General features: G+C 32.5%; 212 protein-coding genes and 35 pseudogenes (1 of these 247 cut by a window edge). 121 read left to right on the top strand and 126 right to left on the bottom strand.

Features of this window, described 5'->3' with window-relative positions; all coding sequences use genetic code 11:
• From ACUN0F_RS01235 to ACUN0F_RS01215, 5 genes are all read left to right on the top strand, one after another.
• Positions 1-194 carry the 3' end of a lysozyme family protein gene (locus ACUN0F_RS01235; RefSeq protein WP_445539032.1) on the top strand. The gene continues 2,017 nt to the left of window position 1, outside the view, so the window shows 194 of its 2,211 coding nt (coding positions 2,018-2,211); the start codon falls outside the window, past its left edge; it ends in the stop codon at positions 192-194.
• A gap of 16 nt (positions 195-210) precedes the next feature.
• Positions 211-786, top strand: coding sequence for a hypothetical protein (locus tag ACUN0F_RS01230; RefSeq protein ID WP_046955790.1), 576 nt, complete (start codon positions 211-213; stop codon positions 784-786).
• 165 nt (positions 787-951) lie between these two features.
• The gene (locus ACUN0F_RS01225) at positions 952-1,335 is read left to right on the top strand and encodes a hypothetical protein (protein WP_445539031.1); all 384 of its coding nucleotides are present in this window, start codon (positions 952-954) and stop codon (positions 1,333-1,335) included.
• On the top strand, positions 1,326-1,631 hold the full coding sequence (locus ACUN0F_RS01220) for a DUF2325 domain-containing protein (protein WP_033703472.1): 306 nt from the start codon (positions 1,326-1,328) through the stop codon (positions 1,629-1,631). The genes ACUN0F_RS01225 and ACUN0F_RS01220 overlap by 10 nt, the downstream gene beginning before the upstream one ends.
• A gap of 129 nt (positions 1,632-1,760) precedes the next feature.
• Complete coding sequence (locus tag ACUN0F_RS01215; protein ID WP_098902009.1) at positions 1,761-1,940, top strand: hypothetical protein; 180 nt, start codon at positions 1,761-1,763, stop codon at positions 1,938-1,940.
• A 145-nt stretch (positions 1,941-2,085) separates the two neighbouring features.
• On the opposite strand, the gene ACUN0F_RS01210 is transcribed toward ACUN0F_RS01215, so the two are convergent.
• A complete protein-coding gene (locus tag ACUN0F_RS01210; protein WP_000095757.1) occupies positions 2,086-2,280 on the bottom strand; it encodes a hypothetical protein in 195 nt (64 codons plus the stop codon).
• 141 nt (positions 2,281-2,421) lie between these two features.
• Between ACUN0F_RS01210 and ACUN0F_RS01205 the strand changes: the two genes are divergently transcribed.
• Both ACUN0F_RS01205 and ACUN0F_RS01200 read left to right on the top strand, forming a co-directional pair.
• On the top strand, positions 2,422-2,652 hold the full coding sequence (locus ACUN0F_RS01205) for a hypothetical protein (protein WP_445539030.1): 231 nt from the start codon (positions 2,422-2,424) through the stop codon (positions 2,650-2,652).
• Positions 2,653-3,280: 628 nt separating this feature from the next.
• Complete coding sequence (locus ACUN0F_RS01200; RefSeq protein ID WP_445539029.1) at positions 3,281-3,964, top strand: lysostaphin resistance A-like protein; 684 nt, start codon at positions 3,281-3,283, stop codon at positions 3,962-3,964.
• Between the two features lie 454 nt (positions 3,965-4,418).
• Here the strand turns inward: ACUN0F_RS01200 and ACUN0F_RS01195 are convergent, their stop codons facing one another.
• Together ACUN0F_RS01195 and ACUN0F_RS01190 are read right to left on the bottom strand one after the other, a co-directional pair.
• Positions 4,419-5,564 (bottom strand): DUF418 domain-containing protein, encoded by a 1,146-nt coding sequence (locus tag ACUN0F_RS01195; RefSeq protein ID WP_445539028.1) that lies wholly within the window; start codon positions 5,562-5,564, stop codon positions 4,419-4,421.
• A 39-nt stretch (positions 5,565-5,603) separates the two neighbouring features.
• Entirely contained in the window at positions 5,604-6,086 is a 483-nt protein-coding gene (locus ACUN0F_RS01190; protein ID WP_445539027.1) for a thioredoxin family protein, read from the bottom strand.
• 591 nt (positions 6,087-6,677) lie between these two features.
• On the opposite strand from ACUN0F_RS01190, the gene ACUN0F_RS01185 reads away from it, so the two are divergent.
• A complete protein-coding gene (locus ACUN0F_RS01185; RefSeq protein ID WP_046955777.1) occupies positions 6,678-7,478 on the top strand; it encodes an ADP-ribosyltransferase in 801 nt (266 codons plus the stop codon).
• A gap of 316 nt (positions 7,479-7,794) precedes the next feature.
• On the opposite strand, the gene ACUN0F_RS01180 is transcribed toward ACUN0F_RS01185, so the two are convergent.
• Positions 7,795-8,304: a DUF4367 domain-containing protein gene (locus ACUN0F_RS01180; RefSeq protein WP_327975198.1), complete on the bottom strand. Its 510-nt coding sequence runs from the start codon at positions 8,302-8,304 to the stop codon at positions 7,795-7,797.
• A 285-nt stretch (positions 8,305-8,589) separates the two neighbouring features.
• Complete coding sequence (locus ACUN0F_RS01175; protein WP_046955775.1) at positions 8,590-9,462, bottom strand: Rpn family recombination-promoting nuclease/putative transposase; 873 nt, start codon at positions 9,460-9,462, stop codon at positions 8,590-8,592.
• Positions 9,463-10,089: 627 nt separating this feature from the next.
• Between ACUN0F_RS01175 and ACUN0F_RS01170 the strand changes: the two genes are divergently transcribed.
• From ACUN0F_RS01170 to ACUN0F_RS01160, 3 genes are all read left to right on the top strand, one after another.
• Positions 10,090-10,785, top strand: a complete 696-nt coding sequence (locus ACUN0F_RS01170) for a CsxC family protein (RefSeq protein ID WP_078994872.1) — start codon at positions 10,090-10,092, stop codon at positions 10,783-10,785.
• A gap of 451 nt (positions 10,786-11,236) precedes the next feature.
• A complete protein-coding gene (gene tnpA, locus ACUN0F_RS01165; RefSeq protein ID WP_131934955.1) occupies positions 11,237-11,635 on the top strand; it encodes an IS200/IS605 family transposase in 399 nt (132 codons plus the stop codon).
• Between the two features lie 11 nt (positions 11,636-11,646).
• Positions 11,647-12,765, top strand: a complete 1,119-nt coding sequence (locus ACUN0F_RS01160) for an RNA-guided endonuclease TnpB family protein (RefSeq protein WP_445539026.1) — start codon at positions 11,647-11,649, stop codon at positions 12,763-12,765.
• 146 nt (positions 12,766-12,911) lie between these two features.
• On the opposite strand, the gene ACUN0F_RS01155 is transcribed toward ACUN0F_RS01160, so the two are convergent.
• The 3 genes from ACUN0F_RS01155 to ACUN0F_RS01145 all read right to left on the bottom strand — a co-directional run bounded on the left by ACUN0F_RS01155 (position 12,912) and on the right by ACUN0F_RS01145 (position 15,211).
• Positions 12,912-13,166 carry a hypothetical protein gene (locus ACUN0F_RS01155; protein WP_046955773.1) on the bottom strand — a complete coding sequence of 85 codons (255 nt, stop codon included), beginning with the start codon at positions 13,164-13,166 and terminating at the stop codon, positions 12,912-12,914.
• A gap of 640 nt (positions 13,167-13,806) precedes the next feature.
• A complete protein-coding gene (locus ACUN0F_RS01150; protein ID WP_131934954.1) occupies positions 13,807-14,373 on the bottom strand; it encodes a hypothetical protein in 567 nt (188 codons plus the stop codon).
• A gap of 250 nt (positions 14,374-14,623) precedes the next feature.
• Positions 14,624-15,211 (bottom strand): exosporium leader peptide-containing protein, encoded by a 588-nt coding sequence (locus ACUN0F_RS01145; protein ID WP_207911745.1) that lies wholly within the window; start codon positions 15,209-15,211, stop codon positions 14,624-14,626.
• A 328-nt stretch (positions 15,212-15,539) separates the two neighbouring features.
• On the opposite strand from ACUN0F_RS01145, the gene ACUN0F_RS01140 reads away from it, so the two are divergent.
• From ACUN0F_RS01140 to ACUN0F_RS01130, 3 genes are all read left to right on the top strand, one after another.
• Positions 15,540-15,662 (top strand): hypothetical protein, encoded by a 123-nt coding sequence (locus tag ACUN0F_RS01140; protein ID WP_279433264.1) that lies wholly within the window; start codon positions 15,540-15,542, stop codon positions 15,660-15,662.
• Positions 15,663-16,272: 610 nt separating this feature from the next.
• Positions 16,273-16,551, top strand: a complete 279-nt coding sequence (locus ACUN0F_RS01135) for a hypothetical protein (RefSeq protein ID WP_131934953.1) — start codon at positions 16,273-16,275, stop codon at positions 16,549-16,551.
• A gap of 67 nt (positions 16,552-16,618) precedes the next feature.
• Complete coding sequence (locus ACUN0F_RS01130; RefSeq protein WP_131934952.1) at positions 16,619-16,825, top strand: hypothetical protein; 207 nt, start codon at positions 16,619-16,621, stop codon at positions 16,823-16,825.
• Positions 16,826-17,254: 429 nt separating this feature from the next.
• Here the strand turns inward: ACUN0F_RS01130 and ACUN0F_RS01125 are convergent.
• Together ACUN0F_RS01125 and ACUN0F_RS01120 are read right to left on the bottom strand one after the other, a co-directional pair.
• Positions 17,255-18,411, bottom strand: a protein-coding gene (locus tag ACUN0F_RS01125; protein ID WP_445539025.1) for an IS3 family transposase whose coding sequence is annotated in 2 segments (ribosomal slippage) — positions 17,255-18,159 and positions 18,159-18,411 — 1,158 coding nt in all. Because the reading frame shifts where the segments join, the coding sequence is not laid out codon by codon here.
• Positions 18,412-18,568: 157 nt separating this feature from the next.
• Positions 18,569-18,979: a hypothetical protein gene (locus ACUN0F_RS01120; protein ID WP_327975207.1), complete on the bottom strand. Its 411-nt coding sequence runs from the start codon at positions 18,977-18,979 to the stop codon at positions 18,569-18,571.
• A 306-nt stretch (positions 18,980-19,285) separates the two neighbouring features.
• Between ACUN0F_RS01120 and ACUN0F_RS01115 the strand changes: the two genes are divergently transcribed.
• Both ACUN0F_RS01115 and ACUN0F_RS01110 read left to right on the top strand, forming a co-directional pair.
• Positions 19,286-19,555: a hypothetical protein gene (locus ACUN0F_RS01115; RefSeq protein ID WP_088363076.1), complete on the top strand. Its 270-nt coding sequence runs from the start codon at positions 19,286-19,288 to the stop codon at positions 19,553-19,555.
• A gap of 95 nt (positions 19,556-19,650) precedes the next feature.
• Positions 19,651-20,124 carry a hypothetical protein gene (locus tag ACUN0F_RS01110; protein WP_131935442.1) on the top strand — a complete coding sequence of 158 codons (474 nt, stop codon included), beginning with the start codon at positions 19,651-19,653 and terminating at the stop codon, positions 20,122-20,124.
• Positions 20,125-20,863: 739 nt separating this feature from the next.
• On the opposite strand, the pseudogene ACUN0F_RS01105 reads toward ACUN0F_RS01110, so the two are convergent.
• Together ACUN0F_RS01105 and ACUN0F_RS01100 are read right to left on the bottom strand one after the other, a co-directional pair.
• A pseudogene (locus ACUN0F_RS01105) lies at positions 20,864-21,082 on the bottom strand (zinc ribbon domain-containing protein); the annotation flags it as partial.
• 269 nt (positions 21,083-21,351) lie between these two features.
• Positions 21,352-22,455 carry a CotS family spore coat protein gene (locus ACUN0F_RS01100; RefSeq protein ID WP_046956793.1) on the bottom strand — a complete coding sequence of 368 codons (1,104 nt, stop codon included), beginning with the start codon at positions 22,453-22,455 and terminating at the stop codon, positions 21,352-21,354.
• A gap of 152 nt (positions 22,456-22,607) precedes the next feature.
• Between ACUN0F_RS01100 and ACUN0F_RS01095 the strand changes: the two genes are divergently transcribed.
• From ACUN0F_RS01095 to ACUN0F_RS01080, 4 genes are all read left to right on the top strand, one after another.
• Positions 22,608-23,744, top strand: a complete 1,137-nt coding sequence (locus ACUN0F_RS01095) for a glycosyltransferase family 4 protein (RefSeq protein WP_131935441.1) — start codon at positions 22,608-22,610, stop codon at positions 23,742-23,744.
• 24 nt (positions 23,745-23,768) lie between these two features.
• A complete protein-coding gene (gene cotS / locus ACUN0F_RS01090) occupies positions 23,769-24,827 on the top strand; it encodes a spore coat putative kinase CotS (protein WP_046956792.1) in 1,059 nt (352 codons plus the stop codon).
• Between the two features lies 1 nt (position 24,828).
• Positions 24,829-25,377: a hypothetical protein gene (locus tag ACUN0F_RS01085; protein ID WP_445539024.1), complete on the top strand. Its 549-nt coding sequence runs from the start codon at positions 24,829-24,831 to the stop codon at positions 25,375-25,377.
• An 80-nt stretch (positions 25,378-25,457) separates the two neighbouring features.
• Complete coding sequence (locus ACUN0F_RS01080) at positions 25,458-26,309, top strand: AAA family ATPase (protein WP_445539023.1); 852 nt, start codon at positions 25,458-25,460, stop codon at positions 26,307-26,309.
• A gap of 740 nt (positions 26,310-27,049) precedes the next feature.
• On the opposite strand, the gene ACUN0F_RS01075 is transcribed toward ACUN0F_RS01080, so the two are convergent.
• The 3 genes from ACUN0F_RS01075 to ACUN0F_RS01065 are packed head-to-tail and all read right to left on the bottom strand — an operon-like array spanning position 27,050 to position 30,483.
• Positions 27,050-28,240: a glycosyltransferase family 4 protein gene (locus ACUN0F_RS01075; RefSeq protein ID WP_131935439.1), complete on the bottom strand. Its 1,191-nt coding sequence runs from the start codon at positions 28,238-28,240 to the stop codon at positions 27,050-27,052.
• A 3-nt stretch (positions 28,241-28,243) separates the two neighbouring features.
• Entirely contained in the window at positions 28,244-29,197 is a 954-nt protein-coding gene (locus ACUN0F_RS01070) for an NAD-dependent epimerase/dehydratase family protein (protein ID WP_131935438.1), read from the bottom strand.
• Positions 29,194-30,483, bottom strand: a complete 1,290-nt coding sequence (locus ACUN0F_RS01065; RefSeq protein WP_046956787.1) for a UDP-glucose dehydrogenase family protein — start codon at positions 30,481-30,483, stop codon at positions 29,194-29,196. The genes ACUN0F_RS01070 and ACUN0F_RS01065 overlap by 4 nt, the downstream gene beginning before the upstream one ends.
• Before the next feature lie 206 nt (positions 30,484-30,689).
• On the opposite strand from ACUN0F_RS01065, the gene ACUN0F_RS01060 reads away from it, so the two are divergent.
• The 5 genes and pseudogenes from ACUN0F_RS01060 to ACUN0F_RS01040 all read left to right on the top strand — a co-directional run bounded on the left by ACUN0F_RS01060 (position 30,690) and on the right by ACUN0F_RS01040 (position 36,442).
• Complete coding sequence (locus ACUN0F_RS01060) at positions 30,690-31,517, top strand: UTP--glucose-1-phosphate uridylyltransferase (RefSeq protein WP_445539022.1); 828 nt, start codon at positions 30,690-30,692, stop codon at positions 31,515-31,517.
• Positions 31,518-31,537: 20 nt separating this feature from the next.
• Positions 31,538-31,869, top strand: a pseudogene (locus ACUN0F_RS01055) (DDE-type integrase/transposase/recombinase); the annotation flags it as partial.
• A gap of 1,749 nt (positions 31,870-33,618) precedes the next feature.
• The gene (locus ACUN0F_RS01050; RefSeq protein WP_046956785.1) at positions 33,619-34,833 is read left to right on the top strand and encodes a replication initiation protein; all 1,215 of its coding nucleotides are present in this window, start codon (positions 33,619-33,621) and stop codon (positions 34,831-34,833) included.
• 1,137 nt (positions 34,834-35,970) lie between these two features.
• A complete protein-coding gene (locus tag ACUN0F_RS01045) occupies positions 35,971-36,129 on the top strand; it encodes a hypothetical protein (protein WP_327988136.1) in 159 nt (52 codons plus the stop codon).
• A 37-nt stretch (positions 36,130-36,166) separates the two neighbouring features.
• A complete protein-coding gene (locus tag ACUN0F_RS01040) occupies positions 36,167-36,442 on the top strand; it encodes a hypothetical protein (RefSeq protein WP_046956784.1) in 276 nt (91 codons plus the stop codon).
• A gap of 462 nt (positions 36,443-36,904) precedes the next feature.
• Here ACUN0F_RS01040 and ACUN0F_RS01035 read toward each other — a convergent pair whose 3' ends face one another.
• From ACUN0F_RS01035 to ACUN0F_RS01020, 4 genes and pseudogenes are all read right to left on the bottom strand, one after another.
• Positions 36,905-37,294 (bottom strand): hypothetical protein, encoded by a 390-nt coding sequence (locus tag ACUN0F_RS01035; protein WP_089608096.1) that lies wholly within the window; start codon positions 37,292-37,294, stop codon positions 36,905-36,907.
• A gap of 1,839 nt (positions 37,295-39,133) precedes the next feature.
• Positions 39,134-39,235 (bottom strand): annotated as a pseudogene (locus ACUN0F_RS01030) (site-specific integrase); the annotation flags it as partial.
• Positions 39,236-39,310: 75 nt separating this feature from the next.
• Entirely contained in the window at positions 39,311-40,432 is a 1,122-nt protein-coding gene (gene tnpB, locus ACUN0F_RS01025; protein ID WP_202283919.1) for an IS200/IS605 family element RNA-guided endonuclease TnpB, read from the bottom strand.
• A gap of 198 nt (positions 40,433-40,630) precedes the next feature.
• Positions 40,631-41,086, bottom strand: a pseudogene (locus tag ACUN0F_RS01020) (tyrosine-type recombinase/integrase); the annotation flags it as partial.
• Positions 41,087-41,752: 666 nt separating this feature from the next.
• On the opposite strand from ACUN0F_RS01020, the gene ACUN0F_RS01015 reads away from it, so the two are divergent.
• Complete coding sequence (locus ACUN0F_RS01015) at positions 41,753-41,977, top strand: hypothetical protein (protein ID WP_445539021.1); 225 nt, start codon at positions 41,753-41,755, stop codon at positions 41,975-41,977.
• Positions 41,978-42,376: 399 nt separating this feature from the next.
• Positions 42,377-42,805: a cell wall hydrolase gene (locus tag ACUN0F_RS01010; protein ID WP_046956782.1), complete on the top strand. Its 429-nt coding sequence runs from the start codon at positions 42,377-42,379 to the stop codon at positions 42,803-42,805.
• Between the two features lie 731 nt (positions 42,806-43,536).
• Here the strand turns inward: ACUN0F_RS01010 and ACUN0F_RS01005 are convergent.
• Positions 43,537-43,926 carry a hypothetical protein gene (locus tag ACUN0F_RS01005; protein ID WP_078994888.1) on the bottom strand — a complete coding sequence of 130 codons (390 nt, stop codon included), beginning with the start codon at positions 43,924-43,926 and terminating at the stop codon, positions 43,537-43,539.
• A 558-nt stretch (positions 43,927-44,484) separates the two neighbouring features.
• Between ACUN0F_RS01005 and ACUN0F_RS01000 the strand changes: the two are divergent.
• Positions 44,485-44,823, top strand: a pseudogene (locus tag ACUN0F_RS01000) (tyrosine-type recombinase/integrase); the annotation flags it as partial.
• Between the two features lie 280 nt (positions 44,824-45,103).
• A complete protein-coding gene (locus ACUN0F_RS00995; RefSeq protein ID WP_046956779.1) occupies positions 45,104-46,177 on the top strand; it encodes a BC_2427 family protein in 1,074 nt (357 codons plus the stop codon).
• Between the two features lie 225 nt (positions 46,178-46,402).
• Here the strand turns inward: ACUN0F_RS00995 and ACUN0F_RS00990 are convergent.
• The 3 genes and pseudogenes from ACUN0F_RS00990 to ACUN0F_RS00980 all read right to left on the bottom strand — a co-directional run.
• Positions 46,403-46,580, bottom strand: a pseudogene (locus ACUN0F_RS00990) (GNAT family N-acetyltransferase); the annotation flags it as partial.
• Between the two features lie 88 nt (positions 46,581-46,668).
• A complete protein-coding gene (locus ACUN0F_RS00985; RefSeq protein WP_202283917.1) occupies positions 46,669-47,130 on the bottom strand; it encodes a protease pro-enzyme activation domain-containing protein in 462 nt (153 codons plus the stop codon).
• A 658-nt stretch (positions 47,131-47,788) separates the two neighbouring features.
• A pseudogene (locus ACUN0F_RS00980) lies at positions 47,789-47,950 on the bottom strand (DNA repair protein); the annotation flags it as partial.
• 175 nt (positions 47,951-48,125) lie between these two features.
• On the opposite strand from ACUN0F_RS00980, the gene ACUN0F_RS00975 reads away from it, so the two are divergent.
• On the top strand, positions 48,126-48,869 hold the full coding sequence (locus ACUN0F_RS00975) for a hypothetical protein (RefSeq protein ID WP_131935446.1): 744 nt from the start codon (positions 48,126-48,128) through the stop codon (positions 48,867-48,869).
• 143 nt (positions 48,870-49,012) lie between these two features.
• Here ACUN0F_RS00975 and ACUN0F_RS00970 read toward each other — a convergent pair whose 3' ends face one another.
• Together ACUN0F_RS00970 and ACUN0F_RS00965 are read right to left on the bottom strand one after the other, a co-directional pair.
• Complete coding sequence (locus tag ACUN0F_RS00970; RefSeq protein WP_445539020.1) at positions 49,013-49,387, bottom strand: hypothetical protein; 375 nt, start codon at positions 49,385-49,387, stop codon at positions 49,013-49,015.
• A 65-nt stretch (positions 49,388-49,452) separates the two neighbouring features.
• Positions 49,453-49,596, bottom strand: a pseudogene (locus ACUN0F_RS00965) (YolD-like family protein); the annotation flags it as partial.
• 158 nt (positions 49,597-49,754) lie between these two features.
• Here ACUN0F_RS00965 and ACUN0F_RS00960 point away from each other — a divergent pair.
• A complete protein-coding gene (locus ACUN0F_RS00960; RefSeq protein ID WP_152665158.1) occupies positions 49,755-50,162 on the top strand; it encodes a gamma-type small acid-soluble spore protein in 408 nt (135 codons plus the stop codon).
• 817 nt (positions 50,163-50,979) lie between these two features.
• Here the strand turns inward: ACUN0F_RS00960 and ACUN0F_RS00955 are convergent.
• The 3 genes and pseudogenes from ACUN0F_RS00955 to ACUN0F_RS00945 all read right to left on the bottom strand — a co-directional run.
• Entirely contained in the window at positions 50,980-52,323 is a 1,344-nt protein-coding gene (locus tag ACUN0F_RS00955; protein ID WP_131935403.1) for a patatin-like phospholipase family protein, read from the bottom strand.
• Between the two features lie 196 nt (positions 52,324-52,519).
• A pseudogene (locus tag ACUN0F_RS00950) lies at positions 52,520-52,747 on the bottom strand (IS4 family transposase); the annotation flags it as partial.
• A gap of 107 nt (positions 52,748-52,854) precedes the next feature.
• Positions 52,855-52,963, bottom strand: a pseudogene (locus ACUN0F_RS00945) (integrase); the annotation flags it as partial.
• 192 nt (positions 52,964-53,155) lie between these two features.
• On the opposite strand from ACUN0F_RS00945, the pseudogene ACUN0F_RS00940 reads away from it, so the two are divergent.
• Positions 53,156-53,410 (top strand): annotated as a pseudogene (locus ACUN0F_RS00940) (MerR family transcriptional regulator); the annotation flags it as partial.
• A gap of 462 nt (positions 53,411-53,872) precedes the next feature.
• Here the strand turns inward: ACUN0F_RS00940 and ACUN0F_RS00935 are convergent.
• Positions 53,873-54,067 carry a hypothetical protein gene (locus ACUN0F_RS00935; RefSeq protein WP_445539019.1) on the bottom strand — a complete coding sequence of 65 codons (195 nt, stop codon included), beginning with the start codon at positions 54,065-54,067 and terminating at the stop codon, positions 53,873-53,875.
• Between the two features lie 387 nt (positions 54,068-54,454).
• On the opposite strand from ACUN0F_RS00935, the pseudogene ACUN0F_RS00930 reads away from it, so the two are divergent.
• The 6 genes and pseudogenes from ACUN0F_RS00930 to ACUN0F_RS00905 form a co-directional block, all read left to right on the top strand.
• Positions 54,455-54,809 (top strand): annotated as a pseudogene (locus ACUN0F_RS00930) (peptide ABC transporter substrate-binding protein); the annotation flags it as partial.
• 602 nt (positions 54,810-55,411) lie between these two features.
• Positions 55,412-55,678 (top strand): hypothetical protein, encoded by a 267-nt coding sequence (locus tag ACUN0F_RS00925; RefSeq protein WP_046956921.1) that lies wholly within the window; start codon positions 55,412-55,414, stop codon positions 55,676-55,678.
• 244 nt (positions 55,679-55,922) lie between these two features.
• The gene (locus ACUN0F_RS00920; protein WP_445539018.1) at positions 55,923-56,324 is read left to right on the top strand and encodes a YncE family protein; all 402 of its coding nucleotides are present in this window, start codon (positions 55,923-55,925) and stop codon (positions 56,322-56,324) included.
• A 205-nt stretch (positions 56,325-56,529) separates the two neighbouring features.
• Positions 56,530-57,990 carry an IS1182-like element ISBcy1 family transposase gene (locus tag ACUN0F_RS00915; protein WP_445539017.1) on the top strand — a complete coding sequence of 487 codons (1,461 nt, stop codon included), beginning with the start codon at positions 56,530-56,532 and terminating at the stop codon, positions 57,988-57,990.
• Between the two features lie 645 nt (positions 57,991-58,635).
• On the top strand, positions 58,636-59,727 hold the full coding sequence (locus ACUN0F_RS00910) for a tetratricopeptide repeat-containing glycosyltransferase family 2 protein (RefSeq protein ID WP_202283663.1): 1,092 nt from the start codon (positions 58,636-58,638) through the stop codon (positions 59,725-59,727).
• A gap of 644 nt (positions 59,728-60,371) precedes the next feature.
• Positions 60,372-60,659, top strand: a complete 288-nt coding sequence (locus tag ACUN0F_RS00905) for a hypothetical protein (RefSeq protein ID WP_445539016.1) — start codon at positions 60,372-60,374, stop codon at positions 60,657-60,659.
• A 1,484-nt stretch (positions 60,660-62,143) separates the two neighbouring features.
• Here the strand turns inward: ACUN0F_RS00905 and ACUN0F_RS00900 are convergent.
• From ACUN0F_RS00900 to ACUN0F_RS00885, 4 genes and pseudogenes are all read right to left on the bottom strand, one after another.
• Positions 62,144-63,823 carry a DUF6044 family protein gene (locus ACUN0F_RS00900; RefSeq protein WP_445539015.1) on the bottom strand — a complete coding sequence of 560 codons (1,680 nt, stop codon included), beginning with the start codon at positions 63,821-63,823 and terminating at the stop codon, positions 62,144-62,146.
• 235 nt (positions 63,824-64,058) lie between these two features.
• Positions 64,059-64,319, bottom strand: a pseudogene (locus ACUN0F_RS00895) (glycosyltransferase); the annotation flags it as partial.
• 129 nt (positions 64,320-64,448) lie between these two features.
• Positions 64,449-64,802, bottom strand: coding sequence for a hypothetical protein (locus ACUN0F_RS00890; RefSeq protein WP_445539014.1), 354 nt, complete (start codon positions 64,800-64,802; stop codon positions 64,449-64,451).
• Positions 64,803-65,031: 229 nt separating this feature from the next.
• Positions 65,032-65,652, bottom strand: a complete 621-nt coding sequence (locus tag ACUN0F_RS00885; RefSeq protein WP_445539013.1) for a DUF2238 domain-containing protein — start codon at positions 65,650-65,652, stop codon at positions 65,032-65,034.
• 260 nt (positions 65,653-65,912) lie between these two features.
• On the opposite strand from ACUN0F_RS00885, the gene ACUN0F_RS00880 reads away from it, so the two are divergent.
• From ACUN0F_RS00880 to ACUN0F_RS00865, 4 genes and pseudogenes are all read left to right on the top strand, one after another.
• On the top strand, positions 65,913-66,056 hold the full coding sequence (locus tag ACUN0F_RS00880) for a hypothetical protein (RefSeq protein ID WP_000746489.1): 144 nt from the start codon (positions 65,913-65,915) through the stop codon (positions 66,054-66,056).
• A gap of 374 nt (positions 66,057-66,430) precedes the next feature.
• Positions 66,431-67,069 carry a DUF2953 domain-containing protein gene (locus ACUN0F_RS00875; RefSeq protein ID WP_445539012.1) on the top strand — a complete coding sequence of 213 codons (639 nt, stop codon included), beginning with the start codon at positions 66,431-66,433 and terminating at the stop codon, positions 67,067-67,069.
• A gap of 64 nt (positions 67,070-67,133) precedes the next feature.
• A pseudogene (locus tag ACUN0F_RS00870) lies at positions 67,134-67,514 on the top strand (lipid II flippase MurJ); the annotation flags it as partial.
• 465 nt (positions 67,515-67,979) lie between these two features.
• Complete coding sequence (locus ACUN0F_RS00865; RefSeq protein WP_445539011.1) at positions 67,980-68,531, top strand: hypothetical protein; 552 nt, start codon at positions 67,980-67,982, stop codon at positions 68,529-68,531.
• 558 nt (positions 68,532-69,089) lie between these two features.
• On the opposite strand, the gene ACUN0F_RS00860 is transcribed toward ACUN0F_RS00865, so the two are convergent.
• Complete coding sequence (locus ACUN0F_RS00860; protein ID WP_445539010.1) at positions 69,090-69,509, bottom strand: MarR family winged helix-turn-helix transcriptional regulator; 420 nt, start codon at positions 69,507-69,509, stop codon at positions 69,090-69,092.
• Between the two features lie 304 nt (positions 69,510-69,813).
• On the opposite strand from ACUN0F_RS00860, the gene ACUN0F_RS00855 reads away from it, so the two are divergent.
• From ACUN0F_RS00855 to ACUN0F_RS00835, 5 genes are all read left to right on the top strand, one after another.
• Complete coding sequence (locus ACUN0F_RS00855; RefSeq protein WP_445539009.1) at positions 69,814-71,073, top strand: MFS transporter; 1,260 nt, start codon at positions 69,814-69,816, stop codon at positions 71,071-71,073.
• A 94-nt stretch (positions 71,074-71,167) separates the two neighbouring features.
• Positions 71,168-72,250, top strand: a complete 1,083-nt coding sequence (locus ACUN0F_RS00850; protein ID WP_445539008.1) for a threonine aldolase family protein — start codon at positions 71,168-71,170, stop codon at positions 72,248-72,250.
• A 31-nt stretch (positions 72,251-72,281) separates the two neighbouring features.
• The gene (locus tag ACUN0F_RS00845; RefSeq protein WP_445539007.1) at positions 72,282-73,523 is read left to right on the top strand and encodes an ATP-grasp domain-containing protein; all 1,242 of its coding nucleotides are present in this window, start codon (positions 72,282-72,284) and stop codon (positions 73,521-73,523) included.
• A gap of 671 nt (positions 73,524-74,194) precedes the next feature.
• Positions 74,195-74,647, top strand: a complete 453-nt coding sequence (locus tag ACUN0F_RS00840) for a MarR family winged helix-turn-helix transcriptional regulator (RefSeq protein ID WP_445539006.1) — start codon at positions 74,195-74,197, stop codon at positions 74,645-74,647.
• 285 nt (positions 74,648-74,932) lie between these two features.
• Positions 74,933-75,811, top strand: a complete 879-nt coding sequence (locus ACUN0F_RS00835) for an alpha/beta fold hydrolase (protein WP_445539005.1) — start codon at positions 74,933-74,935, stop codon at positions 75,809-75,811.
• Positions 75,812-75,945: 134 nt separating this feature from the next.
• On the opposite strand, the pseudogene ACUN0F_RS00830 reads toward ACUN0F_RS00835, so the two are convergent.
• Positions 75,946-76,710, bottom strand: a pseudogene (locus ACUN0F_RS00830) (Tn3 family transposase); the annotation flags it as partial.
• 103 nt (positions 76,711-76,813) lie between these two features.
• Between ACUN0F_RS00830 and ACUN0F_RS00825 the strand changes: the two are divergent.
• Positions 76,814-78,243 (top strand): annotated as a pseudogene (locus ACUN0F_RS00825) (IS4 family transposase).
• 384 nt (positions 78,244-78,627) lie between these two features.
• Here the strand turns inward: ACUN0F_RS00825 and ACUN0F_RS00820 are convergent.
• The gene (locus ACUN0F_RS00820) at positions 78,628-79,074 is read right to left on the bottom strand and encodes an epimerase (RefSeq protein WP_445539004.1); all 447 of its coding nucleotides are present in this window, start codon (positions 79,072-79,074) and stop codon (positions 78,628-78,630) included.
• A 278-nt stretch (positions 79,075-79,352) separates the two neighbouring features.
• Here ACUN0F_RS00820 and ACUN0F_RS00815 point away from each other — a divergent pair.
• Positions 79,353-80,782: pseudogene (locus tag ACUN0F_RS00815) on the top strand (IS4 family transposase).
• A 149-nt stretch (positions 80,783-80,931) separates the two neighbouring features.
• On the opposite strand, the pseudogene ACUN0F_RS00810 reads toward ACUN0F_RS00815, so the two are convergent.
• Both ACUN0F_RS00810 and ACUN0F_RS00805 read right to left on the bottom strand, forming a co-directional pair.
• Positions 80,932-81,081: pseudogene (locus ACUN0F_RS00810) on the bottom strand (Tn3 family transposase); the annotation flags it as partial.
• Positions 81,082-81,321: 240 nt separating this feature from the next.
• Complete coding sequence (locus ACUN0F_RS00805) at positions 81,322-83,331, bottom strand: serine hydrolase (protein ID WP_445539003.1); 2,010 nt, start codon at positions 83,329-83,331, stop codon at positions 81,322-81,324.
• 284 nt (positions 83,332-83,615) lie between these two features.
• Here ACUN0F_RS00805 and ACUN0F_RS00800 point away from each other — a divergent pair, with 284 nt between their 5' ends.
• From ACUN0F_RS00800 to bla, 3 genes are all read left to right on the top strand, one after another.
• A complete protein-coding gene (locus ACUN0F_RS00800) occupies positions 83,616-84,206 on the top strand; it encodes a sensor domain-containing protein (protein ID WP_445539002.1) in 591 nt (196 codons plus the stop codon).
• A 4-nt stretch (positions 84,207-84,210) separates the two neighbouring features.
• Positions 84,211-86,001 (top strand): response regulator, encoded by a 1,791-nt coding sequence (locus ACUN0F_RS00795; RefSeq protein WP_445539001.1) that lies wholly within the window; start codon positions 84,211-84,213, stop codon positions 85,999-86,001.
• A 528-nt stretch (positions 86,002-86,529) separates the two neighbouring features.
• Entirely contained in the window at positions 86,530-87,303 is a 774-nt protein-coding gene (gene bla, locus ACUN0F_RS00790) for a subclass B1 metallo-beta-lactamase (RefSeq protein WP_445539000.1), read from the top strand.
• A 79-nt stretch (positions 87,304-87,382) separates the two neighbouring features.
• Here bla and ACUN0F_RS00785 read toward each other — a convergent pair whose 3' ends face one another.
• Entirely contained in the window at positions 87,383-88,264 is an 882-nt protein-coding gene (locus ACUN0F_RS00785; protein ID WP_137010939.1) for an IS3 family transposase, read from the bottom strand.
• A gap of 8 nt (positions 88,265-88,272) precedes the next feature.
• A complete protein-coding gene (locus ACUN0F_RS00780; RefSeq protein ID WP_000516528.1) occupies positions 88,273-88,569 on the bottom strand; it encodes a transposase in 297 nt (98 codons plus the stop codon).
• A gap of 107 nt (positions 88,570-88,676) precedes the next feature.
• Here ACUN0F_RS00780 and ACUN0F_RS00775 point away from each other — a divergent pair.
• Positions 88,677-88,825 (top strand): annotated as a pseudogene (locus ACUN0F_RS00775) (transposase); the annotation flags it as partial.
• A gap of 211 nt (positions 88,826-89,036) precedes the next feature.
• Positions 89,037-89,322: pseudogene (locus ACUN0F_RS00770) on the top strand (hypothetical protein).
• A 744-nt stretch (positions 89,323-90,066) separates the two neighbouring features.
• Here ACUN0F_RS00770 and ACUN0F_RS00765 read toward each other — a convergent pair.
• Together ACUN0F_RS00765 and ACUN0F_RS00760 are read right to left on the bottom strand one after the other, a co-directional pair.
• Positions 90,067-90,693 (bottom strand): cysteine hydrolase, encoded by a 627-nt coding sequence (locus tag ACUN0F_RS00765; RefSeq protein WP_445538999.1) that lies wholly within the window; start codon positions 90,691-90,693, stop codon positions 90,067-90,069.
• Positions 90,694-91,279: 586 nt separating this feature from the next.
• A pseudogene (locus ACUN0F_RS00760) lies at positions 91,280-92,090 on the bottom strand (alpha/beta fold hydrolase).
• Between the two features lie 599 nt (positions 92,091-92,689).
• On the opposite strand from ACUN0F_RS00760, the gene ACUN0F_RS00755 reads away from it, so the two are divergent.
• From ACUN0F_RS00755 to ACUN0F_RS00730, 6 genes are all read left to right on the top strand, one after another.
• Complete coding sequence (locus tag ACUN0F_RS00755; RefSeq protein ID WP_445538998.1) at positions 92,690-93,451, top strand: ABC transporter ATP-binding protein; 762 nt, start codon at positions 92,690-92,692, stop codon at positions 93,449-93,451.
• 16 nt (positions 93,452-93,467) lie between these two features.
• Entirely contained in the window at positions 93,468-95,318 is a 1,851-nt protein-coding gene (locus ACUN0F_RS00750) for an ABC transporter permease (protein WP_445538997.1), read from the top strand.
• Positions 95,254-95,400, top strand: a complete 147-nt coding sequence (locus ACUN0F_RS00745) for an SEC-C metal-binding domain-containing protein (RefSeq protein WP_137057734.1) — start codon at positions 95,254-95,256, stop codon at positions 95,398-95,400. Before ACUN0F_RS00750 ends, ACUN0F_RS00745 begins: the two co-directional genes overlap by 65 nt.
• Before the next feature lie 142 nt (positions 95,401-95,542).
• Positions 95,543-95,839 (top strand): transposase, encoded by a 297-nt coding sequence (locus tag ACUN0F_RS00740; RefSeq protein WP_000516528.1) that lies wholly within the window; start codon positions 95,543-95,545, stop codon positions 95,837-95,839.
• 8 nt (positions 95,840-95,847) lie between these two features.
• A complete protein-coding gene (locus tag ACUN0F_RS00735) occupies positions 95,848-96,729 on the top strand; it encodes an IS3 family transposase (protein ID WP_137010939.1) in 882 nt (293 codons plus the stop codon).
• Between the two features lie 567 nt (positions 96,730-97,296).
• Positions 97,297-97,812: a hypothetical protein gene (locus ACUN0F_RS00730; RefSeq protein WP_000914524.1), complete on the top strand. Its 516-nt coding sequence runs from the start codon at positions 97,297-97,299 to the stop codon at positions 97,810-97,812.
• A gap of 489 nt (positions 97,813-98,301) precedes the next feature.
• Here ACUN0F_RS00730 and ACUN0F_RS00725 read toward each other — a convergent pair whose 3' ends face one another.
• Positions 98,302-98,574 (bottom strand): HU family DNA-binding protein, encoded by a 273-nt coding sequence (locus tag ACUN0F_RS00725; protein ID WP_445538996.1) that lies wholly within the window; start codon positions 98,572-98,574, stop codon positions 98,302-98,304.
• Positions 98,575-98,820: 246 nt separating this feature from the next.
• Positions 98,821-99,015, bottom strand: coding sequence for a hypothetical protein (locus ACUN0F_RS00720; RefSeq protein ID WP_031303430.1), 195 nt, complete (start codon positions 99,013-99,015; stop codon positions 98,821-98,823).
• 447 nt (positions 99,016-99,462) lie between these two features.
• Between ACUN0F_RS00720 and ACUN0F_RS00715 the strand changes: the two genes are divergently transcribed.
• From ACUN0F_RS00715 to ACUN0F_RS00700, 4 genes are all read left to right on the top strand, one after another.
• A complete protein-coding gene (locus ACUN0F_RS00715; RefSeq protein WP_098381608.1) occupies positions 99,463-99,741 on the top strand; it encodes an AbrB/MazE/SpoVT family DNA-binding domain-containing protein in 279 nt (92 codons plus the stop codon).
• Positions 99,742-100,442: 701 nt separating this feature from the next.
• Positions 100,443-102,086, top strand: a complete 1,644-nt coding sequence (locus tag ACUN0F_RS00710; RefSeq protein ID WP_131933817.1) for a peptide ABC transporter substrate-binding protein — start codon at positions 100,443-100,445, stop codon at positions 102,084-102,086.
• Between the two features lie 211 nt (positions 102,087-102,297).
• Positions 102,298-103,521: an AimR family lysis-lysogeny pheromone receptor gene (locus ACUN0F_RS00705; protein WP_445538995.1), complete on the top strand. Its 1,224-nt coding sequence runs from the start codon at positions 102,298-102,300 to the stop codon at positions 103,519-103,521.
• The gene (locus ACUN0F_RS00700; protein ID WP_000721836.1) at positions 103,518-103,673 is read left to right on the top strand and encodes a hypothetical protein; all 156 of its coding nucleotides are present in this window, start codon (positions 103,518-103,520) and stop codon (positions 103,671-103,673) included. Before ACUN0F_RS00705 ends, ACUN0F_RS00700 begins: the two co-directional genes overlap by 4 nt.
• 331 nt (positions 103,674-104,004) lie before the next feature.
• Here ACUN0F_RS00700 and ACUN0F_RS00695 read toward each other — a convergent pair whose 3' ends face one another.
• Together ACUN0F_RS00695 and ACUN0F_RS00690 are read right to left on the bottom strand one after the other, a co-directional pair.
• Positions 104,005-104,331: a helix-turn-helix domain-containing protein gene (locus ACUN0F_RS00695; RefSeq protein ID WP_131933819.1), complete on the bottom strand. Its 327-nt coding sequence runs from the start codon at positions 104,329-104,331 to the stop codon at positions 104,005-104,007.
• 212 nt (positions 104,332-104,543) lie between these two features.
• Positions 104,544-105,587, bottom strand: coding sequence for a tyrosine-type recombinase/integrase (locus ACUN0F_RS00690; RefSeq protein WP_131933820.1), 1,044 nt, complete (start codon positions 105,585-105,587; stop codon positions 104,544-104,546).
• A gap of 238 nt (positions 105,588-105,825) precedes the next feature.
• Here ACUN0F_RS00690 and ACUN0F_RS00685 point away from each other — a divergent pair, with 238 nt between their 5' ends.
• The 7 genes from ACUN0F_RS00685 (at position 105,826) to ACUN0F_RS00655 (ending at position 110,390) form a co-directional block, all read left to right on the top strand.
• Positions 105,826-106,194, top strand: coding sequence for a transposase (locus tag ACUN0F_RS00685; protein WP_445538994.1), 369 nt, complete (start codon positions 105,826-105,828; stop codon positions 106,192-106,194).
• A 56-nt stretch (positions 106,195-106,250) separates the two neighbouring features.
• Entirely contained in the window at positions 106,251-107,144 is an 894-nt protein-coding gene (locus tag ACUN0F_RS00680) for a helix-turn-helix domain-containing protein (protein ID WP_445538993.1), read from the top strand.
• 469 nt (positions 107,145-107,613) lie between these two features.
• On the top strand, positions 107,614-107,766 hold the full coding sequence (locus tag ACUN0F_RS00675; RefSeq protein WP_445538992.1) for a hypothetical protein: 153 nt from the start codon (positions 107,614-107,616) through the stop codon (positions 107,764-107,766).
• 425 nt (positions 107,767-108,191) lie between these two features.
• The gene (locus ACUN0F_RS00670) at positions 108,192-108,545 is read left to right on the top strand and encodes a DUF6572 domain-containing protein (RefSeq protein ID WP_445538991.1); all 354 of its coding nucleotides are present in this window, start codon (positions 108,192-108,194) and stop codon (positions 108,543-108,545) included.
• A gap of 125 nt (positions 108,546-108,670) precedes the next feature.
• Positions 108,671-108,841 carry a hypothetical protein gene (locus ACUN0F_RS00665; protein WP_016084748.1) on the top strand — a complete coding sequence of 57 codons (171 nt, stop codon included), beginning with the start codon at positions 108,671-108,673 and terminating at the stop codon, positions 108,839-108,841.
• Positions 108,842-109,292: 451 nt separating this feature from the next.
• Complete coding sequence (locus ACUN0F_RS00660; RefSeq protein ID WP_445538990.1) at positions 109,293-109,943, top strand: hypothetical protein; 651 nt, start codon at positions 109,293-109,295, stop codon at positions 109,941-109,943.
• A 321-nt stretch (positions 109,944-110,264) separates the two neighbouring features.
• The gene (locus ACUN0F_RS00655; protein ID WP_445538989.1) at positions 110,265-110,390 is read left to right on the top strand and encodes a hypothetical protein; all 126 of its coding nucleotides are present in this window, start codon (positions 110,265-110,267) and stop codon (positions 110,388-110,390) included.
• A gap of 1,039 nt (positions 110,391-111,429) precedes the next feature.
• Here ACUN0F_RS00655 and ACUN0F_RS00650 read toward each other — a convergent pair.
• Positions 111,430-112,191, bottom strand: a complete 762-nt coding sequence (locus tag ACUN0F_RS00650) for an NAD-dependent epimerase/dehydratase family protein (protein WP_445538988.1) — start codon at positions 112,189-112,191, stop codon at positions 111,430-111,432.
• 118 nt (positions 112,192-112,309) lie between these two features.
• Between ACUN0F_RS00650 and ACUN0F_RS00645 the strand changes: the two genes are divergently transcribed.
• Complete coding sequence (locus tag ACUN0F_RS00645) at positions 112,310-113,179, top strand: LysR family transcriptional regulator (protein ID WP_445538987.1); 870 nt, start codon at positions 112,310-112,312, stop codon at positions 113,177-113,179.
• Between the two features lie 272 nt (positions 113,180-113,451).
• Here the strand turns inward: ACUN0F_RS00645 and ACUN0F_RS00640 are convergent, their stop codons facing one another.
• The 5 genes from ACUN0F_RS00640 to ACUN0F_RS00620 form a co-directional block, all read right to left on the bottom strand.
• A complete protein-coding gene (locus ACUN0F_RS00640) occupies positions 113,452-114,876 on the bottom strand; it encodes an IS4 family transposase (protein ID WP_445538986.1) in 1,425 nt (474 codons plus the stop codon).
• A 112-nt stretch (positions 114,877-114,988) separates the two neighbouring features.
• The gene (locus ACUN0F_RS00635; protein WP_445538985.1) at positions 114,989-115,207 is read right to left on the bottom strand and encodes a hypothetical protein; all 219 of its coding nucleotides are present in this window, start codon (positions 115,205-115,207) and stop codon (positions 114,989-114,991) included.
• Positions 115,208-115,467: 260 nt separating this feature from the next.
• Positions 115,468-115,944 (bottom strand): DMT family transporter, encoded by a 477-nt coding sequence (locus tag ACUN0F_RS00630; RefSeq protein WP_445538984.1) that lies wholly within the window; start codon positions 115,942-115,944, stop codon positions 115,468-115,470.
• 19 nt (positions 115,945-115,963) lie between these two features.
• Positions 115,964-116,656, bottom strand: a complete 693-nt coding sequence (locus tag ACUN0F_RS00625; RefSeq protein ID WP_445538983.1) for a Crp/Fnr family transcriptional regulator — start codon at positions 116,654-116,656, stop codon at positions 115,964-115,966.
• Between the two features lie 21 nt (positions 116,657-116,677).
• Positions 116,678-117,103: a DMT family transporter gene (locus tag ACUN0F_RS00620; protein WP_445538982.1), complete on the bottom strand. Its 426-nt coding sequence runs from the start codon at positions 117,101-117,103 to the stop codon at positions 116,678-116,680.
• A gap of 553 nt (positions 117,104-117,656) precedes the next feature.
• Here ACUN0F_RS00620 and ACUN0F_RS00615 point away from each other — a divergent pair.
• The 4 genes from ACUN0F_RS00615 (at position 117,657) to ACUN0F_RS00600 (ending at position 119,950) form a co-directional block, all read left to right on the top strand.
• Entirely contained in the window at positions 117,657-117,992 is a 336-nt protein-coding gene (locus ACUN0F_RS00615) for a hypothetical protein (protein ID WP_000788513.1), read from the top strand.
• Between the two features lie 28 nt (positions 117,993-118,020).
• Positions 118,021-118,209, top strand: a complete 189-nt coding sequence (hfq, locus tag ACUN0F_RS00610) for an RNA chaperone Hfq (RefSeq protein ID WP_445538981.1) — start codon at positions 118,021-118,023, stop codon at positions 118,207-118,209.
• 437 nt (positions 118,210-118,646) lie between these two features.
• Positions 118,647-118,991 carry a hypothetical protein gene (locus ACUN0F_RS00605; protein ID WP_445538980.1) on the top strand — a complete coding sequence of 115 codons (345 nt, stop codon included), beginning with the start codon at positions 118,647-118,649 and terminating at the stop codon, positions 118,989-118,991.
• A 419-nt stretch (positions 118,992-119,410) separates the two neighbouring features.
• A complete protein-coding gene (locus tag ACUN0F_RS00600) occupies positions 119,411-119,950 on the top strand; it encodes a GNAT family N-acetyltransferase (protein ID WP_445538979.1) in 540 nt (179 codons plus the stop codon).
• 151 nt (positions 119,951-120,101) lie between these two features.
• Here ACUN0F_RS00600 and ACUN0F_RS00595 read toward each other — a convergent pair whose 3' ends face one another.
• A complete protein-coding gene (locus tag ACUN0F_RS00595) occupies positions 120,102-120,281 on the bottom strand; it encodes a hypothetical protein (RefSeq protein WP_445538978.1) in 180 nt (59 codons plus the stop codon).
• A gap of 282 nt (positions 120,282-120,563) precedes the next feature.
• Here ACUN0F_RS00595 and ACUN0F_RS00590 point away from each other — a divergent pair.
• Together ACUN0F_RS00590 and ACUN0F_RS00585 are read left to right on the top strand one after the other, a co-directional pair.
• Positions 120,564-120,980 (top strand): annotated as a pseudogene (locus ACUN0F_RS00590) (hypothetical protein); the annotation flags it as partial.
• Between the two features lie 386 nt (positions 120,981-121,366).
• On the top strand, positions 121,367-121,729 hold the full coding sequence (locus ACUN0F_RS00585) for a hypothetical protein (protein WP_327988394.1): 363 nt from the start codon (positions 121,367-121,369) through the stop codon (positions 121,727-121,729).
• Positions 121,730-122,450: 721 nt separating this feature from the next.
• On the opposite strand, the gene ACUN0F_RS00580 is transcribed toward ACUN0F_RS00585, so the two are convergent.
• A complete protein-coding gene (locus ACUN0F_RS00580) occupies positions 122,451-122,852 on the bottom strand; it encodes a DUF3221 domain-containing protein (protein ID WP_327988395.1) in 402 nt (133 codons plus the stop codon).
• Positions 122,853-123,433: 581 nt separating this feature from the next.
• Between ACUN0F_RS00580 and ACUN0F_RS00575 the strand changes: the two genes are divergently transcribed.
• Positions 123,434-123,886, top strand: coding sequence for a hypothetical protein (locus ACUN0F_RS00575; RefSeq protein ID WP_445538977.1), 453 nt, complete (start codon positions 123,434-123,436; stop codon positions 123,884-123,886).
• 574 nt (positions 123,887-124,460) lie between these two features.
• On the opposite strand, the pseudogene ACUN0F_RS00570 reads toward ACUN0F_RS00575, so the two are convergent.
• Positions 124,461-124,815: pseudogene (locus ACUN0F_RS00570) on the bottom strand (cupin domain-containing protein).
• A gap of 770 nt (positions 124,816-125,585) precedes the next feature.
• On the opposite strand from ACUN0F_RS00570, the gene ACUN0F_RS00565 reads away from it, so the two are divergent.
• The 5 genes from ACUN0F_RS00565 (at position 125,586) to ACUN0F_RS00545 (ending at position 130,391) form a co-directional block, all read left to right on the top strand.
• A complete protein-coding gene (locus tag ACUN0F_RS00565) occupies positions 125,586-126,791 on the top strand; it encodes a macrolide family glycosyltransferase (protein WP_445538976.1) in 1,206 nt (401 codons plus the stop codon).
• Positions 126,792-126,862: 71 nt separating this feature from the next.
• Positions 126,863-128,068, top strand: a complete 1,206-nt coding sequence (locus ACUN0F_RS00560; protein ID WP_445538975.1) for a macrolide family glycosyltransferase — start codon at positions 126,863-126,865, stop codon at positions 128,066-128,068.
• Positions 128,069-128,786: 718 nt separating this feature from the next.
• Positions 128,787-128,996 (top strand): hypothetical protein, encoded by a 210-nt coding sequence (locus ACUN0F_RS00555; protein ID WP_001021331.1) that lies wholly within the window; start codon positions 128,787-128,789, stop codon positions 128,994-128,996.
• A gap of 523 nt (positions 128,997-129,519) precedes the next feature.
• The gene (locus tag ACUN0F_RS00550; protein ID WP_327988401.1) at positions 129,520-129,807 is read left to right on the top strand and encodes a hypothetical protein; all 288 of its coding nucleotides are present in this window, start codon (positions 129,520-129,522) and stop codon (positions 129,805-129,807) included.
• Positions 129,808-130,154: 347 nt separating this feature from the next.
• Positions 130,155-130,391 (top strand): hypothetical protein, encoded by a 237-nt coding sequence (locus ACUN0F_RS00545; protein ID WP_000379739.1) that lies wholly within the window; start codon positions 130,155-130,157, stop codon positions 130,389-130,391.
• A 177-nt stretch (positions 130,392-130,568) separates the two neighbouring features.
• Here the strand turns inward: ACUN0F_RS00545 and ACUN0F_RS00540 are convergent, their stop codons facing one another.
• A complete protein-coding gene (locus ACUN0F_RS00540) occupies positions 130,569-131,780 on the bottom strand; it encodes an IS110 family transposase (RefSeq protein WP_445538974.1) in 1,212 nt (403 codons plus the stop codon).
• Between the two features lie 856 nt (positions 131,781-132,636).
• On the opposite strand from ACUN0F_RS00540, the gene ACUN0F_RS00535 reads away from it, so the two are divergent.
• From ACUN0F_RS00535 to ACUN0F_RS00510, 6 genes are all read left to right on the top strand, one after another.
• Positions 132,637-134,979, top strand: coding sequence for a xanthine dehydrogenase family protein molybdopterin-binding subunit (locus tag ACUN0F_RS00535; RefSeq protein WP_445538973.1), 2,343 nt, complete (start codon positions 132,637-132,639; stop codon positions 134,977-134,979).
• Positions 134,976-135,815, top strand: coding sequence for an FAD binding domain-containing protein (locus ACUN0F_RS00530; RefSeq protein ID WP_327988461.1), 840 nt, complete (start codon positions 134,976-134,978; stop codon positions 135,813-135,815). Before ACUN0F_RS00535 ends, ACUN0F_RS00530 begins: the two co-directional genes overlap by 4 nt.
• Positions 135,812-136,261, top strand: coding sequence for a (2Fe-2S)-binding protein (locus ACUN0F_RS00525; protein ID WP_000592340.1), 450 nt, complete (start codon positions 135,812-135,814; stop codon positions 136,259-136,261). Before ACUN0F_RS00530 ends, ACUN0F_RS00525 begins: the two co-directional genes overlap by 4 nt.
• Positions 136,262-136,278: 17 nt before the next feature.
• On the top strand, positions 136,279-137,274 hold the full coding sequence (locus ACUN0F_RS00520; protein ID WP_327988463.1) for an XdhC family protein: 996 nt from the start codon (positions 136,279-136,281) through the stop codon (positions 137,272-137,274).
• The gene (pucB, locus tag ACUN0F_RS00515) at positions 137,234-137,833 is read left to right on the top strand and encodes a xanthine dehydrogenase accessory protein PucB (RefSeq protein ID WP_327988464.1); all 600 of its coding nucleotides are present in this window, start codon (positions 137,234-137,236) and stop codon (positions 137,831-137,833) included. The genes ACUN0F_RS00520 and pucB overlap by 41 nt, the downstream gene beginning before the upstream one ends.
• Before the next feature lie 98 nt (positions 137,834-137,931).
• A complete protein-coding gene (locus ACUN0F_RS00510; RefSeq protein ID WP_445540792.1) occupies positions 137,932-138,207 on the top strand; it encodes a hypothetical protein in 276 nt (91 codons plus the stop codon).
• Positions 138,208-138,709: 502 nt separating this feature from the next.
• On the opposite strand, the gene xerS (ACUN0F_RS00505) is transcribed toward ACUN0F_RS00510, so the two are convergent.
• Both xerS (ACUN0F_RS00505) and ACUN0F_RS00500 read right to left on the bottom strand, forming a co-directional pair.
• The gene (gene xerS, locus ACUN0F_RS00505; RefSeq protein ID WP_000071021.1) at positions 138,710-139,816 is read right to left on the bottom strand and encodes a tyrosine recombinase XerS; all 1,107 of its coding nucleotides are present in this window, start codon (positions 139,814-139,816) and stop codon (positions 138,710-138,712) included.
• Between the two features lie 154 nt (positions 139,817-139,970).
• Entirely contained in the window at positions 139,971-140,948 is a 978-nt protein-coding gene (locus ACUN0F_RS00500; RefSeq protein WP_445538972.1) for a hypothetical protein, read from the bottom strand.
• 443 nt (positions 140,949-141,391) lie between these two features.
• Here ACUN0F_RS00500 and ACUN0F_RS00495 point away from each other — a divergent pair, with 443 nt between their 5' ends.
• A complete protein-coding gene (locus tag ACUN0F_RS00495; RefSeq protein ID WP_445538971.1) occupies positions 141,392-142,240 on the top strand; it encodes a hypothetical protein in 849 nt (282 codons plus the stop codon).
• Between the two features lie 451 nt (positions 142,241-142,691).
• On the opposite strand, the gene ACUN0F_RS00490 is transcribed toward ACUN0F_RS00495, so the two are convergent.
• Positions 142,692-143,246, bottom strand: a complete 555-nt coding sequence (locus ACUN0F_RS00490; RefSeq protein ID WP_445538970.1) for a hypothetical protein — start codon at positions 143,244-143,246, stop codon at positions 142,692-142,694.
• Positions 143,247-143,533: 287 nt separating this feature from the next.
• On the opposite strand from ACUN0F_RS00490, the gene ACUN0F_RS00485 reads away from it, so the two are divergent.
• Together ACUN0F_RS00485 and xerS (ACUN0F_RS00480) are read left to right on the top strand one after the other, a co-directional pair.
• The gene (locus ACUN0F_RS00485) at positions 143,534-143,836 is read left to right on the top strand and encodes a hypothetical protein (protein WP_445538969.1); all 303 of its coding nucleotides are present in this window, start codon (positions 143,534-143,536) and stop codon (positions 143,834-143,836) included.
• A 28-nt stretch (positions 143,837-143,864) separates the two neighbouring features.
• Positions 143,865-144,459, top strand: a pseudogene (gene xerS, locus ACUN0F_RS00480) (tyrosine recombinase XerS); the annotation flags it as partial.
• Positions 144,460-144,759: 300 nt separating this feature from the next.
• Here the strand turns inward: xerS (ACUN0F_RS00480) and ACUN0F_RS00475 are convergent.
• From ACUN0F_RS00475 to ACUN0F_RS00445, 7 genes and pseudogenes are all read right to left on the bottom strand, one after another.
• Positions 144,760-145,407, bottom strand: coding sequence for an HNH endonuclease (locus tag ACUN0F_RS00475; protein WP_445538968.1), 648 nt, complete (start codon positions 145,405-145,407; stop codon positions 144,760-144,762).
• Positions 145,407-145,715, bottom strand: a complete 309-nt coding sequence (locus ACUN0F_RS00470) for a hypothetical protein (RefSeq protein WP_445538967.1) — start codon at positions 145,713-145,715, stop codon at positions 145,407-145,409. Before ACUN0F_RS00470 ends, ACUN0F_RS00475 begins: the two co-directional genes overlap by 1 nt.
• The gene (locus tag ACUN0F_RS00465; protein ID WP_445538966.1) at positions 145,715-146,470 is read right to left on the bottom strand and encodes an AAA family ATPase; all 756 of its coding nucleotides are present in this window, start codon (positions 146,468-146,470) and stop codon (positions 145,715-145,717) included. Before ACUN0F_RS00465 ends, ACUN0F_RS00470 begins: the two co-directional genes overlap by 1 nt.
• A 45-nt stretch (positions 146,471-146,515) precedes the next feature.
• Positions 146,516-146,662 (bottom strand): AAA family ATPase, encoded by a 147-nt coding sequence (locus ACUN0F_RS00460; protein WP_445538965.1) that lies wholly within the window; start codon positions 146,660-146,662, stop codon positions 146,516-146,518.
• Entirely contained in the window at positions 146,616-147,728 is a 1,113-nt protein-coding gene (locus tag ACUN0F_RS00455; protein ID WP_445538964.1) for a YecA family protein, read from the bottom strand. The genes ACUN0F_RS00460 and ACUN0F_RS00455 overlap by 47 nt, the downstream gene beginning before the upstream one ends.
• A gap of 74 nt (positions 147,729-147,802) precedes the next feature.
• A pseudogene (locus tag ACUN0F_RS00450) lies at positions 147,803-148,101 on the bottom strand (transposase).
• A gap of 30 nt (positions 148,102-148,131) precedes the next feature.
• A pseudogene (locus ACUN0F_RS00445) lies at positions 148,132-148,504 on the bottom strand (helix-turn-helix domain-containing protein); the annotation flags it as partial.
• 142 nt (positions 148,505-148,646) lie between these two features.
• On the opposite strand from ACUN0F_RS00445, the gene ACUN0F_RS00440 reads away from it, so the two are divergent.
• The 3 genes from ACUN0F_RS00440 (at position 148,647) to hfq (ACUN0F_RS00430) (ending at position 150,205) form a co-directional block, all read left to right on the top strand.
• A complete protein-coding gene (locus tag ACUN0F_RS00440; RefSeq protein ID WP_445538963.1) occupies positions 148,647-149,741 on the top strand; it encodes a response regulator aspartate phosphatase in 1,095 nt (364 codons plus the stop codon).
• Positions 149,738-149,878 (top strand): hypothetical protein, encoded by a 141-nt coding sequence (locus ACUN0F_RS00435; RefSeq protein WP_445538962.1) that lies wholly within the window; start codon positions 149,738-149,740, stop codon positions 149,876-149,878. Before ACUN0F_RS00440 ends, ACUN0F_RS00435 begins: the two co-directional genes overlap by 4 nt.
• 141 nt (positions 149,879-150,019) lie before the next feature.
• Positions 150,020-150,205, top strand: a complete 186-nt coding sequence (gene hfq, locus ACUN0F_RS00430) for an RNA chaperone Hfq (protein ID WP_445538961.1) — start codon at positions 150,020-150,022, stop codon at positions 150,203-150,205.
• A gap of 229 nt (positions 150,206-150,434) precedes the next feature.
• On the opposite strand, the gene ACUN0F_RS00425 is transcribed toward hfq (ACUN0F_RS00430), so the two are convergent.
• The 4 genes and pseudogenes from ACUN0F_RS00425 to ACUN0F_RS00410 all read right to left on the bottom strand — a co-directional run bounded on the left by ACUN0F_RS00425 (position 150,435) and on the right by ACUN0F_RS00410 (position 154,932).
• Positions 150,435-151,604, bottom strand: coding sequence for a serine hydrolase domain-containing protein (locus ACUN0F_RS00425; RefSeq protein WP_445538960.1), 1,170 nt, complete (start codon positions 151,602-151,604; stop codon positions 150,435-150,437).
• A gap of 147 nt (positions 151,605-151,751) precedes the next feature.
• Positions 151,752-151,919, bottom strand: a pseudogene (locus ACUN0F_RS00420) (putative quinol monooxygenase); the annotation flags it as partial.
• Between the two features lie 916 nt (positions 151,920-152,835).
• Positions 152,836-153,747 carry a DMT family transporter gene (locus ACUN0F_RS00415; RefSeq protein WP_445538959.1) on the bottom strand — a complete coding sequence of 304 codons (912 nt, stop codon included), beginning with the start codon at positions 153,745-153,747 and terminating at the stop codon, positions 152,836-152,838.
• A gap of 111 nt (positions 153,748-153,858) precedes the next feature.
• A complete protein-coding gene (locus tag ACUN0F_RS00410; RefSeq protein ID WP_445538958.1) occupies positions 153,859-154,932 on the bottom strand; it encodes a PrpF domain-containing protein in 1,074 nt (357 codons plus the stop codon).
• A gap of 340 nt (positions 154,933-155,272) precedes the next feature.
• Between ACUN0F_RS00410 and ACUN0F_RS00405 the strand changes: the two are divergent.
• From ACUN0F_RS00405 to ACUN0F_RS00395, 3 genes and pseudogenes are all read left to right on the top strand, one after another.
• Positions 155,273-155,635: pseudogene (locus ACUN0F_RS00405) on the top strand (tyrosine recombinase XerS); the annotation flags it as partial.
• An 11-nt stretch (positions 155,636-155,646) separates the two neighbouring features.
• Entirely contained in the window at positions 155,647-155,817 is a 171-nt protein-coding gene (locus ACUN0F_RS00400) for a hypothetical protein (RefSeq protein WP_445538957.1), read from the top strand.
• Positions 155,818-155,871: 54 nt separating this feature from the next.
• Positions 155,872-156,093: an IS3 family transposase gene (locus tag ACUN0F_RS00395; protein ID WP_445540791.1), complete on the top strand. Its 222-nt coding sequence runs from the start codon at positions 155,872-155,874 to the stop codon at positions 156,091-156,093.
• A 17-nt stretch (positions 156,094-156,110) separates the two neighbouring features.
• On the opposite strand, the gene ACUN0F_RS00390 is transcribed toward ACUN0F_RS00395, so the two are convergent.
• Both ACUN0F_RS00390 and ACUN0F_RS00385 read right to left on the bottom strand, forming a co-directional pair.
• Positions 156,111-156,401: a hypothetical protein gene (locus ACUN0F_RS00390; protein WP_445538956.1), complete on the bottom strand. Its 291-nt coding sequence runs from the start codon at positions 156,399-156,401 to the stop codon at positions 156,111-156,113.
• A gap of 130 nt (positions 156,402-156,531) precedes the next feature.
• On the bottom strand, positions 156,532-157,719 hold the full coding sequence (locus ACUN0F_RS00385) for a competence protein CoiA family protein (RefSeq protein ID WP_445538955.1): 1,188 nt from the start codon (positions 157,717-157,719) through the stop codon (positions 156,532-156,534).
• An 841-nt stretch (positions 157,720-158,560) separates the two neighbouring features.
• Between ACUN0F_RS00385 and ACUN0F_RS00380 the strand changes: the two genes are divergently transcribed.
• A complete protein-coding gene (locus tag ACUN0F_RS00380) occupies positions 158,561-159,643 on the top strand; it encodes an Abi family protein (protein ID WP_445538954.1) in 1,083 nt (360 codons plus the stop codon).
• Positions 159,644-160,068: 425 nt separating this feature from the next.
• Here ACUN0F_RS00380 and ACUN0F_RS00375 read toward each other — a convergent pair whose 3' ends face one another.
• The 16 genes and pseudogenes from ACUN0F_RS00375 to ACUN0F_RS00300 all read right to left on the bottom strand — a co-directional run bounded on the left by ACUN0F_RS00375 (position 160,069) and on the right by ACUN0F_RS00300 (position 170,050).
• Positions 160,069-160,233: a DUF2197 domain-containing protein gene (locus ACUN0F_RS00375; protein WP_098173666.1), complete on the bottom strand. Its 165-nt coding sequence runs from the start codon at positions 160,231-160,233 to the stop codon at positions 160,069-160,071.
• A 26-nt stretch (positions 160,234-160,259) separates the two neighbouring features.
• Positions 160,260-160,886: pseudogene (locus ACUN0F_RS00370) on the bottom strand (TetR/AcrR family transcriptional regulator).
• A gap of 781 nt (positions 160,887-161,667) precedes the next feature.
• Positions 161,668-162,024 (bottom strand): hypothetical protein, encoded by a 357-nt coding sequence (locus tag ACUN0F_RS00365; protein WP_445538953.1) that lies wholly within the window; start codon positions 162,022-162,024, stop codon positions 161,668-161,670.
• Positions 162,025-162,073: 49 nt separating this feature from the next.
• Positions 162,074-162,487 (bottom strand): hypothetical protein, encoded by a 414-nt coding sequence (locus ACUN0F_RS00360; RefSeq protein WP_445540790.1) that lies wholly within the window; start codon positions 162,485-162,487, stop codon positions 162,074-162,076.
• Positions 162,488-163,167: 680 nt separating this feature from the next.
• Entirely contained in the window at positions 163,168-163,404 is a 237-nt protein-coding gene (locus ACUN0F_RS00355; protein WP_016127997.1) for a hypothetical protein, read from the bottom strand.
• 269 nt (positions 163,405-163,673) lie between these two features.
• Positions 163,674-164,108 carry a NucA/NucB deoxyribonuclease domain-containing protein gene (locus ACUN0F_RS00350; RefSeq protein ID WP_445538952.1) on the bottom strand — a complete coding sequence of 145 codons (435 nt, stop codon included), beginning with the start codon at positions 164,106-164,108 and terminating at the stop codon, positions 163,674-163,676.
• A 39-nt stretch (positions 164,109-164,147) separates the two neighbouring features.
• On the bottom strand, positions 164,148-164,315 hold the full coding sequence (locus tag ACUN0F_RS00345; RefSeq protein WP_445540861.1) for a hypothetical protein: 168 nt from the start codon (positions 164,313-164,315) through the stop codon (positions 164,148-164,150).
• A 38-nt stretch (positions 164,316-164,353) separates the two neighbouring features.
• Positions 164,354-164,602, bottom strand: a complete 249-nt coding sequence (locus ACUN0F_RS00340; protein WP_445538951.1) for a hypothetical protein — start codon at positions 164,600-164,602, stop codon at positions 164,354-164,356.
• A 24-nt stretch (positions 164,603-164,626) separates the two neighbouring features.
• A complete protein-coding gene (locus ACUN0F_RS00335) occupies positions 164,627-164,785 on the bottom strand; it encodes a hypothetical protein (protein ID WP_445538950.1) in 159 nt (52 codons plus the stop codon).
• A 22-nt stretch (positions 164,786-164,807) separates the two neighbouring features.
• Positions 164,808-165,380: a tyrosine-type recombinase/integrase gene (locus ACUN0F_RS00330; protein WP_445538949.1), complete on the bottom strand. Its 573-nt coding sequence runs from the start codon at positions 165,378-165,380 to the stop codon at positions 164,808-164,810.
• A 705-nt stretch (positions 165,381-166,085) separates the two neighbouring features.
• Entirely contained in the window at positions 166,086-166,229 is a 144-nt protein-coding gene (locus ACUN0F_RS00325; protein WP_445538948.1) for a small, acid-soluble spore protein, alpha/beta type, read from the bottom strand.
• A gap of 195 nt (positions 166,230-166,424) precedes the next feature.
• Complete coding sequence (locus ACUN0F_RS00320) at positions 166,425-167,012, bottom strand: hypothetical protein (RefSeq protein WP_445538947.1); 588 nt, start codon at positions 167,010-167,012, stop codon at positions 166,425-166,427.
• Between the two features lie 228 nt (positions 167,013-167,240).
• On the bottom strand, positions 167,241-167,858 hold the full coding sequence (locus ACUN0F_RS00315; protein WP_445538946.1) for a CYTH domain-containing protein: 618 nt from the start codon (positions 167,856-167,858) through the stop codon (positions 167,241-167,243).
• Between the two features lie 14 nt (positions 167,859-167,872).
• Entirely contained in the window at positions 167,873-168,433 is a 561-nt protein-coding gene (locus ACUN0F_RS00310; RefSeq protein WP_445538945.1) for a CPBP family intramembrane glutamic endopeptidase, read from the bottom strand.
• Between the two features lie 526 nt (positions 168,434-168,959).
• The gene (locus ACUN0F_RS00305; protein ID WP_445538944.1) at positions 168,960-169,214 is read right to left on the bottom strand and encodes a PqqD family protein; all 255 of its coding nucleotides are present in this window, start codon (positions 169,212-169,214) and stop codon (positions 168,960-168,962) included.
• Positions 169,211-170,050, bottom strand: a complete 840-nt coding sequence (locus ACUN0F_RS00300) for a nucleotidyltransferase domain-containing protein (protein ID WP_445538943.1) — start codon at positions 170,048-170,050, stop codon at positions 169,211-169,213. Before ACUN0F_RS00300 ends, ACUN0F_RS00305 begins: the two co-directional genes overlap by 4 nt.
• A 121-nt stretch (positions 170,051-170,171) precedes the next feature.
• Between ACUN0F_RS00300 and ACUN0F_RS00295 the strand changes: the two genes are divergently transcribed.
• From ACUN0F_RS00295 to ACUN0F_RS00260, 8 genes are all read left to right on the top strand, one after another.
• On the top strand, positions 170,172-171,389 hold the full coding sequence (locus ACUN0F_RS00295) for an MFS transporter (RefSeq protein ID WP_445538942.1): 1,218 nt from the start codon (positions 170,172-170,174) through the stop codon (positions 171,387-171,389).
• A 164-nt stretch (positions 171,390-171,553) separates the two neighbouring features.
• Positions 171,554-172,726, top strand: coding sequence for an aminotransferase class V-fold PLP-dependent enzyme (locus tag ACUN0F_RS00290; RefSeq protein ID WP_445538941.1), 1,173 nt, complete (start codon positions 171,554-171,556; stop codon positions 172,724-172,726).
• Between the two features lie 16 nt (positions 172,727-172,742).
• A complete protein-coding gene (locus ACUN0F_RS00285; RefSeq protein WP_445538940.1) occupies positions 172,743-173,291 on the top strand; it encodes an AAA family ATPase in 549 nt (182 codons plus the stop codon).
• Positions 173,284-173,931, top strand: a complete 648-nt coding sequence (locus tag ACUN0F_RS00280; RefSeq protein WP_445538939.1) for an HIT family protein — start codon at positions 173,284-173,286, stop codon at positions 173,929-173,931. The genes ACUN0F_RS00285 and ACUN0F_RS00280 overlap by 8 nt, the downstream gene beginning before the upstream one ends.
• Positions 173,932-173,953: 22 nt before the next feature.
• Positions 173,954-174,604, top strand: coding sequence for a dTMP kinase (gene tmk, locus ACUN0F_RS00275; RefSeq protein ID WP_445538938.1), 651 nt, complete (start codon positions 173,954-173,956; stop codon positions 174,602-174,604).
• A gap of 210 nt (positions 174,605-174,814) precedes the next feature.
• Entirely contained in the window at positions 174,815-176,101 is a 1,287-nt protein-coding gene (locus tag ACUN0F_RS00270; RefSeq protein WP_445538937.1) for a methyltransferase domain-containing protein, read from the top strand.
• A gap of 236 nt (positions 176,102-176,337) precedes the next feature.
• Positions 176,338-177,009 (top strand): dTMP kinase, encoded by a 672-nt coding sequence (locus ACUN0F_RS00265; RefSeq protein WP_445538936.1) that lies wholly within the window; start codon positions 176,338-176,340, stop codon positions 177,007-177,009.
• 759 nt (positions 177,010-177,768) lie between these two features.
• Positions 177,769-177,993, top strand: coding sequence for a DUF2187 family protein (locus ACUN0F_RS00260; protein WP_046956918.1), 225 nt, complete (start codon positions 177,769-177,771; stop codon positions 177,991-177,993).
• A 220-nt stretch (positions 177,994-178,213) separates the two neighbouring features.
• Here ACUN0F_RS00260 and ACUN0F_RS00255 read toward each other — a convergent pair whose 3' ends face one another.
• Together ACUN0F_RS00255 and ACUN0F_RS00250 are read right to left on the bottom strand one after the other, a co-directional pair.
• Positions 178,214-179,377, bottom strand: a complete 1,164-nt coding sequence (locus ACUN0F_RS00255; RefSeq protein ID WP_327989033.1) for an oxalate decarboxylase family bicupin — start codon at positions 179,375-179,377, stop codon at positions 178,214-178,216.
• A 504-nt stretch (positions 179,378-179,881) separates the two neighbouring features.
• Positions 179,882-180,697: a TetR/AcrR family transcriptional regulator gene (locus ACUN0F_RS00250; protein WP_445538935.1), complete on the bottom strand. Its 816-nt coding sequence runs from the start codon at positions 180,695-180,697 to the stop codon at positions 179,882-179,884.
• A 135-nt stretch (positions 180,698-180,832) separates the two neighbouring features.
• Between ACUN0F_RS00250 and ACUN0F_RS00245 the strand changes: the two genes are divergently transcribed.
• The 3 genes and pseudogenes from ACUN0F_RS00245 to ACUN0F_RS00235 all read left to right on the top strand — a co-directional run.
• Positions 180,833-182,254, top strand: coding sequence for an MDR family MFS transporter (locus tag ACUN0F_RS00245; RefSeq protein WP_445538934.1), 1,422 nt, complete (start codon positions 180,833-180,835; stop codon positions 182,252-182,254).
• Positions 182,255-182,332: 78 nt separating this feature from the next.
• The gene (locus ACUN0F_RS00240) at positions 182,333-183,613 is read left to right on the top strand and encodes a cytochrome P450 (RefSeq protein ID WP_445538933.1); all 1,281 of its coding nucleotides are present in this window, start codon (positions 182,333-182,335) and stop codon (positions 183,611-183,613) included.
• A gap of 143 nt (positions 183,614-183,756) precedes the next feature.
• Positions 183,757-183,953: pseudogene (locus tag ACUN0F_RS00235) on the top strand (Tn3 family transposase); the annotation flags it as partial.
• A gap of 408 nt (positions 183,954-184,361) precedes the next feature.
• On the opposite strand, the gene ACUN0F_RS00230 reads toward ACUN0F_RS00235, so the two are convergent.
• The 10 genes and pseudogenes from ACUN0F_RS00230 to tnpB (ACUN0F_RS00185) form a co-directional block, all read right to left on the bottom strand.
• A complete protein-coding gene (locus ACUN0F_RS00230) occupies positions 184,362-184,727 on the bottom strand; it encodes a cupin domain-containing protein (RefSeq protein ID WP_445540789.1) in 366 nt (121 codons plus the stop codon).
• A gap of 639 nt (positions 184,728-185,366) precedes the next feature.
• Positions 185,367-185,780, bottom strand: coding sequence for a hypothetical protein (locus ACUN0F_RS00225; RefSeq protein WP_445538932.1), 414 nt, complete (start codon positions 185,778-185,780; stop codon positions 185,367-185,369).
• A gap of 418 nt (positions 185,781-186,198) precedes the next feature.
• Positions 186,199-187,541 (bottom strand): annotated as a pseudogene (locus ACUN0F_RS00220) (IS3 family transposase).
• A 258-nt stretch (positions 187,542-187,799) separates the two neighbouring features.
• The gene (locus tag ACUN0F_RS00215; RefSeq protein ID WP_046956869.1) at positions 187,800-188,093 is read right to left on the bottom strand and encodes an ArsR/SmtB family transcription factor; all 294 of its coding nucleotides are present in this window, start codon (positions 188,091-188,093) and stop codon (positions 187,800-187,802) included.
• A 68-nt stretch (positions 188,094-188,161) separates the two neighbouring features.
• Positions 188,162-188,596 (bottom strand): disulfide oxidoreductase, encoded by a 435-nt coding sequence (locus tag ACUN0F_RS00210; RefSeq protein ID WP_445538931.1) that lies wholly within the window; start codon positions 188,594-188,596, stop codon positions 188,162-188,164.
• Positions 188,597-188,638: 42 nt separating this feature from the next.
• Positions 188,639-188,926 (bottom strand): hypothetical protein, encoded by a 288-nt coding sequence (locus ACUN0F_RS00205; RefSeq protein ID WP_088113978.1) that lies wholly within the window; start codon positions 188,924-188,926, stop codon positions 188,639-188,641.
• A gap of 76 nt (positions 188,927-189,002) precedes the next feature.
• Complete coding sequence (locus ACUN0F_RS00200; RefSeq protein WP_445538930.1) at positions 189,003-189,203, bottom strand: hypothetical protein; 201 nt, start codon at positions 189,201-189,203, stop codon at positions 189,003-189,005.
• Positions 189,204-189,254: 51 nt separating this feature from the next.
• The gene (locus ACUN0F_RS00195) at positions 189,255-189,899 is read right to left on the bottom strand and encodes a thermonuclease family protein (protein WP_445538929.1); all 645 of its coding nucleotides are present in this window, start codon (positions 189,897-189,899) and stop codon (positions 189,255-189,257) included.
• A 428-nt stretch (positions 189,900-190,327) separates the two neighbouring features.
• A pseudogene (locus ACUN0F_RS00190) lies at positions 190,328-190,785 on the bottom strand (topoisomerase C-terminal repeat-containing protein); the annotation flags it as partial.
• Positions 190,786-190,855: 70 nt separating this feature from the next.
• Positions 190,856-191,977: an IS200/IS605 family element RNA-guided endonuclease TnpB gene (gene tnpB / locus ACUN0F_RS00185; RefSeq protein WP_445538928.1), complete on the bottom strand. Its 1,122-nt coding sequence runs from the start codon at positions 191,975-191,977 to the stop codon at positions 190,856-190,858.
• Between the two features lie 643 nt (positions 191,978-192,620).
• Here tnpB (ACUN0F_RS00185) and ACUN0F_RS00180 point away from each other — a divergent pair.
• The 4 genes from ACUN0F_RS00180 (at position 192,621) to ACUN0F_RS00165 (ending at position 194,915) form a co-directional block, all read left to right on the top strand.
• Positions 192,621-192,986, top strand: coding sequence for a hypothetical protein (locus ACUN0F_RS00180; protein WP_445538927.1), 366 nt, complete (start codon positions 192,621-192,623; stop codon positions 192,984-192,986).
• Between the two features lie 194 nt (positions 192,987-193,180).
• The gene (locus ACUN0F_RS00175) at positions 193,181-193,573 is read left to right on the top strand and encodes a cobalamin-5-phosphate synthase (protein WP_445538926.1); all 393 of its coding nucleotides are present in this window, start codon (positions 193,181-193,183) and stop codon (positions 193,571-193,573) included.
• 285 nt (positions 193,574-193,858) lie between these two features.
• Entirely contained in the window at positions 193,859-194,278 is a 420-nt protein-coding gene (locus ACUN0F_RS00170; protein WP_000730713.1) for a hypothetical protein, read from the top strand.
• Positions 194,279-194,690: 412 nt separating this feature from the next.
• A complete protein-coding gene (locus ACUN0F_RS00165) occupies positions 194,691-194,915 on the top strand; it encodes an exosporium leader peptide-containing protein (RefSeq protein WP_445538925.1) in 225 nt (74 codons plus the stop codon).
• Between the two features lie 237 nt (positions 194,916-195,152).
• On the opposite strand, the gene ACUN0F_RS00160 is transcribed toward ACUN0F_RS00165, so the two are convergent.
• On the bottom strand, positions 195,153-195,995 hold the full coding sequence (locus ACUN0F_RS00160; RefSeq protein ID WP_087986210.1) for a nucleotidyltransferase: 843 nt from the start codon (positions 195,993-195,995) through the stop codon (positions 195,153-195,155).
• A gap of 522 nt (positions 195,996-196,517) precedes the next feature.
• On the opposite strand from ACUN0F_RS00160, the gene ACUN0F_RS00155 reads away from it, so the two are divergent.
• Positions 196,518-196,724, top strand: a complete 207-nt coding sequence (locus tag ACUN0F_RS00155) for a hypothetical protein (RefSeq protein ID WP_445538924.1) — start codon at positions 196,518-196,520, stop codon at positions 196,722-196,724.
• 232 nt (positions 196,725-196,956) lie between these two features.
• Here ACUN0F_RS00155 and ACUN0F_RS00150 read toward each other — a convergent pair whose 3' ends face one another.
• The gene (locus ACUN0F_RS00150) at positions 196,957-197,595 is read right to left on the bottom strand and encodes a nuclease-related domain-containing protein (protein WP_445538923.1); all 639 of its coding nucleotides are present in this window, start codon (positions 197,593-197,595) and stop codon (positions 196,957-196,959) included.
• Positions 197,596-197,611: 16 nt separating this feature from the next.
• Entirely contained in the window at positions 197,612-197,995 is a 384-nt protein-coding gene (locus tag ACUN0F_RS00145) for a hypothetical protein (protein WP_445538922.1), read from the bottom strand.
• A gap of 125 nt (positions 197,996-198,120) precedes the next feature.
• On the opposite strand from ACUN0F_RS00145, the gene ACUN0F_RS00140 reads away from it, so the two are divergent.
• Both ACUN0F_RS00140 and ACUN0F_RS00135 read left to right on the top strand, forming a co-directional pair.
• Positions 198,121-198,705, top strand: coding sequence for a hypothetical protein (locus ACUN0F_RS00140; RefSeq protein ID WP_445538921.1), 585 nt, complete (start codon positions 198,121-198,123; stop codon positions 198,703-198,705).
• A gap of 19 nt (positions 198,706-198,724) precedes the next feature.
• Positions 198,725-199,303 carry a hypothetical protein gene (locus tag ACUN0F_RS00135; protein WP_445540788.1) on the top strand — a complete coding sequence of 193 codons (579 nt, stop codon included), beginning with the start codon at positions 198,725-198,727 and terminating at the stop codon, positions 199,301-199,303.
• Positions 199,304-199,353: 50 nt separating this feature from the next.
• On the opposite strand, the gene ACUN0F_RS00130 is transcribed toward ACUN0F_RS00135, so the two are convergent.
• The 14 genes and pseudogenes from ACUN0F_RS00130 to ACUN0F_RS00065 form a co-directional block, all read right to left on the bottom strand.
• The gene (locus tag ACUN0F_RS00130) at positions 199,354-199,989 is read right to left on the bottom strand and encodes a hypothetical protein (protein ID WP_445538920.1); all 636 of its coding nucleotides are present in this window, start codon (positions 199,987-199,989) and stop codon (positions 199,354-199,356) included.
• A complete protein-coding gene (locus ACUN0F_RS00125) occupies positions 199,989-200,618 on the bottom strand; it encodes a hypothetical protein (protein WP_445538919.1) in 630 nt (209 codons plus the stop codon). The genes ACUN0F_RS00130 and ACUN0F_RS00125 overlap by 1 nt, the downstream gene beginning before the upstream one ends.
• Positions 200,619-200,954: 336 nt before the next feature.
• Positions 200,955-201,668, bottom strand: a complete 714-nt coding sequence (locus tag ACUN0F_RS00120; RefSeq protein WP_445538918.1) for a transposase — start codon at positions 201,666-201,668, stop codon at positions 200,955-200,957.
• A 101-nt stretch (positions 201,669-201,769) separates the two neighbouring features.
• Positions 201,770-201,928, bottom strand: coding sequence for a hypothetical protein (locus tag ACUN0F_RS00115; protein WP_445540860.1), 159 nt, complete (start codon positions 201,926-201,928; stop codon positions 201,770-201,772).
• Complete coding sequence (locus ACUN0F_RS00110; RefSeq protein WP_445538917.1) at positions 201,912-202,325, bottom strand: DUF6018 family natural product bioysynthesis protein; 414 nt, start codon at positions 202,323-202,325, stop codon at positions 201,912-201,914. Before ACUN0F_RS00110 ends, ACUN0F_RS00115 begins: the two co-directional genes overlap by 17 nt.
• 468 nt (positions 202,326-202,793) lie before the next feature.
• The gene (locus ACUN0F_RS00105; protein WP_445538916.1) at positions 202,794-202,928 is read right to left on the bottom strand and encodes a hypothetical protein; all 135 of its coding nucleotides are present in this window, start codon (positions 202,926-202,928) and stop codon (positions 202,794-202,796) included.
• 598 nt (positions 202,929-203,526) lie between these two features.
• Entirely contained in the window at positions 203,527-204,717 is a 1,191-nt protein-coding gene (locus ACUN0F_RS00100) for a DUF4046 domain-containing protein (protein WP_445538915.1), read from the bottom strand.
• A 614-nt stretch (positions 204,718-205,331) separates the two neighbouring features.
• On the bottom strand, positions 205,332-206,291 hold the full coding sequence (locus ACUN0F_RS00095) for an ATP synthase F0F1 subunit alpha (RefSeq protein WP_445538914.1): 960 nt from the start codon (positions 206,289-206,291) through the stop codon (positions 205,332-205,334).
• A gap of 372 nt (positions 206,292-206,663) precedes the next feature.
• Positions 206,664-207,098 (bottom strand): Rrf2 family transcriptional regulator, encoded by a 435-nt coding sequence (locus ACUN0F_RS00090; protein ID WP_445538913.1) that lies wholly within the window; start codon positions 207,096-207,098, stop codon positions 206,664-206,666.
• Positions 207,099-207,189: 91 nt separating this feature from the next.
• Positions 207,190-209,082 carry an S-layer homology domain-containing protein gene (locus tag ACUN0F_RS00085; protein ID WP_445538912.1) on the bottom strand — a complete coding sequence of 631 codons (1,893 nt, stop codon included), beginning with the start codon at positions 209,080-209,082 and terminating at the stop codon, positions 207,190-207,192.
• A 382-nt stretch (positions 209,083-209,464) separates the two neighbouring features.
• Positions 209,465-210,250: a polysaccharide deacetylase family protein gene (locus ACUN0F_RS00080; protein ID WP_445538911.1), complete on the bottom strand. Its 786-nt coding sequence runs from the start codon at positions 210,248-210,250 to the stop codon at positions 209,465-209,467.
• A 745-nt stretch (positions 210,251-210,995) separates the two neighbouring features.
• A complete protein-coding gene (locus tag ACUN0F_RS00075) occupies positions 210,996-212,240 on the bottom strand; it encodes a DUF418 domain-containing protein (RefSeq protein ID WP_445538910.1) in 1,245 nt (414 codons plus the stop codon).
• Between the two features lie 287 nt (positions 212,241-212,527).
• Positions 212,528-214,390 (bottom strand): sensor histidine kinase, encoded by a 1,863-nt coding sequence (locus ACUN0F_RS00070; RefSeq protein ID WP_445538909.1) that lies wholly within the window; start codon positions 214,388-214,390, stop codon positions 212,528-212,530.
• Positions 214,387-215,073: pseudogene (locus tag ACUN0F_RS00065) on the bottom strand (response regulator transcription factor). The gene ACUN0F_RS00070 and the pseudogene ACUN0F_RS00065 overlap by 4 nt, the downstream one beginning before the upstream one ends.
• A gap of 670 nt (positions 215,074-215,743) precedes the next feature.
• On the opposite strand from ACUN0F_RS00065, the gene ACUN0F_RS00060 reads away from it, so the two are divergent.
• Complete coding sequence (locus ACUN0F_RS00060) at positions 215,744-216,193, top strand: Rrf2 family transcriptional regulator (protein ID WP_327988729.1); 450 nt, start codon at positions 215,744-215,746, stop codon at positions 216,191-216,193.
• Between the two features lie 607 nt (positions 216,194-216,800).
• Here ACUN0F_RS00060 and ACUN0F_RS00055 read toward each other — a convergent pair.
• The 5 genes and pseudogenes from ACUN0F_RS00055 to ACUN0F_RS00035 form a co-directional block, all read right to left on the bottom strand.
• Positions 216,801-217,925, bottom strand: coding sequence for an HD-GYP domain-containing protein (locus ACUN0F_RS00055; RefSeq protein WP_445538908.1), 1,125 nt, complete (start codon positions 217,923-217,925; stop codon positions 216,801-216,803).
• A 228-nt stretch (positions 217,926-218,153) separates the two neighbouring features.
• Positions 218,154-219,323: a serine hydrolase domain-containing protein gene (locus tag ACUN0F_RS00050; protein WP_327988693.1), complete on the bottom strand. Its 1,170-nt coding sequence runs from the start codon at positions 219,321-219,323 to the stop codon at positions 218,154-218,156.
• Positions 219,324-220,046: 723 nt separating this feature from the next.
• Positions 220,047-220,148: pseudogene (locus tag ACUN0F_RS00045) on the bottom strand (IS6 family transposase); the annotation flags it as partial.
• A 247-nt stretch (positions 220,149-220,395) separates the two neighbouring features.
• Positions 220,396-221,763: a glycosyl hydrolase family 8 gene (locus ACUN0F_RS00040; protein WP_327988996.1), complete on the bottom strand. Its 1,368-nt coding sequence runs from the start codon at positions 221,761-221,763 to the stop codon at positions 220,396-220,398.
• A 450-nt stretch (positions 221,764-222,213) separates the two neighbouring features.
• Positions 222,214-222,984 (bottom strand): ADP-ribosyltransferase, encoded by a 771-nt coding sequence (locus ACUN0F_RS00035; protein ID WP_327988995.1) that lies wholly within the window; start codon positions 222,982-222,984, stop codon positions 222,214-222,216.
• 761 nt (positions 222,985-223,745) lie between these two features.
• Here ACUN0F_RS00035 and ACUN0F_RS00030 point away from each other — a divergent pair.
• Positions 223,746-223,985 (top strand): annotated as a pseudogene (locus ACUN0F_RS00030) (nucleoside hydrolase); the annotation flags it as partial.
• An 81-nt stretch (positions 223,986-224,066) separates the two neighbouring features.
• Here the strand turns inward: ACUN0F_RS00030 and ACUN0F_RS00025 are convergent.
• Positions 224,067-224,261 carry a hypothetical protein gene (locus ACUN0F_RS00025; protein ID WP_327988997.1) on the bottom strand — a complete coding sequence of 65 codons (195 nt, stop codon included), beginning with the start codon at positions 224,259-224,261 and terminating at the stop codon, positions 224,067-224,069.
• 331 nt (positions 224,262-224,592) lie between these two features.
• Between ACUN0F_RS00025 and ACUN0F_RS00020 the strand changes: the two genes are divergently transcribed.
• Positions 224,593-224,865 (top strand): hypothetical protein, encoded by a 273-nt coding sequence (locus tag ACUN0F_RS00020; RefSeq protein WP_327988994.1) that lies wholly within the window; start codon positions 224,593-224,595, stop codon positions 224,863-224,865.
• A gap of 846 nt (positions 224,866-225,711) precedes the next feature.
• On the opposite strand, the gene ACUN0F_RS00015 is transcribed toward ACUN0F_RS00020, so the two are convergent.
• The 3 genes from ACUN0F_RS00015 to ltrA form a co-directional block, all read right to left on the bottom strand.
• Entirely contained in the window at positions 225,712-226,167 is a 456-nt protein-coding gene (locus tag ACUN0F_RS00015) for a hypothetical protein (RefSeq protein WP_327988993.1), read from the bottom strand.
• Positions 226,168-226,306: 139 nt separating this feature from the next.
• Positions 226,307-226,936, bottom strand: a complete 630-nt coding sequence (locus ACUN0F_RS00010; RefSeq protein WP_445538907.1) for a Holliday junction resolvase RecU — start codon at positions 226,934-226,936, stop codon at positions 226,307-226,309.
• Positions 226,937-227,702: 766 nt separating this feature from the next.
• The gene (gene ltrA, locus ACUN0F_RS00005) at positions 227,703-229,634 is read right to left on the bottom strand and encodes a group II intron reverse transcriptase/maturase (protein ID WP_131933887.1); all 1,932 of its coding nucleotides are present in this window, start codon (positions 229,632-229,634) and stop codon (positions 227,703-227,705) included.
• Positions 229,635-230,686 lie beyond the last annotated feature (1,052 nt).

Raw genomic sequence — 230,686 nt, 5'->3', positions numbered from 1 at the left:
GTAAACAAGTACCAGACATCAATCATGCACAACCAGGTGACCTTATTTTCTATGAAAACCCAGGGCACGTTGCAATTTACATGGGGAATCAAAAAATGATTCATATTGGCGATAACAAAGGTGTACAAATAACAGGTCTAAACTATACGGCAAGAGGTCAACATATGATGCAAATTCGTAATGTTATAGACTGATTTGGGATGTGAAGAAATGAAGAAAGTCATAAATGTGCTAGCGAATCTGCCTCGTAAGTACTTAGTTATATTGGGGATTATTGTGTTAGTAGTAGGCGTTGCTACCTATAATACTATTCATCGTTACATGATGAAATCACAAGTACAAGAGGAAGAGCAGGTAAATCAAGATGAAATAGAGATGCTTGGAGATAAACCAAAAGGATTTGATACAAAAGAAGAGGAATATATCGCGAAAACAAAAACAGTAGAGGATTTACTACGAAAAATTTCTAATAGTAGTTATGATGTTCCGTATTTGTTTACAAAGGCTGGATTTGGTATTGAACCAATGAAAATGACAAGCAATGAGCGTATGCTGGCTACAGAAGCTGTACAACGATATTTCCTAAATGGGGATAAGTTTTACAATGCGCGAATTACCAAAATTGACCGTGGAAAAAAAGTAGACACGTTTCATATTGAAGTTTTAATTCAACAGGTAAATTTCTTAGAACCACGACAATTTAAAGTACAGGTAAACAAATATGCACAAATTGTAACACCAATTGAACAAATTCCACATGGACAAGAAGAAGTACCTGTGGATTAAGAAGGAAATGAGGGTTGTGGAAGAAAAAAACACAACCCTTTTATAAAAAAATAAAGAGTACCTAAAAATATTTATTGAATATTCATAATTTTCTGATATAATAAAACCATGGTTAAATGAAATTTGTATATAGCGATAAAATGAAATGAATATGGAGGGATACAAATGAGAATGTTAATTGGAACAGCTGCGAATTTTGTTTCGGGATATTATATAGGACGAAATTCTGGATTATTAGGAACGTTGCTTGGATGGGCTTTTCTGTTGGGTGGTGGCTATCTGTTAATAGAAAATTGGGATAGTATCACAGTATGGATGCATAGTTTGAATATTGTACAAGGATTAGATGGTTATGAAGATATGAGCAATGGCTTTATTTTCATCTGTTTGGTAGTAAGTGGCTTTATTCTCATCTTGTTGTCCCCGCTTTTCATTATTTTATTAATAGTTTGTTTCATTTTAATGAATATTGTTGCTTGTACACTTGTGTTATTAACATCACCAAGTACATATATAAAGAAGAAAGATAAGGAGAATGAATGGGAATGAGTACAATTCTAGTTTTAGGTGGATCAAATGGAAGAACGTTAGAGAAGTTGGCCAAAAAAAGAGACTGCCAGGTTATTTTCCATGATGGGAAAAATCACGGTGGCGTAAAGAAAACGTTTCGAAGTGTGATAAAAAAATGCGATGTTATTGTCATTCAAAAAGGTGCATGTGGACATGTATCTATTGATGTAGCAAAAGAGTACGCAAAGAAGTATGATGTCCCACTATTATTTAATCAAGGGTTTGGTGGAACCGGTGCATTAGAAATGGGTTTAAAACATCTGCAAGCGGCTTGATTTTAGTAGGTAGTCTGAGATAACTGTTTGGGCATTAAATCATTTAATCATTATATAAGATTTTTATCAAATTAGTAATTGCTTAACTTACTAAAATTTGAATTTTGTAGAAAAGCGTGGTGGATTGGAATGACAACAAAAAAGAAGAAAGAAATGCGAGAGATAGCAAGAGAAAGAGGTTGTAAATGTAAGGAAGAAGAACAGTATCACTGGTTTCAAATGAGAGACGGTACTATCGGTTGCAATAGATGTGAATCACTAATTATAACTGATGTTGAATACAAGAATAATAAAAATAAAACTGAATAAAAGCGTTATTTGAATAGAAAATGGCAAGTAATTGACTTAAGTTACCTGTCGTGATCTAAAACAGTCTGGAGTGTAGCCATGGGAAGCTGACTCGTAGATAGTTTGTGTAATGCAAAAAAGATTATTCGTAAATGAGAATGAAAAATTATTTTATAAGGACTGGCATTCTTTTAGTTTCAAATCTTTCAAAGTCTATAGGACAATATGCAAACGTTGCGATAGGTTCTGAAGTTTCATTCGTTAAAAAAGTGTGGTTAATTACTTGGCCAGAAGAAGAATAAAATGTAATTTTAGTTTTTGATATAGGAGGAAGCGTTATAACTAGCGGTTTACTTGACATATTAATCAACTCCTAAATTATTTGATGCTATAAGAACTTAAAATGTATTCAATAAATATGTATGACCTCATGGTATTAAGTTAGTACTTTGTGAATTTAGAAATTCAATAAAATAGTTATTTTGGAGAAAGAGGTGAGCGTATGAAAGAAGGGCGTTATTACGAAGATATCCGGGATGGACAAGTTTTAAAATGCAGAACATTTACACGGTCTTGTTATTTATTTCAAAGATCGAACGGTGATCTGATTGAACGGGAAAAAACAATTCATTATAAACGAGTACAAGTAAAAAGAAGATTGCAACATTTGAAGGCAGTGATGACAGGAACGAGAAGATACCAAGTAACAGGAAGGAGCGCGTTGACTTCTTAATCAGAAAAATAGGGTTTGATGTTATTAGTAAATCAATAGCTTCAATGACAGATAGGGGAGTTAAGTCTTTTTTCAAAGAAGTGTATCCAACGTATAAGGATAGAGAAGACTATCAAGCTCCTGAATACAAAACTCCGGAATGCCTTGTTTGTGAAGGTGAAACAACAATGCATTGGGAGTGCGCTTGCGGACATGCGATTATCGATAGGAATGACCCAGCATTACAAGAGCTAAAAGATAGTGAGGAATATAAAAGAATTCAGGAACGATGGGTTGTTAGATGAAATATAAATTCAAAAAGTTGAACAAAATTTTTATTTAAACATAAAAAGAGCGCTAATCGATAGCGCTCCTTATACCTAATTATAATGAAAGTGACGAGCTCACATTATTTAGAAAGGTAGTAGTAATGTATGCCAAAACATGAAATCAGTGAATGGATTCAAATACAATTTTTCCTTAATGAAAAAGGCCCTAGTAAACTAGGACCACAATTGAAGCATCATCTTTAAAGTGAAAGTAAAAAGATTGATGTGAGGTTATTCTAACGCGAATCTTTAAATAGGGAAACAACGATATTAATAAAATCGTTATTTAAATAAAAAAAGTGAAGGGTAAATACATAAACATGAATAATAGTAATATACATAAATCAGGTTATATCATACTTATATATTTTATAATGACTCAATTTGTTGGGATTATAGGTGTCCAATTGCTTGCGAAGACAGGTTGGTATGATATTCAGGGAAACCAACAGCAAGCTATCCAACAACTTCTTGTGCATTGGGAACTAATTGGATTTTCACTTACGCTAATAATCATTTTTCTTATATTTAGTAAAGAATTGATGAATGATCCAAAGTTATCGATTAAATTATCAGGAAATTTATTCGTAAGAATTTTAGTTGGGATCATAGTAGTATTTGTTGGGCAGATGGTTGGCAGTCTTTTAGATAAGAGTGTATTCCAGCTAACTACGCAATCAGCAAATACGTCTAGTACAGTTGCTGCTGCTGCATTATCCCCTGTGGCACTTATTTCAATTGTTCTTCTTGCACCTTTAGTAGAAGAGTTTGTTTTTCGTTATGCGGCCATAAATATTTTAACGCGAAGGTTTAAACAAACTTGGAGTATATTAATAAGTTCATTGTTCTTTTCTATTATGCATTTTGACTTTCCATTTATATTTGGATATTTTTTCATTGGACTTGTGCTTGCTGTAGTATATGTGCGTACTAATAGGTTACTAGTATCATTTGTTGTTCATGCTAGTATGAACTTAATTGTTGTTATACTCCAGATTTCTTGATGAAAAAGCAGCGGATACGCGCAACTTACTAGTAATTTAGTTTTTTTACGTTTATGATTTTAAAAATTATGGTAATCTTAATAAGATTACATTTGAAAATGTGGGTTCAAGTTGCTGTATTGACTGAATTGCACAAAAAAACCAATTCCATTACACGGGAATTGGTTTTTTTGGTGTGTGTTTTGTTAGCATAATGATTGACGGCCTAAAGGAGAGTTGTTTCTTTGTAGTTTAGTATAACTTAAATGAAAAGAAAGTACAAAATAAAATGATGAATATTTACATAATTTTAAATTCTAACACAAAAATGTAAAGATATGGTTTATGATGAGTGGTGAAACACTCTCCTATGTTTCTAGTGATTGTATCTTTTATCTGTTTTTGGCGCGAAATCTGTTGAAAGATTTTTCGCTTTTTTTTATTGCTTAATAGGATCAGAATGATATAGTGCTCCCTATTTCTTGTAAACTCCTTTTCTCCATACCCACTCAATAGGACCATAACGGAAATATTTACTCCAAATCTTGCTGAATATAATTTGTACAAAAATAATTAAAAACCCGAAGATACATAGTTGCCAGTAATATATGTGTGAGACATCTTTAAAGCACCACGAAAGAATGACAAGCGTAAGTATGCTTTGGGTAATGTAATTCGTTAAAGCATATTTACCAATGATCATAAAAGGTTGCAGACATTCTATATATTTTTTAATCTCACAAGCTTTAAGTAGAGTGCAAATGTAGAATATAGCTAGCGTTTTTCCTCCAAATAGAATCCATAGTTGTATATCCTGAGAGTAATAGACATCTGTTTTTATAAAGTAGTAGGTAATAGGACAAGAGAGAAGACATGAAATGCATAATGAACTCCACTGTAAAAATCTAATTTTCTTTATTAATTCCGGTACTCTTTTAAAAATATCTTTCTTACCAGCCCATAAGCCGATTAAAAATAAGCCTATATATTCTGGAATTCCAATTAGTAGTTGTTGGGGTTCCTCTATCATCAGAAAAAACAAACGTGCTTTTACTTGATATAAATAATGTGTAAATAGATTTACTGTGTGGTTGGTAGTGTTGCCTGTAAACATATATTGATAGTAAGTTGGCACTTCAGGAATAGAAGAACTTGCTCGTAAAAATACAATAATATGTAATACATAACTAACCGTTAAGAAACTACAACCAGCTATAAAAATAAGCTTAGTAGATCGCTTATAAAAGAACAATAGAATAAATCCTGCTATAGCATACGCATGTAATATATCTCCATACCATAGAAAGGTGAAGTGAAGTAAACCGAAGGCTAATAAAATACACAGTCTGCGAATAAACAACTTATACATGGGGTATCCTTTTGCTTCTGTATTTTTCATAAAGATATAAAACCCTACGCCAAATAAGAATGCGAAAATAGTGTAGAACTTTGCTTGTATAAACAAATCTACTAAAAAACGAATTGCTTTATCTGTACCGGAGTAACCTGCCTGATTAAAGGGATCTAGCCCCGTCATAGTGGGTAGATTCGCAAAAAGGATACATAGTATGGCCATACCTCTTATTATGTCTAAAGATTGAATACGAGCGTTTTGTTGCATGTTAATTCTCCTTTCATACAAAGAAAAACGAGCACTATACTAGCTAGCGCTCGAATTACGTCTTGCAAAGAATCCATCATATGTAGCAGCTGACACGGCTCCTTCTAGACGTTCAACTTCTTCACCTCTGTTATAAGCTACAACAACTGGAGTACCTGGAATGTCGAACTCTTGAAAGGCACTTTGATTTTCTGGTGTAGAGATATCAATACGATAGATGGTTCTATCATGCTTTTTTGACATACTATGTATATCTGGTGCAGCTTTTTTACAAAAATGACAGGTAGGTTGATAGTAATACGCAATGAACTCTTCATGGGATTTTATTTTTTGATTTAATTCTTCTTTTGAAATATCTTTTATATTTTCAGGTGCTTCTTTTACATCTGCAGCAGATACAATTGTTTTTTCTGGTGTTACTATTTCTGTTTTGACTGATTCATTTTTAGTTAAAGTAAAGATCGTGATACCAATAACACATAAAGTTGTTATAACTGCTCCGATTTTGTAGATTTTTTTCATAGTAAATTCCTCCTTAAAGTAAAAAAAAGGACAAACCTCGCCCGAGTTAACAGGGCGTAAGGTTTGTCCTTCACGCTACGTACAATAGAGTATAAACAATGGAAACAAATTTTCTATCCCTATAATAACATAAGATTCATATAGAGTGCTATAAGAATTTTGAAAGAAAAACAATAAACAACACAATAAGGGGATTCTCTGTGCTGTATCCAACTGTTAGGGACACAATTCCCCTCTATTAATCATAAAATCATCCAACAAACATATCTCCAAAAGTGTGTATACTTATGAAGTGTGGCTTAAGTACATTTTGATACCTTTTGAAGTAGTTTATGCTGCAAAGAATATACTATATCTAAAGGTGTACCTTTTGAGGTGTTTTTTTAAGGGGAAGTTTTTTTGAAAAGATTTTTCATTTACCGCTAAATCAATATCTACAATGTTAGTACTAGTAAATATTATTTTGAATTTTAAACAAACTTAAAATTCAAAATAATATTTATAAATTTCTTAATATTTACACAAAAGATTAAGTGCTGTATTGTTTTAGCTAATTGAAAAATATTAAAGACATTGAAAGGGGAAATTCACATGTTAAGTAAAAAAGTTGCTTTTTTTAGTCTAGCTACTATAGTTCTTATGAGTGGAACAGCTAATGTAGCATCTGCAATGGAGCAAAGTTCAACTCTCGATTATCCTATTTCTTCTATTGAATCTACAAAAAAAACTGATACATTTTTAGATAAATTGATAGATTTTAAAGACAAAGAAAAAGAAGCAAAAAATTATGGAAAGAACCTTCCTAATCATAGAGATAAAATTGTAGTAACACCAAAAGCAAAAGAAGCTTTTAATAACTATGAGCAAAATGGAACAAGGATTAATCAAGCTTTAAGAGAAGGGAAAGTAGATGGATATCCTAAAGAGTATGTAAAAGTAGCAAAAGAATACGCTGCAGAGATGGATAAAGTATTTAAACAAAACACTGCTAGTGTACCAGATATAATTATGGTATATAGATATACAGATGAACAACAGTTTGGAATTGCCCCGGGGACATTTTTTCCCAAAGATCCAAAAAACCCAAAAGAAACTATAGTTAATAAAGAATCAATTGAAAAATTCAAGAAAAAGTTTGAAGGGAAAACTGTTAAAGACAAAGGTTTTACAAGTACGTCACTAGCTATTCTTGATAAATATCTAGGAGAAAAGTCAAAAACAATTCGTATGGATATTGAAGTTCCAAAAGGAACACATGCTGTATATATGGGAAATGAATATGCGGAATTAATATTACCAAGAAATGCTTCATTAAAAATAAAAAAAGTTTCAGGAATTGTTGAAAAAGGAAAACTGATTGTAAAAGTTGATGCAAGTGTGGTAAATAAATAGTTTAATAAAGCTTGCAGATGAAGAATTATGAAAAAAGATTTACTGGGATGTTTGGGCTTGTTCATTAATTGCTCCAATGCTAATTAATGGGTATACACTTCCTGTTTATATTGAAAGTAATGCTTTGTAAAAAAGTACCCCTAGACTTATTGAGGTGCATTTTTTATAGATGAACTTAATGGATTCTTGCAATGGGCGGGATCCCCGTATATAGGTAACATATATTAATAAATTTTTAATGATGTAAAAAATTATTGTGTAATTTTATTTTCTACGACTATGAATAGTTTATGTAGCAATGCAAGGTGGCTCTTTTTTATAACTTCTGCATTGAATAAGCTATTTTCATTAATTCCTGCTTAGAAATTCGTGAACTAAATAAGGTAATCAGTGTTCCATCTTGTACCCATATCAATTGGCCACCTTGAAGATCTTTCATCCGTTTTGTTGGTGTTAACGGATGAAAGACACCATTTATTTTGTTTATTTTCACTCTTTCTCCATGTTCCCCAGGTTGAATATCATTGCCTGTTGCCGCACTTTCAATAATTGCAACTTTTAATTGCGTTCCTGCTCTATTCAAAAAATGTATTTGTACTTTCTCCATCTTTTTATGTACTTGTTCTGGATATTTTAATTCTATATTCCAATCTTTAGCTATCTTCTTAGGAATAAAACAATTAAAAGAAGTCTTTCCTTTTAATTCATCCAAAGAAAATCTTTTATTAACTACTTCCATACTTTCAGCATAAGCATCGATATTAAACTGGCTCCCTGGCATGAACACAAACAATGCAATCATTAACTTGAAAACAATATTTTGCATATTTTATCTCCTACTACAACGAATTTTACTAATAGCATTAGATTCCATTAGAAACTTTATACTAATTAGGATCAGCAACAGAGGAACTCCAATTAAAGAGCAAAATTTGAAACCAAATATTATTGAACCGATATATAATTATTATTGAAGAGCAATCTGTAGGTCACAGGTACATATCAAAAGAGGAAAACACTTATTTAAAGTGCTTCCTCTCCTTCTTATTATCATAATGGAGGCTTCACAAAAATAACACCTACAGTATTTGTAGGTGTTATTTTTAATCATTTAGGCTTGTAAAATGTTTCGTATTTCTTCTATACGTAAATTTGTAAACTTTGCAATATCTTCTATTGGCATTCCGTTTTTGTGCATACCACGAATAAGTTGCATTTTCCCTTTTTCAATCCCTTTTTGTTCTGCATGAGCAAATTTTGCGGCCTCATCCATAAGAACTTTTTCCCTTGCTTCATACGCTTGTCGGAAAGAAGAATCTTGACTCATACGTTCCCATTTATTCATTGCTTTTTGTAAAATTGGGTCTTGGTTCATCGCAATATCCTCCAATGTTTGGGTTAATTTTTCATCTTCATTTGCTGGAAGTAATAATAACCAACGAACAAATGAATCCTCCCAGGGATTGACTTGTTCATTTCGCCACTGTTGCATGAGTTTTGGAATCTCCACGATGTGAACTTCGATATCACTACTCAATACCTTCTGTTGTTGCTGATTCCATAGGATTCCTGTTGTATGGAATGCCTCGTATTCAGGAAACATAACAAAATTTAACAAATTGATCGTAATTGTTTTATGAAGAGAGCTGTATGGCATTCCTTTTTGAAGTTGGGATGTGTATAGCCTTCCCCAGTAATATAAACTTCTCTTAATCATATCATGATTATTATTTAGCTGTATTTCTACATTTACCTTTGTTCCCGTATCTAATGTTGCGGAAATATCTAAAATCGATAATTTATCCTCTTCATGTTCTCGATGCAAGTGTGGGTCTTCTAATTGCAAGGAAGCAATAGGGGCTTCTAAAGAACCTTGTAACATAGCATTTAAAAAAGCAATTAGAATATCTTCATTTCCACTTGTGCCAAATAATTGTTTAAAAGCAAAATCAATGCGTAAATTCACTAATTGTTGGTTGGACATGGGTTTTCCTCTCCCCATCTCATAAGATGTTTTTCTTTCATTGTACATAAAAGAGTAATCCATATGCAAACAAGCTCTTATATCCATTGACATAAGAGCTTGTTTGACACCATACATAATTAACAGATTAGTTGCGTTTCATAGAAACTGAAAGATTGCCTACTTTAAGAAAAACTCACGTTTAGTATACAAAATACGAACAAAAATGCCAATATATAAATTCATTTAATAGGCATAGTAGGCGGATCTATATTAACTAAATCCTAACTTCTACGATTGATTTCTTTATTCTGTTAAAGGTCCAAATGGTGAAGTGACTCAAGTTCAACCTAAATGTACGATTATGTTAAATTTTATAAGGGATATTATAAAGAGCTGTACTTAAATTAACGCACAGGTTAGGTTAAGATCCATGCTGTTCAGATTGTAGTTAAAACCCACTTACTCATTTTTTAACCCGGAACCTGCTACTTTAAAATTTTCAATAAGATAGAAAATAAAATATCTACAAAAAATAAAAAAATTTAAAACTTATTATACAAGCTTATACATCAATAAAAAAAACGAATATATTGCCATTGAACAGTTTTAAAAATCTAAAGTGATTTCAAAAGGAGATTAGATAATATGAGCGAACAATGTCCAATCAATGTACCTTGTCAGGTAGAAGGGCAAACTCAAACACCATTAAGTGATGAAGCTGTAACACCAATTCTTACTCCAGGAACACCGATTATAAAAATACCAGTTGTATTAGCTGAAAGAACAATTCAAATTGTTGTAGAATCCGATATTTCATTAGCTCCTCCAGCAGTTGAAATTAAACGAATCCTAAAAAATGTATTTTTAACACAATGTAAATTAGTTCCTGTAGCATTTACTCCAGTAGATGGTACACCTTATCGACGAGTTACAAGAGCAAAATTATTTGTACAAGGATATATTCGTAAAAATATTGAATATGCATCTGCCGAGTGTAATGCACCTTTATTTGATCGTATTGCAAATGTTCCATTTTCTGGTTTTGCAGATTTGACGGAAGCTGATTTTCTATCACTAGCTTTAGTAGCTTCTTCCTCAGACACTACATCTCACTTTATTAACCCTAAAAACGGTGATTTACCACGTCTAGACAAATACTTCTTCGAAAATACAGTTTTTTATAACGAACAACCATATTGCGAATTAATCAGCGCTCAATTTTTTGAGTTAGACTTTTCTCCTTGTCCAACAGACCTAAACGAACCATTTGATACTCTTCGTGAAAAAATTGTACTAGACCTAACTTTAAAAGTTTTACAAGTACAACAAGTACAAGTATAAAACAAAGAAGCACTCATTTTGAGTGCTTCTTTGTTTTATACATTTGTAACTAATAAAATTTCTTATTTTTCAAAACCAACCTACTTAAAAAGAACACCAATGCCCGTTGGTGTTCTTAAAAGGAGACCATAAAATTGAAATAAGTGATTGAAACCTATTTCAATACTATAATATATGCTTGACTAATATTTATAGTGTTGAAAATTAAATATTATCTATTAATAATAGACGGAAAACTCACTTCTTATCTTTTTTTAAATAAAAAGCAAATTTCTCTTTACCATTAGATTTTAACGAATTCCCCGAAAGAATTCTCCTTCCTCAAGTGTGTGAAGGGCGTAGACCAACGGTAGGTGGGAGATGAATTTCGGTTTGGCGTAGCCAAAAGGTTTTGCATTTTATGTTGCCTCTGATATAATCAGTCTTATAAATTATAAAGGTTGGTATATCAATGAAATTAGATAGTAATAACCATTCAGTATTCTCGTTGTATTATCACCTTATATTGGTCGTGAAATACAGAAGAAATGTATTTGATGATGATATGTCAGACTATGCAAAAGATATGTTTGTTCGACTATCTGAAAGCTATAACATCACATTAGTTGAATGGAATCATGATATAGATCATGTTCATATTTTGTTCAAGGCACACCCTAATACAGAAATGACAAAATTCATCAATGCTTATAAAAGTGCAAGCTCTCGACTAATCAAGAGAGACTTTCCACAAGTGAGAAAGAAACTATGGAAAGATATGTTTTGGTCAAGAAGTTTTTGCTTACTAACTACTGGTGGTTCATCAATAGACGTAGTAAAAAAATATATTGAAAATCAAGGTGAAAAGTGAGGTGAAATGATATGACAAAGCATAATAAAGCATATAAATTCCGTTTGTATCCAACAGAAGACCAAGCACATCTTATGCGTAAAACTTTCGGTTGTGTACGTTTCGTGTATAACAGAATGTTAGCCGAACGGAAAGAAGCGTATGAAAAAAACAAAGGTGATAAGGAACAACTAAAGAAACAAAAGCTTCCCACTCCTGCGAAATACAAAGCAGAATTTGAGTGGTTAAAAGAAGTTGATTCATTAGCATTGGCAAATGCTCAACTAAACTTGCAAACTGCCTATAAGAATTTCTTTCGTGGTCAAAATGACTTCCCGACATTCAAAAGCAAAAAAGACAGAAAGTCTTATACAACGAATGTAGTGAACGGAAATATTATGTTGCTTAACGGTCATATCAAATTGCCGAAACTGAAAATGGTACGTATGAAACAGCATAGAGAAATACCACAAGACCATGTAATCAAGTCATGTACGATTTCTATGACACCTACTGGTAAATACTATGTGTCTATCTTGACTGAATACGAAAAAGAGATTGTACAAAAAGAAGTAGAAACAGTTGTTGGATTAGACTTTGCGATGGATCGATTATACGTCAGTTCTGAGGATAAGAGAGCCAATTATCCTAAGTTCTATCGTGAAATGTTAGACCGATTAGCAAAGGCACAACGAGTATTATCAAGAAGAACAAAAGGTTCTATTCGTTGGAATAAACAACGTATCCGTGTAGCTAAGTTACATGAAAAAGTAGCGAACCAACGTAAGAACTTCCTTCATCATAAGTCTAAAGAGTTAGCTACTCATTTTGATGTTGTAGCTATTGAAGATCTAAATATGAAAGGAATGTCGCAAGCACTTCATTTTGGAAAAAGTGTCGCTGACAATGGTTGGGGTATGTTCACTTCTTTTTTAGCTTATAAACTAAATGAACAAGGCAAAAAACTTGTGAAAATAGACAAATGGTTTCCTTCCACAAAAACATGTAGCAGTTGTGGAAATGTGAAAAATATGTCATTGTCTGAGCGAGTATATTCTTGTATATGTGGTGTAAATCTCGATAGAGATTATAACGCAGCTATCAATATCAAAAATGAAGCAATACGCCTATTAGCATTAGCATTAGCATAGATAGCAATAAAATAACCCTTGGAACGAGGGTGTTAGCTCGGTTGTCTTAGGACGAATTCGTTAGCTATCAAAAGTAACGACTAACCGAGAAGCCCCCACTTCAAACAGTCCATTAGGACGTTAAGTGGCGGGTAGTTCACTATAGGTTAGTAAACAAGCATGTTTCCTATTAAAACATAGAATAATATAACTCTTGTTTGATAGGAGGTATAAAAATGAATTGGAATAATGATTGCTGTAAGCATAAACATCATAACCATTGTTGTGAGCATAAGCATCGTAATGATTGCTGTAAGCATAAGCATCATAATCATCGCTGTGAGCATAAACATCATAATCATCGTTGTGATAAACACCATAACCGTTTTTGTAAATGTTTTATTTGTTGTCATCGCAACCATTGGTAAAAAAGTTTATGGTTTTTAGTTCTAAAAAAAGTGCAATATCTATTGCACTTTTTTAAAATAAATATACAGGTAATGTATACCTTTTCTTATTTCTTTTAAGTTGAATATCACGCAATGCTTTTGTAAAGATTTGTTGTGTAGCCCTACAAATATCATCCTTTAAATTGGTAACATATGTTTTTCATCATCTTCAGCTACAAAACTATTAAGTGGTTTTTATAGATTTTTTGAGTTGCTTTATCTACTCACTCGCTCTTTTGGAGAGCAGCACATAATATTTGGGTTTACAAACCATGTATGAGTTGTACCAATACAACCATCTTCGGTATTTGTTCTAGTTTCTGCAACTGCTAATCATCTTTTTTTATTAAATCGTTCATTAACTCTGAAACTTTTCACTTAGTTCTATTTAACTTTCTAGCAAAGTAACTAGGCGTTGCGCTATCAGAGTCAAATTTATCTTCTTTAATTATTCGTTCAAACAAAATAATTATTTAAAATTCTACATGAGGTATTGAATCCATTTGAAAATGTTTTTTCAGTAGATAATAAGTTAGGTTAGAAAGAACAGTAATTGCACGGTTAGTCTTTGTAATGCGCTAATTTCATATTCAAGATAAGAGAATATGAATTACTACGTACTCATTTTTATAGAAACTTTTACAGCATCTTTCTCTATAAAATTGAAAGCAAAGGGAGATTTGTATACTTGAAATTTCTTTGGATTTTCAAAGTTAGCTTCACGTGTAAAAACATTGCCGAGTATTTTTTCTTCGATGATGCTAAATTGGTGCTGCTCTTTAATGTCTTTTGATTCTATAAGACCTTGAAAGGGAACGTCACCTTGGATCCTATAGTTTGGAATCACCTTGTTATAAGCTAATGCTGTATAAGTAATAGTCTTACGGATAAATCCCGAAATAGTGACTACTTCTGAACACACTTTTTCAATCGTAGTAAATATTTGTCTATCAACTTTGATGGTTCCTTTTTTTGCAGGAGGAACTAACTGGATTTTATGCTCTATAAATTGCCTAAAGCACAATGTTTTTGATTTGGGGGATTTTGGCGGTTTTTTCGTTTTTGGAGTTTTAGGAAAGCATGAAGATATTCTTGTTACTTCAGGAAGGCCTGATAAATTAATATGTGGGAAATAAGGCGTGCTTGTTATAAGGAAATTTTTCTTGCAATGTAAATTCATATACGTTTCCGCACCTTTCCAATGGAATATAGTTTAAAATATGTCCTCCTCATCATATATGCTTCTTTTTGACAAGAAATTTTCCAAAATGAGCTCATGTCATATATCGATAGGGTAGCAACACATCGCTATTAAGCTAAGAAATTGATTGTTCCCCAAAACGAAAAAAGTAAGCTGAACTTTCATAGATAAATGTGATGATATAAATTTTACGTTTTTTGAGGACTTCAAAGTATGAGCTTAATGGACGTCAGCAAGGTCGTTTGGCTAAGCAAGTTTCTTTGTATATGAAAATGCTGCATGTAAACAAAGAGAGACTATTAAATGATGCCTCGCCAATAAAAACAGGTCCAGCAGAAAGTCTAATTAATACTCGAAGAACATCCCCTTGGTTTAATGAAAATAAAATTGTTTTTGATGCCATAATTCTATTGCCCTGATCCAGATTGATTCGTATTTGAGAAAGAAAATTAACAGTATCGTTTATTGTAAAATTCATAATAAGAATTCCTGAATCTTCTCCAGATACACTAACCCCTGTCGAAAACGTTACAGCATATACATCAGCACTACCAACCGTTATTGAATTATCAGCAGTATTTAATATAACCCCACTAAAAGGTCCTGTCACTGTAAAATCTATACTTGTATTAGCTACTGTTGGAATATCTGTAACTGAATCGGTATTCAACATTCCGAATACTGGTGTCACTCCAGTAGGTCCTGTTGCTCCAGTAGGTCCCGTGGGTAAAGTGAATGGCGGGATAGGTGGCAATGTAGGACCCAGTAAATTCGAATCAAATGCTGTTCCAATCAAAAACTCATGTTTTTCATTCATGTACAGACCTCCTTACGAGACTTGTACTTATCATAATTATTAAATGCTCAATACTAGATAAATGACCTTCGCATAAGCAGAATCTCTCTTTTTTTATTTTCTTTCTATAAAATATGGTAAAATAGTTGGAATATTACTTCCGACAAAAATGGGACTACATTTTCAATAACAAAAAGTTAAAAATCCAAGTCAATCGGCAGGATGTATGCTTATTAGGGTTACTATAGGGCGTCGCCACATAATCCATCAATCCATAATATTTTTATAGCCATATAACAAAAAAGCGCTATACTTTCTGTAGAATCATAGGAAAGGATGGCGTTTTAGTATGTCTATTTTTGTATCTAATGAATTACAACTATTCGTTCAAGAAGTTCAAAGTTTCTTCTCTCCAAATATCTTACGAGATTTTGCTAGAGTTGTTGGTTTCGTGCAACGAACCAGTAAATAATTAAAAAGAATTGTGGTGATACCACAGGTGGAGTTGCTGAATCCTAGCTTGCATACTGCAAAAGTTCTTTGAGGGTGAGAGGAACTCTCATGGTAAAGGAAATGCTGAATAAAGAGCATAGAATTGATTATATGGAAGGGAATTAAAATCTTATTATTAATATAAAAGGATGTAAAACAGTGAAAAAAGAACCTAAATTCTTGACAGATAGAAAATAAGTTCTTTCTTTGTTAGTGGAGTTTTATTTAGCAGTGTGTTGGAGCACTATATAATATATGTATTTATTAGTAAGGGGTGTTTAAATTCCAAAATATATATGTTTAAAAAATAGAAAAAAGGACAGCTGAAAACTGACCTTTTTTCTATTTTTTAAACATAGTTAACGAACAGGTAATTTGGGATTTGGAGTATAGTAAGATGATTATCATCTCATTGTTAATGTATGTAAGTAATACAAAATGGCTTGTACAATTGTTAAAATTAGTGATTTTTTTTTTGATAAATTAGTTAATTGGATGTTTGATAGAGGAAGAAAGTCTAATCAATTAATTTATTTCTTTCATAATATATAATGCAGATAAAAATTTTTAGGAAAAAGGGGGTATATTAAATGTCTTTTGAACGTAGATGTGAATGTGATGAATGTAATAGAAACCGAAGAAGAAGCAGAGCACGTGAGGAAGTAAGAGAACTGGGGAATTTTGAAGGACGAAGAAGATTAAACGGTTTACGAGAAGGCGATAGAATTAACGTTTTTTCAGGCGGAGATCAGATCGATGGAACAGGGGTCTTTATTCGTATAGAGGATGGATTTCTTATTTGGGTGGATGCTGCTGCGAACATTAATGTGACAAGCCTAGATGTTATTAGTGTTCGACGCGTAGGTTAATAGCATTTTAAATAATGTAAATGTGTTGAACGTAATAGAAACCGAAAAAAAAAGAGACCATGAGGAGGTGAGAGAATTGGGAAATTTTGAAGGACGAAGAAGATTAGATGGTTTACGAGAAGGCGACAGAATTAACGTTTTTTCAGGCGGAGATCAGATCGATGGAAACGGAGTCTTTATTCGTATAGAAGATGGATTTCTTATTTGGGTGGATGCTGCTGCAAACATTAATGTGACAAGCCTAGATGTTATTAGTGTTCGACGTATAGGTTAATAGCGCTTTAAATAAATATAAGGAAAAGATAAGATAAGAGGGAAAGCGCTCTTATCTTATTTTTTTAGGAATTATTATGTTATGTAGGTTAAATTAAGTATTTAAATACTTAAAAAAGGTATTTATATAAAATTAAATCCCTTTAAGGAGATAATAAGAGAGGTAGGGTACATTATATGTATAGATTTTTAATTAGGTTTGTACATTTTTAATAAATTTATTTGTTTTATGTAAAAGATGCCAAGAAATACTTTGTAGTTTTATTTCTTGGCGTGGGTATTTATTTGGGTCATTTGGATGCCGACCTTACAATAGTATATGTCCGCTATATGAAATGGTTTGTTATTTACGTTCAGTTCAGTAAATTTAGGAAAGAAAAAACACCTATTTTTGAAGTGAACCCCGAAAACGGGACACCAATCAAAACACCTAAACCACTTGTTCCCTAAATTCTTTAGGGGATAGGTGGTTTAATTTTTCTTGAATTCGCACACAATTGTAGTAATGAATGTATTCTAGCACAATCTTTCGCACAGTTGTGTTGGATACTTTTGTTATCTCTTGTGAATAGAAAGCTTCACTTTTCAAATGACCAAAGAAGCTTTCCATGACGGCATTATCATGGCAATTTCCTCTCCGGGACATGCTGGTGATAATGCCGTTTTCTTTGGCATACGCTTGAAATTCTTTTGCTGTATAAATACTTCCTTGATCCGAGTGAAGAAGGACATCTTTTACTCTTCGCCCTCTCATTGCTTGTTTCAATGTCTTCATCGCTAATGTCAGTGTTTGTGATTCGCTGATGACACAACTAATAATTTCACGATTAAAGGCATCCATGATCGTTGATAAATACAAGGTACGCTCTCCAAATAAGAGATACGTCACATCTGTAAACCACTTTTCATTTGGTCTGGATGCATCGAATTCACGCTCCAATCGATGAGGGGCTACCATTGGTTCCGCACCATTGATATATTTCTTTTTCTTTCGACGTATTTTTGAAAGAATGTGATTTTGTCTCATGATTCGTAATACTTTTTTATGATTGACACACAGTCCCATTTTTTGAAGAGTAGCGGTCACTCTTCGATATCCATACCGAAATTTATGCCTAAGACAGACGTCCTTTACTTTCTCTTCTATATCATCTTTCCGATCTTCCGTTCGTTGTAACCAGCGATAAAATGTGGAACGGGGTAATTCTAATACGTTACACAACTCTTTTATCGTTATTTTTGTTTTTACATTTTTCCATAAAGTAACTACAGTTTCTGGTTTCAGCCCCTTTCGATTTCCAGATACTTTCCCCATACAAGTAATTTTGTTTTTAGATGCTTATTTTCTAAACGTAGTTGTTCTAATTCACTGAGCTCTTTTGGTCCTTTTCCATAAGAATATTGTTTTCCTACAGGTTGTTGAAAACGATACGTTTGATCTGTACGATACCATTTCATCCATGTCTTAATTTGGGAAACATTTTTAATTCCGAGTTTCTCCATAATTGTACGATTTGAATAACCATCTTTCTTCATTTCAATTACTTTCCACTTTGTTTCTTCCGGGTAATGAACTCTTGTCGTCATACGAAAAAACACCTCCATTGAATTTGCATACTTAGTATGCGAATTCAGGAGGTGTTTTTTTCATGTACCACTATTCGGGTTCACTTCATTTTTAATAGGTGTTTTTTCTGCAAATTGGCTTATAAATTAAGGGAAAGATTTTTCTTTCACTTATTTTTTAAAAATCATCTCTATGATCGTGTTCGCGTTCATGTTTATGCTCATCACATTCTCTGCAATGCTTACGTTTGCAACAGAAACGATTACAATCAGGTGAATTTATAGAGATTACATTAATTCTGTTAATCGCAATACGTGCTAATCCTGGGAAACAATCAAAGTCAGATAAAATAATTACGTTGTTCCCTTGAAAACCCTGGAATGTTGCACTTGTAGGTGGTTGGCAATCATATTGAATAACAATACAAGTACCAGGAGTTAATGTGTGTAAGAATTGTGCTAATTCTGGATTGTTATTCATTTGTCTTCTATTGTCTTCTCTTTCTTCTTTTCTGTGATGTTCTCTGTGATGATCTCTCCGATCATCACATCTATTGAAATCACAACATCCACCAAAACCAAAACCCATAAAATTACCCCCTTTCGTTCGTTAATACATCTTATGCTCGTCTAGAAAGAATGGTGTGAGTATATGAGACTAGTTAAGTGTGGATTTGTTATTTAAATATGAAATTTGTTTAAGAGGGATATTTTTTATGAATTGAGTTTTAAAGACTATATCCCAATAACCGTATAATTAAAAAAGGTTTTTGCCAACTTGTCTATTTCAATTAGTATGTTTAAACATATATTATTTTGACAACTAATAATAAGTTAATTTAATAGAATTACATTGTTAGATGTCAAAATTAAAAGTAAAGGATGGAGATAGAGAATGGCAGAATTTCAAGAGAATAATAATGAAATTAGAACTCTGTTGGAAGCATTTCAATTGGTAGGGGCAAGAGTTGTATTATTTTTACCATCATTTCACGTAGAAGGCTTGATTACACGAATTGGAGCAAATTTTGTTACTCTTCGTCGTGGTAATGGAGAAGGCGTTGAAGTAGAAAGTAATGATAATGGAAATGCACTTGAAAATCCAAACCAAATCAGTGTTGCAATTAGTGACATTTTAGCGGTTAGTGATGATCGAGGAGCATAATTAATTAAAAATGTACTGGGTATTATAAATACCCAGTACATTTTTATATAAAGTGCTTACTATATAATACATACTTATTATAGGGGGGGGCATAAATGTGTCAGTTTTGTTTAAATTCTGATAATAACAAACGTAAATTTAGATTGTTTGATATAAATCCGATTCCTCTTATCGCTCCATTTAAATCAAGAAGGAGTTTTAATACTTTATTAGAATCAGAAAAATCTTCTGATATTTTATTAAAATCAAAAATGTCCCCTAACACCTCTTTAGAATTAAAGGGATCTTCTTATCATTCAGTAGTGAATAGTTCTAGCAATAATTTTTCAGAATTAACAAATGAGATTAGAGAACTTTTATATGCCTATCAGTTGCTTCATTTACGTACTGTATTGTTTTTGGAAGGAATTAACATTAAAGGTTTTATAATGAATGTGACTCGAAATTTAGTTACTGTTATTGGACCCAATGTAGAAGTAGCAAGTAATTCAACTGGTAATATTATAGGTTTTCCGAACAAAATTAATGTTAGATTCGAGTCTATTCAAGCAATTGGTGATGTAAAATAGTTTTCTCGTTAAAATGTAAAAAAACAATAGGGTAAAGAGTGATTTTTAATGTTGATTTATATTATATGGCAAAATTAAATCGAAAATGTATCAAGAATATTATCTTTTTCTTCTTTGTTAATTCCAATATATTTTAGATTGACACTCCTTGCCTCTTTAGGGATCGGAGTGTCAAATTCATGCATATTAAGTAATATCAAGCACATAATAGCAGCGACATCGGGAAATGTTAATCTGTACGTTAGAGTTACCCCTTATATTTTGAGAAGGCCCTGCATAAGGCTTCTTTTTGCTACACCTTTTGAGAATGACAAGCATATACTGGAGTGTGGGGGAAACCACTTTATATATAGGAGCATCTGACAATTGTGGATGCTCTTTTTATTTGCACACAAAGAATTGTTAAAAATACTATATTGAAGGGGCTATTCTATAAACTCCTTTTTTAGAGGGACATGTATTCCCCAATAGAGCTGTGTCATGTGAAAGGGAAAAGCATTGCTAGGTATTTCATTTTCGTAATCTTTCAAGAGCACTTAAGGTTTTTTTGAATATACCTTTCATAATCAGGAATAGCCACTCTACCAAAAATAAAGTCGGCTTGTACATATTTTGTTTGGAAGTGTATTATAATTTTGAATTGAACAGTCCGTGTAAGTTCTATGCCTCTATTAAATGATCCTCGTTACAGAACCTTGCTGAAACACTCTTCACTTAACCCCCTAATGGTTCTAATCAATTAAGCTATCCCTGTAGTTAAGAGAGGGATAGCTTCGTTTCTAAGATTTATTCCTGCGTTAACATATCTATCGTTATGTGTACTACAAGAAGGCCAATCACACTTACGAAGATTAAGATTTTTAACGTCTTTATTTTGGTAAATGCAATTCGAACATAGCTGACTAAAAATAAACGTTTTTGATATAACTACATCTTGCTTCCCGTACCATTTTCTTTTTTAATTGAGTAAGCTCGTCAGTGAAAAAATGATACGTTAACCTTTTTCCCGCTTTTTTATAAGTATGATTCCATATAGCAAGAAAATGATTAAATACAAAATAACTTCAAACAATGGTTCTCGTAAAAACGAAAAAACATAGACTTATGCCTACCGACATTTATCTTCCACCTAAAATTGGTGTTCACACCTTCACATTTTTGAGGAAGTGTCCTTCTGTCGGAAAAAGATAACAGTAACCTTTACATCAAAATGGTTTGTATTGCGTATTAAAATTCCTCTATTAACATATTTAAAGCTTTTGACTTTATCCTTTCATATTCCATAGCTCCAGCAAGTTCTTCAGCAAGTAATGGTGATTTTCTGACGTATTTTTCACGAATCACATCATACAATTCGTAAGGAAATAACATATCAATAAACATAATTTTCTTCTGCTCAGCTGTTAAAGGGGAAACTGACTCATATGCGTTAATCATAATTTGAAATTGATTTTCATTCCAAACACCAGTTGTATCTAGTAGAGGAATAATCATTTTACGCAAGTCTCGAATAGGAAGATCATAAGAAACTGTATCTAAATCAATTACCCAAATTTGATTACTTGGATCTAGTAAGGAATTTCCTGTTCCATAATCTTGATGACATAAATTAGGGAATTCTTGTAATTCATCAGTCCATTTTGTATATTCAGATTCCAATAGTCTTTGGTGTGTATGTTTTGCTTCTGAAATGAAAGCATCAATTTCAGCCAAATACAATTGTGAAAATGGATCATCCGGCATAGTTGCGGATAAAGTTTTCCAAATCTCCATCTGTTGAAATCTTTTAATATAATGATTGGGCCAACGTCCCAGTTTTGTAAAGATAGGTATGCCTGGTGGCGGTTTGTAGCCAATAGAAGCTACATGAAAATCCGCTAACCCTTTCATAATCATTTCAAGGTCTTCTTGCATTGTAAGTTCAAATGGTCTTCCCTCAATCCATTCATAAACAACAAATAAAAATGGACCGTGTTTTGTATATAACTGATTCACTTTGCTTGGAATTATGCTCGGAACACGCATGCCTTTTTTGGCAAGATAATCTTGAGCGTGAATAGAAAATAAAGCCTTTTTTTCAGGGCGATGAATTCTCTTTAAGCAAAATGGTCCATCTGCAGTATGAATTTTCCATACTAAGGCTAGTTGTCCACCTTGTATTAATTCAATTGTAGTCGCTTGAATGTCCCAATGTTGAATCATTGTCTCTGCCAATGCTACTAATTTTTGCTCCTCTTCGGGCGATAATGTATACACCGCTTCTTCATTATGATTCTCCACATATACCACCATCCTTTTATACTCTCTTATTACTGTATGGTACATGACCATTTTTGCTCTAGCCATTTGCCTTTAAGAAGAAAAAGTACTATTTACCAAATTTAATTATAAAAGATGAAATAATGCTTGATAACTCACAAATATAAGGGTTCCTTCGTAACATATGAAGAAAGTTGTATTTTATGAAACAGGGAGGCGATTTAATGAAAATTGCGATAATATCCACTGAAAAGCTACCTGTACCAGCTGTACGGGGTGGAGCTATTCAAATTTATATAGATTCTGTTGCTTCCATTATTGCTGCAAATGGAAAAAATGTGACAGTTATTTCTATAACAGATCCTAATTTAAAATCAGAAGAAAAAAACAAAGGTGTAAGGTATATACGTTTTCCAGAAGAAGAGTATCTGCCTTATGTTATTAAACATTTGCAACAGGAAAAATATGATGTGGTTCATTTATGTAATCGTCCCAATTGGATTACAATTTTACGTGAGGCGGCCCCACAGACCAAATTCGTGTTAAGCGTGCATAATGAAATGTTTGCATACGAAAAGATAAGTGATAAAGAGGGCGAAGCATGTATTTCCGCTGTTTCCAAAATTGTAACAGTTAGTGATTATATAGGAAAAACAATTACCTCGCGCTTTCAAACTGCAAAAGCAAAGACAAGAACAGTATATTCTGGTGTAGATGTAAATGAATATTATCCTTCGTGGACCGCGAATGGTACAAAAGTTAAAAATCATGTTCAAAAACAGTTGAATTTGCAAAATAAAAATATAGTTTTGTTTGTTGGACGCTTGAGCAAAGTAAAAGGTCCTCATATTTTGCTACAAGCTCTTCCTAAAATAATTGAGAAGAATCCAGACATCGTAATGGTTTTTATTGGTTCAAAATGGTTTGGAGATAACAATGTAAATAATTATGTAAAACATTTATATACCTTAGGTGCAATGTTTCCAGAACATGTAGTCTTTATTAAATTTGTTAAGCCAAAGGATATTTCAACACTTTATGCTATGTCAGATATTTTTGTTTGCTCTTCACAGTGGCAAGAGCCTCTTGCTAGGGTGCATTACGAAGCAATGGCAGCGGGTTTACCAATTATCACAAGTAATCGAGGCGGTAACCCTGAAGTTATTGAAGAAGGAAAAAATGGATATATTGTCAATGACTTTGAGAATCCTGATGCATATGCAGAAAAGATAATTAATCTATTAAATAACGAAAATAAAAGAAAACAGATAGGGAAATATGGACGTGCGAAGGTCGAAAAAGAATTTAATTGGAACCGAGTCGCTATGGATTTAATGAAAGTGTATGGGGAAGTTTTATAAAATTTAAGAGGAGGGTGATGAAAGTTGGAAGAAACAACTGGATTAGAGAGTGAACATTTAAAAAAGGTCCTTAGCTTTTATCCATTTGAAGTAAGTAATATCATTTTACAATCAAGCAGAAGTGGGAGAACAATGTGGGAAGTTGAAACAGAAGAAGGATTAAAAATATTAAAACAAGCACATATGCACCCCAAAAGGATGTTATTTATCGCTGGAGCACATTTACATCTCCTTCAAAATGGATTACCAATTACAAACATTCATAAAACAAAAAGAGGAGGCTTTTGTATCGGATCTGATGGGTATGCGTATGTACTATATGATAAGCATCAAGGGAAAGAAGTCATATATTATAATAAAGAACAATTAGAAAAGGTACTCATATATGCAGGTAAATTTCATCAAGCATCAGAAGGATATATTCCGATGCAAGAAAGTAAAATTCGGAGTCGATTAGGAAAATGGCATAAATTATACAGATGGAAATTACAAGAATTAGAAGGAAACAAAAGAATTGCACTCTCCTTTCCAGATGATGTATTTTCAACGATGTTTTTAGAGTACGTCGATAAGATGTTAGCACGTGGTAAGAGAGCATTACAAGAAATAGATGATCCATATTATGACCAATGGACAAAAGAAGTTATTGCATCTAATAGTTTTTGTCAGCAAGATTTTACTTTAGCAAGGTTTGCAGAAATAGATGATGCTGTGTTTATGAAAGAGCTACATTCTATTACAAGTGATTTACCCGTGAGGGATCTACGTATCATTTTAAATAAAGTGATGAAAAAAATGTCAGTTTGGGATACTAATTTAGCAATTCATATGTTGAGTGCATATGATTCGGAAAATTCCTTATCAGAAAAACAATTTCGTGTTCTTTGGACTGATTTATCGTTCCCTCACTTATTCTGTGCAATTGCACATAAATACTATTTAGGACAAAAGCGTTCGTGGTCTGATGAAAAGTATATTTGGGCATTGCAAAATATTATAGCACTTGAAGACTCTAAGGAAGAATTTTTACAAAGTTTTTCTGATATTTACCACGAAATTAAGAGCAATAGCGGAGGGAAATAAAATGAATTCAGAACAAGAAGAGATAGTAATCCCTATTTTGGATTTAGAGAAATTTGTGTTTTCTCCACCAGGGCCAATGGGATGGGAATTGTCAGAGTATGAACAGCAAAAAAATATTGTACTAAATGAATCTTCGGTGCTAGAGAATTTAGAGATTATTAAGGAAATAGAATTAGAAGAATTACCTAAAATCGGATTGCTAGATTTAGAAGAGCAATCCTCACAAAAAACTACAATAATTGATGAAGTAAAAGATGAAGTAAAAGATGAAGAGATTCAGAAGACGAGGAAGAAAAAGAAAAAGAAGAAGAAGAAGAAGACAATAGAACTAGAAGAGAAATCTCCACGAAAAACTACAATAATTGATGAAGTAAAAGATGAAGAGACTCAAAATGCAATAGAAATAGAAGAACAAAACCTGGAACAAAATGAGGTCGTTCCAACTCAAATAGAAAAGCCGAAAGTAAAATTCAAAATTATTACTCCCGATCAGCCATTAAAAAGCCCATGGGTAGCAAACTTAGTAAAGAGTGCTAAGGAAAATGAATAATGAAATTTCCGCAAATAGATTAATCTTTTCATATTCTTTCAACATAGTATATATAAAAATATATTGAAGGAGTTAGGTAAATGGCTGATGTGAAAAGAGCAAAAATAAAATTAGATGTTGAGAATGGCTTTAGTGTTAATTCAGATGGTGATTTACAGGAAGTTCTAAAAGCTCTAGCTGAAATAATTCAATCTGGTACACATAATGGTGTAGAGGTTGAAATTCAATATACTGATGAAACAGAAGTTATCTTTACAGACGAAGAAGACGAAGATGATGAAGAGGACGAAGAAGTAGAAGAAGAGGGCGAAGAAGACGAAGAAGACGAAGAAGACGAAGAAGACGAAGAAGACGAAGAAGACGAAGAAGACGAAGAAGACGAAGAAGAAGACGAAGAAGACGAAGAAGACGAAGAAAAAGACGAAGAAGAAGAAGAAGAAGACGAAGAAGACGAAGATGATGAAGACGAAGAAGAAGAAGATGAAGAAGAAGACGAAGAAGACGAAGATGAAGAAGAAGACGAAGAAGAAGACGAAGAAGAAGACGAAGAAGACGAAGATGACGAAGAAGACGAAGAAGAAGACGAAGAAGAAGACGAAGAAGACGAAGAAGATGAAGAAGAAGACGAAGAAGACGAAGATGAAGAAGAAGACGAAGAAGAAGACGAAGAAGAAGACGAAGATGACGAAGAAGACGAAGAAGAAGACGAAGAAGAAGACGAAGAAGACGAAGAAGAAGACGAAGAAGACGAAGAAGACGAAGAAGACGAAGAAGAAGACGAAGAAGAAGACGAAGAAGACGAAGAAGACGAAGAAGAAGACGAAGAAGAAGACGAAGAAGACGAAGAAGACGAAGATGAAGACGAAGATGAAGATGAAGAAGACGAAGATGATGAAGACGAGGACGACGATGGTGAAGAAGAAGACGCGTAAAATAATTAGCACTAAAATACGCTTGGTTCTCCAAGCGTTTTTTGTTCTTTAACATATACATAATAGGCAGCCTTTATATATCTTTTATATCAAATACACGTATTTATTTTTTCGTTAGAAGGCTCTCTCCTCAAAAATATAAAGATGTGAAGCACTCAATTTAGGAAGAGGTTGAATATCGGCAAGCATTAGTCTGTCTTATTTTGTACAATACAGGGACCATACATAAAGAAGAGGTGCGATCCATATTAATCAATAAAATTTGGAGTTTTCGCATTTATAAGAATCGGGAAAACAAAGTCTGAAGTGCGAGAACCATTGTTTATAGCCGTTTTGCATTAAATCGTTTCCTCGCTATGCGGAAGCATACTTATAAAGAAATGGAGAAAACATTAAGTACCATTCTTGATCTGCCGAGTTTCCTCAATAAAAAGCAAAATGGTACGGGAAGAAAATTGTAGTTGTATCAATAATGTATATTTCTAGTTAGTTATGTTCGAATTGTTTTGATTAAAATAAAAACGTTAAAAATCCAAATCTTCTTGAGTAGGATCTCTCTTCTTTTAGCACACATATTACGATTGAGAAGTTACTGTAGGACAGAATCTTAGCAACAAAGCGCTCCACCTCTTACCCCTAGGAACTACAGGAATAGCTTAATTAGTTAGAAACCGTTAAGTTTCTGTATTTAGGAATCCCTCAATTCAAATAGCCCATCAGAACGTTAAATGCTGGGCAGTTTAAACAATTAGAATTTTGAGAGGGCGTATTAGATTTCTAGCAGGTTGATTAGTAGATTCTGCTACTTGTTTATATACCTGATCTAGTTTTTTTGCTGTATGCTTAAATGTAAAGTTTTCCTCCACAATTTTTCTTCCGTTTTCAGCAATCCATTGTGCAAATTCTCTTTGAGATAACAAAGCCTGGACAAGTCTGGCAAACTCCATTGGGTTATCATATTGTTCTACTAGGCAGCCGTTATATTCATCTGTTATAACTTCTGCATTTCCCCCACGGTTTGTTGTAATAATTGGGATTCCAGCGGCCATTGCTTCATAATGAACACGTGCCAATGGTTCGTTCCATTGTGAGCTACATATAAATATATCCCCCATTAGAAATATATTATGAATTTGATCTGCAGGAATAAATTTGGTGAAAATTACGTGTTCTTTAATTGGCCTAGCCATTCTATATAGTTTTTTAACATATTTATTTACTCGGTTATCACTAAACCATTTACCACCAACAATTACAAGTACCGTATCTTTATGCGTTTGAATAATCTTCTTCATAGCTTGAATGAGCAAGTCTGGACCTTTATTTTTGCATAATCGGCCAACAAATAGAATCACTTTTTTATCTTGGATACCGTATTTTGTACGAAATGCATTTCTTATTTTTTGTCCTGTTGGTGTCCAGATGGAGGGAGATTGTTTTAAATTAACACCAGAGTAGACAATGGAAATCTTTTCTTCAGCTTGTGGAAATCTCTCAATCACAGTTTGTTTAATATAGTTACTAACAGTCACAATGGCGGTAACCATTTCAATAATAAGATTACCTTCACAAATAGATAGTTTATGTTCAGCAAACATATCGTTATGAAGACCTAATACAAATTTACTATGTGGAGAAGCTTGTTTATATAGAGGTATATTTTTAGGACGATTAAAGACATGTATAATATCAAAGGAATTGGTTTGGAGTGTTCTTATAACGTGCTGTTCATAATCTTTTTGAGGCAAATACACGTAATTGACATTATCTTGTGTTTTTTGATTTGGAAGATTTGGATCTAAAATGGAGAAAATAGTAAGTTCATAATCTTGACTTATATAAGGGGACACCCCATCGATCATCATTTGAATTGCTCCACCTTTAATCGCTGGAGATGGTAATTTCTCTGTACATATATATGCAATTTTCATAAACTAATCCCCTTTGTATATTTGTTTTATATAATGAAATTCTGCTTCCAGTCCGTCGGATAGAGAAACTGTTGGAGAATATTGCAGTAATGTACTGGCCTTAGATATATCCGCCCATGTCTGCTTTGGTTCTCCAGGAACTGATTTTAGAAAGTTTTTGGTTGCTGATTTCCCGGATATTTTTTCTAACATAGAAATGATATCTAAAATGGATGCTTGTTCTTTTCCACCGATATTGATAACTTCACCTATTATATTTTTTTTGGTCTCTAAAGCGGCCACAGTTCCTCGTATACAGTCATCAATATAGGTAAAATCACGTGTTTGTGTTCCATCACCAAATATTGTGAGAGGTTTATCTTCTAGCAGTTGTTTAATTAATCTATGAAATGCCATATCAGGACGCTGCCTTGGCCCATATACTGTGAAATATCTTAAAATAACAATTGGGATGTGAAAATTTTTGTGATAAACATGACATAAGTGCTCACCACTTAATTTGGTAACACCGTATGGAGATAGAGGGGTAGGTAATAAATCTTCAGAAACTGCGCCAGATTTTTCACCATAAACAGAAGAGGTGGATATGTGAATAAATTTATCTAATTTTATGTGTTTACAGGCCTCAAGTAACTGCTGTGTAACCATTATGTTATTTGTAACATAAGGCTGAAAATCTTTTCCCCAACTTGATCTCACACCAGGAATAGCAGCTAGATGATAAACAACATCTATATCTTGTAATAGTTTTGATAAATCTGTATTTAGAATATCTTCTCGTATGAATTGAAAACGTGAATTCAATTCGAGAGATTGTATATTATCTGTCTTTAAAGTAGCTGGAGTAGGACCGATGAAATGATCAATTCCAACTACATGATATGCACTATTTTTAAGTAACGCTTGACACAAATGTGAGCCAATGAAACCAGCGGCTCCTGTTACAAGTATTTTCATGACCGACCCACTCCAATATATTGTAATCCGTATTTTTCTATTTCATCTTTATCAATGCAATTGCGTCCATCCACGATTGTGCATCCCTTCATAACTTGTTTGACTTGTTTCCAATTAAGTGTTTTAAATTCATTCCAATCCGTGGCGATAATAATACAATCGGAATTTGTAATTGAAGATTCTAGGTTATCATGCTGGGTAACTTGTCTTTTTAAATGTGAAGGAAGAAAAGCTTTGGGGTCATAAGCATGTAGATCATAGCCATGAGGGATTAACTTTTCAAGAAGTATTACGGCAAGGGAGCTACGAATATCATCAGTATCTGGCTTAAAGGAAATTCCTAAAACCGTTATTTTTTTTGAAGAGGGTTCTTTTATAACCTTTTTAATTTTTTCAACATAGAGATCTATCTGTGTGGAGTTAATGGATTGTACAGCTTGTAAAATAGGAACTGCCACGTGCCTATCATTTGCTGTATAGATGAGTGAATGTAAATCTTTTGGGAAGCAGGATCCTCCATACCCCATTCCCGCCTGAAGAAAATGAGGGTTAATTCGAAAGTCATAACCAATTCCTTTTGCCACTTCAACAATATCAATGTTATACGCATCACAAATTCGAGAAATTTCATTTATAAAAGATATTTTGGTAGCCAAAAATACATTAGATGTATATTTAATCATCTCTGCTTCATTTAAACCTGTACAATGGAAAGGCGCGCTAATCCCTTTATATATATCCTGCATAATTTTTAACGACTTTGTGTCACCTTTTTGGATACCTATAATAGTTCTATCTGGAATGAGCATATCGTGAACAGCAGAGCCTTCGCGAAGAAATTCAGGATTGGAAACAATATTGAATAAGGCTGATGAAACCCCACGTTTAATAAGTGTTTCATATAATTGCTGATTTGTACCTGGTGGAACTGTACTTTTCGTAATAATTGTTTTATATGATGTTATAGCTGGAACTAGTAGGTCAATGACTGAATAAAGATATTTTAAATCCGTCTTTCCACTTGATGTAGAAGGGGTTCCTACAGCGATAAAAATAACGGGTGATTGTCGAATCGCATTATCGATATCACAACTGAATTGTAATCGGTTTCTATTTTTGTGAATAAGCTCCTCTAAATCTGGTTCATAAATGGGGCATTCCCCCTTTTTGAGAGAACGAATTTTTTCTTGATCCTTATCTACACATATAACATCATGACCTAAATCTGCTAATACTGCAGCTGATGTGATTCCCACATAACCAGAGCCTATAATACATATATCCATATGATAATCACCTCTCTGAACTTAGTACAATAGTACTAGTTGTTACAGTATATTGAGGGACAAGTTGGATTGGTGACAAATGAAAGGCCTATTCATATAAGCAATGAAAGCAATCAGAAGGTAAAAGCCTCTTTTGGAATCGTCATGCGCAGGTAAGGAGGTTACTGAATATTAATATTGTAAACACTCGAGGGAGTGAGAGATTAGTGATAAAAAAAGCAATCATTCCAGCCGCTGGTTACGGCACAAGGAGCCTTCCAATTACAAAGGTAATTCCAAAAGAAATGTTTCCAATAGGTAATAAACCTGCGATTCATTATATTGTGGAAGAGGCTGTAAAGTCAGGTATTGAGCAAATATTAATTGTACTTTCTAGCAGAAAGGATTTAATAGTGGATTACTTTGATTATTCATTAGAATTGGAGGCTTTTTTAGAAAAAGAAAAAAAAGCCCATTTGTTAAAAGGGCTTGCTATTCCTAATGTTCAAATCCATTATATAAGGCAGCCATATGCGAGAGGACTTGGTGAGGCGATAAAATTAGGTGAAACATTTATTGGTAATGAACCTTTTGCTGTACTCTTGCCAGATGATATTGTAGTTTCGGATAAAGAAACTGCTTTAAATCAGTTAATTAGTATTTATAAAGAGACGAAAAATAGTGTAATAGGCATTCATACGGTACCAGATGAGTGCATAGAGAAGTATGGTATTATTGAAGGGAATATTGTAAAGGGTAATTATATGAATATTACAAATATAATAGAAAAGCCAAAAGTAAATCCTCCATCTAATCTTGCAGTAATTGGTAGATATGTTTTCACGCCTGATATTTTTCCTTTATTAAAAAACATTCAACCTGGTGTTGGGGGGGAATATCAATTAACAGATGCAATTCATTCTTTAATTATGACAAAAAAAGTATATGGAAAAATGATTGAAGGGAAACGATTTGACATCGGACAAGAAGATGAATATATGCAGCTTCTTAATCTTATATATGGACAAAATAAAACAGGTAAAAAACAATTTTGAAAACGGATTCAACAAACGTACACTTGAGGTCAACAAGCGATTCCTGAAGAGTTGATGAAACATATATAAAAGTTAGGTAGTTAAATATATTTATATCGTACCTTTGAATCAGAAGAGAATACAATCGATTTTCATTTAAAAAAGAAAAGAAATTATATGGCTGCAAAGTGCTTTTTCAAAAAGTCTTGCGGTCTTTTCATGTTTCAAAGCCCCGTGTTATCGCAGGAGAACAAAATTCAACCTAACCGATTGTAATTGCAAAAAGAAAAAAGATATCCGTAGGTATCTCAATCAGACAAGTAAAATACCTAAATAACATTAAGGAACAGATCATTGTTTTATTAAGAAACGGGGTCTTACCGAAATAATTGCTAACCAAATATACATTCATACCCATAATCGATAAAAAATGCCATTATATGTATTTCCTTAAGACAAAAAATGGATTGCGAACTCTCAGTCATCCAAGAGTCTGGTTCGTTAATCCTTTAGAATTAAAGCTCTCAACTTTAGTCAAGGGAGTGTCAATCCATATTATTTTTCATTTTTAAAAAAATTCAGGTTCTTTTCTAAAAAAGTTCGTGATACTGAGTCTTAATCTTCATAAAACAGCATCTCCATACAAAGGATACCTTCAACTATCCCTCCATCCTAATTAAGCTACTTCACTTCTCCGCCAAATGAAACTATCATGTATTTTTTCACATTCTATTGCAACAAGCATATACTATATAGAAAACATTCCTTTCTAACGAAACTCATAAGGCCCTTCTTTGGGGCTTTTTTATTGTATGAATTTTTAATCAAGTATATAACTAAAACACCAGTTAAATATTACCAAATAATTGTGGTTAATTGACGTTCATTTGTCTATTTAAGCTAAATATAACAAATTTGGTTTTATAACATGGGAATTTTATTTAAAAAATGATAATAAGTGTATGCATTCAATACTTCATGTTTTACTTGTTTTATATATTAATTGTTTTATATGTTTTATATGTTTATATGTTTTAAGGGCATGGAATGTCTTGATATATAAGGGATTATAACTCCTAATTATAACAAAAGTGGTTCTAAAGATAACAAAAATGGTTTTAATCATAACAAAAATGGTTTTAAAGGTAACAAATTTAGTTGCTTAACTATAACAAAGATGGTTTTAAAGGTAACAAAAATGGTTTTAAAGGTAACAAAAATGGTTTTAAAGGTAACAAAAATGGTTCTAAAGGTAATAAATTTGGTTGCCTAACTCTAGCAAAAACATTTCTGAAGGTAACAAATTTGGTTGCTTAACTCTAGCAAAAATATTTCTAAAGATAATAGTTTTAACTATAACAAAAATGGTTCTAAAAATAACAAATTTGATTTTAAGCATAATAAAACAGTTCTAAAGATAACAAATTTGGTTGCTTAACTCTAGCAAAAATATTTCTAAAGATAATAGTTTTAACTATAACAAAAATGGTTCTAAAAATAACAAATTTGATTTTAAGCATAATAAAACAGTTCTAAAGATAACAAATTTGGTTGCTTAACTCTAGCAAAAATATTTCTAAAGATAATAGTTTTAACTATAACAAAAATGGTTCTAAAAATAACAAATTTGATTTTAAGCATAATAAAACAGTTCTAAAGATAACAAATTTGGTTGCTTAACTCTAGCAAAAATATTTCTAAAGATAATAGTTTTAACTATAACAAAAATGGTTCTAAAAATAACAAATTCGATTTTAAGCATAATAAAACAGTTCTAAAGATAACAAATTTGGTTGCTTAACTTTAGTAAAAATAGTTCTAAAGGTAATAGTTTTAACTATAACAAAAATGGTTCTAAAAATAACAAATCTGATTTTAAGCATAACAAAACAGTTCTAAAGATAACAAATTTGGTTATATGCTTTATAACTGTAAATATTTTCAAAATAATATTGCTATTCAAATGACTTTCGGAATACTTATATATAGAGCAAAGGTTTTTTTAACTGTAATAGTGAGAATTGAATTTTCTGAATTGACAAAAAATAAATTGTAATAAAAGGAATATATTTGTTATAGTTAGTAGAACAGTAGAGGTAAGAAAGAAGGGACGTATGTAGGTATGTCTGATAGTAAAGATTTGCAGATTAAAGAAAATAATATTGTTTCAAAATCAAATACTTTAATTGAAGCAAATTCACGTTTGAATTTAGTAGAACAAAAAATATTACTTTGTTTGGCTAGTAATATTGAACCTAATGATTGGGATTTTAAAACCTACACATTCTCGATTAAACATTTTCATGATCTACTTGGTCTAAATGGATCTACTAAATATTCGGAGTTAAGTAAAATTACTAAAGAATTATTGTCAAAAGTAATTGAAATTCGTACTGGGGAAGAGCTGATACAGGTATCTTGGCTGTCTTCAGCAATTTACAACAGAAATAAAGGAACAATTGATATGCGTTTCGATCCATTATTAAAGCCATTTCTATTAGAATTAAGCAACAAGTTTACAAGCTATAGATTAGCTAATGTTATTAAATTGAAAAGTACATACGCTATACGTATTTATGAATTACTAAAACAATATGAAGATTTAAAGGAACGTACAATTAGTCTTGAAAATTTAAGGTATTACTTAGATGCAATGGATATATACCCTAACTATGCAAATTTTAAGCAACGTGTGTTAAAACCATCTCAAAAAGAATTGAATCAAAAAACAGATATTTCTTTTGAATTTGAAGAAATTAAATTAGGCAGGAAAGTACAAAAAATCAAATTTATTATCTATAGCCAAAAAAAGAAAGATAACAATTTAGTTCATTTTGAAAAGAATTTAGATAAATTTCAACAGCCCAATACATTTGAACAAAAAATTAAAAGATTTGAAGAACGCTGTAAAGAAAAAGTATTTCCTAAAGTGTTAAAAAAATGGGAAGCTCATAAAGAAATTGTATTAGAAATAATTGAGGATATAAGATTTCGTTCAGATATTAGTTCTCCAATAGGTTATATAGAATTCACTCTAAATTCCCGATTAAAAGAACTGTCTGATAAAGAAATAACAAACAAAAGTAGTCAAAATGAGAATGATTCTCACAACGATACAGTATTAGAGATTGATAACATTATAAATTTAGTTATCAGTAAATATTCAACAGTTACAGGTGCTGTAGCTACATTTTTAGTTAAAGACACAGCAATTGAGAAATTGGTAAGAGTAGTTACATTAGAGGAAGCTGAAGCCATTTGGATAGAACATGAAACGTTTGTCATGGATAAAATTTATGAATACATTAAAAAGAATATAAGAAAGAAAAGATACTAAATTTAAAATAAAGTTGAATCATGTTGTTTACCTGAATTTGTATAAATATGTAGGAACTGTCTAATAAATAAGATCATACTCATGCTAAAGTTCCTTCCCATTGTATGGCTGCATCCACCTATACTTGGATGAACAGGCGAAAAAACATTAGGAAGTTAAATTTTTATATGAACATGCACCTTTTAAAAATAAAGAGAAGTGTGGAACAGTTCCTTCGTTAACAATGATTTTTGAATATGAGTTAAAAGAAGGGGAGATACCTTGTCTTTCAGATAATTTAGATGAAAATTAAACCGATGTTAAATGGATACCTTTAGACGAATTGCAAATGTTGAAAATGATTTGGATTTTCTTGAAAGAGAAATGATATTTCGATGCGTGAAAGCATCAGGAAGGAATGAGAAAAATGTATTCTTTATTTAAAAACTAACATCAATAATACCTGCACAGAGAGGCGCAGGTATCCAATAAGGGTGTTTCGATATGTAATTCATATTTTATCAAGGTTCATTGGAAATGACAAACAAAATAATAGAAAATTCCGTATAAATAGTTGAGAAACAAAAAACTGACTTTTAACTCCAGCCCATGTAATATACCTAAAAATAAAAATTCTACCTTATATTTATTTTAAAAAGGGTATATTTCACATTTCTCTTGTTATCAGTAGTTAATAATGAAGAGAGTTTTCATTATGGGGGTACTATAAATTATTAGCTTGATTGTGAAGGGTGCAGACCACAGACTCCAAAAGCTCACGTTAAGAAAATTTTAACAGCGCTAAGAATATTTTTTGAGGGTGATAGAAATTTTCATGACTAATAAATGTAGGATAAAAAGCGTAGAATCGATATATGGAAGGGAAATAACATCTGGATATTAATGTAAACGGGTGTAAAACAGTGTAAAAAGAGCCTAAATTCTTGACAGATAGAAAATAAGGACTTTCTTTGTTAATGAAGTTGTATCTAGCAGTGTGTTGGAGCACCATATAATATATGTATATATTAGTGAGGGGTGTTTAAATTCCGAAATATGTATCTTAGTAAAAATAAAAAAGGACAGTTAAAAACTGTCCTTTTTTCTATCTTTTAAAGATAGTTACCGAACAGGTAATTTAGGGTTTTGGGGTGTAAGATGATTATCATCTCATTGTTAATGTATGTAAGTAATACAAAATGGCTTGTACAATTGTTGAAATTAGTAATTTTTATTATTTTAAATAAATTAGCTAATTGGGCAATTGATAAAGGAAGAACATCTAATCCATTAATTTATTTCTTTCATAATATATAGTGCAAATAAGTGTTTTAGGAAAAAGGGGTTATGTTAAATGTCTTTTGAGCGTAGGTGTGAATGTGATGAATGTAATAGAAATCGAAGAAAAAGAGACCGTGAGGAAATAAGGGAATTGGGGAATCTTAAAAGACGAAGAAGATTAAATGCTTTACGGGAAGGCGATAAAATTAGAGTTTTTTCAGGTGGAGATCAGATCGATGGAATAGGAGTCTTTATTCGTATAGAGGATAGATTTCTTATTTGGGTGGATGCTGCTGCGAACCTTAATATGACAAGCCTAGATGCTATTAGTATTCAACGAGTAGTTTAATAGAATTTTTAATAAATATTAGGAAAAGATAAGAGGGGAAGACTCTTATCTTTTCTTATTTTGTTTTTAGGGATTATTATGTTATGTAGGTTGAATGAAATGTTTAAATATTTTAAAAAGAAGGGATTTATATAAGATAAATCCCATCAATATAATAATAGAAAGGTAGAATACATTATATGTACAGATTTTCAATTAGGTTTGTACATTTTTAATAATTTAATTTTTTTATGTAAAGGTGCCAAGAAATACTTTGTAGTTTTATTTCTTGGCGTGGGTATTTATTTGGGTCATTTGGATGCCGACCTTACAGTAGTATATGTCCGATATATGGAATGGTTTGTTATTTATGTTCAGTTAAGTAAAGTTTAGAAAAGAAAAAAACCTATTTTTTTAATAGGTTTTTTTCTTGCAAATTGGCTTATAAATTAAGGGAAAGATTTTTCCTTTAATTAAAATTTATTAATCTTCTCTATGATCATGTTTATGTTCGTCACATTCTTTACAATGTCTGCGACGTTTACAGCAGAAACGATCACAATCAGGTGAATTTATAGAGATTACGTTAATTTTGTTAATTGCAATACGTGCCAATCCTGGGAAACAATCAAAGTCAGATAATATAATTACGTTGTTTCCTTGAAACCCTTGGAATGTTGCACTTGTAGGTGGTTGACAATCATATTGAATAACAATACAAGTACCAGGAGTTAATGTTCTTAAGAATTGTAATAACTCTGGATTATTATTCACCTGTCTATTGTTCTCTTCTTTTCGGTGATGATCTCTATGATGATCTCTCCGATCATCACATCTATTGAAATCACAACCTCCCCCAAAACCAAAACCCATCAAAATTACCCCCTTTCGTTCGTTAGTATATCTTATGCTCGTCTAGAAAGGATGGTGTGAGTATATGAGTCTAGTTAAGTGTGGATTTTTTATGTAAATATGAAATTGGTTTAATAAAAATTATTTTTGGTTCTTGTGCAAAAAATCTATAAAACTTGGACATACTGATATTATTACTCTAAAAAGGTGTGTGCTTTGTATGGAACGAATTGAAGCGTAAATTCGAGTGAAAACTTCATTTAGCACAACAAAGCAGCCAGCTTGACTAGCTAACCACTTGTTGTAAAATGGAAAATTAGGCCCTACAAGTTAGGTTGTGTAACTTTAAAGCTACAGTTATAGTATAAACCGGATTGGAAATGTTATTCGGAAGGGAATATAATAATAATTTCATTTTGTAGAGATTATTTACGCATGAAAAAAAGCGCTTATATAGCGCACTTTAAAAGGTGGACTTCAGATCATGCCTGCCCATAGGTGATTTAGATGTATGTGTAGCACACAGTAGCATATGTAAATTAGAGTTGAATTGTGCGAATAAATTAACAATAATGGAGTGGAGTGAAAATGTTTATGAATAATGGGAAAGAGTATAAATTTAACGTGCATTCCGAACAATTATTGGGGGTTATTTTAATGGATGGATATGAAAAAAGCGCTTATATAGCGCTTTTTGAAAAGTAGGTTTCAAATCACACGCCCAAATGTGATCTGAATACATGTGCATACAGTAGTGTATGTAAATTTGAATTGAATTGTGCAAACAAATTAACGATACGAGGATAGAGTAAAAGTGTTTATGAACAGTGGGGAAGAGTTTAAATTTAACATGTATTCCAAACAATTAATAATTCTTATTTAAAAATATGGGAAATAATTAAAAAAACGAGTTGGCTCGTATCAATGATGTAATGATTAAGCCTACTAATATTTCTTCACTAGAATTTATATCAACGCATACATCACCAATTAAATTAAATTTTATATCTTGTTCGTATAAAAAAGTGTTCATAACAGGTTCTTATTCTTTTTTATATTGAAACTACACAATCAACGTATTTAAAACCTTTTTTAGGCATAATAAGAATTGATGGTCATACAATGATATAGTAAGGTGTATCCAATATATAAATTACCTCTGGCACTCTGAAAAGACACCTAATTAAGGTGTCTTTTTACATTTCATATATATTAAAGTGTAAGACGAGCTTAACCGCTCCTATTCCATTTATTCAGTTAAAAATCCAATCGTATTAAGAGCATCTACTGCCCCGGATGTTCTCTTTTTATTGAACAAAATCGTTATTTCAAGTGAATAAAAAAGAGCACACATATAAGTGTGCATCTAAACTAAAAGGGTGAACCTATGGAGTGGAGTGCCCCATACAATAATATATGCTTGTCTGATTTAAAGGTGAAAAGTTTTTTATAAAAACGCTATTTGGTATGAAAATGTAAGAGCACTTCGGAAAGTGCCCTTCTGTAACGACTATCCACTCTAAAAAGAAAGGATGCAATATATCATATGAAGTTATGTTTGTTTAATCGTGTGTCTTTTGTATAAAAACTCCATATTGTAGAGCTTATTTAAACATATGGAAAATAATTAAAAAACAAGTTAGTTCGTATCAATGATGCAATGATTAAGCCTACTAATAATTTTTTCATTAGAATTTATATCAACGTATACATCACCAATTAAATTTAATATCTTTGCATAAAAAGGTGTCCATAACAGGTTCTTAATCTTTGTTATGTATAAATTATATAATTAATATTAATATGAACGAAATCAGAATTCTAGATTTAGATTCCAGCATCGTTATCTTTCGTTAATCTTTATTTTAGGTAGTTTTCTTTTGTTGTCCTTTCATTTTTATGACCTACTGCAGCTGCTATTACATGAGGTGCTAGTCCCTTGTAGTCGTATAAGTACTGTACTTGAACTACCCCCACTTTCACTTCGTTTAGAAGTGAGGGATTCCTAAGTAAAGAGTTCTATCGAACTCTAATTGATTAGGCTAACCCCGCAGTCCTTGCGGTTAGAAGCCTTATTGCTTCATTCTTTATATTGATACTTGCGTTAATATCCCTATCATGGTGTGTACGACAAGAAGGACAGTCCCATTTACGTAGGTTTAGATTTTTAACGTCTTTGTTTTGATATCCACAACAAGAACATAATTGGCTGGAAGCAAATGTTTTCGATACGACAATGACTTGTTTACCATACCATTTTGCTTTATACTCCAACATGGTTCGAAACTGTGACCAAGACACCTCACTAATTGCTTTTGCTAACTTATGATTCTTTAACATATTCGATACTTGCAAATCCTCTATACCGATAACATCGTGGTTTTTGATGATTTCAGTTGAGATTTTATCCAAGTAATCTTTTCTAGCATTTGATATGTATTCATGAATTCTAGCTACCTTGACTCGTTGTTTATTCCACCGAGAAGATCCTTTCATTCTTCTAGAAAGAACACGCTGTGCTTTCACCAACTTATCTTCTAATGATCGGAAAAACTTCAGATTTTTATAGGGTGTTCCATCTGACAAAATAGCGAAATCTTTTAGTCCTACATCTATTCCAATGTAAGAATGTGTTTTCGGAAGTTCTTGTACTTCTGTTTCAACTAATAGTGACACAAAATATCTGCCAGAAGGGTTTCGTCTAACAGTGGCATTTACAATACGTCCCTCTACTTCGCGACTTTTGGCAAATCGAACAAGGCCTAGTTTCGGCAACTTTATTTTGTTCCCTACAACGGCAATATTTTCATTTGTTTGTTTTGTGGTATAAGATTGTACGTTGTTCTTCTTAGATTTAAAGCGCGGGGCGCTGTTTTGTTTTTTGAAAAAGCGCGTATAAGCATCCGCAAGGTTGCGAACAGACGACTGAATCGCAATACTATCCACTTCTTTTAGCCAAACAAACTCTTTCTTCATCGCAGGGAGTTTGGCGGAGCATGTACCATAGGTCAAGCCTTTTCCTGTCTCTTTGTATGCGTGATCCCATAAGGATAGAAAATGATTGAATACAAAGCGGGAACAACCAATCGTTTTGTTGATTAGAATTGCTTGTGCTTGATTTGGATAGATACGAAACTTATAGGCTTTATTGATCATCATTTCATTCACCTCCATTTCGGTATATAACTATTATACACCAAACGTACATTCGACAGATAGTAAAGTAACACCTTCTGTATGTCGAACAATTAAGATGGCTTCCTACCATCCCTTGTTCGAAGCCAATTCATCTCCCACCTACTCACTGGGCTGTGACCCTTCACGCTCCTTGAGGAAGGAGTCTTCTTGGCTAAAATGATAAAAATGTCTAAAGAAGTGGGGAGTAATTCGTATATTCTTCGTAAAGGGTAACTTTGTGTCCTTAATAATTTTAGAAATATATTGTGATAAATAATTTTCTCTATAAGCAGTATGATTCTTTGTTTGAAATATAGTCTTTCCATTTTTATTTCCAATGTCCACAGGTAATCGTCTCCGGACTCGAAACGCAACAATACGATTAAAAATTTCCTTATTAATAGAAACAATCCGTTCATCATCGCCCTTTGTATCTACCGTTAAATAGTATCGTCCTCGTATGGCATCATACTCAAGATCTTCCCACTTTGCATGGGCCACCTCTGCCACACGTAACCCAGTAGTAGCAAGGACAGATAATAATCCATAGTTAATTTCATTATCCTTGTAGAAGTTTAGCAGCTGCTTCACTTCTTCATAGGATAACTCGCGTTTTGGTTTATGTTGCTCGTTTACTGCGGCCGCAATTCGCGAAAAAATCTATTACTATCAAAATACAAAATAAACGTGTTTAACAGCTATTATATGTATAATGAGAATTGATAATCATATAATGATACAGAAAGGTCTTTTCCAAGGTAGCTACCTCTTATACACTAAAAAGGCACCTAATTAAGGTGTCTTTTTACCTTTCACATTTCGAGAAGAACAAGCATATATTAGAGTATAGGACGAGCTTGACCGCTCCTCCTCTATTCTAAGTTTTGGTAGAACTCCTCATATATTAAGAGCATCTATTGTCCTGGATGCTCTCTTTTTAGTGAACAAAATGGACATTTAATGTTCTTGTAGATGCAGTTATAGATTCAGTAATAACCATCGAAATTGATAAAATTCTTTGAAATAGCATTTTTTCACAGCACTCGTTTTTTGTTCATGGATTTTCTAAACTTTTTATTTGATAATACTTAAGATATGAAGAATGTAGTTGAGGTTCGATTGAAGTTCTAACAAAACATCCTAATTTGATTAATTAGTACAGCCATCAGTCAATTAACAAATGTTTGTACTAGTTTAGTAATGAAAAATACGATTGGGAAAAATGTATAAATTCACAGCGACAAAGGTTGTCTCATAATATATTAAGACTGTTCTATTAAGATATTATAAGGGCGTGAGTATATGGAAGACGTAAATGTGAAAATTGACATTCTAAAATCAGAACAAAAAGAGATCATGCGTGATATTCGTAATTTAGAAACTCGAATTATAATTAACGAGAAAGACATTTCTACAATTAATAAGCAATTAGAAAAAATCAGCACGAATACCTCTTGGATTTTACGGATTATTATCAGTACGATAATTATGGCCGTTCTAGGTTTGATACTAAGAGGAACAATTTAAAATTGCCAAAAGTACTTTTTGAAGAGAGACAAGCGTCTCTCTGTTTATTTTGAGGAGACGTATGTCGGAAAAAGATAAAATAATAACTTGAATTATATTTTTCAAAAGTAAATGTAAATAATTTGCCCCAACTATTGAAACTACATAATCCTTATAAGTACCTCTATTCATGAGTTTATTTAGCAATTCTTCTTCACCTGTCGTTCCATCTTTAAGCCCCATACCAATGATAATACAAATCCTACCATGAAAGAATCCATATTCAAGTACCATCATCCTTTCTATTCAAGAGTAATTATCTTCCATACTTCGTAGACATAACAATCTATATTATGTAAAAAGTCATTATCCTAACTAATAAGCAATACTATAAGAAGAAAATATAATGGAGGTGCAGTCATGGGGGTTGTTAACGCTACAGAAGCAGATATTGCACTTTTAGCAAGGTTACTGAGAGCAGAAGCCGAAGGAGAAGGAATTCAGGGTATGTTGCTCGTCGGAAATGTAGGAATTAACCGAATAAGAGCCAATTGTTCCGATTTTAAAAATCTTCGTACCATTAGACAAATGATTTACCAAGAACACGCATTTGAAGCTGTTACTCACGGTTATTTCTATCAAAGAGCAAGAGAAAGTGAAAAACGCTTAGCTCGTCGAGTAATCAATGGAGAGAGGTACTGGCCTGGGAAATTTAGTTTATGGTATTTTAGGCCACCAGGTGATTGTCCTCAACAATGGTATAATCAGCCTTTGGTCGGACGTTATAAAAAACACTGTTTTTTTCAACCAACAGCTGCAACTTGTGAACAGGTTTATAACACATTTTAAAAAATGATAAAAACAATCTGTATAAAAGTATATGCTAGAAAAATATGTTGGCTTATGCCAACCGAAATTCATCTGCCACTTACCGTTGGGCTATCGTCTTGCACACGCTTGAGTAAGGTGAATTCTTTCGGGAAATGTGGTTAGAAATAATTTAAAGGAATCTAGATAAAACAAAAAAACACAGATAAATTTCTATCCATGACCATATATTATAACGGCTCTAGATTATGTCATAGTTATGTAGGGTATTCGATGTCTAGGGCTAAAAGATTAAATGATTATGATGGTTAATCAAATGAAAAAATTTACTGTGGAAGAATTAGCACATGAATTGGTTGTTTCAAAACGAAGCATTTTCAATTAGGATTGCACATCTAGACAGTTAAATATATATAGGTAACTTTATGGATTGGTGGTATAGGATCTTCTAATCCTTAATTATATAGAATGAAAAACTTGGTAATTGACTTATACACTTTTAATAAATTTATTTGTTTTATGTAAAGGTGCCAAGAAATACTTTGTAGTTTTATTTCTTGGCGTGGGTATTTATTTGGGTCATTTGGATGCCGACCTTACATTAGTATATGTCCGATATATAGAATGGTTTGTTATTTACGTTCAGTTCAGTAAATTTAGGAAAGAAAAAAACACCTATTTTTTTTTAATAGGTGTTTTTTCTGCAAAGTGGCTTATAAAATTAAAGGAAAGGTATTTCTATTCATTCATTTTTAATAATCATCGCTATGATCATGTTTATGCTCATCACATTCTCTACAATGCTTACGCTTGCAACAGAAACGATTACAATCAGGTGAATTTATAGAGACGACGTTAATTCTGTTAATCGCAATACGTGCTAATCCTGGGAAACAATCAAAGTCAGATAAAATGATTACGTTGTTTCCTTGAAAACCTTGGAATGTTGCACTTGTAGGTGGTTGGCAATCATATTGAAGAACAATACAAGTACCAGGAGTTAATGTGTGTAAGAATTGTGCTAATTCTGGATTATTATTCACCTGTCTATTGCTTTCATCTTTTCTGTGATGATCTCTACCATGATCTCTCCGATCATCACATCTATTGAAATCACAACCTCCACCAAAACCAAAACCCATAAAATTACCCCCTTTCGTTCGTTAGTACATCTTATGCTCGTCTAGAAAGGATGGTGTGAGTATATGAGTCTAGTTAAGTGTGGATTTTTTATGTAAATATGAAAGTTGTTTAATAATAACATCATTTTCTTCTTAATATACCTAATATGTTCCAGTTTTATTTGTGGTGTGCGATGAATAAGTATTTCTTTTACCATGGTCACATCTTTTGTTTGTTTATAGAATTAACATCCGAAGGTTTTACGGGTCATATGGGTACCGGTGGATTTGTTTCTTTTTCGAGAAGGGCATAACTAAATACTTTTTAGTGCTGGGGATACGAATAGACTTTATCAAAAGTAGAAGTTAAATTATTCATCTTTTCTTTCTTTGTTTTTCCTCCTTATTAGATATAAAGTCATTATCTAGTAATACCCGATCAGATTGTTCGGTTTGAATTGTATTTTGGTAAATCAAATGATTTATAAAGTCGATTAGGAGTAGTATAAATACCATGTATAGTTTTGTCTAAATAATGACGTTCTTTCTCTTAATAATCAGTAAAGTGTTGAGTTGTTTTTTCTGCAATTACAAAAAGATATGGATGAGAAGAAAAAGCGAAAAGAGGACATGAAAATGAGTTGTGTAGCGGAGATTCTTTCGTTTTTTTAATGCACAAAGCAACAGGCGGAAGAATTAGAATTGAATGGGGAAGACATATAGCGCTATGCTTCTTTATTGAAAACATTATGGCCTTGGCATATACGTAGATATAGTAACTGATTAAAAAGTGTGAAGAATGGAAGGTGAAATTCCAGTTCTAGCGTCAAAGTTCGCGATAAAAACAGTACTGATATCTTTTTTTTTTAGTATCCACATGTGCTTGTGTATATAGAAAAACCTCTTCACGAAGAATTGTAGCATGCAAATGTAAACGAACAAGATTGACCTATTCTATGAGGAGGTCATAAAAATATCCAAATAACGAAGCTTTACTTGGAGAAAAAATGAAATAGAAAAAGAATGTAAGGATGACTTTTGCAGATATGCTCAATTGAATTATTTTGAGGATCCCAAATATGGTAAAGAAATTTATATGAAAAGACAATGTCTTTTTTATTATTATAAAACATATATAATGATGAATGGTCGCGTGTCAAAACATATTTTTATGAGTTTCCTAAGTGGGGGGATGGTGATGGATAGTCCATTGGTTGGTAAGGGAATATGGAACAAAGTTGACAAAGGGGAAATATTAAATGATCAAGATGATTCACGCGAAATAAGAAAAAATAAGAAAAGTGAAAAAGCAAAACCAAAGAAAGAAACTAAAGCAATACAAGCAGGGGAAGAAAATAAAGAATCAGAGTCAAAAAAAGAAGATAAAATAATGGGACTAGAGAAAGAAAGTGAAAAGAATGTACTAGAAAAAGAAGCGAAAACGAATGGATTAGAGGGAGTAAAGGTGAAAATTGAATCAGAAAAAGAAAATAAAACGAATGAATTAGAGAAAAAAAGTGAAGAAACAGATTCAAAGAAAAAAAGTATAGATTCAGCATCAAAAATAGAGACTTCAGTACGTTCAATAGAAGTGAAAACTCCATTTTCTATTATTTCAGATGTTACTAGTTTTATAAAATCTCCTAATATTAATGTGAAAAATCAAGAAGCATTTGTATTTCGTAATGAAAAAGATGCAAGAGGTCGTGAACTAGATTCTAAGTTATTAACTACAATGCAACATTATCATGGAGAAATTAATTGTAATTTAGTTTCTTCAAACCTTCATGAAAAGAGAGTACTTTTAGAACTTTCTAATCAAAAAGTAAAAGGAAATATGGAAGAGAGTTGGGTAGGCACATCTTCGTGGATTCCTATCCACGGTATAATAATAGAGAAGGAAGTTGAAGCAGATGTAAATAGTTATATAACTGCGAAACTACCAATAGAAATAGGCAGGTATAAAGGTGAATTTGGTTTAATAGAAAAGGTGGTTTTTAAAGAAAAAGTTATAGGAATAAAAGAGATATCACAGGAAATTATTTTGACAAATAAAGAATTCTTATTGCCAAAAATAATAAAGAATGGACATAATCTATCTATAATTGATAAAGGAAGCTTACGTGTAGAAGGCTATATATTTCAATGTATTGAATTTATATCAGAACAAAGTAAATCTCATGATAATCCCTATCAGTTAATGCAAAATATTACATTGGAATTGACTATACAATTATTGCAAGAACAGGAAGTTCGTGTGCGGATTACATAAATGATTATATCTCAATCAATCAGCTGAAAATTTTTTCAGGAGTATGTAATAGAAAAACACAAAAAAAGTGCTAGCAAGTTTGTTAGCAAACCAACTAACATGTATTAGAATTAGAGGGGAAATAATAACGATGGCTCGCTTTAAAACAAGTTATTTGACTAGGTGAAACAGGATGCATCTAGGTTAAAACATGTGGTGAAATACAGCTTGTATTCAATCCCCTTCTAGAAAACTCCCACCCATTTCTATTGTATTATCATCTATTTGGACTAATCGTCCAACACCTGCACACTCAGCGTTATATGTAATAATTGCAACCTTATCCCGCTTTAAATTACTTCGTAAAAATCCTATCGATTCATATTGATTCTAAATCATTTGATGTAGCCATTTGAATACTCATATGCAACCTCCTTCAGAAAAATTTTTTCTATTTTCATTATATAGAATATAATACCAGTTAAAAATTGATTAAAATGGAATTACTTACACTAACGGTTCAAGGCTTCAACAATATCAGCAAGTTCTTCTGGGACATGTACATGGCCTGTACGTCCACGGTATGTAAAATCAGGATGCTCATAGTGAGCAAGTTCAACACCAAATGCTGTACTGAATTTATCTACTGTACCTGCTAATATAACTGTTCCAGCAGTAATATTAATGTCTTTTACCTCAAGTCCTTGTTTCTTCACAAATTCTTCTACTTTTTTCAAATCATTAAGATTAGCACCATGATTGGATGCAAATTCTTCACGGCTAAGGTGACCACATTCTGAAAGTGGGCCATTAGTTGCTTTTTCAATCATTGAATTCAACTTTGCAGTAGTTGAAGGGCGTCGAACAACGATAGTTACTAACAACTTTTCATTTGGATCAGCCAGATCCTCTTTTTTTGCGTTAGGAAGGGCAGCACGTTCACTACCTGGAACTCTAACCAGATTTTTGTTCATTTTTTTTCGCACCTTACTTTCATTATTTTTAACATTGTTAATTTGCTATATTACTACTAAAAAATTTACAGCAAACATAGCAACCTTATTATGTGATAATGAATTATTTTTATACTTTTGAAATAAACTTAAAGTCATCAGTATTCAACATATACTTTGTGTAAGAAAAATAGTTCTAATTTATTTTGAATTGAAAGATTCATAAAAAAATGGCATCTTTTTTAGTTAGCTATTTACAAAGAATAACGCTTTTTCACACTTGGGGGTAGTAGGAGTTCTTAAGTCAATGGGCATGGGGTGATTTGTATTCTTAACCTGATAGGCATGTTATTAAATGATTTTTGCACCAGAACCAAAAAGACCACCCTAAGGTGGTCTTTTTATGTAGGGCGGGAAGACATTGGTCTTCCCTTCGGGTTGCCCCGATGGAAAGGACGCTTTGTTTCCAAAACTGGTTTTCCTAATTACCATAGTATGCGAGAGTTTCAGTTTAGTTCCTAAATTAATCAATAAAAAACTAAAAGTCTAATATATAACTTTTGTTTTTTTATTTCTGATCAAAGGTAAATATTTCGGTTTCAGCTCCTTTTGATGCTACTCCTATAAACGTGTTTCTGTATCTAGCTGTGGCGCTTTGCGTGTAGGAAATCCCTCGTCAAATGCTGGTTTTCCAAGAATTTTTGCGTATTCCATCCATTAATTTGCCCAAATTCATTTCTTGTTCTTACTGCGTCACGTTATCCAAAAGAGAAACTTGTTCCTTCACTTACTGGATTAAATTTGTTAGAGAAATGTGTATGCTGAAACTAGATGGGCCAGTCTATTTTTGAAGTGAAAAAATAGAAAACTGTCTCCTATTCGAAATTTTATTCATTATTATCAAATTCACCTTTTAGCAATCCTCCAATTTATACCCATTTAAATTTAGACAAGTACCTAACAGACCTTATTTACCATATATTGCTTTCAAGTAAAGGGTTATAGGGGGAATTATGATGTTAATTAATCCATATGGTTTATATATAATTCAATGTGGTCAATTTAGTAATTACTCTCCACAATATTTATCTAGATTAACTCCATTGTATTCATTATATTATCCAGAGTATCATTATAATTGTTATGGTAATTGGCATTATGGAGGATGGAATAATGAATACAATGGAACGTCAATACATGATATTCATTATTCTGAATCGGAACGAATGAGTTGGGTGAGCAGTGGATTAGATCATTTAGGGCATGAGATAGATCATGCAGTGCATCATCCTTCTTCTGTAATACCTCCTGTGTGTCACGGTCATACTGGATACCTGACAAATAAGTTTGAATTAGAACTCAAAATCGAAAATGGTGGTTGGGTTACAGCTTGGTCTAATGACATTGCAGAAAAAGATGTATTACAGGGAGCAGTAGCTGCAGGCGTATCTGTATTTAGCGCTAATCCAGGTCCCTTCCTAGCCTGGATAAATGAATTAGTAAATCGTACGATTTCATCTATACAAACTGATGCACAACACAAGTTTACGGCTGAAATGAGGAGAGTAGCTAATGAAATAGCTGCAGATGTTATTAGACGAGCAATTCAAGGGAAAAGTCCATTAGAGACCTTTAAACGATTTGATACATTTGATTTTAAAGCAGGGGCAATAAGATATTCTGGTAGAAATATGGCTTGTGGAAATACAGTATCTACTACTTGGGGAATGAAGCCTTATATTGCACTTAGAGTGCGCTAAATTTATAAACCTGAAGATAAACATAGGGGAGAATAGTTTCTAACAGTCGAAGCAAAAAATGTATTTGTTCCTATAAACAATATAGAGAAGTGATGTTTATATAACTTAAGGAAGAAGGGGCTCAAATTGAGTAGCCCCTTTTTTTATTTAAATTTCACATGAAATTTAGTGTCAATGATTCCAAAAGCAACTTTACATGGCAACGGATTTTTTCCTGCTGAAGCCGCACGCATACAAGAAAGCACCCAATATTCGAGTTCTAAAGGTAAGCGGTATGCTTGAATGTTACTATCATTGTTTTTTACTGTTACGATCGGTGTATTTGCCCTGGTTGTAGCAAAACCGTCCGTTTTTATCATTGCTACTACATCATTAGTATAAAAACCGGCACTTAAAATTTCGTAAATCTTTCCATCTTTCTCATTGATAATCATAGGTATATTTAAATAGGGATAGTCATTTATATCATTATGAATAACTGTTCTTGCTGTATTCTTTCTTATCTGATTCCCTTGCATTTTATACACTCCTTTATAATAATCTACTTAAATCTATTCTATTTTACGTCTGTTATGTTAGAGAATTATAAAGTCATCTTATTATAAAAAGCATCGGTACATATGACAGCAGTATTTAGTGAATCGAGATCGATATCAACAACAGTCATATAACTAGATAGTAAATAACCATCTTTATAATATGTAATTAATATTTCTTCTTCTTTCATTCATTTCTTAAAAGCATGGTTAGTTCAGCCATATCTCGTCCTATATACATAATTTCATCTCTATAATATGTAGTTTGAATTAAGATTAAAATAATATGCGGAAATTTAAAAAATATAATTAAGAATAGCTTTTAAATGGGGTGGTTATATTATTGATTGTGGAGGTGAGAAAGATGAACAAAAAACAACAAGGTTACAATAAGGCAACTTCTGGCGCTAGCATCCAAAGCGCAAATGCTAGCTATGGTACAGAATTCGCAACTGAAACAAATGTACAAGCAGTAAAACAAGCGAATGCAAAAGCAGAGGCACAGAAAGCCCAAGCTTCAGGTGCACAAAGTGCAAATGCTAGTTATGGTACAGAATTTGCAACTGAAACAGATGTGCATGCAGTGAAACAAGCGAATGCAAAAGCAGAGGCACAGAAAGCCCAAGCTTCAGGTGCACAAAGTGCAAATGCTAGTTATGGTACAGAATTTGCAACTGAAACAGATGTGCATGCAGTGAAAAAACAAAATGCACAATCAGCTGCGAAAAAATCACAATCTTCTAGCTCTAATCAATAATGAAGGGAAAACACTTCTCTATCTTAAGAGAAGTGTTTTCTCAGGTTGTGAAGAAAGTCTTCTCTACAGCCTATTTTTGTGTCTGGACAAATACATAATGTATCACTAGCAACTTTAGATGATGAGTTTGCCACAGTTGTGAACTACTCGCCACTTAGCAAAGCTTGAAGTGGGAGCTTCTCAGTTCCGCGACGAAAGTAACCTTTCGACTCCCTGAGCGTTACTTTGGAGTGTTCCACCCCTAGATGTCCAACGCATGGACGCTCTTTTGGTACGGTTGATATTTTACGCAGGAACCGAATGGCTTGGTTTTCGCACTCTATTTTCTTCCTGCAACCTTCTATATCAAGTTATCAAAGAAATTCATATAGCTAGTTTATCAAAAGTTTTTGGCTATGCCAAACCGAAATTCATCTCCCACCTATCGTTGGGCTACGCCCTTCACACGCTTGAGGAAGGAGAATTTTTTCGGGGAATACGTTAAAAACTGAAGATTTCTTTTAGAGAAACTGAAATGGTGCCTTTAACTGGTTCACATCTTTCAGCAAATATTTCATATGAAATTGAGTATAAGTTGTTATCATTTTCTAGGGGTTCTGAGCCATTTAGATGTTGTTCTTTTATTTTATTTTTTTGAGATGCAACCGCTATATGGGGATATGAATGTATGACATTATTATAGCCACCAACAAATCCAACCAATAAAATTTCACGTATCATAATAGTTATGAAGAAATTCTTTCAACAAATGGTTATACAATCCAAAACAAAAAAATGTACATCTTCAGAGGAAATGTACATTTTTTTGTTTACGTTTTTAATCCTTATCAGTATCGTGAAGGTGCTGAAAAAAGCTACCTGTAAATCTATGCTTTCCTCCTTTATGTAATATATCTTTAAGGTGTTCTAAATCTTCAGATGGAAATATAGGATTAGAGGTTCCTTTCATATTCTCCATATATTCTGGTAGTAACATTCTTAATGCAATGTCCATTCTGATTTCCCCTGCACGTATTAAGGTATGAATTTCACTGTCATGGAATCCGTCTAAATCTGTACGAAGCCCAGCTAAAAGCATCTCAATATCCTCTTTATCTGTAGAGCGAGGTGGCAATTGATAGTCTGGTAAAGTGATTTGGTCGGTATAGAAAGGATTATTATTCTTATCTAATAAAGTCTGGATAGACTTACTAAGAATGAGTTGTAATCCTGGGTATATTTTGGGATCTAGATTACGTAACAATTTCCTTCTTAATACTACAATTTGACTATTAGAGGTGTCTAAAATCCTTTTATTCAATTCAAAATATGAAGGCTTCTCATTTTCTTTCCATACTTTTTCAGATGCAGAGGCATCTAAAACAATATAAATTTCATTTTTAGTTTTAGGAATAAATTTCATTGGTTCTTTTCTATGTTTTGCAAGTGCCGGATATTTATTTGTTTTAATCTCACCATCTGGCAAGATTAATGGTTCAGTCCCGATGTTATCGAATACTCCTCCATCAGAAAACCAAATTTTTTCAAATCGTAATAAAGGACTTCCTTGCATTCTATTTTCTGGATCACTAAATACCCTATCTTCTAGAGATAAAGAAATAGGGGAAAATAATACTGGAAAAGCTGCTGAGGTAGATGCAGCATAAGAAACCGTAATATCATCTATATTAGTTGTTTGTCCAATATAAGTTCCATACATATGATCAGTCGAAAAATAAAACATCCTCATAGTATCTAAGCATGTTGTATTGCAATACCAGTCTATAGGAAGACTTTTCAAGTCTTTCATTCGAATCCCTTCACATAGATACTCATCCAATAAATTTGGAAGTGCATTACTACATTTTTCTCGAATGGATTTAAAAGATAATGCTTGTTTTGTAAAGGAATTTGTAAGTAACTTTGTTCGCAGGTCGATTTGACCTAATTTTACTAAGGGGTTAATCACACGTTCTTCAAAATCATGTACATTTCGGAAGGAACCACCTTTATGTAGTGCAATCATGATAGCGGCCGCAGTAATACTTCCACCAGAAACAGAGCTAATACTGGATACAGATTGATCTAACTTACACTCAACTAAACGCTTATATCCTCCTAATGCATAAAAAGACGCTCTAAATCCACCACCAGAAAATGCTAATTTTAGATTTTTAGACAATTATATCTCCTCCATATCCCTTTTTGTGAAAAAATACACATTATATTATTTACCGAACCTATCGAGAAATATACTGTGAATTTATAGGCTTAAATAAAATTCTCTTCATGTTCAATGTAATCAGATTACTAGAAAAGAATATGACCGATTAGATTAAGGAGATAGATAGTATAGCGATGTATTCGCCGCTAATTTGCATGCCTTGGATACATAAATCATTCGCTGTCATAGTTGAGACACACAGAGAGCCGTACGTACGATTACGTTGTTTACCTGAACCTGTATGAATATGTAGGAACTGCCCCCTTAACAAATTATACTCAAGTTGAATTTTTACCCCAGCCGTATGGCTGTATCCTCTTACACCTGGATAAACCGATAAAAATACATCTGGGAGTTGAAATGCAGTTGAATCTAAAATACGACTCCCTTCTTATTTTGCGTTCGTAAAGGTGTTACATAATATGATTCTTCGTTCTTTTTCATTGTAAAGCTATAGATATATATAAATTACTTATTAAGAGATGATTTCTAATCTGTATTCACTGTGGTTTTCTTATCGTATATAACACCTTTTTAAGGATAAGTGAGATTTAAATCCAATCTGCTGCATGATTTGTTCAGAGATGTTTTTCTTTTTTGTTATGTAATGGGTTTATTTAAAAGGTTTCTATCTTTAATTATGGCTTTATGTGGAAGTGTATAATTTCGATAAAACATGGAAAAGACTGTGCGAGCTTAGTCGATGGATTCTTAAAGGTATCAGCCACTATGTATTGAAATTCTCTAATAGGAGGTGGCGTAGCGCTATGTCGGAAGCGGAGAATAGTATAGCAGTGAGGTCTATGGTCGTTTAGGAGTAAGTGATAGCACACTTAGAAAGTATTCGGATGTTCTTGAATGTAAAGGATTTGATGCAAGGAAAAATAGTCGAGGGAAAAGGGAATATACAGGGTTTGATGTTGTACTTATTGAACAGTTAGTAGAGTTGAGTAAGCAAGATGGTATGACTTTAGAAAAAGCTGCAAAAATGATTGCGAAGCAGTTTGGAATTAATAATAAGAAAGAGGAAATCTGGGCTTCGGATCAACTGGGGATAAATAAAAAGGCTAGGATTTGCTCCTAGCAAATAGTTATGTCGTACAGAAAGGTGCAAACCTAATGTTTGCAATTTCATTATATAACGTTTCTAGAGTGGAAGGATTGAATCATAGCAATCTTTACGTAATTTTTACATGTAATTGAAGTATTTAATTAAACAAAATTTGAATTTTGTACAAATATACAGAGTGTTAAGGAAGGTTTTATAAATAGAAGCTCTACTCTCAAAAGGGAAGGATGAGAGTAGAGTCTGTGGATGGTGTTACTGAATGCTCGGGTTGATGAACATCAGCAACAAAATAATATCATGAGTATTAAGAAAAAACATCAGATAATTTTTTCTTATTTTTCAAATAATAGTTAATTGGATTTAAATGAACAAAAGCATTATTTGATATAAAATAATCCCCTGAAATCAAGTGGACTTAGGGAATTGTCTATGAAAAAATTATTTTATAAAGACTGGCATTTTTTTCGTTTCAAATCTTTCAAATCCTATAGGACAATATGCAAACGTTGCTATAGGTTCTGAAGTTTCGTTTGTAAAAAAAGTGTGCTTCATTACTTCACCAGAAGAAGAATAAAAAGTAATTTTGGTTTTTGATATAGGAGGAAGCGTTATTACTAGTGGTTTACTTGCCATGCTAATCAGCTCCTAAATTATTTAGTTATATATGAACTTAAAATGTATTTAATAAATATGTATGAACTCATTTTATATAGTTAGTACTTTGTGGATTGAGAAATTTTACAAAACAGTTAATTGCAATGAAAATATACACTAAAAAGAACGTTGTATATGTAGCCTTTAAGCGGCAGCTCTTGAGAGTATTGCATGTTTGGCATTATACTCATTCCGACATGTGAATTTTGTATAATAACTCACAAAGGTATACGTTATTGAAAGATGACTGATATTTATATTGAAGACTGTAACCTTTATTTACTACAAACATCCTTGATTCCGTTGAATTGTAATATAATCTTATAGAGTATTTTTTTATAATTTCACATACCGTATTGAAGATAAAAATTGTTATTAAGTAGGGATTATGACATAGATATTGATGTCGGGGGGGGCTGATATTCCTGATCCTATTACTTTCTTAGACTTATTTACGACAGATAGTACATATAACTTTGATAAGTATTCAAATAAGCAATATGATGAACTAATTTATAAAGTAAAAACCGATTTAGCTGATGATAAAAAGGCTCGTTGGGAAGCAATGAAACAAGCAGAGAAAATCTTATTAGAAGATGGAGCAGTAGCGCCGATCTACCACCAAGGAAGATCATATTTACAACGTTCTTTTGTCAAAGATATTGTGACCAACGATTTTGGTGGAGAATTTAACTATAAATGGGCTAAAGTTAAAAGATAGGTGGGTAAATTTGAAATATGATGAAGAAAAGGAATAGGTAAAAAAGGAGTCGATATCCGCATCCTTTTAGTTATAAATAATGTGGAGTTAGAGTATAATTTTATATGGGTATATGGTATTAGATGAACGCTTTATCCTTTAATGGTGATTAATGAGGGATTGTAAGAGGAGAGGCTTACAGCCCTTTTTTTATGGTGTTCTATAAGCTTTCTTATATAAGTAGATGCAGTTTATATCAAGCAGATTGTTGTACCTTTGAAATAAAGTTGTACCGCTCTATCCCTTTGTATGAAGGGATCTTTTTTGTGTACATGTGTAATTGTACACATGTACACAAAAAGTTAAAAAATAAATCGTTCTATCGCTATTACTGATATAGAGGGGGATATCGCTCTATGTGTTTTATGGGGTAGCGTCACATCACCATCAAGCTAAGGTTTTGAAGTACCCTCTAAATGAGAACTTTTTTCCTCTACAGTTAGTCATTTTAAGAAATTAGCTCATCTTTTTGTTTTGGTGCTACCCCTATTAAGTTATGGATTTTCATTCTCTCGATAATTTCATGCTATTGGTATTCAGATAACTACGATAATGCAAGGATTATGTACGGCGTAACAGGAGAACCAGGAAGGGTAGGGGATGGACTGATTGAAATGCTAGGAAATCCAAATGGACATGGGGCGAGTGGTGGACTTTGGTTGAATCCTTTTGACAGACGATATCTAGTAGTTGGTATAAATATACAGCAAGCTGGTGGAGAAACTGTACTTAGCCCGGTTTTGGGTCAAAAAACTGCAGATCTTTTTAATTTAGTGCTTGCTGCTGAAGATCTGAGTCAATGTGGTCCGGGACCGGGAGAATGTAATTAGTATATAATTTCAGCAAATTCTCCAGTAAAAAGTATATTTGTACGGTAGAATTTCCGCTTCTATAAAAAATCTCTTTTATGATGAAATAAAATTACAGTATGTCTTTGTTGTTATCATATTTTCGTAGTATAAAGTATTTTTTTAGGGCGTCGATTAAACATATAAAAGATGAAGTCCTTATTAATGTCGTTTTGTCACCTAACTGCATTTATTAAGTTATGATAAATATTTTCGGAGGTGACATATGTCAGAGAAAAATGAGTTTGAATCACATGAGATTCTATACGGATTGGCATTCGATCCGAATTTAATTGGTTCGAAACTTCCATCAATTCCTCCTTTTACATTTCCGACAGGATCGACTGGGTCAACCGGACCAACGGGGTTAATATCTACCAATCGAATTTATATAGCAAACGGTTATAATAATAACGTTTCCGTGATTAGTGGAGCGACTAATGCTGTAATTGCGACTATTTCAGTAGGGATTAATCCAGTTGGAGTAGGAGTTAATCCATCTACTAACCTTATCTACGTAACAAATCTAAATAGTAACAACGTTTCGGTGATTGATGGGCTAACAAATGGCGTGATTACGACTATTCCAGTGAGGAATGGTCCATTTGGAGTAGGAGTCAATCCTTAAAGCGAATATAAAACACTAAGAGTGATAATTAAGGTTACTTTCACATCCGAAAACTATGTGAATATTATAAGAAAAGACTCTATTCTTTAGGAGGGCACTGAAAAAGTCCTTATAGTTTAAAAAGCGAAAGCTTCCTCGATGAAATCGAGGAAGCTTTCGCTTTTTTCATGTATAATAACTATACTAATTCTAGGTGGTGTCTCGGATGATTTCTAATCAACAATCTCTTAACCTCAGTCCATTTATGGCGATTTACGATATCGTTGTACCAAAGGATAATATGCTTCGTCAATTTAATGAACTGGTAGACTTTTCTTTTGTTTTAGAAGAACTACAAGATAAATATTGTCTCGATAACGGTCGCAATGCAGTGCCGCCTGTTCGTATGTTTAAATATTTATTACTAAAATCTATTTTTGATTTATCAGATGTAGATGTTGTGGAACGCTCAAAATACGATATGTCCTTTAAATATTTCTTAGATATGGCACCAGAAGATATGGTCATTGACCCTAGTTCATTAACGAAGTTCCGCAAGCTTCGTCTGACAGATGTAGGGTTACTTGACATGCTCATTCAAAAAACAGTGGAAATTGCACTCGAAAAAAACTTGATTAAAAATAAATCTATTATTGTTGATGCCACACATACAAAAGCACGCTTCAATCAAAAATCGCCGAAAGAATTTGTAATGGAGAAATCCAAATTACTCCGCAAAGCTGTTTATCAAGTTGACGAAGGAATGAAGGGAAAGTTCCCACCAAAAACAATGACAGATGACTTAAGTGACGAACTTGAATATTGTCAAAAAGTAATTGAAACAGTAGAAAAAGAGGAAATCATTCGTGAATATCCAAATGTGAAAGAGAAACTGAATTATTTAAAAGAAATCGTAGAAGATCACCAAGAACACCTCCAATTTTCGCAAGATCCTGATGCGCGAATTGGACATAAAACAGCGGATTCTTCTTTCTTTGGTTATAAAACACATATTGCGATGAATGAAGAACGCATCATTACAGCTGCGGTGATTACAACGGGTGAAAAAAGCGATGGAAAATACCTTCAAACATTGATTGAAAAAAGTCGTGAAACAGGGATGGAAATTGATACAGTTATTGGAGATACTGCTTATTCTGAGAAAAATAATATTCAATATGCCAACCAAAATCAATTACAATTAGTATCGAAATTAAACCCTATTGTGACACAAGGGCCACGTAAAAAAGAAGATGAATTTGAGTTTAATAAAGATGCGGGTATGTATGTCTGTAAAGCTGGACATATGGCCGTTCGTAGAGCACGTACGGGTAAAAAGGGAACAAACAATAGTCAAAGTCATACCTACTATTTTGATATTGAAAAATGCAAAGTATGTCCATTCAAAAGTGGGTGTTACAAAGAAGGCGCTAAAAGTAAAACATATTCTGTGACAATTAAATCTACTGAACATAAGGAACAACAAGCATTTCAAGAAAGTGCATATTTTAAAGAAAAGGGGAAAGAACGTTATAAAATTGAAGCGAAAAATAGTGAACTTAAGCATAGACACGGGTATGATGTGGCATCTTCCTCGGGTCTGATTGGTATGCAAATGCAAGGTGCAATGGCTATATTCGCTGTCAATTTAAAACGAATCCTAACCTTGATAAAAGAAACAAAGTAAAAAAGAATAAAGGGAAAGGCGACTTTTCATTCAAAATTGAATGAAAAGTCGCCTTTCTTGTTTTGCATCCGGTTTATAAACCGAAAAACGTAAGTTTTTCAGTGCCCTCTTCTTTAGGAGAGTCTTTTTCGTTGTTATAGAAATCGTTTAATCAGGTATGACTCACAACATTAGCTATACAGCTAGATAGCATGCTTGCAATAATTGATTGGCATTCTGATTCCATATTTACTTTTAATAGTACAATTTTTCGTTTTGAGGATAATTCAAAAAATTAGCTTGATGGTCATGGGTTGTACCAAAAATTAAGCTAATATCTCATGTAAAAAATTACATTTAGCATTTTTTAAGAACAACATAAATAAAAATAAACTAAAATGAGGTGATTTTATGGGAGAGAAAAAGCTACATTTAGCTTGTGACCGGACCATTCTCGAAAACTGGGGCAAAGATATTAGATGATGTGAATAAGTACCGGAATATTGTTCTTGAAATGATAGTTGAACCACGAGCTATAAAAACAATTCGAGAACTACAACGTGAACTACTTACAGCCCCACCTATTGAGATTCGTTTAGGTATTACGTTTTAGATGAAAAATCCAAATTTAAATAAAATAAAGATATCTATAACAGAGGTGCTTAGATGATTACAATTAGTTTATGTATGATTGTAAAAAATGAAGTAGAAACACTTAATAGATGTTTAGAATCAGTTAAAGACATCCCTGATGAGATTATTATTGTAGATACAGGCTCAACAGATCAAACGAAACAAATAGCCAGTAAATGGACGAAACAAATTTTAGATTTTAAATGGATAGATGATTTCTCAGCAGCTCGAAATTATTCTTTCCATCAAGCTTCAATGGATTACATCTTATGGTTAGACGCTGATGATATACTTTTACCAGAAGAACGTAAAAAGCTACTTAATTTAAAACAATCACTCACTCAAAAAATTGATGCGGTTTCCATGATTTATCATGCGGAAATTGATAAATTTAATAATGTTTTAACCAGCATTCGCCGCAATAGATTAGTTAGAAGAAGTAAAAACTTTCAATGGCGTGGCGTTGTTCATGAAGATCTAAGTATTCATGATCAGTATAATTCTCTCGAAAGTGATATCATAGTCACCCATAAAAAAAATTATGCCGATAATGAATCAGATCGAAATCTCAAACTATATGAACAATTTTTGAAAAAAAATAAAGGTAAAATGACAGCTCACGATATATTTCATTATGCCAGAGAATTACATAAACATAAAAAATATAAACAAGCCATTGAATTTTATAACAAGTTCTTAGACTACGAAGATATCCAATTAGAACACAGGCTTTTTGTTATGCATAAATTAGCTAGTTGTTATCATCTAATCGGAAATTTTAAAAAGGAAATAGAAATCACATTTCAGTCTTTAGAATACGATATTCCTCAACCGGAATTTAGCTGTCGCCTAGGTGAATTCTTTCTTAAGAATAATCAGTTTTCTCAAGCTGCCTATTGGTATAATCAAGCTATAGAAGCACCTTCAGCTAATTCTGCCCATTTCATTGAACAACAACCCTTTAAAACTTGGTTACCGCATAAACAATTAGCATTTTGCTACTTTCAGCTAAAAGACTATAAACAGACTTATCATCATAATAAAATGGTTCTTCGTTTCTTACCAACTGATGAGGAGACCCTTAATAATATTAAAGTAATTGAGGAGTTAATAATGACTGATTAACAATCATAGGATGTATATTCATCTGTAAAATAAGTTTTTTTGAATGATATAAACATCTGGAAGAGAAGGGTAATCATTATGATCGTAGAAGCAAATCCAGTTATTTTAACAATTCGTGCAATCGACTCATATGTACGGTGCCAGGAATCTTCTGAAAGTTAAGCCTTACGAATTTTAAAGCTTAATCGCTTCAATTCAAAACCAATTCATGGAGTAAGCAAAGGAAACCATTATTACTATGCTATTGAAGAGATTCAAGAAGTATATAAGTATTATCAAGAAAATTACCTATTAGTTTTTTCAAAAAGAAGAATACAAAATTTCAATGATTTACTAGATAAAGCTTTTCATTATTGCAAAGAACACGCAAACAGTTCTACAAGAATTATCACTCGATACTAATAACCAAAATAAAAAGAGAAAGCTTATAAAGCTATCTCTTTTTTCCTTTAATCCAAATTTACTTGTTTATGTTGATTTGAAATAAAGTTTGATTAAAACTCATTTAGAAGTCTTTAATTGCAAGTGACAGAGTATCGCAACTTTTTTATAAATGTTGCAACCTTTATAGATTCAATAGGATATAGTACAATCTTTTCTTTATGAATAAATTATATAGAATTATATATTCTAATCTAGAAAGGGTGGTTACAATAGGAAGCTATTATGATAGAAAATACAAATATTATAAAAGTTCATCTTGTGGTGAATGCGATGACAAGTACTATAGAGGTTCATCTTGCCATAGCCATAATAAAGAATCTATCGAATTTCAATATGATGAAAGATTAATTACTGCTCCCATACTCGTTCCTCCTGCTCCAGCAGCACCACTTCCAATTTTAACAGTAGATTTTGATAAAATAAATACAGGGGACCGTGTATGGCTGAGTGGTATCATCAGTCTAAATAACAATAACAATGTATTTTAAACAGTTACATTAACCATTACAAGAACATCTCCATTATCAGGAACACCTCAGGTCATTTATACACAAGTATTTGAAATTGATAATGAGGGTGATGATGATCAAATCCAAACTCCTTTTTCACATGTAGATGTTCCAACAACTCAACTTTTTGATGTTAGATACCAAGTTCGAGTAACTGTAGGAAATCCTAATTTATTTGTACAAGGACCAAATACTCTAACAGCTCTTAGATTTAGTCGATAATAATGAAATAAAAAGAAGCTATGTTGAAAAATATTCAACATAGCTTCTTTTTTTATAATCAACCATTGTTTTATATGGATACGATTGGTGCATTTACTCTAGTTGGGGTACAGCCGAGATATACACGTATCTCGGCTGTACCCCATGGCCATCAAGCTAATATTTTTAACTACCCCCATTATGAAAATTTTATATCTTTGTAAATTTTATTTTTTCGCAACTAAAGGACAAATAAAAAAGGTCCTTAACAATTTGTTAAGGACTGCGGAATAAAACCACAATTTGGGTTAAAACCCAATCAGTTTGTTGAAAATAAATTGCGATTATGATAGCAATTGTATTCCCAAAAGCAATGTTTCAAATGAATTTTAGCATACCTGTAACTATATTGGTATCAATAAAATATGGATTGGATTACAAATAGTGGTTTCGAATATTAAAAAAAGTTTAAAAGTTAATTACTTCTCATGAAAAAACGTTAAGAAGAACTTGTAGCGATAAATTTTTAGAGGAAGCATCCATAGCGGATGCTTTTTCTTTACTATATAAAATTTATATAATAAATGAGAAGTTAACTAAATGGACAATTGAACACGGAACTCATCCATCATACCTCACACATTGATTCATAACTAAAATATTTTAAACAAACGTCTGTTTAATTTTTCTATACCTAATTTTTTCATCACATAAATAAAAAAACCTCCATTTACATATATATAGGAATTACAATATGAAATTCATTTTCTTATAGTTAATTAATTCTAACTATAAATATATGCCTTTATATAAGAATCCTACATTCTTCTCTATTTACCTATACTTATATTTTTCATGATTTATTATGTTATAGATGTTGATTAAAAGTATTTTGTGCAAAACAAATAATTGGTATTTTTAGGGATTAGTAACCCGCCGCAACATCTCGTTTTCTAAATTTACATAATTTTCAAAAATGGAATCTTAAATAATTACAATTTGTTATATAATGGAATCAAACCATATACAAGATGGTTTCCCCGATTTGCATAATGAGATATTTTGTGTGTCCTGTGTATTGGCTGCAACCTCAAAAAGAACTTGTAGGGTTCCTACAAGTTCTTTTTGCTTGTCTAAATATACGCTTTTGTTTATGTTGGTAAATAATTAAGGTGCTTCTAATTATATTATTCTTCAAAAAAGGCATTTCAGTGTTTGGTTTTTATGAATTTACATCGAGAGAAGCAATCTATTTCAAGTATCTATATTGCCTTATATAAATAAATTTTCCAAGCGGATGTGTTTGATGTAAATATTTTTTCAAGGGATAAATTGTTTTCTACTGTATTTTCAATAGGGACGGCAGAAAATATGTAACGACCATCCATTTTTTTGAAGTGTTCTATATTTAGTTCTACATTTCTTAAGCGTTTGTTTGATTTTTTTGTAAACATATAGTGTTTTCCAAGTTCATCGATGAAAATATAACAGCGGCCACCCCATTCGTCAAAATACGTACGAATCGTTTTATTCTTCGCTAGTTCCTTCTCGATTATTTTTCGAAATTCATATTTATATGATAGAGGATAAAAATTATTATATGTATCAAGTGTGTAGAATCCATTGTACTGAGCGATAGCAGGATGTAAACCAATACTAGCGACACGGTACTGTTCCAAAGGTAAATCGATATACTCTTTTATCTCCTGGAATTGTTCTTCTGCAAAAAACTCCTTTACTGAAGGTTTATTTTTAAAAATAAGTTCCTCATTAAAAAAGCTTAACAAAATAATTTGAGCTACCACAAAACCTATTGCAGCGTGTCTCCATATTTTCCCTTGTAACCATAAAACTTTTAATCCAAGAGCGAATAAAACATAGATAACTAACGGGTGTAAAAAATGATAACGTGCAAAATTAAATGTATCTAAAATGTGAAAACGTTTTGTTAATGGAAGCCAACCTTTATAAAACCAAAAAGCATACCAAATTGACAAAGCTATGTTAAACCAGAACAAAAAAACAAAGATTTTTTCTTGCTTCCATTGTTTCTTAGTAATAATAAAATACAACGCAATAAGTATGATAGGTAAAATAACAAATGTATGGACTGTCATGACATGGGTATGTCCTAAAAGAAAATTTTTCATTGTGAGGCGAAGAGACCGCCATAACGATAATCTTGCATGAAAATATTCATCTCTACTGTTAGGTGCAGTAGATAAAAAAAAGGAAGATACTAAGCGATATTCTACAATCATGTAAATGAGCGTCATATAAATAATTGAAAAAAGAAAACGAAAGTTCCATTCTTTTTTTATTACTAATTCCATTAACCAAAGGATCCCCATGCCGCTCAAAAAATAGAAAAAACCTAAAACAATACTCGAATATAGAGGAATAAGAGTAAGTACGAAATAGTTCTTCCATGATCTTTTTCCTTTTCGAATATTTAAAAATGCCCAAAGTGCAAGAGGCATTCCAAGAGTACTAAGCATTCCTGACGGCCAGAAAGGAGTAAGAGCAAAAGCTAATGAAACTCCTACTGAAATGACCCTCCATTCCTCTCTAGGTAAAAAATGTTGTTTTAAAAGAACATACATCCCTATAAACGCAACCACTCTTGTAATCGTTTGACTCAATGCATACGCAACCATACTTGGAAAAAAAGCATACAACCAAACAATACCACTAAATTCCGTACTAAATGCGTTTCTTGACAATCGATTGTTTATCACCTGTGGAATTGTAGCATCAATCGGACCTATTATCTCTCCGCTCCTTGCCAAAACCTTATACCAGGACAAATTGGAATCAAGATTATCATGAACGCGAATATGCGCATTTTCTCCAAGAATAAATAAAGGAGACAAATAAAGAATGAGTATGATTGCTGCAAAAACAAGTAACTTTATTTCTTTGTTATTCTGGTTTAAAAACATTGATCGCACCTCAAGAAATTTTAAAAAACTTATTTATAAAATTTCCCAAACGAAAGAAATTATCCCTGGGTTAATAAGGTGTTGTGGTGTTGTTTTTTTATTTCGATTAGTTTTATAAAAAAGAAAAGTCTTAACAATTAAGTGAATCAAAGACTAGATTGCAGTCATTATTTAATCTAAATAAAGAAAAGAATTATGGCAGTGAAATACACGTGCTACAATTCTTTTAGTATATTTAAGATCTATTTATTTTGCCCTTATTGTATACAGCTATATCCTCTTCTATATTCACAGTCTCTTTTACAACATAAATTGGTCGATTCTTACTTTCGTCATAAATACGAGCAATATATTGACCGACAATACCAATACCAAGACCAAGCAGTTGCACACCACTGAAGAATGTGATAGCGACCATAAGAGAAGCCCATCCAGTTTGGATGTCTTGTCCAATAATTTTAACAATAACTGAGTATATTAAAACTACAAATGATAATTTGCAGTTTTTTGTATAAATCAATGATTACTTTAAGGATGTATTAGGGATCACCATTTCAAAAAAGAAGATTGTACGTTTAGACATAAATTAACCGGTTCCCTGTAAAATAAAGAACCGGCTATCTATTTACTGTTGTTTTGATGGGATTTTTGTCTTGTAATGGTGATGATTATTAGTTTGATTACCATGTCTCTTTTGGTTGTTAGGTGTAATTTCATCAGCAAATTCCATATTTGCTAAGTTTATTTTAGGTTGAATAAATGTTCTTGTTTTATTTTGAAAACCTTGAAACGTATGTTTTATCGGTCTCATCATACTTGAATTACGTGTTGCTAATAACCCTAAAACTGTTCCTAATCCTAGTAAAGAAGCCCAAATCCATCCTTTATTTTTCTTCTTTTTATTTCCGAATAACTCAAGCATTTTTTGGATTATTTTTCCGGAATTCAATGATGACATCAAGAAGTTAAGAATATTCATTTTTATCCCCCCCCTGTAAAAAATCGTAAAAAGAAACACTAGGTTCAATTCCACATAATTTATGATGCGATATTTTATAGAAATTTATGATGCCAACTTATACTAATAATTCTTGATTTTTAAGCCGGACCCCCTAATGTTACCTAAGTGTTTTTATCAAAACATTCACAATGGTTTTATGAAAAATTAAAAAAGGAAATGAAAAGCTATGTATTATTGGATTGGAATTTTATAAATTCTTTTTTAATAGCCGGTTATGTAATGTTGAAAGGATGAGCAACGTAAGAATCGAACCTACTAAGGTAAGTGACATATCCCATTGCGCATCCCATATATCACCTTGCATACCTAAAAAGTCTTTTGCCCCTTTTCCTCCCTTTGCTAGTTGAAAAGCTAACCATTCAATAATTTCGTATAATGCAGCGATGGCAAGTGAAATACTTATACTAATCGTAACTAACCAAGGGCCTTCAGTTAGTTGGGTTTTCCGTAATAAGATTTCTCTTATCACAATGGTAAACAAGCCTTTTATCAAATGTCCAAATCGATCGTAGTGATTTCGTTTTAAATCAAAAACATCTTGTATCCAATTAAAAAGAGGCACCTCTGAGTATGTGTAATGTCCACCGACAAACATTGTAATAGATAATATTGTAATAATCATATAAGAGAGAGTGGTGAGACGAAACTTATTATACATTGCAATTATAATGAATAGACCGCAAATGGCAGGAATAGCCTCCGCTGCCCATGTTGAGTATTTTGCAGGATTAATAACAGACCATATACAAACGGCCATAACAACCAATAATAACAATAAGTGAATCACTGCACGTTTGTTTCTTATCACTTTTTTCACTCCTATTGAAAGTATTTTAGCTTACAGTATTTGAAAAAGCACAATTTCGTATACAGAGTAATTATGATTGTTAACTCTATTTTCCATTTTAAGGTAGTCTTACAGATATCCAAGAATCCTAGTTTTTCGATAATTAGATTTAATTCTAATTGGATGTATAGGAAAAAAATACTGAAAAAACTTCAGCATATTCTCTTTTTAAAAGTAGATGATAATAGCATAAATATTTAACTGAAAGGAGCAATAATTTCGTGAAGAAAAGAAAATATTTACTTGCTTTTATGTCTACTGTTTTATCTGTAGGTTTGTTATGTGGTTGCAATGGCGTTGATGAAGATGAGCCAGATCCAACAGAAGAACCTTCTGAAGAAATTCGAGAAAATAATAATCAATAATAGGATATAATATAAGATTTATCATTAACGTACTGTTAGCTCATAAATATAAAATAGCCTAATTGAAGTAGAACAATATATATAGTGATTTAATGGAATAGAACAAGCAGAAACACCTCTTACTATCGAATTTAATTAAATTCGATAGTAAGAGGTGTTTTTAGTTATATAGTAGTATTTCGAAACTCGTATATTTTTTGTTCTTTTTAATGATCAACATTCTACCATGCTATTTTATTATCATGATTGTACAACAAGAATTTTAATATAGACGCTATATGTCTTTCATTGTTTAAAGATGATTGTTCATACATAATTTTCTGAATTCGTATAATATTTCTTGGACATGTCGATAATGGGTATGGAATGAAAGGATGATAAACATGAAGTGGCTTGTAATTGGGATCGGGATTCTTTTATTGATTATTTTGTTTATGTTATTTTTGAAAATATCTTTGAAAGTTACTTTCTTATATACAGAAATAGAAAAACAATGTTTACTGCAAGTGAAAATATGGAAATTTAAATATACGTTTGATGTGTTAGAAAGAATAGAAAAGCAGCAAAAAAAGACTGGACAAAAAATTGAAAAAGCAGAAGAAGAGGGCGGTATTGAAAATAAAGTAATGGCACAGATTGATAGTATTGGAGAGATAGTAAAAAAGTTGCAAGAGATTCATTCTGTACTAAAAAAAAATCTGAAAAAAGTTAAAATCAATCAATGGAGATGGCATTCACAAATTGGAACAGGGGACGCAGCTAGTACTGGAATCATAACAGGTTTTGCGTGGTCAATAAAAGGAATGGTTGTCGGAGTTGCTGGAGAATATATGCATATTATTGATATACCAGAGCTTGAAATTACGCCTGTATTTCAAGGGAAAGGTTTTGCATCTAGGTGCGAATTAACAGCGTCATTTCATATTTATCGTTCGATAATAACGGTATTTATGTTATTTATGTTCATGAAAAAGCAACAATCCGTTAGCACAGAAGAATCGGTTCAGACATAAAGGCTGACAATGAAAAAAGAATTTTATTTATTTCGTTCAACCTCAGCAAATTTTTAAGTGATTTTTAGTTATTTACATGCCATTTTTATTCTTATATTTTGCCTATACAACATTTATGCGAGGTACAGGAAATTCTAAAACACCATTTTATTTCTTAATTATTAGTACAGCTTTAAATATGATTTTATTACCTATTTTAATTTTTGGCTGGCTAGGAATGCCGAAGTTTGATGTGTATGGGACCGCTTATGCTTCTGTTATCTCAACAATTGTAACATTTGTTGTTACGCTTATTTATTTAAAGAAGAATCATCTACTGCAATTAGATGAGACAGTACGAAAATATCTTCGTATGGATTTGGATTTATTAAAACTATTATTAAGTCTTGGGATTCCAGCGAGTATTAATATGATACATGTTTCGTTAAAAGAAATATCTTGGATATTGGTATGTTTAACAGCAGCTAGAAGAAAAGGTATGTTTAGCAGTACCATGTATTGTTTGAAAAACTGAATACTAGTTTGTTTTACATATTTTCAGAAAAACTACACATCCTATTTATAAGTCCTTTTAATTATTGACTTCACTCTTTTTGTAATGAGAAAGCAACTTATCACAATTGACTGACTCATTAACCCCACATACAGGCAAAGATTCTTTGCCTGTCATATTTGTATATCTTTTTTGATTTGACTCATACTATTCATGAATCCCTTTACCAATACGAGTCATGTTGATATTTTCCTCTCTTTAGGACAAGCGGTTAGCTTGTCCTATTTGCGTTTCGAGCAATATTTTTATGTGTCTTTTCCTCATTCACTAAATTTTATTTGTTAGTATTAAAAATAAAAATTGGAACATTATAAAAATGTTCCGCACTATTATGTGGGTACAAAAGGAGGATATAAAATGGACAAACGAACTGAGAAAAAAGTTGAAGCTGTAGCACGTAAAGCTGCTGATTTAGAAGTTTCACAAGAATTAACTAGTCTTAAAAATCAAATTCAACAGTTGCAACACTCGTTATCTCAAGCATCTCAAGGCCAACAGATGGGCGGTCAACAAATGGGTGGACAACAAGGCTTACAGCAAGCCAATCAACTGATGCAACAACTGCAACAATTTAGCCAACAATCTCAACAACAAATGCAACAGGCTGATCAACAATTACAGCAAACTATTCAACAAGCAATTCAAACACTAAACCAAGGATTACAGTATTTACAGTCTAATCAAACATTAAGCCAAATAAATCAAGCCATTTCTCAAGCTCAATCGCAAGTTGATCAAATGGGCGGTCAACAAGGCCAACAAATGGGCGGTCAACAAGGTCAACAAATGGGCGGTCAACAAGGCCAACAAATGGGCGGTCAACAAGGCCAACAAATGGGTGGACAACAAGGCCAGCAAATGGGCGGTCAACAAGATCAACAATTAGGTGGTCAACAGCAATTTCACTAAGAAAGTTCTTAGTGATTTAAGCAACAATAAATTTTTCATATCTTATATAACAGTAAGCAAACTCCAATTTCTTTTTGTTAGTTATTATTAAGATTCAATAAATAGCAATACAAATTTTTGAAAGAGCACTTGTCATAGTGCTCTTATTTTTTATTGGTCCAGAAAATGATTAATCAAAGAGCGTTTCTAGCCAGTCTTATTAATTGCCTCCGTATGCTACCTTTTTAAGTGTTTCAAAAGGTAAACGCTGTGGAATATGTTTATTGTTTATAGGTCTAAAATGAGTTTTACAAAACATACAAAATGTTAAACTTATAAAACCCAGTGATATCAGTATGTGTGCATGAGATCACTGGGTTTTTATTTGGATATTTAATGGTGTGTTTTACAAATTATAAAAAGATATAAACTTAGTTTTACTTTTTAAATATTATCCGTCCTAAAAAATGACCAATGTTCATAAAGGTACGACTTTCTGGACACTTAATATTAACAAAAGTAATAAATTTCAGATGAATAAGGATGCAATATAGCATCCCTTCGGTCAAGTTCTACTATTTAGTTGTCAGGAAAGAGTTTCTTTGCACTTCCGCCAAGAGTGTTAAAAGCATCAAGTATCTTGTCTTGTTCATCGACTGTTAAGGATTCAAAGATTTGATTTATTTTTTCTTCATCTAGCTCAGTATGCTGCTTTAACGCATCTTGTCCTTTTGTCGTTAGAGAGACAATCACTTGCCGTTCATCTTTTGCATTTCTTTTCTTAATAACATACCCTTTCTTTTCAAGTCTTTGAACATGTTCTGAAGTGGTATTGTGTGATAGTGCCATTACCTTAGAAAGAAAGTGTATGGTCACATCTTCGTTTTTACTGACGATTTGAAGAAAACGAATATTTTGATGTGTAAGTACCTCTTTATAATTGTAATGCAAACTATAGTAAATATCTGTCCATGCTTTATTTAGTTTCTGTGCTATCATATGTACCCTCCCTTTATATCGTGTGAAACGAAATATTATGACAATTACAGTAAAATGTCAAATGTTAAGTATGTCCATCCTATGTAATGTCCTAAAGAAGTTGTTTTCTTTTATTTATTGGAAATAGTTAGAATTTTTATTTGACAGCGCATTAAGTTTAGGTTATTATATCGTATGTAGCGATATAAATTGATTTATCAGTAATTTACCGGATGTTTATATCGTATTCAACGATGTAAATCCGAGGAGATAACTCTTTTTTTAGGTATTTATATCGTATCCTACGATTTAAAAAGGGGGAAACATGGAAAAACTTTATATTCTTAAAAACCGAACGTTTTTATCTTTCTTTATTGCGTCACTTATCACTATGTTTGGAGAAGGGATCTTTAGTTTAGCTAGCATTGTTATTATCTCTAAGAGCACAGAATCTGTTATGTCGATTGGTTATATGCTTATCATCACAATGTTGCCTTCTGTATTTCTAGCTCCCATAGTTGGGGTGGTAATTGATCGATTTAATAAAGCTAAGATTGCAGTTGCATGCAATATAGCTAGGTTTTTATTCATTGCAATGGTGCCGTTATTGAGCTATTTAGGAATCTCATCCTTATTTGTAGTTTACGCTTCAATTTTTCTAAGCTACATCGTGTGGTATATACTGGGACCTACCGCGGAAAGCATGATTAAAGTCATGCTGGAAAAGGACCAATATATGCAAGGGACTTCTCTCACACAAGCCTCATGGCAGGTGGGACTTATGAGTTCAGCTATCTTAGCAGGTCTATTACTTAAACATCTAGGAACAAATTTTACTCTTTTGTTTACCAGTCTTGTCTACCTTTTAGGTGCTTTTCTATACTTTAGGCTATGTAAGCATTATGTAGAAGAACAGCATGTGTCTGCTAAGAATACTGGTTATCGGAATTATTTCAAAGACATTACAGTTGGATGGAAATATTTCATAAAAAATAAAGGTTTGCTATGTCTTGGGCTTGCTGCTTGTGTTGCTACTCCTTTCTTCAGTTCCATTAATATCTTAATTGCTCCGTTTAACTCGAATATATTACATGGAAATGAGTTTACATTGGGGTTAATCGATAGTGCAGCAGGCATTGGTAGCTTCATCTCAGTAGCCTTCTGTTTATGGCTGTCAGCGCGAAACGGCTCTGCATATTACTTAATGCTTTCATTTTTAATGCTAGGCGGATTTACCATTTTATTTAGTACATCTAGTCGGTACTCCGAGGCCTTTATTTTGTACATAATCATTGGTTTTTTTGTAGGAAATGTAAAAGTGCTATCTAAGTCACTCGTATATAAGTACGTAGACCAACTCTTTGTAGGAAGAGTCATGACTTTAATTTCTATGCTAGGACTCATACTTGGTATCGTAGCATCTATCGCTATAGGATATCTCGGTGAGCGTAATATTGTACAAGCATATTATGCAGTAGGGATTTGCTTGGCTATTCCTATTGTATTAACGGCACTCGGCATACTTAGCATTAAAAAGCAAGGTGAGGGTAGTGAAGGAGATGAAATTGTAATTTCCAAAGTATAAACAATATGTAATCACTATACGTGTTAGCAGTATCAATATCTTTAATAACAATACAGACCATGAGAAAAATGAAAACTATGGAGAGTGAATTTAAATGATTGATTTAAGAAGCGATACTCTAACTACACCATCAGAGATAATGAAACAAGCAATGTTTGAAGCACAAATGGGAGATGACTGCTATGGCGAAGACGAAAGTGTGAATATGCTGGAAGCATATTGTAAAGAGCTATTTCAAGTCGAAGGAGCATTATTTATCCCAAGCGGGACTATGTCAAATCAATTAGCTATAAGAAGTCAAGTAGAGGAAGGAAATGAGATAATTACTGAGGTCAATTATCATATTTCCTTCTATGAGAGTGCTTCAACCGTCATGTTAAATAGAGTGGTACTAAATACTACGAAGACATCCGATGGCTTATTGACGGCTGATATTGTTGAAGAATTAATCCATGCTAAACCACGTGGTTACTTATATGCCCAGCCTCAATTAGTAAGTATAGAAAACACAATTAATTATTACCAGGGGCGGACTTTCCCCTTAGAAATCATTAGAGAGCTAAGAGAATGCACTCAGCAGTATAATTTGGCCCTTCATATGGATGGTGCAAGGTTATTTAATGCTCATATGGCAACAGGGGTTCCCTTAAGTACATATGCTCAAAATGTAGATACATTTACAGTGTGTTTTGCAAAAGGGCTAGGTGCTCCGTTCGGTTCCATGTTAATGGGAACTCATGAGGCTATTTGTAAAGCGAAGAAGTACCGTAAACAGTTTGGTGGCGGCTTGCATCAAATAGGAATATATGCACGTGCAGCCCATTATGCCATGGAGAACAACATGGTTAGACTTCGTGAGGATCACAGACTAACAAAATTATTAGCACGTTGCCTTAACAGTCATGACGCAATACATATAGCCGAAGATCAAGTCGAAACCAACATACTATTCATTGATATTAGTAATCTTGGGATCACTTCTGAGATATTTGCAGAACGCTGTAAGCAAAAAGGAATATTAGTGTTCCCATGGTTGCCAAATATAGTACGAGCAGTCGTACATCAGCACATTACAGAAGTTGATATCACTCTAGCAGCTGGAGTAATTAAAAATGTTTTTCAAGAAGCCCTTAACACAGCTCCTAATCCGATTCTCAAGGAACTCTGTTACGCCTAAAATTATCAAATATTAAAGGAGATTAAGTAGAATGAAAAATATCTTATTTATTGAAACAAATACAACTGGAACTGGTGCAAAGGCAATGAAAATCGCTCAAAGGAAGGGATATCAAGTCCATTTTTGGACCAGCGATATTAAACAATATGATGCAATAAAAGTGAATAATCCTTTAGATATTGCGGATGAGATCCTAACGATAGACACATACGACGTTGAAAAGATGATGTCTAAAATCTCAGATGAAAATTATATATTTGATGGCGTGTTAGCATTTGATGACTATCACCTAATACCGGCAACACAAATTGCTCAGAATTTACAGCTGACAGCTACCGATTTACATGCTTTAAAATTAGTTAGATATAAGCATCTCATGAGAGAGTATTTCAATAAGAGAGATCAAGACCTATTATTTAAGCAACCTGGATTTGCATTAGTTGATCCAGATACGAATCAAGATAACATAGATATCAAGTTCCCTTGCGTATTAAAGCCTGTAGACGATAGTGGAAGCAATGGAGTATCTATCTGTAATAGTAAGGATGATCTCAAGCGCGCTTTAGAAGTTGAAATGGTAAGGAATATTAACGAAAGAGGATATAGCTTAGAGAGAAAATGGTTAATTGAAGAATTTATACAGGGGGCAGAGTATTCCGCAGAGATGTTACACACTTCAGAAGGCTGGAAGCTCATTTCAGTAACTCAAAAAGACATTTATGGCATCCATGCAGTGGAAAGCGGTCATGTGACTTCAAAAGATTTAAGTCCCATTAAAAATCTTGAAGAGTATTGTGTTCAATTGTTGTCCGAATTTAACCTGCAATCTGGGGCCGCGCATATAGAATTTATTGTAAAAGATGATGATCCTTATTTAGTGGAAATTAATCCAAGGTTGGCGGGTGACTGTATTCCAGACTTAGTTGAAATGGCTACTGGAGTGGATATGGTAGAAGCTGTTCTAGATCAAGCAGTTGGAATGCCAATTCATATCGAATTGCAGCGATCTAAATCTGCTGCTATACAATTTTGCATCCCGGAGCAATTAGGCACCTATGTAGGGGTACACAACGTAGAACAAGCGGAGAGTGTGACTGGGGTAGCAAAGATTCATACTGTTAATCTTCCTTTTCATGTAGAGAAAGTTTCTAGTAGTTACCATAGGCTCGGGTATGTCATAAGTGAAGGTGATACACCAATTGAAGCTTCTATATCAGCGAAACAAGCAGTAAGCTTAATTCAATATACTGTTCAGCAAGAAAATGTAATCTAATTCAGGGAAGGGAACATAACATGAATATTGTAGAGACACCAATGAGGCTCTTTCCCTTTATATGTCATAAAGCTACGACTTAAACAAACTCTGGTATGGATAATTTATGAGACATCTGGCTGAGAGACCAGTCAATGTGGTCTTTTTTTTAAAAGGAATGATTACTAGATAGAATTAAAAATAGGCTATTCTTTTTGCACAACCCTGCAAAAGGAATAGCTTATATAGGGGTACAGCCGAGATAGTGTATATCTGGGGTTCAGCCGAGATACGTGTAAAACTAGGTCATAATGATACATTATTTACCAATCGTTAATTATCAAGGGATGTTTGTAATAAAAATGAACTCTTTTGAAACATAACGAAAAGAAGAACCCTGTCAGAGTATGCTTTTGTAAAATTGGAAAATCTTATTCACTACATATACGGTTATCTCCGAGAGAAGTCCAAAAAAAGCCATTCAGATAGATATAAATATAAAAAGTGAGCGAGAATAGATGTTCCAACCACTTTTCTAGATTTGTTTTGAGTAGATTTCTTGAAGAGGTTTATTAGGCCTCACCAGTCAAAGTAATGTATTCCCATTTTCTAAAATAATAGTTGCAATGACATTATATATCAAATATAATGTGAATAGTTGCAATGACATTCTATTTGGAGTTGATGTTTTCGTGGACAATGATATGATTACGCCTGGCAGATACATTTCGGCCATTTACCGTCATCTGCAAATCCTCACAACAGCCCGGCTTCAGCCATACCGAATCGGAAGCGGGCAGTATATCTTCTTGATGGTGCTCGCAGAAAAAGAAGGGATTTCGCAAAAGGCGCTAAGCGAAGAGCTTCTGATTGATAAGACAACGACGGCGAAGGCAATCAGAAAACTGGAAGCAGAAGGGTATGTGCAAAGGGAAATAGATCCCACCGATAACCGCTATAATTTACTTTATTTGACGGAACTAGGTAGAACAGTTATGCCGAAAGTACGAGCGGTATTGGATGATATCGGTAAAAACAGCCGGGTTGGCATGGATGACGAGGAATATGAGCTCATGCTTGCCCTGTTGAAAAAAGTGCTGTGCAACGTGAGCGAAGAGGTTCACCGAAGAGAGAAAAAGCTATGACTCAGCACCATCAATAGAACCAACAGGTTGGCAAACAAGCTTTATTTACAGCAATATATATTTTTCGTTCTTGCTGTTTTGTATGCAATCATTCTGTCGGATGAACAAGAAGTTGGCTCACTCGTGCAGTTTCCCAAAGAAACTTTTGACGATCGGTATACTATATACGAAGTCCAGTAAAACTTAAAAAAGAAACATGAAAACAATTGTCTCATATTTACCTATGTGACTTCCATTGAAACAAAGCCTAAAAAAGTAAAGCAAGTGAAAGACTGGAGGAGAAAAATGAAAAGATTATTTGAAGTAGATTCATCAGAGTACCCATTTAAGGATCATTGGTTGCCTTATCGTGACGGATATGTTCACTACATTGATGAGGGACAGGGGCCGACTGTTCTTCTTCTTCACGGGAATCCCACATGGTCTTATCTCTATCGAAATGTCATTAAAGAGCTGCGCGGCGGCTGTCGTCTTATCGCTTTGGATTACCCTGGATTTGGTATGTCAAAAGCACCTTCCCACTATGGATTTACATCACAAGAGCAATCGGAAGTGGTCACGGATTTAATCCGTCGTTTGGAACTAAAGAATTTTGTTTTAGTCGTCCAGGATTGGGGAGGACCGATCGGATTAAACTATGCGGTTCAGAACCGGGAAAACCTGCGCGGCATTGTCGTGATGAACACTTGGGCCTGGCCCACGACTCTTCTTCCAACGAAGATTTTTTCTTTGGCAATGGGGGGATGGCCCCTTGGATATTGGCTTCAGACACGACAGAATTTCTTCGCCAAAGTCATGATTCCACAAGGGATTTTCCATTCTGAAAAAGTTACGGAAAACTTGAGAAAAGCCTATACCGACCCATTCCCAACTCCAGAATCAAGGATACCGACATGGATTTTTCCTAGACAGATTCGGAAAGCACGATCGTGGTTCGCGGAAATTGAATCGAAATTGTCAGTATTATCTGATTTGCCCGCGCAAATACTCTGGGGTATGAAAGATAACGGCTTTCCACCCGAAGAGATGAAAAAATGGCAGGGATATCTCAAAATGCACGAAACCGAGTCCCTTAGTGATGCTTCTCATTTCGTGCAAGAGGATCGGCCAGATCGAGTTGCAGCATCTATTCGGAGAGTCCTTGAAAGAACGTCGCAAGAATGATAGAGATTAGACTGAACAAACTACGTTTCTTAACACCATTCCGAGAGAATTGTCTGTTTAGATACAAAATAACCGGTTCCTTGTACGTTAAGGAACCGGTTATTCATTTTATCGTTTTTTATAGAGTTTTTCTCTCGTAATGGTCTTAGGTTATTAAAACTTGCTTTTTGGCTTAAATTCCACACATAATCACCTGTCAATGTGATATGTTCCCAACCAAGTGGAGATATATGTTGTAAATATTCCTCTGGAATATCCACTCCTTTTGCACGTAAAGCATCTACTGCACGTGATATATATACTGTATTCCATAATACAATTGCTGAAATAAGAAGTTGCAAACCACTTGCTCTATGTAATTGATCCTCATAAGAACGATCACGAATTTCTCCTAATCGATTGAAAAATACAGCTCGAGCAAGTGCGTGTTTTGCTTCACCTTTATTTAAACCAACCTGAACACGTCTTCTAAGCTCAGGACTCTGCAACCATTCTAATGTATATAAAGTTCTTTCAACCCTTCCTATCTCACGTAACGTTACGGATAAGCTATTCTGCCTTGGGTAGGCTGCCAGCTTTTTAAGAATAAGAGAAGCTGTGACGGTTCCATTACGAATAGAGCTAGTTAAGCGTAATAAGTCATCCCAATTTTCTCTTATTTTCTTTGTATGAATTGTTCCACCAATCATAAATTCTAGATGCGGTTGATTTGAGGGCTTTTCAAACGTATAAATTTTATTTTTACTAAACGTTTTAATTCTAGGAGCAAATCGAAACCCTAACATATGACACATGGCAAAGACATGATCTACAAAGCCCGCCGCATCCGTATAATGTTCTTCAATTTCCAAATCTGTTTCATGATACAATAGGCCATCAATAATATGTGGCGCTTCTTGGGGTAGCACCACACATCCATCAACTTAAGGATTTAGACTATTCTTAAACATAAAAGCACGTTACTATTCTCTTATGTTAATGAGAAAGGGTGACGTGCTTTTTATGAATATGCATCAAAAACAAGAGCTGTCTTTATTTGCCGAAGAGTTATATCGATATATGTCTCCCGCTACACTTAATCAATTAGCTATAGAAGCAGGCGGGATGAAACGAAAACGCAAGTGCCACGGGCACCATTTCTTATCTTTGTGTGTATGGTTAAATCAACAAATCGCTACTACCTCTCTTACTCAACTTTGTAGTCAATTAGAAACTTCAACAGGAATTTTATTAAGTCCGGAGGGACTTAATCGACGATTTAATTCGGCTTCAGTAGCCTTCTTTCGCACTGTATTTACTACACTTCTACAAGCTAAAATTGGAGGAGTATCTAAGATTTCTCATTCTCTTTCTTCTTATTTTGAACGGATTCTCGTCCTTGATTCTACAACCTTCCAAGTTCCAGATCGATTCGCAACTACTTATCCTGGTGCCGGAGGATGTAGTCATACAGCTGGTGTGAAAATTCAACTAGAGTAGACTTGTTAAGTGGAAAATTTTCTGATGTGGAAATTGAACCAGGAAAACGAAGTGATCAGGCATATAGTGCGACTCGAACAGGCATGGCACAAAAGAATGAACTATATATTCGTCACTTAGGATATTTTCGTCTACAAGATTTTAAGTCTATTCAAGATAAGCAAGGATATTATTTATCACGTCTTAAGTTACCAACTAAAATATATAGAAAAGAATTCGAAACAGTCGTATTTAAAACAAAACCCGCTCAATTGAGACCGGTATATATACAAATTCATTTGGAAGACATCATGAAACAATTACAACCTGGCCAAATGTATGAATTACATGATGTATATGTGGGGAGTAAAGACAAACTGCCTACTCGCATTGTAGTTTATAGATGTACCGAGGAGCAAAAACAGAAACGCCTACGTGATCGAGCTATTCGCGAAAAGAAAAAAGGAATTACATATACAGAGCGTACAAAACTTTTACAAGGCATTACGGTATATATGACAAACATTCCTACGGAATGGGTACCAAAAGAGAAAATTTATGATCTATATTCACTGCGTTGGCAAATTGAACTGTTATTTAAAATATGGAAATCTTGGTTTCAAATTCATCGTTGTAAATCTATTAAACAAGAACGCTTAGAATGTCACCTTTATGGGCAACTCATTAGTATTCTATTATGTTCTTCTACTATGTTTAAAATGCGAGAACTCCTGTTACGTAAGAAACAGAAAGAGCTAAGTGAATATAAAGCGATGTACATAATTAAGGATTATTTTTTACTTTTTTACCAAGCATTACACAAAAACACCCAAGAATTATCAAAGGTTCTCCTTCGTCTGTTTAACCTCCTACAGCACAACGGACGAAAATCTCATCGATATGAGAAAAAGACAGTCTTTGATATTTTGGGTGTTGTATATGAGTATACCACTTCTACTCATCAGGTAGCATAGTAAAAAAATTGAAGCCCGTCAGGGTTTATTTGATATGCCAACTTTTATAAAATCCAGAAAAGATAATAAAAAACTATATGGAAAGGACACATTTTGTATAAAAATATACCTTAAGTTGATGGATGTGGGGTAGCACCACATCGCCATCAAGCTAATATTTTAAAGTACCTCCTAAACGAAATTTTTCTGTCATTACAGGTAGCTACTTTGAGAAGTCCGCTTATTCTTTCGTTTTTTGGCGTTTATTCTTCTTAAGTTGATAGGCGTATGGTTACACTTATCAATAATCGCTTTTATTTAACATTGGGATTTTACCGTTTTTCAACAAAGTATTTATTAAAAAAAACCAACGATTCATTAAATCGATGGTCTTATGTTTATATATTATTCATTTGTATCTGTATCAAATTTTTCCAGTACTTTTAATAAAATAGTTAACATAATTGTGGATACAATCGCTACAATTAAAATACCTTTAGGTGATAATTCAACAGAAGTTAAACCTACCTTTGCAAGGGCAAAGTATCCTACATATGTTGAAAGGAATGTTGAAGCTATTGAGATTGTAAAACCTAAAAAGCCTAATTCCTCTAATTTCTTTTCAGGTAATCCACATTGACTTAAAATCTTTGTGAAAATAGCCGCTACGATGAATAGTCCGAAAGATAAAAGGAATAATGACATTACTCCAGGATATACAATTTCATCTGGCATCCATTTTCCCAATCCTAGCATTAAAAACGCTGGAAGAAATAACGGTAAAAATAGCCCTAAAATCATGACCACAATTTCCATTTTATTTGGTGTTTCATTATTATTTCGGTTACTCATAAGTCCTCCTAAATATTAGTATGAATGATAATCTTCTAAACAGTTCAATATATAATATCACATTAGATATATGGATTTTATATTATTTTTTATTCTGAAAATGGAGCGGATTATTCACCATTTGTAAGCTGGATACTCGGTAATATACCTTATACTTTCTTATCAATCTTTATTTTAGATAACGCCACATGACCATGAAGCTCAGGTTTCACACTATTCATTAAGAAAAAAAGACGTTATTCTTTCTGTAGAATCATAGGAAAGGATGGCGTTTTTGTATGTCTATTTCTGTATCTGATGAATTACAACTATTTGCTCAAGAAATTCAAAGATTTTTATCTCCAAATATCTTACGGGATTTTGCTAGGGATGTCGGTTTCGTACAACGAACCAGTAAATATCAAGCAAAAGATTTAGTCGCTTTATGTGTATGGATGAGCCAAAATGTCGCTACAACTTCTTTAACCCAGTTATCTAGCTGTTTAGAAGCATCAACAGAAATACTCATTAGTCCCGAGGGACTGAATCAACGATTTAATAAAGCGGCCGTTCAGCTTTTACAACACGTATTAGCTGAACTACTAAACCAAAAATTAACCTCATCTATGCCGCTTTCTTCTCCATATACTTCTGGTTTCAAACGTATTCGTATTTTAGATTCAACCGCATTTCAACTCCCAGATTCTTTTTCATTTGTTTATCCAGGTGCAGGAGGATGCAGCCATACAGCGGGGGTAAAAATTCAACTTGAGTATGATTTATTAAGTGGAAAGTTCCTACATATGCATACAGGTCCCGGTAAACAGCATGATCGAACCTACGGTTCTCTGTGTGTCCCAACTGTGACAGCGGATGATTTATGTATCCGAGATTTAGGGTATTTTCATTTGAAAGATCTTCAACATATACAAGATAAAAAGGCTTACTATATCTCTCGTATCAAGTCGAATACATGTATTTATCAAAAAAATCCTAACCCTGATTATTTTCAAGATGGAAGAATCAAGAAAGGTACAGAGTATATCCAGATAGATATGGAAGTCTTGATGAACTCTCTTCAGCCAGGACAAACATGTGAAATATCCGATGCTTATGTGGGAATGACTGATAAAGTGCCAACTCGTGTGATTGTTCATCGACTAACAAAAGCACAACAACAAAAACGATTACAAGATCAAACTGTAAGAGAAAAAAGAAAGGAATAAAGTATTCTCCTCGTAGTAAACGACTCAGTGGTATCAATGTATATATGACAAACACCTCTTCAGATATTGTCCCGATGGGACAAGTACATGATTGGTATTCTTTACGTTGGCAAATCGAAATTTTATTTAAAACTTGGAAATCATTCTTTCACATTCATCATTGTAAAAAGATAAAACGAGAACGATTGGAATGCCATTTGTATGGGCAACTGATTGCCATTCTAATTTGTTCCTCTATTATGTTTCAAATGTGGAAGTTACTTCTCATGAAGAAGAAACAAGAGCTGAGTGAATATAAAGCCATCTATATGATTAAAGACTATTTTTTTCTTCTATTTCAAGCTATACAAAAAGACACCCAAAAATTATCAAAGATTCTTCTTCGTCTGTTCAACCTCCTACAGCGAAACGGACGAAAATCACATCGATATGAGAAAAAAACAGTCTTTGATATATTAGGTGTCGTTTATAACTGTACTATTTCTGATGTTCAAGTAGCTTAATAAAAAAACAAACCCGTTAGGGTTTATTTCGCATGCGAATTTTTGAACAGTTTACTCTGTTCCCTTATAAAAAGTAAAAAAAGCTTCCGAAACTTTCCTACCATAACCTTAGGTTGATAGCGATATGGCGCTACCCCTTCTTCTGAAGAACTAATAACTTGTACATAAAATGGAGCGTATTGATCTGAGATATGGGTATAAAAACTTAATCCTGGATCCCTACCATGTTTAGCATTTACTTGTGCTAACGGACTAGACTGACCACCAGCTCTAAAGAATTGTCCATCAGAAGATGAAGAAGCAAAGTAGCATCTCTCCTATAGGAAATGCTATTTTGCCCCCGGTTGTAAGAACACTGGTACTCCCCCCTTGTAGCTCATCAGACACTGAAACAGGCAGACAAAAAACGCCATTCTTTCCTATAATTCTACAGAAAGAACAGCCTATTTTTTCGTTTTATGGATACAATTTTACTTTATCTTTATGCTGATGGGATACTCCCCCTAAACATTTGCCATGATTCATGTTTGGATGAATGCTTACTTCTGTTTAATAGGCAGTGCATAATAGCCAAAAGCCAAATCGAGCAAGGCGCTCGCTTCTTGACGCAGTAACAGATCCTTCGGACGGAAGGTAAAAGATCCGTCAGCGTTGATGGTAGTATCAGGGTCTATGATTCCTTGTGAGGCAAGGGATTGAATGGACTGGACCGCCCAGGCATCCGCAGTGTCGAGCAATTTCACATGATTGGCTTGGTCAGGTTGAATCTGCTTCAAGTTTTGAATCATGGTTGCTGCAACTTGTCTGCTAATCGGAGTCGCACGGTCATATCCTGGTATGCCTGCTATAAATTGCTTCTTAATCCCTTCGGCTTGACCCGGGAAAATGTTCCATCCATGTGCCAACAACAAGGCATCAGTAAATTCTCCTTGTGTCATCGTGCCCATCGGATCGAATAGATTATCCGCTTTAGCATCCATGATGTTTAAAGCATGAAGATTGTCGATATGGCTTCTATAGTTACTCTTTTGCGGGACGTCTGCAAAAGGTGGTTTGATATTGATTTTCTGAGATTGAGCAACAATGCCTAGGCCTTTAGGACTGGTATAATAAAAATATGCGATTTCTCCGGCCGCATTTTTTTGGAAAGCAATCTTATTTCCTTCTGGATCCACAAACAACAACGGGTGAATCATTTTAAGGACTTGTTTGCCAGCTGTTTCATCTTCCATGACCAACGTTCCATTCTCATAGGTAAAGTGGGTACGAATCGCAAACGCACGTGTGTTTTGGTACATGCCCAAGTATTTTTGGGCTTCTTTTTCCTCTAACGAGAGATATACTGTTTTCTCCGCCTTGGGAGCAGGGAAATAATGGTCCATGAACGCTTCATACACTTCTCGACTCATCATAGAATCATTATTGTAAGACATGAAGAATGCGGTTTTTTGTTCAGGTATCAAAACCATCAATGAAGAATGTCCTGGCATATTCCCGCCCTTTAATGCGACATGTTGACCATTGGCAAGGTCATTGAAATATGTTTCAAATCCAACTGTCGCAATAGGAATCGTCTTATCTGCGAAAACTTGGTAGGCGTGCATCATATCCATGCTTTTTTTACTTGCGATTTCTTTACCTTCAAACTTTCCATTCTGTAGCTGCATAATCATGTACTTTGACATGTCTTCCCCGGTGGACAAAATGCTTCCTTGTGGACCATCAGTTGGAGCGTGCCCATTTGTTGGATGAGGATCGCCAGTGGGACCGTAATGTGTAGCCATTCTTTTGAGAAGGTCAGGCGTAAAGCGTACACTTGTAGACTTCATGCCTAATGGTTTGAAAATATTCTTTTCCATATATCGTGAGAAAGATGTGCCTGTAACATTCTCCACTGCAAATCCTGCGAGTAAAAATGCAAAGTTGTCATACGTATAAGCTTCACCGGGCGGCCGTACCACTGTCGGCATATGTTTAGGTAGAAATTCTTTGATTGATATATTTTTATTTACATATTCAGGCCCGATTAGCGTGGTGATATCGGGCAGGTCTACGCCGCTGGTATAGGTCAACATATCAAACAGGGTGAGGGGTTTTCCTGTTTTATTGGGGATTTTCAATCCACCGAGATATTGTTGTACATCTTGATCTAGTTTAAGCTTTCCTTTATCAACTTGTTGCATCACGGCCAAGGCGGTAAAAGTTTTCGAGACTGAAGCGATTTGAAAGACCGTGTCCTTATTGACGGGAATCTTCTTTTCTTTATCTGCATAACCATACCCTTTATTGACGACGACCTTTCCATCATGAACGACGACAAAACTTGAACCATTCACATTGTACTTCTTCATTTTTTCTTCAAATAACGGATCAGCAAAAGATTCTACTTCTTTTTTGTTATTAGGTGCTTTCGTCATTTTGATATTGGTTGCAAGTGTCGATGATTTTGATTTTCCAACTTCTAATGATTGTTGGGAACATGCAGAAATCATGCTTGTAGAAGTGAGCAGAATTGAGACGAGCCCCAGTTTATTGATTGCTTTTTTCATTTTTGTACACTCCTTTATGAGATTGAAAATTTCTTGTTAGCACAACGAGTTGTCAGCTCGTTAGTGTATGAACCGAGTGTAGCAAGTGGCAAGTCATAGTAACTAGTGACCTTTCGTCATATTCATGCATGACATAAAAAATAGAGCGTAGTACGGCTAGTTTTATAGCCACGACCTACAAGTTATGACATTTTGACACTACTGTGTGTGACAGATGAAAAGTTAGAATCGAAGGGCGACTCATAGGGTATTAGCAAAGAAAAGAAAATGGAGGAGAGAATCTAATGACAAAAGAATCTGTTCAAAAAAGCTTGCAAGATTTCTACTTTTTGTTGTTTACCTTTGGATCTGGATTATTTTACTTTTTCTTTTATTTGGTCAGTATTACATTTGCATTGGTGCTGACGGTTATCTTCATAGGTATTCCTTTGTTGGCATGGGTGCTGCAAACAACTCACACGTTTGTCCAGTATGAACGCATTCAGACGAAAGTTTATACGGGTATATCGATAGAGCCAATCTTGCCAATGACAAAAAATGAAGGGGATAAATGGATTAAAGCGAGAGAGGCAATTCTTAATAGTAGCAATTGGAGAGCTATTTTTTGGCTCATGCAAAAATCTTTTGTTGGAGTGATTAGCCTTATATGTGCCGTTATATTGTACGTAGCTCCGTTTGCATTTACCTTAACACCATTACTTTTTCAATATTTTGATATATACTTATTGGGAATTGTTGTGAATTCATGGCAGAAGGCTATTTTTGTCATGATTGTTGGGTGTATTCTCATCTGGATATGTATTTGTATTGGAAACAGCTTAGTTCGAACAATTGGAATGTACACGCGTTCCATGTTTAAAGCTATTAAGGGGTGATAATTTGTTTAAGACCTTGAAACTATGGTTCTGGTATGATTGGTTATTACTTTGTATACGTTTTATCATTTGGCTATCATTGATGGTAACGACTATCCAACACCAAGACCATTTGACTGTACCACTTTGGATCATTATCCTTTGGGAAGTCACTTCATTTTCAATACCTTGGATTTGTTTAATGTTCAGTTATCGCTATTATCTATTTACTGAGATAATTTTATTTGGCGGAGTATGCTTCTACTTAACTTTATTATTTCCGTCAGCGTACCTTGCCTTTTTAATGCCGACTTTTATGATTGCGGTAAATAGTGCTCATAAATCATACCGTTGGTCGGCTTCTATCACAATTGTTTTATTTCCGTTGCTCATTGCAATATTTTCCCATGGAATAGATGTATGGGTGATTATTCTACAAATCGGTCTGGCTTTTGCTGTGGGTTCTTCCTTTCGTTTACTAGTTGTCAATTACCGTCAAAGTGAAACGATTCGGAACCAAAAGCATGTATTGGAACAGTACGTATCTCAAGTTGAGCGGATTACTTTACTGGAGGAACGTGACAGGCTCTCAAAAGATTTACATGATACGATGGGGCATTCTTATACCTCAATTATTATGGGGATGGAAACATTACGTACGGAATTAAAGACTAAAGAAGGAGAGCAAAAGCTCGACTCATTATTACAATTGGCCCGTAACAGTATGGAAGAAGTAAGAATGTATCTACATCAGATGGACTTACCACAAGAATCGCTTGCCTTAACTCTCACATTACAACAATTGACAGAGGAATTTGAGAAGCATGCAAAAGTAAATGTACGTACTCGAATAATAGGAGAAGAGTATACGGTCTCCAAGCAATCAAAACTGACAATGTACCGGAGCTTACAGGAATCATTAACAAATGCGGTTCGCCATGGACACTCCACCGAAATCATTGTGTCACTTCATTTTGAGCCGCAACAGATAAGATTGGATGTGCAGGATAATGGCTGCGGGGTAGAGGAATGGAAGGATGGCTTCGGATTAACTGCGATGAAAGAGCGCGTAAGTCAGTTACAAGGGAGAGTTATTGTTTACTCCAAAAAAGGAGAAGGGACGTTAATTTCATGTGCGTTACCGAGACTTGTACAATTGTCCAATGAACCAATCCGCTTGTGTATCGTCGATGATCATTCTTTTATTCGAGAAAGTCTTCATACAATTTTGGATGGACAGGATGGCTTGCAAGTAGTGGGAATGGCTGAAGATGGAGAACAGGCTGTAGAATTGTGTGAAAGACTAAAACCAGATTTAGTATTAATGGATTTAGAGATGTCCAATCTGAATGGGATTCGTGCGACCAAAATAATTAAGGGGAAATGGCCAGACATTCGTGTCCTCATTCTTTCAACGTTTCAGGATACCAAAAGGGCGAAGGAAATCATACGAAATGGAGCTGACGGTTATTTGCTGAAATCCATAGATTCTCGTGAACTAGCTGAATCGATTCGCCTCATCTATCGGGGAGGCACGATGATTGACCAAGATTTGTTCCATAAGATGTGGGATGGATATGATGAGGAAGAGTCAGTCGAATTGAAGTCAGATGGAAAAGAGTATGGCTTAACGAAACGCGAGTTAGAGGTTTTGAATCTTTTGTCTCAAGGAGTCCGTTATAAAACAATTGCTTCGAAACTTTACTTATCAAATGGCACAGTTAGAAATTATGCCTCTACTCTTTATGACAAGCTAGAAGTCAAAAATAGGGAAGAAGCCGTGCAAAAAGCAAGAGATACAGGATTACTCTCGTAAGAGGGAGTGCTGTCATCTGCTAGGGGTACGTGAATGATTCTAGTTTTCAGGGACCACACTTCAAAAAATGTAATTTGAACGTCTGTTATAGGCGATTTTATAGATTCTATAAATAATGTTTAATTTTCAATAAAGACAATCATATAAAACCCAACATAATCGATCTTATGTCAGGTTTTATAGTGAACATTAGCTGTGTAACCCTTATATATGGAATTAATCTAAAGGATGGCCCCCATACCCCGAATCGGTCACATACCTATACAGCATATATCTTTTAATAATGATTCTAATTTTTGATCATGTAGTAACATAATAAATCGAGATTCATTCAGTTTTGATGCTTCAGGATTTTCGTAAATCATTTTTAATCAAACTTTATTCCAAACTAATACTTAGTAAGATTCTATCTTATCTTAAAAGTTCTTAATTTTTTTGTAAATACGGGAACAAATTTATTTTATGTATTGTCTATTAAGCGTAATGGCTTTTTTAAAGAAGTAAGATGTCAAGAAAGGGGTGATAAAAATGAAAATGATGTTAAAAGTAGGTCTATGTGTAAGTTTATTAGGAGTAAGTCAATTTGCTAGTGAGGCATTCCCAGCGCAAGCTGCGGAGAAAATTGAGCAAAAGATAATTAAAAATCAAGAAGGTACTATTTCAATCTCTCAGTTAAATTCACATGTATGGGTTCATACAGAAATGGTTTATTTTAATGGAGAAGCAGTACCTTCAAATGGCTTAATTCTAAACACCTCTAAAGGGCTAGTGCTTATTGATTCTTCTTGGGATGACAAGCTTACAAAAGAATTAATAGAGATGATTGAAAAGAAATTTCATAAACCGATAACAGATGCAATTGTAACGCATGCTCATGTAGATCGAATTGGAGGAATTAAATCGCTAAAAGAAAAAGGGATTCAGGTACATAGTACAGCTCTAACGGCTGCACTAGCAAAGAAAAATGGTTATGAAGAACCAATTGCGGATTTAAAGGAAATTACAAATATGAAGTTTGGAAATATAAAAGTAGAAACATTTTATCCAGGAAAAGGGCATACAGAGGATAATATTACAGTGTGGTTACCACAATATAAAATTCTATTTGGCGGGTGTTTAGTAAAATCAACAGATGCGAAAGATTTAGGAAATGTTGCAGATGCATTTGTAGATGTATGGGCAGGGTCAGTTGAAAATGTAATGAATCGATATAGAACTATAAAATCGGTTGTACCAGGACATGGAGAGGTAGGAGATAAAAGTTTGCTTTCTCATACGCTAGATTTATTACCAGCAAAATAGAGAGGAACTTAAAGATTTATAGAAAAGAACCCTTTTCTGAAGTGATCCCTGTCAAGTAGACAGTATTCAAAAAACACAACTAAGCAACCTGAGTTCTATATTTATAGGGACTCAGGTTATTTAGTTTCTTTTGGAACCTTTGGTGATTATAAAAGTGTATATATTTGCGCACAGCAAACTTAACCTCATCAGCTGTGCGAAAAGAGTATAAGTGAAAACACTCTGACTTAAAGTGACTGAAGAAGCTTTCTATACAAGCATTGTCCCAACAGTTTCCCTTTCTGGACATACTAGCCTTCATCTGATATTTTTTGAGTAGTTGATTATATTGACGAGATGTGTACTGGAACCCCTGATCACTATGCAGGAGAATCCCTTTCACGTTTCGTTTTTTTCTTGCCTTTTTAAGTGTGTCTAGTACTAGTTTCAGGTCATTTCTACGGCTAATTTCATAGGCAACAATTTCATTGTTGTATAGGTCTTTAATAGCGGATAAGTACAATCTCTGTCCATTGAAAATCAAATAGGTAATATCTGTTACCCATTTTTCGTTTGGTTTGGAAGCTTGAAAATCCCTGTTCAGATGGTTATCTGAAATCACGTAAGCCTCTTTCTTCCCGTAATAAGGTCGTTTTCTCCTAATAATGGCTTTGATACCTAGTTCACCCATCAACCTTTGTATACGTTTGTGATTAAAATGAAGGTTATAAGTGGCTTTCAGCCAAACTTGTACTCTCCTGTATCCATAAATCCCTTTAAGTTTTTTATGACACTCCAATATCTTCTTTTTTATTTCGGTATCCTCCAATTGTTTTTCAGAAGGCGTCAACTGTCGCTTTATCCATTTGTAGTACCCACCTCTAGTTACTCCAGCGATATCACATAGAATGGTAACTGCATAACCTTTTTCTGATAGCCCTTTGATGGCTTCAAACTTCTTCGTTTTTGGTACAGATTCCACTCCTCCTTTTACATCCCTAAGAGCTTTTTTAACATTTCATTCTCCGCTTCTAATCGTTTCATTTTAGCTTCTGGATCTTCTGGATTGGTTTTTGGTCTACCTATACCTGGACCTTTCGTTTTACCACGTTTTTCTTCTAGTCCTTTGATACCTTCAGCTTCAAAGTGTTTCACCCAACGTCTTACTACCGAGTGATCAATTCCTAATTCTTTAGCAACCGTTTTGTATCCCATTCCTTCTTTCAAGTATAAATCTACTGCTTTTTTCTTAAATTCTATATCATAAGTTACTCTAATTTTGCCCATAGAAAAATCCCCTCCATAGTAAACAGATTAATGTGCTTTCTTTTTACTGTCTACTATAAGGGGATCATATCATTCAAGGGTTCTTTCATTTTTTGAGATACTTATTATTATGTATCCTAGATTTAGGGTATTTTCATTTGAAAGATCTTCAACATATACAAGATAAAAAGGCTTACTATATCTCTCGTATCAAGTCGAATACACGTATTCACCAAAAAACCTCAACCCTGATTACTTTCAAGATGGAAGAATCAAGTCATGGTTGGGGTAATTCTGAACTCTTAAGTTGATGGATGTGTGTCAGGACCCCTTTAAGAAGATAATCCTAAAAAGCTTATTTCTTTTATTTGTGAAAAGCTAATATGTAATTTTTTATCGTACATATTTAACTTAAAATACGAAATAATATAAAGGTGTTCCAAACCCGTGCGGGGTTAATAAGATCGTCAATATTAAGGAGGATAAGTATGTCTACATTTAAATTAGGTGACAAAGTACCCGATTTCACTCTTCCAACAGCTAATGGTGAAGAATTCTCTTTTGTATCTCATCAAAACCAACATAAAAGCTGGCATCTCATTATCTTTTTCAGAGGATCATGGCACGCATGGAGAGCCAGCGTATTTCCTAGTTGATGAAAATGGACAACTTCTATATCAACAAAGACAAACAAGTCCATTTGGGCGCCCATCATCTACTGAACTTCGCAAGATCGTCCAATATATTGGGAAAAATTTAAAGGCAAATCAATAATATTAAAAGAGCAGGCCACTAATGTGTTCAGGGTGTTAAAAAATAACACTGTCAATAGTAAAAAGAATATTGAAAACATATCGCCCTTTATCAGAAAATAGAACTAAAGGGTGATTTTTTATGTATTATTATCAACAAAATTTTGAAATCACAAAACATACGATTCAAAGTCCAACTCCAACTCATCCAGATGCATGACTCCCTGTAAAACATGATCCAAGAGGACGTTTTGCTTATTTTGAACATCGAATTGTTGATGTCTTACATAATTTCATCATCGATACATACGTGACACCAGCGAATATCCCAGGTCATCGTATTTTATTAGAACGGATTAAGATTTTAAAAGAACATTTAGGGTATTATAATGTCTGTTTAGCTGATGATTTATTTCAAAAAGGTTTATTTTCGTATATTTCGTGTCGTCATTATACAAATAAAAAACACTCCAACTGTAAAAAAATACAATTTCAACAAATGAATGAGGATTTATATGAAACAATGATTAGTAAAATCCATCCCATGTTGCAACGCTCCCTTACAATTTGTATATAACAATTGTATCAAAAAAGAGAAAATATCCTCAAAATTTTTAGAGCACTCGGTGTCTCCATAGTTGTACGTGAAGTTTCATTGTAAATCTCTCAGTCAGCGAAAGGCTCATCACATATCATCAAAAGTATTTCAATCTTGTTCATTTTTTTCATACAATAATAAAAAGACTTACTTTTGTACAATTTATTTTTATAATTGAGCAATCGCTTCCCGTGTTGTCCACGTAGCACTACTAAATGCTTGATAATTTGTAAATGCTGCAAAAAAGGTGTTATCACTTATAGCAGCAGTAGCATCATAAACGACCGCTGTTTGGAAACCATTTTCAATCAAATCTCTCATATGAGATTCTACACAGGCATTCGAAAGAACACCAGCAATAATAACCTTCTCTATTTCATGTTGACGTAATTGGTACACTAAATCATTTGTCTGTGGGCCGGCAATTTTGTGTGCGGTTGCAATTACAGTTCGGTTATCTAAAATGTAAGGTCTAAGTGACGGAACCCAATCAGCTCCAGAAGTAGGTGGAGTAGAGGCACCTTGTTTTTGATATACTCCCAGTTTTAGCAATATATCTTGTTCAGCCCCTTTAAATTTCCACCGATAATCATGTGGATAAATATAATGGGGAGATATAAAAAGATGATAGCCTTTATTTAAAGCTGTGCTCATTAGGAGTTCAAGATTTTTTACTGTGTTATACCGTTCAATAATACTTTTTGTCAAATGATATCCTTTTCCTCCTGGAGACAGAAAGTCATTTTGTGGGTCCGTTATAACAATTGCTGTATTAGCAGGATTAGGTTTAAACATTCTATATCATTCCTCCACCCATTATAATGATATAACACGAGTTCTACTATCAGTTTTCAACACATCAACATCGACCATGGTGTTATTTACTATTGACAGTATTATTTTTCAACACTCTGAGCAGGAGACTAATGTGTCTGCTCTCTTGTTTGAATTTATTTACATAATTCGTTTTTATTTTTCTGAAAACATCGACTTATCAACGGTTTAAGCGGTCTTTGATCAATCATTATTTAAAATAACAGAAAGTATAATTTGGCATAAGTCTAAATTTTGGATAATGAAACTTGTTATTTCATATGATTAAAAAAATTTACTTTGCGGTTCATAGCAAGAATCCTGTCATTAATCCAATATAAAATTTGTTTTATATTGGATTTTATATTATTAGATTAGCTACCTCCTGTAAAGTAACCGAATGTGTCGAGATCTATTCGTCGATGGTGGAGCATAGATTCTTTCAGCTTGTTTGTTCGATTTTGTATGAAGCCTCGAATATTATAAAAAAAGTAAACCCTTAAAGTCCTTACCGTTTCTGTATTTAGCACATAATATCTCCAGGATTACCATTATATTATTAATTTTATCAAGTGTTTAAAAACTGTATAAGTGCTTTATTAAAATCATTTGCTTGATCAATCAGTGATCCATGACCACCGTTATTAAGAGGATATAGCTCTGCTCCTCTAATTTGTTTCTGTGTGAGTTGGGCACTTTTGAAAGGAATTAGTTGATCATGAACTCCGTGGAATATCATTGTTGGAACACTTATTTGACTTAAGTCCTTTGTTACATCTTCGTTTGCCGATACTTGCAATATTTTAATAATAGCATATGAAGCTGATTGTAAAGCAAGGGAAACAAACCACTCTAACGTAGCGGAGCCTAAATTCCGATTAAAGAACATTAAAGACAGATCATGCAGAAACTTAGGTAAATTCATATACATTTGATTAATAAGGGCATTCGCTTGTTCTTTAGAAACACCGTAAGGAGAATCCGGATTTTTAACAAAGGAAGGAGAAACAGCATCCACTAATACAAACTTTGAAATATGACGCCCACCATACCGAGACATGTATCGGATGGAGATTGCTCCGCCGACAGAAAAACCAAGTAAGGTAGCATCTTCTATTTGAAGAGCATCTAACACAATAGCGATATCATCTGCTAAACGATCGTAGGAATAACCATTCCAAGGTTTATCGGATTGCCCATTTCCTCGTAGATCCATACTGATACAGCGGAAAACCATACTGTGGTAATACGTTAAATTGATATTGAAACATTTGCTGATTTAACGGCCAACCGTGAACGAAAAAAATAGGTTTACTACCAGCACCAGGATTAATGTCTTGCACAAAAACGTGCACATCTTTTTCGACTCTTATAAACATTATCTAGCCTCCCATTAACTAACAAAAACTTGTCTTTACTCTATATATGAGATTAAGATGGGAATATGTATTTTATACCTTGAAAAGATGAAGAACCTGGTTAAAAATTTTTGCACACCTTTGAGCCTCACATTAGAGATAGGGGTAATGACAAGGTTACTGTCATAGACCGCAAAGTAGAAACTAGAGATTTATCACCTCTATGTTTCTTAAAATTCCCTCTAATTGATTGCTCGATAAAGAGAACCTTGCGATATACTGGTTCCTTCTACAATTTAACCAGTTCTTTATTTGTTAAGCAGCTGGTTATTCTATTTACCCTCATATTATCTAACTATGGGTTTACATATGAATTAAGCCGGTGAGTCTGTTGAAGAAATATCAAAATCATTTTTAAACAAAGAGCATCAAACTACGGAGTTGTCCATTTTCGTTATAAAATATGAGAAAGTCAGGATATATGCCAAACGAGCATATAAACCTGGCTTTTTCTTTTTGTTATATTACGAAAATGTAAGGTGAATGTAAGGTTAACCAATGGAAGATCATACCGAAACGATGCAAAATGAAAACAGGAAACAAAATCTAGGAGGATATATATGAGCAAACCAGTAGTAAACGTAAAAAACGTCCAAAAAATATACGGTAAAAAAGACGAGAATCAATCACATGCCTTAAAAGGCGTATCGTTCTCGATTCAAGAGGGTGAATTTGTCGGAATCATGGGGCCATCTGGTTCTGGGAAAACAACTTTATTAAATGTAATTTCAACATTAGATAAAACAACGGGTGGCATTGTTGAAATTGCAGGTACGGATATTACAAAAATGAAGCAAGGAGAACTTTCTGATTTCCGTTCTCAAAAGTTAGGGTTCATTTTCCAAGATTTCAACTTGCTCGAAAACTTATCGATTTATGAAAACATCGCATTGCCACTTTCACTTCAAGGTGTTCCATCACGTAAAATTGGACCAAAAGTAGAAAGAGTAGCTGAAATGTTAGGAATTTCAACGATACTTCAAAAGTATCCATCTGAAGTATCTGGTGGACAAAAACAGCGTTCCGCAGCAGCACGTGCACTTGTACATGAGCCAGCTATTATTTTAGGAGATGAGCCAACAGGGGCGCTTGATTCTAAAAACGCAACGAGTCTTCTAGACGCAATGACAAACTTAAATGAAGAACAAGGTGTTTCTATTATGATGGTTACACACGATCCATATAGTGCAAGTTACTGTCAGCGTATTTTATTTATTCAAGACGGAGAGTTATACAAAGAAATTCATCGTAAAGATACGCGTGAAGCGTTCTATAAAGAAATTTTAGATGTGCTTGCAGACCTAGGCACACAAAAAGCATAAGAAAGGGGGTTCAGGTATGTTACTTAAGTTATCCATGTCAGGAGTGAAAAGCAAACTAAATGACTACGTTGTCTTATTAGTCGGTCTTGTTATATCAATTTCAATTTTTTATATGTTCCAAACATTAGCGATGAATGAAGCCTTTATTAAGGCGAATTCAATGATTAATTCCATTGAATACGTCTTTCTAATTGGTTCGTTTTTATTAGCGATCATCACCTTCTTTTATATTTTATATGCGAATTCATTTTTACTATCACTAAGGCAAAAAGAGTTCGGTATGTATATGATGTTAGGAGCAAAAAAACACAAAATTACACTACTGATGTTTATGGAAACGTTAGTACTTGGAATAACTTCACTTATTATTGGTATTGGATTAGGTATAGGTCTTTCTAAAGGGATTGGTCAACTCCTGATGAAGGAATTAGAGTTTGCTTCTAATGGATACCATGCATTCTACGTTCCATCTATGCGTGTCACAGCAGTATTTTTCTTAATTCTGTTTTTCTTGGCTGCAATTATGAATACTGCAAAATTATCCCATATTACAATATTACAACTTGTTCATTCTGATACAAAAATAGACAAGCCTTCTACAAAAGGGGTAAAAACATTTTTTGCAGGAGGAATTGGCGTTATTTCATTAGCTATTGGATATGTGGTATTAATAAACATAGAAGATTTAGGGTTAGGTGGACTGCCTATAGCTGCAGTACCAACGACATTAGGAACATACCTTATTTTTATGTTCATATTACCGCCTGTCATTAAATTGTGGAAACGAAATAAGCACTTGAATGAAAAAGGACTGAATTCCTTTACGTTCGCTCAGCTAGGCTTTCGTATGAATGACTTAACAAAAGTACTAGCAACTGTAGCAATGTTAATTGCATTTGCTGTTGGAGCAATTACGGGGGGGATGGCCTTTAAAAATAACGTAGGACTTACTGTTGATACGACTAATATATATGATGTAGCAATTCATAATCCAGCAGCGGCTGAGAAAAAAATATTAGGCGATATCAAATTTAAAGAAAAAAATGAATATCGTTACAAAGTAGATCGGAAGTTTGTTTATTATTTAAAAGAGGATCTAGAGAAAAATCGACCTCTCATACGATCTGGATTCGAGAAAAAAGATTCTACTCAAGTTAAACGTATTACAAGTGATCTTCCAGTCGGGGCGATTGTAGAAAGGGATACCCAAAAGGTAGATAATGGACCGGTTCTCTCGGAAGAATGGATTAGTGTATTTAATGAGTTACAACCGCGTTACTTATATCAACAACAGCATATTAAAATTGTAGATCAAAAAATGTACAATCAAATCCAAAGTAAAGAGCAATATGTTGTCATTGGCAAAACGAATGATTTTGAAACATATAAAAAAGAATGGAAAGAACTTGACCAGTTACAATTAACAAAGTGTAAATATTTTACAAAAGAACAGCTAGAAAGTAAATATAGTTTTTATGAAACTATGTACGGCTTTACCAGTGGAACAGTATTTATGGGCTTCTTCTTAGGAATTGCTTTCTTAGCAATGATGGCGAGTTGCTTAATGTTCAAAATACTTTCTGGTGCAACAAAAGATATGAAACGATATCAAATGCTACGTAAAATAGGGGTTCGTCGTGAACTATTAACAAAGTCCATTTATAAGGAGCTATTGTTAGTATTTTTATTCCCGGCCATTGTCGGTATTGCACATGTATTTATCGGAATGAACATGTTCTCATTCATTATGGTTGATCCGTATTTCCGTATTTGGGTTCCAATTGTTATTTTCGTAATCATTTATGCGATTTACTACTTCATTACAGTTCATTTGTATAAAGGAATTGTTCTTCCGAAAGAAGAATAAGAAAAATGATACCTGTCCCTGTAGTAGCGGAAAGAAATATAAATTTTGTTACATGAATGATGAAATCCAATTAGATATATAAAAAGAGATACCCCCATTTTTTTCAGTTTGGGGGTATCTCTTTTTCGTTAACTAGATGGGATTCAAAAAACTGATATGATCCCCTTATAGTAGACAGTAAAAAGAAAGCACATTAATCTGTTTACTATGGAGGGGATTTTTCTATGGGCAAAATTAGAGTAACTTATGATATAGAATTTAAGAAAAAAGCAGTAGATTTATACTTGAAAGAAGGAATGGGATACAAAACGGTTGCTAAAGAATTAGGAATTGATCACTCGGTAGTAAGACGTTGGGTGAAACACTTTGAAGCTGAAGGTATCAAAGGACTAGAAGAAAAACGTGGTAAAACGAAAGGTCCAGGTATAGGTAGACCAAAAACCAATCCAGAAGATCCAGAAGCTAAAATGAAACGATTAGAAGCGGAGAATGAAATGTTAAAAAAGCTCTTAGGGATGTAAAAGGAGGAGTGGAATCTGTACCAAAAACGAAGAAGTTTGAAGCCATCAAAGGGCTATCAGAAAAAGGTTATGCAGTTACCATTCTATGTGATATCGCTGGAGTAACTAGAGGTGGGTACTACAAATGGATAAAGCGACAGTTGACGCCTTCTGAAAAACAATTGGAGGATACCGAAATAAAAAAGAAGATATTGGAGTGTCATAAAAAACTTAAAGGGATTTATGGATACAGGAGAGTACAAGTTTGGCTGAAAGCCACTTATAACCTTCATTTTAATCACAAACGTATACAAAGGTTGATGGGTGAACTAGGTATCAAAGCCATTATTAGGAGAAAACGACCTTATTACGGGAAGAAAGAGGCTTACGTGATTTCAGATAACCATCTGAACAGGGATTTTCAAGCTTCCAAACCAAACGAAAAATGGGTAACAGATATTACCTATTTGATTTTCAATGGACAGAGATTGTACTTATCCGCTATTAAAGACCTATACAACAATGAAATTGTTGCCTATGAAATTAGCCGTAGAAATGACCTGAAACTAGTACTAGACACACTTAAAAAGGCAAGAAAAAAACGAAACGTGAAAGGGATTCTCCTGCATAGTGATCAGGGGTTCCAGTACACATCTCGTCAATATAATCAACTACTCAAAAAATATCAGATGAAGGCTAGTATGTCCAGAAAGGGAAACTGTTGGGACAATGCTTGTATAGAAAGCTTCTTCAGTCACTTTAAGTCAGAGTGTTTTCACTTATACTCTTTTCGCACAGCTGATGAGGTTAAGTTTGCTGTGCGAAAATATATACACTTTTATAATCACCAAAGGTTCCAAAAGAAACTAAATAACCTGAGTCCCTATAAATATAGAACTCAGGTTGCTTAGTTGTGTTTTTTGAATACTGTCTACTTGACAGGGGTCACTTCATATACGAGTGTCTTTCAGATATTCTGCTTGTGGAAGCAGCAATTCTAATACCAATCAGCAATAATTGGGCATAGATATATATCCTCTTACTATTGATTAAAGGCGCAAACTCAACAAGAAAATGTAGTGATTAATCAAAGAATCTTGGATGCTTCTTGATTCATCTTAGTATAACATTAGTATATAATTTTTATATACAAAAATAAAATTATATGAATATGCTTTCCTCAAATATTATTAGGATATTTTTCTATATTTAGAACTATGTTAGTAAATTGGTGAAAAAAAGCTATTAAGTAAACATAATAACTTTTTTTATAGTTATATATCGAAATTCAAATAATCGTAATAGGTGAATTGATTGTAAAATATATACATTTATAGTTGGTTATATTACTATTATTATAAATATTGGAAATAGAGGGTGATACATGTAAATGCTTTAAGTGAAAATCGGAACTTCAAATAGTAAGTTTATAGTTTTGGGAGGAGAAGAAAAAATTAAATTCTGGGGGTTAATTCACTATGTTAAAGAAAATGATGTTTATGTTAATGGCTCTTACTCTAGTTTTTGTACCAACTCTCGCTTCAGCTGCAACTATAGAGGATGGAAAGAAATACAACGCAACACAGGAGGAATTAGAAGCTCAAGTTAAAGAATTAGAATATATTTTTTCGGTACTTATGGTAAAGGATGATAAAACAGGTAAATACGTTCTTAATAAAGAAGAATTAGCGAAATCTTCATATAACAATGAAGAAAAAGCAGCTATTATAGCTGGTGTTTATGTAATGAATGATGAAGAAATTCCATCTAATATGTACTCTAGTAACGTTTGGGAAAGATGTTGGCAGGATGCATTAGGTATTAGTAAATCATATTTTAATCAAATAAAATCGTATCTTAAGAAAGAGGATTACTGGGGAGCATTAGGAATGCTTTCGTTGCTTGGGCTACCATATAAGCCTGCGTTGTTATTTGCTTTTGCAGTAACTTGCGGGCCAGCTCCAGCTTATATTGCACCTAACCCTCATGAATAATAAGCCTGATATCTTATAAGTAAATGAACTAAAATTAGAATCTCTTTTGTGAATCTATTGATGCAAAAGAGATTCTTTTATCTTTTTAAACAAGTATTTCTGTTAAATATGAAAATATTAAGTATATTCTGTTGAAAAAAAGTAGATTTGAAGTAAGTTAAACTTTCATATGATATGCTTATTCTATACTAACTAATTTTCAGGTGAGGAGTTGATCGGTTATTACTAGTATAGAGAATATATTTAATGTTTCTGTATTCTTAATGCTTTTATCTACTTTTTGTTTTTATCTGTATTTACGAAAAATAAAAAGAGAAAGAAAGCTCACTGGTTTCGAATTTACAATGTATATCATAACACAAGTTAGTTACATTCTTTGGGGAATCTATATTATTTATATAAACTTTGGATGATATTTTTTGTTTTATGAAAAAAAGGCTATTAAAAAAGGGTTTGAGATAAATATCAAACCCTTTTGACTATATATAATTATTTCACTGCTTCTTTTAATTCTTTTCCAGCTTTAAAAGCAGGTGCCTTTGAAGCGGCGATTTGCATTTCTTCACCTGTTTGTGGGTTACGTCCTGTACGTGCAGATCTTTCACGTACTTCAAATGTACCAAAACCAAGAATCTGTACTTTTTCTCCATTTGCTAGCGCATTTGTTATTGTATCTAAAACAACTTGTGTTGCTGCAGCTGCATCCTTTTGTGTAAGTTCTGCTTTTTCTGCTATTACTTTTGTTAATTCTGTCTTATTCATTTTTTGCACCTCTTCATATGTAATTAGGTGACTATTATAACGTGTGTATACTTATGATGCAATTAAAAATGTGCATAGAAAAAGCCCTAGCAAGAGCTAGGGGACAATTTTTGTGTGGTAGTAAGAAAGAAAATCATGTTCATCGTACAGTCTATATTGTAACATCACTATTAAATGATGAAAAGTACTTATTCTAGATGTTCTACTTGTTTCCACATATTCTAAAATGAAAAATATCCCTCTAATTCATTTCATCTTAGAAGGATATTTCCAATCTTTTTCTTTTCGAGTATTTAGAGCAGGTTTAGATGAATTTGTAGAAAGTGTTTGCTTTTCTATTTTATCTAATCTTTCATCTAATTTTTCAATAGCTTCTTTTGTTTCCTTCAGCTCTAATTTAATTTCTGTCAGCAAACGGAGTATTGCATCTCCTTTTGTCATTTTCAACAGTAATCGCTCCCTTACTTATATTAAAAGTGTTACTGTATATAGTTGAAATTTCAATTAAAATGGAAGTAGCTACACCTAGTCATATTAAATATCCTTTTACTTATTCATAGATATATAATAGCATTGCTATGGAATTTCTAGCAATTTAATTGAACAACAATAAACCTCATGGAGTTTATTATTGCGCGACTTTTATTATGATTATACAATCTTTATATAAGGTTATTTATTTTTATGGATTATGACTAAAAAATGAGTGCAAACACTAGCAATATCAAAGGAATAGTCCCATTGGTTTCTCTATTATTTCTAATCAGTGACATATTATCCTTAAAGAGGGAAAACGAGGTAAAAGACGATAAAGGAATTTAGATATATAATTGTGGTATGAAATGCAGAAAGTAGCTAGAAATATTAAAAATAAAAGGTGGTATAAACATGAAATCAACAGGTGTTACAAGAAAAGTAGATGAATTAGGGCGAATTGTTCTTCCGAAAGAGTTAAGAACAACGTTAGGAATTGCAGAAAAAGATCCTATAGAAATATTTGTAGAAGATGAGAAGATTATTTTACAAAAATATAAATCTTATGATGCTTGTGCAATAACTGGTGATATTTCAGAAAAAAATATATCATTAGCAAATGGTAAAATTGTTCTTAGTCCAGAAGGGGCTGAACTTTTAATTAAGGAAATCCAGCAGCAATTAGTTAAATAAGAATATTCTTCTTAGTACATTACAAAGAAAAAGACATCTATATAGATGTCTTTTTCTTTGACTTAAACCAACATAATTTTAAAAACACTACTTTTACAATGGCAAATATATTAACAATACTTCATATCACATTCATTTTAGCACAAAAATATTACATGTTCCATATATACAAATATAATTCAAAGAAAATACATAATTCCTTTTTAACAATTCACTGTACTTAGATGATATTGTAGAGTGTATCATACATAGTTAATAAAAATGGTATGATGGGAATAAAGAACTATCGGAGATAGTGTTGCTGCTATTCAATCTCCCTGTAGAAAGTAGACAGCATGCTTAGAAATATGAGTGTAATATGAACCATAATTTTGTCAAAACATTACGGCAAGGTTATGGTTCTTTTTTACAGAAAACTTTTTCCTGTGAGTTGAAAGGAATTATTATAATCAAACTATTTTTTAATAGAATGATACCTAATTTGAAATTAATTTTAGTGATTGACACAATAATCCCTAGAATGCTACGGTTTTAATGGTAAAGTAATAAGAGGTTTAATGTATAGAGATATTACGTATATGATGCTAAAAAACGCCTGAATACTATTAGAGACAGGGGATCTATATTTGTATACCCCTTAAAATTAGATATACAGATAATTCGATTAATTAAACCGTACATATAGAGAGGAAGAAAGTAAGATGTTTAAAAAAGTTACATCGGTTGTAGCTTCTATTATAGGAGCCAGCCTGCTACTAACAGCTTGTAGTGGTGGAGAGAAAGAGACTAAAAATACAGCAAAGGCAACTGACAAGAATGAAACAAAACAATCCATTAATTTACCGTATATAGCGGAGATCCCAACAATGGATGTAACAAAGGCAACTGATAGTGAATCAATGAATGTAATGCGTAATGTGTTTGAAGGTCTGTATACACTAGGAGAAAATAATAAATTAATTCCTGGAGTGGCACAATCTTATGAGGTAAGTGAGGATAAAAAAACGTACACGTTTCATTTGAGAGAATCGAAATGGTCAAACGGAACGCCTGTAACAGCTGCAGACTTCGTGTTTTCTTGGAAACGTGCTGTGAATCCTAATACAGCGGCAGAATATGCGTTTCTATTCTTTGATATAAAGAATGCAAAAAGAATTAATAGTAAAGAGCTACCTATAGATCAGCTAGGGGTAAAAGCAATAGATGATAAAACATTAGAGGTGCAATTAGAGCAGCCTATCCCTTATTTTATCGATTTGACAACATTCGCAACGTTTTTACCTATTAACGAGAAGTATACTGAATCACAAGGAAAGCAGTATGGCTTAGAAGCAAATCAATTGGTTTATAACGGAGCGTTTACATTGGATAATTGGAAGCATGAGCAAGGTTTTCAGTTGAAAAAGAATTCGAATTATTGGGATGCTAAAACAGTGAAATTAGACGAAATTAACTTTGATATCGTAAAAGATAAATCAACAGAAATAAATCTGTATGAATCAGGTCAAATTGACCGTGTAGGACTAACAGGTGAGTTTGTAGACAAATATAGAAATAGTCCTGATTTCAAAGAGCGACCTGAAGTAACTATGCAGTTTTTACGTATGAATCAAAAAAATGAAGTGTTAAAAAATAAACATGTACGTTTGGCAATTAGTCAGGCAATGAATAAGAAAGCCTTTGTAGATACAGTGTTAAACAATGGCTCTCTTCCTGCGGATGGTCTTATACCAGCTAATTTTGCTAAAGGTTCGGACGGAAAAGACTTCCGAAAAGAAAATGGAAATTTAGTAAAAGATGATGTAAATGCAGCGAAAGAGAATTGGAAAAAAGCAAGGCAAGAACTTAAGAAAGAACAGATAACACTAGAATTGCTAACAAGTGATAATGCAATAGCCAAGAAAAATGCGGAGTATTTAAAAGGTGAACTAGAAAAAAATTTAGAGGGGCTAACAGTCCATGTTAAACCGCAACCACGCAAACAGCAAATTCAGTTGCTACTGAATAGTGATTATGATTTAGGTGTTGATGTATGGGGTCCCGATATTCCTGATCCAATCACATTTTTAGATTTATTCACGACAGAAAGTAGCTATAACTTTGATAAGTATTCAAATCAGGCATATGATGAATTAATTCATCAAGTGAAAACAGATTTAGCTGGTGATGAAACTGCTCGTTGGGAGGCAATGAAACGAGCAGAAAAAATATTATTAGAAGATGGAGCAGTCGCACCATTTTATCAACCAGGCAGATCATACTTACAGCGTTCTTCCATTAAAGGAATTGTAACGAATGATTTTGGTGGGGAATTCAACTATAAGTTTGCTGAAATTAAAAAATAGGTAACAAAAGGAGTCGAGTATCTTCGACTCCTTTTAGTTTGCTGTTTAATATACTTATGCATTATTACATATACAGTTATTCTGTTATAGCGACTACAAATATCATAATTTTTGATATGCTTATATTAAAATACCACATACTAACATTAGTTTAAAATAATATAATAAGAGATATTGGGGAATTCTTTTTTAGATTAGAAGGAGAAATAATATGAATGAAAAACTTAAGAGGGAAGATACCATTTTGGAACAAACGTTAAATAAATTCTTAGGTAGAATTATTGATGAGATTGATTTCCAAAGAAAAAATCAAGATGAAATCGCTAAAATAATTGGTATTTCTCCTGGAACTCTTTCTAAGAATTTAACTGGGAAAAACCAATTTGGATTTTGGAATTTAATCAAATTACTTAATATATTATATCCGAGTGATATTCATAAACAAAGAAACATGTTACACACCTTCTGTTCTGTCACAACAAGCAAAAAGAACTTGAGGATTGCCATGGAATATGCAAATATAAAAGGTGATTTGGCGCTGCTTAAACTAATAGTTGACCAAGAAAAAAGTTCATCTCTAGCAATGAATCGAGAATGGGCTTATGTATATGAATTAGTGTGGCAGCGTAGCAGTGGTGTCATTACAAAACAAGAATTATTAGATACTCTTGAAAATCGTAAGGGTAAAAAGGTAATCAAAACAAACGAGATGAAGATTTTATATGGAATATTAACCTGTTATACGATGTGTGATTTAGAGACGTATAATTCCTTATCTGAGTATGCTGAAGTGTTATTACCAAAAGTTGAAAAAGTATCTGATAGTTTTATAAAAGCTGCTTATTTCGGCAGAATTAAAGAATGTTTGTCTTTTGCATATTTGGTTCAGGATAAACTTGAAAACTTACGAAGTACATGTCATGAGATTTTAGAGTTAGAAGATCCTGAGAGATGTTTTAATCTTTTAAGGGCATCTGCATTTGTATATTTAGCGGAATCTTATACTTTTGAATGCTATGATAGTGCATCTAAGTATATAAATAAAGCTTTAGAACAGCTTGGATCATGCAATTTTGAAAGAGAATTACAAAGAAAAGAATTAATTTTAAATACGTTTGTATTTATTAAGTTGGTTAATAAGCAAGAATTGAAAAATATAGAGATATATCATCCAGCAGAAAAAGCGTTTTTCGAAATTATTAAAGGAAATTACAAAAATGCGGTTGAAATCCTAAATGATTTAGAAAAGAAGAATGACATTCTAACACCAATGCAATATTGCTATTTAGGAATAGCGAAGAATGATATTTCTTTAATCGAAAAAGCAATTGAGTTATTTGAGTGTGCTGGTAATAGGTTCTACAGTAAATTCCCTAAAAAATTATTGGTAGAATTTAATGAAAATGGTATAATGTATGAGGGTGGTGCTATATGAAAAAAATATTATTTGTATTAACAAGTATCGTTTTGGCAGCTGGAATTATTTACACCGCTGCTGGTAGTAAAGAGCAACCAAACAATTTAGTAAAAAAAGATTCAGAACAATTATTAGCTAGAATGGGAGATCCTGGTGGCGGAATCGGGTAACCTTTAAATAATTAGAATGCGATTGTCTCATAGGAGGCAATCGCATTCGTTGTTTTTAGGGATATTTCCTTAATATCAAATTCGAAATACAGGAAAAGTTTGTGAATCATTCACAAACTGATAGCTAATACTAAATCAAAATTTTAACTATATTGTTAGTAAAGTTGCAAAAACCCTTGTGTTATCAAATCTACTGATAACACAAGGGTTTCCAAAGATTATTCCGCGAGGGCGGGGCATTGAAAATGTGTAGCCCCTTTTACAGGCTAATACTACACAAGTGCATTTAACTCACGTATAATATAAAATTTGCTGAAAAATAATTTTACATTCATTTGGAAAAATGCTTTTTTATGAAATAGGTGTAATCAATAAGAACCTCTAACACTTCATGCTGTTTTTGTGGAGGTAGATCAGATATTGCTACTTTAATTAATTCTAATTTACTTTCAAGTGGTGCATTTCGCCCAAAGAGTTCATCTATGGAGACGTTATGTATTTCAGCAAGATTCATGATGGAATCTGCATCAGGATCAGCTTTCCCATATTCCCAATTTGCATAAGTAGTGCGTGCAATGTTTAGGCGATGTGATATATCGGATTGGGTATATCCTTGTTTTTTTCTCAATTCAGCAAGTCGTTTGCTTAGATGGGACATATCATTACCTTTTCCTTTCTGATTTATAAAGTTAGTGTAAAACAGAAAAGGTAAATTGTGTCCTAATGACTAATAATAAGTCAAAATATAAATTATTTTGTAATATTTAGTTAAAATGTTATGATGGTAGAGAAATATTTAGAGTTCTATGAGCAAAAAAATAGGAAGAAATCGAAACATTAAATCGAGTTTCTTCCTATTATATACACTTACTAAAATAATGAATTTCCTATATCTATTGTGGCCAAGTTTTGACGTCTTGTACGCTCTCTTAAATAACGTTCTGTAGTCATGATAGATTCATGTCCTAAATAGTCCCTTATTTTTTTAAGTTCAACACCCTTTTCCATTAAGTAATTAGCCATGAAATGCCTACACGTGTGAGGAGTAATTCTATCCTGTCGGTAACGCAGAAAAGCTAAATTTGTTTCTTCTATTTTTTTTGCTACAAGAGAAGATAGATAGTCCGCTCGATAATTTGATCCATCAGCTTTAGGGAGAAAAGCGGAGGTACTCGATGCATCTAGTTCTGTTGTTTGTTTACGTAAACTTCGAACATGGCATAAAGCATCCAATGTATCTTCAAAGATGCGAACTTCCCTACTTTTATTCCCTTTACCAACAACACGAAGTAGATAGGCACTTAAAGACGAATGAAAGACCAAATCTGCCCATTTTGCAGTTGCGATTTCTTCGATTCGTAGTCCTGTTGTAGTTAACAGGAAAAATGCAGTGTAAACAAAATAGTTGGATTTTTTCAGTTCATCTAATATCTGGGTAACTTCTTCTGGATAAAGGTCACGATTGACTAGCTCTTCTTTTTTTACGGATACTTTTTTAAGGCGACTACTAAAGTTGTCTGAGAGTCCGTTGTTATCATACACATATTTTAAAAACTGCTGAACTACTGTTTTCTTTTTACGTAATGTAGTGGCAGCATATTTTTTGCTTAATTCATAGAAATAGATTTCCATCTCATTATGGGATAACTCTTGAATGGTGCCAATTGTTTCTTTTATGTAACGAAGAAAATGAGAAAGATCGTGCAGATACTGTTGTTTGGTTCGCTCACTTCTTTTTTTCGTTAAAGAAGGCTCATCGTGTAAAAATAAATAAACCAATGATTCTTCACTTAATTGGGAGTAGTCAATATTACGGATACCCAAACCCATAATCTTTTCAAAATGACTGCTATCAAAAAAGTCTGATTTTGATTTTATAATTTGGTTATTATGTTCGTAATTTATAATATGCAAATATAAACACAACCTTTAATAGAATGAAATAGTAAACAAAAATTTTTTATAAAAATTTTTATGATTCTAATTATACCACAATAAATAGATTATTTATTGTGGTATAAATTAAAATATAAAAACTAAACATTTTATAATAGATACAATAATTTATTCTAGAATATATAATCAAAATAACATACTTTTTTATTTTATTTGAGTTTTTCTTTTTTGTTCATAAGATAAAGGAGGAGCACTTGTGAAAGATGAACGATTAGCCGTTATCAATGAAATTTCTTATCTAGAAGTAAAGCATTGTATCGAATGTCCTTTAAATACTTCAAAAGAAGATGCATCTAAAAAAAGCCGAAAGAAAAAAACAAGAAATAATAAATTATGTGAGGGTTGTTCGGTGTATAAAGAAATAAGAGAGAGAGGAGAACAATTGAATAAATTATCAAAACAAGGTACATTTAATACAATAAAACAAAAATATATGGACAATCCAAGTGCTTATCTGCAGTACAAAGAATATCCGATTAAGGTTATTATAGCGGAATTAGGAATAACCAAGTATGAACTCAGAAAGCGGATGAAACAAACGATGCTGCAGACTAAAATGGAATAATTCATGATATATGAGGTGGAACCTTGAATTACATATCTTTTGAAGAGCTTTGCAAAATGGCAAAGTTAAGTAAGGGACAATTGAGCTATTTAATTAAATATAAGCAAATTGAGCCCGTTAATTTAAATAGTTGGAAAGCAGATGGCGGATATAGATTCCATGAAGAAGACGCGAAAAGAATATCTGACATTTATAAAGATCTATATACGTTAAAAGAGGCAGCTACATATTTACAAAAATCAAAAACGTATGTATCAAACATCGCCAAAGAGGGGGCCTTACCATTTAAAGAAGTATTGAAAGGTAAACGAAGAGAAAAGCTCTATCATATAGATGATTTGAAAGAATTTAAAAGAAGTATGGATGATGTGAATAAGGAAAGCCAAAGGATGTATGATCATATCCCATTGTATACTAGCAATCTTCTTTTGTTTGACTCCGTGACATTAGATGGACAACCTGTAAGAGTAATAGATGTAACCAAACGGAATGGAATTAATCTGCAGAATGAACATATGACGATTCCGGAAGAAGTTTCATCAAATCATTTTTCACAAACATGTATTCAGATTACCAGAATTACCAAACCTGGGGATGTTACTTTCTTGTTCCCGGTATATACTGCTTATGATGTCATGTTGTATATTATATCTCATTTAGGTGTTTCAAACGTTCTTGTTTCTAAGAAAAATGAAGGATACTTAATGAAGTGTAAATTAGGAAATATTCCGTATGATGCTCATATATTTAGAGTGCTAAATACTTGTTTAATAAGTGGCTACTTGCAGCAAGAGAAAGATAGAATATATTTTACAAACAATAAAGAACATGTCAGTTTATACTTGGATCGTAGCATAATTGAAAATGCTAAGCAAAAAGCTACAGAAAAAGGATATAAAGGATATAAAAAAGTCTTAGAAGAAATTCTAGCTGACGAATTAAGCAACTAGCATATATTTTATAGGAATTTTTAAAAGAAATCGGCCAAAAATAGCCGATTTCTTTTAAATCAACTTAGAAGCGCTAAACAAGGAAGAATCGACCAATGGATATAATATCATTAAGCGAATGAATAAAATGCGATACAAACGAATCTGAGAGGTTTCTTTTCGCGTAGTTTATGCAAATTTTAATATTACTTATAAAAATATAACTATTTTCATAAGTAAATAGTTATTTGTAACTTCATACTTTTAATCTGAATGTATACCAAACTATAAGTATACATATTTAAATTATAGTAAACTAAATGTCTGTTATATTACTATACTATGACATGAGAAAGACTTAGAAAATGGAAGAACTAATCATTTAAGAGAGTCGAAGTATGCTAAAATGGAAGTATAACTGTATATCGTGTGAAGGTGGGCTTGTTATTATCCCTTCTTTCCATTTGGAAGGAAAGGGGGTGATATAAACATGGAATTTTTGTTTGAACTTATAAAAGAAGTTGCAAGAGCAGTTGTGCGTGAGCTTTCTGCATATGTATTAAGAAAGCAACTGCAAAAAAAGGACAGCAAAAAACCCTCGCTTCACCGACCAAAGTACAAGCGTGGGTCTAGAAAAAGATAATGCATAATAACAACCACCTTGACAGTAGCAGTTATGAGACGGGATGTACCAGCATCTCGTCCTTTTTAATTTATGCAATTCAGTTAAGTACTATACTTAATATATATTGGATATGCATTCAATATATATCTAATCTACAATAAACATACCATATTTTTATTTTTTGGTCAATAAACAAGCTGATCATGATTCCATTTAAAGGATATGTGGAGCGAATAACCTAAAGGAGACTTGTCTCTTTATTTTAGTATACTATAAATAGAAAGAAAATTCAAAACTAAAATTCGATTTGGAGCATGTTATGCTAAATTGAAGAGAGTGGTGCAATTGTTAGAAGCAGAAGCAAGCCACCTTTCGACTATCTCGAAGAAATCCCACCAACTAAAGTTACATTGATACGAAAAAATGACTAGGAGGTTTTTTATATGGCACTGCATGACAAAGATCAAGTAGATTTAATTTCTCTAGATAATGAAAATGAAGACATAGTATATTTAACTATTTTTGATGCATTGGATTGGGAAGAAGAACATGAGCATGCATTACTTTTACAAGAAAAGATAAATAGATATCTAGCATTTATTGAAAGTGGAGAAATATATGAAATAACACCTAAAACAATTGGAAAGAATAAATTTGTAATCCAAGTGTATGCGCTACATGAACGCAATGAATACGGTAAAGAGTTTTATATCCTAGTTCAGGATCATTTACATGAAGCAGGATACGGATTGCAATTTAATTATCGACCAATGGAATCAATAAATAGCATCAAGTAATAATCTGATTTTTCACACCTCTTATATTTTAATGTGGTATAATAGAACTAGTAACTGAAGGCGTGTGGTGGGAGGTTGCATCCTTTCTTTCTCTGATTTCAAGAGGGAAAGGAGGTGTAACCGATATGGATTTTTTACAACAATTATTGCAGGATGCTACGAAGTTATTCGTAACAGTATTCATAACAACTTTTGCAACTGCTTATGCAAATAAGCTTGTAAAAGGCAGTAATAAACGTAAAAGAACCACCTCCACGTCAGCCAAACGTAATAAAGGTGGTTCAAAAAGAAAATAAACTTTTTGCAACCTACCACCTAGCGGCGGCAGTTACATATCGGACGGGATGTTTCCAGCATCTCGTCTTTTATTATTATGCACTAATTTAAGTAGTTAAAACCATTGGTGTGAGATAGTTCATCTCTACACACTCATTATACAACTTATGTTATCAGAAAACAACTTTTGTCAGAATATTTATCTCGTTTACATTTAATGGATGAACCTAGTATTCTCCGCCTATCAAATTTTGATACCGAATTAAAAAGAATTTAATCATATCTTTTTCTTATTAATAAATATAAGAGAGTAATAGTTAACTAAAAAATTTATCCTTAACGAAAACCGGAAATCCAATAATTCCCAAATAATCATAATATTCCACTTATCTACAAAATATTCTAAATTAGATTAGTAGATTGTATTATTTAATAGAACCTATTATTACTTTAAAAGGAGATGGAGAAATTATGAAAAATGTATTAAGAAAACTAGGAGTATCTTCACTTGCTCTTACTTTAGGAGTTGTTTCATTTGGTGTACTATCACCTAATGCGAATGCAGCAGAAGTTAATAATGTAAAAGAAGTGAAAGTACAACAACCAGCTCTTACGAAAGATCAGATCATTGAGAGATTTGAAGAAATCAACCTAAAGTATCCTTATAATGTAGAGTTCTCAAAAGAGGATGCAGATTTTGTAAGAACATATGCAAAATCTTCGGTTTTTGGTGAGTCAAAAGAAGCTGCTCTTGCTAGAGATTCTCAATACTTTAATAAAAGTGGTGGAGGTTCAGGGATATCAGCAAATATGAATGGTTATGTGTGGGATCAAATTAATAATGTTAATCACACATATGGGGGATATTTCTTAACACGAGTAAACGAAGGACAAGCCAAAAAAATTGTAAATTCTGTTACACTTACTGCATACGGTGCTATTGGAAAAAATGGTATTGGTAAAGTTTTTAGTAATACAATAAGTGATTCTGTTAACAATACTAATTACCTTTATTCCGATATAAGTGAAGGTTACACTGCTGTAGCTGTTGTTTATACTAGTAAACATGCAAAAGCAACTGTAACTGGACAATATGGAACATTTACGATTGCTACTTACTAAAACTAAACAATGAAGGCAGGTGAAAAGCTTGTTTTCTAATTTCAGTTTCACAGGTGCAATAATTACAATTGTTATCATTGCAATTGTAGTGCTATTAATAAGATTTATTTTCTCTTAATTCTCTAAATTAAGCTAATAATTCACACATACTCACTAATTTAAAGTAAAAAAATACTATATTTTTATAATATTATATATTGTTCGATAATTATTCGTGCTGTTATAATGAATTTGGCAATTGAATTTACTAAATAAGGATATTCAATTATAATAAGTACAAATAAGAACATAAGTTCGATTTTCGAAAGAGGAATTTTTTACATGTCTACTTTATCTCAAACCACTCAACAACTAATCATGGTAGGGCAAATCTTAGAGAGCAGTTTAGAAAGAATTGAAAGGATTTTAACTACATATGATGCAGAAATTATTTCAGACAATGAGTAACGATGATGAGTTAAATACAAGTAGATGATGAGGTAAAATTCATAAGGGTGTATTTCTTTTCTGTTGAATTCATAACATTGTTACTTGGCTCAACTGAATTTTTTACTGAAACTCCTACATTTGCTACTTTATTAGGACTTTTAGGCTTTTTAGAGCAAATACGAACTGAACGTAAAAAGGAAATGAAAAAAATTAATCAAGTGTAAAACATGAAAGTCTAAACTAAAATCCTATGAGCAAACGTTGATAAATAGCCATTATCACAAGTTTTGTAGGTGCTTTCTTGTCTCAGCAAAAGGACAAGAAAGTCTAAACTTTTTGAACGTGAGACAAGAAACTCTAAACTACTTAAGCAGTAATTAACTACTCCGAAACATGTGGTGACATATATCGCTGCAACTCGTTAGAAAACAATTCTAGTTCATCAGAAATCAATAAATTCATAGCTAAAACGGTATCCTTTTTGTATATTTATACAAAAAGAATACCGTTTTTTCATTTTGGGGTATTTTTCTTTGTTAGCTTGATAGCGATGGGGCGGTACCCCTATTTGAAGTATGTTCTCACTTGGCCCCTATAATGTTAAAATTCATGCTGTTTTCGAAAAGGTTGTTACTATTCAACTAACGGTGCAGGTTAGTTTAACAAGAAGTAGTAAAATAGTTTTAATAAAAGCTGTTTGGATAAGGAGACAATATGGGTAAAATTGAATTTTTCCAAGACCTTGAGGAACTTGTTTCAGCGGGTGTCCAAACATCCGCTGAAACAAGTTAAAGCCTCCGAACGTAATTATGCCGAGGTATAATTGATTTTCCAGAAAAATTATTCAGGTATTTACCGATACACTTGATTCAATGAGTATTTAAATTTACTTAGTAGAAATGAGAGCTTTAATCATTTCGTTCTAGTAATCTTTAAAAGTTTTTGTCCTTTTAGTTTCTGTTTGATTTAAATGAATATCCTTTTTCTTTTTGGCGTTTTTTGTTAGTCTCTGCACCCGAAAGCCTTCCCTTTTAAATGTGCTTAGTGTATGCAATGTCTAACGGTCAAAAAACTGGATTCCGCTCAATTTAAAAGCATCTGAAAACGGAGAATATTCTACTAATCTTTTTGTTTCTTCAATATTTAAACGTTTAAAACGATTGTCAGATATACCATGTAAGATTGAAAAGGGTGGTAGGTTTTTAGCAGAAATCGTTTTTAGGAGAAGATCACTAAAATCTTCTGGACTTATATACGCGCTCATGTCTCGAGCTGAAAGTGGCTGACCCTCAGGCTTGTAATCGTCATAAGCACCAATACGGATAGCGATACTTTGTAACTGTTTCTCATATGCGAAGTATGATGCTAATGCTTCCACAAAGCATTTGCTAACCCCATACATATTCTTTGGTCTAACAGGTGAAGAATCATCTGCTTGAAAATCTAATGGATATCCTTCAACTGTTTGAGCACTGGAAGCAGCTACGACCCTAGATACACGGTTATCCGATGCTGCTTTAAAAATATTGTATGAACCTTTAATAGTACTTTCTAATAAAGAACTATAAAAATCTGCATTTGGAGAAGGATCTCCTGCTAAATGGATAACAATATCTATGTTTTTACATGCTTCCTGACATTCCTCTAAACTAGATACATCTAGATAAATAACTTCATGATCTGACGACTTCTTAAATTTTCTTAAAGGCAATAAATTAATATCTGCCAATCTTAATTGATAGTTTGTATTTTCCATTAAAGTATTAGTTATATGTTGACCAATTTTCCCAGCAGCTCCTGTAATTAAAATTTTTTTCACTTAATACAGCTCCTTTTAATCATTTATTAAATTTAAATCTAATTATAAGTACATGATTGTCATTAATACAGCGAATAATTATAATGAAGTACATGAAAAAAATTCTTGGGGGTCAACGATGAGTTTAGTTAAGTATGAAATTTTTAGTAAAGCAGCAGAGGTAAATAGCTTTACTAAAACTGCGGAAGAATTGGGATTAACGCAATCTGCTGTGAGTCATGCCATTACAAGTTTAGAAAAAGAGTTTAACTTTCCTTTATTTATTCGTAACAACTCAGCAATAAAGCTAACTCAGGATGGGAAGGATTTATTAATCACTATTCGAGAGATTCTTTATTATAACGATATGTTAAAGCAGGAAGTAAACGCTATTAACGGATTGAATAAAGGAACGGTAAAGGTGGGGGTATTTAGTAGCATATCTACAAACTGGATTCCTTTTATTATTAAGGAAATGGAGAGAGAATATCCTAATATAGAAATTCAACTAATTGAAGGGAATTATTCTGAGATAGAAAAATGGTTGCTAAATAGTGAAGTTGATTGTGGTTTTATTAATAATAAAACTACCTCATTACATTCATTTGAAATTGTAAAGTTAAAGTCTGAGCCACTTTTATGTGTAGTATCAGAGCAATCACCTTTACATAACAACAAATATCTATCGGTTGAAGATATAGAAAATGCTTCCTTCATTATGCCAACCTATCAATGCTTTGATGATATACAGTTATTTTTTAAAGAAAACAACATTGAGCCAAATATTCGATTCGAAAACATGAATGAAAATTCTATTTTTTCTATGGTTGAGAATAATTTAGGTATTAGCATTTTACCGGAAATGATTATCCCTAAAGCATTGGATTCCATAAAGGTCATACCACTTGAATTAGAACAAACCCGAACAATCGGATTAGCCATCAGAACGCCTAGTTCACCTGCAGTTAAAAAATTCACTGAGATTACTAAGAGTTGGGTAAAAACATGAGGCTATAGTTGATTAAATAAAATAATTTTAAAAGTCTTGTTACATAAACAGTAGCAAGATTTTTCTTTTTTATTAAAGGGTTTAAAAATTTAAAAATCTCAGATCCAAATTTTAATGGATGGGGGGAGAAAACTCCTATAATGGAAACTTACCTTTATTAACATGATATTTTATTGAAATTCAATAAATATAAACCTATTTCTAAAGGCTACGTGTAGGGAATTTAAAGGTTCACATACGAAATAAACCCTAACGGGTTTCACTTTTTTGAATTAAGCGGCTTGATTATCAGACATGGAATTGTAAACGACACCTAATATATCAAAGACCGTTTTTTTCTCATATCGATGAGATTTCCGCCCGTTTTGCTGTAGGAGATTGAACAGGCGAAGTAACACCTTTGATAGCTCTTGGGTGTTTTGTATAGTTTGGAATAGAAGAAGAAAATAGTCTTTAATCATATATATGGCTTTATACTCACTAAGCTCTCGTTTTTTCTTCATGAGGAGCAATTGGCGCATTTGAAACATGATAGAAGAACAGAATAGAATGGCAATCAACTGACCATATAAATGGAACTCCAATCGTTCTGGTTTTATCTTTTTACAATGATGAATTTGAAAGAATGACTTCCACGTTTTAAATAAAATTTCGATTTGCCAACGCAAAGAATACCAGTCATGTACCTGTCCCATCGGGACAATATCTGTAGGGGTGTTTGTCATATATACATTGATACCACTGAGTCGTTTGCTACGGGGAGAGTATTTCATTCCTTTCTTTTTTTCTCGTATAGCTTGATCCCGCAATCGTTTTTGTTGCTGTTCTTCTGTAAGTCGATGAACAATGACACGAGCTGGTACTTTATCGACCATTCCTACATAAGCATCAGATATTTCATATGTTTGTCCTGGCTGAAGAGAATTCATTACTACCTCCATATCTACCTGTTTATATTCTGTTCCCTTCTTTAGTTTTCCATTTTGATAATAAGTAGGATTGAGATTTTTTTGATAAATACGTGTATTAGATTTAATGCGAGAAATATAGTAAGCCTTTTTATCCTGTATATATTGAAGATCCTTCAGATGAAAATAGCCTAAATCCCGAATACACAAATCATTTTCTTTTACAGTGGGTACGCAAAGGGAACCGTAAGTACGATCATGTTGTTTCCCTGGTCCTGTATGAATATGTAGAAAATGCCCACTTAAAAGATTATACTCAAGTTGAATTTTCATTCCTGCAGTATGGCTGCAACCTCCCGCACTAGGATAAACGGATGAAAAAGGATCTGGAAGTTGAAATGCAGTTGAATCTAAAATACGAATACGCTTGAAAACAGAAGTATATGGAGAAGAAATCTGCATAGATGAGGTCAATTTTTTACTTAATAGTTCGGCTAGTAGGTGTTGTAAAAGTTGGACGGCCGCCTTATTAAATCGTTGATTCAGTCCCTCAGGACTGATAAGTACTGCTGTTGATGCTTCTAAACAGCTAGATAGTTGAGTTAAAGAAGTCATAGCTACATTTTGGCTCACCCACACACATAAAGCTATTAAATCTTTTGCTTGGTACTTACTGGTTCGTTGTACGAAACCAACATCTCTAGCAAGATCCCGTAAGGCATTTGGAGATAAAAATCTTTGAATCTCTTGAGCAAATAGTTGTAACTCGTCAGACACAGAAACAGACATAAAAAACGCCATCCTTTCCTATGATTCTACAGAAAGAATAGCGTATTTTTTCTTTTTATGGATACATTTTTTAGCTCGATAGCGATGTGGTGGTGCCTCAAATATAATTATTTTATTTGAAGGTCTCTTTTAAATTTGTTTCAAATCTTTTCATAGGTTGGTATACAAGAACGTGTAGTGATAAACCTATCACTGCAGTAATTTTTAAAATAATACTTATAATCATTAAAGACCATTCTATAACTGGAGAAAAGTATCCATTCGTACTTAATGTAGAAGAACTTACACCAAGTATTAAAATCACTATTAGTAAAGGTAAGTTTTTAACCAATTTGAATCTCCCTTTAAATACAATATCTTTATATTATCATATAACGCACTAGGTTGTGTAATTAATATAAGATAGTTATCTATGGGAATTTAACATGTTTTTTCATTTTGGGGGTGACCTATTTTGTTAGCTTGATAGCGATGGGGTCCCACCACAAAACGCGAATTTCGTACGCTAAGCAAAATTCTACAAAAAAAATCCGATTTTCTGTACGCTAGGGAAATCGGATTTTTTCTTAATTAACCTGTTCAAACCATACTTTATGAAGCACCTATCTTGTCTGAGTCAATTTCCTTTTTCTTATAAGGAAGCAAATCTTTAAAAATCAATACACCTATTACCAACAGACCTATACCAACTAATTTGTTCATTTGAAAAGGTACTTTCTCCACTCCAAATAATCCAAAAGTATCTATACATAATGCAATTACCAATTGAGTTATAAGACTGATTAATACAGTATAAGCTGGACCTAATAGCCTAACGGCTCTCATAATACAAATGACTAGCCCAATACCAAACATGCCACTTACATAATATAAATTATTTGTGGTGTGATAATTAATGAAAACACTCTTTTCTGTAATAACATGGAATACAAATGAGCTCATAAGCCCTAAGCCAAGAACACACGAAGTTGTTAACCAATGTCCTATATTTTCATTTACCTTTGCATTAAAAACAGATTGCAAACTAACTAACGCGCCTGCTAAGACTGCAAAAATTAATCCTATCATGATTTTTCTTCCTTTCTAATTATTCATAGATGTTATTCTTGGCAATTTCTTTCATTCTAAAGAAATCTTTAATTAAAATGGCTCCATTTTTCTTTTCAATTAGATTTTCTTTATAAAACTTTTGCAACACTCGAATTACATGTCTGTAGCTTACTCCTATAAAATCTGCAATACTTGATATAGATACAGAATCTATATCTTCTTTGTATACTTTCCCTGTACTATCCGTTGATATGGAAAGTAAATAACTAGCTACACGTACCTCTACAGGATAGAGCAAATTAAGTGCCGTAAAACCAGTCGATATTTTTAAAGTACTTGCTATGTTCTCAAGCAAAAAACTCATAAATATAGGATCATGCAACATCGTTTTCCTAATGACCTCAAAAGAAATGGAAATTGTTTCTACATCAGAACATCCTTCAACGACATTATGTGCTTTACTATTTTGTATCAATTCAATATCTCCGACAATTGCTAAAGGATTTATAAAGCGTAAGATCAGTTTCTTGCCTTCAGGTGTGATCGTATAAACTTTCACTTTTCCTTTTACGACAAAATATAAACGATTAATCTCATCATCTTTATCGCAAATGTTAGTACCTTTTTTGAAATGATTTACCTGAAAATGTTCTATATTCATTTTTGAAAAAATATCAAAGATATTATAAACTTTCAAATAATCAATAATTGAGTCTGATTTATTATCCATTTCCAACACCTTCTTTCACTTCTACACATTAAAAACAAGAATACCTAGAATCATAATTATTGCTCCCACAATATGATGACTTTTCATCGGTGTCTTGCCAACATTGAACAAACCATTGATTTCAATTAAAGTAGCAGTTAATAATTGAGCAATCATGAGTGTTCCAGCCGTTAATGTAATCCCCATTGCATAAATAGAAATTGTTTCCGCATAAATAATAACAGCTCCAAATACGCCAGATGTTAAATACACTTTTTTTACACCTTTTAAATCTATTACAGTTCCTTCTTTCTTTATAAAAAATATAGAGGTTGCAATAATAAATCCAATTAAGTGTGTCATAATACTTGTCGACCATATACCGATATCGGAACAAAGTTTTGCATTAAAAGTACCTTGAAGTGTAATGAATGTTCCTCCAATAATTACAAATAAAATTCCTTTCAAAAAATCACCCCCATTTCCTTTATACATAACGTAATTAAAAACTAAAATGCTTCTAGGAAAAAGGACAATTGTCACATCGTTATAAAAATTTTGATACTCATTGTAAAAATTTCTATCCATTTTGTTCCCATAGGCCCATATATAACCCTATTAAGAAATTACCAAAAACGACCGTTTAAGGAACTCTATTTAGTTCTAACAAAACTTAAAAAATACGGTCAAAAACTAGTTCTAAAAATAATTGCCAAAAACAAAGTATCATAACAAACATCAAATACCGTTTAAGGAACCTTCTTAACGTATGAAAAAACCAAGTTTTTTAAAGAAATAAATCCTTAGCGTACGAAATTCGCGTTTTGTTGGTGGGACTCCCTAATTAATTCGCTTAATGGATTCGGTCTCGTCTGTTTTGGATACTATTTTATGTGCAATGGAGATATTATTTTTATTTCGAATAGATTTCTTGCGAAATATGTACTTAGAGCAGTATTTCGATTTAAATGTGATACGATAGTGATATATTCGTTTTGCTAGTAAAAGGGGATGAGTGTCGATGAAAAACCACATAAAAGTAAATGGAAAAATCCTTCAAACAAATAAAAAATGGTCACATCTCAAGCAAAGACAAAGACAACATATTTCTAATTGGTTACGTAGAGAATATACACAGTTTGTAAAAACACATTATAGAAAACCTAGAAAGTATGAACATGATGAGATTCTTCATGAAGTGATGAATCAAATACAGGAACGTGAAATTTGGATTCCTAATGGTGAAGTAAAAAGATATTATCTAAGCAAAATAGGAAAATGGTTTAGAAAAATAGAAAGTGAATGGGAATCACAAATATCCAACAGTGAAAAGCAGCAGGTATTAGAAGAAAAGTAAATACAAACAAACCAGGGGGGCGCATTTCATGTTTAATTTACAAGAAGATATGTATGAACAATTGAAAAAGAAAAAAGGGGCAGTTACAGTATTTTTAAAGAATGGCGTTCCAGTACGTGGGAAGATCCTTGCAACAGATAAATTTACCGTCCTAATGATGGTTCATGGTAAACAACAACTAATCTACAAACAAGCAATCTCTACACTTGCTATGTAATACATACTGGACTTATGTAAATATTTCTCAATATTATATTATTACTATATAAACTATAATATAAGTAATTCTTTTTATTGTTTATATTTTGTTATTTCCTGTTGCAGAATCCTTATAATATATAAGGATTCCTTTTTTTGTATCAAAAATCTACAAATAAAAAGATAAGATCGAGAATACTATCTTATCTTTAACAAATGGGGTAAACAATGGTGATAACCATCATGTTATTATCATATATCATCTTTTATTGATTTTGAATATTAGAACTACAATCAACAAGTATATCTAGGAGTCCTGCCATCAAAACGCGAACTTCGTACGCTAAGGAATTATTAAGGAAAAAAACGTTGTTTTTACTACCCCTACCATATATTGGTTAATTGTGATAAGATAGTTTAATAGTTTCAAATATACCAATTAAAGGGGATTGAGATATGTTTAAGAAATTATTAGTAGCGGGTTTAGCATTCGCAGCAGTAACAAGTACTCAAGTTATTACAGCAAACGCAGCTTCAGTAGAACCACAAAAAAGCTTTGAAATTTCACAGAGAGCCTCCGTTCCATTTGTACCTAATGCCTGTATAACTATAAAAAAAGTTATACAATCACCTAATAATACTAGAGATTATTGGATCTTAGAAACTATGAGTGGAAGTGAATTAAGGTTAGAACAATCAAACCAAGTAGGAGGATGGTTCAAAACGATCCGAAATGGTTCAGAAATAGAAGTTATGACATCTCCTACAATGAGTATTATCTACGGTTGGAGAATACTTTAACAATAAAAGTAGGTAAAGAAGAGTAGCGAATGCTACTCTTCTTTTGGTTTGGCTTTGAAATGAAGTTGAACTGTTTTTAAAAGTCCTTAGCGTACAGGCGAAATGTCAGTGGTACCCCATTGCCATCAACTTAAGAATTTTATAATGCCCCCAAAACGAAAAAATGAGCTGACTTTTCAGATTATCTATCTGTAGAGAAAGAAAATTTTCATTTAGGGGGTACTTCAAAACGATAGAAATAAGTCTAATTATTATAAAAGATAAAAATATTTGTTACGAGGGCGTCTAAGATATCAATTTAATGGCTATGCAGTAGTCCCCATACCCATTAAACTAAATATAAAAAGTACCGCTAGAAGGTTTACTGTTTAATGCTGACGAAATTTATGTAGAAAATTTCGTCGTGAGGAGAAGATAACTTGAACATAGAAAAGGTTTTTGAGTATGAAATGGATCAAGAGTTAAGGCTGGCTATTCAAAGATTATTAGTAGAGTGTTTTGAAGAAAGTTACCCGCGGGAAAGAATCTATTTTAAACAACTCCCGCATTTTAGAATATTGGCTTTAACTGAGAAAAATCAACTTATTGGTCAGGTAGGTTTAGATTATAGAGTGATGAACTTAAATGGTATGCCTATAAGAGTTCTTGAAATTATTGATTTATGCGTATCAAGAGAAGCTCGTTCTCAAGGAATAGGAAACTTATTGCTTTCGGAAATAGAAAATTTCTGCGAGGGTAAGTCTATTGACTTTCTACTCTTATTTGCCGATAACAAAAGCTTGTATTTGAAAAAAGGATACAAATCGGTAGAGAATAAATGCAAGTGGCTTAAAATAGATGAACAAAATCAGACTACTTTCAGCATAGGAAGTGAAGTTGTAAACGAACTTATGATTAAGGAAATGGGAAATGGGAAATGGCAGGATGGAGAGTTAGATCCATTAGGCTATCTTTATTAGACTAAAGGTACGTAAGTTGAAAAAGGTGTCCTAACTCATCGCGATCAAGCTAAGGTTTCACACTACCCATAAAGCAAAAAAGACATTATCCTTCCCTATGATTCTACAGAAAGAATAGTGTATCTTTGCATTTTAAGGAAGTTTAGTTTTGTTAGTTTGATAGCGATGTGATGCTACCCCAAGCAGCACTCTGCGCCATTTTCTTAACTCTCTCGTCAATATCCTGATATGCACTATTTCTGCTACTTACATCTGCTTTTGCGGGTGCGGATCCAAAAATTAATCCCATACTCATAGTTGTTGCTACTAATGAAAACATTAATTTTTTCATGAAATTCCCCCTCAATTTCTATTTTATGTAACTTCAATTACAATACTAGCAATTGTAACATCTTTACGCAATTTTCCATGAAAACCCTCATTCTTTTAACACATTGAATATATTTTTTACGCTTTATAATATAATTAATTATAGAAAATAGTTAATTTTCCTATTTATTAGGTAATTTAGTCAAGATATGTGTAAAACTATGTCACAGAAATATATTATTTACTAACTAACATTTTTTTAGGTTCTAAGAGTTTTAAAATTAAGCAAGGTATTTTACTAGGGTGTTGGATCATGAAAGAAGTATATGATGATGAGTTAGAAGATTTACCAATTTCATCTTAAGAACTTATTGAAACAGAGAAACGTGAGATTCCGGAAGAAGATTTAATGCCTAATATTAGCTGGGAAGAATTACTGAATCTGAATAGAGAATGTGATTTCTATCACTCTGATAGAATGTTTACAATGAGTTTCTTAGCAAATGAGGGAAGATATAATGTAGGGAACATTAACGGTGAATGAAAAAGATACAGTGAAACGGTCTTTAAAGGAGAAGCAACATTTTCCAAATGGGATGATTTAGTATTTATTGGGACGGCTAAACAAGGAGGAGTTGAAGGAAAATAATTTAACCAAGAAGAAATGATGCAATTTGCAGTGTATATGCGAGAAAAGAGAGAGAAGTCATCATTGCATTAATCAAAAGAAAAGCTATTAGGGGACAACATATTATTTTTATTCATTAAAAAATTCATATGATTTTCATAAATGTTTTCTTTAAAAGGTAATATTTGTTATATGATAAATTTGTCAAAGCAGTTTCTAAATAGTTTACCCTGTCATTTCTGTTAAGACGATTTGTTTTGCCCTTGTAGTTACAAGTTCTCTTTGTTTTTCTAATAGAGATATGGAAACGATTCTGGGTATGAGGGGTCACTGGTGTCTTTTCTTTGTTTGAAACATATTCTGTCAAAATACTTGTATCTTTGTTGATTTACGACTCACATAAACTAACAAACTTCGTATATACAATTTGTTATCCTAAATGGGTTAACAATACGAACAGTTATAGGAGGATTTTGTGAATGGTAAAAACAGCTTGTGTAAGTATTATTACTGGAATTCTTTTAATATGTTCAACAGGATGTGCCACTCAAACTGATTCCATCGCAGCTAAAACTCAATCAACAGATGGCACATATACAACAAAAGATATCACAGACACATTTCCTGTAGGGACACCCATAACTACTTACATTCGAAAAGAAGAAAAACTGAACGTAAAACATCTCACCAGTATTACGCTTACAGATGGTGGCGTTGCTAGAGTTTTGGAAGCAACAGATGGTTTTGTTGTCGTATGTGGGAATGAAAAAGGAGTTTTTGATGTGTTAATATTTAAAACTATGGAAGATGTAAAGAAATATGAACAAAGTTTGGCGCTATAATTAATACCCTTCTGGCACCCTCACAATATACAGTTGAATTTATTCTAGATTACTTAAACAAGCTCACCAATATAAAATAGCCCACCTATTTCCGTAGGTGGGCTATATCTTTATTACACAATACCAAAGTATACTCTCTTTTTCTCATAAACTTTATGCAATTATACATATTCGAAAAAATTACACCAAATAAATATTACATATAGTAAAATATCAATTGTGGATACGTTCTATAAAGCAGATTCCTTTCAAAGGCGTAACATATCAATTATTTTAGAAGATAGGGCGTCACTCTAATAACTGATCTCAATTCTCTTGTATTTTGTGTACTGACAATCTGATGTATATAGATGATTCTGTTTTATAGGATGTGTTTGCAGGTATAACTACGGGTACATTTATAGTAAATGAACGTGGTTCAAGTCGCAGGGAGGGACCTTAGGGTGTCTTTTCTTTATTATCAACTATTTAAAGTTTCTTTAAATTATTACATGACATATGTTTTTTGTACCACGCTTTATTGATACATTTAACCTTCACAGGTGTTGAAGGTTTAGACTTATCCCTTAGTGTAGCCATATCATTAGAATATTCTACAATATTTAGGCAGAATGTAGGATGCACCATATTATTCCGGGAAATTTGTAGGTTTGGACAAAAAATAACCGATTCCCTGTACAATTAAGGAATCGGTTATTTATTTTATATTAGATGCTATTACCTATTGGTCTATTCTTTCAATTGTAGGCTTAACAGCAATTGGTGGTAATGACGCAGTCCAACCAACTGCATATACATTTAATTTTTCTCCTATTGTATAATGGCCACTATTAGAAATAGGAACTCTTAAAATCTTATTTTGAGAAACTAATTCCCACCAATTATTCTGATAAGAGAGTGCCTCTTCTTTCGTCAAAGTATCAGCAACAATTAAGTAATTATCGTCTGCTGATATAACATAGCCCGTGAAAGGTATTTGAATTCGTACTTGTTCCTCTTTAATTGAAGAAAAAGAAGTATTGTTTGTAGTATCTGCAGAAGCAGGTGTTACGCCGAAAATAAATCCGCATCCTAATGCTAATGTTGTAACTACTGTTACTAATTTTTGTTTTTGGTTAAACATAATAAATATCCCCCTTATATTTTATCCTTACACTATCCACTTTCTATTTACATACATATAAAGCCTTTTAATATTAAGATGTTTAACAAACTCGTCACAAGTAACCCATAAATGTTAATATTATCTATTATTGGGAGTGAATTTATGTTATAATTCACTAGGTGAACTATTATTGTTCCTTTCATCTCTTGATGAATGTATGCCCTTCCTTAATTGTAAATATGTTTGATTTTATTGGTGAAGAGGGAAAATACTCCTCTTCTTTTTTTGCTCTTCATGAATAAATATATCTCACCTGTTATATAAAAATTTATAAAAGAAGGATTACTTATCCATTTCGTAAATCCTTTCTTTAGATTATAAGAGGATGTTATTCTCCTACAAAAATAGTAGAAAGTATCTATACTAAACATTAGAAATTTTTTGTAAGGATATTATCAATATACTATTCTAATTAATGATGATAATTTGAATATAAGCGTTATAGTTGAAGAAATACAATTATGAGAAATGCACCTTCGTTACTACAGATAATTGCATAGTGGTTTTTTACTATAATTATTTAAGGAGGCATTTAAAAGATGAAACGATTTAATCATTCCGTTATTATGAATAAATTTATGGGGATTACATTAGCTAGTGCAATTGGTTTTAGTGGCTTTGGTGTTTGTGAAACAAGTGTCCATGCTGCGAAACCTACAAATGATGTAGTCATAAATCAGATGGTGAAAGTTGAAGATATGTCAATCAAACAATTACAAGAAGCCATTCAACAAAAAAATGATCCATTTATTAATCAGGTGAAAATATTTATAAATAAACATTTTCAGGAAGCGGAATTTTTATGGGGAACAGTAAGTAATCAATTAAAAACTACTATCGTAGATTTATTAATAGGTGATGAAAAAGATTATTCTAAGAAGGTAGATGCTGGTCTTAAAAACCATTTTAAAGAAGTACCTGCTTTATTAAAACTAGCTAGTCCTGGATTTTTAAAAGATTTAATTAAGTTACTGGATTATTTACCGGAGTAAGTTGAAGAACACTTTATTTTAGTAATAAGAATAGAAATAATTATTACGTATTCGGTTGTGATTAAATAAAAGGGCATCATTCTAATTAGAATGATGCCCTAATCATGTTATTATACATTTCTTACGGAAATACAATATTCTCTCTCCTGAAGGTTTTTCTTAGGTGGGAGAGCATTCATACATCTAAGAACATATTAGGGGGCACTATATCATTTCGGGAAAATTGTACGTTAGACATAATTGGGGTACCATCACATCGCTATCAAGCTAAGGTTTTGAAGTACCCCCTAAACAAAAATTTTCTTTCTCTACAGGTAGTGACTTTGAGAAGTCAGTTCATTTTTTTTCGTTTTGGGGGCGTTTATTTTTCTTAAGTTGATGGGCATGTATGGTGACCCCTCTTATGTAGCTTTTGAATAAAGTCTGATTAAATTAACTTACTAAACCTTGATAAAAGAGCGAATAGAAAAGTTTGATAATTTTTGTGAACCTTACTCAATTAAAGCGCCCGATTGCGGAAAATATGTAACTTCCTTTTATATATTGCTCCAAAGAAAGTAACTGAATTATTGATTTAAATCCATATATTATTTTCAGCAGTTAGTTTCACCAGTGTTGACTACACCTTTAGGCTCTACCAGCATTATATGGCATTCCTTTTCAGCATAAGGCTTATGCTCCACACCTTTTGGTATCACATACATTTCTCCTTTGGAAAGTTTAACCTGTCCATCGCGAAATGCTATGGACATCTCGCCGTCTATCATGATGAATACCTCATCGGTGTCTTTATGCTCATGCCATACAAAATCTCCCATAATCTTAACTAACTTAAACTGATAGTCATTCATTTCACCAATGACTTTGGGCGACCAGTGTTCACTGAATTTGGACAGTTTCTCGCTTAGACTAATAGCATTATAATTGATATAAATCCCCCCAGAACTATTCTTATCCTTATTTTACAACTTCGATAGATTAATTACTATTTTGATTAAAATTTCAAAAGTTTCTGCTGATCTTCCACAAGATGGCCCGATTGTTGAACAAAGAAATACTCTACAAAACAGGTCTTTTTATCAATCTTTATTATAAATTATCAATCTTTTTTTAAAATCTTTGAACTTTATTACAAATTATCAATCTTTATTCTAAACCTACATCTTACATATTATTTATAGATTAACCATATTAATGATGAAAATTTTACGTTTAAAAAAGATTTGAACTAAGTTTAAGCTTTTTATTCTCTATAAACTAGTTAAACACCATACTAAAAAAACAAAAACCAGTTTATAAAGGTATACCTTTATAAATGTTTTTTGAGCTGAATTCTCATAAATAACTGTATAAAAATAAAGTACTCGTTTGGTGGATTTGATTTCATTAAGTTGATGGTTATGGGGTAATTAAGAATCTTAGCTTGATATTGATGTGGCGGTACCTCTATTATTGTTAGAATTATATAAATAGTTTAAAATATAAAAATCTTATATTACTGGATATGAGAAGTAAAAGTTGAAATTATTAGGTGTTATTAAGATCTTGCGCTCGTAATAGCATTAGCAGTAGAAAATATTTCTCAATAATAAAATGAAGAGAAATATATGAAGGAATAGAATAGATTAGTTTATAATAGATATTGATTAACATAATTAATTATTAATTTAACTATATTAAATGAAAAGGAGAGAGTGTAATGGCGAATGTACTCGTAATAAATTTTCCTGGAGAAGGTCATATTAATCCGACGTTAGCTATTGTTAGTGAATTAATTCAGCGTGGAGAAACAGTTGTTGCATATTGTATTGAGGATTATAGAAAGAAGATTGAAGCAACAGGCGCTGAATTTCGAGCATTTGAGAATTTTCTTTCACAAATCAATATTATGGAACGAGTGAATGAAGGTGGTAGTCCTTTAACGATGCTATCTCATATGATAGAAGCATCAGAACGTATTGTTACTCAAATTGTAGATGGAACAAAAGGAGACAAGTACGATTATTTGATATATGATAATCATTTTCCAGTAGGACGTATTATAGCGAATATCTTACAATTACCAAGCGTTTCTTCCTGTACTACTTTTGCTTTTAATCAATATATTACATTTAATGATGAACAAAAATCGAGACAAATAGATGAAAATGATCCACTATACCAATCGTGTTTAGCTGGAATGGAGCAATGGAAAGAGCGATATGGAATGGACTGTAATAGTCTATACGATATTATGAATCATCCTGGAGATATTACAATTGTATATACTTCTAAAGAGTATCAGCCGTATTCGGATGTATTTGATGAATCGTATAAATTTGTCGGTCCATCAATTGCCACTCGTAAAGAGATAGGAAGTTTTCCTATTGAAGATTTAAAGAACAAAAAAGCTGTTTTCATTTCTATGGGAACAGTTTTTAATGAGCAGCCAGAGTTATATGAGAAATGTTTTGAAGCTTTTAAAGGTATCGATGCGACTGTTATATTAGTTGTTGGGAAAAAAATAAATATAAACCAATTTAAGGATATTCCCTATAACTTTAAAGTGTATAATTATGTCCCGCAATTAGAAATATTGAAACATACTGATGTATTTGTTACACATGGCGGTATGAATAGCTCAAGTGAAGCATTATATTATGGTGTTCCGTTAGTTGTAGTTCCAGTGACAGGAGATCAACCATTAGTTGCAAAACGAGTAGCCGAAGTAGGGGCTGGAATAAGACTGAATCGTAAAGAATTAACGCCGGAATTGTTACGTGAAGCTGTAAAGAAAGTAATGGATGATGCAACATTTAAGGAGAAGAGTCGTAAAGTCGGAGAGTCGCTTCGAGATGCTGGAGGATACAAAAAAGCTATTGAAGAAATTGAGAAATTTGTTTCTAATTACCAAATTTCAAAATAATATAAATTTCAATCTAAGATGACAACCAGAAATCTACTCTAAATAAAATATATAGAAATGGAGAGATTTTTATGTCAAAAGCGATAGTTATAAATTTTCCAGCTGAAGGTCATATTAATCCTACAATTGGAGTTGTTAAAGAATTAGTAAATAAGGGAGAAGAGGTTGTTTATTATTGTGAAGAAGAATATCGATTTAAATTAAAAAATGTGGATGTTCAATTTCGAAATTATGGGGGAATGTTAGAAGAAATTAATTTAAAAAATAGAATGAAAGATATGTTTAATCCGTTACAAATGATATATAGATTTTTAAGAACAACTGAGAAAGCAATTCCCTCTTTATTAGAGAGCGTCAACCGTGAAAAATTTGATTATATGATTTATGATCAGCATTTCATTTTAGGTAGAATTTTAGCTGAAATATTAACTATACCTACAGTTGCATCTTGTACAACATTTGCAATGACTAAAGAGATGTTGGAAGGCATGAAAGAAAAATTTAAGGAAATAGATGTAAATTCTACTTTGTATAAAGAGTGTAGTACGATTATGAATAGAATAAGTAATCGGTATAGCGTAAAAATTCATTCATTAGAACAACTTTTTCACTATGAAAGTGATATGACTTTAGTCTTCACTTCAAAATATTTTCAACCACATTCGGATTCTTTTAATGATCATGTAAAATTTATAGGACCTTCTATAATTACTCGAAATGAAGAAATGAATTTTCCTTTATATAAGTTAGAAGGAAAATCCGTTATATATATTTCAATGGGAACAGAGTTGAATAAACAATTAGAATTATATGAAAAGTGCTTGCAGGCATTTAAAGATTTTAATGGGATTGTTGTAATTTCAATAGGTAAAGAAATTGATATAATGGATTTTGGTAACATACCTTCTCATTTTATTATTCGTCCTTATGTGCCCCAACTAGAAATCTTAAAATATGCAGATGTATTCATTACGCATGGAGGTATGAATAGTGTAAGTGAAGGATTATATCATGATACACCACTTGTTATTTTACCAATTACTAATGATCAACCTTTTGTAGCAAAAAGAGTAGAAGAATTAAACGCTGGTGTAGTTTTAGATCATAAAAGTGTTACAGTATCCGAATTAAAAGGAGCTGTAAATACATTTTTAAATAATTTTTCATATAAAGAGGCGAGTAAATTTATTGGCCGAAGTTTACGAGAATCTGGAGGATATAAAAGGGCAGTGGATGAAATATTTATTTTGAAAAATAAAGCATATATCATTAAGTGATTAACGATATATATGGTTCTATTAGAAAGTTTGAGTATGCTTAAATTACTTTCATATATCAAATTTTGCTTAGCGTACATTGTCGTTAAAATGTTGGCGGTACGCCAGTAATAACTAATGATTGTTCAGAATGTAAAAAGGTACGTATGTTGAATTTGTAGAAATCGACTATTACGGTTGGGAAGATGAAAAACCTAAACATAGAGGTGTTTACATTTTTAAGAATGATAAGTACGATAGAATCGATCTGTTCTTTGGCGAATTTGAATTAATTGATGTTAGGATAGTGACTCCAAAGTACGTTAATTAATCCTAACAAATGGGTGCGTGATACCATTAGAGCATAATAATATGTGCAGAAGTACCTATAAATATCAAAGGTGCTCATTTTACTATATCTAGACCTTGCTATTTTGTGTAGCAAGGTCTTTTATTTTATGTTCTATTTATGAAAGTGAATTTTGTACGATAGAACATTTTCAATGCTCCTAGAAATCATAGCGGTACTTTTTGGTTATATAAGGTAATATCATATAGGAGTAGAAGCCATGCATATGATAAAAAAGAACAATTTCAGCAGGAATCCTGATTGTTCCTTGAAATGTGTCCTATATTTGCACCAGAACGGTTCAGTTGAAGGAAGGAACCTTATAGTATCTTTGCAGCGATTTTATTTATATAATTATATTATATAAATAAAAAGATAATAGAAGGGTAAGTGAATATTATAATTAATTTTGAACCATTTAATCCAACAATAAATGACATAGCAATCAAACTTGCTATGGTACTGTTTATACCGTTATTCTTAGCATTGCTTGTCAAAGTCATACTTATGAAATTTATGAGAGAATCAATTGCTGGCAGGCTAGCCTATCTATCTTGTCTATTTTTTATGTACTATGTATTTAAATTTGTTACAGAATAGAAAGGCATCTTAGGATGCCTTTTCTTTATAAATAAAAGTAACGTAGTATTTAGACCTATAAGTTCACACAAGATTACATGTATTTAGTTCTGTAAATCTATAAAATTTTAGTTTGGATTTTCTTGGCCCAATCAGGTACCAAAAATGAAAGTTTAGACTTTCATGTCTTTGTACAAGGTAAAAGGGGAGTTCTACTTCCCATCTCCTCAAGTATTCGTTAAATTCTCATTTAACGAACACTTCTTTGATAGTAAATTACATTACTTTCACTTTTAAACATACATTGTTCAAAATGTGCTATATCAAGGTCATACATTGTATTTTTTATACTGGTTTAGTAGAGTTTGTTCTTTACTATTGTTTTTGGAAACTGGTACATCGATATTTGAATATTTACTTTTTATAATTTGAATTTTATTAAATATAAAAATCGGTAGGAGAAAGTTGACTTTGCGATAAATATATACATATAGAATCATAATAAAACTTTGTATTGTAAAATAATTTAAAGGAGTGTTTTTTTATGAAAGGTAAAGTAGGAGAAACAAAAAGAAGAGAAAAATTAGAAATGATTTTTAATTATCCTATAAAAGGAGAAACCTATTTTCATGGCCCCTCTTATAAATGGAAACAAGTTGTATTTCAACATTATAGTAAAATCATACAAAAAGAAATGACGGTAGAGGAGCTTATCATAATACTTCAAAGAGAAGATGTTCACTTTACACAATCTTCTTCTCTAGTTACCTACCCAATAATTGAATTTATAAAGCTTATCGCAAAGTACTATAAAGAAACAATTGAAAATTGAGTTTATAAGCGTACATGAAATAGAAGAGTCAATGAACAGACTTTTTTACCACATACTTTAAGCAATCATATTTTTCCTCAATGAAAAACATAAGACTTCTAAGGAAAACTATTAAATAAAATAATAGGATAAGAGTTGTATCAATTTGTCGATATTTTTCGTATCTTAATAATGAGAGTTACTATTTTAGGACTCTACGTACATATGGAAAAAAGGTTTTTTATTATAGTAAAGAACTTTTTTATTTACAGACATTAGTACTGTCACCTTTCTGTGATGACTTTTTATTTTGTAGGACTTTTCCCTTTTCTGTCGAATAGATAGAGTGAAGAGAAGGAGGAGTTAGTATGGATACTATAAGAGATGCAGTCAGCGAGATTAAAACATTTTTTTATACAATTGAAAGCCCAACGAACGGAATCGAGTATTGGGAACTTAATTTAACCTATTACAATGATTCCTTTTATGGCGGAGCTAAATGTACTAATTTCAATCTTCATGTAGGCTGGAAAAATTTAAAGGTACAAGATGATAAATCAGCAGCTCAAATTATAATTAATAAAATTAAAGAGAATCTACTTTAAGTCAAAAAGCATTCGAAATGGGTGCTTTCTTACGATTAGTCAACCTATATTTTTAGATTTTTAATGGACTGGATATCACAAAATATAGGTATCCATTTTTATGCATGCAAAATACCCCTAGCAGGGATTCATTTTTTTACTAGGGGCGGATATGGTATTATGAATGAAACTATGATGTTAGGCTGCTAACCGATAATCATAGTGTATATTGTGTGTAATAAGGTGAAGGAGAAGTTTCAATAACTTATTTACACATGCAATGGACGCAACTTTATGACATTTGTTATAGGGTTGCGTTTTTAATTTATCGTAGTACTCTATAATGTGATTTCGTCCGTAACGCCGTAGTTTAATCATATTTTGGATGATTAGGAAAAGTAATTTCCGTAAATGTTTATTTCCACGTTTATTAATTTTATCTTTATAAAAAGTTTTACCTGATTGAAAGCGACGTATATCAATACCGGCATAGGCATTCAATTGCTTGTTATTCGCAAAACGAGTTATATCTCCTATTTCAGCCATTAAGCGTACCGCTGTATTTGGTCCAATTCCGGGAAGACTCAGAATGATACTATACTCTGCACGTTGTTCGGCTATAAATACCATCTTGTTAATACAACATTCCTTTTGTTGAAGTAGTTCTTGATAACGTTTTGCGTATGCTTTAAGTTGACCACACAAGACATCATTTTGAGAAACAGCTGGATAGGAGTTTTTCGCTATTTCAAGTATTTGAGTGGCTTTTTTCTCTGCCATAATATTTGATATTTTTTTATTGGTATTAGCACGAATACGATTTTTTATAATCGTTTTAGAAAGACTTAAAACACAATCTGGATGGGGGAATAGTTGAACAAAATTTAAAAATAACTCAGATTTACTCGTGAACATTTTTTCTAATTCAGGAAATGTTAATTGAATAACTTTATGCATACGACTACGAATCACTGATAATTCTCCATCTAGTTCGCTATAGAATCTCGAAAGAGATTTTAACTGATGGAATATGTGATTCGTTCCATGAGATACCCTTCGGGTAGCTGTAAAGTGGGTAAGAGCTAGGCGATGTGCATCACTTCGGTCCGTTTTATGAATCCGTAAGGAATCACATTGTAGTTTTGCTTCTAAGGGATTTAATAGACAATATGTATACTGATTATCCTGCATAAATCGTTCTAGCTGTCTAGAATAAATTCCTGTTGCCTCGAACACAATTTCAGGTAATTTACCAGTTTTCTCGGTAAGCTCATATATCTTTTTTTGTAGCTCTTTAAAATCAGGCTTCAAATGTTGGATTTCCTTTTCAAAGATACATTGTTTTTGTGCATTATAAATTACCATATAACTTTTACCCATACTGATATCAAAAGCAATTACATGTCTCATAAAGTTCCTCCTGATGGAAAATTGAAGTCTTCATCTTACACTTATCGATTCCCATTTCTTATACACGATCTCGAGGACCAACATACTAAAAACTGATTCAAATAAGGTAAGTGAAGAAGGTCAGTTTTTTTTACGGATTCAAAATCCCAAAGCACCCACGACCCTTTCTTCACTTCTACTATATAAAAAATAGTAGTGCGAACCAATGCCTTGGTCTGCACTACTAATCTTAGTATGTTTTCTTTGTTATATAAAAATTATAAAATAAATATATTTAGAAGTTAATTTAGGCATAATAAAGACATTACTTCATATAATGAAATAGAAAGTTTTTCTGACATGCAGCTGGTACCCCTACGTTTTATTTGGCACCTGAATAAGGTGCTTATTTTAATGCGCATTTTGAGAAGGACAAGCTCACTCGCTTATATCCTATTTCAATACTCATTTAACACCTTTTTTCTAAATAAGTATATCTGTTTCCGTAGGTACTCTCTTTTTATTGGATAAAGCAGATATTTGAATAGGATTATATTATGTATATAACAATTACTATATTAAAAGTGTTAGCGCGATATGGTTGGTATCTCTTTTGTTGTTAATGAAAAGCGTACTGCCCATGTTTTAATGAAATATACACCAAGTAAATTTATTTCTTTTAGGATATATAGAATAGCTTGAAATATATCCTAAACTTATCTTTAAATCATAGTCTCAATTGGAATTAGTAGTAATGAGTTTTGAGAATTCCTTAAAGTATAAAAATGTTAACATTCCCCCTATAAAGCGAGTTTTTACATGTACTAAAGGTAGGATAAAACTAATACTATAGATTAGGAACAAAAGGAGGGGGCTTATGAGTCAATATCGTATCATTGGAAAAAGTATTCCCAGGAAAGAAGTGATGGAAAAAGTAACGGGACGAGCAAAGTATATTGACGATGCAAATGAAATAGGAATATTGCATGTAAAGCTTTTAACTAGTAAATATGCACATGCGTATATAGAGGGCATTGATGCAAGTAATGCTTGGAAAATAACAGGTGTAAGGAAGATTATCACAGGTAAAGATTATCCTTATCTAGTTGGTAGTAGTATAGTGGATCGGCCACCTCTGGCTTTTGAGAAGGTACGATACTTTGGTGAACCAATTGCCATGGTGATTGCAGATAGTGAAGCAGCTGCCCAAAGAGCAGTTTTTTCAATACGTGTAACGTACAAAGAAATTCCTGTTGTCAATTCTCCTATACAGGCATATCAAAACAATGCTCCTCTTGTTCATGAGCGTTTAGGAGAATATAGAATCATAGAGGAAGCATACCCAGAACCCAATACAAATATTGCCACGCGGACAAAAGTTCGGAAGGGTGATATTAAGAAAGGATTTAGTGAAAGCGATATAATTGTAGAAGAGTTTTTCTCATTTCCACAATCTGATCATGCGGCAATGGAAACGAGATGTACAAAAGTAGAGATTAAGCCGAACGGAGTTGTTCTTGTAACATCTACATCTCAGGCACCCTTTGAGATTAGGAAGCAGCTGAGTGACGCATTTCATATAGATGAAGGCAAGATACATGTTCAAGTACCTTTAGTAGGCGGAGCATATGGCGGGAAAACCATGGTGCAACTTGAAATCTTAGCCTATCTTGCTTCCAAAGCTGTAGGAGGAAGAAGGGTAAAACTTCGTAATAGCAGAGAAGAGGATTTTATTACTTCCCCCGTTCATATTGGTTTGCAAGCAAAAGTCAAACTAGGTTGTACGAAAGAAGGGAGCTTAAAGTCTGCGGAATTCCTTTTTTTATTTGATGGTGGAGCTTATGCGGATCGAGCTGTTGTTGTCAGTAAAGCGGCGGGTCTAGATTGTACAGGACCTTATTCAATTGAGCATGTAGGGTGTGATTCGCTTTGTATGTATACAAACCATCCTTATGCTACAGCATTCCGTGGATTTGGACATTCTGAATATACTTTTGTTGTAGAGCGAACAGTAGATATTATGGCTAACAAATTAGGTATGTGTCCACTTGAATTTCGATTAAAAAATGCAATCCAACTAGGAGATACGACACCTACACAAGTTCCGGTAACAAGAAGCAATATGGGCAATCCGAAAAAATGTTTAGAAAGATTAAAAAAACTAATAAATTGGAATGAAGGGCAGTATATCCGAATTTCAGATAGAAAAGTCCATGCAAAGGGAATTGCTTTTGCATGGAAAAACTCCACAACACCATCAGATGCAGGTGCAGGTGCGTTAATAACGTTTAATGAAAACGGAAGTGTAAATATCTATTGCGGTGCAGTGGAGATTGGAACGGGTACAAAAACTGTGCTTGCGCAAATGGTAGCAGAAAAAATGAAATTGAAGATGGAAGATATACATATCAAAATGGAAGTGGATACACAAGTTGCACCAAAGCATTGGAAAACAGCTGCAAGCAGAACTACATATTTAGTAGGAAATGCAGTGCTAGCAGCAACAGAAGATATCATTTCGCAGTTGAAAAAATCTGCCTCTATTTTATTAGGGTATCCGATAGAGAGCTTAGAAATTGCTAATAAACAAGTATATGTCAAAGAATCTCCTGATCTTTCTATAGAAATAGCTCATATTGCGTTAGGATATGTCTCCTCAAACGGACAAGTAATTAACCAACAGATTATAGGAAGAGGAGCATATACGTTTGAAGGAATCACAGAACCTGATAAGGAAACTGGAAAGGGAAAATCAGGCCCGGAGTGGGGAATTGCAGCACAGGCGGTCGAGGTTGAATTTGACACGCAGGATTATACATATAAATTAATTCGTGCTTTTAGTGTAATAGATGCTGGAAAGGTATTAAATTTGAAAGGAGCTGAGACACAAATAATGGGCGCAATGAGTATGGGACTTAGCTTTGCAACAAGAGAAGCATTCACTTATGACAAAAAAGGAAAAATATTAAACAATCAATTTCGTTCATATAAAGTAACCCACTACGGTCAACAACCCGAATATAAAGTAGAATTTATAGAAACTCCTCATGACGATTCTCCGTTTGGTTCCCGTGCTCTTGGCGAACATGGCATCCTTGGAATGCCAGCGGCTCTTGCAAATTGCTTATCAGTTGCAGCGCAGGTTTCTTTGCATCAGTTACCGATTACTCCAGAACTAATTTGGCGAACGAAACTGAAAAAGGAGAATCCTTTATTATGATTCCATCTGACTTTGAATATTACCACCCCCACTCTATAACAGAAGCATTACAACTATATTCTAAGCTTTATCAAGAAGGGAAAACGCCGATATACTACAGCGGTGGAACTGAAATTATTACCCTCGGTAGATTAGGGAATCTTTATCCCAAATCTGTAATTGATATAAAGGAAATTCCGGAATGTAATGTGCTTGGAAGGTATCAGCATTATGTAGCTCTTGGTTCAGCACTTACTTTAACTCGTGTTTCGGATTCAAATGTGTTTCCACTTTTGAGTAAAACAGCGTCAAGAGTAGCAGATCAAACGGCACGGAACAAAATTACGTTGGGTGGAAATATTGCAGGAGAAATCTGCTATAGGGAGGCAGTACTTCCGTTTCTATTAGCAGACAGCACTTTGGGAATTGTAGGAATGAAAGGTATACGTTACGTCTCTATTCATTCACTATTTATAGAAAGACTACGATTAAGTAAGGGAGAATTTCTTTTACAAGTTTTAACTGATATAGAGTATGTCGGACTACCTTTTTACAGTGTGAAAAAGAGAAAACTTGAAAAAATTGATTATCCATTAATTACGCTGGCTGCTTTGAAAAAAGGAAATAAAATCCGTATGGCGTTTAGTGGATTATGCGCTTTTCCTTTTCGTTCTACTGCTATGGAAATTGCTATCAATAATAATCAAATGTCAGTTGAAGACAAGATAGAACATACTGTGTTAAATATTCCAGCACCTGTACTAGATGATATTCGTGGATCTAGAGAATACCGGTTGTTTGTTTTAAGAAATATATTACGGGACATGTTAGAGCATTTTGAAGGAGGGATATTTTGATTAAAAAGCTTACCTTTTATATAAATGGAGAAAATCGACAGGGAATAGTGAGAACAGCTGATACCCTGTTAGATACATTGAGAGATCAATTTAATCTAACAGGTGCAAAACGTGGATGTGAAAATGGGGACTGTGGAACTTGTACGGTTTTAGTGGATGGGTGGCCGATAAAATCTTGTATCATGCTTGCAGTAGAAGCAACAGACAAAAGGATAACAACAATTGAAGGTTTACATGAATCTCCTGTACAACGAGCATTTATAGAACATTGGGCATTTCAGTGTGGGTACTGTACGCCCGGGTTTATTGTAAACTGTCATGCTCTTATAGTAAATCATCCAAAAGCAACAGACAAAATAATTGAAGAGTGGTTAGAATCAAACATTTGCCGATGTACAAGTTATCAAGAAATTAGAGAAGCGGTAAAATCCCTACTTCAAAGTTAAAGGAAAGGTGAATTGTGATGGTTGATATACATGAGGTATTAGAGACGGCAATAGCAAGCCGACAAGGTTGCACTATTGCAACCATCCTTCGAGTAGCCGGTTCATCATACCGGAAAGAAGGTTCAATGATGGTATTTGAAGAAGATGGGACAAAGGCTGGAATGCTTAGCGCGGGGTGTATCGAGGAAGAACTTTATCTTTATACTAAAGATTTAAGTAATGAAAAATGGAGCATACATGAATTCGATATGAGGGAAGAAAATGATTTATCATGGGGAGTAGGGTGTAATGGAATTATTTATATATTATTAGAAAAAGTGAATTATATATATCAAGAGTATTTACGCAATGTAAGAGGATATACAGAAAAAGGGCTACGTGTCTGGATGATAAAAGATTTATTAAAATCGAAGACTCTTTTTTTTAGCGAAGAAGGACATGAGTTTGGAGATTGGGAAGGAGAAATTCCAGTACTTTCTGAATTGAAAAATGGTTGGTATGAACATCTATATGTATATTGCTTCGAACCACGACCAAAATTATTTGTAATTGGTGCAGGAGAAGATGCCAAACCACTTGTCTCCTTAGCAAAAGAAACAGGATTTTTTGTTACTATTTGTGATTGGAGAGAGGGATTATGCACACCGCTACGTTTTCCAGAAGCGGATAGGCATGTTGTTGGTTTTCCAAAAAAAATTCTATCCAGGATATCTATAAAAAAACAGGATTTTATAATGATAATGACACATCATTTCAAACGGGATCAAGAGCTACTTAGTCTATTGCAGAACCAACCTTGTCGTTACCTAGGTATTTTAGGTTCCCGATATCGCACCGCACGTTTGCTAGGAGGAGTCAATAAACCTAAATGGATTTTCTCTCCTGCTGGTTTATCCATTGGATCTGAGGGACCAATGGAAATTGCTATAAGCATTATGGCAGAAATGATACAAATAATGAGGATGAAAAACGATGAAAATAGTAGGAATATATCTAGCAGCTGGAAAGAGTAGAAGAACAGGTCCGGGGATACATAAGCTGTTCCTTCCAGTTGGAAATACATTACTTGGGAATATAGCATTAAATACATCACTTGTTTCCAATCTGAGTGATGTTATAGTAGTTTCAAATGAACCGTCCTGGTTATTCCACCATACACAGGTGGAAAGAGTTCATATTCTCTCTTGTAAAAAATCATGTTTGGGTCAATCGTACTCTCTTCATTGTGGTTTAGAAAAGGCAGAAAGTATGAATGCTGATGGAGTAGTAGTAATACTTGCGGATCAACCATTTATTACAGTTAAGCTTATAAATTCATTAATAGATGATTATGAACACTCCCCGCAACTTGATTATGTAGCTGCTAGTTTTCAAGATATACCGCGGCCACCAATTTTATTTTCAAAGGAGATTTTTCCGAGTTTGAAAAAACTAACAGGAGACCAAGGAGCTCGTTCTATTTTCTTTGATAAGTCTTTACAAGGTAAGTTTACTGTATATAGTGATGCTAAATTATTTTATGACGTGGATACAATAGAGGATTATAATATAATTAAGAATTCTCTACTATAAAGGGTATCATCATATATAGAAAGACATGAACGTCTAAACTTCTTGAATGTGAGACAAGAAACTCTAAACTATTTAGTCATTAATAATAAAATGTTTATATCATCTGTCAATTTAATCCAATTCTAACAGATTTAATTATTCAAGGTAATAGAGAGGGAGTTTTTCATGTTAATAATCCAATGCTTACAACAGAATTTTTACTTTCAACGATTCACTATTGGGTAGATTTATCGTTATTCAAATGGACTCCGGAAGAACGCATTGCAAGGGGTTTATCCATTCAACCAACATTTGAACATTTATTTGGTGTTCCAAGTGGAAAATTTGATTTACAGCTTTTAAGGGAAACCGTGCATGCTAAATTTAGTTATTGAATAGGCTCGTTGTAATTGATATAAATTATCAATTACAGTATATATTTTTGACGGGCAGTCTGTCAAAAATATATGGTATTTGTTATGAATTGTGATGATCAGAGATATTGAGGAGAACAAAATGTTTATTTTAAGAAGGCAACATTCTACACAGTCATAAATGGAGAAAATTTATTTGTTAAATAACAAACTTGCTATTAAAAATCATGATAAATATGTACGCAATTATTTATGAATTATGCTTTAATGTATTTAAATTATATAACTGAAGCAATCACTTTATGAAAAATTACCCATTTTCATGTCCTTGTTGTAATAGGAGGAGAGTTTAACTTGCATCCATCCATGTGTTCGTTAAATTCCTATTTAACGAACAGAAAATATGCACTTCTCTTTATCTAATACGTAAAAAGCCACTGTATCTTTTATAAAATACAATGGCTTTTTTTGCTATAGAGAGATTAACATTTTAAATTCTTATTCCTTAGAGGGATAGTTCATGTCACGTATCAATTTCATCACTTTCTTCTAATTGACGTTGTTCTAAACGCTCAATTGCAGCTCGACGTTTAGTATCATCAATATTCGTATAAAGAGATGTAGTTTCCATCGAATTATGCCCCATTTGATTTGCCAACAGGACCAAATCTTTATTTTCGTTATAATGATTAGTTGCATATGTATGACGCAACTTGTGAGGGCTCTTTTTTTCGTCAAATGCTCTAGTATATTTCTCTGTAAGCTTTTGTATTGCATTAACAGAAATTTGCGCGTATGAGCCTTTATAATTCGTTACAAAAAGAATATCCTCATCATCAGGACACTTGTAACGATTAGCACGTACTTTAAGGTACTCTTGAACATCATCTAGAGCTGTTTGTGTAGCCAAAATAGATGATTTTTTATCTCCTTTACGTATAACCTTGATGTAACGAGTACGAAAATTAATACTAGAAATAGTTAAACTAGCTGCTTCAGATACCCGAAGACCTGTACCCAAGATTAGACTTAGAATAGCAATATCACGCTCTCTATCTCGCTTAAAAAATCTTAGTTTACCAGGAGCGGTTTCTTGTAACATTTGCTCATATTCATTAGATAAAAAGCGCATGAATTTAATGTCATCATTGTTGTGAAAAATAACTTCTGAAATTTCTTTTGCTCTCGCTGCAGCGTCAATTTTTTCCTTATGAATTTCCATTTTGGCCATAACATTTCTATAAAAGTAACATTCTCCATTATCATCCTCAGTATTGCTTGTTAGGTAGTTAAATAATGACTTTAGAGCCGAAAATGTCCGTATAACTGCCTTGGTTTTATTACCTTGTCTCTCTAAATAACTTTTAAACCTTTTTACTTGTTTAAGAGGGAGGTGCTCCAATGTTTCAATTGGTACCTCATGTATTCTCGTTACAACTTCACCATCTGCTGTAGCAAGACGAGAGGAGATCAACCATTGTAAAAACATTTCATATTCAATTAAATATCCATACAAAGTAGCAGGGGAGAGGTTCGTTTTCTCCTCAATATATTCAATAATATACCAGGGCATTTTTTCTTTATGACGTTCTACACGTGCTTGATACACTTGTTTTTCTCGATTACTCAATTTTTTCACCTCAAACTTCAAAACAGTACATTGACTTTTTATAATCAATGTACTGTTTTGTCTGAATTTGTCTAATTTTACATTAAATACAATTTTAATTTACTATCTAAAATACAAAATTGCATTTATAGGAAAGGGGACTAGAAATAACATTTTATGAAAGGATTAGTTTTTTAAACCATTTCTCTAATTCTTCTTCATTTTGTTCGAACTTTTCTTCAAAATCACTATTTAATATGATTTTTAACATTAATTCTCTAACAGCATTATCTAATTCAAGAGCAAGTTCAAGAGCATCCGTATATCTTTTTTCCGACATAGCTTGCCCATGAATTACAGTTGAACGAATTGCATAAGATTTTTTTACCAACGTAAAATAATACTCTCTCTGTTCCAATTGATCAGACATTATTTTAGCAAATCTCTCCGAAATTTTGTGTGTGATTTCTTCACGACCAGTTGTAAATAAACACTCTAAAATTGTACAATATTTCATTATTTTTACCGGTACATCTGTTTCATGTCTCGCAGATTGTACAAAGTATAGAGCTCGAGATACTCTTAATGATTTACCATTATATGGACCCTCAGCCATCCGTTTTCCACTATTCACATCGGATTCTGGCTTTAATATCTCATAATATTGAATAGCTTTATCTATTTCCTCAATTGAAAACCCTGTATCCTCGATTATTCCATTTGATTTAGATGCTGAAAATGCAGTACCACTACTTGTAATAGAATAAAAAATCTCTTTTGTGCCAGTTCCTATAAAGCCTAATTCTGTATTTACACTATGATCTTTAACTAACCACAGTGCTACCATAAATATGTGTATTTTTCTTAAAAAAGAATTAGTATAATAATAATTTGCTTCACCAGATATTGAGTGTTTTTTAAAAGCTTCTTCCAGTTGTGTTAATTTACCTATTTGATAGATATATGTACTATTTTTTAAGGATTCATATTCAAGAGAACCGATTGTACGCTCGAATCCCTCATTATTAAAAAATCGATTAAATGTAGCTAAACTATTAGACAATCTCATGTTATCATCGTCAATTAATTTTCCTTTATTTAGAGTGGATGCAACTTTAATATTATACAGCCTTGCAATCATTTTATAATCCAAAATTATAAGACCTCCAGTAAAAATTCATGTTGTATATTAATTATATCATATAGCATTCTATAAATTTATATAATTATCAATTAAACTCGAATTTAATGTAAAATTAAACATTCTAATACATATCCCTCCTCTTCTTGACGAAAAAAATATATCAATAGACTATTAGCCCTTTACATATTTTTCATTTCAATTGGGATTAAACCGAATGAACATTATAAAATTACTAATTGAAAAATCTATATTTCTTGTTCTATGAAAGCAAATTCTCAACTGAGTTGCGCTTATTCTGTCAAATTCTTATCATTATTTATCTATTACAACTATGATTAGAAATAATTGAACCTAATTTTGGTTAAAAAATATGTAGTTTACGTTTGACTAAAATAATTAATAAAACTTAATATATATACATATATATATAACAACTTAATGGAGGAATCATTTTGAAAAATAGGTTACAACTCAAACATTCAACATTACCTTTTAAAACAAGAAAATTTGATCGTACGTCTTTCAAAAGGAGTGAAAAAGAAAAGAATCAATCTTCTATATTTTTAACACAGGCTGCCATTGTGGTGCTTTTATTAACTGCTTTAACTTATTCATTCACCGCTCTTTTTAAATATGGATATCACAGTTATTACAAACTAAATTCTCTTTCTCTCATTAAAATTGAAATGAATGATTTACTTAATTATTTTCTTATGGTCTTTCCATTTATACTTCCATCTCTTATGGCTTACATTTTGATTTTTGTCACTATTGTTAAACCATTCCAGCACGCAATGAACTGGAAAAAGTTAGATAAACAAGTCCACTATACATTGATTATACTATTAATTATTTATGTCCCCCTCTCCTTGGTATTTAATGTTAAAATATTAAACCATTGGATTTCGTACATAATACCACTGGTTATTGAATTATTGTTTCTAAGTTATAAACATCTCCCGCAACAAATTCAAACTATTTTAAAATACCTTGCAACTCCTATGCATTCCTATAAATATTTAACAATTTTAATTTTGTTTGTATTTATAGGGCTTACTTCTTTCCAGCTGGGCAGAAATATTGCAAAAGAGCAAGAGGACTATTTAATTTTTAAAAAAGATAATGTAGATTATATTGTAATAAGTAGTAGCAACAATAATTTAATCTCTGCTCCTCTCAATCTAGATAATAGATCTATAGATCCAGTGTTTAATGTTGTTTCACAAACAGATAACATTTTGTTGCAAAATGTTAATTTCCCAAATGGGATAAAAGTTGGGAAACAAAAAAAACTAAAGTAATTCTACAAAAGCTAATCCCTTCTCTTACCTGTAAGAGAAAGGATTTTTTATTTAGTTCTTATTTTTCCAGCCTAATTATACGTATTTTTAATCCTTAAAACTTATTTAAACATCCTATAAAGATCTTAGTTCTACCGAGAAAACTTACAATGAAAATTTCTTCTATCCAGTCCATTTAATTAGCAATCAGTCTCCGCTTTAATCTAATGTTTTAAACCCATTATCTCAAAGACTATGTATAGTCAAATTTTGATAAGTCACTTCAAAACAATTCTTCATTATCTCAGCAAACCTAAACTTGTTATTTATTGGTTATATTGTAACAAAAAAACTTCCTTCTCTATATAGAAAAATGTCAGGTTTTTTAGGCTCTTTTATATGACTATACAAACACCGTACCATTTTTAAGAATAAAGAAGCACTTACCTCGTTGGATAAATGCTTTATAGAACTATAATATAGCTCCATTACTTCTCAAATTCGACATAATTTGCGGATTGTCATTTTCAACGCTATAAAAGAATACTTCATCCACATGATCTTCAATATTCCATTCTTTTATACTCCACTCATTCGTAGTAATTAATATTACTTTTCTCGATCCAGTACCCTTAATTTCACTCAAAAAATTGTTATATCTTTTAGCATCAGCTAGTACTGTTTGAACAGGATGAAATAGAGTAAAAGTTTCTTCATTACCCCTTGGATTAGATTGTGTATGATTTACATAACTATTTATGTTAACAACCATTCTCCCTAATTTATAATTAGTTGTTGATTTAACTGCATGCGGTAAAAGTTTCTTTTTAAAAGCTTGATTTATATGATCTGATATATAAGACATAGAACTTGTTCTTATAATTCCTTTGTTAAACTCTCCATTCAAACAAGAGAGAACCGCCTTTAACTTGGCATCATTATCATATCCCCTCACCAAGAGTATTTTTTTAGTTTTATCCTGCAAAAATCTCGTTACACTTTCAATAGCATTTTGTTGATCTCTCATACTAACTCCCCCTCTTGTAGTTATATTTTACAATAAAAATGAATGAATATCTAAATTCATCTTTTTAGTAATCTACACCGCCCCCACCATTAGAAGGGCCACACTCCAAAATTGTGGCTGTATCATCTTGCAGTACGGCAAATATAATAGATAGATACTCTTGAATTTATTATTTTTTCTGAATATTAATGTTGAATGATTTATAATTAATTTTATAGTTGATCTATTTTACGATGATCATAATAACTAAATAGGATTAGGATATTCTATGAGAGGCGGGAATTTATTTGTATAGAAACTTGTTAAATTTTTCATTATATTGTATTCTAAGTCTTTTTATATATTTAATAGCTTATTTCATAGCTATTAAGCCTGCTATTATTAATGCAACATCCATAGATTATAATAGGATAAAATTTGTTTTGCTATTACTTCTACTCATTCTAGTTTCTATGATATATGGGGTAATAATAAAAAAATTAATTCGTTATAATTCTAGATCCTCCCATTCTATAGCAAATGAAAGTTTTTTATTTATGTTTAGTCATATTTTCACTGCACTTATTCTCTTTTTTATAATGTTTATTTAGGCTGTTAAACGAGTACCAAGTAAGATATAGCTTTCTTCACTTATTAGCAAATGATTACGGAGAAATGTTGAAAGATATATCACCACAAAAATATAGTTATTTTCAGCGTGATAAAGAAAGAGATATAGCCATTATAAGCCTCATTTTAGGCACAGGTCTTCGAGTTTCTGAGGTAGCTAGTCTTACTATATCTAGTATAAACTTCCGTCAGGGGAAAGTAAAAGTGACGCGTAAAGGTAATAAAAGATCTTCCGTATTAGCTACTCGCTCTTGCTTAGATGATGTTCAGGAGTACATTAAGGTTCGTCCTAGTAAATATAACTGCCCTCAAGATGAAGACTTACTTTTCGTAACAAAATTATAAGGGGAAATATACGCAGTTAACTGTTAGAGCTATACAGAAGTTATGTGATAAATATTCAAGTGCATTTGATGAGAAACGTAGCCCTCATAAACTACGGCACACATATGCTACAAATCATTATAAAGAAAACAAGGACCTTGTATTACTTCGAGATCAGCTTGGCCACACTTCTGTAGAAGTTACTAGTATTTATACAAATATTAATAATGAGAAGAAACGTGAAGCTATTGATCGTTTAGAAAAAAGACAATTTGAGTAATTATAGAGACTTTATAAAAAAGAGAAATAGTTTTTTTCTTTTTTATAACCTAAATAAATTAATAGGATAATTCAGGAATTTCTTCTCCTGTTTGCGAGCTGTGAGGATAAAAAATAATACTTATTATATCTGATAATTTTCAAATCATTTTTAAGGTCACATGATATAAAAAATTTTTAACACCTTTCTAATCCCCCTTGTTTTTAGTTAAAAAAATAGGGGGGATTGTGTTTTAATGGGCTTAAAAATACAATGTCATACTAGCTTCTAGAGTTAATTCCAACATTTATCTCGAATAGTTTATGCTGTTATAGCCAGAGAATCTAATAATTGTTTTATCATTAATGAATATTCTTGATCCTTATTAGTAAATTCTATCAAGTCCTCTAACAATAATTTTCTTAATTCTTCATTTTCTGTCTTTTCATATTCCCAGATTAAAGGTTGGATTTTTTTTATTAAATCTCCTCTCCGTTCAATTAATTCAGGACGGTTAAGTTTTAATTTCTTTATTGTAAAATATGCACTTTCACAACCAGGTTTTGCAAAAGAAATAGTCCCCATAAATACCAATTTATCTTCTGGGTAATCTACATATGGATTTAATAATGGCAATGTATCATCATAATAATTACTTTTACTTTGGTTACATTTTGCACATCCAATTGTGAGGTTGTCCCATAAGAATGTTTTTTCTGGAAAGATACTTTTAGGTACTATATGCTCAATGTCTCCATAATCTATATGGGTAATTTTACTTTCACAATATGCACATTTTGAATTTGTTTCTGTTAATAAAGCGTCTTTGATCTCTTCATGACGATACCTACCTTTAATATAACTGGGTGCTTTCTCATCAGAATTCAAAAAACTTAGTAACTCGTTTGTCCAATCGTTTTCTTTATCCTCAAGAACAATAGGTTTCGATGTTTTTATTAAAGAAATCATTAGTAGCTCCCTCCTTGAAGGATTCCCAATGCCTGTGGTAAATGATCTTTTAATCCAATCGAGGAAAGTTCATCTTTTAATCTACTATAACTATCTGGCGTAATTTCGTAACCTTTATAGCTCTGTAAAATATTTTCCAATCGATTTTCTACCCATAGCGGCATTGTTACAGGTACACCTAATACGTCACGTAAGATTTCCGATGCATTTGCCGCCTTATTTTCAAAATCCAGTAGCTCACTAACTACTGAATTATTCTCATCATATCTGAGTACAAAGATAGAAGAATCTCTTACTGAATTTACCATTAAGGGCTATGCGTTGAAATAATAAATTGGGCATTAGGGAAGGCTTGAATTAAACTAGGCATTAATCTCCTCTGCATTGAAGCATGCAAATGGTTTTCCGCCTCATCAATTAACACAATATATGGCTCATTTCCATCTCCATTAAACATATAGATTTGCCATGCTAAGTCTAATATTGCGCCTATACCGCCAGACACAGCATCTAATAAGAAATCCCCACTATTTGTTTCTAATACCACTTCACCATCTCTAATTGAAATCTTTTGAAAACCCAATGTTGGTGGAAGAAGGACTTTTAGTATGTCTATAAATCCTAAAAATAACTCTAATGCCTCTTTATTTTCTTGAACATGTGAATTACCTTCACCAAATAGAGCTAAACTTATAAGTGTTGTTTTCATTTGAAATGATGGTGAATCTCCATAAGACTCAAATAATTTATTCATTAAAGAGTTGTTAAATGAGTTAAAAGCATCTTGTCTAGTAGCAGGTCTTGCAGGAATGTTTCCTATTGCCTTATAAGAATACGCTGTTCTATGAGAAGGAATATTGATGCCCTTTAAATTCAAAGAATTATTAGAATAATAATTAGAGCCAGAAGTAGCATAATTTATACGATAGCTTGCTGAAGAAGTTAAATCTGGAACTAATAGATTGCTAGTCTCGCCATTAAAACATTGTACACTACCAATATTTATCATATCTTGTTGTTCTTTCGACTGAATTTTTCTTCTGCCACCAATTCTATATTTCAAAGCTCTAGAGGACTCTTTTGATGGAGTAGCAATTTCATTAAATCCTCAGCCAAGTTGTGTGCTAAACATTCTTAGAATTGTACTTTTACCAGCACCATTTGCACCAGTCAAAACTGTTAACTTAGGATGGAAATCAATATCAACATTATCGAACTGGTTCCAATTCTTTATTTTTAGATTTTTTATTATCATTTTCACCATCGCCTCTTTCATCTTTTATTTCTTTTTTTGAAAAATCTATCTCAAACATTGATCGTCTTTCTTCTACTGATTTTAACTGATACTCAATTGGAGACCATATATTATAATCTTGACTATCAGAAAAAACATTTATATTCATACAGGAAGTATCTAACTCTATTAAAATAGAATTATAATCATAATCATAATAAAATGTGTATCCTTTGTGAGTGACATCAGGAAAATTATTTTTAAATTTTTCATTATAATATGGTTTAAAGTAATTTATCAACCCAGCTTCAGTTATATTAATTATTTGCTTATCTATAATTAGCGGTGGTGCAGATAAAACCTTATTAATATGCTTAGTATTTTCTTCATCTGAAGTTAAGTATTTTTTACTTATTCCATCCATGGAGGTAATTAACCTCGGTGTAAATTCCCATAGACTTAACGCGACCTCTTTTTCAATGTCACGATGGCTCAAGTCAGCTAAAACTTTCTGAAGCTTTTCATGGGAACTAAGTCTACGCACAGCATCTCTTTCTCCTGATTTACCATACGATTGCCCCACATATAATATTTTTGATTCTAGGGGTACTTTGGATAGGCTCTTATATAAAGTCAAAACATCAGCTTCAACTCTCCCTCCCGCATTATCCCTTATAATTAATTCTTTAGTACCCTTTAGCTCATATGTAAAAACCTCTTTATGATTCTCTTCCAATAATTTCAAGTTAAATTTTTTTATACTCACATTTTCAAGAACTCCTAATTGAATTGAGATTTCAATATGTGTATCAAAAATTCTAATTCCATCTTTTACAAAACTTAATCTAGGAATTTCGTGAATCATATATATGTGATAATTCTTATTAGAAACATCAACTAAATCTAATTGATTTGGATAACACATCACTACAGTAGATGAAAATGTATGTAAAGCAAACTCACACATATATTTTCGAGATATCCCATTATTTAATTTGATTGTTGAATATCTAGGATCATTTATACAGCAACTCTTAAATTTCTTTCCTGATCCACAAGGGCACATTTGATTTCTGCCAACGCTCATACTGTTACTTCATCCTTTCAAAGCAATATATATACCATTTTCTAAATTCAAAATGCGTGACTTTAATTATGTTATCATTCTGCTTTACTATGTTGATTCTTGTTATACCATTTATTTATTTTTCCTTTGTAATACTTTTCGACTTCGTAATCCGGAATCCAAATTTCACGATCATAGATTTTACTCATAACACTTTCTAAAACATCCTCATGTTCTCTCGGTTTCAATCTACGGTTATGAACCTTAATCTTCTCTATGTAAGCCTCTCTCAGCCAAGTTGATATGGTTTCACGCTGTTTTTGCTTTAGGTGAGACCATTTCTCTTATTGGTTTGTAGTAATTGCCCCTTAGAATTCCTTGTATGATTCTTCATTGAACGCTACCTTCTCTATTTTATTTTTACTTATTTCTTATTCGAACCGAAAACACAGCGCATTCCAAATCGAGTCACAGCATATGTCGTGCCAATTTTACGGATTGAGCCTTTTGGGAAATCGTGTATTCTTTTTACGTAATGTTGATGCTTCAATTCCCCATTCTTCTATAGCATCCGTACTACTTAAAATTTCTTTATCCAATAGATTAAGGTTTCCCCATTCAACGTCTTCACAATTAAAACCATCCAGCTCTAACTGCTGCAGCATATCTCTTACCACAGACAAATTATGATCCTCTCCCTGATGGACTTCTTCTAACACTTCTACATTTAGATACTCATGGTCAGTTAACTCAATTGTACTATTCTCAGATATATAATAATAGATATCTTCTTTTAAAATATAAGTGGGGTGTTTTTAATTAACTAATTTTTCTGGATTTTGTTGAAAAACAAATATAAAATAGTTAAATGCAATGGAGATTTTGCTACAATGGTAATATATAACATTAGCATACTTCTATAGGATGGGGGAATATATAATGATTGTTTCAGTAAAGGGGAATGAGCAAGTTACCAAAATGTTAAATGACTGGTATATAGAGATACGTGCCAGGCATGTAGGAAAGGCACATAAATTAAAACTTGAGATTGATAAAAAAATACACAATATTGAAGAAGATCAAAACCTACTTTTATACTATGCTCTTTTAGACTTTCGTCATCAATATATGCTTGATAGTTTAAGTATTGGAAAAGATAGTTTTAATAAAGTAGATTCATTGGATGTACCTGCTGATCAGTTTTTACAATACTACTACCACTTCTTTAAAGCTATTCATTCAAATATTACAGGTAATTTTACAAGTGCAAAAGAACATTATAATCAAGCTGAATTACTCTTAAAACACATTCCCGATGAAATTGAACATGCTGAATTCCATTTAAAATTATCAACTTTCCATTATCATATTTACAAACCGCTTGCTGCAATTAAAGAAGCTACCAAAGCAAAGGATATCTTTAAAAAGCATGCAGGATATGACACTAATATTGGGTTATGTGATAATTTAATTGGATTAGCTTGTACTCATTTAAAACAATTTGAGGAAGCTGAAGAACATTTCATTACAGCTATTAATACATTCAAAAAAGCTGGTGAAGAAAAAAATATCACGTTTGTACGCCATAACTTAGGTTTAATGTATTCAGGTCAGAATTTATCTGAACTAGCAATACGATATCTCTCTGAAGTAACACAAGAACTCCCTAAAGATTATAAAGCAATCTTTATTAAAGCTAGGGAGCATATGAAAATCGGTGAGTCCAAAGAAACTTCTAATCTTATAGTGAGAGGTTTAGAAATTTGTAAAGAACTAAAGAATGAAGAATACGAACATCACTTTTTAATTTTAGAAAAACTAAATCAACAAGTCACTGCTGACGAATTAGAAAAGACTATTAAAGCAGGGATTTCTTATTTTAATAGAGAAGAGCTACATGAATATGTGCAAGAATACGCTAAAAAATTAGCGGTTTTATTCCATCAAGAAAATAACCGCTCAAAAGCAAGTGATTATTTTTATCTTAGCCATCAAGCAGAAGAACAAAACTTTGAAAAGGAGGCTTTAAAATGAAAAAAATAATATTTAGCTTAATTGGATTAACAGCTGTATTCACGTTTATGTTTAACGCTAGCAATGTAACTAATACACAGATAGCTCTTAGCGAGGGTAAAATCGTACAATATGCTCACGGCCATACTGGCGGATGATAAACAAACAAAGGTCTTCACTTCATTGTGAGGGCTTTTATTTTTTATAAGAATTCCCATAAAAATGTTATAATTACACCATTACATTCATAAAAAGAATTTAAAAAGATTAGAATATTTATAGAGATGAGGAAGCTATTAATGTATTCACAAGACAATTTTTACAAAAAATTAATTGAAGAACAAAGAGTGGTAAATATTTTTCTAATCAACGGAGTTAGAATACCTGGAATTATTATTGCAGTGGATAAATTTTCAGTGCTGATCTCCAGCAATGGAAAACAACAATTCCTTTATAAACAGGCGATTTCAACAGTTGCTGTATAAACTATCATGAACCCCAGTATTTCATTGTTAATATACTGCATTTTAAAACTTGATTTGAATTATATTAGTATATTAGGGGTCACCATATATATACATCCATCAACTTAAGAAGAATAAACGCCACCAAAACAAAAAAAGCCCCAAATTTTTCTTGAAAATAAGTTGAGGCTTTTGAACCAGAAAAGTATATTTTTAACTATGAAAACTACGATAAATTTTTCCTTTTTTCCTACTTGCTAAATTCAGCAAGTAAAATATTTTTAAAAGGATTAGGACTGTCAGCTCTACCCAAACTGTTCCAATTGACGACCAACGTATGCTTACCTCCAAGTGTACCTCCAACAAGAGTTGTAAACCCTAGAATGCCACCTGTGTGTCCCCATATCGAGACACCGCTTGGAAGCTTAGTTTCATAGATTCCAAGACCATATCCATCGATTCCTTCTTTTCCTGTAGGAACTGTAGTAAGCATTTGTTTTAGTTGCTGTTCCTTCAGTAATTTGCCACCGAGCAAGTAAGAGAAGAATTTGTTTAAGTCGTCAGCAGTAGAAATCATATCTCCAGCAGAGCTACCTGCACTTGGGTTATAATAAGTAACGTCTTTTAGCTCACTTGCTCCGTCTGGTTGGACATATCCACGGGCATGGTTAGTGCCTGGAATAACACTTGAATTGCCTGGTAGGAATGTATTCGACAATTCAAGTGGTTCAATAATCCGATTTTCAATCTCTTCCGCATAGCTGTTTCTGGTTACTTTTTCAATAAGAATGCCCAGTAATACGTATCCTGTGTTTGAATAAGACCAGCCCTCTCCTGGGGCAAAGTCTGGAGGCAGAGAAACCCCCATCTTCACTAACTCTTCAGCCGTATACGATTTTTTTGTATCCGTAAAATCAGCGTCTTTTGACCTTGAGTATTCAGCGATACCACTTGTATGGTTCAATATATGCCGGATAGTAATCTTGTTACCATCATATCCATTTCCTTGAATGACACCAGGCAACCAGTCTTCGATGTAGTCGTCTAAATTCAGGCGATTTTCTCCAGCTAATTGAAGTACAACTGTTGCGGTGAACGTCTTCGTCACACTCCCAATGCGAAAACGAAAATCTGTTTTCATTGGTCTCTTGGTTCTCAAATCCGCTATTCCAGCAGCATACCCCCACGTTTTTCCACCCTCAGAAGTTTTAGCAAGTATCCCCGGGTATCCAAGTTGCAATGTACCCCGCATTGCTTGCTTGACGGAAGTACGATCTCGTTGAGTATTTGTTTGTAACGAACTAGATACATTTTGAGTGGGCTCTGCTTTTACAATTGAGGTTGGTGTTGTATATAACAGGGAACTTCCAGCTATTAAAAGGGCCAGACTTGCACATGTAATTTGACTACGTATCTTCATAAGGCATTCCTCTCCTCTATTCATATTGTATAAGTGTTTACTTACTGTTCCTTACTTCCTGACAAGACTTAGGGAAAGGCCCTCACGCATATAGATTAAAGCCCCAGTACAAAGGTATCTATCAATACCAACAATTTGAGCCAGTTAAATCTCCCAAAGTATTAATTTTCGTTCTGAGGGTTCAAGAGGGTACACATGAAATTGAATACATCCTTCTTCTTTAATAGTTTCTTTTTCAAGTTTTTTGAACTCCTCTATTATTTCATTAAGGTCTTTATCACTAATAATTTTCAAGCATGCAGTTATGTAATGCATCAGATTCCCCTCTTTCCATTCCTAAATTTTAGTCGGTATCAAAAAATGTATTCAATTAATATTTTATAATTCCTTGTTTTTAGGTGTGAGGTGATGGCTGGGGTGAAGTGAAGCCGAGGAGCTAGCCCTTCTAATTTCCCTTTCCTTAGACCTAAAACATAAAAGTTTACTTTCACTTTATTGTATTATTACTGGCTAAGTAGTTTGGAGTTTCTTGTCCTATGTTCAAAAGATTTAGACTTTTATGTCTTTCTACAGGAGTGTTTAATTAGGAGAACTGATTCTTTGTTCCAACCCCCCTTTAAATTATTTGATGTGCATCGTTCCTTATTATATTTTTTTATGATATCACTCTTCCCTTTTCAGATTGTTCAGGGTAATTCTTTTTATTCATACCGTTAATCCGTTTTTCACAATGTTTAAACTGGGTTAGAAGAGGCTGATTTAAAAGAGCTTCATTATATAATGTTCCACACTAAATTCATACATAATAAAACAGTATTCCTAGAATTAGGGTCATAAAGATGTATTTAAAAAGTACGTTCTATTTTCAAACGTACTTTTTCATGAATGAAATTACACTAAATTAAAAAGCATTTACACCTATAAATTATACACAGAATAATTTCTGTCATCTAATTGTTACAATTACATCATTCTCCTATACATCCCGTCAAATATAAATTTTTATTTATGGATTAACATGCAAATGCCAACTACGAATGTTAACTAAAATTCCTTTTAAAGGAACATGATTTAGATTTAGGGTTTTTCTTGCATAATTCATCTTGCAAATATTAATGTAATTCTTTACACAATAACAAATTACATAGAATATATGAAACCATTAAACTCATTATTATACATAAAAATATCATCAAAATATAAAAAGGAAACCTTTTATATACTCTATTTTTTATGAACTTGCTGCCCTTCTTTGTTCTGTTTGCTGTTTATTTACGCGTATTATAATTGGAATAACAGCACTACCCATCACAAAAATAGCACCTGTAATTTGAATAACTGATGGAATACTATTATTAAACAATATATCTAGTAGCAGTGAAAACAAAATGTTTAAATATAACAACGCAGATAAATTTGAAATTCTCGTGGTTAACCTATATGCCCTTCCTCTAAACCATTGATTCCCTAAACTTCCCATTGCCATTAAGAATAAAAATACTAGTACCATTGTATTATTCGTAAATACATCAATATAATTCCCCTTTGAAAAACATGCAGAGAGTACACCCGATATTATCGTCCCATATAGGTATGTATAGGCCATAATGGATAGATTATCATCCGTCTGTGCACTTCTATGTAAAAAAAATTGTGAAAATGCTAAGGATAATCCTGAAAGTAAACCTACTCCTAAATAAATAAATGCTTCATAATCAATACCACCATTTTTTAAAACAAGAAACACTCCAAAAAATCCTAGAAACGCTGCTACTATTTCTACTCTTGTCGCACGCCTTGTCTTTGAAAAAAGAGTAATAAGACAGATAAAAATAGGACCTGTATTATATAAAACCATTGCTATAAAAAGGGAGGTTTTAGCTGCACATAGAAAAAATAATGCCTGTGAAAAGGTAATAGAAAAAGCTCGAGGTAATTGTTTATAACTATTACTCCAAAATGAAATTTCCCCCATTCTTTTTATAATAAAAGGGACTAAGAATAGAAAAGGAATAAAAAACCTTGCTGTTAAAGTTACAAAGAAATCCCCTGATATAATAGCATGTTCTGCAAAAAATCCAGAAAGTGAAAAGCTAATTCCTGAAAGAACCATAAAAAATGTCGCTTTTTTAAGATTATCCATTTAATGTAGGCCTCCTTAATAAATATACGCACCGAGAAACGTTATTCTTTAAATTTCTCGGTGCTTAAAAAATGTGCCATTAAAACTATATCAAGAAAAATAATTCATTGATCAAGGTATTATTAATTCTCCTTTAAAAAGTAACCTTGCTGTTCGTGTAATACTAGATTTCTTAATTACATATCCATTAGCTGACTCCTCAATAACTGATTCTGTTTGAATTTTCCCCGCTGGGTGTTCTATTATAATTTGATTCAATTTTTTCATTTTATTTAAATCATTATTTTGTGCAACATGGTATGCAGTTGTACCATTAATTTTTATGGCTGCCGATAATGCGAGTGATCCTGTTACTGCATGAGTGCTATGACATTGGTGAGGAATAAAATATCTTGATGTAATAGTGCCAGATTTCCTAGGTTTTGAAATTATCGCAATCTTAGGGATTACCTTATTTGATACGTCACCTAAATTTGCAAGACGAGCTACCTTTTTTCTAATGAGATCAATGTCATTTAAAAATGTTTTATTTGCATTTAACAATTCTGGACTTTCATCTCCCATAATTCCCAATTCACTGGCTCGAATTATAATTAATGGCACTGATACATCGACACAAGATACATTAATTCCATTAATAACATCCATTTTTGCACCTGTAGGAAATAACTTCCCTGTAACTGAGCCGATAGAATTTTTAAAATTAAGATTTATTGGAGCTCCTGTACCCGGAACACCGTCAATTTTAATATCTCCGTTATATACAACATTTCCGTTTTTAGTGGCTATAGTTGATTCAACAATTACATTTGTATTTAAATTTCTTATTGTTATAGTTTCTTTTCCTGATCCGACTTTAATTAGTCCGCTCTCTACTGCATAGGGAGCAACAGCTGCAATTATATTTCCACAGTTTACACTATCGTCTAATATCCTTCTCTTTAAATCTGCTTGTAAAAATAAATAATCAATATCTATTCCTGGTGTATTGGAAATTCGAATAATCGCAATTTTATTTGATAAAGGATCTAACGTACCCATCCCATCAACACCACGTGCATTTCCTGCCCCTAACGCTTTTAAAATAACCTCATCTCTAATCGATTTATTTGAAGGTAAATGTTTATCTAAAAAAAATAATCCTTTTGACGTTCCTCCACGCATGACAAAACAAGGTATTTTCATTTATTAGCATCTCCTTTTTATTTTTTAATCATTATATACAAAAAAATAAATTTTTGTTCTATTACTAAATCTAATTAAAGGAAAAAATATTACTTAACAATCTCGTCCCTCCTCCATATATTCAAAAATAAAAAGATAATATTTACAATTATGTAAATCACCTCCTACAACTTGCATCCATTCTAACAATAAAATATTAAATAAGTAACAAATTACTCTGTATAAATAAAATATTAATAATTAAGAACTTTGCAAATATAATTAAATTTAGCATTTTAACTAATTCATCTCCCACTTCCTCATTAGACTGTGGCGCTTCACGCTCATTGAGGAAGAAGTCTTCTTTGCTTTAAAATCACTATTCAATTATTTGGCTCAGAATACAGAAAATGAATACGGGGAAATTTATATCTCACGTAATGTTATGGAGAAAATTGAGCTACATAAGGAAAAAGCAGATGACGTTGCAAACATGATATTTAACGAAAAGGATGATGTAGCCTTTCTTCAATTTTTAGCAAATGATTACGGAGAAATGTTGAAAGATATATCACCACAAAAATATAGTTTTTTTCAGCGTGATAAAGAAAGAGATATAGCCATCATAAGCCTAATTTTAGGCACTGACCTTCGAGTTTCTGAGGTAGATAGTCTTACTATTTCTAGTATTAATTTCCGTCAGAGAACCGTTAAATTGTCACAGACATCACTTACTTGCCATTCAAAGATGATTTTCTCTATTTATCGGTCATCCAAGACATTTACAATAATGAAATTGTTGCTTGGAAATTATCACATAGCAATGATTTACAACTTGTTCTCAAAACACTTGATTTAGCAACCCAAAAAAGAGATGTGTATGGAACCATCATCCAATCAGATTAAGGATTCCAATACACATCTCATGCTTATCATCGTACGCTTCAACAGCTAGGTGCCATCGGCAGCCACTCTCGCAAAGGAAACTGCCATGACAAGGCTTGTATTGAATCATTCTTCTCTCATTTTAAATCTGAAATGTTTTATCTCAATTATTACCAAACAAAAGGAGAATCGATTCAAGCAATTGAAACATACATCTATCATTATAACTACAAACGATTCCAAAAACGACTCAATCATCGAGCTCCGATTGATTATCGAATCTCAATGGCTGCGTAGTCTTTTTTAAAAGCTGTCTACTTTACTACTCTTCCTTGATAATAGCCCTTACCATCAATTATATTCTTCAAATACCATTTTATTTTCCCATATTTTGTAGGTTCTTCGAAAGAATTGGCATAAACACCACTCGGATGACAAACGTATTTTGCATACAAACCATCATTAAGTTCGTAAATCTCACCACATGTTACATTTAAGCTTTCCGCTTTTTTTGTACTTGTTAATTCTTCTGCCGATGCCGCCCCAATTCCTCCAGTTAACACAATACCAGCTGCTAATGCTCCAACCACTAGTTTCTTGAACATAAAAATCCCCCCTTAATAATTTTATAACTTACAGCTCAACTGTAACACAATTTACATTATTGTAAATATTTTGTATGTATATAAAATATTATTTGATTTTTAGGAATGTTAGCACTCTATTTTATCAAATTCATTTAAAACCTTCACAACATTCTTTATATATTCCTGTGTTTTCCATAGAAGGTACGTATTGTTTGTTAGTATAGGCTATTTTCATGTCTTCTCTTGCTTTTCTCGCTAATTCTATACTATTTAATGCTTCCTCTATCTGCCGGGCTTTATCAAATTCAATAGCAGCATCTACTAAATTCGTGGGATCAGAATCACTTCTATGAATTTCGCCTTTAAATTCTTTATTTAATTGATTATTCTTTTTCAGCCTCGTATCATTTTCACTATGTGGTGCACGCAATAATTCTGTTTCTAATAATACTGGTACAATGTCAGACTCTGCTATTCGGTTAACCAGAAATATATCATCTTGTGTTGAATGATCTCGGTTCTCTAACAATGCATCTACCCTTAGCTTAGAACTTTCAGGAGTTCTTCGAATTAAAAATACATGCCCATTATGATCAACAGTTACAATAACATGATATACATCCATCAAATAGTTAAATGCTTTATTATTTTCCCCTGTTACAAAGAAATATTCCTCTTTTAATGGAGAAATATATGTATACTCATAAGAATTTGTTTCTGGATTAAAACTACTAATTCTTGTACCACTATAACTATCCGTGTATATTTTTTCACCATTTACTTCTTTTTCCTTAGGTGGAAAGAAACTATCTAGTATTAACACCCATGCGGTTGGTACATTTTCTTCAAAATATATATTTGTTCTCTTCGCAATATTACTAGTCCGAATATTAGATGCCTGTACTTCGATTGCCAACTTTAGCTCTTCTTTCCCATCAATTGTTTGCAATACCGCTACATCCGCACGTGAAATGTCTTTATGTCGCTTCTCTTCTTTTACGATGTAACCAGCCTTACTGAATAGTTCATATAAATATTTCTTAGTTCTGGCGTGTGCGAATGATTCAAACGAAAAACATCGTTCTTTGTGTAAATGAAAAAAATATGGATTTTTATTAACGGTCTTAGAGCCTTTATTAAATGACATGATGTCTTGGCATATAGGGCATTTTGCCTCGTATAAAGCCTTTTTCCCTTTTATACGCTTAGCTTCCTTTTCGTTATGTATAATCATGGAATCTAACTCTATATAACTTTTCTCTTGAAATTCAATTAAGTTACCACTAGGAAATACTTTTTCCCAATCATCAAAATAGTCAATATAAGAATACTGCATTTAATATACACCCTTTCATAAAAGGAATATTTTATCCATTTAACTAATTATAATAATATTCATTTATAAAAATTAAAAAATATAAATTTTAATTTTTATATTTATGATGATGGGACACTACCCTTGTCGTTTTTATAGGCATTCAAAGAACATACCTACCATATACCCAGTGAAATTTTAGCAGATTCAGATATTTATCCTTATTTTTTACATATGTGAGAGATCAAATATCTCTCACATATATTTTAATTTTAGCAAGGCATCACACCTACATATAATTTATTCCCATTCATTATATCTGTTAACGTTGTTTCTAGCTTTTCAATCTAAATTCTTTATTTAGTATAGGATTTCCCAGCTACATTCACTTATTTCACTCTATCTATCTTGTAATCCCAACATTCTTTACAAATAATTTCATCATGTTGAGCCATAAAAGGTGAGTCACATTCAACGCAATAAGTATACCATTTACTCTCTAAAATCGTTCTTTGCATTGCAAGTTTGCGTTCTTTCTCCGCTAAATCTTTTTTGCTTGCCCCATTTTATTTCACTCTTTCATTCTTAAATACCAAAGAAATAAGAAATGTGAACTACTATATTTCTTTTAATCTTCCACTATTAATTATTCTCTCATTAATCATAATCCCCTGTTAGGTTCTAGCTAAATATTTTAGAAGTAATTTGTCTCTTAATAATAAGGAGAGTATTATAAATATAGAAAAACTATGTATGGTGTAATTTGTTTATTTGTTTATTAAACCAAAATGTTATATATGTATGTTAAATATAAAAAATAGATTCGGATTTAAATATATTTTAAAGTTAGGAGAAAGATTTTATGTGCAGTATTAAATTAGAAGATTTACAACGGTTGAAGAAATTTAAGGAGACTAATAAAGAAGAGTTGCAACAAAATGAATTAATTCCATATAAAGAACTCCCTGAATATGATTTAATTAAAAAAGCTAAAAACAAAGAAAAAATGAAAATTGATGAACAAATAGACTACTTGCGTTTTAAAGGTGTAACTTTTAATTACATAAATGAATCAGATGCGAAAAACTATCTTATAGAGAATTCATATTATTATAAACTTACCGCATATAGAAAGAATTTCCCTAAAAATAAACAACAAAAATATCAAAATTTGGATTTTGCCAATTTAACTGATTTAGCTGTTATAGATATGCATTTAAGATATTTACTCATAAAACTATCATTGGATATAGAACATTCTATAAAAACTAAGTTAATGAATCTTATTACTAATAGTGACGAAGATGGATATACTATTATTGAGGAATATAATAACTATCAGTTAAATAATATTGCGGATAAAGAAAACTTTGTTCATGTGTCACAGAAAATTTTGAAGGACTCCGAAAATAAAAAAGGATATCATAGGGATTTATATGAGAAATATCAAAAGAACCCGAATATATGGGTTTTAATAGAACTCATGTCTTATGGACAATTATCCAATTTTATTCGATTTTATGTCGAAAAAGAGAAGTTTGGGCGTAATGACTTGAAAAATGCAAGTGATGTGATGCATTTTTCGAAAAATATACGTGATTCCGCAGCACACAGTAGACCCATTCTACTAAATATTGTAGAACCAGGGCAATTTAAAGGACGTAATAATCCAAAACCAAAATTAAGACAATATATTTCTAATGTAGGTCTACCTAAACCATTTGTAAAACCATATATGACAAATATTAAAGTGCACGACCTTTGCGCTTTATTATATCTACATGATAATTATGTAAAAGGCCCTAGAACTCGTAAAGAACGAAAGAAAGAAATGAAATCTGTATTCCGAAGAGCCAAAAGAGAAAAACATCTATATACAGAATCTAAAGAACTAGGTGAAGTTTTGTTGTTATTTGGACATTTGATTACTAGATATAGCTGTTAAAATATAAACTAATAAAATCAACTAAACAATTAGCTAAAAAATTGACTAAACAATTAGCTAATGGTATAGTTGTATACAGATGAAAGACCCTTCCGAAAGGTCGTCTTGTGATGGGGGTAACAGCCCGATCGGGATTAAAGGAAAAATGTCTAAAACAAACATTTTCTCGTTGGTTTGTTTTAGACATTTTTATTTTTGTCAAAAAACTATTAAAAGGCGTACCGCCCACATTTTAACGAAAATATACGCTAAGTGTAGCTTTAGAATAAAGATTGATTAAAAAATATTCTTCAATCCTTATTTAACAGCAAATGCAAAAAATCCATTTTGAAAATATAAACAATATTTATAAAAAAGTTTAATTATTTGAAGATGAATTATGTTAGACAATATATACTAGCAAAGGTAAGTGGTCGATGATATCACTATCTAAAAAAATTTTTAATTGCTTCAATCCTTATTTTATGACTGCATTCGTCACAGCAATATTTCCCTTTTGGATTTTTCTTGAATTGCTTATATTTTTCAGTTCCTTCATTTACCCGAAATACATTTTTACAGCAAAAACAAATAACCTCATAAAATATCATGAACTTCCCCTCAGCAGGGTGATATGTTACTTTTGAGTTGTCCGCTCAAAGATTGTAATAAGTTCTTTAGTATAATCTTTAACGTTTAGATCGGGGTTTCTCATTAGCTCTAGGCTAAATCCGTCTATAGCATGCCTGATCGTTAATGCCATCACCCTTAAGGACGTTTCGGAAAATTCTCGAAACACCCCCTCTTGCATCCCAAAACGTAGAATATTTTTAATGGGAAGAAAAATATTTTCATCATGGTCTGCTGCAAAACGAAGTTTCCCTTCAGCTGTTCTTTCATTTGAAACAATTTCTATAACTGCGAATACATGCTTTCAATGTTCATCTATAAATTGCAGATTGGATTCAATATACTTTTGGAGCATTCCTTTCGGAGTCGTTTGAGCTTCAATTAGCGGACAACTAAAGGACTGGCAAGCTATATAATAATCGATTATAACTTGCTCCAGAAGTTCCTCTTTGTTTGTAAAATAATAAGAAATAACCCCCTTACTTATTTTTGCACGTTTAGCGATTTGTCCTAAAGAGGCTTTTACATAACCCACTTCAGCAAGTGTTTCAATTGCACATTCCATAATCTGAGCCCTACGGACTTTTCCTATAAATGACATTTTTTGATTATCTGTTTCGTTTTTTATACTCATGGTTATATTTTAGTACGTTCGTTCAAAAAATACAATTAAAACCCTTTTAATCAATATCTATATCACAATAAATTATAAATATAGGTAAATAGAGAAGAATGGTGGAAAAAGTGGATACGAGATTACTACATGGCATAATCGAAGGTCAAAAAATGAGGATAAAAAAAGAATCCTTAATTCAATAAGGATTCATAACGGGAAGATAAGAGACAGATATAGAAATAAAAATAAAAAGAATTAACTATATTATAATTCGAAAATATGAAAAGGCATATTGAGAAAAAATGTAGAATGAATTTTCTGATTAATTGTTTTAAAATAAAAAAGAATTGTAGTAACAAGCTGTCATTAAACCCCTTATACCAAAAAGATTGGCAAATATCCAATCTTTTTTTATGTAGATAGGCTCTCTTGCTTTTCTTGCATGAGAGCCTATCTACATTCGGGAACTACCTTTCATTATTATAAAGAAAAAATCCATATAAAATCAATAGGTTTTTCGATATTAAAACGCTACTTTTTCTATATTCTATGTTAAAATTAATGATTGAGGGTGCAATTTTTCAAGAGAAAAAGGCAAACAATATAAATACTTTCTGAAAGTGTTCAATTCAAGTTCAACAAAAAGCATTTGTTATTCTATAGCAAATGCTTTTTGACAAATTACATTCTTTTTTATAACATAAAAAAGGAATTGAGTGTACCAGACTCAATTCCTTCGGTGAAGTCATTTGCCAACGAATACCTGGTGAAAGAATCCTTCTTTTATGGTTGGATTCTTTTACTTTGTTTTGAGCATAAAGTGTAATACTGTATAGGCCATTTTTCTTGTTGAACATCCTCGTTTGAGTGCTAATTGTTGTAAGAGTTTTTGCTGAAATGGTGATAATTCAATTTCTACAAAATGCTGAAAAGCATGAGATTGCCTTACAGGTATATCCTCCATATAGATATAGTCTAAGCCTTCTGTTACTAACTCCGATGCAATTTGATCTAAATTTTCGTTATACACTGCGAACTCTTCCAATCTTTCATGCAAATGTGGTTCTAATGAAATTAATAACTTCTTATTATTTTTTCGGAATTTCTGTTTTTGGCCTTTCCAGTAATTTTGCTCTTGCATAACTGCATGTAACATTTTTATTCCCCCTATTTATAATTTATATTTCTCCCTTATAATCAAATCCCTACTTCTTGTTTCTTACAGTATCAACAGCGGCTAAACAGGCGGCTATCCCAAGACGCTTTTCACTATATATTTTCTTGTTCACTGTTAGGTACCAGCACCCATTTTCTTTTACGCTCAATAGATCGTCATATTGCCTCCCTAATTTTTCTAGAATAAAAGTGGATTCCTCAACAGGATTGAAATATTCAATCGGCATTCTAATAAATGGCGTACGATTCTTACCCCAATATGTACCGCATGTTTCTAGCCCCAAAAACTCTTTTGCAATACTGTTGTATAGGATTTGACAAATACTAATACCCTCAAAATCATCTTGTGTGACATCAAAATCAGACTGTCTTAATTTGCGCCCGTTTTTATCTGTTGTACCGATTTCAAATTCTTCACTTTTCAACAATTGGACTGTTTTCATCACATTAAATTCCCCCTTCATTTCTTACATGAACATGCTAAAATATTTTTGAAAGCATCTTATTTCTTGTGCCCTTCACCGATACGATCATTCATCACACTTCCCCTTTCTGTTGCTTTATAGCAATGGAAAGATCTTGTTTTGTAAAGCGGCTTTTACTCTCTTGCATAGCATTTTAAAGCAATTTCAACTTTGTTTCTTTGCAAAGAACTCTCCATACAGGTACACCGATTTTCATTTTTCATTTCCCCTTTTCTTCATTTATTCCATGCTTCTCAAAGCTCTACTTAGCTTTTATATGCCCTAAAATTACTCTGACATGATATATTAACTGCTCACGATCCATCTTCATATAACCTTTTATTTGTTGTGCCGACAAACGGATTTAAGATCTCTTAATGTCCATTCTTCAACTAGTGGGATATCAATAACAATAGGTTTTGTATTCATTCTTTTCCCCTCCAAAATAACAATTTAATTTTTGTAATTTTCTGAAATGTATAGGTAAAATTTTTTTAGGAATTTAAATTTAAGTTGAGGTTGTGTTAAAATAGGCTCACCAGACGTAATTTTGATAAGGATTTGTTTCATAGCCATTCTTCCTTTCTTAAATTATGATTCTGTATTAGAGAAAGATGTTTTTGAGCTGGCAGGCTAGGGAACATCTTTCTTTTAAAATATTAGTTTTTTCTTTCTCCAAACCACTTTATCATTGCTTCAGAAGTAATAATCCATTCTTTTCTCTTTCCATTCGGCTTAATAAAGCATTTAATTAATCCCTGTTGAATCATTACTTCTCTTTCTTGATCCGCTTTTTTAGAAATTCCCTCTTGTAACTTGTTCCTTAAAGTTGAATCAGGTATCTTCCAATAGAATGCGGCTTCACTAGGTGTCATGTAGTTATCAATTGCTTTCATAATTGTTTTCCCTCCACAATACTTTTGCTATAATATTTGTAGAAGGATTGAAGGGAATTCCTAGGTTCCCCATGATAAATCCTAATATCATTCAGAAGCCATTTATCACATTGATAATGGCTTATTTTATTTTTTATCCTCCTTCTTTAAGTTTTTCTATAACTTGATTATAGGACTTATAAGTCTTACAATCAACTACTTTTTGTTTTTTTATTTCGTATTTTTTCGACAAATTAAAAAAGCTATGTATATACATAGCTCCATACCCGTTATTTCACAACAATTTTCACTTTTGCTCCGTTTGGTAATTTCTCAACTTTATTACCTATATACGAACCAGCACCACGATTATCAGCTGGTTTTATATGCCTAATATCAGCACCTTTTCCGCCTTCTTTACACATGGCCATAGGGTATTCATCCCGATCATATCCTTTTTTCGTTGGAACATTTGCTAAAGACTGTTTTCTTCTTTCCGCGGCACCATCCCGATCAATTGTACAAATATCTGTTTTACCATTTGCAATCGCATCTTTAATATGTGCCGCTGTTTCTGGGTACTTATTCGATGGAAACTCTATCACTTGTGCAATATCTTGTGATCCATTCGCTTGTTTTGCATGATTGGAATTTTGAATTGCTGAACATCCTGTGAATATCAACCCTACTGTTAAAAAACTGCTTATAATCCTTTTGAAATTCATTGTAAACCCCCTTTTATTCCTTGTTTTCCGATTCATCTATTATTCTTCTTTTATATTATCCACTTTCTTGTTTTCCTGGGTTCTAAAGCCAAAGTAAAGTAGCGCACATGTAATAACTGAACCTACAATGTATCCTAAAACACATCCTAACCAAAACATAATGCCACTCCTTTTCATAGCACTGCGGTATTTTTCTGAATCAGTCACTTTAAAACACCCCGGCGTTTTATGAGTAAGTCATTTGATTACAGTTCACTAAGAACAAAGTCATAAAATACGTCTGCAACATTCTCCACCAGGTGATAAGAAACATACTTTTCCAACGCTTTCATTAACATTGGTTTTTCATCTTTAAAATCAATCGCATAATTCATTAAGAAACTCCAATTCCAGGATGGAATTGCAATCAAACAACTATGTTTCATCTCATGTTCACAAAAACAAACAGTTGGTGATCCATGTTCTTTTAACGCTTCAAACTCCACATATTTCATCTGTAATCCTCTTCCTCGTTTTCGTTAATCGCTAGCTTTCCGACTAATTTCATTAGGGTACTTAGGAAAATAAAGATATCTCTCTTGATCTTGTAACTTTTTCATTTCTTTAATTTTTTCATAATCTTTATACATAGCAATCCCCGTAAAAGGTTTCAGTGTTTCATATTTATCTTTTTTCATCTATAATGGCTCCTTTATTTTTTTATAACGTAAAGTCCTCCATTGTTTTACGAATTTCATCAGCTTCCACACCGATGTATTGTAGTGTTTGTCTTTGTGTCGCATGACCAAATAACTTCATTAAATAATACACATCTTTCATTTTTTTATAATACTGGTACCCAAACGTTTTCCGCATACTATGTGTTCCCCAATGCTCTGAATCAATCTCGCAAGCCCGTGCCGCTTTATGCAAAAACGTATGAGCCATTTGTCTTGTGATTGGCTTATCTCCTTGACGACTTGGGAATAACCAATCGGAATCTGCCATGTTACTTGTATATTTCGCAATTTCTTGTTGTAAAACCGTATTAAAATATACTTCTACGGTTGTATCTGTTTTTTCCATTTTAATTTTTATAACATGTTTCCCTCGAACATCTTTCACACGCAATCGTAAAATATCACTAATGCGTAAACCTGTGTTAATTCCAAAATAAAATAAAAAATAATTTCGATATGAGGAATTTTGCAAAAGCCAATCTTTCATTTCTTCAATTTTTTCTATTGAACGAATTGGCTCTTTTGCCCCAGGTTTTCGTCCCCCTTTCGTCATAAAACATGACCTCCTAAAACTATGTTGTAAGCTATAATATGTAAAACTTAGTTTACTATAACTATAATTTGTTAAACTGGCAATCTTTTTCTTTTCATTTTATAGCGAAAAAAACCAGTAATACCATAGAGAAACGCATGATATCACTGGTTTTTATGAGTTTAACATTTTGTATGTTTTGTAAAACCCATTTTTCTTTCTAATCTTTAAATGTGTTCCAAAAGGTGTACCTTTTGAGACTTGAAATAAGCCCGAAGAAATTAAAAGTTATACTATTTTGAATATCCTAAAAAGAAAACTAATATGTTGTGGAATTTAGGTATACAATAAATTTGTAAAGGAAATATTAATTCAGTTCATTTATTATTATTCAAACTGGAAAAAACCTATCAAGTGACTTTGGTAGGTTTCAAGGTATATTGACTACCCATAACGGGAGTTATGCAAAGAAAGAAGGAACAAAATTTGAGTTTAATAAATAAATTAGTTTGTCAAAAGTGATAGAATAAATAATAAATAGGATTTAATTAAGGTCTATTTTATTTAATTTCATTTTTATTATGTAGTTCTATATAGCAGAGAGAAAAGTACCCTATTTGGATGCCTACATAAGTGCTTATTATATATGAAATAAACTAAATACTGACAAAAAATGTGTATGCTATATATGACAGCTTACTGTAATTTACTATAATCTCAGTGAAATTAACGAGTGAATCCATGTCCAGGTTCTTGCTTAGCCATTGACACTAAACGTTTTATGATTTTACTATCAACAGAACCGTTTGTACGAGATATTGTATCTGCACCAAGCTGTACACCAGACTCTTGTGCAAGCGAGAAGAACACGAAGGGTTAATTGGTTAATTTTGTTATCTATCTCTTGGACTTGGACACACACTAATCACACGCCTCTTCAGATTCATACTATCAGTATGTCCAAGATTTATTGCAATTGTCCTGAAGTTTTTGTCTAGTTTCATTACATTGCTTCTTATGACATTGCTAAGAGACGACAAAAAGTTAAAAGAAAAAGAAATTTTCTTAGAAAAATTTCTTTTGTAAATATTCGTCTAAAGCTTCTCTTATTATTAATGATTCGCTTTTCTTTATTTTTTTTGAGTAGTGCTCGAGTTGAGTTAGTTGTCCTACACGAAAATATAATGACTTTAACTTCATGGGAGTCTCTGAATTCATATTAATAGTATTAAAGGCTTCTTTTTTAGCACTAAAAAGTGATTCAAAAGCAATCGATAATATTTCCTCTATATTTTTACAGTTATCTGGATATACCCCTACTCCCATACAAAATGTAATTGATTTATTAAATCTATCAGTTAGAAATTTTTGTAAATCATCCTTATTCTTAGCCAAATTAAATACAGAGATATCTTTAGTCGAAAATGCTACAAAAGAATCTCTGCCATACTGTGAAAATATAAAGTTAGAAAAGTTAATTGAAAACCCTTCTATAATAACATCCATGTTATCTTCTGTAATTTCATCTCCTAATAATTCCTTAGAATTATCAATATCTAGTGCTATCATAGTAAGTTTATCTACATTTGCGTTTCCCTGTATCTCCAGTAACATTTTTTTGAAATCTTCTATTTTAAAGAAATTTTTATTCATTATAATCTCCTATTCTCATTCAAGGGGTTTGGATAATTTAATACATGTTAAAAGATTCACTTTGTATATTCAAAAAAATCTTTTCTGTTTTACTCAAAACATGCAAGTAAATTCATAAATTTACTTGCAAAAATGTAATTCATTCAGAAAAGCTTATACCATTAAATAAGATATAAGCTTCTCTCGATTTAATTCTCTCAGAAAGTATATTTAAAATCAATTATAAAATTAATTTAAAGAAGAATTAAGTATTTCAACAAACCTCTTATACTTACTCTTAGTATTAACAGTATACTTATTTAATCTATATTTATTAATTATTTTCTCTATATCATTTGATGTTATATTCTCTATTTCTAATTCGTAATCAATATGATGATTAGAAAAAATAGATTGATCTAACTCAAGTGTATAGTCGCTGTCCTTAATTATAAATCTATTATTTATAAATGCCCCTAAAAAAATTAGTTTTTTATTTTCTTTAATATTTTCATTTATAATTTCACCTATTAACTCTTTTGCTTCACAAGGTAAAAATGACATTAAAAGATCAGGAGTTTTTAATAGTAATGCAAACTCTTCACTCGAAATAAATACCGAATACTCTCGAGATGTTACAACTGAAGATTCATTCCTTATTTTTTGTTTCATTGTTAGTTTCATATTAGAATCATTTTCTTTTCTTACTCTTAAAGTAATATTATTTTCACATAAAATATTATTACTAGTGTCAAAATAATAATTACTTTGGGTTTTAAAATCATACACTTTATTATTCTTTAAAATATCAATAAAATCTATCCTATTAATAATTGTCTTAAATTCAGTTTCAATTTCTAGAGTCATATTCTCCTCACCACCTAATCAATATTTATATTTAAGTCAAATTCATCTTTGTATTTTTTTGATACATAATAACGATAAAATACCATTAACATATTCGGTAAATTATAAACAAAGTGTCCAATAAGTGCTGGTAAAATTGAACCCGAATATCTATAAGATAAATACCATATTCCACCTAATATAAACAGTATAATATATGATTTATAAGAGAGATTTTCTCTAGTATTTTTTTGTATCATATGAAATAATGAAAAAAATAATCCTGACATTAAAGTGTCCAGTAAAATATTTATTTCTGGTAAAAATACCCGGAAGAATAATTCTTCAAAAAAAACTCCCCCTAATAAACTAATCTCAGCAGTAATAAAAACACTTGTTGGCATATAAGATAAAAAGAAATAGATATCTTTATTAAGGTATCCTTTGAAATCCTTTATTTGTATAACCAAGGCAACTATGGATGTTATAATGACCAGTAAATACCATCCGAAATTGATATTCCAATGAGTAACATTTGGGATATTATATAGATAAATAGGAAGAAAAAGAGGTATAAAGAATACAAATATTCTCATATACCTTTTTGTTTTACTCCCCCTAAGATTTTCTTTAACGTACGATGCAGCTAAAAGTGATACGGAGATAATATATAAATATTCAATAACCTCAATAATATATTTTATTTCACTGTCCCCTTTCTAAAACTTACTTCAAATAAAGAAAAAGACGCCTTTAATTTTTATGATTGAAGAAGCATTTTAGATAAGTCCTTTATTTATCACACAGTAGGAATAACTGCAGATGGCATAGTTACTTTTTTTAATTGGGGCTTCTTATACATTATTTCACCTCCCTACTAATTCTTATTAAGTACTTTATTTATTACACAGTAGGAATAACTGCAGATGGCATAGTTACTTTTTTTAATTGAGGCTTCTTATACATTATTTCACCTCCCTACTAATTCTTATTAAGTACTTTATTTATTACACAGTAGGAATAACTGCAGATGGCATAGTTACTTTTTTTAATTGAGGCTTCTTATACATTATTTCACCTCCCACTAATAAAGGCGCCTTTTTCATAGTTGAAAATTATATTTTAATACTCAATTAGTTTATTAGAATGTAATTCCTCTATAAATGATGTTATATCTACCTTGATTTCCTCAATACTTACACTAAACTTATTACTTACTATTGATATAATTTTTTCTATATCATTTTCGCCATTTATATTTTCCCATATTAAAATCCCTACATCATCAAGCTGAAAAATATCATGTCCATTAATAATATAAGGATTCCCTTTAATAATTCTGTATCTCGCTAAAAGATTCTTATCAGGTTTAATCACTTAGTCATTACCTCCTCGTTTAATTTACTGTTAACGTAATTCTGAGTTTTTATATTTAGTTCTTGGGCATATGAGAAAATCTCTTTAACATATTTTTCAAAACGCTCTTTCTTTAAATCTTCAGTGAATTTAAAACCTTTTAATTTACAATATTTCTCGAAAAAATCATTGTCTTGGAATGAATTTTGATATCTTTTTATTTTTCGATATATCCACTTATTTTTGGGGTTGGTCTCACCATGCATAGAAATAAATCCATTAATAGCTGAATCGAGTAATATATTTAGCATTATAAAAGATGAACCAAAATCTCCACTTTGAAAAGCTCCATTGGCGTCTTCTAAAAGCCCTCCAAACTCTTCAAGATGTAATATAGCCTTATATAATTTTAAATTGCTAAAGTTAATATTTTTTAAATAAGAATAAAATAGTTCTTCATTTTCTATTGGTAAGGCATCCTTTAGGCGATGCAAAAAATCAAATTCTTGATCAGTTAATCGATTTGATAGTGTTTCTCCATCATATTTAATTGTATTTAATTTCCTTACAATTTCTCCGAAGTTCTCAATTGTATGATACTCAATATCATATCTAATACCGCCTTCTAAAATATTATGAATTGTATAACTCCCAATATTAACTAGTACTTCTGGCCGCTCTTCACTTGTTTCAATTTTAGGCATATCTTCAGTTATAACAAACATATCTACATCCGAGCTTTCGTTCCCAAATCCTTCTACCAAGGATCCTGCAACATAAATAAATTTAACATTAGATCCTATCACTAAATTTCCCAAAGATTTTTTAGCCGTTTCTACTATTTTGTTTACTTCCATTTCATTCCCCTCCTTGACCACATTATATATACAACATTATAATTACGTCAATATATATATACGATTATATGTACGTGATGTATAATTTAATTATTCTATTTTTAGGGAGGGACTATCACAAATGAACGTAACAAAGAACAACAAGGTTTTATTAATAATCATCGCTTCAGGATTTTCATTTTTAGGAAATGGTATGCATTTTATTGCAATATCTTGGCTGGTTTTACAAATTACAAATAATCCAGTATATGTAGGCATACTGGTAGCTGCAAGTACAATACCAGGTATCATTATTTCTCCGTTTGCAGGAGTAATTGTTGATAAATTCAATAAAAAAATTTTAGTTATTTTAACAGATTTCATTCGAGGCGGACTAGTTCTATCAATTCCTGCAGTTATATATTTGTTTGACTCAATATTATGGTACCTATTTTTTGTAACTATACTCATAAGTGCATCCAGTAATTTTTTCTTTCCTGCACTATCAGGTATTATTAAAGAATCTTTTCAAAAAGAAATTTTAATAAAAGTTTTTAGTGCCAATTCAACATTAATTCAAATTGGTATGATTGCTGGTACTGGCCTGTCCGGAGTAATAATAGCTAAATGGTCTATAAATTTTGTGTTTATTATCGACGCTTTAACATACATAATATCCGCTGTCTTGCTTTATTGTGTGAAATATACACCTATAGTAAAATCTTCAGCAAATAAGATTACATTTTTGGCAGATGTAAAAGCGGGACTCAATTATATATGGGGGAGTAAACTAATATTATTTCTATTCTTTATTGGGTTAGTACAAAACTCAATTGTCAATATTATTAATTCACTATTAGCTGTCTTTACCAAGGATACACTTCAATTAGGCGCTACTGAATATGGAATGTTAGATGCTAGTTTTGCTGTAGGATCTGTTATAATTGGTCTAGCATTAACTTCAAAAACAAAAAATGTACCTGAAGAAAAACTACTTACTTATGGATTTGGGCTTGCCGGAATAAGCTTCTTTGTTCTTGTATGGGCTAATAACTTATATATATCTTTAATTGGATTATTCATGTTAGGAGCTTCAATAATGCTAACCCTACCAAGTAGAAAAAGTTTGTTAGTTAAAAATGTAGACGGAGAATTTATTGGGAGAGTTGAAAGTCTTAATTGGATGTCAATATCTTCAATTTCCCCTTTAATTGCGGTATTATTTAGTTTTTCAAGCAATCTCATAGGTATCAGATATATCTTTTTTATATTAACAATTATCCTTATATGCACTAGTTTATTATGTTATTGGAAACTCAAAGTAACTTCTATTAACAGGCCAACAGAGAAAATATCCTGATTTAAAAGCTCTTATGAAATCCTCAGTTAACTTAACATATTATCTGTCTAGTGATTTGCAGAGAGATTTTTATTTGGTTTTATATTTCTCAATATTCTTTAAAATTAATTTATTTATAATATAAGTCTACATTGAAAATAACTTTTATTAGGAGATGAAGATATATGTATTTAGATAACGCCTCTACCTCCTGGCCTAAACCAGAAGTTATAGTTAATCAAATGAATAATTATATGAATTTAATAGGTGCAAGCCCTTCTCGTTCAGGTTATAAAGCCGCTCTAAAAAGTGAAGAATTGGTGTTAGAAGCAAGAGATAATTTATCAAAGTTACTTTGTATCAAGTATCCAACTCAACTCATATTCACATTAAATGCAACAGAAGCTATAAATACTGCTATTTTCGGTATTTTAAACTCAGGAGATCATGTAATTACAACGGTTATAGAGCACAATTCTGTACTTCGTCCTCTCTGGAAGTTAAAAGAAAATGGTTTTATAGATTTAACCGTAGTCGAATGTGATAATACAGGATTAATTAACCATACAGAAATTGAAAATAGTATTAAAAAAAACACAAAGTTAATTGCGATTAACCATGTTTCTAATGTAACAGGGACAATTCAACCAGTTGAAAACATTGGGGAAATATCTAAGAGGAATAACATACCATTCCTCTTAGATATTTCACAAAGCGCAGGTCATATTCCAATCGATATTTCTAAAATTGGAGCGGATCTCGTAGCATTTTCCGGTCATAAAGGTTTATTCGGTCCAACAGGCACTGGTGCATTATATATTTCCCCAGAAGTAAGTGTTAGTCCTTTAAAAGTGGGAGGAACAGGTATTCTATCGGAAATTTTAGATCAACCAGAAGCTATGCCTAACAAGTATGAAAGCGGAACTATTAATACGGTAGGAATTATTGGGTTAGGCGCTGGAGTAAACTTCCTTATGGAAACTAGTTTAGAAAAAGTAGCAAGACATGAAAAATTATTATTTGATTTATTGATGGAAGAACTTTCACCGCTTGAAAATTTAACAATATATAATAATGCCTTTCATAATACTGGGCTATTCTCATTCAATATTAATAATTTGTTACCAGGAAGGATTGGTTATTTATTAGATACTGTTTACGATATCCAAGTACGCACTGGGTTACATTGTGCCCCATTAATTCATAATCGTATCGGATCAGGAACAAATGGAACGGTACGAATTAGTCCTGGCTACTTTAACACTGTCGATGAAATTAAGGGCTGTATTGAAGCGATTGTAGAAATACATAACGCTACTGCTGATGTCAAAGCTTTAAAGATACCAATACAACAATAAAAAGGATTGATATATTATGAATGTGGTCATAGGAATTGCTGGGAAAATAGGTAGTGGTAAAAGTACTCTATCTAATGAAATTGCTAAACATTTGAATTGTAACACTATAAATACAGGGGATTATTTTAGAGAGATTTCTTTAAAAAGAAACCTCTCTACTGATCGAAGCACTCTACAGCAATTAGGGAATGAAACCATTGCTATTGGCTGGGATTATTTCTCTAAAGAACTGTTAAATTTCGCTAATTGGTCTAACGAAAAAAAATTATTAATAGCAGGAATCCGCAATGTTAAATTATACGAGCAATTAAAGAAAGATATACATCCAAATAAATTTTATTTAATCTATATAGACACTCTAGATGAAGTACGTAGAGTGCGTATAAAAGAACGTGTAGAAACAGAGAAAAAACTAGATTTTCATCCTGTTGAAGCGCCGGTAGAAGAATTAAAAAAATTTGCTGATTTAATTTTAGATAATAATAGGCAAATAGATATGGTTAAAGAACATGCTTTGATTTGGATAAAAAATATATTAAAGGAGATGCAAATTAGCCATGAATAAAACAGAAGTATTACTTCAAGAACTTAAAGACCGCTGTTCGTTTTGTGATGAAGAAGAAGATAAAACCTTGTTTAAAACACCTAATTTTCAAGTTAGATTTTCTATAGGTCAAATTGTTGAAGGATATTGCTTAATTATTCCTAACGATCACTACCATTGTATGGGATCTTTACCCGATAATTTACGCAATGAATATCTAACTTTAAAAAATCATGTAAGAAAAATACTAACTGAGATCTACGGATCATGCATTTTTTACGAACATGGCAGGGTTGGTGTATGTGATGTTCAACCTGGTGAACAACTTTGTTATCATGCACATCTCCATGCAGTACCAGTTGATGTAGATTTATTATCAAAAATTCAGGAATCATTTATTCCAATAAAATTAAAGACATACGAAGAATTACAAGGTTATTATAAAAAATTAGGACATTACTTGTATTTCGAAAATAGCAATAGTGAAAAATTTATATTTAATATTAATAGACCTATTAGAAGACAATATTTAAGATTCCTGACTGCAGATGGTATTGGTAGGCCAGAATTAGCAAATTGGAGAAAACATCCTGGGTATGAATTAATGAAAAAGGCAAGGGTTACACTTATTCAGCATTTCAATAATATTAAAATTCAATAACTTTATAAAAAGGAGCGTTTTTATGAGAGGAAAATTCATAGTACTAGAAGGTTTGTCAGGTGCAGGTAAATCTACTACGGCAAATAAATTAATTGATAATTTCAAAAAAAATGGAGTAGAAGCTGTATATCATCATGGAGCTTGTACAGATAGTGAATTCGGAAAAAACTTAAAAAAAATGATGGTAAATAACTCTTTTAATAATAAACAATCTGCACTAGTAACGCCTTTTTTTATTGCAGATATATTACAAGACTCAATTAATACTATAAAACCTTTATTGGAAAAAGGTGTTTATGTTATTCAAGATCGGTATGCAGACTCAATAATTTCATATAATAATTTTTCAGGAATTGTTAATGACGAATTAATTGATATACAGCCTATTTTTGAATTATATCATTCCTTAGGCTTAATACTACAACCTGATATTACTATACTGTGTCAGGTAAAAGAAAAAACTTTAATAGATCGACTAATTGAGAGGAAAAACGCTGGTAAGTTAACCAGTGTTCATCAGCAATACCTCGATAATCCTGGCTATATTAGTCTGCATCAAGAACAGTTCATTAAATTATTAAACGATTCCAACGGAAAGCATTCAATAGTGGAGACTGATAACTTCTCATGCTATGAAACTATTGATAAAATATCAATTCAATTATTAGATTGATATTATTAATAATCATTTAAAATAAGAAACGCTATTTAATATATAATAAATATTTTATAGTTATAATTTTTGGGGAATCTATCACTACAAAAGAGAACTTGATATTACTAACTTTCTTTTGTAGTGGAGTTTAACAAGATAATTTTGACATCCAAAGATATTTTGAAATTTTTTCTTATTCTATATCATCCTAAGAAGGAGCTACCCGTTATGATAATTGCCTCAATAAATCTTAATAAAAGACTTCAAAACAACAATATACGAATTAAAATAGAGGAATGGCTTTATCAAAATAATATTGATGTCGCTGTATTTCAAGAACCATACAAACATATAGACCAAGACCCTCCTGAATTAGCTGGTTATCATAATGTCGGGGGTAATCATAATGTTTGTTGTTATATAAAGGATATTTATGAATTACCAAATCAAAGGTTGATCACTGATTATTTTCAGTATATCAAAATTAATAATTTACACTATTTAAATGTGTATTTAAATTCATATAAAACAAAGGAAAGAGCTTTGCAACTGGAAATGATACGAAGCTTTCTGGAAGACTTTAATTATAATCCCCTTATTATCTCTGGTGACTTTAACATTGCACCTAGACCATGTGACGGATTATATGGAGAAAATATCAGTAGATTTAACTCACACATTGATAGAACGCCTTTACAATTAATTATTGAAAAATTAAATTTAATTGAAGTACAAAATACAAATAAGCAACAAGAATTTACGTACGAAAAAAAGGTAAAGGATAAATGGATAAAATTCAGATGTGATTTAGCTTTGATTTCTAAAGAAATTTCCAAAAATACATTTTTAAAATATGATCATACGGTACGTACTAACAATAAATTTACTGATCATTCTGCACTTATAATCAATAATCCATTTGAGTTGAATTCTATACAAGTAAATTCTCACAAAACAGCTATGTCACGTACTGGTCCATCGAAAATAGCTAAATATATTGTTGGAAAGTATCAAAAAGAATTACTACGCTCTAGCCTTCTGGACTTTGGATGTGGTAGAGGCACAGATGTAGATTTTTATCGGAATTCTGGTATAGACGCAGATGGATACGATCCTCATTTAAGTTATGGATGGTCTAAGCTTCCTAGTCGAATGTATGACCTCATAGTTATTAACTATGTATTAAATGTACTTGAAAGTCGCTCTAAACGTATTGCAGTTTTACGTGAAGCAAGTAAATATCTTTCTCCAAAAGGGAAAATGATTATAGTAACCAGGTCATCTAATGAGATTAATCGGGAAGCACTACGTAAAAATTGGCAACCAATCAATGATGGATATTGGTCCCATAAAAAGAAGGGTACTTTTCAAAAAGGTATCGATGACGAAGAATTATTATCTCTAGGAGAATCCATAAACCTTGAAAAATGCCCAACAAATATTAATTTTAATTTCAAACCAAATTCGTCATATATTATTTTGCAAAATAAACTTAAAAGTAATAAACCATTTTAAAGGGGAATTTCTGATCTTCAATATATAGATTACTTATTTGGATTCACTTAAACATTTCACGGATTCTGTATGCTAAGGCCGTAACCCTTTATACAGAAGAATCTTTAATATAATAATCCCTAAAAATTACCATATAAAATATTCTGAACCGTTTTTAGGAATTTCTTAGTATACGAAATTCGCGTTTTGTTGGCGTAACCTTCTTTATTAAAATTAATTGAAAGGATATGAATAAAATGATAATAGCTTTTGAAGGAATACACGGATGTGGGAAAAGTACCCAAATAAGTTTATTAGAGCAATATTTGGTTAATGAAAAAAAATTACAAATAATAAAAACGGATTGGAATTCATACCCTAAACTTTTTGAAATCAGCCGTGAACTTAAATATACAAATGCACTTACACCCTTATCCCATACATTGATTCACTCTTTAGATTTCTTACTTCGTTACGAACAACAAATACTGCCTGCTGAAAAAGAGAACAAAATCATCTTGGTCGATCGTTATATTTTCACTTCATATGTCCGAGATGGCCTAAGGGGTATAAGTGATGAGCTTTTAGATACACTTTATGCGGAAATAATTCAACCTTCATTAGTGTTCTACTTTGATATAGATCCGTCTCTTACTTTAGAAAGAGTAACTGACCTCAAAATTAGAAATCCATATGTTATTGGAAAAGACATGAATTATTCTGGTAAGACTGAAATTAGCGAAATATTTCTCCAATATCAGGAGGACCAAAGATCAAAGTATAACCAAACATTTGATAGGTTATCTGTAAACCCAGTAATCATCGACTCTACTCTAGATGTAAATTCAATTTTTAATAAAATTAAAAATGTTATTGAGGAAGAATTCTATATCAATAGCTCTAATAAGACTGTTTCAAAAATATTATAATGTTCCATTTTCTTTTACCAAACAAACATTCGAAACTATCCCCAAAAACAAAAAGAACTTGTAGAAATCATTACAAGTTCTTTTTCATATTATCTAAAAAAGGTGAAACAAACTATCTCATAATCTGAATCGGAGCAAACACTCTAACCACGGGTTGATTTTATTATATATCGAATATTAAAATATGCTCTTTTAATATTTGAAAATTATGTGAATTTATAAAGAAAGAATAAATAACTGTCTTACCCCCCTGAAAATCCCAATTAAATATTTCGAACAAAACACTTTAAATCAATATATATTTCATAATAAATTAGTAAAAATTTACCCATACTTACATTTTTTATAATTTATTATGGTATAGATATTGATTCAAAACATTTTATACAAAATTCATAATTGGTATTTTTAGGGATTGATGACTCACTATAACATCTCATTTCTTGAATTCACATAATTTTCAAAAATAAAACCTTAAAGAATTGCAATTTGTTGTATAATGGAGTCAAACCATATATAAGATAGTTTCCCCGATATGAATAACCAGATATTTTATGTGTCCTTTGTATTGGCTGTAACCTCAAAAAGAACTTGTAGGATTCCTACAAGTTCTTTTTGCTTTTCTTATTGTATTTAGAGTAGAAACTATGAAGAAATATGATATTAAGCGTTCTTCATTTTATAAATTTACTAAACAGTATGAAGAAGCAAAAAAAGGGAAACCTAATGAATAATTAATGATGATTCAGGGGGTACCAAATGGAGCATAAAACAAAGGTAACAATTGGGGATTACGTTCAATTTTTATATCGTAAAAATCCTAATTTACAATTAACCGGATATGTAGTGAGTGTTCTACAGAATACAATTGTTGTAGATATTACAGAGATAATGGGAATTGAAGTAGATGATGTTAGGCAAGTAGTAAAACATGGTTGCTATAATAAAGTGGTTCATAAGCAAATCAAAAATAATGTTTCATAAAAATTGCTCCTAGATTTATCTAGGAGCAATTTTTATGATAAAGTTACTGGATTTCTTGAGATGATGGATACCAGATTTTAGACAGTAACATATTCATTTAGAAAAAGCATCTAAATAGGATACTTTTTTTGTTATCTAAAAAATATATAAGAAACTTTGTTATAAACCTAAAAAACACACTACTGATAACCAACACAAAAAGCCGCTTTATAAAAATATATTAGTCGTTTTTATTTTCAAATTTTACAACTGGTTGTTTCATTTTATGGAGTGACGCAAGGAATTTTTCGTTTACATCAAGAGTTTCAAGAACTAACTTTTGAGGTGTAAGAGCCAGCCACTGGTTTAATGAAATATCAGCATAATGATCACTTTTAAATATTTCAAGGAAATATAATGGTTCATCACCGATATTTTCTACATAATGTCCCATTGCGAATGGTACATATCCAACGTCTCCAGCTTGAAAATTAAATGTACGAGCATGACCATCAGCGGCGAATACCGTCATCTTTGCTTTACCTGAAATATAATATTGCCATTCATCCGTATTTGGGTGCCAATGGAGTTCTCTTATTGCACCAGGTAATACTTCAACCAGAGCGGATGCTATGGTTTTTGATGCCTTGAAATTAGAAGAATCAGCAATCCATACTCTACCACCACTTGATTTAATAGGTTCTTGTTTTAATAATTCATATTTAAAAGGGTTAGGAACAGTCCCATTTGGACTTTCTACTCGATCATCGTCAATAGAGCCTGGGACTTCTTTTTGAAACATGTACTTTTCCTCTTTAGGTAACCCTATAAGAAGTTCCTCACAAACTCCAAAGTTCTTCGCAATTACATCTTTAGGAGTATGTGCTAACCAATCTGTAACTTGAAATGTACTATTTTCAGAAAATTTTCCGTCGTCAAATACTAACAAAAACTCAGCACCGTCTTTTAAACCTTGAATAGAATGCGGGAGGCCAGATGGAAAATACCATAAGTCACCTTCTTTTACATCAGCTATAAAGTTATGACCTTCAGCATCAATAGAAGTAATACGTGCCTCACCATACATCATATATGCCCACTCTGCTTCTTTATGCCAATGTAATTCCCTAATTGCTCCAGGTTTTAAACGCATGTTAACAGCAGCAATTGAGTGTGAAATGGGAAGTTCACGAACAGTCACCTCGCGTGCATAACCACCCTTTTCTAATCGGTTATGTGTATCAGAAAATGAAAACTTCATATTATCAACTGTACCACTATCTGTTTCAGGAGACACTAGCATGTCAGGGTTCTGACGATCCAGTTCAATGTTACGTGGTATTTTAACAGTGGCTCCTTTATCCCCTCGAATTGGTTCTGGAACTTTTTGTTCTACATTTAACATTGTAACTTCCCCTTTCTATTTCATTATATGAATGAATAAAAACAGAGATGTATCAATTTCTTAAAATGTACTTGCATAACAAGCTTATACCTATTTCGGATTTTTTGAAATGAAATTATATATTTTTCAAAATTTGTCTGACCTTATATATCTTCATATTAGGGATTACTTTCCCCTTTTGGGAAAATTGTACGCTAAGGAGTTTATAAATGTTTTCGGACATAGTTACAAACATGAGAATTTTTAATTTTAAAGGTATAACTATATTTTTAACCCCGCCATAAATATAGAACGGCGGTTCTCTACACAATAAAAAATATTTCAATAAAGTTTAATTTAATTGTTCAGCTATAGGGGTTCAGCCGAGATATACACGTATCTCGGCTGAACCCCTTTCTACAAAAAGAATAGCGCTTTTTTCGTTATATAGATACAAAATTACCTTAATTTGATGGTGATGAGGTCGTATCCCTAAATGGAAGCCTTCAAAATAGCATATATGTTTTATCTTTCTTTTATTGTCCTTTTTATTTGCTCACTTATTCCACGCAGCGTCGGACTTAAAGATGAACACAAAGATTCTACGATTGGATAACGAATTTCTTTGCGATTTAATTCTTCTAACAATCCTTCTATTAATACTTTATCTCTACCTACAACTACGTCCTGAATTTTTTTAAATTCTTCTATAAGGGATTCTCTTTGTTGCATTTCTTCATCAATTTCTATAGAAAAAATAGCCTGTTTTGTTTCTATCATTTCTGTCAATATAAGCTCCATATAGTGATATGTAAGATGGATTACTTTTTGAGGGAAAATCGATTTTTGTGATGTTTTACTAATTACCATGATAGTTTGTAACATACCAAAGTACAATGACATCACTTCTTTACTATATGGGCGTATGACCTCCCCTTTGACCTCAACCAATCGTTCTGCCATCCACCGAATATCCCTTTTTTCTTCTTGAAATACCATCTTACGTAAATCTTTATTTTGTCCTTGACGTATAGTGCGAATTAATTCATTCAAATAATAAGAATAAGTACGAGTTAAATAAAGTATAAGTTGTTCTTTAAAAATTGCTTCATTACTTCGTAATTGATCAATTAATAATTGATCTAGTTCTTCTCGAACTTTCCCATATGTTTGTTTAATAATTTGTGCAATACATTCATCTTTGGATGAAAAGTATTTATAAAAGGTACCTTTAGAAATATTTGCTGCGTTCAATATATCCTGTAAAGATGTATGTTCAATCCCTTGATTTATGATCAGTTTTAATGTTTGTTCTGCAATTTGTTGTTGTTTAGATTCCATTTTGTTACTCCCTCTACTTCATATTAATTTATTTCATTTTAACACACTGAACCTGAGGTTCAAAAAATATACCTGCAGTTTACATCTTAGAAATAATCATATACAATGTGTTAAGAATGAAAGGAATGAAGCATTTTGGAACAAAAAACAAAAAAAACACCGTATTTTATGATTACCATCATGATGATTGGATCATTCGTAGCGATTTTAAACAATGTCTTGTTGAATAACGCCTTACCTATGATTATGAAAGATTTACATGTAGAACAATATTCAACAGTACAGTGGCTTACAACAGCTTATATGTTAATCGCTGGCGTACTTATCCCAACAAGTGCGTATTTTATTACAAAATTTAAAAGTAATCACGTATTTATTGCAGCTATGTCTATTTTTTCAGTTGGGACGATTTTAGCTATTTTTGCTAATACATTTCCCTTTCTACTCACTGCTCGTATAATTCAAGCAATTGGTGCTACTGTTTTATCGCCACTTCTCATGAATGTCATGCTAGTGAGCTTTACGAAGGCAGAGCGGGGGAAAGCATTAGGAATTTATACCTTAATTGTTATGTTTGCGCCTTCTATTGGGCCAACCATTTCAGGAATTATTGTAGATAGCTTCGGATGGCGTATGTTATTTATTGCGATTGCTCCATTCGCTATTATTAGCTTAGGATTAGCAATTTGGAAATTAGAAAATGTGTTAGAACAAAGAGATACAAAAATTGATGCTATTTCGGTGGCGTTATCAACAATCAGTTTCTCAAGTATTTTATACGGATTTAGTAGTGCAGGTACAAAAGGATGGGGAGATATTACTGTTTATGGTCTTATCATTTTTGGTTTTGTGATACTTGCTATTTTTACAATTCGACAATTCAAAATTGAAAATCCGTTATTAGATTTACGCGTTTTCAAGTATTCGATGTTTTCTTTAAGCTCGGTTCTTTGTATTATTTTGTCGATGATTATGTATTCAGGAATGATTTTACTTCCTTACTTTTTACAAACTGTTCAAGGGCATTCTGTTTTAATATCAGGGCTTGTATTGTTACCGGGGGCGTTATTAACAGCTCTTTTTATGCCTTATATCGGTAGATTATATGATAGATTTAGCGCCTTACCATTAGTTTTAATTGGTTTCCCAGTCGTTGGGATTTCAACTTACTTTTTGTCAATTTTAGAATTTGATACTTCAACGTATTATGTAGCAACTTGGTTTGCTGTACGTAGTATAGGGACAGCCTTAGTCATGATGCCAATTCAAACGAATGCTTTAAATCAATTGCCGCGTCGTTTAAATCCTTCAGGTACAGCTGTCTATAGTACGATTCAACAAGTTGCGGGAGCAATTGGAACAGCTGTTCTTGTTACATTAATGACTACGCATGCTGCAGACCGTACAAGAGAATTAAGTACAACAATGAATGCTGCTATGGCAAGTAAACAAGGATTATTAGATGCGATTAACTACACATCTCTTGTCACAATTGGATTAGCAGTCATCGCTACTATTCTATCTCTCTTCATTCGAAAACGTATTAGCGAAGACTAATTTTACATTTAGATTTACTACAAGTAGGATTATTTATAGAGTGATTTATACAATTTTTATTTTTAAGGAGGAATATCATTGAATAAAGAAGTCATTGCAATTACAGAAATCCCTAATTTCCAGACACGTGCTGAAGAGTTTTTTCCTTTAAATTGGTATAAAGAAATGCTTCACAAACATTCTGTTTTTTTTCACGAAGAAACGAATACATGGAATGTGTTTAAGTATGAAGATGTTAAACAGGTATTAACCAATTATGAAGTCTTTTCAAGTCAAGGGCCTAGAAGCGGTCTTTTTGTGGGCGATAATAAAAAGAAAAAAAACACTTCACCTATAACAATGATTACTTTCTTTGATCCTCCTGATCATCGAAAAGTGCGTTCTTTATTGGCAGCGGCTTTCACTCCCCGCAGTTTAAAAGAGTGGGAACCTCGTATTCAACAAATTGCAACGGAGCTTGTAGAAAATATACAAGAAAATTCTACAATTAATATTGTGGAAGCTTTGGCGTCCCCTTTACCTGCTCTAGTAATTGCCGATTTATTTGGCGTACCTGCACAAGGTCAAGGTCAGTTTAAAAAATGGGTTGATATTTTGTTCCACCCATACGACAAAGACAGGTTAGAGGATATTGAAAAACAAAAACAAAAGGCAGCGAAAGAATATTTTGAATACCTTTATCCTGTTGTAGTTCATAAACGTTCGAACCTTTGTGATGATATTATCTCTGATTTGATTCAAGCTGAAGTAGATGGGGAAAAATTTACGAATGAGGAGATTGTACAGACAACTATGTTACTTTTAGGGGCAGGTCTTGAAACAACTAGTCACGCTATAGCCAATACCTTCTATTCATTGCTTTATGATGACAAATCATTATATGGAACACTAAGAAATGATATAGGATTAGTCCCAAAAGCCGTTGAAGAAATGCTTCGATATCGTTTTCATATTTCAAGAAGAGATCGGACGGTTAAACAAGATAATAATCTATTAGGGGTTGAGTTAAAAAAAGGTGACGTAGTCATTGCTTGGATGAGTGCATCCAATATGGATGAAAACATGTATAGCGATCCTTTCTCTATAGACATTCATCGTTCAAACAATAAAAATCACCTGACTTTCGGAAGCGGTCCACATTTTTGTTTAGGTGCACCTCTTGCACGATTAGAAATGAAAATTGCATTAGAGGCATTCTTACAAAAATTTTCTTGTATCGAATCAGTAGAAGGGTTTGAATTAGAAAAAAACTTAACTGCTTCTGCTACGGGACAGTCCTTGACTTATTTACCAATGAAAGTTTATGGGGTTCAATCGCATCGCCATCAACTTAACGGAACAGGTTACCCCCTAAAATGAAAATATACGCTATTCTTTCTGTAGAATCATAGGAAAGGATGGCGTTTTTTATGTCTGTTTCTGTGTCTGACGAATTACAACTATTTGCTCAAGAGATTCAAAGTTTTTTATCCACAAATACCTTACGGAATCTCGCTAGGGGTACGGTATATATATCACGTGCAGTAGATGCTTTGCGTACAAAAGGGGTGGACATTCCAGAAGAATATTTACAACATATATCTCCACTTGGTTGGGAGCATATCACATTGACAGGTGATTATGTGTGGAATTTAACTAAAAAACAAATTTTAATAATTTACGACCATTACGAGACAAAAATCCTATAAAGAATCAGTAATATCAATAACCGGTTCCTTAACGTAAAAGAAACCGGTTAATTCGTGTCCAAATTGTGTCTAAACGTACAATTTTCTTTTTTTGATATGGTGACCCCATGCCCATCAAGCTAAAATTTTGAAATACTCCCAAAAAGAAAATTTTTATCTCTCTACACCAATTTATGTGTAGCTTTTGAATAAAGTCTGATTAAATTAACTTACTAAACCTTGATAAAAGAGCGAATAGAAAAAGCGTGTTTTGAAAAAAAGTTTGATCAAAACACGCTTTTTCTATATTCAATTGAGTCATCCTTTTATAAAAAAGTTTGATAATTTTTGTGAACCTTACTCAATTAAAGCGCCCGATTGCGGAAAATATGTAACTTCCTTTTATATGTTGCTCCAAAGAAAGTAACTGAATTATTGATTTAAATCCATATATTATTTTCAGCAGTTAGTTTGGAGTTAGTTTCACCAGTGTTGACTACACCTTTAGGCTCTACCAGCATTATATGGCATTCCTTTTCAGCATAAGGCTTATGCTCCACACCTTTTGGTATCACATACATTTCTCCTTTGGAAAGTTTAACCTGTCCATCGCGAAATGCTATGGACATCTCGCCGTCTATCATGATGAATACCTCATCGGTGTCTTTATGCTCATGCCATACAAAATCTCCCATAATCTTAACTAACTTAAACTGATAGTCATTCATTTCACCAATGACTTTGGGCGACCAGTGTTCACTGAATTTGGACAGTTTCTCGCTTAGACTAATAGCATTATAATTGATATAAATCCCCCCAGAACTATTCTTATCCTTATTTTACAACTTCGATAGATTAATTACTATTTTGATTAAAATTTCAAAAGTTTCTGCTGATCTTCCACAAGATGGCCCGATTGTTGAACAAAGAAATACTCTACAAAACAGGTCTTTTTATCAATCTTTATTCTAAACCTACATTATGAGAATTCAGTTTTTTTTCGTTTTTAGGATAACGAATTTCTTAACTTGATGGCAATGTATGGTGACCCCTATTAAGTAATAAAAAAGGAATCCTTATAATAAGGATTCACTCCAGGAAGATATGTAGAGAGAGATACATAAATAAAAAGAATTATCTATATTATAATATAAAAACGAACAGAATATATTGAGAAACATAAAATAAGATTGAATATTCTTACTATTGGACGTACAATGAATATGAGACAAGTAACGACAGCTCTCTAACCCTTCTAAATGAATCCTTTATGACATGGGGATTCTTTTACTTTAGACAAATTATTCTTATTTTAACATTTGCAGATGTTCTATAAATACTATAAGAAGATTTGCTGCTAAATATGCATTTTTTCATTGTATCCTGCATAATCTTAGCTTATTAATACTAAAGAATCAGGTATAGATTTATAGCCATGAATTCTTCTATTTGTACATATAATATTCTTTATATCGTTCGAAATTCGTTTTTTTTGTTTGTGTTGATGTTATGGGTGATTTTAATGATTTAGATGCTGCTACCTGCTTTGGTATTTGTAATGTGCCCCGTTTCTTAAGTTCTCTATACAAACTACTCACATTGCACCTCAGTTTTTTTGCAATAGTTGGATATTCCTCACCTTGATTAAATAATTGTACTGCTTTTTTACATTTTGTGTCCCATTTTTCTTCTGTCGTTTGAAATTTTTGAGTTCGTTTTTTAACTCTATTTTTTTCTAATTTAATACTCTCTCGTTCTATTTTACATTGCTTGGCAGAATACTGTTCTTTGTCTGCCTTACGACCAAAATGCTCCTCTTGTAAACGTATCATTTGTACTTTTTTCGCAATTTCTCTCAAGTTACAGTCACCTCATTTCGTTTGATAAATTCTACCATTACTTGATCACACTCTTGTATGTATCCCCAGTCACCGTTTATAAGCAAGCTATAAATGCTCACATTACCCTTATGATAGCTTTTAATCTAATATTTAAAGAAAATTATAATCAGTTCTATTTTTACATAATTGTAAACTATAGTAAATTGATAATATTGACACAGAATATTCTAAACTTTAATCTTCACTATACACATCAATAAACTCGATATTTCCTTTGCTTGAAAAGTCGAAAGTATCGTGTTTTGCATAGCAAAACACGGTATCCCCTATTCATAGTCATACACAACAAAATACTTTATCTATTGTAGCTAGGGCACAATAAAAAAGAATGCAGACATGTAATCTGTACCCTTTGTAAAGGACATTTTGAAAAAAGTTAGGCAACATCAAGAAGATGATTTCTGTATTCAACAGGAGTCATCTTTTTTAAATTCCATTGATATCTATAGTGATTATAGTACGTCATATATTTCTTAATCTCTTGTTTCAACTCATCAAAGGACGCGCAAGATTTTATATGAGCTTCATCTTTCAGATGACCAAAAAACGATTCTTATGGGGCGTTATCCCAACAGTTTCCTCTTCTTGACATGGATTGTCCAAGATTTAGCTTTTTAACTAGCTTTTGATAGGTAGGGCTTGTGTAGTGGGCCCCCTGATCTGAATAAATATAAGCACCTTCAGTCAATCGAATCCGCGGATTCCTTTTTAGTTTATGGAGAGTTGTCGTTACGAGCTCTAATGTCATCTGTTCTGAAACATGGTAAGCTAAAATTTCATTAGTTGAGCCATCTAAAATTGTAGATAAATAGGCCCTTTGATTCTTACCGTAAACTAAATAGGTGATATCTGTAAGAAGTGTTTTCCCTGGGGTATTTTGTTTAAATTCCCGATTTAATTGATTCGGTACTATTCGATGTTCTTTTGTAGCTTTCAGCATTCTTTTATAAGGATTCGCTTTGCGAACCGGGCATACAATCTCGTATTTCTTCATAATTCTACGGATACGCTTTAAATTGTAGACAACTTGAAACTGACCCGCCAATGTCATCTTTATCTGACGAGCCCCTTTCTTTCTATTTCTAAATCGAAGTGCTTTTAATATGGTTTCTTTCACGATTTCATCTCGATCACTCTTTTGTTTCCGTTGTTCTTGAGATGAAATTGAAAAGTAATTATAGTATCCCGAACGGGATACACCAGCTATTTTACACAAATGACTGACCATATTCCTTAAGTTGTATTTCATGATGACAGAACGAATCAAAATGAATTTCTGATTAGGTGGTAGTGTTATTTCCTTCTCATCCTCCCTTCCATAAGTTTGATTTTTTTTAGCAATTCGTTTTCCGTCTTTAGTAAGTTTCGTTCGGCTTCTAAACGGGCATACTTTTCTTCTAACGTAAGCTCTCTCTCAAGAGTTCTTTCCGCATTTTCGATACGTGTATCCCGTAAACCCAATACACCATTTTTTCTATAAGCAGCACGCCATCTACTTCCCGATGACATAACTCGTTTCATTCCAATCATATCTATATCAAAACCACATTCTTCAAAAATATTTCGAGGTAGCTTTCCTTTTTCATTTTCCTCAATAAAAATATGCTTAAATTCCTCTGTATAAGTGATACCTTTCTGACTTACAGATTTTACATATAGGTTATTTGATAGAATTTGAATTTCTCTTTCTGTAAATAGCTTTTTTGTCATTTTAGACATTCTCCGATCCCAATTTTCCTTTTATTATACAAGAAATACCCTATAGAATAGACTTTTTTCGAGTGTCTATTCTATAGGGTACATTTTAATGTTCTGCACTCTTTTTTATTAGCTCTTATATCAATTTTTCACCACAGTCAGCTCCTCCATTATTAGAAGGACTACACTCTAAGCTTGTGAATTTATCATTCTGCAGTACATCAGCTGTTGCAGCTATATTTAACAACACTCTTTCTATTACCCTATTTCGAGTTAGAACTACAGACCTAATACTCCGACAATCTGGCATGCTTTAGCATTGGCAACATGGTAGTACATCTCCAATCCTTTTCTTTCTGCACGAAGAATTTTTCCGCGCATTTTAGAGAGGTGCTGAGATACGGTAGATTGAGGTATATTTAATAGCTCCGTTAACTGTGTTACATTGCAAATCTTACGATGTTCTAACTCTTTTACAATTTGTAGCCTAACTGGGTGAGCCATGATCTTAAGTAATTCTACATCTGCCTCTGGAATTTTGTTCATTTCTTTATTTACTTGCATTGTTGTCATTTATGATATCTTCCTTTTCATATTTTTTATTTTTAAATTCAGTTTTAAATGCATTAAATTATTCTTGTTTAGTGATCTGTTTTACTACGGCTTAATTTACTGTTTGGTTTTATATACAGAAGTACGATAATAGCTAAAAATCCAACAAAAGATAGCATAGGTATTGAGATGAAACCAAATAAATTCAGGTAATCTTTTGTACAAGAAACTCCTACTGAACATATCTTCATCTCGCTAGCAGGAAACGTTTGAATTGTAATTTGGTATACAGATAACATTAAGCCGATACACACAAATGGGAATGCATACGTGCTGACATGCGGATCTTTTCTATACATTCCTATCCCTAATATTAATACTAATGGATACATGGCCATTCTTTGATACCAGCACAAATCACATGGCGGCAGCTTCATCCATTCACTAAAAAACAAACTAATTAACATTGCGCTAGTAGCTATCATCCAAGCAATTACAATGTGATACTTTTGAATGATCAACATCTTATTTTCGCCTCACCTAATTTTTAAAATACAAAACATTTGCTAATATATGACTAGTTTATTTCCGTGTTTCGAGTACCCTGTTTCAATAGAAAGTATCCAATCATTGATATCTTCCCAGTCGTATCCCCTCTCTTTTAATTCTAGAGGGAAAAGATTTTCAAAATCACCACGCATTTCGTACATGGTTTCTAATGCTTTTTCTAGCGGACCAAATCTATATACCATGTGTGTATGTACTTTTTTGTTTTTCTTTTCTGCTACAACTAAATATACATACCGTCTTTCTTTCGCTAAAACAAACTTTAAAAATCCAGGTACTTGACTCACCTTTCACACTCCTTTTCGGTTTTCCTTACCAAGCTTAAAAGGATATGAGTAAGGAAAACTATTAAGTTTTAATTTACTAATTTAATAAATGTCCCGTTTTTTTGCTTTGAAAATACAAGAAAACGCTCATCATCACAATATTTATTACACCAGCTGCAGCACCAATTTTGGAGATAACATACACATATTCATTATTACTAAATGGTAATAGGCTCGCGAAAATAAATAAAATTGAAATGATAAAGGATAAGAGCATATTTCTATTGTTTTCATTCATTCATAAAACCTCCATTTTGTACGAATATTTGTATTGCAATGGATTAGGGTGCTAAGCCGCATCATTACGGTTATAATGATGTTTCTCTTCATCCACATACCCTTCTATGCTCCACACACCAGTTTTTGACGCCTTTGCTTCTTTTTCGCTTTCTAGCATTTGTGGAAGCAGTGAAGTGTTAGGTTTTGAAATGTAAGCTACAATACCATATCCTGATTTGACCATTAATTCGTTGATATGTATCCCTTCACAAAATACATATGCCAATTTCCTGCCATACTTGTCCTCTTTTGGTCCACGATCATATACCAATGTTACGCTTTTTCCTTTTAATTGTTTCTTTAGAAATAACGACGCTTCCTTCCCCATCTTTTGTGGTGGAATCTTCTGTGATACGGACTCGGGGGTATCCAATAACAGCAATCTTACCGTCTGTTTCTGCCCCTTTACGTTCACGTCTATCGTATCTCCGTCTTTTATATGTAATACCTTCCCTTTTGCGGTCTCTAAGCCTTTTAATTTCCACTTATAAGCTTCTGGAATATCAACAATACCTTTCCCTTCTACGTGCTGTTGTATCCCGTTTTGTACTGCTTGGGCAGGTCTTGAATCATTTTTTGTTTGCGTGGAACTGCTGCATGCTGACATTTGAATTACGAATGATGTTATACAAATAGCTTTAATCCATATTTTCATATCGAAATTTCTTCCTCCTACTTAAAATACGTAAATAGCTGCGTCTAATAAACAAACGGACTTTCCAATGTATTTACTTCTCGATAATTACAACATAGGCAAAACTGTATCCATTTTGGATGATCATTATATAGTTCTCTAAATGAACGTTTCTTCCAATTCGGGCATATTGACGCCATGCTTTTTTCATTCTCTTCCTGACTCTTCAATTTTTCAAAAGATACATTAGCAGATGCTATATTACTGGTACACAATATATACCCCCCTTTTGAGTCTTGAAATCTTAAAAATACATAAAAAAGGACACACCTATGGCATATGTATGCGTAGGTGTGTCCTTTTGCAAGATAGTTTTAGAAGTATTTTGTTACTTTCATCATATCATAGTTCTTATTAATTTTATATATGAAATTTAAGATTTTGCGATATTATTTCTTCTTCTCGTTTATAAACGTGAGTCTCTTCTTTACGTTGTCATATGTTAATTTTGCACCGAATAATTCCACCGTTTTTTTCGATTTAAATCCTTGTATTGTATCAGTCATATTCTTTTCTAGTAATTTCTTAATTTGACTAGCTGTAATTCTTTTTTCGAGTATCATTCCTGGAATGATGAAATCACAGTCCTTCTTGTATTGTTCACATAGATAGTTTGTTTTCCCTATTATAACCCTACTCTGGCATAATGGACATTACCTACCGTACGATCATCTGTAGTCGGAAATTCAAAACAAATACTAAGATCTGGCTTTAATCGAATCTCAGCAGTGAATTCTCCGTTTTCCCCACTAAAACCATTAATGAAGTCTGTCACATGATTATTCAATAGTTTTTTAATCTGGCTATCGGATAATTTCTTACCTTTTATTTTAGCTGACAACTTGAACTACCCCCACTTTCACTTCTTTTAGAAGTGGGAGATTCCTAAGTAAAGAGTTCTATAGAACTCTAATTTATTAGGCTATCTCCGCAGTCCTTGCGGTTAGAAGCCTTATCGCTTCATTCTTTAGATTGATACTTGCGTTAATATCCCTATCATGATGTGTTTGACATGAAGGGCAAACCCATTTACGTAGGTTTAGATTTTTAACGTCTTTATTTTGATACCCACAACAAGAACATAATTGGCTGGAAGCAAATGTTTTCGATACGACAATGACTTGTTTTCCGTACCATTTCGCTTTGTATTCTAACATGGCTCGAAAATGTGACCATGATACTTCACTAATTGCTTTTGCTAACTTATGATTCTTTAACATATTCGATACTTGCAAATCCTCTATACCGATAACATCGTGGTTTTTGATGATTTCAGTCGAGATTTTGTCTAAGTAATCTTTTCTAGCATTTGCCATGTATTCATAAATCCTAGCTACCTTTACTCGCTGCTTATTCCAGCAGGAAGATCCTTTCATTCTTCTAGAAAGAACACGTTGTGCTTTCGCCAACTTCTCTTCTAATAACCGAAAAAATTTCGGATTTTTATAGATGGTTCCATCTGACAAAATGGCGAAATCTTTTAGTCCCACATCCATTCCAATGTAAGATTGTGTTTTCGGAAGTTCTTGCACTTCAGTTTCAACTAACAATGACACAAAGTATTTGCCAGAAGGGTTACGTCTAACCGTAGCATTTATAATACGTCCCTTTACTTCTCGACTTTTTGCAAATCGGACAAAACCTAGTTTCGGCAACTTTATTTTGTTTCCTACAATGGCAATGTTTTCATTTGTTTGTTTTGTGGTATACGATTGTACGTTGTTCTTCTTAGATTTAAAGCGCGGGGCGCTGTTTTGTTTTTTGAAAAAGCGTGTATACGCATCTGCAAGGTTGCGAACAGACGACTGAATCGCAATACTATCCACTTCTTTTAGCCAAACAAACTCTTTCTTCATGGCAGGAAGTTTGGTAGAGCATGTACCATATGTTAAACCTTTCCCAGTTTCTTTGTATGCGTGATCCCATAGGGATAGGAAATAATTAAATACAAAGCGAGAACAACCTATCGTTTTATTAATTAGAATTGCTTGTGCTTGATTTGGATAGATATGAAACTTATAGGCTTTATTAATTATCATTTAATTCACCTCCATTTCGGTATATGACTATTATATACCAAACGTACATTCGATGGATAGTGAAGTAACACTTTATGTATGTCGAACAATGAAGATGGCTCCTTGCCATCCCTTGTTCGAAGCCAATTCATCTCCCACCTACTCACTTCGCTTTCCTTGAGGAAGGAGTCTTCTTGGCTAAAATGATAAAATTTTTGGTTTCAAAGCTTAATATTGCAAAATTACCTTTCTAAATAACTTATATATTTGCAGAAAGTTTATTTTGAAAGCATAACATTGCAGAAAGTTTTACAATATGAAGCCTTGAAATAAAATCCGATTAAAAATATTGCTCACCCTGTCTTAAAATGAATAAGAGAATCCCTTTTGAAAAAATATTAATCAAAATAGATTCTCGCGTTAGTTGTTCAGCCGAGATATATGTAATTTGGGTGTAACAAAAACTGTTCTGCTAGTAATGTTACAAAATATTTTTATACAACATTTTAATTAATTATTAAAATGATATAATATTGTTGTATTAATTAAAGGAATCTTTAAAGGAGTTTATATGAGGTATAGGAGATATAAAGAAAGTCGTTTCGCTAAATTTAAACGCAAATTTTCAATTGAGCTAGATTATTCCACATTAAGTTTAATTCGTATGATTAAAGAGCTTTTATATCCATACTACAAAATATTTTTTACAAGAAAGAGCTTGATATTATTCACTATATTTATTTGCATGACCCCTTTTTTAATTAAAGGGTATAAAAGCTATAAAGAGTATTCGATTGAATATGATAAAAATAAGGCTCGAGAAATGATTAGTAATTGTAACAATCCATACGCTTTTTGGCAAGGCGTTAACGGGAAGTCATGTGATGATGCCAGGAAAGTACTTTATGGTGAAGAAGCTTTTTTAAAGATGAAACGTGAATTGGTTAGGACTGGTGAAATAACGGAAAAAGATTATTTATACAGTAAATATAAAAGAGAAATGGAAGAAGAATACGAGAGATTAAAGTAAAAAGAACTTAATTAATATTGGTTAAGTTCTTTTTATTTGTTATTACATCAATATAACTGGTTAATTTAATAACCACACTAGGTTAGAGATGTTATTTATGCGAAACGAAATGTAAAAATCTTTATATTATGTTTTATTAATTATATAAATAACTATAAACATTACTAAGGTATATTTTTGGAGGGCTTAATTTAGTGCGTTATTTTAGACCATTTGTAGGATTTTTAATTGCTAGAGAAGCGGGAAGAAACAGTTCAGGGTGTGGTGGATGTTTTGGTGTAGTTTTCATGTTATTCGTTGTATATACATTTATTTCTAATATCCCTAACTTTATAGATTATATTTCACAAGCTCCATTCTTTGATGCAGATTTTGATTTTGGACAATTATACAGTGAGCTCCATGGTGGATGGCTGATTGCTTTTTGGATTATAGTAATTCTTGCTTTTATACTATTCATACCTATTTTGTGCTTAGCAATATTTATTTGTCTCCTAATTGTACATTTATTTATATTAATTTTCCGCATTTTTGTAGGTACCATCTTCGGGCATTCTCAAAATACAAATAAAAACGACATCGAATAACTTTGTATAAATACAAAAGTCCATTTCAATTGAAATGGACTTTATTTGTTGAAATAAAAAATTTATATGTGGTAAACAAAATTCAGTTGAAATATTCAAGTATTTTTCTCGATGTGCTTAATATTTACAACATGATTAATTTATTCTAGATACCTTCCAAAGAACCACTCCACGAATTAATATTAAGAATATTAAAATTATTCTTGAAAAAAACTTCCATATATTTCATATTGAGTTTTTGAAATGTATACTTGTGATATACCAAATACCAAGGGGGATTTAGTTATGAAAAAGAAAACATTAGTAAAATCAATTTTATCTTTAGCTTTAGCAGCTTGTGTAGCATTTCCTTCAATAGCTGGTGCTGAGTATGATGATTTTGAGGGTTCGGTATCAGGTAAAAAAACTGTGGAGTCTTCATTTAACGTTGATCCCGGTTATGGATATGTTAAATTATGGTTTAAAAATAAAGGAAAAAATGACGTCACTATAACTGTAAAAAACATTGATACAGGCAAAAAATATTTGACGATAACACTAAAACCAGGTAAATCATATACTTGGAGAAGTGTAAATGAATGGAAGGGTAAAGCAGTAGGAGCTGGTGAGTATAAAGTTACCTATCGTGATGGTACCGGCGGATCTGTAAATGTTGACTATGCTGGATTTTCATCTAATGATGAAGATGAAGGACGCACTGCTTAAAATCAAAAAAGATGATTTCTGTATTGTACAGAAGTCATCTTTTTTTATGGCTTTATTCTTTTAAGGGGCACGCCACCCTTCCTAATTCACATTTTAGAAAGAATAACCTTTTTTGACACTTGGGGGTAGTACAAATTCTTAAATTGATGGATATTTGGCGATAACCCATTATGTAAAAGAAAAGTACCTTCAGATTTTCTAAAGGTACTTTTCTAGATACATTAAATACTGATAAGTGGTGTTATGTTAACTGATATATACTATATACAAGTGATAAAAGCTTTAAAATTAAGGTGGTTTATATATATCATTTTTTATAAAAAATGGTGTGACGTTTTTTATTGATGTCATTTACTAATTACGATAATAGTTTTTAGGACGTGAATACATGAATAAAGAAAATAAATATAATTTGAGAGAAGTAATACGTGGTTTTACATTAGATCCAAGTTTAATTGGTCCTACATTACCGCCAATTCCACCATTTCAATTACCAACTGGACTAACATCTACTAACCTTATCTACGTAACAAATCTTAATAATAACAACGTTTCCGTGATTGATGGGATAGTAAATAGAGTGATTGCGACTATTCCAGTGGGGAATGGTCCAGTTGGAGTAGGAGTTAATCCTTAAAGGGATACAGACCCATACCCATCAAGCTAATAGAACGGGGTGCCCCCAAAAAGATAAAAATGAACTTCGTTGCTATAAAAGACACAAAGTTTTCGTTTTGGGGATAATTTAAAACTTTAGATTGATAGGCATAGGGTATCGCTAGCATTTCGGAAAAAACCACGTTAAGCAAAAAAACTAGCCCCTTCAAGAGATGCTAGTTTACGTAAAATTCGAAAGCGGAAGTTAGTAATTAAGCTATATTTTCATACTTAGTTCTCTATTTGGATTGTAAAATTGTAGCCATTCATTGGCTTGATCAATCATCCATTGTCCGAACTCATTTAAGAATGATAACAATGTTTTTGTATCTATTATGGGTGTTATCACATATTCAAGTGCTTTTTTCATATCATTTTCTTTTTCAGGAAAGTGTTTTGAAAAAAGTTTATAGGCGGGGTACAAATCTCTTGTATATACCTTTTCCTTGGTTATGATAAGTGCAAGCCCCGCTCTTATTATGTTTTTCATAATCCATTTACAACAGTCTTTAATATCTTCTGTATCAGTGTTGCCTTGAAGGTCATCACAAGCATTTTCAATTTGTTTCTTCAAGTGAATAAGATGATTGTTTGCTAAAGGTTCATTGGCTTTATAATTTGGTAATTGAGGTATTATATCTTCTCCAAATACACATACTCCATGGGTTTTAATTATAAAACTCATTATAGAAAAAGATGAGTTGTTTAAGATATCTTCTAAGGAGTGAAAACTCAGTTCAATACCATCCACGCAACTATGTTTTTGATTTAATTCATGTTCTATTTTTTTTGTCCAACTTAACTGTAAGTTGTTAGGGTCTTGTTTGACAATAGCTATGCTATCTAAATCAGCTATTCCTTTAATACCTATTCCTTTTGGAATGGATCCTCTTATATATACACTGTGTAAATCATTTCCGAGATAAGTGGAATATATGTGAATCACATCGTCTATTATTGGGAGAAAAATAGGATTAATCTTGTTTTTATTTGAATGGTTAATAATATATCCTTCTTTATCTGTCATGCATAAATTTCCAATTTCTTTAATAGTAGGCATAACATTCCTCCTTTTTTATTTTATGATAATTAAATCTATTATAAAGCTCGTTCCCCTTTCTGTATATCGCATACATGCTCGGTTAACATAACGTCTCATTATCGGTAGCAAAGAAAAAGGGGAACCCTACTCTCACAAGGGAACCTTCTTTTTTTGTTCTATGGATCTATACATTTTTTTATACATTCCTATTCTAGCGCGGTTTTAGGGTTATTGTTTGTTACTGGATTAGCCGAAAAACTGTATAAAATCTTGCATGATCTTAGCGTGGGGGGCCAAAATGCTGGCGGTACTCCAGTTATGAATGACATGGCGATCAAACTTGCCATGGTACTATTTATACCTTTATTGCTAGCATTTCTTGTTAAAGTCATACTTATGAGATTTATGAAATTCCATTCAATTAAAGTTAATTATTGAATTGTTTATAAAGTGTTTTTTTAATTTAGGCATTTGTATTATAACTTTGGACATCTATACCTAATAAAATACTTTAAATGCTTTAATTGTATAGGGGAGATTATGGTGACAAATTTATACATTCAACCTGAATTTTCAAGTTATGATTATGAATGTGATGTTCATTCACATCACCCACATTATCGGTGGAAATTATGTATTTATAAAAATGGGTGGACACAGCAGTATTGGCATAGATTTGTTCCTTCTTGGCAGTCATGTCCAACTATGACTGATAATGAATTAATATATCAAGTATTAATTCCATAAAAAAAACTCCTAGCCTATTTTCAATTGCGCTTTACTTATATAATTGGGTTCTCTGAAAATTTCCGTGTGGATTTTATATTCATAAAGTTTACTATTCTCAACTACTTATTTATTCTTTTCACAAGATTTTTTGAATCTCCTTTTAACTTGTAATACTTCATGTTAAGACGAATAGCTATTACAGAGATTACGATAAACTCTACTACATATAACATTGGCCTTTCCCCATTTCTTATTGTTTAGCGAACTTATTCTGTAAATACTTCACATGTTTCTTCTTTATATTCTTATCGCCAATATTTGTTCGCAAAATAGTTTGGTAGATATGCTCGACCTCGTCTTTTGTCAGTTTCACATCAATATAAGATTCGATACATTTTTTTAAATCGTTATAATATAAGACATGCTTATCTTTAGAAGGAACATTCACCCTTTTTATACTGCATTTTGGATGAAAGGCTGCAATAGATATACAAGGCAGCTGTTGTTCCATCACCCATTCAATTGCTTTTATATGCTTATAGTTTTGTCGAAGTGGATTTTGAAAAGAGGATTTCTTTCTAAAAATACCCTGTGTCCACCTTGCCGCTTTCTCACTTCCATATATCCATCCTTCATAGTTCTTTGTTTCTACAACAAATACACCTGTTTCAGCGATAACAATATGGTCAATTTGCGTTGTATCACCGAACTCCGTATAAACCGTAACATCATGTAACACGCGATAACTTTCAGAATCCAACTTGCTCAATATACGGTTCACTAATTTCTCTCCGGCTTTTCCTTTCCATTTCGGTACATGTTTTTTCACAACAATATTCAACGGAATCAGAACCGCAATGAGAATTAATTCAAATATCAATACTTTCATAATAGAAGCCCCCTTTTTACACCCTTGCGTTTCTGCGCATTAAACGATATACATGCGTTTCTAATCCTAAAATAAAATATGAGATACATAAGCCTTTTATCACCATCTCTACGAATCCTAATGCTAATGAAACAAGGAGCCCACCTCGAAACTGAAAAGGTCTGGTCACTCTTCTATTTACTGGTTTTTCAATGACGCCAAAGTTGGCCCAGGTAGGCAAACGTTTTTCCACATTTTTCACGGTACCCATTAATCCGTATTTTAACGATAGAATGAAACATCCGATTAATAAATAAACAACAGAAGAAAAATAGATAGATAGACCTATTACGAAGCATGTCAGTAACCAGCCTATTAATATAGAATTTCGTAAAACAATATATTCTCGATTTTTTTTCATAACAAACAGTCCTTTCAAAATAAATAAGGTTATTTTTAATTGGGAAATATTTACATTTAATAATAAGCATGATATGATACGTCTATATTAATTTACGAACTAGCCTAAAAAGGATTGTGATAGACATGTTAAAACTTGTAGTAGATAATACCGGAACAGAACAAGAAACAGATTCAGCTTTTTCAAACTTTTTCACTTGCAAAGACTGTGTATACTATCTTTCAAAATCAGATTCTTGCAGTCTACAATTAGCAGCTGATTCAAATAATCCCCTAATCCCTTATGAGTGTGGGAACTTTGAGGAAACCTATGAAATCGGAACGGAAGATCCATTGAATTCACACATACATCAGCAACTTCGTGAAGAAAAAGCGCAAATACAAGCTGAAACCTATCCAGCACAACCTTCTATTGATCCCATTCATAAAGACGCAATATGGTATGGGTCAGTAAACTATGGTTGTTGGATTATAAATGATTCGAAGAAACGTTTTGCACTTGCAGAACAGGTACCTTTCGGTGATAATAATATGTCATCTAAAAAATACGCATCGCCTTTTCCTTTACATGACCATGGTGCAAAAGAAGGTATCCGGCACTATATGTGTTGGTACGTAAATGAAAAAGGAATTGGCGAATACCATCTTCTTATTGGTGGTGTCATCATGAAAATTGCAGAAGGAGTTAAGAAACTTGGATTCAATTACTAATCGTATCTACAAGAAAAGAATGTTAGAACATACCATACTATTTAGTTTGGTACAGCTGGTACCACTGTTCGTATCTACTGGTATCATATATATATTGCTAGAACTTACTGATACGGAGTGGAAAACCTGGTTTAGTTATGAAGGAATCTTTGCAATTATTTTTCTTATAACAAGGCTCCAGGTGTTTCAGAATAAGAAAAGTATTATTTCTTTAAATCAACACGAAAAATGGTTTTCAAAGCTAAATATTTTCTTGGTCTCTATATTTCTAGTATTATTTGCATCCATACCAACTCTATTAAAGATTGCTTTCATTCTACAAATGGCTATTATTCTATTTCTATTAGAGCGCATTTGTTTGTATATTGATCGTTTACCTATACATAATTTATATCGAGTAAAAGAGATCGTTTGTGATAAAAAACAACTCAAAATCGAACGAATTATTCCAAATAATGAAGAACACGGTACTCATACAATTAAAACAAGTGATGAGCAATACTTTATATATACCGCTGTGTATTTGAGCGGCATACTATCGCCAATTTCACAAGAAGTATTTGAAGAATATGAAAGAAAGAACCTAATGGGTAGATAAAAGGTACTGAATGTATATTCAGTACCTTTTATCTCTTTATATATAGTTCTTTACATATTAGCAAATAGCCATGGAGCAAGTACGGCTAACAGACACAGCAAACAAGATCCTGTTATGACACGGTTGGCCCAACGGTAATACTCAGGCTGTTTCGTACTCTCATGAATTCTTCTTAAACGAATACCTGCGATTAACATAAATGGTGTGAAAATAAGTGCTGTTGCTTTAAACAGGTCTAAAAAATCCGTAAAGATGTTCATAAACGAAAATACATCGGAACTGAACAAGAAGTACACACTTAGTCTCATAGACATCATGCTAATAAATGAGAAAACCATACTTCCGGTTGCCCACTTCATCCATTGACCATTCTTTGTTATTAATGCCATAACCATGACAATAACGCCTAATACGAATGAAATAGAAAAGATATTGACTCCTACTTTAAAAGCCGGCGCATACAATCCTTCAATCTTTTGTATGATTGATGATCCAAATGAATCATCTTTCTCTGTTGTTTTCGTTCGATTGTTTAGACCTTCTTTAAATGATGATGAAACATCGTTCCCCTTCAATTCATTAAAATCTACTTTTACAGAAGCTTGAGCTGCTTGTAAGGGTATAAGTAGTAAAATCATTAAAACAAGCGTACATAGGACTCCAAGCATCCCTTTTTCTTGTTTCATCACACATCACCCGCTAATTTGGGTTTGATGCTCTTTAATTTGATTTCATTTCCTTCTGCAGCATAATAAAGATCTGCTGCATAATAGATATTTGCTTTTGTATATGCCCCCATAATTGCATTTGCAATTTCCTCTTTTTCTACTGCCACATATGTTTCATTGTCATTGTAAAACTCAATTTCAATTCGATTAATATTATTATTTAATACTGTAATATGTAATTCTTTTAAGCTATCTAAGCGATTTCCTAATCCACAGACCAACTTAAAGACTTTATTTGCAATTGTTGGTGGTTTCACATACGTCGTATTAAAATGAATTGTTTCATCATCTATCACACCATCTTCCTCGACTTCACACGTCATAATGAAAGAATGATTTTGTTTTTCAATTTCTTGTTGACTCAACTTGCGATCAATGACATACTTCACGCTTGTTGACAGGTTTTCTATATATTCATCCAGTTCGGTATTTGAAATTTTACCCTCTGAGAATTCCGGAAAAATCATGTAAGCATGTACATTTGAGCTACTTTTACTTACACGTAATACCTGGACCTGTTTCTTTTCATAGCGCACTGTTTGTTCTAATTTTTCTACTACATTGTTACTTAAAGAATTAATGTTCATTTACATTCACCTTTCAAAATTGTTATTTTTTAACTTAAAAATATTTTTAACTTCATATAATCCTCATGTTTGGATTTAATCTATTTTAAGCATTGTAATATGATATGGAGGTCTCGAAACTCCTATTCTAAGATTAATTAATCACTTTAATCTCAAAACATTTTAATATTACAATGACGTACAATGTCTCATTATAGTCGAATATTATTATATGGTGAATCATTCTGTCCCACTCATTTGTACAAAAATAAAAAAATGTTTTATTCTTGTACAAATGAGTGAGATAATGCTGTATTTCATGCTATTTAACTAAGAAAATACAACTAGGAAATAGATTTATATATTCCCTAGTTGTCTATTACTCCATTCAACTAGTGTATAAGAATAAGGTGAATCGACCTTTAATTCCATATACAGTAATTGATTTTCTGGTAATATCTCTCCCTCTGTATGAATCCAATAACGCTTTTTATTAGACATATTCATGACACGTGTCAGTCCTTGTTCTCTTCTTATCACTTTTGCAGTCCACTTCACAAAATCCATATCTCCTACATCGTATACTCCTTGTTGAACAAGAAAAATGTGTTCTGTTTCTGATGGAAACGAAACATATTCTAATTCTGGATGCATGTCCTCATATTCTAATAATTCCACTGGTATATCCTCATCACTTGGAAAAGGAATACCATAAACAGCTTCAGAAGCAGGAGTATGATGAAAATCTTCAGCATACTCCTCTTCTTCTATAGCCTCATGTTTTAATCTGTCACTCTCTTCCTCACCCAGATTCTCATGAACAGATGTAGCAACTAAATCATAAATACTTGCTACATCCTTTTCTAAGGTGATTTCTTTTGTTGGAACAGTAACACGCTCTTGTTCCCTTCCAATAGGTCTATTTTCTCTTGGGCACCAATAAACGAGGCGTTCCACCGGTTTATTTTCCATTTCTTTTTTCTTGGCTTCTTCTATTAGAAATTTTTTCTTTGAATTACGAACTACCAAAAACACATAACAAAATAGACAAATAAAAATTTTTGTAAACATAATATTCGCCTCCAAGTTCTTTTTTACAATAAAAAAGGAAGATCCAAGTATATACATCACTTAGCTCTTCCTTTTATCCTCTATACACTACCTCAACATAATTAAAATGGTAGTTCATCATCTGTAATCTCCGACAGCTCATCCAAACCAGCGAATATATCATCCAGCTCTTTGGATTGCTCTTTTGGATCATCTGACACTACCCAAAAGTTATCTTTTTTCATATCTATCCCTCTATCTTCCTTATTTTTCAGTCTCATAAACAACTTCCTCGTAGTCAAAAAAATAATCTTTCAGCTTACGCATGATTTTATGAAACTTCGGTTCAGCTACGATCTTTGCACCATGATAAAAACTTTGTTGCCCGACAAAGCGCCATAAGATGACATTGCCTACCTTCATTTCCTGGATGCCCTCAATAAATAATGCAATTTCTTGTATAGCTTCCTTTTCATTAAGAGTGTTTGGTTTAAAATATTGAAAATTACCATCTGGTAATATAATTTCAGCTTCAAAACATCCTCTCATTTGATTTACTCTTGCTCTGGATTCAGATGACATGGCTGGTGCAGCATATGAATTCTGATTTTTTTCCATTCGTGTTTTATGTTCATCTATTGTTGGTACTAGTCTTAAGTGTCTACAATCTTTTTTCATTTTCATATCTCCTCTATTTTGTAATTTGTTATGATTCATAACCCAGCCTGCGAACTTGAAAGCAACACAAAAAGGGCTTCTTCAAGTCGATTAAAAATGTGCATAGCAAAATAAGCTATTTATACACTAATCGGCTCAAAGAAGCCCTTTCACAATTGAAACAAGACGCAACTTGCTTCTACAACTCAACCACAATATAAAAAGGTGTGGGAATAAACGGAATCAAATAAACTAACAATATACCTTTATATTACATAATAACATTATAGGTTTCAAGAAGTATTAATTAAAATTAACGCATTATCCAAAAGAATTCTTATTCCTCAACCCTGTGAAGGAAGAAACCCCAAAGGTAAGTGAGAGTTGAATTTCGGGTAATGCGTAAACTCCTAATAAATTACTATCAAATATCTTATCAGTATTAATCTACGTACCTACTAGAGGTACGACAAGGTCTTGGCTAACCCTTTAGCGAAGACAAAGCATTTCAATCCACACACCTACATGAGGTGCGACAAAATCAACACGATGCTTCATCCCCATCGTATCTATTTCAATCCACGCACCTATAAGAGGTGCGACTCCGATTTGTGTTAAAATCACTCACAAATACGTTAATTCTATTCAAAAGTATGCAAAAATTTTTATTTGATAAAGTAATTTGTATAAAAATCATAATGCAAACTATGATTACTTTTAGTAAAAAACATCAGAGAATCTAGAGCATTCAATACCTGGTACTGGTACAACATAATCAACATTTGGATTATTTTCCTAAGCGTAACATGCAGATTCTGATTCAACATTTTGACACAATATGCCTCCATTTAATAAAAAAATATAACAAGCTCCATAAATTCTAAATGGATAATTTATTGACATCATATTTTGCAAATACATAATAACATGCTCCTTTTTAATGTACTTGTTAGACAAATTCACAACATTTTCTTACTCAAACTGGAATTAGTTCCATAAAATGTACCATTTCTTATTTAATAAAATACATTTCAACGAAAAATTGAAGAAGGTTTTCCTAACTGTAACCTTTAATTAGCGATGAAATCCTTGGTACTAGAGAAGGTAAAAAATATAAAATCCTAAAATTGGTTTGGAAGATGTGGAAAATGCCAATGTTATTTCTCTACTCTTCCTTTTTGTATAATTTCTATCTAATAAAGTTTCTTACAAGTTAATTATGTTAGACTTTTATGTTTTTTACAAATTGTTTCGGATATAGTTCGTTTAACATAGTATGTATATTACTGTTCCAAAATTTCTCTAAAGGAGTTCTTAATCCTTGGTTTATTATCCATTGTCTATTATATACCTGTATAAGCTGTTCTTTAGTTAACTTTTCTTTTTCCTCTATCGTCCATTTTAATGCCTCTAACGCCCTTTCTTTTGTCCAAAAACCACAAGGAACTCTATTTAATTCCCACTCTTTAAATTTCCTTGGGTACGTGTCGTTTAACATGGCATATGGACTATTGTTCCAATATCGCTCTAAAGGAGTTCTTAATCCTTGGTTTATTATCCATTGTCTATTATATACCTGTATAAGTTGTTCTTTAGTTAACTTTTCTTTTTCCTCTATCGTCCATTTTAATGCCTCTAACGCCCTTTCTTTTGTCCAATAGTTTTTAGGTGTCATCTGAAATTCCCACTCTTTAAAACGTCCAGGGTATAATTCATTTATGAAATTAAAAGGACTATCATTCCAATACCTCTCTAATGGTGTTCTTAATCCCTTTTGGGCTAACCAAAGTACACTAATTTTTATTCTTATTTGTTGATTGTCCATTTGTTCTTTTTCTTCTATCACCCATTTTAATGCCTTCAATGCTTTTTTTCTTGTCCATGAATTACTACGCGTTTTTTTAAATTCCCACTCTTTAAAACGGTTTGGGTATAATTCGTTTATCATAATATAAGGAATACCTTTCCAAAAAATTCTACAAGGTGAATTCAGTTTATGATTGGACAACCAATGACAACTATAAACTTCCAATAATTCATTATCCGTCAACTTTTCTTTTTCCTCTATCGTCCATTTCAGTGCTTCCAATGCCGTTTCCTTTGTCCAATAATTTTTAGGTGTCATTTTAAATACCCATTCCTTGAAATAATCAGGATATACATCGTTTATCATTGCATATGGGCTTCCATTATATTTTACGCTAAGCAACCCACCTAATTTATATTTAATAATTAACTTTTCCTTCCAATCACTAATAATTTTTTTCTCATCCCATTTTAAAACATTTTCTATAAGGTACTTAATTACACGCTTTGCTAAATTATTATCTTGATCATCACTCCATGTATTGGGAGGAAAACGACGTCTTTTACCATCTAAAATTTCTTGATATATTTGCTCAATATTGCACATTTTATTTACTCCTTTTGTGAAACAAACAATTAAACAAAACAAATATGTTTAAAAATAATACGAAATCCCCTTAAATTTTTATAATTCAAGAGAATGTACTCTTTTCTTTATATCCTATAAAGAGACTTAAAAATCTTTATAGGATATCTATATCTTTATTATCTTTTTAATTTATTTACAATAACAAATTTAATTTTTCATTTAATTAAAGAAAAAATGTGTATTTTTTTAAGGAAACCCTCCTTTTCTCCTTAAGACATCAAGTGATGTAATCATAAAAATTCTTATGTATATATTAGCCTTGTCATATTCACATGGGGGTTCTTTAAGCAATCTGTAGTAGCTAAGAAGTTATTTGCAACAGTATTCAAAAACACTTTTAAATTGTACTTTAATTCAACAATTTGAGAAAGAAAATAAGATTTACTTTGGCCAGTTTTTTATTTCTTACATAAAAAAATAACCGTACCAAATCGGTACAGTTATTAACTATATTATAATGTACGATACGATACAACTCGTCATTTAAATTAAAAAGTGCTGAAATACTTTCACTACTGTTCTAACTTTATATATAAATTTTAAACATCTATAATGGTTGTTATCAATTAATATTAATCGTTAGGAAACATCCACTTTCCTTCATTATCTGTATTTTGTGGTTGTATAATTTTTACCATTGTATCGAAGATAGAAGGAGTTCCACCAAGTGGAGATTCTTTTAAATTTGACATATTATTCACCTTAACAATATCCCCTACATGAAATTTTTCCTCTTTTGATAAGTATTGTTCTACAAATCCATCTGATAGGTATACAAATACACTTTCATTTTCCCCTTTGGAGTTAGGATATTGTACTCTTAGGACGTTATCAGGATAAGCCGGTGTAGATGTATCTCTATTTACTGAAATAACTTTTCCTACTACGTAATCCATTTTACCATTTTGTTCAAAATAAACACCTGGTTCCAATGTATCTTTATTTTTTACCAATTCGATGTTATCCGTAACCGTTGTACCTGCATTCAAGTTACCACGCCCAAAGGCAGACTCTATATTAATTTTAACTTGATCTCCTAGTTTAAATTTTTGTCCCTGAGTTAAACGAACTTCAATATCTTCCTCTTGACCGTATTCATTAATATAAGGAACCATTACATAGTTAATTGAGTCGTTAAATCTTTTCCCAATTTCTTTAATTTCACCTGTTACATAACCATTTACTTGATGGTTTAAAATATGGTTATTATTAATTTTAACAACAGACTCAGGAACCATACTATCACCAAATGAACGCCATATCGATCCAGTGACTTTTATAATATCACCAACTTTTACATTTGGGTTTAATTGAGTTGTATTGACTGTCAAACGGTTAGGATTATCCATATTTTCATTAAATCCTTTTGCTTCAATCTCAAAGGAATTTGCTTCGACCTTTAAAACGCGTCCTTCAATTGACTGAATATTTGATTCAACCGCTGCGCTCGCTTTTGTTGCTTCTAAACCTGGTAAATTTGTGCCTGCAAGAGCAGCAATTCCTAATGCACCTGCTAAAATAACTTTTTTCATACCCTATAACATCTCCATTCTATTTTTAAATAGGTTAATTAAATCAACATTTAACAATTTATCTGTAACCATTACAGTTACACTAATGGTATTTTTCAACCTCTAAATATATGCATTTTTTCATATTACAAAGTTCATATTTTCTATTTAACATAACTGGTTTCAATTTATATAAATTTTTTCAGTATAAACTCCAAATATATAATCAAATCCAACTACATGTCGCTTGATGCCCCCTGACAGGTTGTTTTAAATAGATATTTCTTATATATTTTCCCCCGACTATTGTTGAAATATTGTTCCTAACATACTTGGATAATAAGAATAACTTGAGATTTACAATTAAAACTTTTAATAAATATACTATAAAACTCATTTAGAAGTATCATTTTCATTGTTTAATAATGCTATTAATTGCCCCATTGTAACGTTTTTCAATATTTGTTCCCTTTCATCTTGCGCTTGAATAAGAATAATTTCTAAAACAAATTGTATGTTTGCACCTATAGGACAATTAAAATTTAAATTTTCATGAATAGAAAATATTTTTTCTTCTTCTGTGCATACTGAACGATAAACATCTAATAATGTAATAAGATGTACATCTTTAATTAGATACCATCCCTCTCCTTTTTGCTTATCACGAACAATCCCTGTGTCTCTTAAACATAGTAATATACTTTGGATAACTTTTAGATGAACACTTAAAGTTTTCGCTATAAATTCCAAACAATAAGGCTTTGACGGATTTTTTTTAAGAATAGATAAAATTTGTAAAGCAACTGTTAAGCTAATACTAATTTTCATAATTTATATCCTTTTCATACATAAGGTAACTACAGTTAGTTAAAACTCTTTTTATCTTATTTTACTAATTTAAAAGCGAATCAATAATCTACTAGTCATTAACTTTTGAAATAGATCCTTCTAGCGTAAATCTTCCATCCCAATTCTTCTTGTTAATTACTTTTACTCTATCCCCATCTTTAAAGTCGTGTCCATGCGATGTATTCATATGCACATAGTCTGTTTGACCTTTATTATTGATATATTTTACAGAGACATGATACTTTTCTGCATTATATATTTCACCTATTACAAAATCTTCATTTTGCTTTTCATTCTCATTAAACTTTGAGATAGACCCTTCTAATGCAAACCTTCCATCCCAACTTTTTTTGTTAATTACTTTTACTCTATCTCTATCTTTAAAGTTATGTTCATGAGATGTATTTACATGTACATAGTCTGTTTGGCCTTTATTATTAATATATTTTACAGAGACATGATACCTTTCTGCATTGTATATTTCACCTATTACAAAGTCTTCATTTTGTTTTTCATTCCCAGTAACCTTTGAAATAGCCCCTTCTGGACCTATCCATGCGGTCATATTTCGATTATTTACTTTCTTTTCCCATTCTTCTTTATGTCCCACTTTGACTTTGTCGCCTTTTTTATATGAATGGCCTTGAGGAATAGGTACATCTACATATTGTTTTTTACCTTCATTATCTTTTAATTTCACTTCAATATAATCAATGGATTTATCCTTAGTTATCCCTTCTACTTCACCTATTTCAAACTCTTCTTTTTGCTCTTCATTTACCTTGGAAATAGACCCTTCGGGACTTATCCATGCGATCATATATTTATTATTTACTTTCTTTTCCCATTCTTCTTTATGTCCCACTTTGACTTTGTCGCCTTTTTTATATGAATGGCCTTGAGGAACAGGTACATCTACATATTGTTTTTTACCTTCATTATCTTTTAATCTCACTCCAATATAATCAACTGATTCGTCCTTAAATATATCTTCTATTTCACCCATTACTAATTCTTCATTTTGTTTCTCATTAACTTTTGTTATGGCTCCCTGTGAATCAGTTAATACTTTAGATTTAGCATTATCATACTGGGTTGTTTGATATCTAAAACTTTTATGATAGACTGTTTCCCCATAATTACCAATCTTGCTAACCTTTACTGTATCCCCTTCTTCAAAATCATGTTTTTTTGATGCCCACACGTAAACAGAATGATCTTTTCCATCATTATCATTATAATTAACCTTGATGCAGTCCCCATTTGTATCTCTAATGATAGAACTTACTACCCCATCCATATACCCTTCTATTTTGTTTGAAATTTTCTCTTTCGAACTATTTAAGGCTCCTTCAGCTCTATTTTGAAGCATATCGGATTTAGCAGTTAATTGTGCAGCTTCCGCACGAGTTACTAATTTGTCTGGTTGCCAACCATTATCAGTACCATTAGAAATTCCTAAATCAATTAAAATACTTGCGGATTTTTCACCCCAATGTCCTTTTAAATCTTTAAATATAGTTTTCGCTTCACTTTCTGCTGGGCTTTGCAATTTATATGCATTCACAAGCATTGTTGCCATAGCCGCACGAGTAACTTTACCCGATGGATTAAATAGACCATTTCCTACCCCATTAACTATCCCTGCTTTTTCTGCTGCAGCGATATAAGGCGCTCCCAAATGATTTTGTGCATCTTTAAATGAAGGCTTTTCATTTTGGTTTATTTTTATTCCTAATGCTTTTGTTATAATTGTGGCTGCAGAAGCCCTGTCTAATGTTTCATATGATCCAAACGTGCCGTTAGGTAGTCCATTAATAGCATGTTTATCCACTAGATAATTAACCGACTGTTCCGCCCATTTGGGTACATCCGGGAATCTCAAAGTATCTGCAAAAATATTAGATGAATATGATAATAAAGCTCCTGTAACAATTCCTGCTGCAATTAATTTATTTTTCATAAAATATAACACCTCTAAAAGTTTATTATGGGGAGTTGGGGAGTAAATTTAAGACAAATCATTTTTGTGAATGAAGTAAAATATCCAAATTAAAAATACTTTACTTTAAAATATAGTTAGTTAGTAAATATCACACAAAAAGGAAGCAAAAAACAAGCCATGAATGTAGGGTTTTTAGTAATACATCTTGCTTTGAAATACTGACAATTTAATTCACCCAACTCTGTGTAACAATTACAGTTACACCTAAAAATAATGTCAATTACAGTATCCTTACACTTTTGTAAGATAATCTACTAAATAATCAACAAAGTAATTATTACATATAATGAATAATTATAAATTCACGTTCACTGTAGCTTTCAATTGCTAAAATCATATTTTATAGACGATGATCTTTTTGGAAATTCAGGTGAAAATGATCAGCATCATTATATACACCAAATTCATAACCTTTTTCTTTATAAAACTTTATAATTTCTGGAAGAACTGCTAATGTTTGAGGTTTTTCATGCATTAAAACTACTTCAACATCCTCTGTTGTAGATTTTTTTACATTTTCTATAATTTCATTTGGATTATTCTTTAATTTCCAATCATAAGAGTCAATTGTCCAATCCCATACTTTTATTCCAGCTTCTACAATTTGATTACGAACTTCTTCGCTCTTTAGCCCTGGTGCTGATCCATATGGTGGACGTACTAACTTAGGATTTGTACCTGTAATATCTTTAATAAGGGATAATGTTTCTTTCATTTCTGGAACAAATTGTCCATTCTTGTATAGTTTATCACTATTATGCGTCATACTATGTGCACCGATATAATGCCCTTCTTTTACTGCTCGCTTTACATTTTCCTGATAACTTGCATTTTGTAAATTACTTCCCTGCATGAAAAATGTTGCTTTTACATCGTTTTCTTTTAATAGATCTAAAAATTTCCCAGTTAAAGTACTAGGACCATCATCAAATGTTAAATAAACAACTTTTCCTACAGGTTTTCCATCTGCTCTTTTTTCTCTTTGTGGTTTTGTATTTTCTATCTCTTTAGATTGTGACATTATACTTTGGTTATTTTTCCCCTCTTGGTTTGCTCCTTTTGCGGAAGTGGAATTAAACTTACCTATTATAAAGAACATAAGAAAAGAAGTTGTTAGTAGTATCATTATCGTTAGGAACACTCCCCGTATTCCACTATTTTTATTACTGTTTTCCGACATCGTTATCTATCCTTTCTCTATTATTTATGCGTAAAAAGCAGGAGTTAATTGCTAGATTTAATATTATTACCCCCGCTCTGTACAAAAATAGATTACTAAAATGAAATAAAGATAACATGCAGATTATGTCGAAATAAGTTAAAGAATATTGAAATTTAACATAGAATCGTATACAGGATTATCACTGTGTTAAAAAACGAATTCGTTCGATACTAGGATTTAAATCCTCAAGGACTACCAAACGAGTTACTGCAGCGATAGGGGCTATGCACACGATCAAAAAGAAATAGATACTTCCAAAAGAGAAGTATGTCCAAAATCAAAAAATCCAATAAACTAGCAAATTCAAGGAAATTAATACACTATATTTCTATCAAATATTTTTTACACGAGAGCCGTTGAAAAGGAAGTTTAAGTTGGCCAAGAAGAAATCCGATCTGGTTAGAAACATTCGAGGATCATTTTTTTCATTAAGAGAGAATATTAAAATAATAAAACAGCACCTCTCCATCAAATTAGAGGGTACTGTTTTGTTGTAAAATCACATTTAATTGTGACACGGGTTCATCGTGATAGTTCTAATTAGGGGTATTATCTATTTAACAATCAAAAAACAAACTTATTTATTTTTTAATTTAAAAAGCCTATTCCAATTAATTTCAATATTATTTGAAGTAGATATAATTTATCTCTATATTTTTGCCTTAACTGGTTGATTGTTACTGAAAAAGTGATCGAAGTGTCGCATCGTTGCTTCGAGCGGACCAGCAGGAAGTTTTACAATTATCCCTCCAATTACCAGTGTTGCAGTTGCCACAAGTAGATCCCCGAATGGAATTTCCAGACTATACTGCTGTATCCCCGCCAGTTGAAGCCCCCACAATACGACAAACTGAGCCGCATACATTGTTAATGCTACGCGTCCAACCTTTTCGAAAGGCGTCAACACGATGGAAACTCTCTTCGGTACAAGAAATACAAGACCCAGCACAAGAAATACAAGACCCAGCACAAGGAATGCAGCTCCAAGCCCCGTCAGGGTTTGAAATGTTGATGCACTGTGTGCGTTTGTCCAAAGAAGAGTATGCCACATTGGTGGTTGAGCATTAGATGGCCAAATTAAATTTGGATCAGGCTGGGTACTAACGGAACCTTGAAAGCTTATGAGCCACCCCTCAAAGGATCGACTGAGATCAGGAAGGACAGAAATAGCCAACAGCTTACAAATGATAAGTATAATCAAACCATTACACATGAGTAGAAATGCAGGGCGCTGCTTTGTTAAGTCAATTCGCCCAATGACCATACCTACGACGAAAGCGGGTGCGAGTGCTATCCCAGACATAGGGCCGCCTCCTATATCTCTAAGAAGATATGAGTTCGACAAAAGGCTTTCTCCAAGGATCATCAGAGGTGGACTCACAACAATCAGAGCACTTGCTGTTATAATGAGTACACGTGTTGAACGATGAACCAGAACAAGTGCCAGTACGAACAGTGCTGCATAGGCAGGCAAGATCACACCGACATGAGTGTTAAGCATAATAAGAAGATACCCAATTATATCGATAAACACCGCACGTGCGAGCATTCTAGATCGGAACGTAGTGGCCCCAAGTCCTTTTTCTTTCGTACGTCGAGCCATAATGGAGTAAGAAATACCTCCACAAAGTATAAATAACAATGTAGTGTTACCAGATACGATTGAAGCATTCATATCATTTAAGGCAAAGTGTTGTATAAACATTCCTATTACAGCTAAGCCACGAACTGCATCAAGCGCTACTAGACGCCCCGTCTTCTGAGAATTCCTTTGTTCTTGTTTAGGACCTTCCTCAAAATCCAGACTCTTAATCTTATTGTTTGCTTCTGGCTCAGATTCTTTGACGAACTCGTCCAAAATTCTAATCCTTTTTTCATTAACTTTTTCCGACATTTTTTCTATCCCTTCTCTATTATTTGTATGTGAAAAAACAGGGTTTAATTGCTAGATTTAACATCGTTAACCCTCTCTATACAAAAAATAGATTACTAGAAAGAAATAAAGATAAAATGAATATTACATCAAAACAAGTTAAAGAATATGGGGATATAACATAAAATCATATACAAGATGTAGTAACTATTAAGATTATAAATAAAGAGCAAAAGCATATAATCATAATTCAGAATAAATTCAGAATAAATCCATAAAAACAATAAAAGCGAGTAGAAAAATTCTTTCTACTCGCTTTTATTGTTTTTATTTAAATAGAAGAAGAATAATACGCCATCTTCTGTATTACATACACCATATTCGACGCCATGTAGTTCTAAAATATTTTTAGATATAGCCAGCCCTAAACCGGTTCCTCCTTTTGAACGTTGGCGAGCAGCATCTGCACGATAAAATCTATCCCATACCTTCTCTAGTTGTCCCTTCGGAATATGAGCACCTTTATTTTCTACACATACCTTTACACGATGATTTTCTTGTATTGTAGAAATCAAAATTTTTTCTTTTTCTGGTGTATAACGAATGGCATTTGTAATAAAATTCGTAAGCACCTGTTCAATTCGATGTTGATTAGCAATGACCTCAACGTTAGAAAGACATTGATGAACTTGTAGTTCCTTTTTTGTTATTTCTAAAGATAACTGCTTACAAATCTGTTCGATTAATTGATCAATAAAGAAAATATCCATATCCATCTTATATGTTCCAGATTCAAATTTTGCCAAATGAAGCATATCAACAATCAATACATCCATCTTATCTACTTCTTTTGCCATTGCTTCAAAATAATAATCTCTTTTATGGCTCGCGACTTCATCTTTTAAAATCGAAATACAGCTTTTCATAATACTCAAAGGTGTTTTTAATTCATGTGATACACCTGCAATAAATTCCTTTCGTGTATTCTCCAATTGTTTTTCTTTCTCTATGTCTTTTTGCAATTGATTTATATGCAAATGTAGTGTATTCGAAAGTGTATTAATATTTTTAGATAAATCACCAATTTCATCTCTTGATGTAATTGGAATTTTTTCCGAAAAGTCTAAGTTTGCAATCCTTTTTGTTGCATTGTTTATTTGTAATAAAGGTTTTGCAATTTGTTTGGAATAATAAAAAGAAGCTAGAAAAATAAGAAGTACTACAAATGCAAAAATGTATACATAGTAATCTTCTACCATTTGTACAGCCTCATCAACTGGTTGTAGGGATGCCATTAAGAAAATATATGTTGTTACTCCATCTTTTTCTTTTATCGGCGATATTAACAATTTATATTTTATGTCATTTTTCTTATAATCAAGCGTCTGTAAAGAATCATAATGATTTTTACTTTCATTGAATAATAAATTCATTTGAAATTCTCTTATATTTCTCATAAATGATTCATTTTTATAAATTGTAGTTGCTGTCTCGTTTCTATCAGGTATTTTAATTTTAGTAATTTCCCCATTAAAGAAAACTATAGGAGCATCATTCTTATCAATCTCATTAGGTTCTTTACTTGGGAACATTGATGATTTCTCTTTCTCTTGGATCTCATTTAACCTTACTTTTTCTTTTGAAAGCATTTCATCTACTTTTATTGACATTTGCTTATTTTCCCAAAGGAATCCACTTCTCTCTATTCCCAACTCATAAGGAACCACATTAGAATTTTTATTTATTCCATAACCAAATATTCGTACCCCCACTGGTAATTTTTCGTTTGAAATATCTTCTAGACTTATTAGATTGTATAAAGGAATAGTGAGTAACTTATTATTTAAATCTTTCTCATCAGAATTATCCACTTTCACTTCTACATAAAAATCATTTGCATATTTTAAATTGGCATTACTATCTAATATTGTAATCAATGCATTATTTTCTTGATAAAATTCTTGTTCTAGCTTTTGAATAGCTTGTATATTACCTTCACTATCTAAGTATTTTTTTTCGAAAGATTTCATACTTGTTTTCATATCATTTATTTTTCTATTCGCATAATACTGTTTAAAGAATATTGTTTGTCCAATAAAGATGGTTGCTAAAATTAACATGCATAAAGCTGTTGTTAATAAAAATAATTTTAAAACAATTCCTTTTTTCATATGTCTCCCTCAAATTTATATCCAGCTCTTACCACTGTTACAATATGATTTGCCTTTTTTTCTAATTTATGACGTAAATTTCGAATATGACTATTTATGGTGCGATCATCCCCAGCAAATTCATAACCCCATATTTTAGTGATCAGTTGTTCTCTCGTAATAACAATTCCCTGATTTTGCATTAAATATGTTAACATTTCAAACTCCGTGTGTGTCAAACTTATAGCTTCCTTATCTACAGTTACGGTACGTGAAGGAAAATGTATATAAATACCACTGCTCATTAATGTATCTTCATTAGTTACGCTAATGAGGGAGGAATATCGACTTTCAATTAATCAATTTGCTCTTGCTAATAAAATTGGTGGACTGTATGGCTTTGTAACATAATCATCCGCTCCTAGTTCAAATCCAAGCAATGTATCATCTTCATCCACACGAGCTGTAAGCATAATAATTGGCATATTAGATGTCCTACGAATCCCTCTACAAACTGACCAACCATCTAATTTTGGTAACATAATATCTAGAATAATTAAATGCACCTCATGTTCTTCAAATATAGATAATGCTTCTTTTCCATCAGTTGCTTCTAACACCTCATATCCATCATCTAGTAAATAATCTTTTACAATTTCACGTGAAATATCTTCATCTTCCACAATTAAAATGTTTCTTTGCATGTTTTATCTCCCTCATTAATTAGTTGATTTTTGTAGAAAGAATTATCCTTATATTTTTTAGCTAATATGGATTTTTTCACTATTTCTATTACAAATATATTTAGCGTGATCATATACAGATATTACTATGTTAATGTAAAGATAAAATGCAGAAAAGTTCTTAAAATCTATTCTAATACTGAAAGCACCTCAATCTAATTAAAGATTTGGATGTTCTAGAAAATAAAATTTTGTTCTGAATGTACTACATAATACTAGCTTGATGGACATGTGAACCCATTAGTTACTAAATTATCAAAAACTCTTAAATCCATATACGCAAAAATTACCTTCACCATGATAAGTAACATACAAACAAAATCAAATTTACTATTAAATAAATTTTATATCTTGCTTATTAATTATAATTTGAAATAAATACTTAATAAAATAAAAAACTTATATCTCTAAATTGCCCGATAAGTAGCACTCTACTACTTATCGGGCAATTAGGATGGCTTACTGCTATTCCTTGTCCGAAGCGAATTCATCTCCCGATACTTATTAGGGTTTGGCTCTTCGCGTTTCTTAAGGAAGAAGTCTTCTTGGCTAAAATGATAAATGTCATAAGAAGATGTTGACTTCCCTTAAAGATGTAACTAAAATGGTTACATTTAGGTGATGTTAAATTATGAAAATTAGTAGTCGTTTTACGATTGCAGTACATATTCTATGCTTATTAAAAAACGATCCATTATACCTTTGTAGCTCAAGCTTTTTAGCGAAAAGTGTAAATTGTAATCCAGTAATAATTCGTAAGATATTATTGTGCTTAAAAAAATCAGGAATTGTTCACGTTTCACAAGGGAAAAATGGAGCTCATTTATTTAAAGCTCCTCAATTTATTACTTTATTAGATGTATATCGTGCAGTAGAAGTTGTTGAAAAAAATAAATTATTCTCTTTTCATGAAAACCCAAATCCAATGTGTCCTGTTGGTGCACGTATACACATGGTTTTGGAACTAATTCTTATTCAATCCCAGGAAAAAATGGAAGAATTCCTCCAAAATGTTACAATGCAGCAAGTAGTTTCATTACTAAACATTCAACCTGATCTTGTTGCTAAAAATATAAATTAAAACTTATTTGAAACTCCCCTATATAATTATATTTACATGCTTTTTCTTAATATCTTCTAATATTTGATTAATTGTTTGTGCTCTATACCTTTCCATCTTATACATCTTTAACAATTTAAATCGAATTAGAAAAAAAGTACCATTCTAAAGGTGCTTTTTTCTAACTGAATCTAAATAATTAACTATATCTTCTTTCTAAAACATATTATTAGTTATCTCACTTGAAATCTCTTAAATAATATCCCAATATCCGGCAAACTTATGATCCTTTATACGAAATATATCTACTATAGCAAATCCCCTACAGATATGGTCCCGTTGGGACAAGTACATGCCTAGTATTATGGGCGTTTGCAAATCTTTTAATCACCTTCAGTTACCTTTTAAAAAAACAATCTGGCCTAAAATTGACTTTTCACAGGCTTAACTTGATAGCGATATGATAGTACCCCAGTACAAAATGAAAAAGCTCTAGCGTGAGAATGAAGAACTGATAAAAGGGCTTGATTCACCAAAATTTTACTTTATCTAATTAAAAACGTTATCCGTATATAGTAAAAGAATAACATTTTTAATTTTTATATGAATTGATCTTAGGCATGAATTTTTAACTAAAAGACTTCGGGATCATTTTTTCCCATAAGGGAAATACCTTTTTGAAAACCTCTACTATTGATGGATCAAATTGTGTACCGGAACCTTCTATGATACGTTTATAAGCCTCTTCAGGAGATAGGGCCGAACGATATGCTCTTGAAGAAGTCATTGCGTCGAATGCGTCTGCTATCGCAACAATTCTTGCACATAATGGTATTTGATTTCCCTTTAATTTTTGAGGATAACCATTTCCATCCCATCTTTCGTGATGAGAAAGAATTATGTCTTCACTACCTTTTATTAAAGATATATTTTTGAAAACTTCTAATCCTAATTGTGGGTGTGCCTTAATAATATTATATTCGTCTTCTGTGAGAGAAGACGCCTTCTTTAAAACTTCATCAGGAATACCTATTTTCCCTATATCATGTAATAAACAAATAAAATGAAATTGTTTTAAAGATTTATCATTATATTCATTTGTTTCTCTAGCAAGAATAGTAGCATAATTTGCTACACGTTCACTATGTCCTTTAGTGTATGGATCCTTTAATTCCATTATCCTCATTACCGATAAAGCTGTTTCTTTCATTTGTTTTTCATAGGATACTTTTATTTTTTGCACTAAAAATTTTAATGAAAGAAACACAAAAAATGACGTAATAATGATTGTTATAAACAATAATACTATTTTTATTGGATAGTTAACGTGAAAATAATAAATAGCGATTAGAAATCTACATATCATACAAATAGACACCCATAGAAGAAAACGAATACTTAAAAATAAAGGTGAAGAAATTACTAAGAAGCATTCTAGATAAGGCACATGTAAAGAAGTATTTGGACTACGTGTAAATATAAAGTCGTATGTTAGAAGATAAATAGCACTAACACCAAGAAAAATGTATTTTGTTAACACTTGTTTATTCATTTTTTGTAAATACTTGTTATATAAAATGCATGAAATAAAAATAAATAAAAATACTAGTTCAAATAAAAATTTCTGTAGCGAGAAATCCTTCCTAAGAATAAAGTAATGATAAATATTATCAAATAAAAGAATAATACAAGGAACGAATAAAAACACTTTTATGGGTTCCTTAGTTTCAATATTTTTAATGCCTTTAATCATTGTGAACACCGCCAAACTTTTGTTAATAATATAAATATTATATTATATTATCTCGAATGTCCAAGTATCCATTCTATTGGGGTCACCATACACATCCATCAACTTAAGAAGAATAAACGCCACCAAAACAAAAAAAGCCCCAAATTTTTCTTGAAAATAAGTTGGGGCTTTTGAACCAGAAAAGTATATTTTTAACTATGAAAATCACTGTAAATTTTTCCTTTTTTCCTACTTGCTAAATTCAGCAAGTAAAATATTTTTAAAAGGATTAGGACTGTCAGTTCTACCCAAACTATTCCAATTGACGACCAACGTATGCTTGCCTCCAAGTTTACCTCCAACAAAGGTAGTAAACCCTAGAATGCCACCTGTGTGTCCCCAAATCGAGACACCGCTTGGAAGCTTAGTTTCATAGATTCCAAGACCATATCCATCGATTCCTTCTTTTCCTGTAGGAACTGTAGTAAGCATTTGTTTTAGTTGCTGTTCCTTCAGTAATTTGCCACCGAGCAAGTAAGAGAAGAATTTGTTTAAGTCGTCAGCAGTAGAAATCATATCTCCAGCAGAGCTACCTGCACTTGGGTTATAATAAGTAACGTCTTTTAGCTCACTTGCTCCGTCTGGTTGGACATATCCACGGGCATGGTTAGTGCCTGGAATAACACTTGAATTGCCTGGTAGGAATGTATTCGACAATTCAAGTGGTTCAATAATCCGATTTTCAATCTCTTCCGCATAGCTGTTTCTGGTTACTTTTTCAATAAGAATGCCCAGTAATACGTATCCTGTGTTTGAATAAGACCAGCCCTCTCCTGGGGCAAAGTCTGGAGGCAGAGAAACCCCCATCTTCACTAACTCTTCAGCCGTATACGATTTTTTTGTATCCGTAAAATCAGCGTCTTTTGACCTTGAGTATTCAGCGATACCACTTGTATGGTTCAATATATGCCGGATAGTAATCTTGTTACCATCATATCCATTTCCTTGAATGACACCAGGCAACCAGTCTTCGATGTAGTCGTCTAAATTCAGACGATTCTCTCCAGCTAATTGAAGTACAACTGTTGCGGTGAACGTCTTCGTCACACTCCCAATGCGAAAACGAAAATCTGTTTTCATTGGTCTCTTGGTTCTCAGATCCGCTATTCCAGCGGCATACCCCCACGTTTTTCCACCCTCAGAAGTTTTAGCAAGTATCCCCGGGTATCCAAGTTGCAATGTATCCCGCATTGCTTGCTTGACGTAAGTACGATCTCGTTGAGTATTTGTTTGTAACGAACTAGATACATTTTGAGTGGGCTCTGCTTTTACAATTGAGATTGGTGTTGTATATAACAGGGAACTTCCAGCTATTAAAAGGGCCAGACTTGCACATGTAATTTGACTACGTATTTTCATAAGGCATTCCTCTCCTCTATTCATATTGTATAAGTGTTTGCTTACTGTTCCTTACTTCCTGACAAGACTTAGGGAAAGGCCCTCACGCATATAGATTAAAGCCCCAGTACAAAGGTACCTATCAATATCAACAATTTGAGCCATTTAAATCTCCATCCCTCCTATAACAAAATTATTGAAAGGTATGAAAGCATATTATGTACCCTTGGTTATTGTTAGGATTAACACAATATGAGACATAACCCCAACCCATATTTTACTTTATTTATCCATAATATGTATTGAGAAAGAATGTAAATTCGAATCCTTTCCGTAACCCAACTATTGATTGTTTTTTTCACCTATTATAATTAGTTATTTAGAATTTCATAATAAAAAACTGTAAAAAATATAAAGAGTCCCTTAACGTACAGGAAGCGGTTGAAAAATATGTCTATACGCACAATTTTCTTTTTTGGATATGGTGACCCCATCGCCATCAAGCTAAGATTTTGAAGTACCCACTAAATAAAATTTTTCTTTCTCTACAGTTAGTTATTTTGAGAAGTCATCTCATTTTTTTGTTTTTGGGGTGTTTACTTTACTTAAGTTGATGGATGTGTATGGTGACCCCCTATTGCAAAAAACGCCATCCCTCCTTATGATTCTACAGAAAGAATAGCGGATTTTTTCATTTTAGGGGGAATTTTGTTTTGTTAGCTTGATAGCGATGGGGCGGTAGCCCAAGTCACGAAAATTTAGGTTGTAACGTAGGTACCATCTGATTGTTAGTATAATTACATCAGATTGATAATGATTCTATTTGAATAAATATTGCTTCTTCATACTAATTACGCCCTTTTAGATTACCAGTATCAGAATGTCCAAGTTTGATAGATTTTTTGCACTAGTAGGAAATGCTAATTTTTGTTAATGAGTACCCCCCCTCATATAAACAAGAGAATGTATGAACAAAAAACGTAGGAGTATGTATTCCTACGTTTTTTACTATAAGCGTTACTGCCACACGCCTATCTCTATATTTTTTGAAAGATGAGAAATTTCAACTTTGATATTCATAGAAATCTGAATTCTATTCCTTAAATTCAGACTGAACTTCTGAATTTATTAGGCTTTGTATGTTTTTTTCATCAGGAATCGGTTTCCACCAATTCCCACTTAAAAATAACATGGTCAATAGATTATAACTATCACTGAAATAGCTTTCTTTCTTATTCTTCATCCAATCCCAACCGCTATTCACCCAAGCTTGATTATTACTGTTGGTTGTACCGGCGGCAATAAATGGTGAAACGAATACAGCTGTTGGATAATCACCAATATTTGTTCCATCTAGTTTATAACCGTCTACAATTTTAGATGGATTACCCTTTGTTTTATTTTTTATCCACGTAGTAACCTTTTCAGAAATCACCTTACTTCTCTTCTCTCCATACATTGCATAGTCCATAACAATTCGGAGTGGTACACGACTCGCATTATAGTAATATGCATCGGTATGTTTTGATTCATCTAAAAAGTTTTTAGGTGCAGGCTGTGGTGGGGTTTTTACAACAAAATCAGAAATCAATCCTGTAGTTTGCGAGTATTTATTTGTAAATTGTGTATAAGTATTGTAGAGATTGTCAACAACATTAAGCCAAGTTTTATCCCCTGTAAATTCGTAGAACGCTCTTAAATGAGACATCATCCAATCGGAAGGTCTAGTATCAAATGTACTTTTGGAACCCCAATCACCTAAATTCAAACTATTATTTTTGGTTACATTACTAGCCTTAATACCTTTTGTAATCATATTTTGAGCTTCTTTCAAATAGTTGATTGTGCCATTTGATCCCCATTGCTTATGAGCAAGAAGAAGTGAGTAAGCAATATCTAAATCCCCATCTGTCGCAGAATCAAAATGCCCTTGCGCCTTTTTGCTATCGGCTACAACCCAACCCATTAAATTGGGATTTTCAGAACTTTTAAAAGTTCTCGCTGTTTTAAATAAGCCATTATAAATAGTTTGGGCGTTTGAATCATAACCTGCCATTAAGACTGTGATTATCATACCATAACCCTGTCCTTCTGAAGTTCCTAACGGTTTAAATCCATCAGCATTTCCTGTGATTTCTCCTTTGACGTAGTAGCCACCTGGAAGTGAAGAAAGGTCATTCTTTAGATACTTATTTTTCCAACTATTATAATAATTTTCAACTGAAGCATTCAAACTTTCTTGTGAAACATGATTCGGTTTAATAATCCCAGAGTAGTTTACTTGTTGTGGGAAGGGTTTCATCTCTTTAGCAACAGCTGATACTTGAGAATAATTTGATATAGTTGAAGTATCTCTTAATGAAGTGTTGTCTAAAGCCTCTGCAGAAGCACAATTAGTATAACTTGCTAATCCTATCCCAAATGCACATATAACGGTGAATATCTTTCTTTTTCGGCTCATTTTTTCGGCTCCTTACAAAAATATTTTTCAAATACAGACACGATTGTATGAACACTACTCTACTAATGTTCCCATTCCATTTTACTTATGAGGTAAGTTATGGTTATCGTAATAGAAATTTAAGTTATCATGGATAATAACCACGTAGGTTTATATACCTTCATGTGTGCCCGCTATCACAACAGTACTAATAGACCAAATGAACTTTCAATATAATAACTCTATCAAATTTCATAACATGTTAACGTAAGAAATGGATAAGAAGGCATTTTCATTACTGATATGAGTACCTTCTTTCCTATTTGAAAGCTAATATGTAGTACTACCTACATCCATCAACTCGTATATTCATACTATTCTATCAATTAAAGTTGCATTACTATCTATTTTTATAAGTTTCAAAACTTATATTAGAAGGAATCTTTGAATAATACGAAGGTGGTTTTGTTATTATCTTTTTACCAATGCCTCAATCTTTATATGCTTTTCATCATTACTTAATTCCATTTTACTTATAATATAAGTTGTATTTCTAGGTAGTAAAAACTCATATTGTCCTGGATAAGAACTATGTTTTTCTATATATCCTCCGTGTGTTCCAGCTAATGTTTTAAATTCTATTTGGAAAACTTTTGTGCTAACTATTGGAGTATTAGATAGCACAGAAGTACTTATATATCCATATTCCGTTCTAGATTTCCCTTTATATTTTACTTTCAATTTATTAAATTCTTCTTTATCGATTTTACCATTTTTTATTAGTTTATTAGGGTCATCCATAAATGCAATAGGGTCATCTCCTCTGAATAAAATTACATCTTCAGGTATCTCACCTCTATTTAATACGCTGTCTAAAGCTAGAATATTGTTTTTGTCGTTTTGATTTTTAATTTTTGTTATGTCTCCCTTGTTATCTCTTAATGGTGTATTAAATTTCCCAGCATATTTTGTATAGCTATTTAAAACAGTCTGTTCATTTTTGTTTGGTTTCCACTTATTATATTGTTTTTCTCCCCATTTTTTTGCTTGTTCTGGCGTTTCACACACTTTATACTGTCCTTGTTTCTTACATTCAGTTGATTCTTTTGCCGCTACTTGATACATATTTTTTTCCTCTGAAAGTGAATCTGCATATGCACTGTGACCACTTACACCGAATAACATTGATCCTGTTACAACAGCAGTTGATAATAAACCTAGTGAACGTTTCAACTTTACCACTCCTTAAAATTTATTTACATAACAAACGTAATCCTTTTTTAAAGGTTTCGGAATACTTTTAAATATTTTTCAAAAGAAGTCTGACTTGATATGTTTTTTATATTTTTATAAAATAGGATAATTTATATAAATAATTTTCGAAGATTACAGCAATTGATACTCACAAAACTCAACATAAATGAGAAGGAGTACATAAGAGAATTAAAGTCATTATTCGTTAATTATCTTGATATTTATACAAATTAATTAAATATTAATATGAAGCGAGGGTAACTATACGTAATTACCATTAATTATCAGAAGAATAATTTTATGTATATGAAAAACTATTATGTAATAGTAATATCCTTTTATGATTCCTATATAAAAGAAATACAAAGATAAAAAATAATAGATTCAAAAAAACATGTTCAACATTCGTCTAATTTTATATTTTCCACTGTTTTTATAGGGGAATCTTAACAAAAGGTCTGGTCAAGAAGGGGTAGCACCACACATCCATCAACTTAAAAAATCAAGTTATCCCAAAAACGACAAAGCTAGCTTCTTATTTTAAAAAGATAAGAAGTGAGCTTTTTTGTCTACTATGAGAATGATTGATATGTAAGTTACATTTTTATAGCATTAAGTGTTTTTATGATAACTACATATGAATAGAATTCACTTTTTAGGAATATATAAAATATATACGTACAAGCTTAGTTGCCTACTCACTACATCCTTAGTGAAAATAGAACCCTATAAATTTTGGAGGAAGATATATGTCGAAAAAAGTGCTCCTGTTTACAGATTTGGGAATTGATGATGCGTTTGCTATTCTGTATACCTTTTTTCGTAAAGATATTCAACTTGTAGGGATTGTCGCCGATTATGGAAATGTATCAAGAGAGAATGTTATCAGAAATATTAACTATTTGAAGTACATTGCGGGAAAAAAAGAGATACCTATATTCCTTGGGGCTTCTGTACCGTTGACAGGTATATTGGTTCAGTATTTCCCTTATCATCCCTTAACAAATAAGACAAGAAAATTCCTGAACAAAAAAAGAGCGCTTTTCTTCAAAGCACTCTTCCAAAGGAATTTACCAATCCCGACGATCATCGTGGTCATGATTACGTCTGCGACGACACTCATCACAATCACAGTCACGGTCACGGTCACGTCTACAATGACAGGCATTAAAATCTCTGCGTCTATGTCTACATCCGCAAAACATCAAATCATCCCAAAATCTATTACAATCCCGAGAATGTCCAAAATTATTATTGCATCCCATAGATATGATTGCCTCCTCTAAAAATAGATTTCATCATATTCTATGTTTAAAAGTTAAAAACAGCTTGTTTACTAGTCTATATTTTCTACCTATCTTTCCTTAACAACAAACAAGACGCCACCCAGATCACAGCAGCGCCTACGATAATTGCTATATACATGTTTGTTCTATCTACATAGTAAAATAAAACACCCATAATGGATACATCATAAGATTAGTAACCCTATTTTCTGTTCGTTGATTATTATGTTTATAGACCTATATTGTGCACATCTATATTCAGTAAGCGCATACCCTATTACATGAATACTACTTTAGGAGTGATTATATTATGAATCTTTTCCCGATGAGGATTGCTGTTGTAGCTCCAGCTGCTCCATCAACTCATGTTGCTTCTGGTCATGGAGGAACTCCTAGTATAGGAATAGAATCACCTGCTACTTGGCAACATTTACTTCAATATCCTTCATACGGTCAATATGGTATGCAACCTGGGTACACTCCCTTTACTCCTACAATTCCGCCTTCCCCCGTAATATACCAATATCATTATCATTTCCCAGCATTGTATTTCCAAGAGTTTCACGGTACATTTAACATCTAATCTAAATAGAAAAATATCCGTTATCTGTATCATTTATGAATTTATGAGTCAATTCACGTTATACCTAAAACAGTATTTAAATATGTTTAATTGTGTAATTTCTATATAACAAAGAAAAAATCACCCGCTATGGATGCTTAATCTTAAATATTCTTATTCAACCGCCTGGTCTAGTTTCTGCCATATCAAATCCCTCCCCGTTTCATTATACAAAACAAAAAGCCCCATTACTCCTACTAATAACCCAAGTGGAACTTGAGCCTTCGAAGTAATCGAGCTTTTCAAGGAGATGGGAGAAAAGAGAAAACAAATGGCAAAAGTTCCTCTTCCAAGCCACCGCATCATATAATTTTCTAGCTCTTATTAGCTACGCGCTTTACGTTCGGTGGTTGGGAGAAGACTAAGAATCTTCTCGTTTATACTCCGTAGAGTTTGCCAATACTTTGGCTGTCCCGTGATTTTAGGGTATCACATACCACTTGCCGAATGAGAGCTATGGGGTAACTCTCTTATAAAGGATTTTTAATTTATATCAAGACGTATATGTTTCTTCCGACGCCTTGTTTGTAGTAACAGCCGGTAGGAATCGAACCTACAGTAGTCTCACGAGTGCCATCTTGCTCTATTAGAGCATACCGGAATTGAACCGATACCACCCACCAGGTACGCTGTTACCTCAAACAAAGAGCGGAAGCTCTCTGCTCGTTTAGACCTATATTTTTAAAACAATTCAGTTCATCCAATCGAACGAACCATCACCACATTTGTAAAGCAATCCATCTCGAAATCAAGAACTTTAAAGTAGTTTCCGCTACCTCTCAGTAATAATAGTGTATCACCTAATTATCAAGAGCAGTGTGTCTTCGTTGTGGCATGATTGTGGCTTCTTTTCATTCTGCTGCTCACTCTTCTAATATGGTCATAGCTATAACCTAGTTCACTAGCAACCTGTTTTAAATTGAATCCCATTACATCTCGTAAATAAATAATCTGTTGTTCTAGACCTTTCTTTTTGCTCATAATAAACTGCGCTTCTCCCATTAATCCTTTCTTATCAGCAATACGTTGTTTTAATCGTTCTGACTTCTCTATAATACAATCATGACGTCCAGTAATTTCATCTAACGCTAATAGGATTAGTCCACCTGTTACACGGTCCTTGCTATAGTCTGTTACTCCATTGAATTTAGGTGCATTCATATGCATGTTTTTAATCAGGTATTTATGTTCTAACTTCAAGTCCTTCAATTCAATCTCCATTAATTCAATTTCTTCTCCTAAGTTTTGATAAATGTTTGTCATGGTAAATCTCCCTATTTCTGATTTTGTCTTTTTAACACCACATAAGGTACGTGAAATTTTAATCACCCATTGTTGAATAAGGGAACATCGCGCATTAACATAGCCCCCACCACACTATTGCGCGTTGTTCCGTTATCCATTAAGCCTTTAATAATTTACGTTTCTTATTGGCCATCTTCTCTTTTGCCGCTTCAATGTTATTCGCTACCTTTTTATGGTCCTGATCAAATTGAATAATGCCATCAAACATAACTGGAGCTACTGCTTCATCAATGTATTGTAAGTAATCCACTGGAGCTCGTTCTGACTGCTCTACTAAGTACCTATAAACATCAAAGTCTGCTCTTGATATAGACTTTTTACCATTTGGTTGATGCGACATCCTTACGTAAGACTGAACTACTGATGCAGGTACCAAGAATACTGTTTGATCCTTACTGAACTCTATAAGGAAGAAACATACCGCTCCCATCTTTTCTGCTTTCTCCAAGTAATCTAGTTGATGCTGTGCAATGTTACTTAAATCGAATCGTGTAAGGCTCTGCGTTGACTTCGCTTCAAATGCTACTGCTCGTCCTTTATACACGCCGTCATAGTCTACTGTACTCTTAGCTTCATAGAATCCATTTAATACTCGTCCACCTGCACTTTTTAACACCTTCACAGGCGTCGGACGCTTGTTTATAAGCGCCACACCCCCTCTTTGATACATTTCATTCGATAGATTAATAAGTTTCTCAAAAGCCATTCCGCGGTTTCCTTGTCCCATTGTAATTCCTCACTTTCTATTAGTTGCGATAGGTAAGACTTTGAAGTTATCTCCATCTTTTCCCCCGCTTAGCACTGTACGTGCGACTTTCATCGCATACAGCGCCCCATCTTATCCTTTTATACTAAAGCAACTAGATTACAAACCATGTTGTACTCACCAACGTATTAATTCTCTTTTCTTACGAAAAGTCACATCATCTTACTCGATCCTGTGAGTTACATATAGTTGATTTAGTTTTCAACGATCAAGACTAGGGACTATCCCTCCACATTTGTTACATGCTTCATTGATACTGTGTCCCCACCTTCACAAGAATAAAGCAATTTCGGTTCGTTAGAACCGTATTTGCACCTGTCTGCTAGTAGGCTTTGGTGACAGTTTCTTGCTTACCACGTTCCAATTGACTTAGCTATACACATATCCTTAAGTGCTTGCTGTAAGCCTGTTATCTTTACATCCTCATTGTTAGATGTTCCGAATTTTATATCATTTACTCTTACTTTTCGGTAGATAACATCGTCATTAACGACATACACATTTCTAATGGATTAATCCTTTAGACCCGTAATAGCGATAGGTAGCTTACTAAGTGTAAAATCCTCTAGGATTCCATTCTCTTTTCAGATTTCCCCCGCTCCACACCGTGCGTGAGACTTTCACCTCACACGGCGCTCCATCAATAAATATGTTCCTCTTTTCATTCAATCATGCATTTCTTTTTTGTTTTTGCTATTATTTTTCTTTGTGAGAATTGTTCAGGAATTTATTGTACTAATTCATCGTTTCCTACTAGTTTTCTAAGTTTGTTAAGCTTAGTCAGACTTTTTTCGTCGAGTTTCAGATAATCGCACAATCTTGCAATTGTTGCGTGATTTGTTGCATGTATTAGTTTGTGGACTTCTGATTTGATTAGAATCAAGTTCTGATAACTGTCGTCTTTAGTAAGACTCCACAATTTCTTGTGGTGACAATGCATATCTAGTAGGTCTAACTTTTCGCCTGTGATCGCGCATTTCCCATTTTGGGCAACATATAGCGAAATTCGATTGTCATTGAATTCTACTGTCGCTCTTTCGTTTGTGACTGGATGATTTCTGAGCCATTGTAGTTCTGATTCAGAGACCTTCTCTAGCCTTTTATGGATTAGCGCTCGTCCCTCTACGGTGTACTTATTAACTGCGTTACGCTTCAACATTGGATTCCTATGTCTTACATCAGTTAGATGTAGGATTGGTCTTTCCATGAGATACCTCATGTATTTCTTATCCCGTTTGACATATTTGAGAATTCCTTTGTCTTTCCCTTTGTATTCACCATGCCTTGTAAATGCTTTCGACTCAGTTTGGTTGGGTTTAGCTTTTGGAAATCGGTTGTACATTTGTTTTAATAGCTCATATCCTGCTTTATTAAGGTCAAGATTGATATGCGTTGCTATTTCGTAGTAATTATGAATTCCTATGACCATGCTGTTGTACTTATTGATTTCCTTTACACAGTTAAGACTATTTGGCGATTTTTGAATTATTTTGATTTGTTGCGACAACTTAGCTTTAACCTGTTTTATAGCTTTTGCAGACATATGCGTTTCCGCCACGTATTTGGAGCTGCCTGTTCGTGTTTTACCTTTCTTGGTCGCTTTGAGCATGAATCCTAAGAATTCACTTTTAGACTTTTTAAGGTTCGTGACTTTTGATTTTTCTTCGGATATCGGAAGCCGAAGGCGTTCCTTTAACCACATTTGCGTTGCCTTGAATACTTTCTCTGCATTGCTACGTGTGTCCGTGAAAATCTTAAAATCATCAGCATACCGAACGATATACATTGGCTTTAGTTTTGTTTTCTTTAGGGCTCTATTGTCTCTTCCTATTCTTCCTTGCACCGTTTTATATTTAAAGCTATGTCGAGTTTTTGCCGTTTCCCATTGGTCACTTACCCACCAGTCAAACTCATTTAAATTGATGTTTGCTAGTAGAGGACTAAGGACTCCACCTTGCGGTGTTCCTTTGGTTGGGTGGATTATTTCGCCATTTTCTAATTTAATTGGTGCTTTTAGGATTTTTCTTATAATCACGAGTAGTTGTTTGTCACGAATGCCTAACGTCCATAATTGTCGCATTAGTTTTACGTGATTCACTTCATCAAAGAACCCTTGTATATCTACATCTACTAAATAGGTTAAGTTAGTTTGGTTTATCTTGAACACAGCGTCCGCTATCGCTTGTTCTGCACTTTTGTTCGGTCGGAAACCATAACTTCTAGTACAGAATCTTGCCTCACAAATTGGTTCAAGAACTTGCAAAATACTTTGTTGGACTAGCCTATCCCAAAATGATGGGATACCGAGTGGTCTCGTTTTCCCATTGGGCTTAGGAATCTTTTTCCTTCGCACGACATTTGGGCAGTAGTTGCTAAAGCGATTTCGCATTTTTGCAACAAATTGTTCCTGTGTTAATTTCTCAATGTTTTCAATAGTAACCTTATCGACTGACGGAGTGTTACTGCCTTTATTGCGTTTAATATTTCTATACGCGAGTAGGATATTCTCCTCTGAGATTATTATCTTCATAAGATTTTTGAAGTTTTTCATCTCTTTTGACTGTTGGTACAGTTCGTCAAACTCCTCTTGCATTCCGTAATACTCTGCATGTCTCAGTTTGTTGTCTTTAAGGTTTTTACCAATTAGAATTTCATTCATGGTTTATCACCAACCTTCGTGTGAATTTTGATGACCTTTTGAGTCTCACCAGAATCCATGCTAGGACTGAATGATAGAATTATTCCTTCCATATTTATTGACTTGTGGCTGTTCCTCCTCTTCTCATTACAAGAGTTATCAATGGTCATTCCACTAATTTCATCGCTTATTAAAGATAGTTCCCTCGCATTAGCGTTTCCTATCTAACTAAACATGCCTGTTCACGTCTATTACATCGTGGACGTTAACCGCTTCCGACTTTCCTCTTTGATTATCATTGATTAAACTTAGGTGTTCTCTTTGCTCCGTGTCCAGCTCCGTAGCCTGTAACTACGTTAGGATTTAGTCCCCGAATGATAGTTTCAATCCTTTAGACAGCAATTTTTTTCATGCCCGACTCATTTCTGAACCGTACTAGTTGCGGAGCTTACCTTCAAGAATTCGTCAGTTGTTGGTACAACATTCTCACCATATTTAATCGACAGAGAGTATTCACTACAATTCCATCCGATTTATTACTTCGAATGGCTTTCGGTTGTCTTTCCCATTGGAAGGCACTACGGTAGCTTCAACCTTCATTACCCAGCTATGGTTGCCAATGCCGACTGCAATCGACATTAGGTTAGGGTATCTTACTGGAGAAGTTTCAAGGCGTTACCCTATCATTCCTTTCTCTCATCAAAGAAGTTGTATCTTTTGTAATCTTATTTCAGACCACTTCAAGACCAATCTCTCCCCATTGAGTTATTAGCTCAACTTTTGAGATTAACGTCTCGCACCATTCGCAAGTTCGCCAATCCTATTGGACATTCTCACCATAGATATTTTGTAGCATCCCGACCTATCCATTACCATATGATTTCTCACTTAGGTTTTGTTCAGTCGACTTTACCTAGCTTCATACAACTTGTGACTACTATCACGCCTTGCATGTAGGAGTATCAGATAAGTAGTTTCAGCTCAACATGAAGGCTTTCATTCCTACTTTCAGTCAATCAGTTGTTGTTATCAAATTGATAACCCTCCTATTTCGTGTTTGCACACTTATAAGG

The sequence above is a fragment of the Bacillus sp. 1A genome (genome assembly GCF_052682215.1).
Note: the sequence above shows the minus strand (reverse complement) of the source record. Positions and strands in the feature narration are given on the sequence as shown.

Coding starts and splice junctions, on each gene's coding strand:
- ACUN0F_RS01230 (WP_046955790.1), top strand. CDS start 211: ATGAAGAAAGTCATAAATGTGCTAGCGAATCTGCCTCGTAAGTACTTA.
- ACUN0F_RS01225 (WP_445539031.1), top strand. CDS start 952: ATGAGAATGTTAATTGGAACAGCTGCGAATTTTGTTTCGGGATATTAT.
- ACUN0F_RS01220 (WP_033703472.1), top strand. CDS start 1,326: ATGGGAATGAGTACAATTCTAGTTTTAGGTGGATCAAATGGAAGAACG.
- ACUN0F_RS01215 (WP_098902009.1), top strand. CDS start 1,761: ATGACAACAAAAAAGAAGAAAGAAATGCGAGAGATAGCAAGAGAAAGA.
- ACUN0F_RS01210 (WP_000095757.1), bottom strand. CDS start 2,280: ATGTCAAGTAAACCGCTAGTTATAACGCTTCCTCCTATATCAAAAACT.
- ACUN0F_RS01205 (WP_445539030.1), top strand. CDS start 2,422: ATGAAAGAAGGGCGTTATTACGAAGATATCCGGGATGGACAAGTTTTA.
- ACUN0F_RS01200 (WP_445539029.1), top strand. CDS start 3,281: ATGAATAATAGTAATATACATAAATCAGGTTATATCATACTTATATAT.
- ACUN0F_RS01195 (WP_445539028.1), bottom strand. CDS start 5,564: ATGCAACAAAACGCTCGTATTCAATCTTTAGACATAATAAGAGGTATG.
- ACUN0F_RS01190 (WP_445539027.1), bottom strand. CDS start 6,086: ATGAAAAAAATCTACAAAATCGGAGCAGTTATAACAACTTTATGTGTT.
- ACUN0F_RS01185 (WP_046955777.1), top strand. CDS start 6,678: ATGTTAAGTAAAAAAGTTGCTTTTTTTAGTCTAGCTACTATAGTTCTT.
- ACUN0F_RS01180 (WP_327975198.1), bottom strand. CDS start 8,304: ATGCAAAATATTGTTTTCAAGTTAATGATTGCATTGTTTGTGTTCATG.
- ACUN0F_RS01175 (WP_046955775.1), bottom strand. CDS start 9,462: ATGTCCAACCAACAATTAGTGAATTTACGCATTGATTTTGCTTTTAAA.
- ACUN0F_RS01170 (WP_078994872.1), top strand. CDS start 10,090: ATGAGCGAACAATGTCCAATCAATGTACCTTGTCAGGTAGAAGGGCAA.
- tnpA (WP_131934955.1), top strand. CDS start 11,237: ATGAAATTAGATAGTAATAACCATTCAGTATTCTCGTTGTATTATCAC.
- ACUN0F_RS01160 (WP_445539026.1), top strand. CDS start 11,647: ATGACAAAGCATAATAAAGCATATAAATTCCGTTTGTATCCAACAGAA.
- ACUN0F_RS01155 (WP_046955773.1), bottom strand. CDS start 13,166: ATGGTTGCGATGACAACAAATAAAACATTTACAAAAACGGTTATGGTG.
- ACUN0F_RS01150 (WP_131934954.1), bottom strand. CDS start 14,373: ATGAATTTACATTGCAAGAAAAATTTCCTTATAACAAGCACGCCTTAT.
- ACUN0F_RS01145 (WP_207911745.1), bottom strand. CDS start 15,211: ATGAATGAAAAACATGAGTTTTTGATTGGAACAGCATTTGATTCGAAT.
- ACUN0F_RS01140 (WP_279433264.1), top strand. CDS start 15,540: ATGTCTATTTTTGTATCTAATGAATTACAACTATTCGTTCAAGAAGTT.
- ACUN0F_RS01135 (WP_131934953.1), top strand. CDS start 16,273: ATGTCTTTTGAACGTAGATGTGAATGTGATGAATGTAATAGAAACCGA.
- ACUN0F_RS01120 (WP_327975207.1), bottom strand. CDS start 18,979: ATGGGTTTTGGTTTTGGTGGATGTTGTGATTTCAATAGATGTGATGAT.
- ACUN0F_RS01115 (WP_088363076.1), top strand. CDS start 19,286: ATGGCAGAATTTCAAGAGAATAATAATGAAATTAGAACTCTGTTGGAA.
- ACUN0F_RS01110 (WP_131935442.1), top strand. CDS start 19,651: ATGTGTCAGTTTTGTTTAAATTCTGATAATAACAAACGTAAATTTAGA.
- ACUN0F_RS01100 (WP_046956793.1), bottom strand. CDS start 22,455: ATGGTCATGTACCATACAGTAATAAGAGAGTATAAAAGGATGGTGGTA.
- ACUN0F_RS01095 (WP_131935441.1), top strand. CDS start 22,608: ATGAAAATTGCGATAATATCCACTGAAAAGCTACCTGTACCAGCTGTA.
- ACUN0F_RS01085 (WP_445539024.1), top strand. CDS start 24,829: ATGAATTCAGAACAAGAAGAGATAGTAATCCCTATTTTGGATTTAGAG.
- ACUN0F_RS01080 (WP_445539023.1), top strand. CDS start 25,458: ATGGCTGATGTGAAAAGAGCAAAAATAAAATTAGATGTTGAGAATGGC.
- ACUN0F_RS01075 (WP_131935439.1), bottom strand. CDS start 28,240: ATGAAAATTGCATATATATGTACAGAGAAATTACCATCTCCAGCGATT.
- ACUN0F_RS01070 (WP_131935438.1), bottom strand. CDS start 29,197: ATGAAAATACTTGTAACAGGAGCCGCTGGTTTCATTGGCTCACATTTG.
- ACUN0F_RS01065 (WP_046956787.1), bottom strand. CDS start 30,483: ATGGATATATGTATTATAGGCTCTGGTTATGTGGGAATCACATCAGCT.
- ACUN0F_RS01050 (WP_046956785.1), top strand. CDS start 33,619: ATGTCTGATAGTAAAGATTTGCAGATTAAAGAAAATAATATTGTTTCA.
- ACUN0F_RS01045 (WP_327988136.1), top strand. CDS start 35,971: ATGATTATCATCTCATTGTTAATGTATGTAAGTAATACAAAATGGCTT.
- ACUN0F_RS01040 (WP_046956784.1), top strand. CDS start 36,167: ATGTCTTTTGAGCGTAGGTGTGAATGTGATGAATGTAATAGAAATCGA.
- ACUN0F_RS01035 (WP_089608096.1), bottom strand. CDS start 37,294: ATGGGTTTTGGTTTTGGGGGAGGTTGTGATTTCAATAGATGTGATGAT.
- tnpB (WP_202283919.1), bottom strand. CDS start 40,432: ATGATGATCAATAAAGCCTATAAGTTTCGTATCTATCCAAATCAAGCA.
- ACUN0F_RS01015 (WP_445539021.1), top strand. CDS start 41,753: ATGGAAGACGTAAATGTGAAAATTGACATTCTAAAATCAGAACAAAAA.
- ACUN0F_RS01010 (WP_046956782.1), top strand. CDS start 42,377: ATGGGGGTTGTTAACGCTACAGAAGCAGATATTGCACTTTTAGCAAGG.
- ACUN0F_RS01005 (WP_078994888.1), bottom strand. CDS start 43,926: ATGGGTTTTGGTTTTGGTGGAGGTTGTGATTTCAATAGATGTGATGAT.
- ACUN0F_RS00995 (WP_046956779.1), top strand. CDS start 45,104: ATGGATAGTCCATTGGTTGGTAAGGGAATATGGAACAAAGTTGACAAA.
- ACUN0F_RS00985 (WP_202283917.1), bottom strand. CDS start 47,130: ATGAACAAAAATCTGGTTAGAGTTCCAGGTAGTGAACGTGCTGCCCTT.
- ACUN0F_RS00975 (WP_131935446.1), top strand. CDS start 48,126: ATGTTAATTAATCCATATGGTTTATATATAATTCAATGTGGTCAATTT.
- ACUN0F_RS00970 (WP_445539020.1), bottom strand. CDS start 49,387: ATGCAAGGGAATCAGATAAGAAAGAATACAGCAAGAACAGTTATTCAT.
- ACUN0F_RS00935 (WP_445539019.1), bottom strand. CDS start 54,067: ATGGCAAGTAAACCACTAGTAATAACGCTTCCTCCTATATCAAAAACC.
- ACUN0F_RS00925 (WP_046956921.1), top strand. CDS start 55,412: ATGTACGGCGTAACAGGAGAACCAGGAAGGGTAGGGGATGGACTGATT.
- ACUN0F_RS00920 (WP_445539018.1), top strand. CDS start 55,923: ATGTCAGAGAAAAATGAGTTTGAATCACATGAGATTCTATACGGATTG.
- ACUN0F_RS00915 (WP_445539017.1), top strand. CDS start 56,530: ATGATTTCTAATCAACAATCTCTTAACCTCAGTCCATTTATGGCGATT.
- ACUN0F_RS00910 (WP_202283663.1), top strand. CDS start 58,636: ATGATTACAATTAGTTTATGTATGATTGTAAAAAATGAAGTAGAAACA.
- ACUN0F_RS00900 (WP_445539015.1), bottom strand. CDS start 63,823: ATGTTTTTAAACCAGAATAACAAAGAAATAAAGTTACTTGTTTTTGCA.
- ACUN0F_RS00890 (WP_445539014.1), bottom strand. CDS start 64,802: ATGAATATTCTTAACTTCTTGATGTCATCATTGAATTCCGGAAAAATA.
- ACUN0F_RS00875 (WP_445539012.1), top strand. CDS start 66,431: ATGATAAACATGAAGTGGCTTGTAATTGGGATCGGGATTCTTTTATTG.
- ACUN0F_RS00865 (WP_445539011.1), top strand. CDS start 67,980: ATGGACAAACGAACTGAGAAAAAAGTTGAAGCTGTAGCACGTAAAGCT.
- ACUN0F_RS00860 (WP_445539010.1), bottom strand. CDS start 69,509: ATGATAGCACAGAAACTAAATAAAGCATGGACAGATATTTACTATAGT.
- ACUN0F_RS00855 (WP_445539009.1), top strand. CDS start 69,814: ATGGAAAAACTTTATATTCTTAAAAACCGAACGTTTTTATCTTTCTTT.
- ACUN0F_RS00850 (WP_445539008.1), top strand. CDS start 71,168: ATGATTGATTTAAGAAGCGATACTCTAACTACACCATCAGAGATAATG.
- ACUN0F_RS00845 (WP_445539007.1), top strand. CDS start 72,282: ATGAAAAATATCTTATTTATTGAAACAAATACAACTGGAACTGGTGCA.
- ACUN0F_RS00835 (WP_445539005.1), top strand. CDS start 74,933: ATGAAAAGATTATTTGAAGTAGATTCATCAGAGTACCCATTTAAGGAT.
- ACUN0F_RS00820 (WP_445539004.1), bottom strand. CDS start 79,074: ATGAGTAACCGAAATAATAATGAAACACCAAATAAAATGGAAATTGTG.
- ACUN0F_RS00805 (WP_445539003.1), bottom strand. CDS start 83,331: ATGAAAAAAGCAATCAATAAACTGGGGCTCGTCTCAATTCTGCTCACT.
- ACUN0F_RS00800 (WP_445539002.1), top strand. CDS start 83,616: ATGACAAAAGAATCTGTTCAAAAAAGCTTGCAAGATTTCTACTTTTTG.
- bla (WP_445539000.1), top strand. CDS start 86,530: ATGAAAATGATGTTAAAAGTAGGTCTATGTGTAAGTTTATTAGGAGTA.
- ACUN0F_RS00780 (WP_000516528.1), bottom strand. CDS start 88,569: ATGGGCAAAATTAGAGTAACTTATGATATAGAATTTAAGAAAAAAGCA.
- ACUN0F_RS00765 (WP_445538999.1), bottom strand. CDS start 90,693: ATGTTTAAACCTAATCCTGCTAATACAGCAATTGTTATAACGGACCCA.
- ACUN0F_RS00755 (WP_445538998.1), top strand. CDS start 92,690: ATGAGCAAACCAGTAGTAAACGTAAAAAACGTCCAAAAAATATACGGT.
- ACUN0F_RS00750 (WP_445538997.1), top strand. CDS start 93,468: ATGTTACTTAAGTTATCCATGTCAGGAGTGAAAAGCAAACTAAATGAC.
- ACUN0F_RS00745 (WP_137057734.1), top strand. CDS start 95,254: ATGCGATTTACTACTTCATTACAGTTCATTTGTATAAAGGAATTGTTC.
- ACUN0F_RS00740 (WP_000516528.1), top strand. CDS start 95,543: ATGGGCAAAATTAGAGTAACTTATGATATAGAATTTAAGAAAAAAGCA.
- ACUN0F_RS00730 (WP_000914524.1), top strand. CDS start 97,297: ATGTTAAAGAAAATGATGTTTATGTTAATGGCTCTTACTCTAGTTTTT.
- ACUN0F_RS00725 (WP_445538996.1), bottom strand. CDS start 98,574: ATGAATAAGACAGAATTAACAAAAGTAATAGCAGAAAAAGCAGAACTT.
- ACUN0F_RS00720 (WP_031303430.1), bottom strand. CDS start 99,015: ATGACAAAAGGAGATGCAATACTCCGTTTGCTGACAGAAATTAAATTA.
- ACUN0F_RS00715 (WP_098381608.1), top strand. CDS start 99,463: ATGAAATCAACAGGTGTTACAAGAAAAGTAGATGAATTAGGGCGAATT.
- ACUN0F_RS00710 (WP_131933817.1), top strand. CDS start 100,443: ATGTTTAAAAAAGTTACATCGGTTGTAGCTTCTATTATAGGAGCCAGC.
- ACUN0F_RS00705 (WP_445538995.1), top strand. CDS start 102,298: ATGAATGAAAAACTTAAGAGGGAAGATACCATTTTGGAACAAACGTTA.
- ACUN0F_RS00700 (WP_000721836.1), top strand. CDS start 103,518: ATGAAAAAAATATTATTTGTATTAACAAGTATCGTTTTGGCAGCTGGA.
- ACUN0F_RS00695 (WP_131933819.1), bottom strand. CDS start 104,331: ATGTCCCATCTAAGCAAACGACTTGCTGAATTGAGAAAAAAACAAGGA.
- ACUN0F_RS00680 (WP_445538993.1), top strand. CDS start 106,251: ATGGCAAAGTTAAGTAAGGGACAATTGAGCTATTTAATTAAATATAAG.
- ACUN0F_RS00675 (WP_445538992.1), top strand. CDS start 107,614: ATGGAATTTTTGTTTGAACTTATAAAAGAAGTTGCAAGAGCAGTTGTG.
- ACUN0F_RS00670 (WP_445538991.1), top strand. CDS start 108,192: ATGGCACTGCATGACAAAGATCAAGTAGATTTAATTTCTCTAGATAAT.
- ACUN0F_RS00665 (WP_016084748.1), top strand. CDS start 108,671: ATGGATTTTTTACAACAATTATTGCAGGATGCTACGAAGTTATTCGTA.
- ACUN0F_RS00660 (WP_445538990.1), top strand. CDS start 109,293: ATGAAAAATGTATTAAGAAAACTAGGAGTATCTTCACTTGCTCTTACT.
- ACUN0F_RS00655 (WP_445538989.1), top strand. CDS start 110,265: ATGTCTACTTTATCTCAAACCACTCAACAACTAATCATGGTAGGGCAA.
- ACUN0F_RS00645 (WP_445538987.1), top strand. CDS start 112,310: ATGAGTTTAGTTAAGTATGAAATTTTTAGTAAAGCAGCAGAGGTAAAT.
- ACUN0F_RS00640 (WP_445538986.1), bottom strand. CDS start 114,876: ATGTCTGTTTCTGTGTCTGACGAGTTACAACTATTTGCTCAAGAGATT.
- ACUN0F_RS00630 (WP_445538984.1), bottom strand. CDS start 115,944: ATGATAGGATTAATTTTTGCAGTCTTAGCAGGCGCGTTAGTTAGTTTG.
- ACUN0F_RS00625 (WP_445538983.1), bottom strand. CDS start 116,656: ATGGATAATAAATCAGACTCAATTATTGATTATTTGAAAGTTTATAAT.
- ACUN0F_RS00615 (WP_000788513.1), top strand. CDS start 117,657: ATGAAAAACCACATAAAAGTAAATGGAAAAATCCTTCAAACAAATAAA.
- hfq (WP_445538981.1), top strand. CDS start 118,021: ATGTTTAATTTACAAGAAGATATGTATGAACAATTGAAAAAGAAAAAA.
- ACUN0F_RS00605 (WP_445538980.1), top strand. CDS start 118,647: ATGTTTAAGAAATTATTAGTAGCGGGTTTAGCATTCGCAGCAGTAACA.
- ACUN0F_RS00595 (WP_445538978.1), bottom strand. CDS start 120,281: ATGAAAAAATTAATGTTTTCATTAGTAGCAACAACTATGAGTATGGGA.
- ACUN0F_RS00585 (WP_327988394.1), top strand. CDS start 121,367: ATGGTAAAAACAGCTTGTGTAAGTATTATTACTGGAATTCTTTTAATA.
- ACUN0F_RS00580 (WP_327988395.1), bottom strand. CDS start 122,852: ATGTTTAACCAAAAACAAAAATTAGTAACAGTAGTTACAACATTAGCA.
- ACUN0F_RS00575 (WP_445538977.1), top strand. CDS start 123,434: ATGAAACGATTTAATCATTCCGTTATTATGAATAAATTTATGGGGATT.
- ACUN0F_RS00565 (WP_445538976.1), top strand. CDS start 125,586: ATGGCGAATGTACTCGTAATAAATTTTCCTGGAGAAGGTCATATTAAT.
- ACUN0F_RS00560 (WP_445538975.1), top strand. CDS start 126,863: ATGTCAAAAGCGATAGTTATAAATTTTCCAGCTGAAGGTCATATTAAT.
- ACUN0F_RS00550 (WP_327988401.1), top strand. CDS start 129,520: ATGAAAGGTAAAGTAGGAGAAACAAAAAGAAGAGAAAAATTAGAAATG.
- ACUN0F_RS00545 (WP_000379739.1), top strand. CDS start 130,155: ATGGATACTATAAGAGATGCAGTCAGCGAGATTAAAACATTTTTTTAT.
- ACUN0F_RS00540 (WP_445538974.1), bottom strand. CDS start 131,780: ATGAGACATGTAATTGCTTTTGATATCAGTATGGGTAAAAGTTATATG.
- ACUN0F_RS00535 (WP_445538973.1), top strand. CDS start 132,637: ATGAGTCAATATCGTATCATTGGAAAAAGTATTCCCAGGAAAGAAGTG.
- ACUN0F_RS00530 (WP_327988461.1), top strand. CDS start 134,976: ATGATTCCATCTGACTTTGAATATTACCACCCCCACTCTATAACAGAA.
- ACUN0F_RS00520 (WP_327988463.1), top strand. CDS start 136,279: ATGGTTGATATACATGAGGTATTAGAGACGGCAATAGCAAGCCGACAA.
- pucB (WP_327988464.1), top strand. CDS start 137,234: ATGAAAATAGTAGGAATATATCTAGCAGCTGGAAAGAGTAGAAGAACA.
- ACUN0F_RS00490 (WP_445538970.1), bottom strand. CDS start 143,246: ATGAGAGATCAACAAAATGCTATTGAAAGTGTAACGAGATTTTTGCAG.
- ACUN0F_RS00475 (WP_445538968.1), bottom strand. CDS start 145,407: ATGATTTCTTTAATAAAAACATCGAAACCTATTGTTCTTGAGGATAAA.
- ACUN0F_RS00470 (WP_445538967.1), bottom strand. CDS start 145,715: ATGGTAAATTCAGTAAGAGATTCTTCTATCTTTGTACTCAGATATGAT.
- ACUN0F_RS00460 (WP_445538965.1), bottom strand. CDS start 146,662: ATGATAATAAAAAATCTAAAAATAAAGAATTGGAACCAGTTCGATAAT.
- ACUN0F_RS00455 (WP_445538964.1), bottom strand. CDS start 147,728: ATGAGCGTTGGCAGAAATCAAATGTGCCCTTGTGGATCAGGAAAGAAA.
- ACUN0F_RS00440 (WP_445538963.1), top strand. CDS start 148,647: ATGATTGTTTCAGTAAAGGGGAATGAGCAAGTTACCAAAATGTTAAAT.
- ACUN0F_RS00435 (WP_445538962.1), top strand. CDS start 149,738: ATGAAAAAAATAATATTTAGCTTAATTGGATTAACAGCTGTATTCACG.
- hfq (WP_445538961.1), top strand. CDS start 150,020: ATGTATTCACAAGACAATTTTTACAAAAAATTAATTGAAGAACAAAGA.
- ACUN0F_RS00425 (WP_445538960.1), bottom strand. CDS start 151,604: ATGAAGATACGTAGTCAAATTACATGTGCAAGTCTGGCCCTTTTAATA.
- ACUN0F_RS00415 (WP_445538959.1), bottom strand. CDS start 153,747: ATGGATAATCTTAAAAAAGCGACATTTTTTATGGTTCTTTCAGGAATT.
- ACUN0F_RS00410 (WP_445538958.1), bottom strand. CDS start 154,932: ATGAAAATACCTTGTTTTGTCATGCGTGGAGGAACGTCAAAAGGATTA.
- ACUN0F_RS00390 (WP_445538956.1), bottom strand. CDS start 156,401: ATGTTCAAGAAACTAGTGGTTGGAGCATTAGCAGCTGGTATTGTGTTA.
- ACUN0F_RS00385 (WP_445538955.1), bottom strand. CDS start 157,719: ATGCAGTATTCTTATATTGACTATTTTGATGATTGGGAAAAAGTATTT.
- ACUN0F_RS00380 (WP_445538954.1), top strand. CDS start 158,561: ATGTGCAGTATTAAATTAGAAGATTTACAACGGTTGAAGAAATTTAAG.
- ACUN0F_RS00375 (WP_098173666.1), bottom strand. CDS start 160,233: ATGATATTTTATGAGGTTATTTGTTTTTGCTGTAAAAATGTATTTCGG.
- ACUN0F_RS00365 (WP_445538953.1), bottom strand. CDS start 162,024: ATGTTACATGCAGTTATGCAAGAGCAAAATTACTGGAAAGGCCAAAAA.
- ACUN0F_RS00360 (WP_445540790.1), bottom strand. CDS start 162,487: ATGAAAACAGTCCAATTGTTGAAAAGTGAAGAATTTGAAATCGGTACA.
- ACUN0F_RS00355 (WP_016127997.1), bottom strand. CDS start 163,404: ATGAAAGCAATTGATAACTACATGACACCTAGTGAAGCCGCATTCTAT.
- ACUN0F_RS00350 (WP_445538952.1), bottom strand. CDS start 164,108: ATGAATTTCAAAAGGATTATAAGCAGTTTTTTAACAGTAGGGTTGATA.
- ACUN0F_RS00340 (WP_445538951.1), bottom strand. CDS start 164,602: ATGAAATATGTGGAGTTTGAAGCGTTAAAAGAACATGGATCACCAACT.
- ACUN0F_RS00335 (WP_445538950.1), bottom strand. CDS start 164,785: ATGAAAAAAGATAAATATGAAACACTGAAACCTTTTACGGGGATTGCT.
- ACUN0F_RS00330 (WP_445538949.1), bottom strand. CDS start 165,380: ATGACGAAAGGGGGACGAAAACCTGGGGCAAAAGAGCCAATTCGTTCA.
- ACUN0F_RS00320 (WP_445538947.1), bottom strand. CDS start 167,012: ATGAATAAAAATTTCTTTAAAATAGAAGATTTCAAAAAAATGTTACTG.
- ACUN0F_RS00315 (WP_445538946.1), bottom strand. CDS start 167,858: ATGACTCTAGAAATTGAAACTGAATTTAAGACAATTATTAATAGGATA.
- ACUN0F_RS00310 (WP_445538945.1), bottom strand. CDS start 168,433: ATGAGAATATTTGTATTCTTTATACCTCTTTTTCTTCCTATTTATCTA.
- ACUN0F_RS00300 (WP_445538943.1), bottom strand. CDS start 170,050: ATGGAAGTAAACAAAATAGTAGAAACGGCTAAAAAATCTTTGGGAAAT.
- ACUN0F_RS00295 (WP_445538942.1), top strand. CDS start 170,172: ATGAACGTAACAAAGAACAACAAGGTTTTATTAATAATCATCGCTTCA.
- ACUN0F_RS00290 (WP_445538941.1), top strand. CDS start 171,554: ATGTATTTAGATAACGCCTCTACCTCCTGGCCTAAACCAGAAGTTATA.
- ACUN0F_RS00285 (WP_445538940.1), top strand. CDS start 172,743: ATGAATGTGGTCATAGGAATTGCTGGGAAAATAGGTAGTGGTAAAAGT.
- ACUN0F_RS00280 (WP_445538939.1), top strand. CDS start 173,284: ATGAATAAAACAGAAGTATTACTTCAAGAACTTAAAGACCGCTGTTCG.
- tmk (WP_445538938.1), top strand. CDS start 173,954: ATGAGAGGAAAATTCATAGTACTAGAAGGTTTGTCAGGTGCAGGTAAA.
- ACUN0F_RS00270 (WP_445538937.1), top strand. CDS start 174,815: ATGATAATTGCCTCAATAAATCTTAATAAAAGACTTCAAAACAACAAT.
- ACUN0F_RS00265 (WP_445538936.1), top strand. CDS start 176,338: ATGATAATAGCTTTTGAAGGAATACACGGATGTGGGAAAAGTACCCAA.
- ACUN0F_RS00260 (WP_046956918.1), top strand. CDS start 177,769: ATGGAGCATAAAACAAAGGTAACAATTGGGGATTACGTTCAATTTTTA.
- ACUN0F_RS00255 (WP_327989033.1), bottom strand. CDS start 179,377: ATGTTAAATGTAGAACAAAAAGTTCCAGAACCAATTCGAGGGGATAAA.
- ACUN0F_RS00250 (WP_445538935.1), bottom strand. CDS start 180,697: ATGGAATCTAAACAACAACAAATTGCAGAACAAACATTAAAACTGATC.
- ACUN0F_RS00215 (WP_046956869.1), bottom strand. CDS start 188,093: ATGACAACAATGCAAGTAAATAAAGAAATGAACAAAATTCCAGAGGCA.
- ACUN0F_RS00210 (WP_445538931.1), bottom strand. CDS start 188,596: ATGTTGATCATTCAAAAGTATCACATTGTAATTGCTTGGATGATAGCT.
- ACUN0F_RS00200 (WP_445538930.1), bottom strand. CDS start 189,203: ATGAATGAAAACAATAGAAATATGCTCTTATCCTTTATCATTTCAATT.
- ACUN0F_RS00195 (WP_445538929.1), bottom strand. CDS start 189,899: ATGAAAATATGGATTAAAGCTATTTGTATAACATCATTCGTAATTCAA.
- tnpB (WP_445538928.1), bottom strand. CDS start 191,977: ATGATAATTAATAAAGCCTATAAGTTTCATATCTATCCAAATCAAGCA.
- ACUN0F_RS00180 (WP_445538927.1), top strand. CDS start 192,621: ATGATTAAAGAGCTTTTATATCCATACTACAAAATATTTTTTACAAGA.
- ACUN0F_RS00170 (WP_000730713.1), top strand. CDS start 193,859: ATGAAAAAGAAAACATTAGTAAAATCAATTTTATCTTTAGCTTTAGCA.
- ACUN0F_RS00160 (WP_087986210.1), bottom strand. CDS start 195,995: ATGCCTACTATTAAAGAAATTGGAAATTTATGCATGACAGATAAAGAA.
- ACUN0F_RS00155 (WP_445538924.1), top strand. CDS start 196,518: ATGGTGACAAATTTATACATTCAACCTGAATTTTCAAGTTATGATTAT.
- ACUN0F_RS00150 (WP_445538923.1), bottom strand. CDS start 197,595: ATGAAAGTATTGATATTTGAATTAATTCTCATTGCGGTTCTGATTCCG.
- ACUN0F_RS00145 (WP_445538922.1), bottom strand. CDS start 197,995: ATGAAAAAAAATCGAGAATATATTGTTTTACGAAATTCTATATTAATA.
- ACUN0F_RS00140 (WP_445538921.1), top strand. CDS start 198,121: ATGTTAAAACTTGTAGTAGATAATACCGGAACAGAACAAGAAACAGAT.
- ACUN0F_RS00135 (WP_445540788.1), top strand. CDS start 198,725: ATGTTAGAACATACCATACTATTTAGTTTGGTACAGCTGGTACCACTG.
- ACUN0F_RS00130 (WP_445538920.1), bottom strand. CDS start 199,989: ATGAAACAAGAAAAAGGGATGCTTGGAGTCCTATGTACGCTTGTTTTA.
- ACUN0F_RS00125 (WP_445538919.1), bottom strand. CDS start 200,618: ATGAACATTAATTCTTTAAGTAACAATGTAGTAGAAAAATTAGAACAA.
- ACUN0F_RS00120 (WP_445538918.1), bottom strand. CDS start 201,668: ATGTTTACAAAAATTTTTATTTGTCTATTTTGTTATGTGTTTTTGGTA.
- ACUN0F_RS00115 (WP_445540860.1), bottom strand. CDS start 201,928: ATGAGACTGAAAAATAAGGAAGATAGAGGGATAGATATGAAAAAAGAT.
- ACUN0F_RS00110 (WP_445538917.1), bottom strand. CDS start 202,325: ATGAAAAAAGATTGTAGACACTTAAGACTAGTACCAACAATAGATGAA.
- ACUN0F_RS00100 (WP_445538915.1), bottom strand. CDS start 204,717: ATGTGCAATATTGAGCAAATATATCAAGAAATTTTAGATGGTAAAAGA.
- ACUN0F_RS00095 (WP_445538914.1), bottom strand. CDS start 206,291: ATGAAAAAAGTTATTTTAGCAGGTGCATTAGGAATTGCTGCTCTTGCA.
- ACUN0F_RS00090 (WP_445538913.1), bottom strand. CDS start 207,098: ATGAAAATTAGTATTAGCTTAACAGTTGCTTTACAAATTTTATCTATT.
- ACUN0F_RS00085 (WP_445538912.1), bottom strand. CDS start 209,082: ATGAAAAATAAATTAATTGCAGCAGGAATTGTTACAGGAGCTTTATTA.
- ACUN0F_RS00080 (WP_445538911.1), bottom strand. CDS start 210,250: ATGATACTACTAACAACTTCTTTTCTTATGTTCTTTATAATAGGTAAG.
- ACUN0F_RS00075 (WP_445538910.1), bottom strand. CDS start 212,240: ATGTCGGAAAAAGTTAATGAAAAAAGGATTAGAATTTTGGACGAGTTC.
- ACUN0F_RS00070 (WP_445538909.1), bottom strand. CDS start 214,390: ATGAAAAAAGGAATTGTTTTAAAATTATTTTTATTAACAACAGCTTTA.
- ACUN0F_RS00060 (WP_327988729.1), top strand. CDS start 215,744: ATGAAAATTAGTAGTCGTTTTACGATTGCAGTACATATTCTATGCTTA.
- ACUN0F_RS00055 (WP_445538908.1), bottom strand. CDS start 217,925: ATGATTAAAGGCATTAAAAATATTGAAACTAAGGAACCCATAAAAGTG.
- ACUN0F_RS00050 (WP_327988693.1), bottom strand. CDS start 219,323: ATGAAAATACGTAGTCAAATTACATGTGCAAGTCTGGCCCTTTTAATA.
- ACUN0F_RS00040 (WP_327988996.1), bottom strand. CDS start 221,763: ATGAGCCGAAAAAGAAAGATATTCACCGTTATATGTGCATTTGGGATA.
- ACUN0F_RS00025 (WP_327988997.1), bottom strand. CDS start 224,261: ATGGGATGCAATAATAATTTTGGACATTCTCGGGATTGTAATAGATTT.
- ACUN0F_RS00020 (WP_327988994.1), top strand. CDS start 224,593: ATGAATCTTTTCCCGATGAGGATTGCTGTTGTAGCTCCAGCTGCTCCA.
- ACUN0F_RS00015 (WP_327988993.1), bottom strand. CDS start 226,167: ATGACAAACATTTATCAAAACTTAGGAGAAGAAATTGAATTAATGGAG.
- ACUN0F_RS00010 (WP_445538907.1), bottom strand. CDS start 226,936: ATGGGACAAGGAAACCGCGGAATGGCTTTTGAGAAACTTATTAATCTA.
- ltrA (WP_131933887.1), bottom strand. CDS start 229,634: ATGAATGAAATTCTAATTGGTAAAAACCTTAAAGACAACAAACTGAGA.